Here is a 227,603-nt window from a genome sequence, read left to right as displayed (position 1 = left end):
ACCTCTTCTGGACGGCTATCGCAACTTCATGAACGGGCGTTATGCCGACGCCCGCGACAGGTATCGGCAGCTTGCCGAAAACGGTCAGGACCCCCATACGCTTGTCATTGCCTGTTCGGATTCCCGCGCGGCACCGGAGCTGATCTTCGATGCCGGCCCGGGCGAGCTCTTCGTCATTCGCAACGTCGCCAACATGGTGCCGCCCTACGAGCCGGACGGCCATTTCCACTCGACCTCGGCCGCGCTCGAATTTGCGGTACAGGCGCTGAAGGTCTCGGATATCGTCGTGATGGGCCATGGACGCTGCGGCGGCATCCGCGCAGCGCTCGACCCGAATGCCGAACCGCTGTCGCCTGGCGATTTCATCGGCCGTTGGATGTCGCTGGTCAGACCGGCCGCCGAGCAGATCCAGAGCAACGACGTGATGACGGCGGCCGAGCGGCAGACGGCGCTTGAGCGTGTCTCCATCCGCAATTCGATCAACAATCTCAGAAGCTTCCCCGACATCAAGGCTCTCGAGGAAGCGGGAAGCCTTCATCTCCACGGCGCCTGGTTCGACATTTCGACCGGTGAACTCTGGGTCATGGACGCCGAGACACGCGACTTCATTCGTCCCGAAATCTAGGGACATGCCGGTTTATCAGTTTTTTAAGGATTGTTGCTAAGCTCGCCGTCAATTGGTCGCGCACGACCGACGTTTCGATCAGCGTGGCGATTGTCCGGCGGCGGCTTTGATTCCCGCGTATGAAAAACGCCGCATATCGCAGCGGCGTTTCGAGTATTCTTATCGATGAGAGCCTATCTGCCGTCGATCTGCTGACCGATATAGGCGATCGCCTGCTGGTAGACGCTGGCGGCGTTCCAGCCTTGGATGGCGACGAAATTCGGCTCTCCGGGCTGATAGCCGGCGCCGGCGCGCCAGCCGTGGCCCTTGAGGAAATTCGCGGTCGAGGCCAGGGCATCGGCGCGGGAACCGACCATGTCGACGCGGCCGTCGCCGTCGCCATCGGCGCCGAAGCGCACGACATTGCGCGGCAGAAACTGCGTCTGGCCGATTTCACCATGGGCGGCACCCTTGGCCTGCGGGCTCAGATAGCCCTCGGAGACGAGCTGGAGTGCTGCATAGAGCTGGTCGGTGAAATAGTCCGAACGACGGCAGTCATAGGCAAGGGTCGAAACAGCCGACAGCGTATGCTGGTTGCCCATATAGCTGCCGAAACCGGTCTCCATGCCCCAGATCGCGATCAGCGGGCCGGCCGGAACGCCGAAACGGCGCTCGATCGAGGCAAAAAGTGCCTGGTTGGCGGCCTTCATGCTGCGGCCGCGGGAGATGACGGCGGCCCCGCCGCGCTTCTGCATGAAAGCGTCGAAGGAGAGCTTGAAGCTCTTTTGGCCTCGGTCGGCGGCAATTGTCGGCCTGTTGTAATTGACGTTGGCGAAGGCGCGGTCGAGGACCGAGCGGCTGACGCCGTTTGCCGCTGCTTCCTGCTTGAAGTCGGCGACCCATGCACCGAAACCGCTGCTATTATTGCCGCATTGAGCGCCCTGGGCCGCCGCCGGCAGCGCGTGCAGGACGCCCGCCGCCGTAAACGCCGCCAGAAAGAATGTTGTCATGCGCATGAGAAACCCCGCTTCCGATCTACTGAAGCGCGCCGCGGCCAAACGGGGCCATGCGACGCGCTCAAAGTCTTCGTTCTGTTCATGTCGCTGTCCCGAACCGCTGCACGGTTTTGGACGGCATGCTTTGGCTTGATGCTGGGCAGAATGCCAGCCGAAGGCGATGTTGTCACGACCGCCTTTTTCAGCAAGCGCTTATGGACAGAAGCGTCCACAATTCGGCAAAAAGCCCTGCCTTCATCATCAGCAGGGCTTTAGCATATTATGGTTTACAAATGGTATCAGGCGGCCTGCTTTCGCGGCTTGACGAGTCCACGATTGACGAGCAGCTCGGCGATCTGGATGGCGTTCAACGCAGCACCCTTGCGCAGATTGTCGGAGACCACCCAGATGTTGAGGCCGTTTTCGACCGTTGCGTCCTCGCGGATGCGAGAGATGTAGGTCGCATCCTCGCCGGCGGATTCATATGGCGTGATGTAGCCGCCATCCTCGCGCTTGTCGATGACGAGGCAGCCCGGTGCATCGCGCAGGATGTCGCGGGCCTGATCGGCGGTGATCTCGTTTTCGAATTCGATGTTGACCGATTCCGAATGACCGATGAAAACCGGCACGCGCACCGCCGTGCAGGTCACCTTGATCTTCGGGTCGAGCATCTTCTTCGTCTCGGCCAGCACCTTCCATTCTTCCTTGGTGTAGCCGTCCTCCATGAAGACGTCGATGTGCGGGATGACATTGAAGGCGATACGCTTGGTGAACTTCTTGTTCTCGATCGGATCGGCGACGAAGACGGCGCGCGTCTGATTGAAGAGCTCGTCCATGCCGTCTTTGCCGGCGCCGGAGACCGACTGGTAGGTCGAGATGACGACGCGCTTGATCTTGGCGAAGTCATGCAGCGGCTTCAGCGCCACCACCAGCTGGGCGGTCGAGCAGTTCGGATTGGCGATGATGTTGCGCTTGGTGAACTGGCTGATGGCATCCGGGTTCACTTCCGGCACGATCAGCGGCACGTCGGCGTCGTAGCGCCAAGCCGAGGAATTGTCGATGACAATGCAGCCCTGCTGGCCAATCTTCGGGGAGAACTTCTTGGAAATCTCGCCGCCGGCCGACATCAGGCAGATGTCGGTATCGGAGAAATCGTAATTCTCCAGATTGGAGACCTTCAGCGTCCGGTCACCGAAGGAAACCTCGGTGCCCTGCGAACGCGAGGAGGCGAGTGCCACGACCTCATCGGCGGGGAAGCCACGCTCCGAGAGGATGTTGAGCATCTCCCGGCCAACATTTCCGGTCGCTCCCGCAACTGCTACTTTGAAACCCATTTCTCAAGCTCTCTTTCTCTTCTCTCCTCTTGTCCGGTGAGGGGAAAGGCGCGATCAATCGCGTCTTCCTGTCCCCAGCCGAGCCGGGGAGAGAGCGGCAGGCCAGAGACGTCAGACGGTTTTCGTCGTCGTTTTGGCCTTGATTTTGGCAGAAACCGGAACGGCAATATCCACCCCGGCAACCCGTGCCCGGTCATTGCATTCGGCAATGGCGTGTTCGTCGCGAACCATGGAGATTCCTTTTCCGCTGTTGCTCTTAGAAGGTTTTCCACAGGAGTCAAGGTTTTTGCGCTCAGAGCCTGCAGGTGAAAGCGGCGGCCGCAATCCTGCGACATTTTGTCATGCCGGTGTCATCCTCGGGAGGTATCCCGGCCGGGTTGTTAATGTCTGCAACGAAAACGGGGGTTTTCCATGCGTACGCTTCTCGCCGCCTTTGCGGCCACCACCATCCTTGCGGGCGCCGCTCAGGCGACGACGGTCTATCCGCTTGATCGCGCGACGATCCTTGCCGGTTCGCCGTTCGATTTCAAGGTCGAGCTCAACAAGCAGGTTAAGGCCGAAGATGTGAAGATTACGGTCAATGGCCAGGACTACAAGGCCGTGCTCGAGGGCGAGGCGCAGTTCGTCGAACTGGAAAAAGGCAAGGACGACAAGGCTCTCGGTTCCGCTATCCTGCTGCGCGGCCTGAAGATTTCCGCGCCGGGCGACTACAAGATCGAAGTCGCGGCCGGAGACGAAACGAAGTCCGTCACCTGGAACGTTTACGAAACGGCAGCCCAGCCGAAGGCCAAGAACATCATCTTCCTGCTCGGCGACGGGCTTTCCGTTGCACATCGCACCGCTGCCCGCATCATGTCCAAGGGCATGACCGAAGGTAAGGCGAATGGCCGCCTGAATATGGACGATCTCGATCGCATGGCTTTCATCGGCACGTCGGCGACGAATGCCGTTGCCACGGACTCGGCCAACACCATGTCCGCCTACATGACGGGCCACAAGACAGCCGTCAACGCGATCGGCGTTTATGCGGACCGTACGCCGGCCTCTCTCGATGACCCGCGCGTTGAAACCTTCGCAGAAGCCGTTCGCCGCCTGACCAAGAAGGCGATCGGCATCGTTGCAACGGCGGAGGTCGAAGACGCCACGCCGGCTGCGGTCGTATCCCACACCCGCAACCGCGGCGACAAGGCCGACATCGTCGGCATGCTGCTCGACGTCAAGCCGGAAGTCCTGCTCGGCGGCGGCTCGGCCTATTTCCTCGGCAAAGAAGTTCCCGGTTCCAAGCGCAAGGACAATCAAGATTACATCAAGCTTTTCCAGGATGCCGGCTACAAGCTAGCGACCGACAAGAACGAGCTCGCAGCCAATGCATCGGCTGAAGGCAATCTCCTTGGCCTGTTCCACACCGGCAATATGGACGTCACGCTTGATCGCGAGTTCCTGAAGAAGGGCACCGTCGACAAGTTCCCGAACCAGCCGGGTCTCGTCGCCATGACCAAGGTTGCGCTCGACCGCCTCTCCAAGAATCCTGATGGTTTCTTCCTGATGGTCGAAGGTTCGTCGATCGACAAAATGTCCCATCCGCTCGATTGGGATCGCGCCGTCATCGAAACCATCGAATTCGACCAGGCGATCGGCGTTGCCCGCGAATTCCAGAAGGCCCATCCGGACACGCTGATCGTCGTCACCGGCGACCACACGCATGGCGTATCCATCATCGGTACCGTCGATGATGAAAAGCCCGGCACGGAAATGCGCGAAAAGGTCGGGACCTATGCCGAAGCCGGCTTCCCGAACTACAAGGACGAAAACGGCGACGGCTATCCCGATAAGATCGACGTCAGCCGCCGACTGTTTCTCAGCGCCAACAACGGCCCTGACCACTATGAGACCTTCGGTCCGAAGCTCGATGGTCCCTTCGTTCCGGCCGTCCAGAACGAAAAGAAGGAATACGTCGCCAACGAACAGTACAAGGATGTTCCAGGCGCAGTCTTCGTTCAGGGCAATCTTCCCAAAAGCAGCGAGAGCGGCGTCCACGCGGTCGACGACGTCGTTCTGCAGTCGGCTGGTCCGGGCGCTGAAGGCTTCCACGGTTACCTGGAACAGAGCGACGTCTATCGCGTGCTCGCCGACGTCTTCGCTCTCGGCGCCAAGCAGACGAACTGATCTGGCAAGGCCGCTTGCCGGCCTTGCCTCTTTCATCGATCATGGTCCCGGCCGTTCAGCGGCCGGGATTTGCTTCTTGGAGGTCGCCATGGAAACAGTTTCTTCGTTGCATCTCAGCCGCCGCCGGCTGATCGGCGCCGCCATTATGCTTCCCCTGACCGCTTCCCTCGTTCGCGCTGCCGATTCTTCGCTCGCGTTCGGTGAGCTCTACGGCAAGTTCGGCGTGCTCGGCCTTGAATTCTCAGACAAGGTGAAGCGCCTTGCCGGTCAGGACATCAGTATGAAGGGCTTCATGGCGCCGCCATTGAAGGCCGAGGCCCAGTTCTTCGTGCTGACCGAAGTGCCGATGTCGCTCTGCCCCTTTTGTTCCTCGGATGCGGACTGGCCTGATAATATCGTGGTCGTCTATCTCTTGGAGAAACAGACCTTCGTGCAGTCGCGCCAGACGATCGAAGTGCGCGGCACGCTGGAATATGGTTCGTGGACGGATCCGGACACCGGCTTTGTCAGCCTGCTGCGAATCCGCCAGGCCGAATATTTCGCCGTCTGAACCGATATGCTCGCTCTCGATATCGAAAACCTGACCGTCACCTTCCCGGGCCTGTCCTCGCCGGCACTGGCGATCGGCCGCCTGTCGATCGATGCAGGCAGCAGGGTCGCCATTACAGGCGCGTCAGGCTCCGGCAAGAGCACCTTCGTCAATATCGTTGCCGGGCTGGAGCGGACACGGCAAGGCCGCATCCGCTGGAACGCCGAGGATATCGCGAGTTTTTCAGAAAGCCGGCGCGACCGGTTCCGTGCCGCCAATATCGGCCTGGTCATGCAGGAGTTCCATCTCTTTCCCGGCCTGTCGGCGGTGGAAAACGTGCTGCTGCCGGCGCGGCTCGCCGGCGCTGCGACAGTTGATGTCATCGAGCGGGCGCATGCACTTTTGAGGACGGTCGGTCTTTCCCGCCCCGGCCAGAAAATCGAAACCATGTCACGCGGCGAGATGCAGCGTGTGGCGATCGGCCGAGCGCTGCTGCGCAAGCCCGGCGTGATCATCGCCGACGAGCCGACCGCAAGCCTCGATGCCGAAAGCGGCGAGGCGGTCGGCGATCTCATCCTCGATCTGGCCATTGCCGAAGGCAGCACGCTGATCGTCGTTTCACACGACCATCGCTTGGCCAGCCGCCTCGACCGGCGCATCACCTTCGGTTCCGGCCGGATCAGCGAAGATTCCGCGACGACGGCGGGAGAGGCTGCATGATCCGCTTCATCCTTTCCGATCTTCGTCGCCTCTGGGCGGGGTCGCTGGTGGTCGTGCTGCTGGTGGCGCTTGCGACTGCGCTTGGCGTTTCCGTCGTCCTGCAGGAGCGGGCGCTTCGTCTCGGCAGCGCACGCGCTGCCGACAAGTTCGATCTTGTGATCGGCGCCGGCGGCAGCGAGACGCAGCTCGTACTGTCCTCCGTCTTCCTGCAGCCCTCGCCGCTGCCGCTGATGCCGGGCGAGGTCCTGGGCAAGCTTGCCGCGGATCCACGGGTCGATTGGGCAGCCCCGATCGGCTTTGGCGATTCCTTCTCCGGCTATCCGATCGTCGGCACAACGACCATGCTGGCGGAGAACCTGTCCGGCGGTTTAGCAGAAGGCAAGATTTTTGCGCGCGAGGGCGAGGCAGTGATCGGCTCGGCCGTCAAGCTGCCGCTCGGCGGCGAGATCAAGCCGATGCACGGATCGCTGGAAGAGGGCGGCGAGACCCATACCGAGCTCGTCTATCATATCGCCGGCCGTTTGCGGCCGACCGGCACCACCTGGGACCGAGCGATTCTTGTTCCGATCCAGGCCGTCTGGCACATCCATGGCATGGAGGCGGAGGAGCATGCGGAGAATGGCGCCGAGGCTCTACATGATGATGAGCATGAGGAAGCCAGCGCCGATCATGGGCATGGGCATCACGGGAAAGCCGATCCCGATGCCGCGCTTGATGAGAGCTGGACTGCGGAAGCTCCCGGCCTTCCCGCCATTCTCGTCAAGCCGAAGACGATCGCCGATGCCTACAAGCTGCGGCAGGACTATCGCAGCGGCAATACCGTCGCCGTCTTTCCCGGCGAGGTGCTGACCAATCTCTATGCCACGCTCGGCGACGCCAAACAGATCCTCGTCGCGGTCGCCTCCGGCGCGCAAGCTCTCGTCGCAGCCTCGCTGGTGCTGGTCACGGTCATCCATATCGGCCAGCGCCGCCGTCAGATTGGCGCGCTGAGGGCCTTCGGCGCCCCGCGCGGCGCGATTTTCGGCATCGTCTGGCTCGAATTCTTCTTCCTGGTGGCAATTGGCATCGCACTCGGATTCGCGCTCGGTTATGCCGCGGCCCTCATCTTGTCCGGCATGCTCTCACAAACGAGTGGGGTCGCCATGCCGGTCGGCTTCGCGCGGGAAGACGCCTGGCTTGCGGCCGTGCTGCTTGCCTTTGCCACAATTCTTGCCGCGCTGCCGGCAGTGCTCGCCTACCGGCAATCGCCGGCGCAGGCGTTGAGAGCGTAACGGTCCACATCACAATCCGCGGCGAAGCCTTCTTCCAAACCTCCGGCAGCTCCATCGTCACGGCGGTGGCGAGCTTGATGCGCATGACAAAGCGTGGCGCCATTAGACTAAAGTCATAATCCCAAAGCATCTCTCTTTTTGATCTGTCGTTTCTGGCACACTCTCGTCAGGCGTGTCGTGGCCAGGGGTATGCTTTGAGGAAAGTAGGCCGCGCGCGTGCTCATCACTCTGTGGAGGACAGACAATGGCAAATGTCGCAAGCGTCGACGGCGCGAAGGCCGGTCCGATGACCGGCGAGGAGAAGAAGGTCATCTTCGCATCTTCGCTCGGCACCGTTTTCGAATGGTACGATTTCTATCTCTATGGTTCGCTCGCCACCTATATCGGCGCGACCTATTTCACCCAATATCCTGAGGCAACGCGCAACATCTTCACGCTGCTTGCCTTTGCCGCCGGCTTCCTGGTACGCCCCTTCGGCGCGCTGGTGTTTGGCCGTCTCGGCGATCTCGTCGGGCGCAAATACACCTTCCTGGTGACGATCATGATCATGGGTCTGTCGACCTTCCTCGTCGGCGTCCTGCCGGGCGCCGCCACGATCGGCATCGCCGCCCCGATCATCCTGATTGGGCTGCGCCTGCTCCAGGGTCTGGCGCTGGGTGGTGAATATGGCGGTGCGGCGACCTATGTCGCCGAACATGCGCCGAACGGGCGCCGCGGCTACTTCACCTCGTGGATCCAGACAACGGCGACGCTTGGCCTGTTCCTGTCGCTGATCGTCATCGTCTTTGTGCAATATCTGATGGGTGCGGCTCAGTTTGCCGCCTGGGGTTGGCGCATTCCGTTCCTGGTCTCGGTCGTCTTGCTCGGCGTTTCCGTCTGGATCCGCTTGAAGATGAACGAATCGCCGGCGTTCCAGCGGATGAAGGCGGAAGGCAAAGGCTCCAAGGCGCCGCTGACCGAGGCCTTCGGGACGTGGAAAAATGCCAAGATCGCGATCATCGCGCTGCTCGGCGCCACCATGGGCCAGGCGGTCGTCTGGTACGGCGGCCAGTTCTATGCGTTGTTCTTCCTGCAGAACGTGCTGAAGGTGGATCTGTTCTCGGCCAATGTCATGGTCGCCATCGCACTCCTCCTCGGCACGCCGTTCTTCGTCATCTTCGGCGGTCTCTCCGACAAAATCGGCCGCAAACCGATCATCATGGCAGGTCTTCTCATCGCGGCGGTGACCTATAATCCGCTGTTTAAGGCGATGACCTGGACGGCGAACCCGGCGCTTGCCGAAGCGCAGGCTTCGATTCGGGCAACGGTGACTGCTGATCCGGCGGATTGCCGGTTCCAGTTCAACCCGACCGGTACGGCCAAGTTCACCAGCTCCTGCGACGTGGCAACGGCGTTCCTGACGAAAAACTCGGTGCCTTACGATGTCGTGCCCGGTACCGCCGGGCAGCCGGCAACGGTGAAGGTCGGCAACGCGACGATCCCAAGCTTCGACGTCGTCGCTGCCGGCAACAAGGCCAAGAGCATGACCGCCGCCTTCGAAAAGGGTGTCAACATCGCGCTCCACGATGCCGGCTACCCGCTGAACCGCGGCGCCGTCAAAGTGCCGGATGCCAAGCTCGATGCCTTTATCGCAGCCAATCCGGAACTGTCGCTCAACGCCGATGCCGTGCGCGCCGGCGAGAAGGAAACCGTGCCGGCGGCCAAGCTGGTCGAGACCAAGCTGCTGACTGCGGATGAGGCCAATGGCGTCACCGACATGGCGGTCTATAACATCGCCAATGGCGGTAGCTTCGCCATGGTCGCCGATCCCAACCGCGTCAACTGGATCGGCACGATCGCCGTGCTGTTCGTCCTCGTCCTCTATGTGACGATGGTCTACGGCCCGATCGCCGCTCTGCTGGTCGAGCTCTTCCCGACCCGCATCCGCTATACCGGCATGTCGCTGCCCTATCACATCGGCAATGGCTGGTTTGGCGGCCTGCTGCCGGCGACGGCCTTCGCGATGAGCGCTGCCGCAGGCGATATCTACTACGGTCTCTGGTACCCGATTGTCTTTGCGACGATCACGCTGGTGATCGGCCTGATCTTCCTGCCGGAAACGAAGAACAGGGATATCCACGCAATGGATTGAGAGGCGCGTCAGCGCTCAAGAAAAGAAGCCCGGCGCTCACAAGGCGCCGGGTTTTTTCGCGTCGGGGAACAAGCGCTTGGCGAGCGGCCAGCCATCCGGCGCCAGCTTGAAGAGCAGGCCACAGCGCGCAAAGACGATCGCCGTCAGCAGCGAGAACCAGGCGCCGAAGGCAAGGCCGGCGATGACGTCGCTCGGATAGTGGGCGCCGACCATGACACGTGTCATGCCGAGCCAGATCGCGCAGACGATGAAGGCAACGCGATAGCGCGGAAACAGCAGTGCGAAGGCGGCGAAGAAGGCGCCGACCGTGGTGGAATGGCCGGACGGGAAACTTTCGAAAGCGGCATGGCCTGAGAAGGGCGTGAAGGAAAAGATGCCGTAGTCGTGGAAATGATCGGGACGCGCCCTGCCGATCGCCCGCTTCAGCAGATTGGCGAGCAGGCCTGAGAAGACGACCGTGGTGAAGAGATAGGCGCCGATCCAGCTGATATAGAGCGCCTGCGCCTTGGAGCGCGCCGTCTTGACAAGCTTGTAGCCTGCCCGTCCCTGAAAGAACAGCAGGATGCTGATGTAGATCAGCCAGGCGGAATCACCGAAGCCGGTCAGCATCTCGCCGAGGTGCTTCACCGGTGCAGGAGCCTCGCTGGCGCCGATCGGCGCGTCGAAGAGCAGCATGGAAAGGATCACGGCATTGAGTGTGACGAAGAGGCAGGCCTGCCAGCGCAAAGGCGGCATGCCAGCGCCATTCCGGCGCCAGCGCCTGTTCAGGGAAGCCCAAAATGCCCGCATTCCGTCGTCCGTTCAAATTTGCCCTAAAGTGCCACGACGCGCTAAGGACGCTCTATTATTTTGAGTTGGCGCATAATCCATTGGAAGATCGCTTCCAATGGATTATGCGCCCGTTAAAATCCGGCGCAAAAATACACGAGATTGTGGCCGAGGATAGTCGGTTTGGGATAATTCGACCAAGCCGATGCGGTTCGCGGCCTTGAGAAAAAAGCCCTCCGCAAGAATGCTGCGAAGGGCCGGAACTGTTTCACGTGAAATATCAGGCAGAAAGCGTCTTGAATTCGGCGAGGATCGTATCGCCCATCTCGACGGTGCCGACCTGTCTTGCGCCGTCGGCCATGATGTCGCCAGTGCGGATGCCCTTGTCGAGCACGTTGGCGATCGCCTTTTCCAGATCGTCGGCTTCCTTCACCAGATTGAAGGAGTAACGCAGGCACATGGCGAATGAGGCGATCATGGCGATCGGATTGGCGATGCCCTTGCCGGCAATGTCGGGGGCCGAGCCATGCACCGGCTCGTAGAGCGCCTTGCGCTTGCCGGTCTTGCCGTCAGGCGCGCCGAGCGAGGCCGACGGCAGCATGCCGAGCGAGCCGGTCAGCATGGCGGCGACGTCTGAGAGCATGTCACCGAAGAGGTTGTCGGTGACGATCACGTCGAACTGCTTGGGCTGGCGCACCAGCTGCATGCCGCCGGCATCGGCCAGCATGTGTTCGAGCTGGACGTCAGAATATTTTGCCTTATGCGTCTCAGTCACCACCTGGTTCCAGAGCACGCCCGACTTCATGACGTTGCGCTTTTCCATGGAGCAGACGCGATTCTGCCGCGTGCGGGCCATTTCGAAGGCGACGCCGGCGATGCGCTCGATCTCGTAGGTATCGTAAACCTGCGTGTCGATGCCGCGCTTCTGGCCGTTGCCGAGGTCGATGATCTCCTTCGGCTCGCCGAAATAGACGCCGCCGGTCAGCTCGCGGATGATCAGGATATCCAAGCCTTCGACCAGTTCCGGCTTCAGCGACGAGGCCGCAGCAAGGGCCGGATAGCAGATGGCGGGGCGCAGGTTCGCGAAGAGTTGCAGATCCTTGCGCAGGCGCAGCAGGCCAGCTTCCGGGCGCACTTCGTAAGGCACGCTATCCCATTTCGGGCCGCCGACGGCGCCGAAGAGAACGGCATCGGAGGCAAGCGCCTTCCGCATGTCGGCTTCCGAGATCGCCGCACCATGCGCATCATAGGCGCAGCCGCCGACAAGGCCTTCGTCGGTGACGAAACCGGCATTCATCGCCTCGTTCATATAGGCGATGATCTTGCGAACCTCGCCCATGGCCTCGGGACCGATGCCGTCACCCGGCAGCAGGAAAAGATTGCGCGCTGTCATGAAACCCTCCTGGGAAAAACAAGTTGCGGTTTCTTAGACCCCGGAAATGGGCATTTCAAGCGACAGAAGCGGTGAATCGGTACGCATCGCTCTGAGCAGCGATGATTGCTCCTGCGCCCGCAAACGGATTAGAAAGGTAGCTCCTAGCTTTATTTCCCTGGATGGTTCCCCATGCCTTTCGTACCTCTCCATCTCGACACGCCCTTGGTTCAGACAGCACCTGGCCATAGCGCCAGCGGCAAACCGCTCTGGCTGAAGCTTGATGCGCTGCAGCCTTCCGGCAGCTTCAAGCTGCGCGGCGTCGGCCGACTTTGCCAGTACGAGGTGGAAAATGGCGCGCGCGAGATCTTCTGTGCTTCTGGCGGTAATGCCGGCATTGCGGCGGCTTATGCCGGCCGGGCGCTCGGTGTGCCGGTCACGATCGTCGTGCCGGAGACGACGGCGGCCGATGTCCGCCAGACGATTGCCGCAACGGGCGCCAATGTCCTCGTTCATGGTTCGGTTTTCGACGAGGCCAATGCCCATGCAGTCGAACTCGCCCGAAGCCGCAAGGCAACCTATGTGCACCCCTTCGACCATCCGCTTCTGTGGGATGGCCATGCCACGCTGATCGACGAGGTGGTGGCGAAGGGGGCAAAATTCGATTGCGTCGTCACCAGCGTCGGCGGTGGCGGGCTGCTTGCCGGCATTGTCGAGGGCTTGAAGCGAAACGGGCTTTTCGATGTGCCTGTTATCGCCGTCGAAACGGAAGGGGCGGCTTCGCTGAACGCCAGTCTCAGGGCGAATGAGCGCATCACCCTTTCCGCCATTACTTCGATTGCCAATTCGCTCGGCGCGCGGCAAGTGGCGCAGCATGTCTTCGACCTGCCGAAGCAGCATCCGATTGAAAGTGTTGTCGTCAGCGACGCCGATGCCGTTGCCGCCTGCCTGAAATTTGCCGATGCGCAGCGCATTCTGGTCGAGCCGGCTTGCGGCGCGGCCCTTGCCGTTGCCGATGTGCATGCCGGACTGCTTCAGCGCTTCGACCATCCGCTTATCGAAGTCTGCGGCGGCATCGGTGTGTCGCTCGAAAAACTCAGGGGCTGGAAAGAAAAATTTCTTTGACCCACACCAAAGAAAAAGCCGGGCAAATGCCCGGCTTGATCGGTAATCGATTGGATTGGGCTCAGGCTGCCCAGGGGTGCGAAGCGGCATTCTTCTTTTCGAAGTTGTCGATCGCCTTGCCTTTTTCCAGCGTCAGGCCGATATCGTCGAGACCGTTCAGCAGGCAGTGGCGCTTGAATTCGTCGAGATCGAACTTGATCAAGCCACCATCGGGACCGGTGATCTCGAGGTTTTCGAGGTCGACGGTGAGGATGGCGTTGGAGCCGCGCGAGGCGTCGTCCATCAGCTTGTCGAGATCTTCCTGGCTGACCTTGATCGGCAGAATGCCGTTCTTGAAACAGTTGTTGTAGAAGATGTCGGCGAAGCTGGTCGAGATCACGCAGCGGATGCCGAAATCGAGAAGCGCCCAGGGGGCGTGCTCGCGCGAGGAGCCGCAGCCGAAATTATCGCCGGCAACGAGGATCTTGGCATCGCGATAGGCCGGCTTGTTCAGCACGAAATCCGGGTTTTCTGAGCCGTCCTCGTTGTAGCGGGCTTCCGCGAAGAGGCCGGTGCCGAGGCCGGTGCGCTTGATCGTCTTCAGATAATCCTTCGGAATGATCATGTCGGTGTCGACGTTGACGACCGGCAGCGGCGCTGCAACGCCCGTGAGCTTCACGAATTTATCCATGATCCATGCTCCATTTCAGCAAATCTACTTTCTGAATTTGCATCTAGTCCAGTTTTTCGCCGAAATGAAGGAGAATCTTTTCACAGACGGCGGCCACGCGACGTTTCGCGCGGTCCGCCGATTGAGGCTGTCCCTTATTTGGACGGCGCGTTCAGGCCCCAGAGGACGCCGAACGGATCACGAAGCTGGCCGTAGCGGTCGCCCCAGAACATCAGTTCGACCGGCATGACGATTTCGGCGCCGGCAGCCACGGCACGGTTCCACCAGAAATCGATATCGTCGACCACCAGCTGAATGGCGAAGCCTTCATGGCCTTTGAAGGGATGACCGTATTCGGGATAGGCATCCGACAGCATGAGGGAGCTGCCGTTGATGTAAAGATGCACATGCATCGTTCGGCCGCTCTCGTCGACCGGCACGAGATAGGCCTCTTCGGCGCCGAAGGCCTTCTTGTAGAATTCCGCAGCTTTCACTGCGCCGTCGATCGTCAGATAGGGCAGCAGGCCATTCTTGACCGGTGGCATCTTGGTCGGGTTGCTCTCTGTCGTCGTATCCATGCTTGTCCTCCATTCGTTCTGAAGCGCCGGCTGAATGCCCGGCTGCTTCAAAGACGTAACATGGACGCGCGATGCGACAGTGTCGGCCAAATTTTCAGCGAAAAGATGATCAGAGATCGATGATCGTGCCGCGGCCGTCGTTCCACACCCGCATTTCGCGATGGCCGTTATTTGCCTTGGCGCGAACCGGAGCGGGCTTCATCTTCATCGAAAGCGCACGTCCGACCATGAGCACGGTCAGGATGCCGCCGACGGCGAGCGTCACCGAAAAGGTGAGAAGCAGCATAGCCACGAAAACGGTGGCGCCGGCAAGCATGAGGAAGATGGAGCGAATGTTCTGCATGGTTAGAGACCTTTCTTCGGAAAGGAATGTGGTCCTTCTCTTTCCTCTCTGCAAGGCAAGCATGGCTTTTTGTTGTTCTGCTCGATGTTCTGGGGTGGGCTGCTTGCTTCGGCTTTCAAAGCTTGGCACTAATTCGCCATGAGCCGAAATCCCACGACCCGCTCCGCCCGCCTGCGCCGTTCGGTGTTGAGTGCGCCTGCCATCAATCCCCGCGCCCTCGAAAAGACCCATGCGGTCGATTGCGATGCCGTGATCTTCGATCTCGAGGATTCCGTGGCGCCGGAAAGAAAGGCGGAAGCGCGGGAAAATCTGAGGAATTTCTTTTCGGCTCGGCCGCTCGAAGGCAAGGAGCGGATCATCCGCATCAATGACCTGTCGACCAATTTCGGTCTGGCGGACATGGAACTGGTAATCGCGCTCAATCCCGACGCCGTGCTGCTGCCGAAGGTCGACGAACCGCAGGATGTCATGGCGCTCAGTGACCTTCTCTCCGAGGCCGAAGCACCGGAAGATCTGCGCATCTGGGCGATGATCGAGACACCGCGTGGCATCCTGAATGCGGCTGTTATCGCCGAAGCCGGACGCACCCCGGGCTCGCGGCTCGATTGTCTCGTCGTCGGGCTCAACGACCTACGCAAGGAAACCGGTGTGCTTCCACAACCGGGGAGGAGCTATCTCGTGCCGTGGCTGATGCAGGTCGTCCTTGCGGTCAGCGCCTACGGGCTCGATGCGATCGACAGCGTCTTCAACGATTTCAGGGATGAACAGGGTTTCGATGCCGAATGCCTGCAGAGCCGGGCCATGGGTTTTGCCGGCAAGATGCTGATCCATCCGGCGCAGATCGAGCCCGCCAACCGCCATTTCGGCCCCGATCCGGCGGCGATTGCAGAAGCGGAGGCGATCATATCAGCCTTTGCCGACCCCGCTTCCGATGGGCTGAACGTCATCAATGCAGGCGGGCGGATGATCGAGCGGCTGCATCTTGCCCAAGCGGAAAGTCTGGTCCATAAAGCCCGCCTGATCGCAGCCCGCCAGATTGCAGCACGAAAGATGATGTAATGAAACTTTACCGCTTCCTGACCGGTCCCGACGATGCTTCCTTTTGCCACAAGGTCACCGCCGTCCTCAACAAGGGCTGGTCGCTGGAGGGCTCGCCGACCTATGCTTTCAATGCCGCGACCGGCGCGATGCAATGCGGCCAGGCCGTCGTCAAGCATGTCGAAGGCAAGGATTACGATCCTGAGATGAAGCTCTCAGAGCAGTGAGGTTTTAGCGCATAACCCCGAAATTGTAATCGATTTTCGGAAAGGATTATGCGTGATTGAAAGTGATAGAGCGTCCTTAGCGCGTCCTTGGACGCGCGGCGCTCTATCGTTCGGCGGCTTCCTCGGCGCTTGCCTCGATCCGCTCCATGTCATCGTCGCTTAGGCCGAAATGGTGACCGATCTCGTGGATCAGGACGTGGGTGATGATATCGCCGAGCGTCTCGTCGTTCTCAGCCCAGTAGTCGAGGATGGGGCGGCGGTACAGGCGGATGCGGTTCGGCATCTCGCCGGTTTCCAGCGTGAAACGTTCGGAAATGCCCCTGCCCTCGAAAAGGCCGAGCAGATCGAAAGGGGTTTCCAGCGCCATGTCCTCGAAAACGTCGTCATCGGGGAAATCTTCAATCTCGATCGTGAGGTTGGTCGTCAACTGGCGAAATTCATCCGGCAAATGGCTATAGGCCTCCATCGCCAGCGACTCGAAGGTGCTGATCGTCGGCGCATGGCGGTCCCGCCAATCATCGCTCTGGTCTATGCGGGCCATGAATATTCCTTCCTTTGCGGGCCCATATAGAACCTTTATCGCCGATTTTCGAGTGCGGAATCAAAGGCAGGAATAAATTCATAGAAAATGGCCGTTGACTCTTCATTAGCTCTCTGGAATCTATAAGAACATAACAGGAACAAGACGAATTGGAGAACGCCATGGCGCAGCACGCCCTGGCGCGCGAGCGGCTTTTTGCGCTCCGCGAAACCATCGCCAGACTGGAGGGAAGGCTCGCGCCGGCGCTTGCCGCGGCGGAGCAGGAAGCCTTGGCGGCAGGAGGTCAGACACCCAGGAGACGCATTCTGCCGCCCTTGGCGTTTGGGGTTGAATTTCTCGACAGCGCGCTGGAAGGCGGGTTGCCGCTCGATGCGATCACCGAATTCCGCTCGGCTCTGTCTCGCGATGCCGGTGCGGCAAGCGGGCTGGCGATGGCTGTTGCCGCGCGGCTGCAGAAACAGGAAGCGGATGCCGGCAGGCTTATGCCGTTGCTCTGGATCGGCGATGCCGTCGGCACGCTGGAGGCCGGTCGTCCCTATGCACCAGGGCTTCGGGATTTCGGATTGAGCCCGGAGCGGTTTCTCCATGCCGCGCCGCGCAAGCTGGATGAGGCGCTCTGGCTGGCGGAGGTGGCGGTGGAAAGCGCTGCCTTCTCGGCCGTCATCTTCGAAGTGCGAGGCAATCCCGCCCATTTTGGCCTGACCGAAAGCCGCAGGCTCAGTCTCAGGGCGCATGCTGCCCGCCGTCCGCTATTCCTTGTCCGCCAGGCCGGAGCAGAGGAGGCAAGCAGTGCGGCCTTCCGTCTGCATGTTGAGCCGGCCCCGTCCGGTCTGCGGCCGTTGCCGGATGGATCGAAACTTTCCGGCAGCATCGGCAATCCGATTTTCCGTCTCACGCTGGAGAAGAGCCGCAATCCGGCCCCGCTCTCCTTTCTTCTGGAGTGGAATCCCCATGACCGCCAATTTCTCCCTGTCGCCGAACCAAACCTCGTTCGTCCTCCAGGCGAACAGTCAGCGCATTCTGGCGCTCAGCTTCCCGCATCTGCCAACGGACCGGATCGCCCGCAAGCGATGGGGGCTCTCCTGGCGTTCGAAAGGGCGTCCTGAAACGCCGCCTATCGTCTGTTCCGGCAAGCTCAACAATGCCATGCGGCTGACGGCACTGGACGAGTTGGCCGAAAGGTTGGGGCTGAGGAAGGAGCTGGGCGTTGCCGAAGCGCGCGCCATGTACCCCATGCTCGAGGTGGCGGAAGAGGATCTGGCGGCCGACCGCCGGTTGCTGGAGGCCATTGCCGACTGGTGCGACCGCTATACGCCGCTGGTGGCGTTCGACGGCAAGGACGGTCTGTTTCTCGACATTAGCGGCTGCGCCCATCTCTTCGGCGGTGAAAAGGCGCTTCTCAAGGATGTGCTGTCGCGGCTTTTCCATATGGGATTCGATGCCCGCGGCGCGGTCTCATCGGCATCAGGCCTTTCCTGGGCCGCGTCCCGCTTCGGGCAAGGCGGCGTGATCGGGGACGAGGAGGCGGAACATGTGCTGATGTCCTTGCCGGTCGCAGCCTTGCGGCTGGAAGGACAAACCGTCGCTGCCCTGAACAAGCTCGGTCTGAAATATATCGGCGACATCATCGATGCACCGCGCGCGCCGCTGACCCGCCGGTTCGGCCCGGAGCTGCTTCTGCGTCTCGACCAGGCGCTGGGACGTGAAGAGGAGCCGGTCTCGCCCCGGCGTCCTGTTGCCAGCCTCTCGGCCGAAAGCCGCCTGATCGAGCCCATCGGGACGGAAGAGCAGATCCTTGCCGTCACCAGGCAGGTCGCCCTATTGCTGCAGCCGTCGCTGGAGGCGCGGGGGGCTGGCGGGCGGGTGTTCGAACTGGTCCTGTTCCGCGTCGACGGCAGGGTCTTTCGTATCTCCGTCGGCGCTTCGCAGCCGCTTCGCGAACCAAAGTTCATCGCCGGGCTTTTTTCCGAGCGATTGCAGGCGGTCTATGATGATCTCGATGCCGGCTATGGCTTCGAGATCCTGCGGTTGAATGTGTTGCGGCATGATCCCTTCAACGAGGCGCAGGGTGATTTCGAAGGCGACCGGCAGGGAGAGATCTCGCTTTCGGCCATCGTCGACCGGGTCTCGGCCCGGCTGGGTGCGGATTGCCTGCAAAGCTTCCAGCTTCGCGAGAGCCATGTTCCGGAACGCGCCGTCATCACGGTTCCTGTGATGGAGAGCCTTCCCAGGCGGGAGGCGGAGCAGGACATCCAGCTTCCTTTCCGCGAAGAGCGCCCGCTGCGGCTGTTTGCAACGCCGGAGCCCGTCGAGACCATACTTGCCGAAGTCCCCGACGGTCCGCCGCAGATCTTTCGCTGGCGGCGTATGCAGCATCAGGTGGCAAGAAGCGAAGGGCCGGAACGGATTGCCATGGAATGGTGGATCGATGGAAATGACGCCGAGGCGCGTGACTATTTCCGCATCGAGGATGAGACCGGACATCGCTTCTGGATCTATCGGCGGGGCTTCTATGGTCAGGAGCTTGATCCTCGCTGGTTCATGCATGGTGTGTTCGCATGACAACCACGCGCGCATTCTTTGAGATCGGCACAAGGACAAATTTCTCGTTTCTTGAAGGCGCCTCCAGCCCGGAAGAGATGGTCGTGCAGGCCGCTTACCTGAAACTCGGCGGCCTCGGGATTGCGGACCGGAATTCGGTTGCAGGCGTCGTGCGGGCGCATGCCCAGGCGGAGCAGCTTGAGGAGAGATACAAGAACAGGGATGAGATTCTGGCCCAGGCTGAGAAGGAAGGAAAAATGGAGGTCATCCTCGATCCTATCCGGGTTCAACCGGGCGCCCGTCTCGTCTTTTCCGACGGAACGCCTGATATCCTCGCCTATCCCCGCAGCCGGCGAGGCTGGGCGAACCTTTGCCGCCTTCTCAGCGCCGGCAATCTGAAGGAGGAAGCGATCAAGGGAAGCTGCATTCTGACGGAAGCGGAGCTCATGGAATGGGGGGACGAGATGATGCTTGCCCTCGTTCCCGATCGCACCCTTGTCGGTCATCAGGCGGGTCAGTCGACGCTGGAAGATTATCTGGAACGGTTTCGCAGACGCTTCCGCAAGGCTTTTTTTATGGCGCTGGCGCCAGCGTATGACGGTCGCGACAGGCAGGTCTTTGCGGTGATTGCCATGCTTGCTGCCGGAAATCGCGTGCCGCTGATTGCGACCAACCAACCACTTTACCACCATCCCGAACGCCGGCCGCTTTCGGATGTCGTGATCGCGATCCGGGAGCATGTGCAGATAGCGCAAGCCGGATTCCTGCTGGCGCCGAATGCCGAACGCTACCTCAAGGATTCACGTGAAATGGCCCGGATCTTCCGGGACTATCCCGATGCGATCGAAAATGCGCAGGTATTTTTCGACAGGCTGACCTTTTCGCTGAAGGAACTGGAGCACAATTATCCGCCTGAAAACGATCCCGGCGAAACACCGCAGGAAACTCTCGAAAGGCTGACGAGAGCAGGAGCGACAAAACGTTATCCTGATGGCATTCCTGAGAAAGTTGCAAAGCAGATCGATTACGAACTGAAGCTTATCAGTGATAAGAATTACGCCTCTTATTTCCTGACGGTGCACAGGATCATCCAGCACGCCCGCTATGAACTCAAGGTCTTGTGCCAAGGGCGCGGATCGGCGGCAAATTCGGTCATCTGCTATTGTCTTGAGATAACGGAGGTCGATCCCGAAAAGAGCACGCTGCTGTTCGATCGCTTCATTTCGATGGATCGCGACGAACCGCCGGATATCGATGTCGATTTCGAGCATGACCGACGCGAAGAGGTCATTCAGTTCATCTACAAAAAATACAAAAGAGAACATGCCGGACTGACGGCGGGGGTGACCACCTACCGCACCCGTTCGGCCGGCCGCGAGGTCGCCAAGGCCTTCGGGCTGTCGGAGGATGTCCAGTCGGCGATCAGCAGCCTCGTCTGGGGGTGGTCGGAGGACAATCTCTCTGAACGCGACGCCAAGGCGGCGGGTCTCGACGTCAAGGATCCGGTGACCCAGAACGTGCTGAAATATGCCTCCGAGCTTCTCGGCTTCCCGCGCCACCTCACCCAGCATGTCGGCGGCTTCGTCATCACGCGGGACCGGCTCGACGAGGTGGTGCCGATCATGAAGACGGCGATGCCGGATCGCTACATGATCGAATGGGACAAGGACGACCTCGACAACGTCAAGATCCTCAAGGTAGATGTGCTGGCGCTCGGCATGTTGACCTGCCTGCGGAAGGCCTTTTCGCTGCTGGAGCTGCATTACGATGTGAAGAAGACGCTCGCAGACCTTGGCCACAAGGAGCACGGGGACGAAGGTGAGCCGGTCTACGAGATGATGGGCCGGGCCGACACGCTCGGCGTCTTCCAGATCGAAAGCCGGGCGCAGATGAGCATGCTGCCGCGTCTTAAGCCGAAGGTGTTCTACGATCTCGTCATCGAGGTGGCGATCGTTCGGCCAGGTCCGATCCAGGGCGACATGGTGCATCCCTATCTGAAACGCCGGGAGCAGCGGGCCAAGAACATTCCGATCAAATATCCGAGCAAGGAGCTGGAAACGGTTCTGGAAAGAACCCTCGGCGTGCCCTTGTTCCAGGAACAGGCCATGCAGATCGCCATTACCGCCGCAGGCTTCAAACCTGCGGAAGCCGACAAGCTTCGCAGAGCGATGGCGACATTCAAAAGAACGGGTACGATCGGTAACTTCGAAAAGCGGTTCATCGAGGGAATGGTCGCAAAGGACTATGATCCGGAGTTCGCGCAACAGTGTTTCAACCAGATCAAAGGCTTCGGTGAATACGGTTTTCCGGAAAGCCATGCCGCCTCCTTTGCGCTGCTCGTCTATGCCTCTTCATGGCTCAAGGCCTATTATCCCGACGTCTTCTGCGCGGCGATGCTGAATTCCCAACCGATGGGCTTTTATGCGCCGGCGCAGCTGGTGCGGGATGCACGCGAGCACGGGGTAAAGATCCTGCCGGTCGACATCAATGCATCGAACTGGGAGTGCGGTCTGGAAGAGGCTGCCTTCGATCGGAATGCCATCGATTTCCGGCATGACAAGATGCGCGAGATCATCAAGACCCGGCATGCGGTGCGGCTGGGCTTCCGGCAGATCAAGGGTCTCTCGACAGACGATATGGAACAGCTCGTCGACAATCGAGGCAAAGGCTACAGTTCGGTGCGCGATCTCTGGCTGCGGTCCGGCCTGCAAAAATCCGTCATCGAGCGACTGGCGGATGCCGATGCGTTCCAGTCCCTCAAACTGTCACGACGCGACGCGCTCTGGGCGGTGCGGGCGCTGGATGTGAAAAGCGCGACCGAGGAGCTGCCGCTTTTCGAGCAGGTCCGTCATGTCGACCTCCAGGCCGAGCCTGCGACGAAGCTGCCAGACATGCTGCCGGGCGAACAGGTGATCGAGGATTACCGTTATCTCTCCCTGTCGCTCAAGGCGCATCCGGTTTCCTTCCTGCGGGAGGAACTTCAGAAAATGGGCATCACGCGCAATGTCGATCTTCTGACAGTACCGAACGGAAAGAGGGTGACAGTTGCTGGATTGGTGCTGGTGCGGCAGCGTCCAGGTTCGGCCAAAGGGGTGATCTTCATGACGCTGGAGGACGAAACCGGGGTCGCCAATGCCATCGTCTGGAGCAAAGTATTCGATAAATACCGGGCGATCGTCATGGGTGCCCGGCTGGTGAAAATCCGCGGCAGGCTGCAAAGCCAGAGCGGGGTGATCCATACCGTCGTCGAGCATATCGAGGACATGACGCCGGCGCTCGGTATCCTGCAACGCGAGGCCCGGCGTTTCGGCGTCTGCGAGCGATCGGACGAGGTACTGAAGCCGGGTATCGATCAGCGGCAGAGAAAGCTCGCGCAGGTACGAGATAGGGCGGAGCTGGAAAAGCGGATGGCTGCCGCAAGCGGTCATGCGGTTGTGGCGGAAACAGCCCAAGTCATGCCGCGGGGACGGAATTTCCATTAAAGAGTGATGCTAAAAAACGCCACGCGCTTTCGGACGACGTTGTGCTGTATGCCTTTGATCTAGATAGAAATTCGGATTTCAGGCCAATTCTTCAAAAGCTGTCCGCCTCCGGAGTGCCCTTCGGCCGCCCGACTGAATGACCCGCGACTCAAATTTTTTCTTGACAGTCACCATCTTCTTTAGCAGAAAACACGATAGTCAGTGTCATGTTTGGAATGAAGACGTGCTTGTCTGCAGCTGCAATTATATAACCGATAAGGAAATCCGGGAGGTTATCACCAACCTTCTCGATGAAGATTGTTGGCAGCTTATTGTGCCTGCGAAGGTCTACCACGCCATGGAAAAACGCGGCCGCTGCTGCGGCTGTTTTCCCAACGTCGTCGACATCATTATCCAGACGACCGAGGAATATCACGCCCGTCGTCACTCGACGGAGACCGAAATATTTGATTTCATGTCCCGCTTGAAACAATTCCATGAGGAAAACAGGAGAGCGGACATTGAAAGGCGACAAAAAGGTCATCGAGCGGCTTAACGAGGCGTTGTTCCTCGAGCTCGGGGCAGTCAACCAATATTGGGTTCACTATCGTCTTCTTGAGGACTGGGGTTACACCAAGCTCGCCAAGAAGGAGCGCGCCGAATCCATCGAAGAGATGCATCACGCCGATAGGCTTGTCGCCCGCATCATCTTCCTTGAAGGCCATCCCAATCTGCAGACCCTTGCACCTCTACGCATCGGCCAGAACGTCAAGGAAGTTCTGGAAGCCGATCTTGCCGGCGAGTACGACGCCCGCACAGCCTACAAGAAGTCGCGCGATATCTGTCATGACGCCGGCGACTACGTTTCCATGAAACTTTTCGAGGAGTTGCTGGCCGACGAGGAAGGTCATATCGATTTCCTCGAAACACAGATCGACCTGCTCGAGAAAATCGGCGAGAGCAAATACGGCCAGCTCAACGCCGATTCCGCCAATGAAGCCGAATAAGGTTCGAACGGGATGCCGGCCGCTCATGGCGGCCGGAGATCCTATTCCCGCCGCCGAACGCATACGGCGGCAGTCATCCCGCCGTGATCAGTCTTCCGATTGAAGTGTTTCCAAATGCTGGAACTCGGCCACCACTTGGTCGTAGACGGCGCGCTTGAAGGGCACGATCAGCCTTGGCAGTTGCTGCATCGGCTTCCATTCCCAAGCATCGAATTCCGGTTCATGGCCGCCAGGCGGCGGGTTGATGGCGATCTCGCTGTCGTCGCCGTCGAAGCGGAAGGCGAACCAGCGCTGCGTCTGGCCGCGGAATTTCCCCCTGAGCCCGATGCCGATCAGTGCCGGCGGCAGATCATAATTGATCCAGTCTCTCGCTTCGGCAAGCAGGGTCACCGTCCTCATGCCGGTCTCTTCGTAAAGCTCGCGGTAGGCAGCGTCCAATGGATCCTCGCCCCTGTCGATGCCCCCCTGCGGCATCTGCCAGAGCTGCGGCGAGCCGTCATATTCGGAATTGCCATCGGGGATGCGCCGCCCGGCCCAGACGAGGCCATCGCGGTTCAGGATCATCACCCCGACGCAGGGGCGGTAGGGCAGATCCTCGGCTTTCACGCTCGCCTGGTTCATCTTCTTCTCCGAATTGGGATTCTTCTCAGGGATGCTCTCAAGGATTCCGGGGGTCGTTGGAAAGGGCGGCAACGCCGACGATCTCGACGCCGCGCATCGCCGCCTCCTCGCTCCATTTGGCGATGGCGTCAACGCTCTCATCGAAAGCCGAGGCGATGCCGATCGCCTGGCCATTCTTGCGAGCGATGCGCTCGAGCTCGTCGAGCTTCTTCAGGACGGCGTTGATATCAAGCTGGCCGTCGAGCTGCAGGTCGGCGAAGGCATAGGGCAGTTCGGTTCCCTTGGCGATCGCCGCCGTCTTCGACTGCGCCGAGGTGCCGTCGTCGAGAAACAGCAACCCGCGCTTGCCGATGTCTCGCATGACAGGTTCCATGGCGGCGGGATCAGACAGGAAACGGCCGCCGAGATAATTCATGACGCCGGTATAGTTGGTGATCTCACCCATCGCCTTGTGCAGGTTTTCGATGTTGCGGGCGGCCGATTTTGTGGTCAACAGCGTTTCGGGGCCTGGATCGTTTGCCGGATAATCAAAGGGTTCGAGCGGCACCTGGAGAAGGATCTCGTGACCGCCGCGGCGGGCTTCCTGCATCCAGCGCTGCAGGCTGTTGCCGCTTGCGGCGAAAGCGAAGGTGATTTCCTCCGGCAGTTGCGCGATGGCGCGCTGCGTTCCGGTCTGGCTGAGCCCGAGGCCACTGACGACGATGGCGATGCGGACGCCGCGCGCCCCGGACGAGGGACGCGCATATTGATCCATCGGCCGCCGGCCGTCGGGGCCGACGGTCGGCAGCCTGCCAAAAGGCGTCTCTTCGAGCAGCGCTTCATTGGGCTGGGCCGCCATGCGCGGATCCTGGCCGATCTGCATGGCGTCGACCAGCACCGGTCCGCCGCCGTCGCGCGGGCGGGGGCTGTATTTGGTGACGACCGAGCCGTCCCCCGTGACCATCTGCTCGACATTGGCGCCCGAGCGCGGGTCGGCGCGGGGCATACCGTCGCCCCCTTTGTCCGCGGTGGCCGTCGGCGGCTGAGGGCTATTGGCAGGGGGCGTTGCGGCTTGTTCGGCCGCCGGCCGCTTGGCGCGTTCGAGCTCATCGCCGCGAAACGCCGTATAGAGGGAAAAGCCGCCTATGGCGAAAAGGCAAAGACTGGCGGCGATGCGGCCGAGGCGCAGAACACCCGGACGCTTGCGGCCGGTTTTGCGGTTGCGGCCCAGAGGCGTATGCAGGTCCGTTCCCAATTTTTCGCCCGCTCCAAAACCGGGAAACAGCAGAAAGGCTCAAGGCCGGGCGAGGTGCCCGGCCTTGAGGTGATCAATTATTTGGCGACGACGGCCTTATCTGGGTTCGGCGGGAAGGCCGGATCGGTCTTCTTGCCGCGCAGAAGGTCGAGCGCGTAGTTCAGCTGAACGTCGTCCTTGGGGTCCGGCGGGACGTAGGCAACGGAACCCGAACCTTCATCGGTTTCGCTCTGGCCCTTGATGTGGCCGCGCAGGCTGGATTCGCCTTCGGTCACCATCTTGCCCTGCAGTTCCTGCGGCAGCGGCTCCTCGACCTTGATGTCGGGAGTGATGCCGGTACCCTGGATCGAGCGGCCCGACGGCGTGTAATAGAGCGCCGTGGTCAGGCGCAGCGCGCCGTTTTCGCCGAGCGGGATGATCGTCTGGACGGAACCCTTGCCGAAGGAGCGAGTGCCGAGAACGGTGGCACGGCGCAGATCCTGAAGAGCGCCGGCGACGATTTCCGATGCGGAAGCCGAACCGCCGTTGATCAGCACGATCACCGGCTTGCCATCCGTCAGGTCGCCCGGGCCGGCATTGAAGCGGCGTGTTTCATCCGGGTTGCGGCCACGGGTCGAAACAACTTCGCCGCGCTGCAGCAGGGCATCGGAGACGTTGATCGCCTGGTCGAGCAAACCGCCCGGATTGAGGCGCAGGTCGAGAACATAACCCTTCAGCTTGTCGGCCGGAACGGTTTCCTTGATCTTCTTGATCGCCTTTTCCATGTCAGGATAGGTCTTCTCGGTGAAGGAGATGATGCGGAGATAACCGACATCGTCCTCGACACGCGACTTGACTGCCTGGACGGCCACGACGTCACGGACGATCGTCAGCTCGATCGGCTTGTCGGCACCCTTGCGGATCAGCGTCAGCTTGATCGGCGTGTTGACGGCGCCACGCATCTTCTCGACGGCGTCTTCCAGCTTCAGCCCGCGCACGGACTGGCCGTCGATTTCGGAGATATAGTCGCCGGCGAGAACGCCGGCCTTGGCGGCGGGCGTGTCGTCGATCGGGGTGATGACCTTGACGAGTTCGTCTTCCATCGTGACTTCGATGCCGAGGCCGCCGAACTCACCCTTGGTCTGGGTGCGCATGTCCTCGGCGTCCTTCGAATTCATGTAGCTCGAATGCGGGTCGAGCGAGGAGAGCATGCCGTTGATGGCGTTCTCGATCAGCTTGTCTTCCGCAGGCGGCGTCACATATTGCGCACGCACACGTTCGAAGACATCTCCGAAAACCGAAAGTTCCTTGTAAGTCGAGGATCCGGCCGCTTCTGCCGGCACACCCGCCGAGTAAATGACGCTCATTGCGGTCGCACCCATCAATGCGCCGACCAGAACAAGAGAAGCCCTACGAATCATTGCGTGCCTTTCCAGTGTCTTTGGCGGTCCACCACGGCCGGGAATCGACCGGTTTACCGTCCTTTCGAAATTCAATGTAAAGCGTTGGCCGGTTCGTTTCCAGCGCCAATGCAGTCGCGCTTGCCACTCTTTTCGCGCCCATCACGGCAAGTGGCTCACCGGAGAAAACGAATTTTCCCTGACGGGTATTGATCGTATCCATTCCCGAGAGAACCAGGTGGTATCCATCGCCCGCGTCGAGGATGATCATCTGGCCGTAACTGCGGAACGCGCCGGCGAAAACCACCAGACCATCCGCAGGCGCCGTCACCACCGTTTCTGGATTGGTGGCCACCGTCATTCCCATGGCTTCGTGCCCGGTGCCGTCGGCATCGCCGAACTGGCGCAGGATATCGCCCGTAACGGGCACCTCCAATTTCGCCTTCAATTCTCCGAAGGGATATGCGGGCGCAATGCGGTTTTTATCGGGCACGCCGCTGTCGGCGAGTGCCTTGGCCTGGGCGCGCTGCTCGTCCGTCAGCAGCTTGCGGTTCTCTTCCGCCTGGCGGGCGGCAGCGGCGGCATCCCGCACCGAAGCGATCTCGGATTCCATCGAGGCGACGAGGCCTTCGAGGCTGGTCGCCTTGCCTGCCAATTCCTCCGAGCGTTTCCGTTCGGCCTCGAGTTCGGCGGCGTTGCTGCGGCTGAGCTTGTCGTTTTCGGCAAGCAGCAGATCCATGCGCCGCTCTTCCTCGATGCCGTTGGTCATCGTCGCCGTCAGCGAGGTCTTCTCGGCAGCGCTTGCGGTCTGCAATGCGGCGAGGCTTGCGAGGTCTGCAGCAAGCTTGTCGGTCTCCTTGCGAATGCCGGGCACGACGGCGCCGAGCAGAATGGCGCTGCGCACGGAGGCAAGCGCATCGTCGGGGGTGACAAGCAAAGCGGGCGGTGGGTTGCGGCCCATGCGCTGGAGCGCTGCCAGCACCTCGGCCAGCAGACCGCGGCGCTCGTGCAGGGAATGGCGGATGCCATCCTCCTTGACGCCGAGATCGGCAAGCTTGTTCTCGCTTTCGAGGAGCTGCTTTTCGAGCGCCTTGCGGCGGGCGGCGGAATCGATCAGTGCTTGGCGGATGCTATCCGTGCTCTTTTCGAGATCGGCGATGCTCTGCTGAAGCGCGCTCACCTTGTCGGTGGAGAGGCTGATCGTCTTCGACAGGGTTTCGAGTTCGGCACGAGTCTGATCACGTTTGGCGGCAAGTTCGGCGGCTGGATCGGGTGGCGCCAGCCCGGCTGCCGGCTGCGGTGCAGATTGTGTCGCCTCGGGCGCGGCATCTTGCGCCCGGACGATGAACGGATCTGCCGACATGACGATCACCGCCACAGCGGCGCCGGCCGCGATAGCCGGTAGGATCATGCGGTGTCGCCTGATGGATGCTCTCGTCATGCGTGTTGGGGCACTTTCTCAAATCGCGCGGAGACTAAGCTGATTTGGTGCACTTTGCCAGAAAGTTCGAAGGAGAACGGGTGGCCAGGCAAACACGGCTGCGTGACATTGCGACGCATTGCCGGGGTATCGGGCCGACGCATCAGGCCGACACGGCATCAGACGCGGTGATAGGGGTGGCCGGACAGGATGGTAACGGCGCGATAGAGCTGTTCGGCGATCAGCGTGCGCACGAGTTGGTGAGGCCAGGTCATCTTGCCAAGGCACAGCGTGGCGTCGGCACGATCGTACAGGGAGGGATCGAGTCCGTCGGCGCCGCCGATCGCGATGGTCAGTTCGCGTTTGCCCTGGTCGCGATAGGCGCCGAGCAGGTTTGCGAAGGCTTCGCTGTCGAGCGCCTTGCCGCGTTCATCGAGAAGAATGAGGATACTGCCATCGGCAAGCGATTTCAGAAGCATCGCCGCCTCTTCGCGCTTGCGGGTCTCCGCATTGGAGGCACGGCTTTCGGCGACTTCGGCAACACGGGTCAGTTCGAGGCCGACGGCAGGGCCGGCCTTGGCGAAACGATCGAAATAACGGGCGGCAAGATCCTTTTCCGGGCCGGACTTCAGCCGTCCCACCGCAAAAAGACCTATTCGCATTCATCGGCTCCCGCTCATGCGACACTTCGGGCGCACACTGCACCAGCGGCCGGCTTGTGATGTTTGCCGGCCAGCCAATGCCACGTCTCAGGCGCCGGACAGAATGCCGGCTCGCCTTTCAGTGCCGTGTTTCTTCATCCATATCCGGAGCCGCCCACATCTTTTCGATGTTGTAGAACTCGCGGATTTCGGGACGGAACACATGCACGATAATGTCACCGGTGTCGATCAGGACCCAATCGCCGCCTTCCTGACCTTCGACGCGGGCCGTACCGAAGCCGTCGTCCTTAAGGTCGGTGAGCAGGTGATCCGAGATCGCCATGACATGCCTGTTCGAGCGGCCGGAGACGACGATCATGTAGTCTCCCAGGGCCGATTTTCCGGCAATGTCGATGGTAACGATATCTTCAGCTTTGGAGTCCTCGAGGCTGGCGAGGACGGTTTCTAGGGCGCGGGCGGCGGCATCGGCGCCACGTTCCGCACTCTTCGGGATAACGGCAAACGTTTTTCCCTTGGCGTGTACTGTTGTCAGTGCTTTCCCTTTCCTGGAATGACAAACCATGCACAACACAGATCCGATCGCGACCGGATATGGTTAAGATAGGCATCAAACCATTAATGTTTCAAGACATGCTAAGGTACGGAACGGCCGAAAACCCGATCTGCCGTTCGAATTGAAGCATTTGGCTGCTCGGGGCGGCCTCGTGCGGGCGGTGTACAGTTTCCATGCCGCAGCGTAAAGTGCGGCAAATTCCACGATCTCCCGATTCAATGACCGACTCAGCCGCAAAAACACTCGTGCCCGTCCTGCGAATCAGCTTCCCGGATGAGGATCGTCTCGGCCATGGCAAGATGGAACTGCTGGAACATATCCGCCAGACCGGATCGATCTCGGCGGCCGGGCGGGCGATGGACATGTCCTATCGGCGGGCATGGCTGCTGGTCAGCGAGATGAACCGGATGTTTAACGAACAGGTGGTGGAATCGCAGCGCGGCGGGCAGAAGGGCGGCGGCGCGGCGCTGACGCCGTTCGGCGAGGAATTGCTCGAGCGTTTCCGCCGGATGGAAAGGACGATGCGCACCAGCCTCGCCGACGATCTCGCCTGGCTTGAGGGCAAGCGCAACCTGCAGCAAGGCGAACGCGGCTGATCAGGCCTCCAGGGCAACTGTCTTGATGACGGCGAAGACCGCCCTTCCCGGTCGAAGATCCAGACGCTCGCAGGACAATGTCGTGATCCGGGAAAGAATGATATCGCCGCCGCAATCGAGCCGGATTTCCACGGTTCCGTCCTCGGTCGACGACATCCCGTCTATCCTTGCTTCCAGGATATTCAGCGCGCTGAGCCCCTCTGGCCTTGCGGTCGCCAGCATGACATCGCGGGAGGGGATGCGGATGCGAACCGATTTGCCGGGCGCAAGGGCGGCTCCCGGAATATGGAGTTGACAGGATTTCAGCGCGACCGTCGATAGACGGTGCCGCGCATCGAAGCTTTCGACCGTGCCTTCCAGCAGTGCGCCCGCTTCCCGCCGGTCGGAGGCGGTGGAGGGGCGGCTCAATATGTCGATGGCAGGGCCTGTCGCTTCCACGTTGCCGTCACGCATGACGATGACCTGGTTTGCCAGCCGCGCCACCTCAGCGATCGAATGGCTGACATAGACGATCGGTATGTCGGTCTCGTCGCGCAATCGTTCCAGATAAGGCAGAATCTCGGCCTTGCGCGCATCATCGAGGGCGGCGAGCGGCTCGTCCATCAACAGCAGGCGGGGCGAGGAGAGAAGTGCGCGGCCGATGGCAACGCGCTGCTTCTCGCCGCCGGAAAGTTTTGATGGGCTGCGCTCCAGCAGCGTCTCGATGCCGAGCAGGTCGACGATGTGATCGAAGCTCTCGCCGTGTGCCGGTCTCGGCGCGAACCAGCGGCCATAGGTGAGATTGGCGCGAATGCTGAGATGCGGGAAAAGTCGGGCCTCCTGGAAGACATAACCGAAGCGGCGACGATGTCTCGGCACGAAGATGCCGGTTGCGGTTTCAGTCAAGACTTCGCCGTCGAGGATGACGCGGCCTTCGTCCGGGCGGGCGAGACCGGCGATGATGCGGATCATCGAGGTCTTGCCGGAGCCGGAGCGGCCGAACAGCGCGGTGACGCCACGCTCGGAGGTGAAGGCGGCATTGAGCGAAAAGGCGCCGAGCCTCTGTTTTGCCTCGACGATCAGCGTCATTCCGGGTCGATCCTCCGGCCGGCGAGACGAGCGAGGAATTCGGAGGCGAGCAGGGCGGCCATGGAAATGACGACGGCGACGAGCGTCAGGCGGAGCGCGCCGGCATCGCCGCCCGGCACCTGGGTGAAGGTGTAGATCGCCGACGACAGCGTCTGGGTTTCGCCGGGAATGTTGGAAACGAAGGTGATCGTCGCGCCGAATTCGCCCATCGCCTTGGCAAAAGAGAGGATCATGCCGACGATGATGCCGGGCAGGGTCAGCGGCAGGGTGATCGTCAGGAAGATCCAGACGGGGCCGGCGCCGAGCGTTCCGGCCGCCTCTTCCAGCTTGCGGTCGACCGCCTCGATCGACAGGCGGATGCTGCGCACCATCAGCGGAAAGGCCATGACGGCGCAGGCCAGCGCAGCACCCGTCCAGCGGAAAGACAAGACGATGCCGAAATACTGGTCGAGCAGGCTGCCGATCGGACCGCGGCGGCCGAACAGGATGAGGAGAAGAAAACCGGTGACGACCGGAGGCAGGATCAGCGGCAGATGAACGACACCGTTCAGTATCGACTTACCCCAGAAGCGGCCACGGGCAAGCAACAAGGCGACGAGGATGCCGAAGGGCAGGCTCGCCAGCATGGCGACGATCGAGACGCGCAGGCTGAGCAGGATCGCCGTCCATTCCTCATTGCTCAAGCCGAAGATGTCCAAATGCAGTTGTCTCCCTGGAAATTCGGTGTCACCCAGTGCCTGCCCCTCATTCGCCTGCCGGCACCAACCGGGGTCGAGCCACGGGTCTCGACCCGTCCTTCGGACCCCCGCTTGCGGGGCGAAGGGGAATAGCCGCGCCCGCTCGGTTCCCCTCAAACCTTTCGCAGGGTACGTCCCCTCGCCCCGTTTACGGGGAGAGGGTTAGGGTGAGGGGCAGCTTCACGCTAGGCCGTCACTGTTGATTCCGCAATCATTTCGCCCCCTCAATCACTTGAGAACGGTAAAACCCTGCGCCGCGAAGAAGGCGGCGGCCTTGTCGGATTTCAGGAAGTCGAGATAGGCTGATGCATCCGGGTTCTTGCTCTCGGCGAGGATTGCGATCGGATAGATGATCGGCGGATGGGAATCGGGGGGGAAAGTGCCGACGATGGCGACACCCTTATCGGCTGCGGCATCCGTCTGGTAGACGATGCCAAAGGGCGCTTCGCCGCGCGAGACGAGGGCAAGGGCGGCGCGCACGCTTTCGGCGCCGGCGACCTTGGTTTCGACCGATTTCCAGACGCCGAGCTTTTCGAGCGCGGCAATGCCGTATTTGCCGGCCGGAACCGATTTCGGCTCACCCATGGCAAGCTTGCCGTCGCCCAAAAGCCCTGCGAGATCGAAGCCTTGCTTGATCTCAACCGGTTTTGCCTTGTCCTTTTCCGCAACGAGCACGATCTTGTTGCCGAGCAGGTTGGAGCGGGTGTCGGCCTTGATCAGGTTCTTCTTGGCGACATAATCCATCCAGTCGAGATCGGCCGAGATGAAGACATCGGCAGGGGCCGCGTTTTCGATCTGCTTGGCCAGCGCCCCGCTCGCCGCATAGGAGGCGACGGCTTCCTTGCCGCTTTCCTTCGTCCAGGCGGCATTGGCGGCGTCGAGCGCATCCTTGAGGCTCGCCGCAGCAAAGACGGTGAGCTTTTCGGCCGCGGCAGCAGGCGCTGAAAGCGCTGTCGCGCCAAGCCAGAGGGCTGTGATCGCGGCGATTGCCAGTTTCATCCATCGGCGGCGGTTCTGCATAATTCGTTCCCAGGAGTTCGAAATATTGCGACGAATATAACGGTCGAGGCGTCTTGGCTAGGGATATATCCAGGAAAATATATCCGTATCGACGCTCGCGTTTGCAGCGGCGCAATGTTCACGCATTCGTGAGGTGCATGGCTTCCGCCGAAAGTGAGATCAGCAGCGCGAAAATACCCGGGAGTCAGGTTTACAAACCGCAAGGACTCCCGGCGACCGGGGCTGGTTCGTTATTGTTTGCTAATAAAAACAGCAATGGGGAAGCAAAATTCACCTCGAGATTTGCATCCGTTGCATTGCTGCAATGCACCAATCGGTATTCACCTTTTTGTCGAATATGATAAAACATACTCATCGACACGGCTTCTCCTCCTCCCATAGCCGTTCGATAGGGTCGACAACACTCCTCCTCCCAGTTGTCGATCGAGTTCATAAGCCCGACGGATCTCCTCCCCCGTCGGGCTTTCTCGTTTTCTGGATCTTCTGTAATCAGGCTGGCGCATGCGTCTTGCTGGGCGCGCGGCGCTTTATTCGGCGTCGCCGTGCGACGAGCCGTTGCGGATTGCCGTCGAGCTCAGGCCGGAGCGCGGCCCGTGGATAAAGGTCCAAGCCGGGGCACGCTTCTTCCAGAGAATACGGGCATCATCCTCATCGACACGGGCGAAATCGAAGGTCCTGGCCATTTTCGAGGAGAGGAAGGAAAGCGTCGCACCCGGCCGATCGATCACCGCGATCGGGAAGGTGCGGGCAATCTCCTGCCACTTCTGCCATTTGTGAAAGGTCTGCAGGCTGTCTGCGCCCATGATCCAGATGAAATGAACATGCGGATTGCGCGCCTTGACGCGGGCAAGCGTGTTGGCGGTGTAGCTGGTGCCGAGCGTCTGTTCGAAGGCGGTGACCTTGATGCGTGGATCGGGTGCAACACGCTCGCTTTCGGCAATGCGCTCGGCGAGTGGTGCGAGCTGGTTGCGGCTTTTCAGCGGATTGCCGGGTGTGACCATCCACCAGAGCTGGTCGAGGCCGAGCCGCTTGAGGGCGATCTCGGCGACGAGCGCGTGGCCCTGATGCGGTGGATTGAACGAACCGCCGAACAGACCGACGACCATGCCGCGCTCGCTGTGCGGCATGCGGAGATAGTGCCGGTCCACATTGTCGATCGTCACGTCAGGGCCGCGTTTGTCCGGCGCCGTGCACCCGATATTTGAAAGAAGTGAGCTGTTCGACGCCGACGGGGCCACGGGCGTGCATCTTGCCGGTGGCGATGCCGATTTCCGCACCCATGCCGAACTCGCCGCCATCGGCAAACTGCGTCGAGGCATTGTGCAGCAGGATCGCCGAATCGACCTCGGTGAAGAAACGCGCGACGACGTCAGGATCCTCGGCGATAACAGCCTCGGTGTGGTTCGAGGAATAGGTCTGGATATGGGCGATGGCGCCCGAAATGCCGTCGACGACGGCAACCGAAATGATCGCGTCGAGATATTCGGTCGACCAGTCCTCTTCGGTCGCGGGCTTCATGCCGGGGGCGACCTTCAGCACTGTTGGCGAAGCGCGGATCTCGCAGCCGGCCTCCGCGAGAGCATCGAGCAGCGGTGTCAGATGCGTGCCGATCGCGGCGCCGTCGACGAGCAGGGTTTCGGCTGCGCCGCAGATACCGGTGCGGCGCATCTTGGCGTTGACGATGATCCTCTTGGCCATCTCGATATCGGCCGAGGCATCGACATAGATGTGGCAAAGGCCTTCGAGATGGGCAAAGACCGGCACACGCGCCTCGCTCTGCACGCGGGCGACCAGGCTCTTGCCGCCGCGCGGCACGATGACGTCGATCGCCCCGTCGAGGCCGCGCAGCATGGCGCCGACGGCGGCGCGGTCGGTGACCGGAACGAGCTGGATAGCATGCTCTGGAAGCCCTGCCGCCTTCAGGCCCTCGACCAGGCAGGCATGGATAGCCTGCGATGAACGGCGCGAATCCGAGCCGCAACGCAGGATGACGGCATTGCCCGCCTTGACGCAGAGGGCGCCGGCATCCGCCGTGACGTTCGGCCGGCTTTCGAAGATCACGCCGATGACGCCGAGCGGCGTGCGGACGCGCTCGATCTTCAGGCCGTTCGGCCGGTCCCAGGCAGCGATGACTTCACCGACCGGATCGGCAAGGGCGGCGATGGCGCGGATTCCCTCGGCCATTTCGGCGATGCGCTTGTCGTTCAGCGTCAGCCGGTCGACGAAGGAAGCGAGCATCTCGGTGCCTTCGATGTCCTTCAGGTCCTTGGCATTCTCGGCAAGAATATGCGCCTTGTTCGCCAGGATCGCATCGGCCATGGCGTTCAGCGCGCTGTTCTTGGCCTCGGTGGACGCAAAGCCCAGCGGTCGTGCAGCAGCCTTTGCCTTGCGGCCGATGTCTTTCATTAGCACGTCGATGTCAGGGCCCGGCGCAACGGTATCAAGCATAGCTCGCGTCCTTCTTCTGCCTTTCCGATTTCGAACCGATCTGCGCGGTCATCACCATGTCATCGCGATGGACCATGGCGGCGCGCCCGGCATAACCGAGGATGGCCTCGATCTCCGCCGACTTGCGACCGGCAATCCGGCGGGCGTCGTCGGCATCGTAGCTTACAAGGCCGCGGGCGATCTCGCGGCCGGCCGGGCCGATGATCGCCACCGTGTCGCCGCGGCTGAAGAGGCCGGAAACGCTGCGAACACCAGCGGGAAGCAGGCTCTTGCCGGCGCCGAGCGCTGCGACGGCGCCGTCATCGACATGCAGTTCGCCGGCCGGCTGCAGCTGCCCGGCAATCCAGGTCTTGCGGGCGGTAACAGGTGTGCCCGATGGCGCAAACCACGAGGAACGCGCGCCGTTTTCGATCGCCGACAAAGGATTGTCGGTCTTGCCGGAGGCGATGATCATCGCGCAGCCCGATGCCGTTGCAATCTTGCCGGCATCGATCTTGGTGCGCATGCCGCCGCGCGAAAGCTCGGAGGCAGCACCCCCGGCCATTGCCTCGATCTCGGGGGTGATTTCGGCAATCGTCTCGAGGAACGTTGCGTTCGCATCGAGATGCGGCGGCGCGGTGTAGAGGCCGTCGATATCGGAGAGAAGAATGAGCAGATCGGCGCCGGTCATCGTCGCGACGCGGGCGGCCAGGCGGTCGTTGTCGCCATAGCGGATCTCGCTGGTCGCAACCGTATCGTTCTCATTGATGATCGGCACAGCGCCGATCTTCAGGAGTTGATTGATGGTGGCGCGCGCATTGAGATAGCGGCGGCGCTCCTCGGTATCGCCAAGCGTCAGCAGGATCTGGCCGGCGACGATCTCGTCGCGCGACAGGCTTTCCGACCAGGCGCGCGCCAGCGCGATCTGGCCGACGGCGGCCGCCGCCTGGCTTTCCTCCAGTTTCAGCGCGCCTGACGGCAGGTCGAGCACCGAGCGGCCGAGCGCGATTGCGCCCGAGGAGACGACGAGCACATCGATGCCCTTGGCCTTCAGGCCTGAGATATCGGCACACATGGCGTCGAGCCAGGATTTCTTCAGCCCGGCCTTGCGGTCGACCAGAAGCGCGGATCCGATCTTGATGACGATGCGGCGGTAGCGGCCAAGCGGCTTACGGCTGGTCATCGTCCTCGCCCTTGTCCTCGCCCTCATCGCTGACGACCATGTCGCGATGGCGCAGCTTCGGCACCTTGGCCGGCCTCTCCTCGGTATTGGCTTCGACGATGATGTCGCGCAGCGCACGCAGCACCTCGGTCATGCCTTTGCCGGTGACGGCCGAAATCTGGAACGGCGTCTTGCCGCAGGCCTTGGCCAGTTCCTTGGTCTTCTTCTTCAACTCGGCATCGTCGAGCACGTCGATCTGCGACAGCGCCACGATCTCGGCCTTGTCGGTCAGCTCGTTTCCATAGGCTTCGAGTTCGTGTTTGACCGTCTTATAGGCCTTGCCGACCTTTTCTTCCTGGGCGGAGATGAGGTGGAGCAGCACGCGGGTGCGCTCGACATGGCCGAGGAAACGGTCGCCGATGCCGACACCTTCATGGGCGCCTTCGATCAGGCCCGGAATGTCGGCCAGGATGAATTCGCGCTCATCGATGGTGGCGACGCCGAGGTTGGGATGCAGCGTGGTGAAGGGATAGTTGGCGATTTTCGGCCGGGCACGGGTGACGGCAGCCAGGAAGGTCGATTTGCCGGCATTGGGCAGGCCGACGAGGCCGGCATCGGCAATCAGCTTCAGGTGCAGCCAGATAGTCTTTTCCTCGCCGGGCAGACCGGGATTGGCCCAATCCGGCGCCTGATTGGTCGAGGTTTTGAAATGGGCGTTGCCGAAGCCGCCATTGCCGCCATGAGCGAGACAGTAACGCTGGCCTTCGACAGTCAGGTCGCAGATCAGCGTTTCCTGATCTTCCTCGAAGATCTGGGTGCCCACGGGAACCTTGAGCGTCACGTCGCTGCCATTGGCGCCGGTGCGGTTCCTGCCCATGCCATGGGTGCCGATCGTCGCCTTGAAATGCTGCTGATAGCGGAAATCGATCAGCGTGTTCAGGCCGTTGACGGCCTCGACCCAGACGTCGCCGCCGCGTCCGCCATCACCGCCATCCGGGCCGCCGAACTCGATGAATTTCTCGCGCCGGAAGGAAACGCTGCCGCCGCCGCCGTCCCCGGACTTGATATAGACCTTTGCTTCGTCGAGAAATTTCATTTTACTTCCAATACTCAGTGGCAGTTGGACGGCCCGTCTTGGCCCATTCGATATAGGCGGTTCCGACGGAGGTCAAAGATTATCGTGAATTTTGCGAGCTATAACATACAGTACGGCTTCGGTCTCGACGGCAGGTACGATCTGGCGCGGATTGCCCGGAGCCTCGAGGGAGCCGACGTCATCGCGCTGCAGGAGGTGACCCGCGGCTTCTCCCGCAACGGTTTTGCCGAGATGGTGGCCGATGTTGCGGCCTTCTTTCCCGACTATTTCTGGGTGTATGGGCCAGCCTGCGACATGCATGTCGAAGCTGGTGAAGACGGGCTGCAGCCGGTGCGCGGCACGCGTTTTCAGTTCGGCAACATGGTGCTGTCGCGCTGGCCGATCGTCTCGACCCGAACGCTGCTTCTGCCGCGCAGCCGGACGATCGGCAAGATCAACCCGCAGCGCGGCGCAACCGAGGCGGTAATCGACGCACCTGGCGGTGCGATCCGCGTCTACTGCGTGCATCTCGACCATGTATCCGCCGACGAGCGCATCCGCCAATTGGAATTCTTGAACACGCATATCAATGCTTTCGTCCAGGAGGGTGGGTCGCTGACCGGGGCTGGCGAATTCGATCTGCCGGAGCCGCCGCTGCCGGAGGATTACCTGATCATGGGCGATTTCAATATGGAGCCGGAATCGCCGGAATATTGCGCGCTCGCCGGTGCTGGCGGCGGATATTATGGCCGTGTGGCGAGGATCGGCACGCCGGTCGACGCCTTTGCGGCGCTGAAGGCTTACTCTCCGGGGAGCTACAGCTGGATGGATCCCGAAGATCACGGCAAACGCATGCATCTCGATTACTGCTTCGTCAGTTGCGGCCTGCAGAGCCGATTGAAATCCGCCCGGATCGATACGCAATCCGTCGGTTCCGATCATTTCCCCGTATGGGTCGAGATCGGCGATTGATGGAATTGATGGAGACGCCGCCGGTGCGGCGACGTCTCGGGTTTAATCACGCCATCTTTCGCGGCGGCTGCAGCATACCCGGCTGCAGCACGGTTTCGATGTGCGACACCATGGTGTTGCGGGCGAAACAATAGATTTCGCCGCAACCCGTCATGCGGAAACCGAGCTTCTCCTGCAGTCGCAGCGAAGCCGGGTTGTCGGCGAAAACGCCGGAATGAACCGGCGTCTCCGGCATGCGGCGCGAGAAGCGCTCGATGATGGCCGCCACCGCCTCGCTCATATAGCCGCGCCGCCAGTAGTAGCGGTTCAGCCAGTAGCCGAGGTGCCACCGACCGTGGCGCAGCTCGATCGAGACGTTGCCGATATGGACATCGTCCTTATCGGTGATCGCCAACGGCCAGTCGGGCAGGGTGCCCGAGGTGACCGGGATCAGCCAGTCCAGCGCATCCTGCCGGTCGAACGGCGCGGGTACGCGGGACAGCATGCGCGTGACCGCGAAATCGGAGAGCGATTCCGCGATCGCAGGCGCATCGCTCAGCCTGTGGGGGCGAAGCGTCAGCCGGGCGGTCGAGATGACAGGCGCGGAGCCGGGCATCATCGGCTTGACCTCCGGCCTTTGCAGCGCAGTCGTGCTCATGCGATGTTCCCCCAGCTTCGGAGGGACATCCAGGTCTTGCGGTCGAGCCTGTACCATTCGACCGGCACGTTGCTGCCGAGCGCCAGCGAGGCTGCGAGCCCCGAACCCTGGAACTGGAAGCCGCACTTCTGGATGACGCGGCGCGAGGCGACGTTCATGACCCGGCAACGGGCGTCGATCTGATCGACGTCCTGACGGGTCCTGAACACCATATCGACCAGGGCATGGCATGCCTCGGTGGTATAACCCTTGTTCCAATAGGGCTCGCCCAGCCAATAGCCGATCTCGACGGTTCTGCCGTCCGCATGCGGCTCGACGCCGCAGCAGCCGATAAAGGCGCCGTTTTCGGCCTTGGTGATCGCATAGACGCACTTGCCAATATCGCCATTTTTCGTGCGACGCACGAAGTCGGCAGCATCATCGGCGGTATAAGGGTGCGGCATACGCGATACCATGGTGGCGACTTTGGCGTTGTTGGCGAGATGGGCAAGGGCGTCGATGTCTTCTTCGTGGGGCGCGCGCATGACGAGCCTTTCCGATAACAAGACAGGGCAATCGGTCCTTAACCGTTCCGGCCTCAGCCGTTCTTCGGAAGACCGCTGGTCTTCCCGGGGAGACCGTGATTGGTCTGCCCTTAACAATTCGCCTTGCATGGTTCAGTCCTCCTTGAGGGGTAAAGAAAAAGGGGAGATGGCGCCCCATCTCCCCTGTTTTCTAGACTGAACCTGATACGGCCAGCCGGGTCGATGAGACGCCGGCTGTTTTTGAGCGCTACCGGCTTATTCCGCTGCTTCCGCTTTCGGCATGACAGACACGTAGACGCGACCGTTGGCCTTGGTTCGGTAGTTCACATTGCCGGCGGTAAGCGCAAAAATCGTGTGATCCTTGCCGAGGCCGACGTTGGAACCCGGATGCCATTCAGTACCGCGCTGACGCACGATGATGTTGCCTGCGATGACGGCTTCGCCGCCGAACTTCTTCACGCCAAGGCGCTTGGACTGAGAATCGCGACCGTTGCGCGATGAACCGCCAGCTTTTTTGTGTGCCATTGGAGTTCTCCTTTAAACCTTGTCCCGTTGATCTTACTTGGCAGCCACGATGTCCGTGATACGGACGACCGTGTGATGCTGACGATGGCCGCGCGAACGCTTCGAATTCTGACGACGGCGCTTCTTGAAGGCGATGACCTTCTTGCCGCGGTTCTGTTCGACGACTTCTGCCTTGACAGAGGCGCCGGTTACGAAGGGCGCACCGATCGCAGCGTCGGCGCCTTCGCCGATCACGAGCACTTCGGTGAATTCAATGGAATCGCCAGCGGTGGCTTCCAGCTTTTCGATGGTCAGCACGTCGTTGGCTGCCACACGGTACTGCTTACCGCCGGTCTTGATGACTGCGAACATTTTTTGTCCTTTCATGTTCGTTCCAGCGCTCCCCGCTCATCCAGCAGGTGGCTGTCTTTTTATCAGTCGAAGTTAAGCAGGGATTTCAGAGGTCTAATCCTCGAACTCTTCCTGCCGGTGAAGCCCCGCGCAAGCGCGGGACAAGCTAGGCGCGGATTTCTCCAAACCTATTGCGCAGCCGAGATAGCCGAGGGACAAAAAGCTGTCAAGGCAAAAGGATGGAATGGTTCGACTTTTCGGCTTGCCAGCCCGTCATTTGCCCGTTATGAGAACGCCCGCGCCGAACAAGCGCCGACCAGACCGCGGAGAGGTGGCAGAGTGGTCGAATGCACCGCACTCGAAATGCGGCATACCTGCAAGGGTATCGTGGGTTCAAATCCCACCCTCTCCGCCATCAAACATAATTGTCATACGATGGAGCACGTGCGGTTTTAAGTGCGTCACATCTGATTGCACGACCACATCTGCGGCGCGGCTGAAGCAACCTGTCCCCTTGAGGTCGACGCAGGTGGTTACGGTCCGTTGACGATCCGATACACAGAAGCATTGCCCTCAACTCCGTGGAGCGAGGAGCCAAACTCCACAACATGGTGGTCGGCCAGGAGATGAATGACACCTGGCGCCGTATAGAGCGCTTCCGAGATACAAATCTCGCCCGCATCCGCCAGAGATTGCACGCGTGCGGCAACATTTACGGTCTGACCAAAATAGTCGAGATTATCGTTTAGTGTGACAGCAATCGATGGGCCGCAGTGTGCTCCGATTTTGAGGATGATGCCCGGCTCACCATGTTCGAGATTGAAGCGCTCGATTTCCTTCAAGATCTGCAATGCCGCCGAAACCGCGTCGGTTGGACGAGAGAAGACGGCCATTACCGCGTCGCCGATCGTCTTGACGATGGCGCCGGAATGTTGCTGTGCCGTCAATTCGAGAAGAGCAAAATGCTCCCTCACCAAGGCGTAGGCGTTCAGGTCGCCCAGGCGCTCATACAGAGCCGTCGAACCTTTTAGGTCTGTGAAGAGGAAAGTCACCTGGCGAATGCCGAGCCCTTCCCGCTCGTCGACGCGCTCGGATCGGAACAGGCGCCTGAAGGTCTGCCTTGCCAGCAACATCCCGCCGGAGATATACGGCTCGAATTCGAGCTGCGGCTTGATTGTCAGGGCTGCCACCTCGGGCGGCCAGTTTATCAAAAGCAGCGAGCCGCGAACGGGTCCGGTATTTTCCACCTCGATAATACAAGGACCCGGCGGTAAAACGGGGAGGGCCGGGGAAAAGCGTTGCCCATCATACCTGACCCGCAGCAGCGTCGGCGCCGTGGCCGGTTCGCCTGATATCGGCGTCATGAAGGCGGCTTGCGTTTGGACATTCACGCCGGAGAGAACTCCAGGACCCAACTCCGCCCGGAGTGTGACGCTCGAGCTCGGCGGCAGATAGGTGAGGCCGCGGACCAGTCCGCGTAGGTAGTCGAGAAACCGAGCTTGCTGGCCGGGCAGCCTCCCGTCATTGGCGAAGCGAAGCTTCCAGTGGAAGTCTTCGACCGAGAGCGAGTCGGGATCGTGAAACGGCAGCCGCCGAAGCTGCGGTGATACGGAGAACGTAACTTCGATGAAGTCATCAAGGTCGGTCTCGCCCGATACGTCGCACAAGCCACAGACATAATGGGTCTTGAGCGTGCGCAAGGCGCCAAAGCTGTCGAGCACCATTCCAGATTGGGGACAAAGCACATCCCACGTCATCTCGAACAAGCCGCATCGGGCGGCATGGAGGAACAGGTCAATGGATTCCGTGTCAGTTATCGCGCGGTCACGTGCAAACGCCAGCGGATTGACACGATAAAGGGAGAGGTCGTTGCCGTCCCTGATCAGCGCTTCGAACTTAGAGATCACCCGTGGGCTCCAGGATCGAGCCTGCTCGATCTGGATCATCTTGCTTTCGAGAAGCCGATCGTCGACGCCAGTCATGGTCAACTTGTCCGCAGGCGTTACGAGCGTAATTTCGGTGCGCCACCGGGACCGAGTTCCCAATGAGCTATACGCTCGAACCTTCACCCGCCGCCGTAGATTACCGGCCTCGATCCTACCGAATGAACCCTGCTGACACAAGGTTGTGAGCGGAGCGAGCTTTTGCGAATACGCTAACTCGTTGCACGGTCCAGCGTCAGCTCCCCAGCGCCTTCTTCACCCAGACGCCAACCTCGTCGCCGCTACTCATGTCGGCTTGCACCAGCCCGTTGATCATGAAGGTCGGCGAGACGTGGATGCCGTTCTGCCGGGCATATTTGCAGTGCCATTTGATCTCCCGGTCGAGATCCGGGATGGCGAAGGCCTCTTTCAGCTTGACGCCGCTGTAGCCTTCCAGGCGCTCGATGATCTGGTTCGGCGTCGCATCCATGTTCGGGCCGCCGGCATGACGCTCGAATTCGAATTCCTCGCGATGGGCGGCGATGGCAGCCATCACCTTCTTTGAAGTTTCCTTGCCACCTTCCAGCGTCGAGGCTGCGATGATGCAGCGGACGAGGACGCCCGAATACATATGCCAAGGCTGCGACTGCAGGCGGATCTTCACGGTGATCTTGTCTTCGCCGGCCTGGCCGAGCAGTTCGTCGAGCTTGTTGAACGCTCTGACCGAATAGGGGCAAGTCGGTTCCAGAAAGGCTTCGAAGATGCGGGGTCCGTTGCCCCAAGTGAGCGGATCTGCATGCCAGGAAGTGGTCGTCATGGAATTCCTTTCTGAGGGTAAAGCATCCGCAGCGACTTAGGTCACCTGGCTCCAGAAGCCATGCCTCTTGCCGTGCCGACGTTTGAGTTCTGCGACATAGACGTCATGGGATCTTGTATTGCCGAAGTCATCGATATGAAGCGCAAGCGATGCGCAGTCCGCAAGATGCCTCGCCGCGTACTTATAGCGGCTGGACCGGCCGCTATCGAGCGTGAAATCGATCATGGAGCGCAAGACGATGGTTGCCGCGAGCGGATGTTTCTCCGCCAGAACTTCGGCCGCCGGCGCCATCAGCTCATAGCGATCGCCGTCCAGTTCCGCCTTCCGCCTCAGCACGAGTTTTGCTGTCTCTGCCGGTGCCGGCCAATTCAGAAAAAATGCAAGCGCCTGGTGGACGTCCGGGAAAGCCTGGGCATGGGCGAATGCTTTCTCCTCCGCCTCCAGATCGTCGAAATCCGGCAGTCGCTTGAGGAAGGCGCGGAGATGCTGGTCATGCAGCGACTGCTCGAAGCATGTCCATCGATAGGTCTGCGCCTCCTCGCGCCGCCCCAGGACTTCGAGCGTCTCGACGCGTGCGAGCTGCCATTCGAATGGCATGCCGGCCTGGCCTGTCGCATCGACCTTATTCAACGCCGCAAGCGCTTCTTTCGCCCGGCCCGCCGAGACCAGACGATTGGCGATGCCGGCCGCAGTCATCGGCATCTTGCGCATTTTCTCAGGGTGCTGGGCGATGTAGGCATCGACATCGCCCTCAGCGTCGGCAATTTCCTGCAAGGCTATGCGCACCATCAGATCCCGCTGAGTGCCGTAGATTTCATCTTCGTAAAGCGGGCCTCCGCTGCTCCAGCCGATGATCTCGCGCTTATCCCTGGCCGGCTTGTCCTTCGGCTCCTTGGACCATTGGACGAAGAGGGTTTTCAAGCGATCGAGACCATCCTTGCCGAGAGCTGGCGCCATCGCCGCAATCAGCTTGTCGTATTGGCCGTAGCCATCGTCTTGCACGGCTTTGAACACCTTGTCAGCCAGGACATTGGAGGCGATCTTGGCGGACGCGGCGATTGCGGCAGCATCCTCGCAAGCCTGATGAAAACTTTCGATGAGAGAACTGCTGCTGTCGCTGGATCTTTCAAAGATCGGATTCGCCAGTGCGAGGAATTGCCACATCAGTTCGAAAGCCTCCTGGGGATCATCGGCGGCAACGGTCTCTGCAATGGTCTTGCGCTGGGTTTCCAGATCGCTCTTCAGCGCCTTCACTTTGTGCCAGTTGATGACAGTGCGGGCGCGGGCAATGCTGGAAAGCCGCTTTCGCACTTCACGCGCCACCTCGGCGCTGCCGTGATTGCCGGCAAGTTCCATTCGAAGCCGTCGCTTGTGGGCAGCACTGCCCGTGCTGATCTCGATCAGCAGCTCGGCAAGGCGCTGGGCACCAAGGGATTCGAGATTCTTCGCATTGAGTGTGGTCTTGGCTGCCATCGGTCATCGCTGTCGTTTCTGTGGATGACCCTATCCTGGAGATGGTACGAGGCCAAGGTCCGGGAATGTGTGCCCTGAATAATCCTTCGGCACCTCGGATTAGCTAAAAACTAACGCTGCCTCGTAACGACTCCTAAAGCCGGTTTTGGCACCTTGTTGCCTGTCGAATATTGCTTCCAAATTTTCCGCTGGGGTTGGTCATGAGTCATAATAGAGACGCCTGGGTCAGCCAGCGCGCTTATTCACTATGGGAATTGGAAGGCAGGCCGGATGGGCGCGGGGAAAGCCATTGGGCACAGGCGCTGAGGGAGTTCGAACAGCTGGAGCTGACGAGGGCTTCGCCTGATGGAAACGATCTCATCGAGAAACTGAAGGCAGCCGGGCGGCTGATGCGGATCTATGACAGGGCCGCCCCCGGCGTCGAGAACGACCGGCAGATCAAAGCGGCTCGGTAGACCGTATTGCCAATTCCTGAGCTGCCGACATATTCAAGCGCATTCCAGGCGGACCACCGGCCTTGCGGGCAGGCGTCTTGCCACTTCAACGAAACCGGCATCCAGAAACATCGAGAGCGTTCCCGGATAAAGCTCGGCTCCGTTCGAAGCACGGGCAGCCTGGTCGACGGGGTAGGCTTCAAGACATTCGGCGCCGTTTGCCCGCGCAAATTCGACCGCATGTTTCAGCAATAATCGCGATAATCCCTGCCGCCGGAACGGCTTGCGGACGATGAAGCAATTGATCGACCAGACCTGCCTGTCATCGACCGGCGCAAAGGGTTTTGAGCGGCGCAGCCGATCGAACACGACGCGCGGCGCGACGCCGCACCATCCGGCCGGCTCATTGTCGTGATAACCGAGAATGCCGGGCGGGCGCGGCTCGGCGACCATGCTTCGGAACCAGTTGCGATTTCCTTGGCCCCATCCTGCCTTGTAGTCGGCATTCGGACGATACCAGTAGGCGCAGCGACAATTCCGGCCGTCGGCGCAATCGTCGAAGACCGCTTCTATATCGGCCAGGCGGTCGGCGGTGGCGGGGAAGAAAGACAAGCGATCCTGCATCCGGGCAAATTATGGCGCGGGCGGACGATCGGCAAGCGGTCGACCGCGCCGGCCGATCACGCGCGGCTGCCCTCCATCTTGAATTTAGCCGCCGCCGTCGCCTGACTGTCGCCGCCGGTCGGCATTCGCCGACGTGCGGCTCGTCCCGACGCTATTGGCGTGCGGCCCAACTCAGGCCCCGCCGCAGGATGAGGGGCATGTAGGGATGGTCGAATTCGGCTGCGACATGGCCGAGGGCGGAATAGAAGATGCGGCCGGCGCCGAAATGGCGCTTGAAGACGACGGGCATCACCACATTGCGGGCTGCCGGATCGTAGGCGCCGGTGAAGGTGGTGGTCGCAAGGATTTCGACTGTGGGATCATAGTGGAGGTAATATTGCTCCGAACGATAGTCGAAGTCCGGAATGCCCTCCATGACGGGGTCGTCCTGGCGGGTGACGGCGACGCGGAAGTCGATGATGTTGCCGGGATGGGCGACCCAGGTGACGCCGGAGACATAGCGGAAAGGCGCGCTTTCCTTGAAGGACGTGGCGAGCGCGCCGTGATGGCCGGCAAGCCCGAGCCCGCCGCGCACGGCTTCGACGAGGCCAGCGGCATGCTCCTTCTCAAGCTTTTCGCCGGTGATGATCGGCACCAGCAGATCGGCTTTCGCCAGCGTCGGCGATCCGAACAGGCCGAGATCGCCGGTCACCTCGACGGTAAAATCGTCCTCGCGCAGCAGATCGGCGACGATATGAGCGCATTGCTCCGGCTCATGGCCTTGCCAGCCGCCCCAAACGATCAATGCCTTCCTCATTCGCGCTCTCCCTGCCTGATGGCTGCAGACCGTTGATCATCACATGGTGGTGGGAAGCCCATTAGATCGGGCGACCGTGCAAATCACGCGAATAATTCAAGACTATTTGCTGATCCGGCACAAACCGCACGAATGGGGCGACTTCGGCATTTGACGTATTGTCCATTGACGCCGATTGCAGTTCTTTCTTTTTATTGACGTGTATCTCGTCTAGGTTTCTTCCATCTCTCACTGAATAATAAGGGTGGTGCATGGCAGGTGAAACGGTTCTTGTCGTCGGCGGTGCCGGCTATATCGGCTCGCATACGTGCCTCGACCTGGCGAACAAGGGCTATAAGCCTGTCGTCTTTGATAATTTTTCGAACGGCCATCGCGAGTTCGTCAGATGGGGGCCGGCCGAAGAGGGCGATATTCGCGATCGCGCCCGCCTGGACGAGGTGCTGGCCAAACACAAGCCGGCGGCGATCCTGCATTTCGCGGCGCTGATCGAGGTCGGCGAATCGGTCAAGGATCCGGTTTCCTTCTACGAGAACAATGTGATCGGCACTTTGACGCTGCTTTCGGCGGCACAGGCGGCCGGCATCAACGCCTTCGTCTTCTCCTCTACCTGCGCGACCTACGGCCTGCCGCAGAGCGTGCCGCTCGACGAGACGCATCGGCAGGTGCCAATCAATCCCTACGGGCGGACGAAATATATCGTCGAACAGGCGCTCGCCGACTACGATCAGTACAGAAGCCTGCGCTCGGTGGTGCTGCGCTATTTCAATGCGGCCGGCGCCGATTTCGAGGGCCGTATCGGCGAATGGCACCAGCCGGAAACGCATGCGATACCCCTGGCGATCGACGCGGCGCTCGGCCGCCGCCAGGGTTTCAAGGTGTTCGGCAGCGATTACGAGACCCGCGACGGCACCTGCGTGCGCGACTATATCCATGTGCTCGATCTCGCCGATGCGCATGTGCGCGCCGTCGAATATCTGCTGAAGGGTGGCGATTCCGTCGCGCTCAACCTCGGCACCGGCACCGGCACGACAGTCAAGGAATTGCTCGGCGCCATCGAGGACGTGTCGAACCGGCCTTTCCCGGTCGAATATATCGGCCGGCGTGAAGGCGATTCGCATACGCTCGTCGCCAATAACGACAAGGCGCGTGATGTGCTCGGCTGGGTGCCGCAGTATGATCTGTCTGAGATCATCCGCTCCGCCTGGGACTGGCATGCAAAATCCAACCAGCATTGAGCCAACCGGCATTAAGAAAGCGCGCCGGCCGAACATCCTGCTGATCACGGCGGACCAGTGGCGCGGCGATTGCCTTTCGGCTGTCGGTCATGCCTGCGTAAGGACGCCTGGTGTCGATGCGCTGGCGCGCGAAGGCACGCTCTTCCGGCGGCACTATGCGGGGGCAGCACCCTGCTCACCGGCGCGGGCCACGCTCTATACCGGTCTCTATCAGATGAACCACCGCGTCTGCCGCAACGGTTCGCCGCTCGATGCCCGCTTCGACAATCTGGCGCTGGCGGCCCGGCGGGCGGGATACGACCCGACGCTGTTCGGCTACACGGATACGGCGCCCGATCCGCGCGCGATGGATACCGCCGATCCGCATCTGACGAGTTATGAAGGCGTTCTGCCGGGCTTTACCGCCCGCCAGCTTCTGCCCGAGCATGAAAGACAATGGCTCTCCTGGCTCAGGTCTCGCGGCCACGCGGATGCCGTGAGCCGCGATATCCACATTCCGGTCGGTGCTGGAGCCGGAGACATTTCCGATGCGTCACCGGCCTATTCGCGCGATGAGACCCAGACGGCTTTTCTGGCCGGCGAGTTCATCCGCTGGATGGGCGAACAGGACAGGCCGTGGTTTGCGCATGTCTCTTTCTTACGTCCGCATCCGCCATTCTCCGTGCCGGAGCCGTTCAACCGAATGTTCATGCCGGGCGAGGGACCGGCTTTTGCGCGCGCGGCAAACCGCGAAGCGGAACAGAACAGTCATCCCTATCTCGCCTATGCCATGCCACGCTCCGACAAGGGCAACTTCATTCACGGTGCAACGGGGCCGCTCAGCGGCTGGAACGCCGAGGATTTTGCCGCGATCCGGGCGATCTATTACGGCATGATATCGGAGGTCGATGCACAGCTCGGCCGCATCTGGCAGGCCCTCAAGGATGCGGGCGCCTGGGACGATACGCTTGTTGTCTTCACCTCCGATCACGCCGAGATGGCGGGCGATCACTGGATGCTCGGCAAGGGCGGCTTCTTCGACGGCAGCTACCATATTCCGCTTGTCATTCGCGATCCCGCAAGCAGTGCTGCGGGCGGGGTCATCGAGAAATTCACCAGCGCTGCGGATATCTTTCCGACCCTTTGCCAAAGGCTCGGCATCGACGCGAAGAACGGGCTCGATGGCCGATCGCTCATGCCGTTTGTCAGGGGTGGGAGCGGAGACGGCTGGCGGGATGCGGCATTTTGGGAATTCGATTTCCGCGACATTGCGCATGGCGAGGCCGAGCAGCATTTTCGGCTGCGGTCCAACGAATGCAATCTCGCGGTGATTCGCGACGCGCGGTTCAAATATGTGCATTTTACCGCATTGCCGCCGCTGCTCTTCAATCTTGCCGACGATCCGATGGAACTCAACAATGTCGCGGCGGATCCGGCTTATGCGGCGATACGGCTCGATTATGCCGAGAAGCTGCTGTCGCTCCGAGCACGCCATCTCGATCAGACGCTCGCCTATACCGAGCTGACGGAAAGAGGGCCGGTGACGCACCGGCCCTGATATCACTTAGCCGAGATAATCGCGCTTGCCGATCGGCGCACCCTGGTTGCGCAGGATGGCGTGGGCCGTCGCGACGTGGAAATAGGTGTTCGGCAGGGCGAAGGTGGCGATGTATTCGTCACCCGGCAGCACAATCCCACTCTTTCCCGGCAGGGTAATCTGGCGGGTTTCTGTGCCTTCCAATGCTTCCACCGAGAAACCGGCGAGATAGGCGTCGGTCTTTGCCAGACGCTCACGCAGGTCGTCGAATGTCGTTTCGTTGTCCTCGAACTTCGGGGCATCGGTCGCCGTCAGGCGGGCGAGCGCAAATTTGGCGGTGTCGCTGGCGCGCTGATACTGGCCGGAGAGCGGCAGCATGTCGGGCGCGAGGCGAGCGGCGATCAATATAGCCGGATCGATATTCTTTTCCTTCGCATAGGCTTCGGCCTTGTCGAGGTAGGTTTTCAGGCTGGCGAGGCCGCGCTGGAACATCGGAACGGTAAGGCGATACATCGAAATGGACATTTGTCCTGTCTCCAAAATCTTAAAATGATCAGGCCGCGGTGAGCGGTCGAAGCGCTTGCGGCCGTGAGCCTGTCTTCGACCCATCCCATAGATGGATGCTCGCCTGGTCTTTGACAACACAGGAATGCGGTGTCAGTCGTGAAGCCCGCATGGCATTGCGCCTCTGTCCGTATCTCGTCGCCGTTAAAGATACTTGACGCCGTTCTCAGAAAATGGAATGAATATTCCGCAGAACGGATTTGACGGTTTGTTTGTTCCGTTTTGCGGAGCGCCGCGGGAGAGGTGGCGCAGGGGAATTGCGGCTTCAGAGCAAATGCCTGGAGCTCCGGCGTGAGGAGGGTGCAGCCGGGCACCGCTTTGTGGAGGAAGTGAAAATGAAAAAGTTTATCCTGGGCACTGCGATGGCGCTCGTCATGTCGACGGCCGCTCACGCAGAAACGGTCGGCGTCTCGATGGCAAAATTCGACGACAATTTCCTGACCGTGCTGCGCAATGGCATGACCGATTATGCAAAGACACTGAGCGGCGTGACGCTGCAGGTCGAAGACGCACAGAACGACGTTTCCAAGCAGCAGAGCCAGATCCAGAATTTCATCGCCTCCAAGGTCGATGCAATCATCGTCAACCCTGTCGATACCGATGCGACCACGGCAATGTCGAAGCTCGCGGCCGATGCCGGCATTCCGCTGGTTTACGTCAACCGCCAGCCGGTCAACGTCGACACGCTGCCGGAGAAGCAGGCTTTCGTTGCATCCAACGAGCAGGAATCCGGCACGCTGGAAACCAAGGAAATCTGCCGCATTCTCGGCGGCAAGGGCAAGGCCGTCGTCATCATGGGCGAGCTTTCCAACCAGGCTGCACGCATGCGGACCCAGGACGTTCACGACGTCATCAAGTCGGATGAATGCAAGGGCCTGGAGATCGTCGAGGAGCAGACGGCCAACTGGGACCGCACCCAGGGCGCCGACCTGATGACCAACTGGCTCTCCAGCGGTATCGAATTCGACGCCGTGATCTCCAACAACGACGAAATGGCCATCGGCGCCCTCCAGGCGCTGAAGGCAGCCGGCAAGGATATGAGCAAGGTTGTCGTCGGCGGTGTCGACGCCACGCAGGACGCGCTTGCCGCCATGCAGGCCGGTGATCTCGACGTCACGGTGTTCCAGGATGCCGCCGGCCAAGGCAAGGGCTCTCTCGATGCAGCGCTCAAGCTCGCCAAGGGCGAAAAGATCGACAAGAAGGTCTACATTCCCTTCCAGCTCGTCACACCTGCCAACGTCAAGGACTTCGTCACCAAGAACTGAGACGAATGCCAAGCAGGATGCGGGCTTTGCCCGCATCCTTTTCGCCTACCCGTATCTGGAGGAGATGATATGGCCGTCAGCCCGACAACCATGGCCGCCGTTCGTGCAAGCGGCGCCGTCCCGAATGCGGAATATCTCTTGAGCGCCGAGGGTGTCCGCAAGGAATTTCCTGGCGTCGTCGCACTTGACGACGTGCAGTTCCGGCTGAAGCGCGCCTCCGTGCATGCGTTGATGGGCGAAAACGGCGCCGGCAAATCGACGTTGATGAAGATCCTCGCCGGCATCTATACGCCCGACAAGGGCGATATTCGGCTGAAAGGGATCGAGATCCAGCTGAAATCTCCGCTCGACGCACTGGAAAACGGGATTGCCATGATCCATCAGGAACTCAACCTGATGCCGTTCATGACGGTCGCCGAAAATATCTGGATTCGGCGCGAACCGAAGAACCGCTTCGGCTTCATCGATCACGGCGTGATGCACCGCATGACCGAGGAATTGTTTACTCGGCTCAATATATCAATCGATCCCGATATCGAGGTCCGGTTCCTGTCGGTCGCCAACCGGCAGATGGTCGAGATCGCCAAAGCGGTTTCCTACAATTCCGACGTGCTGATCATGGACGAGCCGACTTCGGCGCTGACGGAGCGCGAGGTCGAGCATCTTTTCCGTATTATCCGCGATCTCAGGGCCCAGGGCATCGGCATCGTCTACATCACCCACAAGATGAACGAGCTTTTCGAGATCGCCGACGAGTTCTCCGTCTTCCGCGACGGCCGATATATCGGCACGCATGCCTCGACCGACGTCACCCGCGACGACATCATCCGGATGATGGTCGGGCGCGAGATCACCCAGATGTTTCCCAAGGAAGAGGTGCCGATCGGCGAGGTCGTGCTCTCCGTCAAGGATCTTTGTCTCAAGGGCGTCTTCACCAACGTCTCCTTCGACGTGAGAGCCGGCGAAATCCTCGGCGTCGCCGGCCTCGTCGGCTCCGGCCGGTCGAATGTCGCCGAAACGCTGTTCGGGGTGACGCCGGCAAGCTCCGGCTCGATCGAGCTCTACGGCAAGCCGACGGCCATTTCTTCGCCGACCGAGGCCATCCGCAATCGGATGGCATTTCTGACCGAGGACCGGAAAGATACCGGCTGCCTGCTGATCCTCGATATTCTCGAGAACATGCAGATCGCCGTTCTGCAGGACAAATACGTCAAGGGCGGCTTCGTGCAGCAGGGCGCAGTCGAGGCAACCTGCGAAGACATGGCAAAAAAGCTGCGCGTGAAAACGCCCAATCTTTACGAGCGGGTAGAAAATCTTTCGGGCGGCAATCAGCAGAAGGTGCTGATCGGGCGCTGGCTGCTCACCGATCCGCGCATCCTCATTCTCGACGAGCCGACGCGCGGCATCGATGTCGGCGCCAAGGCGGAAATCCACCGGCTGGTCACGGAGATGGCGCGAAATGGCGTGGCGGTGGTGATGATCTCGTCCGAGATGCCCGAAGTTCTCGGGATGAGCGACCGCATCATGGTCATGCACGAGGGACGCGTGACCGGTTTCCTCAATCGCGACGAAGCAACGCAGATCAAGGTGATGGAACTGGCTGCGCAGTGATGCGCTGCCGGCGATTGCCCCAAAGGGAGGTTTGACATGACTACCAAGGCAGCAGAGGGCGCGGCTCCGCTCGCAACCCGGCAAAGGCGGCGGCGCATACCGACGGAGCTCAGCATTTTCCTCGTGCTCGTCGGCATCGCACTCATCTACGAAGTGCTCGGCTGGATGTTCATCGGCCAAAGCTTCCTGATGAATTCGCAGCGTCTGACGATCATGATCCTGCAGGTCTCCGTCATCGGCATCATCGCCGTCGGCGTCACGCAGGTCATCATCACCGGCGGCATCGATCTTTCGTCGGGTTCGGTCGTCGGCATGACGGCGATGATCGCAACAAGCTTTGCTCAGTCCTCGACCTGGGGACGAGCCGTCTTTCCGTCGCTGACCGACCTGCCGGCCTTCGTGCCGATCATCGTCGGTCTGCTGATCGGGGCGGCCGCCGGCCTCGCGAACGGCGCACTCATCGCCTACACGAAGATCCCGCCGTTCATTGCCACGCTTGGCATGTTCGTGTCGGCCAGAGGCGTGGCGAAGTGGTATACCAAAGGACAGCCCGTTTCCGGGATCACCGAACAGTTTCATTTCATCGGAACGAAAGCCTGGCCGGTTGTCGTCTTCCTGGTCGTCGCGCTGATCTTTCATATTGCGCTGCGCTATACGCGTTATGGAAAATTCACCTATGCCATCGGCGCGAACCCGCAGGCTGCGCGTGTTTCCGGCATCAACATCGAGGCGCATCTCGTCAAGGTCTATGTCATTGCCGGATTGCTTGCCGGCCTTGCCGGTATCGTCACGGCGGCGCGTGCGGAAACCGCACAGGCCAGCATGGGTGTCGGATATGAACTCGATGCGATCGCCGCGACAGTCATCGGCGGCACCTCGCTCACCGGCGGCGTCGGGCGCATCACCGGCACCGTCATCGGCACCATCATTCTCGGCGTCATGACCTCCGGCTTCACGTTCCTCAGGATCGACGCCTATTACCAGGAGATCGTCAAGGGTCTCATTATCATCGCGGCTGTTGTCATCGACGTCTACAGACAGAAGAAACGCCGCAAGCACTGATCTCTGGCATGCGATGGTTTTCTTGCGGGGGCTTCGGCCCCCGTTTCGTTTCCAGTGTTGACGAATTTCTAAAAAAGAAGTGGCGAATTCCGTCAGCTTTTCTATTCTGCCGCTTCATTCGCCCTCCAATCGATTCCGATTTAAGGAATTAGGCAGTGGGGCAGCGCAGGAAGACAGATGCAATTCGTATTTGACGGTCACAACGACGTTCTCCTTCGACTCTGGACACATTCAAAAGACGGCAGTGACCCGATCGCGGAATTCGCAGACGGCACGACGGTCGGCCATATCGATGCGCGTCGTGCCAGAGAGGGCGGTCTTTCGGGCGGTCTTTGCGCCATCTACATTCCCTCAGGCGATCTCGTCTTCGCCGATCCGGATGCCAGCGGTCGCTATATCACGCCGATGGCGGCCCCTCTTGATCCGCTGCCTTCCCTTGCCATCGCCAATGAAATGGCGGCGATCGCGCTGCGGCTCGACCGCGCTGGCGCCTGGCGGCTTTGCCGGACGGTGAATGATATCCGCGGCGCCATGGCGGATAACATTTTCGCCGCCGTCATGCATATGGAAGGCTGCGAGGCGATCGGCGCCGATCTTTCGGCGCTCGAGGTGTTCTATGCGGCAGGGCTGCGGTCGCTCGGGCCGGTCTGGAGCCGGCACAATGTCTTCGGTCACGGCGTGCCCTTCGCCTTCCCGATGTCACCGGATACGGCGCCCGGCCTCACCGATGCCGGCTTCGCGCTGGTCAGGGAATGCAATCGTCTCGGCGTTCTGATCGACCTCGCCCATATCACCGAGAAGGGTTTCTGGGACGTGGCGAAGACGACGGACCAGCCGCTGGTCGCCAGCCATTCCAATGCCCACGCGCTGACGCCGGTCGCGCGCAACCTGACAGACAGGCAGCTTGATGCGATCCGCGAAAGCCGCGGGCTCGTCGGCATCAATTATGCCACCGCCATGCTGCGTGCCGACGGCCGCTCGGATAGCGACACGCCGCTTGCCGACATGATCCGCCACATCGACTATCTCGTGAACCGCATCGGCATCGACTGCGTGGCGCTCGGATCGGACTTTGACGGGGCCACCATTCCTGAGGAAATCGGTGATGCCGCCGGCAATCAGAAGCTGATTGCCGCTCTCAGGGAGGTTGGTTATGCTGACGCCGACCTGGCAAAACTTGCCCGTGACAACTGGCTTCGCATTCTGGCCCAGGCGTGGCGGGAGGACGGCGCCTAAGCCTATAAAACGCTTTGTAATCAAACAATACAGGGGAACAGACCATGATGATCACCAAGCTCAGCCGCAATGTCCGCATGCTCTCGGCAGGAGCCGCTCTTTCGCTCCTGATGGCGACCGCACCCTCGGCCTTTGCCGAGACGCCCAAGGATACGCTGGTCGAGGGCCTTGCCATCGACGACATCATCACGATGGATCCGGGCGAGGCTTTCGAACTTTCCACGGCGGAGATCACCAGCAACAGCTATAGCCTTCTCGTTCGCCTCGACCTCAACGACACATCCAAGGTTAAGGGTGATCTGGCGGAGAGCTGGAACGTCTCAGATGACGGCCTCACCTATACTTTCAAGCTGAAACCAGGCCTCAAATTCGCCTCGGGTAATCCAATCACCGCCGAAGACGTCGCCTGGTCCTTTGAGCGCGCCGTCAAGCTCGACAAGAGCCCGGCCTTTATCCTTACCCAGTTTGGCCTGACCGGCGACAATATTGCCGAAAAGGCGAAAGCGGCTGACGCCAATACATTCGTCTTCACGGTCGACAAGGCCTATGCGCCGAGCTTCGTGCTGAACTGCCTGACAGCAACGGTCGCTTCCGTCGTCGACAAGAAGCTGGTGCTGGATCATGTGAAGGCGGTGACGACGGATGCGGACCACAAATACGATAATGATTTCGGTAACGAATGGCTGAAGACCGGCTATGCCGGCTCCGGCGCGTTCAAACTGCGCGAATGGCGGGCAAACGAAGTCGTCGTGCTGGAGCGCAACGACAATTATTACGGTGACAAGCCGAAGCTCAATCGCGTCATCTATCGCTACATGAAGGAGAGCTCAGCTCAGCGGCTGGCGCTCGAAGCCGGGGACATTGACATCGCCCGCAATCTCGAGCCGGGTGACATCGACGCCGCTTCCAAGAACGCGGATCTGACGACCACAAGCGCGCCGAAGGGCACGATTTACTACGTCAGTCTGAACAATAAGAACGAGAACCTGAAGAAGCCGGAAGTCCAGGAGGCTTTCAAATATCTAGTCGACTATGATGCGATCGGTGAGACCCTGATCAAAGGCATCGGCGAGATCCACCAGACCTTCTTGCCCACGGGCCAACTCGGCGCGCTTGATGAAAACCCCTACAAACTCGATGTCGCCAAGGCCAAGGAGCTACTGGCCAAGGCCGGGGTCCCGGACGGCTTCTCGGTGACGATGGACGTGCGCAACACGCAGCCGGTGACCGGTATCGCCGAATCCATGCAGCAGACGCTGGCGCAGGCCGGTATCAAGCTGGAGATTATCCCTGGAGATGGCAAACAGACGCTGACCAAATATCGTGCCCGTACTCACGATATCTATATCGGCAATTGGGGCTCGGACTATTTCGACCCGAATTCGAATGCCGATACCTTTACAAGCAATCCTGACAATTCGGATGCCGGCACAGTGAAGACGCTGGCATGGCGCAATACCTGGGAAGCACCTGAGCTCGACAAACAAACCAAAGCTGCGCTGCTTGAACGCGACGCTGCGAAGCGCGCTGCCATGTACGAGGACATCCAGAAGAAGTTTCTCGCCAACAGCCCCTTCGTCATCATCTTTCAGCAGACGGAAGTGGCCGGATATCGCAAGAATCTGAAGGACTTCAAGCTGGGTCCGAGCTTTGACACCAATTTCGTCGGTCCGATCGCCAAGGAATGATCCGGCAGGGCTAGTCGCTTGAGCATCATCGAAGCAACCCAGGCGGCGCGACCCCGAAAGGGCCGTGCCAGCGCCTTCGCCAAGGCGGCCGGGCGGTTCCTCTTCGCCGCCGCCACCACCTATCTCGGCCTGCTGGCCGTCACCTTCTTCATCGGCCGCGTCGTGCCGATCGATCCCGTGCTCGCCATCCTCGGCGACCGCGCGCCCACCCATGTTGTCGAACGCGTGCGACAGGAAATGGGCTTCAATCTACCGCTCTATCAGCAGTTCTTCATCTATATCAAAGGCGTTCTTTCAGGCGAATTCGGTAATTCGGTCCTAACCACCAATCCCGTCATGGTCGATATCCGCCGTGTCCTGCCGGCGACAATCGAACTCGCGACGCTCGGAACGCTCATCGGCGCTTTCGTCGGCGTGCCGCTCGGGGTTCTCGCGGCCGTGCGTCGCGGCAGCATCGCCGACCAGGTCGTGCGCGTCGTCGGCCTCATCGGCTATTCGGTGCCGATCTTCTGGCTGGCGCTGATTTCGCTCGTCATCTTTTATGCGCAACTGCGCTGGGTGGCCTTTCCCGGCCGCATAGACATCGTCTTCGAATATACGTTCACGCCGATCACCGGCCTCTACCTGCTAGACAGCGCCTGGCAGGGGCAATGGGATGTCTTTTACGATGTCTTCCGTCACATCATCCTGCCCGCCTCCCTGCTCGGCTACTTCTCGCTTGCCTATATCAGCCGGATGACGCGCAGCTTCATGCTGAACGAGCTTTCCCAGGAATATATCGTCGCCGTGCGCGCCAAGGGGCTTTCGGAAACACGGGTGATCTGGGGCCATGCGCTGCGCAATGCCGCCGTGCCGCTCGTTACCGTAATTGCGCTTTCCTATGCCGGCCTGCTCGAAGGATCGGTGCTGACGGAGACCGTCTTTTCCTGGCCGGGCATCGGGCTCTACATCACCAATTCGCTGCAGAACGCCGACATGAACGCCGTTCTTGGCGGCACGATCGTCATCGGTACGATCTTCATCGGTATCAACCTTCTGTCCGATCTTCTCTACCGGACGCTCGACCCGAGGACGCGAAACCGATGACGGCCAATGCCAGCCCATCTCCTGCGATGAGCCGCCGCGAATGGCTGCTTTCCGACCGGCCGCAATCGCGCCTGCAGGCCCGCCTCGGCCGTGCCTATGTCACATGGCGGCAGTTCACGGCCAATAGGCTCGCCGTTGTCGGCCTGCTGATCATCGTGGCCCTGCTTTTCATCGCCGCCTTTGCCGATGCGCTCGCCACGCATAATCCGGTGGTCGGCGATCTGCGCAATGCCCGCCTGCTGCCGCCCGGCACCGGGGAATTCTGGCTCGGTTCGGATGACCAGGGCCGCGATATCTATTCGCGGCTGATCTACGGATCGCGATTGACGCTGCTCGTCGTCGCGCTCGTCGCCGTTATCTCGGCGCCGATCGGGCTGATCGTCGGCACCGTCTCCGGTTATGCCGGAGGCTGGGTGGATGCGACGCTGATGCGGATTACCGATATCTTCCTCGCCTTTCCGAAGCTGGTGCTGGCGCTCGCCTTCGTCGCGGCGCTCGGGCCCGGCATCCAGAATGCGATCATCGCGATTGCGATCACCTCCTGGCCGCCCTATGCCCGTATCGCGCGCGCCGAGACGCTGACGGTCCGGCGTTCCGACTATATTTCGGCGGTGAAGCTGATGGGAGCCTCGCCGCTTCGCATTGTCGTGCGCCATGTGATGCCGCTCTGTATTTCCTCGCTGATCGTGCGTGTGACGCTCGACATGGCGGGCATCATCCTGACGGCGGCCGGTCTCGGTTTCCTCGGTCTGGGGGCGCAGCCGCCGCTGCCGGAATGGGGTGCGATGATTGCCTCGGGACGGCGTTTCATCCTCGATCAATGGTGGGTCGCGGCGATGCCCGGCATCGCCATCCTCATCGTCAGCCTCGGCTTCAATCTCCTCGGCGACGGCCTGCGCGACGCGCTCGATCCCAAGGAGAGCGGCCAATGACAACACTTCTGACGGTGGACAAGCTCAAGGTCAGCTACCCCACGCGCACCGGCGTGATCGAGGCCGTGCGCGGCGTCTCCTTCACACTCGGCAAGGAACGACTCGGCATCGTCGGTGAATCCGGTTCCGGCAAGTCGCAGACCGGCCGGGCAATCATGGGCCTGACGCCGAAACACGGCATCGTCACGGCCGACAGGCTTGATTTCAACGGCATCGATCTGATCAATGCGTCTGCCGGCGAAAGGCGCAGGCTGCGCGGCAAGCGCATCGCCATGATCCTGCAGGATCCGAAATATTCGCTCGATCCCGTCATGTCGATCGGACGGCAGATCTGCGAAACGCTGCGCACGCATGAGAAGGTCGGCAAGGCGGAAGCGCGCGAGCGCGCGCTCGCCATGCTGGAAGCGGTGCAGATCCGTGACCCGAAACGTGTCTTCGACCTGCATCCGCACGAGGTTTCGGGCGGCATGGGGCAGCGTGCGATGATCGCCATGATGCTGATTGCCGGGCCTGAGCTGCTGATTGCCGACGAGCCGACCTCGGCGCTCGACGTGACGGTGCAGCTCGACGTGCTGAGGATCATGGACAAGCTGGTGTCCGAGCGCGGCATGGGGCTGATCTTCGTCTCCCACGATCTGAGGCTGGTTTCCTCCTTCTGCGACCGTGTCATCGTCATGTATGCCGGCAAGATCGTCGAGGAGCTGGCGGCCGCCGATCTCAAACATGCGCGGCATCCCTATACGCAGGGGCTGCTGAACTGCATGCCCGAGATCGGCGCGAACCGCCACCCGCTGCCGGTGCTCGACCGCAAGCCGGAGTGGGCGGCATGAGCGCAGCTCTCGAGATCGACGATCTGAGCGTCGTTTACGACCATTTTCATGCATTGAAGGATGTCAGCATCGCCGTCGAACGCGGCGAATCCTTTGGTCTTGTCGGCGAATCCGGCTCGGGAAAATCGACCTTGTTGCGGGCCGTTGCCGGACTTGCGCCGGTGAGCAGCGGCGCGATCAACATCGATGGCGAGCCGCTGAAAGGTTCGAAACGCAGCAAAGTCTTCTACCGGCGCGTACAAATGGTCTTCCAGGATCCTTATGGTTCGCTGCATCCGCGCCAGACGATCGACCGGCTTCTGCTCGAACCGCTTGCCATCCACGGCATCGCCGACGGCGAGAAGCGCATTGCCCGAGCGCTTGACGAGGTCGGCCTCGGCAATGGTTTCCGCTTCCGCTACCCGCACCAGCTCTCCGGCGGCCAGCGCCAGCGCGTGGCGATCGCCCGGGCGCTGATCGTCGAACCGTCGATCCTGCTGCTCGACGAGCCGACATCGGCGCTCGACGCCTCGGTGCAGGCCGAGGTGCTGAACCTGCTGGAAGAGATCCGACGCGACCGCAAGCTCACCTTCGTGATGGTGAGCCATGATCTCGGTGTCGTCACCCATATGTGCGAACGGCTCGCGGTAATGCGCAACGGCGCCGTCGTCGAGCGGCTGAGCTCGCAGGAACTGGCGCAAGGCGCGGTTCACGAGGACTATACGAGAAATTTGATGATCGCGAGCAAGGGTTTCGTCAAAGCCTGAAAGTCAATCTTTTGAAGCCGTTGAAAAGAAAAGACCGGCGGCGGTGTTAAGGATAATGCTTCCCTAAAAGACGACCATTCAGCTAGACTATTGACAGCTGCCTTGCTTCTGTCATGATCCCGTTAACGTTTGTTAGCTTTCGTGATCGATGGAGGTTGAGGCATGTTCTTTCTCGGTGGGATGACCATGGGTTACCTCGATCCTCCTGTGAGAGCCGATCGCCAGGAACAGATTTCGGCATCCATTCCCTCGGAAAAGGACCGTCGGCTGATCGACAGTTCCTCCAACCCGTCGCAGAACGAGAACGCCGTCGAGCGCTCGTTGATCTGGGCATGGCGCACGCTCTGCTAAAAGGGCTGGTTGAATTTTCTCTTCCGCTCGCTCTGGACGGAAATTTATCTCTACCTACTTGATAGAGAAAATACGAATATAAACGCGAGCCGCACAACCGGCCGCACGAGAACAACGGAGGCGACATATGGCAGATCTGGGTATTTCGCATGCTCACGTGAACCAGTATGGTTCCGTACCGACCAAGAAGCCGCTCACCAAGCGCCACAGGCTTCAGACGGTGCTCCATGGCGCGATCTTCACCGCGGCGTTCCTGTTCGTGGTCGCTATGGTTTGCGGCGTCGTCGGGTAATCCGGCGGATGAAGCGTCGGCAGATGCCGGCGCTGCGGAGGTTTCCGCCTCTATTGAATTCCGGACCATTCAATTTGTCTCGGCATTCTCCTGGCACTCAAATGTCAAAAGGAGAGTGGTCACCAGAGGCATTTTGTTATGGTTGATCGGCATTCCGATCCCCCCATCATCGTTCTTCTCTATTTTTTACGCCATCTGAAGCGTCCCACGAAGGCCTTGATCTCGAGCGCAAACGGCGTGGGCCGGCCGCCCAGACTGCCGCCAGCATGGTGAGGCAATCCATGCGTCTTTCGTTTTTCTGGAATCGAACAGCTCTTGCATTGCCGGAACCAGGTGCCGGCACCCAGACAAGCTCGCTGGGCGGCGGGGAATGCCTCCCGACTTGAATTTTCCCAAGGATGTCCAAATTTTCGACATGGCTTTCGCGGAGAGGTTATCGATGGTCTCGATCACCCGTCGGGCCGTGTCCTGACCAGGGCTTAACCCGTTTGCATCGCTTGCCAAGTGTCGTTCACCCCGGCTTCATCGATCTTTGAAGAATAGGGCTCCGTTCATGTAACAGTCATGATAAGCAGTGCAAAAGGCCGAGCAAAACAGCCATAACTTCGTTTGGATCCAGAACCGAACCCATGTCTATTTCAAATCTTTCTCCGAGCCTTTCGCGCGAACCCGAGACGAAGCAGATCGATCATAACGATTCGATCCGCTCGACCTATCTTTCCATCGAGGACATCAAGGCGATGGGCGATGCGGTCGCCCGCAACGGCGTCGACAAGCTGCCGGCTTTCGCCCCCTTCGATTTCTTTGCGCGTCATAAGGAAAACCAGAAGGAAATCCTGCGCGTCTACAGGACCACGGCGACCGATGTCGAGGCCGGCGATACCATCACGCCGGCGGCAGAATGGCTGCTGGATAATCACTATATCGTCGAAGAGGCGATCCAGGAGGTGCGGCGCGACTTCCCCCGCCGCTTCTATCGCGAATTGCCGACCATGGTCGTCGGCGGCGTCGAAGTACCGCGCACCCTTGTGCTTGCCTGGCTCTACGTCGCCCATACCCACAGCACGATCTCGCAAGAAAGTCTGACGGCACTGGTCGACGGCTTCCAGGCCAGCGAGACGCTCAGGATCGGTGAACTCTGGGCGTTGCCCTCCCTCGTGCGCTACGTGCTCGTGGAAAACCTTCGCCGTATTTCGAGCCGCGTCGAAGCCAGCCGCCGCCTGCGCCGCCGCGCCAACGAGGCGGCCGACGAATTGGTGCGCCTGACCGACCCAGCCGCGGCGGCCGCCTATCTGAAGACGCTGGAACCGCTTGCCGAGGACAATACCTTCTCGACGCAGTTCCTCTATCGCTTGCGCGACGGTTCGCAGACATCGAGCCTGGCGATCACCTGGCTCGACGAGCGGCTGGAAGAGCTCGGCCGCAACACCGAAGAGGCGACGACGGCCGAACACAGCCGACTCTCTTCCGGCAACGTGACGATGGGCAACATCATCCGCAGCCTTCGCGAGATCGATGATGCCGAGTGGTCGGTCTGGGTCGAGCAGGTCAGCCATGTCGACAAGCTCCTCTGGGAGCATTCGGATTACGGCATCCTCGATTCCGGCTCGCGCAACAAATACCGCAAACAGATCGAGAAGCTGGCCAAGCGCTCGCCGCTGTCGGAAATGGAAATCGCCCAGCTGGCGCTCGACATGACCGATGCCGCCAAGGCCTCCGGCGAGCCGCAGCCGCATGAACCGAATGTCGGTGGCTTCCTGTCGGGCGCGCAGCGGCCGAAACTCGAGGCGCGGGCGAACTATCGCCCGACGGCCATCCAATATTTCGTGCGTGCGGTGCGCCGGTTCAACTGGCTGGCGATTGCCGTGCCCGTCATGCTGCTGACGGTCATCGCCATGGCGATTGTCGGCAAATTCATGGCGAATGCCGGCATGGGTGCTTTCGAAATCGCCCTGCTGCTGATCATGTTCTCAGTGCCGGCATCGGAGGGGGCGACAGGTCTCTTCAACACCGTGCTGTCCTTCTTCGTGACGCCGGCGCGCCTCGTCGGCTACGAGTTCAAGGAAGGCATTCCGGAGGATGCGCGCACGCTGCTCGTCGTGCCCTGCCTGATTTCGAACCGCGACAGCGTCGACGACCACGTGCGTAATCTCGAGGTTCATTATCTCGCCAATCCGCGTGGCGAGATCTATTTCGCAATGCTCAGCGATTGGCCGGATAGTGAGGCCGAGGAAACGCCCGCCGATCTCGAGGTTCTCGATTATGCCAGGCGCGAGATCGCCAATCTCTCCGCCCGCTATGCCTATGATGGCAAGACGCGTTTCTATCTGTTGCATCGCCGTCGCCTCTATAATCCCTCGGAAGGCGTCTGGATGGGTTGGGAGCGCAAGCGCGGCAAGCTGCACGAGCTGAACATGCTTCTGCGCGGCGACCGCGACACGACCTATCTGCCGGGCGCCAATACCGTGCCGGCCAAGGTGCAATATGTCATGACGCTCGATGCCGATACGCGCCTGATGCGCGATGCCGTCACCAAGCTCGTCGGCAAGCTCTATCATCCGATCAACCGCCCGGTCATCAACCCGAAAACCGGCCGCGTCGAAAGCGGCTATGGCGTACTGCAGCCGCGGGTCACGCCGTCGCTGACGACGGGCAAGGACGCGTCGGTCTTCCAGCGCGTCTTTTCGATCAACCGCGGCCTCGATCCTTATGTCTTCACCGTTTCCGACGTCTATCAGGATCTCGCCGGCGAAGGCACATTCACCGGCAAGGGCCTTTATCATGTCGATGCCTTCGAAGCGTCGCTGAAGGGACGGATCGACGAGAACTCCGTGCTCAGCCACGATCTTCTCGAAGGCTCAATGGCGCGTTGCGCGCTCGTCACCGATCTCGAACTGGTCGAGGATTTCCCGATCCGCTACGAGGTAGAAACCTCGCGCCAGCATCGCTGGGCGCGCGGCGACTGGCAGCTTCTCCCCTACATGTTCAATCCGAAATACGGCGTCACGGCACTCGGCCGCTGGAAGATGTTCGACAATCTGCGCCGTTCGCTGACGCCGATCGCCTGGTTCTTCGCCTCCGTGCTCGGCTGGTATTTCATGGGTCCGCTCGGCGCGCTCATCTGGCAGATTCTGCTGATCTTCTGCCTCTTCGTTGCGCCGACGCTGTCGCTCATCAACGGCATCATCCCGCGCACCAGCGATATCATCGCCCGCGCCCATCTCTATACGGTCTGGTCCGATATCACGGCCGCCAATGCGCAGGTTGCGTTGCGTATCGTCTTCATCGCCGATTCGGCTTGCATGATGGCGGATGCAATCGGCCGTTCACTCTATCGCCTCTTCGTCAGCCGCAAGCTGATGCTGCAGTGGCGGACCGCCGCCAGCGTTCAGGCCGGCGGCCAGGGCACGTTGATTTCCTACTACAAGGCGATGTGGCATGCGCCGGCGTTGGCGCTGCTGGCGCTCGGTTTTGCAGCCCTTCCCGGCAACAGCGCCTTCCTCGTCGGCATTCCCTTCGCGCTGCTGTGGATGTTTTCGCCGGTGGTGGCCTGGTATGTCAGCCAGTCGGCAGAGACCGAGGATCGGCTCGAAGTTGCCGATTCGGTGTCGAGCGAACTGCGCAAGATCGCCCGGCGCACCTGGCGCTATTTCGAAACCTTCACGACGGCCGAGCAGAATTATCTGCCGCCGGACAATATCCAGGAAACGCCGCATGTGATCGTTGCGGCGCGCACCTCGCCGACCAATATCGGCGTCTATCTGCTTTCCGTCGTTTCCGGCCGGCATTTCGGCTGGTTCTCCTTCGAGGAGACGCTCGAGCGGCTGGAGCAGACGATCGCGACGATCGACAAAATGGAGAAATTCCGCGGCCATTTGTTCAATTGGTACCACACCGATACGCTGCAGACGCTTGGGCCCCGTTATGTCTCGGCCGTCGACAGCGGCAATCTCGCCGGTCATCTGATCGCGATTTCGTCGGCCTGTCGCAACTGGGCGGAGGCGCCGTCCGCCCATATGCAGGGCAATCTCGACGGCGTCGGCGACACGGCCGGCATTCTCGGCGAAGTGCTGGCGGACCTGCCCGATGACCGCAAGACCGTGCGCCCGCTGCGCCGGCGCCTGGAGGAGCGCATCGTCGGCTTCCAGAACGCGCTTGCCGCCGTCAAGCGCGAGCACGAATTCGCCTCGATCCGCATCATCAACCTCGCCGTTCTCGCGCGCGACATCGAGAAACTCGCCGCCAATCTCGACCATGAGGTCAAGTCGAAGCAGAGCGAAGAGGTCACCCTGTGGGCGGCATCGCTGGTGAAGGTCTGCGAGGCGCATATTTCCGACAGCACCTTCGATCTTTCCAAAGTCGATGCGCTGAGGCCGCGCCTGGTGGCGCTGCGCGACAAGGCCCGCGATCTTGCCTTCTCGATGGATTTCGGCTTCCTGTTCCGGCCGGAGCGGCGCCTGCTGTCGATCGGCTACCGCGTCGAAAGCGGCGAACTCGACCAGGCCTGCTACGACCTTCTCGCCTCGGAATGCCGCCTGACCAGCCTCTTCGGCATCGCCAAGGGTGATCTGCCGACGGAACACTGGTATCGCCTCGGCCGCCAGGTCGTACCTGTGGGGTCGCGCGGTGCGCTGGTCTCCTGGTCCGGCTCGATGTTCGAATATCTGATGCCGCCGCTCGTCATGCAGGAGCGCGGCGGGGGTATTCTCAACCAGACCAACAATCTGGTCGTCGTCGAACAGATGAACTACGCCCGCAAGCTCGGCATTCCCTGGGGCATTTCGGAGGCAGCCTTCAATGCCCGCGACCACAACCTCAATTATCAGTACACGAATTTCGGCGTGCCGACGCTCGGCCTGAAGCGCGGCCTCGGCCACAATGCCGTCATCGCGCCTTATGCATCGTTGCTTGCCAGCCAGTACGACCCGCCGGCCGCGCTCGAAAACCTGCAGAGGCTGCGCAAGGTCGGGGCGCTCGGCAAGTTCGGTTTCCACGACGCCGTCGACTTCACGCCGACGCGCGTGCCGGAAGGCAAGAAATGCGCGGTGGTCTACAATTATTATGCCCACCATCACGGCATGTCGATCGCGGCGGTGGCCAACGTCGCCTTCAACGGTCATCTGCGCGAGCTCTTCCACTCCGATCCCGTCATCGAGGCAGCGGAGCTGCTGCTGCAGGAAAAGGCGCCGCGCGACATTCCCGTCATGAGCGGCAAGCATGAATCCGACACGCCGGCCAGCATCCAGGACGATCTCCTGCGGCCGGAGCTCAGGAAAATCAGCGATCCGGCATCGCGCGACCGCGAGCTCGTGTTCCTGTCGAACGGTCATTATTCGCTGATGCTGACGGCGACCGGTGCCGGTTATTCCCGCTGGAACGGCCTTTCCGTTTCCCGCTGGAAAGCCGATCCGACCGAAGACCGCTGGGGCAGCTTCATCTTCCTGCGCGATACCGCCACCAACGAATGGTGGTCGACGACATCTGAGCCGAAGGGTGTCGAAGGCGAAAAAATCAAGGTCGAATTTGCCGACGAGAAGGCGCAGTTCACCAAGACGGTCGGTGACCTCACAAGCGAGGTGGAATGCATCATCGCGACCGAGCATGATGCCGAGGCCCGACGCGTCACCCTGCTGAACATGGGCACGGAGGACCGGTTCATCGAGGTCACCTCCTATCTCGAACCGGTGATCACTTCCGACGACACCGACAATGCGCATCCGGCGTTCGCCCGCATGTTCGTCAAGACCGAGATCGGCAAGCGCGGCGACGTCATCCGCGCCGAACGCAACAAGCGCGACCCGAACGAGCCGAACATCAGCATCGCACATCTGATCGTCGACAATGCCGGCGACACCCGCCATACCGAATTCGAGACTGACCGGCGTAAGTTCATCGGCCGTGGCCGCAGCCTTGCCGATGCGGCCGCCTTCGATCCGGGTGCCACGCTTTCCGGCAGCGATGGTTTCGTGCTCGATCCGGTGATGTCGCTGCGTCGCACCGTCCGCGTGCCGGCCGGCAAGAAAGTCAGCGTGATCTTTTGGACGATTGCGGCGCCGAGCCGCGACGAAGTCGACAAGGCGGTCAATCGCTACCGTCATCCCGACGCCTTCACCCACGAGCTCGTTCAGGCCTGGACACGCACGCAGGTGCAGATGCGCCATGTCGGCGTCACCTCGCAGCAGGCGGCGGCCTTCCAGCATCTCGGACGCTATCTCGTCTATCCCGATATGCAACTGCGCAAGGACGAGGCGACCGTCGAGGCCGGCTTGCAGTCGCAATCGGCGCTGTGGCCGCTGGCAATCTCCGGCGACTTCCCGATCTTCACGCTGCGCATCAACGACGACATGGATCTCGAGATCGCCCGCGAGGCGCTGCTGGCGCAGGAATATCTGCGCTCGCGCGGCGTCACCGCCGATCTCGTCATCATGAACGAACGCGCCTCCTCCTATGCGCAGGACATGCAGCATGCACTCGACGCCATGTGCGAGAACGTCCGTCGCATCGGCCAGGCCGACGGATTGCGCCAGCATATCTTTGCGGTTCGCAAGGACCTGATGGAGGAGAGCACCTATCACGCGCTGATCGCGGCTTCGCGTGTCACGCTGCATACCAAGAACGGCAAGGTGGTCGACCAGATCAACCGCGCCGTGGCGCTGTTTGCACCCTCCAAGGAGGAACTGCAGGAGATCGAACGGGCCGAGCGCAACAAGCCCCCCGTCAAGCGTGTTGCCCCTGTGCCAGCGCCTGTCGTGCCCGCCGTCGTCATCGAGGAGGAAGGCGATCTCGACTTCTGGAACGGCATCGGCGGCTTTGCCCGAGATGGGCGTGAGTATGTCGTTCGCCTGCCCGGAGGTCATGCGACGCCGCAGCCCTGGATCAATGTCATTTCCAACGACAGCTTCGGCTTCCACGTGTCGGCCGAGGGCGCCGGATTCACCTGGAGCGTCAATTCGCGCGACTATCAACTGACCTCCTGGTCGAACGATGCCGTGGTCAACCGTTCGGGCGAGGCGTTCTATCTCACCGATCTCGACAGCGGTGCCGTCATGACGCCGTTCGCAGCGCTTTCCCGCCGGCCGGACATCCGTTTCGAAGCCCGCCACGGGCTCGGCTATTCCGTCTTATCCAGCGTTCAGCACGAGATCGCACTCGAGTTGACGCAGACGGTCGATCGCGAAAAGCCGGTGAAACTGCAACGCCTGCGCCTGCGTAATACCGGTTCGGCCACCCGTAAGCTGCGTCTCTACGGTTATGTCGAATGGGTCCTCGGCAGCAATCCTGCACGCACGGTGCCTTTCATCCTGTCGCAGCATGACGAGGAGACGGGGGCGCTGTTTGCCACCAATCCCTACAGCATCGATTTTTCCAACCGCACCGCCTTCTTCGCGGCGAGCGAGACGCTTTCGAGCTTCTCGGCAAGCCGGCGCGAATTCATCGGCAAGGCGGGAACGATCCAGGCGCCGCAGTCCGTCATCTCCGCCGCCGCTCTTTCCGGCGCGACCGAACTCGATGGTGATCCGGCCGCGGCGCTTGCGATCGACATCGAACTTGGCGCCGGCGAGGAGCGCGACTTCACCTTCTTCCTCGGCGATACGCCGACGGAAGAAGAAGCGCGCACTGTCATCGCCGATATCCGCAAGGCTTCGTTCGACGAGACGGTCGAGGCGAACCGCGCCTTCTGGCGGGACTTCACCGGCAGGCTGCAGATATCGACGCCAGATCGCGGGATGAACAATCTCGTCAATACCTGGCTGCCTTATCAGAGTCTCGGCTGCCGCATCATGGCCCGCACCGCCTTCTACCAGGCAAGCGGCGCCTTCGGCTTCCGCGATCAGCTGCAGGACACGCTGGCCTTCGTGCTGCACGAACCCTCGCTTGCCCGCCGGCAGATCCTGAATGCCGCTTCGCGCCAGTTCCGCGAAGGCGACGTGCAACATTGGTGGCTGCCGGGAACGGGTGCGGGCGTGCGCACGCTGATTTCGGACGACGTCGTCTGGCTCGCTTACGCGATCCATCACTATTGCAACGTCACCGGCGACAAAAACGTCCTCGACGAGGAGATCGCCTTCCTGGAAGGGCCGGCACTGCTCGAAGGCCAGCACGACTCGTTCTACAAGCCGGAGATTTCCGAGGACAAGGCAAGCGTCTACGAACACGCGGCGTTGGCGCTCGATCTCGCCATCGCTCGCAAGGGGGCTAACGGCCTGCCGCTATTTCTTGGCGGCGACTGGAACGATGGCATGAACCGCGTCGGCATCGGCGGCCGCGGCACCAGCGTTTGGCTCGGCTGGTTCCTGGCGGGGGCATTGCGCTCCTTCGTTCCCTATGCCGAGCAGCGCGGCGACACGGCCCGTGCAGAGCGCTGGTCGGCGCATCTCACCGAACTGAAGAAGGCGCTGGAAACTGCGGCCTGGGATGGCGGCTACTATCGCCGCGGCACGTTCGACGACGGTGCGCTGCTCGGCTCCAGGGAAAGCCCCGAATGCCGGATCGATTCGATCGCGCAGTCCTGGAGCGTGCTGTCCGGCGAGGGCGATCCGGCCCGCGCCGTCACGGCGATGGATGCGGTGCTCGATCAGCTGGTCGACGAGGATGCCCGCATCATCCGGCTGTTCACGCCGCCTTTCGTCAATTCCGCCAGGGATCCCGGCTATATCAAGGCCTATCCGCCGGGTGTGCGCGAAAACGGCGGGCAATATACCCATGCAGCGACCTGGGTCGTGATGGCGCTGGCGGAGCTGAAGCGGGGCGACGATGCCTTCCGCTGCTTCCAGATCCTCAACCCGATCACCCACGCGCTCGACAAGGCTTCAGCGGAGCAATACCGCGTCGAACCCTATGTCGTGGCGGCCGACGTCTACGGAAACGAGCCTTATAAGTCGCGCGGCGGCTGGACCTGGTATACCGGGTCAGCCGGCTGGCTCTACCGCGCCGCCGTCGAGGGCATCCTCGGTATTCGGCTGAAAGACGGCCGACTCTACGTGCGCCCGTCGCTCCCTTCGGAATGGGACGGTTTTGCGGCAGAGGTGGAGCAAGGCGGCGGCAAATACCGCATTTCGGTCTCAAAAGCGTCCAATGACAGCGGCTACACTCTGTCGATAAACGGCTGCGAAGTCACCGATCCCGAAGAGGGATATCCGCTCGGATAACAGCGTTCTCCACGCTGAAAAACACGGCGATTCGCGACGGCCAAAAGGGAACCCTTTTGGCCGTCGTCGCGTTTGCAAACCGGATAATAAGGAGAGACCCATGGCAAGCACGCCGACCGAAGCCATCGCCACGGGGCGCAGTTCCCTATCCGCAGTTGCGCCAGTACGTGATACGAGGCTCGACGTCTTGCGCGGCGTGGCCCTGATCATGATCTTCATCAATCATGTTCCCGGACAGATCTTCGAATATGTGACGACGAAGAATTTCGGCTTCTCCGATGCCGCCGAAGCCTTCGTGCTGATTTCGGGCATTGCCGTCGGCCTTGCCTATGGGGGCCGCTTCCAGCCGGGCAACCGGCTCACGGTGGCGATCAAGGCGGCAAAGCGCGCCTTCACGCTCTATCTCGCCCACATGATCACCACCTTCATGACGCTGGCGCTCTTCATCTGCGGTGCCTGGCTGTTCCATCGGCCGGGGTTGCTGGTCGAAATCAATATTCTGGCGGTTCTGATGAACCTGAAGGAAGGCATTCCGGCGCTGCTCCTGCTCGGCCACCAGATCGGCTACAACAATATCCTGCCGATGTACGGGGCGCTGATGCTGATGGTGCCGATCATCCTGCTCTTGAATGCGCGCAGCCCATGGCTGGCGCTCGGCGTCTCGGGCACGGTCTGGCTGCTTGCGGGCATCTACGAGGTGGCGCCGTACAACATGCTGATCGAGGGCTACTGGTTCCTCAATCCGCTCTCCTGGCAGTTCTTGTTTTCGATCGGCATCGTCTCGATGCTGCATATCAAGCGCGGCGGCTCGATCCCGCAGCATCCGTTGCTGCTGGCGACCGCTGCCGGTTACGTCATCTCGTCCTTCATCTGGGTGACCGGCCATCTCTGGATTTTCGGCAACTCGCTGGCAGCCCTTGGCCTGCCGCCCGTCATCACCGGTTTCGACAAGACCTTCCTGTCGCTGCCGCGGCTGCTACATGTGCTGGCGCTGACTTATCTCGTTATCAGCATCCCGGCACTCTCGCGTATCCTGCGCCGTCCTGCGGACCATCCGCTGACGATCCTCGGCCGCCACTCGCTGAACATTTTCGTTGCCGGCACGATCCTCGCCATGATCGGCCAGGTGGTGCTCTACATCACCAACAAGGACCAACTGGTCGGTCCGCTCTTCGTGATCGCTGGAGTCGCGACACAATTCGCCTATGCCTATTATCTCGAGCGCAAGCGCCAGCAGGGCAAGGTCAAGGGGAAACTTGTCGCCGATACCATCCCCGTTCCCGTCCGCATCGGCGGGGCGGCAAATGCCTATCGCCGGAACGATCGGAAATAGGGCCCGGATTTGCCCGACATGGAGGAGCCGGCGGCCGATGGCCGCCGGCTCAATTATGAATGAGGATGTTCACGAGCTTGCCGAAGGGATCGCGGACATAAAAGCGCCTGACGCCCCAAGGCTCGTCGGCCGGGCCGTACTCGATCGGAAAACCGGCAGCCGACATCGCTTCGAAAGCCGTATCGAGATCATCAACCTCGATCGAAAGATCAGGAACCGGCGTCCCGGAGCCGCCTTCGCTGGCGATGCTCAGCTGGACGTTCATCGGCCTTGCGGCACCGAAGGTCGCGATCCAGCCGTGATTCATGATGACGTCAAGAGCGAGGATATCCTGATAGAAGCGCCGGGCCGGCGTGATATCCGGTGCCTGGATATTGGCGACGATGCGCAGGACCTTCATGGGCTTCCTCCCGATGCGTGGTGACAAGGCGGAAGGTAGGAACATGGGCACGGTGGTCAATTGGGGTTTGGCTTGAAATGGCGACGTGACGGCGTGTGGCACCCCCCTCTGCCCTGCCGGGCATCTCCCCCACAAGTGGGGAGATTGGCCAGTGGTTAGGCCCTCAATCTCTCTCTACTACGGTGCGGAACATCAGTTGGTCAGTGGTTGGGGAAACCATCGCGCCCAGCCGATCTCCCTCCTTGTGGGGGAGATGCCCGGCAGGGCAGAGGGGGTGGCCACACGGCACACTGCAATGCATATCGTCCACAGCGATATTGGGAGAAAGCAAAGTCTTAAGGCGTGGCATCTTGAATGCAGTTCGATGCAGCCGCCTAACCCAGGCAAACAAAAAAGGCCGGAAGGAGCTACCTTCCGGCCTTTATCTTGAAACCCGAACGATCAGGCAGCTTCGGTGGTGTGGGCCTTGCGGACCTCTTCATCCGTCAGGATGCCGCTGGCGCGCAGCAGGGCGGCGAAGCGGCCGTTGCTGTGGCTGAGCTCGTCGAAGCTGCCCTGTTCGACGACACGGCCGTCATCCAGGAAGAGCACCATATCGGCTTCGCGGACCGTCGACAGGCGGTGGGCGATGATGAAGGTAGTGCGATTCTCACGCAGATTGTCGATCGCGGCCTTGACGCGGGCCTCGGTCTCGACGTCGAGCGCCGAGGTCGCCTCGTCGAGCACCAGGATCGGTGCGTCCTTGAGGATGGCGCGGGCAATCGCGATGCGCTGGCGCTCGCCGCCGGAGAGCTTGTTGCCTCGTTCACCGACATGCGTATCGTAGCGATCCTCGCGGGTTTCGATGAAGTCGGCAGCGGCGGCGGCTTCGGCTGCACGGCGCATTTCCTCTTCACTGGCGCCTTCGCGGCCAAGGCGGATATTGTCGCTGATCGAACGGTTCAACAGGCCCGCATCCTGGAAGACGGTAGCGATGTGGCGACGCAGCGACTTGCGGGTCACCTTGGTGATATCGGTGCCGTCGACGAGGATCTTGCCGCCCTGGGCATCGTAGACACGCTGCAGCAGGTTAACGAGCGTCGTCTTGCCGGCGCCGGTCGGGCCGACGATCGCGACCGTCTGGCCTGCCTTCACCGAGAAAGAAACATTGTGCAGGCCCTGTGAGCTGTTGCCGAAGCCGAAGGAGACGTCGCGGAATTCGATCGCGCCCTTGACGTCCTTGATCTCGCCGTTGCCGGCTGGCTCTTCACGTTCACGCACCGAGTCTTCAAGCGTATAGAAGTCCTCGAGCTTGGAGCGGGCCTCGAAAATCTGCGTCGCGAACTGGCGCATCAAGTCGAGACGGCCGATCAACAGGTTGGCAAAGCCGATGAAGGCGATGACGTCGCCAACACGCAGCTGGCCGGCCTGGACGAGCATGGTGCCGATGATCAGGACCACCATCATCGCGATGGTCGACGCCATGCGGTTCAGTGCGCTGGCGATCGCCCACCAGTCGAGCACCGGATACTGAGCTTCGAGCAGACGGTCGGCGAAGGATTTCAGCGCTCGGGTTTCGGCTTCGATGCGGTTGTAGCTGTGCAGGACCGAAACGTTGCTGATCGAGTCGCTGACATGCGAGAAGACGGTGTGATAATGGTTCTCGACCGAAGCCTGGCCGTCCTTGGTGCGGCTCATGACGACGCGGCCGATCAGCCAGTAGGCAATGGCGAGCACCATAAGCACGGCGGAAAGGCGCAGGTCCATCGACATCGCTGTCGGCACCAGAAGGGCAAGCGCGATGACCGTCGACAGGTGGTTGCGCATGAATTCCAGCCAGAGGCCGAACAGCGTTTCGCAGGCGCGCAGCAATGTATGCAGCGCGTTGGAGGTACCGCGCTGATGGTGCCAGCCAAGCGGCATGGAAATGATGCGGCCGAAGGCTTCCGTCAACAGCGTCGCCCGCCGGCCATGGGCCAGCCGGTCGGCCTCGCGGGCCACCAGGACGAAGGCAATGGTGTTGAAGACGGCGAAAGTCGCCCACATGAAGAGGATGGGCTTGACCTCGCCCTTGCCCGAAATCGCATCGATAATGCGACCGAACAGGATCGGCTCCGCGATGGTAATCGTCGCAAGAACAATGTTTGCGACAACGACCAGGGATACGCGCAGCTTGTAGACGCCAAGATAGCGCAGAGCCCTTGCATAGACCTTAAATAGCGTCACGTCGAACCTCTTGTGCATCTGCGAAAACGGGATGATGCGATGCTACAAAAGGCTACCTGAACGGGCGATTAACGGAGTATTCGGGGTTCAGTCGATGTGATGACTGACACGATGGTACTGTCGCAGGACGCGACGGGATGGCCGTGGCGTCGAAATTGCCGTCCGGCTATATCTCGCAGCAATTTGCACTTGCATTTTATTCAATATTTAGCACAGCATTAAATTACAGACTGCATTTATTGAAGACCGTTTCGCGACCAGTTTGACCAGCCGCCGACGGCCTCAGGCGGGCATCAGGTCCGGGCAAGGGGCATTTTTGTGAATATTAATTTGTTAATTCAATTGCTTGTAATTCTGGAAGAATGCTCAAATCCTGAAGCTGTCGTCACCGAACTGGAGCAGATCCTCCACGGTTGCGGCTTCGAATATTACGGTCTGCTGCGCCATGCGCCGCGGAACCCGGTGCAGCAGAACCCAGAGCCCTGGGCTGCGGCGCTTGCCGGCCGCTGGCCGGAACAATGGCCGCAAATATACACTGCGAAAAAATATGCTCTGATTGATCCGATGGTGCGCTATCTCGCTCATGCGCAGCGGCCTTACCGCTGGCGGGAGGCAATGGCGGCCTTCCACAAGGATGCGCATCAGCGCCGCATGGAGCAGATGATGGTCGATGCCTTCGGGCATGGAATGGAGGATGGCTACATCTTTCCGATCCACGGACGTAACGGCATTCTCGCCAGCCTCAGTCTCGCCGGCAAGCCGATCGAGTTGTCGCCGGTGGAGATCGCACTGTTGGAGGCGGTGGCGCGCAAAGCCTTCTGGCGGCTGCTCGATCTGAAAGGCGAGGCGCCGGCGCTGGAAACCGTGTTGCCGGCCGATACGCCGCTGACGCGGCGCGAGATGGAAATCCTGCATTATCTCGCCGAAGGCATGACGTCGATGGAGATCAGCAAGGTGCTGAAGATCTCAAACCACACGGTCGACTGGTATATGAACGGCCTGCAGAACAAGCTGAAGGCGAAAAACAGGCAGCAGGCGGTGGCGATTGCCTTCCGTCATGGACTGATAAGTTAGAGCAATTCCGCCTCTCATCGAAGCGGAATTGCTCTGGTTTTTATTTTGATGCAACTCCGGACGGAAAACCGCTTCGCACTTTTTCTGGAGTTGCTCCAGAATGTCGAAAAATTGCATTTCGCAGTCGCAAGATAAATTGAACTTTCTGTGACAAGAAGTTAAGAATTTCCTTCGCGGGTGCAGCATGCCCGCGTCTGAACGTCCGAGGAGACCGTTTTGCCCATTTCCAAGATTCTCGTTGCCAATCGCTCTGAAATTGCCATTCGCGTGTTCCGTGCGGCCAACGAACTTGGAATAAAAACGGTGGCAATCTGGGCGGAAGAGGACAAGCTGGCGCTGCACCGCTTCAAGGCGGACGAGAGCTACCAGGTCGGCCGCGGCCCGCATCTTTCCAAGGACATGGGTCCGATCGAGAGCTATCTGTCGATCGAGGAGGTGATCCGCGTTGCGAAACTCTCCGGCGCCGATGCCATTCATCCCGGCTATGGCCTGCTGTCGGAAAGCCCCGAATTCGTCGATGCCTGCAACAAGGCCGGTATCATCTTCATCGGCCCAAGGGCTGATACGATGCGCCAGCTCGGCAACAAGGTCGCAGCGCGCAACCTGGCAATCTCGGTCGGCGTTCCTGTGGTGCCGGCCACCGGGCCTCTGCCGGAGGACATGGCGGAAGTGGCGAAGATGGCGGAAGGGATCGGTTATCCCGTCATGCTGAAGGCTTCCTGGGGCGGCGGCGGGCGCGGCATGCGCGCGATCCGCGATCCGAAGGATCTCGCCCGCGAGGTGACGGAGGCCAAACGCGAGGCGATGGCCGCCTTCGGCAAGGATGAGGTCTATCTGGAAAAGCTCGTCGAGCGTGCCCGCCATGTCGAAAGCCAGGTTCTCGGCGATACGCATGGCAATGTCGTGCATCTCTTCGAGCGTGACTGCTCGATCCAGCGCCGCAACCAGAAGGTTGTCGAGCGCGCCCCGGCGCCCTACCTCTCGGAAGCGCAGCGCCAGGAACTCGCCGCCTATTCGCTGAAGATCGCGGCCGCGACCAATTATATCGGCGCCGGTACCGTCGAATATCTGATGGATGCCGATACCGGAAAATTCTACTTCATCGAGGTCAATCCGCGCATCCAGGTCGAGCATACAGTGACCGAAGTCGTCACCGGCATCGACATCGTCAAGGCGCAGATCCACATCCTCGACGGCTTTGCGATCGGCACGCCGGAATCGGGCGTGCCGCGCCAGGAAGATATCCGCCTCAACGGCCATGCGCTACAATGCCGCATCACCACGGAAGATCCGGAGCATAACTTCATTCCGGATTACGGCCGTATCACTGCCTATCGGTCAGCGTCTGGTTTCGGCATCCGCCTCGATGGCGGCACTTCCTATTCGGGCGCCATCATCACCCGCTTTTACGATCCGCTTCTCGTCAAGGTCACGGCATGGGCGCCCAATCCTTCCGAAGCAATCGCCCGCATGGACCGGGCGCTGCGCGAATTCCGTATTCGCGGCGTGGCAACCAACCTGACCTTCCTCGAAGCGATCATCGGCCATCCAAAGTTCAGGGACAACAGCTACACGACACGCTTCATCGACACGACGCCGGAACTCTTCCAGCAGGTGAAGCGCCAGGACCGCGCCACGAAGCTCCTGACCTATCTCGCAGACGTCACCGTCAATGGTCACCCCGAAGCCAAGGACAGGCCGAGGCCGCTGGAAAATGCGGCCGAGCCGGTGGTCCCCTACGCCAACGGCAATACGGTCAAGGACGGCACGAAGCAGCTCCTCGACACGCTCGGCCCGAAGAAATTCGGCGAATGGATGCGCAACGAGAAGCGTGTGCTTTTGACCGACACGACGATGCGCGATGGCCACCAGTCGCTGCTCGCCACCCGCATGCGCACCTATGACATCGCCCGCATTGCCGGAACCTATGCGCACGCGCTGCCGAACCTGCTGTCGCTTGAATGCTGGGGCGGCGCGACCTTCGACGTCTCCATGCGTTTTCTGACCGAGGACCCGTGGGAGCGCCTGGCGCTGATCCGCGAGGGCGCGCCGAACCTCCTGCTGCAGATGCTGCTGCGCGGCGCCAACGGCGTCGGCTACACCAATTATCCCGACAATGTCGTCAAGTATTTCGTCCGCCAGGCGGCCAGGGGCGGCATCGATCTCTTCCGGGTGTTCGATTGCCTGAACTGGGTCGAGAACATGCGCGTCTCGATGGATGCCATTGCCGAGGAGAACAAGCTCTGCGAGGCGGCGATCTGCTATACCGGCGATATCCTGAACTCGGCCCGTCCGAAATACGATCTGAAATACTATACCAACCTTGCGGTCGAGCTCGAGAAGGCCGGCGCGCATATCATCGCACTCAAGGATATGGCAGGCCTCCTCAAGCCTGCGGCTGCGAAGGTCCTGTTCAAGGCGCTGCGCGAGGCGACCAGCCTGCCGATCCATTTCCACACGCATGATACGTCAGGTATTGCGGCCGCGACCGTTCTTGCCGCCGTCGATGCCGGCGTCGATGCCGTCGACGCCGCGATGGATGCGCTTTCCGGCAATACCTCGCAGCCCTGTCTCGGCTCGATCGTCGAGGCGTTGCGCGGTACGGAGCGCGATCCGGGTCTCGATCCGCAATGGATCCGCCGCGTTTCCTTCTATTGGGAAGCGGCGCGTAATCAGTATGCTGCCTTCGAAAGCGATCTGAAGGGTCCGGCATCCGAGGTCTATCTGCATGAAATGCCAGGCGGCCAGTTCACCAACCTCAAGGAACAGGCCCGTTCGCTCGGCCTCGAGACCCGCTGGCATCAGGTGGCGCAGGCCTATGCCGACGCCAACCAGATGTTCGGCGATATCGTCAAGGTGACGCCGTCTTCCAAGGTCGTCGGCGATATGGCGCTGATGATGGTGTCCCAGGACTTGACGGTTGCCGATGTCGTCAGCCCCGACAAGGAAGTCTCCTTGCCGGAATCGGTAGTCTCGATGCTGAAGGGCGATCTCGGCCAGCCGCCGTCAGGATGGCCCGAAGCGCTGCAGAAGAAGGCGCTGAAGGGCGACAAGCCCTATACCGTGCGTCCCGGCTCGCTGCTCAAGGAGGCCGATCTCGATGCGGAGCGTAAAATCATCGAGACGAAGCTCGAGCGCGAGATCAGCGACTTCGAATTCGCGTCCTACCTGATGTATCCGAAGGTCTTCACCGACTTCGCGCTCGCCTCCGATACCTACGGCCCGGTCTCGGTGCTGCCGACACCCGCCTATTTCTACGGTCTCAAGGACGGCGAGGAACTGTTTGCCGACATCGAGCGCGGCAAGACGCTCGTGATCGTCAACCAGGCGATGAGCGCGACCGACAGCCAGGGCATGGTGACCATCTTCTTCGAGCTCAACGGCCAGCCGCGCCGCATCAAGGTGCCGGACCGGGCCCATGGGGCGACAGGGGCCGCCGTCCGCCGCAAGGCCGAACTGGGCAATGCCGTTCACGTCGGTGCGCCGATGCCGGGTGTCATCAGCCGCGTCTTCGTCTCGCCCGGCCAGGCCGTCAATGCCGGCGACGTGCTCGTCTCGATCGAGGCGATGAAGATGGAAACGGCGCTGCATGCGGAAAAGGATGGCACGATTTCCGAAGTGCTGGTGCGGGCCGGCGATCAGATCGATGCCAAGGACCTGCTCGTCGTCTACGCAGGTTGAAGGGTTGCCATCCTCCGCAAAGGCGGGCATCAGCCGACTTCGCGAGCGGGCTGCATTCACTCGATTGTGTACGATCGGCCTGTCAAAAAGCTGATCTTTCGAAGGCTTCGCGCCTTGCCCGGCGCGGAGGCTTTCTCATAAACTTGCGCTCCCACTATCAGCCCCAAGACCCATCAGGAAAAGATATCCATGAGCAAGTTGAAGATTGCCGTCATCGTCGGCAGCACGCGTATTGGCCGTTTTGCCGAGCATCCGGCCAAGTGGATTGCCGCTATCGCCGCCGAGCGGCAGGATATCGAGGCCGAGGTTCTCGACCTGCTCGACTACCCCATGCATTTTTTCGGTGAGCAGCGTGCCACGACCGCTGAAAGCGAAACGGCAGAGCGCTGGAAAAAGAAGCTGCGTGAATTCGACGGCTTCATCTTCACCGCTGCCGAGTACAATCACGCTCCGACGGCCGTTCTGAAGAACGCTATCGATCTCGGCGAATTTATCCAGAAGCCGGTCGGCTTCGTCGGCTACGGTGGCGTCGGCGGCGCACGCGCGGTCGAGCACCTTCGTCTGATCTTCGTGGAAATGGGTGCGACGTCGGTGAAAACCGGCGTGCATATCGCGCTTGGTGAATATCTCGGCGTCCTCAAGGAAGGCAAGAACCTCAGCGATTACGCGCATCTCAACGAAGCGGCGAAGAACCAGCTCGACCAGCTCACCTGGTGGGGTAATGCGCTGAAGGCGGCGCGGGCCGTCGTCACCGCTTCCTGATTGGAATTCCAGCAATGCCGGGATGTTCGCATCCCGGCACTAGATCCGGATGATTTTGGGCCAGGTCGGCCTAAATTCTTCCGGACTAAATCAAAGAAATAGAGCATGATGTCGTCCGAAAACCGCTCACACTTTTCGGCATCATGCTCTAGCTAGCTCAGATATCGTAGGTATGGGCGGCGTTGATCGTCGAGATGAAGCGTTTGGTGCGCTCGCGCTCCGGCGCACTGAAGATCGCCCTGGCGCTGCCCGTTTCCACCACGCTGCCGGCTTCCAGGAAAACCACGTCATTGGCGATCTTGGAAGCGAGCCGGAGATCGTGGGTCGCCATCACCATCGTCGTGCCCTCGCTGGCAAGTTGCCCCAGCACGTCGACCACTTCGGCCGAAAGCTCGGGATCGAGGGCGGATGTCGGCTCGTCACAGAGAAGCACGCGCGGCGACGGCGCCAGTGCGCGGGCGATCGCGACGCGCTGCTGCTGGCCGCCCGACAGCGTCGAAGGCCAGGCATCGGCCTTGTGCGTCATGCCAACCTTGGTCAGCAATTCCATCGCACGCTCGCGGGCCTTTTCCCTCGGCCATCTCAACACCGTCACCAGGCCTTCCATGACATTCTCGATCGCCGTCTGATGCGGGAATAGCTGGAAGTTCTGGAAGACCATGCCGGTCTGGCGGCGGATCTTCTGGATCGCCGGCCAGCTCGTTCGTTTACCGGCCGCAAAGGCCAGCTTCTCCTCTCCGAGGCGGATCGAGCCGGCGGTCGGAATTTCGAGCAGGTTGATGCAGCGCAGCAGCGTGCTCTTGCCGCCGCCGGAAGGCCCGACCAGCGCGGTGACACTGCCTTCGGGGATGCGGATGCTGATATCCCTCAGAATGACCGCGTCGCCGAAGCGCTTTTCGATGTTGGAAAGCTCGATCATGCATTTGCCTCCAGCATGCCGCCATAACGCGCGAAGCGGCGTTCCAGCCGCACCTGCAGCTGCGAGAGGACGGAGCTTAGGACGAGATAGATCAGCGCCGCCTCAATATAGAGGATCAGTGGCTCGTAGGTGGTGGCGACGATGCGCTGCGCCGCCTGGAAAAGCTCGGGCACGGTGATGGCCGCGGCAAGCGAGGTATCTTTGACCAGGGAGATGAAGGTGTTCGACAAAGGCGGCACGGCGACGCGAGCGGCCTGCGGCAGGATGGTGCGGCTCATCGCCTGGCGCCAGCTCATGCCGATCGAATAGGCGGCCTCCCATTGGCCCTTCGGCACCGAGGAAATGACAGCACGGATGATCTCGGAGCTGTAGGCGCCGATATTCAGCGTGAAGCCGATGAGGGCGGCCGGGAAGGCATCGAGCAGGATGCCGAGGCTCGGCAGGCCGTAGAAGATGACGAAGAGCTGGACGAGCAGCGGCGTGCCGCGGATGGCCCAGACATAGAAGCGCGCGATGGCGGAGAGCGGCATCGGCCCGAAGAGCCGGGCGATTGCGGTGGCGAGCCCGAGGGCCAGGCCGAAGACGAAGGATAGCAGGGTCAGCGGAATGGTGAAGATTAGCCCCGCCCACAGGAGCGAGGGCAGCGATTCCGCCATCAGTTGGAGCCAGTGCGCCAAGGGGGTTCTCTCTCGTCGGTTGGGTTCGTGATACTCGAAATACCCCTCCCCACAAGGGGGAGGGACTTATCTAGTCCCGCCTCGCAAGAAATAGCGACCGAGCGGCAGGCCGAAACGATTATTTGGAGATGAGGCGGGCCGCCGGCTAAGCCCCTCCCTCTTGTGGGGAGGGGTTGGGGAGGGGACTTTTCTTCAGTTGAACTTACTTGGAAACGTCCTGGCCGAAATACTTGTCGGCGATCTTCTTATAGGTGCCGTCGGCCTTGATCTCGGCAAGCGCCTTGTTGATTTCGGCGAGAAGCTCGGGCTCGCTCTTGCGGATGATGACGCCGGAGTAGTCGGCGTTTTCCTGCTCGGCGACGATCTTCACCGGCGCATCCGGCTTGTGCTTCTTGAAATCGAGGAAGGAGAGGCTGTCGTTGATCGTGGCGTCGGCGCGTTTGGTCAGCACGAGCTGGATCGATTGATCAAAACCGTCGGTGCCGACGAGCTCGGCACCGGCTTCGGTTGCGAGCTTGCCGAAGTTGCTGGTCAGCGACTGGGCGGCCTTCTTGCCCTTCAGGTCGGCGAAGGACTTGATGCTGTCGTCGCCGTCGCGGGCGATCAGGACGGCCTTGGAGGCGATATAGGGCTCGGAGAAATCATATTTCTGCTTGCGGGTTTCGGCGATGCCGACCTGATTGATGACAGTGTCGTAGCGCTTGGCGTCGAGACCGGCGATCAGGCCATCCCACTTGCCTTCGACGAATTCGGCCTTGACGCCGAGCTTGGCGGCGATCGCTTCGGCGATCTCGACATCGAAGCCGACGAGCTTGCCGCTTTCGTCATGATAGGTGAAGGGCGCATAGGTGCCTTCGGTGCCGATCTTGAAGACGCCGGCCGATTTGATGGCGGCGAGGTTTTCACCGGCATGGGCAGGCATGAGGGCCGCAGCCTGAATGAGGGCGGCGGCGGCGACGGTTTTCAACCAGTTCATTGTTTCATCCATTCTTGGGAGGTGCTTCGGATGAGGATAGTTGGCAGAAAATTATGGCACCGGAAGCGTAGAAAACTGCGAATAAAAGCAGCAACTGCAAATATTTTTCTCAAACGGCCGCTCGAACCATGAATCCGGCAGAAACAGGCATCAGGCGGCGATGCGGCGGCGCAGCTTTTCGCTGACGATGATGATTAATCCGGCACCGACGACCACATTCTGTGTCGGGATGCCGGCCCAGATCAGGTAACCCAGGAGGAAGGCCCAGACGAGAGAGCTATATTCGAATGGTGCGGGCACGGAGACGGGCGCCCGACGTATGCCTTCGAAAAATCGGAATGACCAATCGGTTTTCCCGACTCTCCGACCGGTCAATAGGGCATATTCGCTCTGGTAGTACAGCTTTGTTTCCGAACGTCAGAAAACGTGTGACCGTGCATATTGCCTGCATGATCATAAACGTTTATGCACGCTTTCGATTTATAAGATCTAGATCCGGTAGGAACATGCAGGATTTTCTGTTGCGAGAACGCCAAGGCGTGATTTCCGAGAGGCTGCGACTGAACGGCCGCGTGCTCGCGACGGAGCTTGCGCTCGAATTCGGTGTCTCCGAGGACACTGTACGGCGGGACCTGCGCGAGATGGCGGCAGCAGGCCTCTGCGAGCGGGTCTATGGCGGCGCATTGCCGGTCTCACCGGCGCATGGAAGCCTGTCGCAGCGCATCGGCTTTGCGGCTGACCGGAAACAGGCGCTGGGGCGCGCTGCGGCAAAGCAGATTGCCGTCGGCTCGACAGTGTTCTTCGACGCGGGCAGCACCAATCTGGCGATTGCCAATGCGTTGGCGGCCGACCTAGCACTGACGGCTGCAACGAACGCGCCGGCGATTGCCGCGGCGCTGATCGACAAGCCGGCTGTCAACGTCATCGTAATCGGCGGAATGGTGGACCGGCAGACGGGCGGTTCGCTCGGCGCCAAGGCCTTGCGGGATATGGAGCAGATCTCGCCCGACCTCTGCATTCTCGGCGCCTGCGGCGTCGATCTCGAGGCCGGCATCACGGTGTTCGGCTTCGAGGATGCGGAGTTCAAGCGGTTTGCGACATCCAGGAGCAAAAGGGTGCTGGTGGCCGCAACCTCGGAGAAATTCGGCACTGCTGCCCCCCATAGCATCCTGCCGGTTGCGCATTGCGAATGCCTGGTCGTCGAGCACGATGCCGATCCGGCCGTTCTCGCCGGTTACCGCGAGCGCGGATGCAGGACTGTTCTCGCCGAGAAAGCGAACTGAGGCGCCATCACAGAGTTTTGGGAAACCGGGCCAAGCAAGCCCGGCAATGAGGAAAGACCGGAAATGGATAGTCACGTGAGTATGCCGGGAGCCCGGAGCGGCTTCATCACCAGAAGCAGGGCGGCGGTTTCCCTGCTCTTTCTCATGAACGGTTTTGTCGTCGGCTGCTGGGCGCCGAAGATCCCGGATTTTGCCGAGCGTCTGGCGCTGACCAAGTTCGAGCTTGGGTTGATGATCCTCGTTTTCGGCGTCGGCTCGCTGGTCATGATGCCGATCGCCGGTGCACAGATCGCCAAACACGGCTCGCGTATCGTCGTTCAGGTGCTGGCTGTCTGCATGCTGCCGTTGCTGCTGGCATTGACGCTCGCGCCAAATGTGCTGACCGGGGCGATTTCGCTCTTCCTGTTCGGCGGCCTTATCGGCGCAATGGATGTGGCGATGAATGCCAATGCGGTCTCGGTCGAGAAGTCCATGCGCCGCGCCATCATGTCGTCCTGCCACGCTTTCTGGAGCCTTGGTGGACTGATCGGCTCAGGTCTCGGCGGCATCGTGATCTCCAAGCTCGGCATTCTCGGCCATGCGCAACTGGCGACGGTGCTGGCGGCAATCTTCCTTGCCGTCGCCTGGCCGATGATCCTTGCGGATCCGCCGCATCCCGACACCAAGAAGGAAAAGACGAAGCTGCCGATGGTGCCGCTGCCGTGGCTGCTTGGATTGATGGCGCTGTTCTCGATGGTGCCGGAAGGCGCGGTTCTCGACTGGGGCGCGCTCTATCTCCGGCAGGAAATGGATGCATCCGTGGCACTATCCGGTCTTGGCTTCGCAGCCTTTTCGGCGACCATGGCAATCATGCGCTTTGGCGGCGACCTGGTGCGCGACCGTCTCGGCGGCGTCAAGACGTTGCGCATCTGTACGCTGTTTGCCATTGTCGGCATGCTGCTTGCAGGCTTGGCGCCCAATGCCGAGCTTGCCATCCTGGGCTTTGCCTGTTGCGGTATCGGCATTTCCAACATGGTGCCGATCGCCTTCTCGGCGGCGGGCAATATACCCGGTCTCAAGCCCGGCATCGGTATCTCGGTGGTCACGACCATAGGCTATTCCGGCATGCTGGTTGCACCATCGTTGATCGGCTTCGTCGCCGAGCATATCGGCTTTGCCGTCATTTTCATGGCGCTGCCGGTGCTGCTGCTCGTCGTTCTGCTGCTGTCTAACCTAGCCCATTATGCCGATGAGACCTCCGGGGGCGGTCACTGAGCCGCCTCCCAACAAAAGTGATATCAGGGGCGGTTGACAAGCAGCCGGCCTTGATCCACCTGAAAAGCACTGTTTTTAGGGGTGCAAGAACTCTCCATGTCTTCAGCCGCCGATTTTGATCCGAAACCGCGCCGCGCTTCCATCGCCGTCGATGTCGGCGGCGTCATCGTCGGCGGCGGGGCGCCGGTCGTCGTTCAATCCATGACGAATACCGATACGGCCGATATCGATTCGACCGTCGCGCAGGTCGCCGCTCTCCACCGGGCGGGTTCGGAGCTGGTGCGCATTACCGTCGACCGCGACGAGAGTGCGGCCGCCGTGCCGAAGATCCGCGAGCGGCTCCTGCGCCTCGGCCTGGATGTGCCCTTGATCGGCGACTTCCACTATATCGGCCACAAACTGCTCGCCGATCATCCTGATTGTGCCGCGGCGCTGGCGAAATACCGCATCAATCCCGGCAATGTCGGCTTCAAGGACAAGAAGGACAAGCAGTTCGCCGAGATCATCGAGATGGCGATCCGCTATGACAAGCCGGTGCGCATCGGCGTCAACTGGGGTTCGCTCGATCAAGATCTGCTGACGGCGCTGATGGACCGGAATGCCGAAGCCGGATCGCCGCTTTCCGCCCGGCAGGTGACGCGCGAGGCGATCGTGCAGTCGGCGCTGCTTTCGGCAGCCCTTGCCGAAGAGATCGGCCTGCCGCGCAACCGCATCATCCTGTCGGCCAAGGTCAGCCAGGTGCAGGACCTGATCGCCGTCAATTCCATGCTTGCCGAACGCTCCAATCATGCGCTGCATCTCGGCCTGACGGAGGCCGGCATGGGCACTAAGGGCATCGTCGCCTCGTCGGCCGCGATGGGCTTCGTATTGCAGCACGGCATCGGCGATACGATCCGTGTGTCGCTGACGCCGGAGCCGAACGGCGACCGCACGCGCGAAGTCCAGGTGGCGCAGGAAATCCTGCAGGTCATGGGCTTCCGCCAGTTCATACCCGTCGTTGCGGCCTGTCCGGGCTGCGGACGTACGACGTCAACGGTGTTCCAGGAGCTCGCCCAGAATATCCAGAACGATATCCGCAAGAACATGCCGGTCTGGCGCGAGAAATATCCCGGCGTCGAGGCACTGAACGTCGCCGTCATGGGCTGCATCGTCAATGGGCCGGGCGAAAGCAAACATGCCGATATCGGCATTTCGCTTCCGGGTACCGGCGAGACGCCGGCGGCCCCCGTCTTCATCGACGGCCGGAAGGCGTTGACGCTGCGCGGTCCCAATATCGCCGCCGACTTCGAAGCGCTTGTCGTCGACTATATCGAGAAGCGTTTCGGCCAGCGGACGGCGGCGGAATGAGCGCCCGCAGGTTCGCATGAGCCGGTACTGGTCTGATATCGTCAGCAAGCTTCGGCCCTATGTCGCGGGCGAGCAGCCCCGTATCGCGAACATGGTCAAGCTCAATACCAACGAGAGCCCCTAAGGGCCGTCTCAGAAGGCGCTCGAGGCGATCAGGGAAGCGGCGGACGATCGTCTGCGTCTCTATCCCGACCCCACTGCTACCGAATTGCGCGAGACGATCGCGGCCCGTTTCGGCCTGACGGCGGAAGAAGTATTCGTCGGCAACGGCTCCGACGAGGTTCTCGCGCATGCGTACCAGGCGCTGCTGAAACATGAGCGCCCGCTTCTCTATCCCGATGTGACCTATGCCTTCTATTCGACCTATAGCCTGCTATACGGCGTCGAAGCGATCGAGATACCTGTTGATGATGGGTTCCGGCTCCGGCTGGAAGATTACGACAGACCATGCGGCGCGATCATCATCCCCAATCCGAATGCACCGACCGGTATCGGCCTGCCGCTTGCCGGTATCCAAGCACTTCTTGCCGCCCATCCGGATGCAGTCGTCGTCATAGACGAGGCTTATGTCGATTTCGGCGGTGAAAGCGCTATCCCGCTGATAGCCAGGCATCCCAACCTGCTGGTAATCCAGACCCTGTCGAAATCCCGTTCGCTTGCCGGTCTGCGCATCGGCTTCGCGCTGGGACAGCGGCCGCTGATCGAGGCGCTGGAGCGGGTCAAGGACAGTTTCAATTCCTATCCGCTCGATCGTCTGGCGCAGCTTGCTGCGACGGCGGCGATCAAGGACGAGGCATGGTTCGAGACATGCCGGGGGGAAATCATCGCCACACGGAAAAGCCTGGTCGCGGAACTTGAAGCGCTGGATTTCGAGGTTCTGCCGTCGCAGGCGAATTTCGTCTTTGCGAGGCACGAAAGCCGTTCGGGGGCAGCGCTTCAAGCCGCCCTGCGGGAGCGCGGCATTCTCGTCCGGCATTTCGCCAAGCCGCGTATTTCGGATTTCCCACGGATCAGCATCGGCACGGACGAGGAGTGTGCTCGCCTGGTTTCGGCTCTCAAGGAGATACTGGCAGCCTGACCTGCGGTTCAGTTCTTCCGGTCGGCGATGAAATGCGCTGCAGCGATGAGGGTCGAGGCGCGGGCACCGTAGGGGGCAAGCAGCGCCTCGGCATCGCGGACATGCTCACGGAGCTGGGCCTCGGCCCATTCCATACCACGCAAGGCGACGAGCGTTCCCTTGCCGCGGGCTGCATCCTTGCCGGTCGCCTTGCCCATGGTCGCCGCATCCGAAGTCAGATCGAGAATGTCGTCGGCAAGCTGGAAGGCAAGGCCGATCTTTTCGCCGAAGGCGCGCAGGCGACGGCGATCGTCCGGCGGGCTTGCGGAGATGACGGCGCCGGCTTCACAGGCGAAGCGGATCAGCGCGCCGGTTTTCATCGCCTGCAGGCGGTTGATGCTGGCCTCGTCGGGGGCCTGCTTTTCCGCCGCGAGATCGAGCGCCTGGCCGCCGGCCATGCCGCCGAGACCGGCTGCACGGGCAAGGGCCAGCACCAGCGATGCCTTGCTCGTATCGGCAAGGGTCGTTTCCGGCGCGGCAATGATATCGAAGGCATAGGTCAGCAGGCTGTCGCCCGCGAGGATTGCCGTCGCTTCGTCGAACTTTATGTGCACCGTCGGTTTACCGCGGCGCAGGTCGTCATCGTCCATGGCCGGCAGGTCGTCATGCACGAGGGAATAGCAGTGGACGCATTCGAGTGCTGCGCCGACGCGAAGTGCCGCCTCGGCGTCGCCGCCGAGAAGAGCGGCACTTTCGACGACGAGAAACGGGCGCAGCCGCTTGCCGCCGTTCAGCACTGCATAATGCATGGCGTCGCGCAGCGTCTCGGGCCTGGCGATTTCATCGGAAAGGGCGCTCGGTGAAAGCAATGCGTCGAGCAGCGCCTCGATATCGCGGGCGTTGTTCTTCAGCCTCGTCTCGAAAGTGTCCCGGTTTGCGTCCATGGGCGCTGTTTGGCATGAGCGCCCCCGGGCTTGCAACGGAATTGTCGATGGCGGCAGCAAGATTTGCCACGCACTCTGGCATAAGCTCTGCACAGGCGTTATGAGAACGATAGGAGCGAAATCGGACTGGGGACATTGGATATAGCGCCGGAGAGAGAGGACAGCGTCGACATGCCGGCTCGTCGGCGATGGTTCGAAGACCGGCGTGTGTTGAAACGCATTGTTCTTACCCTGCTGATCGTGCTGATCCTTCCCTATGCGCTGATCTTTTTCTATCTGCTGCCCTTCATTCATCCCGTCTCGACACTGATGCTGCGCGATCTCGTGCTGCTGCGTGGTTACGACAGGCAATGGGTGTCGCTTGATAACATCGCCCCGGTTGTGGTTCAGTCGGTGATGATGTCGGAGGACGGGCAGTATTGCTTTCACGGCGGCGTCGACTGGGCGGAAATGCGCATGCTGGTCGAGGATACGCTGAAAGGTCAGGCGACGCGCGGCGGCAGTACGATCCCGATGCAGACGGCGAAGAACCTCTTCCTCTGGAACGGCCGCTCCTTCGTGCGCAAGGGGCTGGAACTTCCGCTCGCGGTGACCACGGATTTCGTCTTGTCGAAACGACGGCTGATGGAAATTTATCTCAACATTGCCGAATGGGGTCCCGGCATCTACGGCATCGAAGCGGCGGCCCAGCATCATTTCAAGGTGCCCGCCTCGAAGCTGACGCGGCGCCAGGCATCGCTGCTTGCCGTCTCGCTGCCAAACCCAATCGACCGCAATGCCGGCAAGCCCGGACGAGGCCTTCGCCGGCTCGCGGGCGTCATCGAGAGACGCGGGCAAGGTTCGGGCGATTACATCAGGTGCATCTATGATTGACATCAGAACTTGTCGTTGAAACCGGCAAGCGTCATCTGACAGTCTTGGTTCTGCCATATGGGCGAATGCAGTACAACCAGAGCCCCGATTCGCCCATGGCCATCACGACATTTTCGCCGGAGCTTCTCTTTTATTCGAAGGCGCATAATCCGACCCCGCCCACCCATCTCGGCAGCCGCTATGCCAAGGTCGGCGGCTTTCTGCCGGAAGCCGGCAACACCATCGTCTGTCATATCGAGAAGGGCTCGCAGACGCAGACGGCGCTGATCGAAGCGCGTGAAAAATATCTGGCGATGACCGAGGCCCCGCAGTTCCTCTTCACGCCGATATCAAGCATTCATATGACGCTTTTCGAAGGTGTCATCGAGACCAGGCGCCGGCAGGATTGCTGGCCAAGCGATCTCCCTCTCGATACGCCGATCGACGACATGACCGCGCTGATGGCGGCAAGGCTGGAAGGTTTCTCGATGTTCGATCCCTTCAAGGTCGCCATCGTCGAAGCGCGTCCGTCGGGCCTACTCGTCGACGGGGCGACGGCGAACGACCGCAAGATCATGCGCGCCTGGCGCAGCGCACTGGCCGATCTTCTCGGCTATCGCCAACCGAACCATGAGGACTATAAGTTCCATATAACCTTCGCCTATGCGATCGAACGGCTGGAGGATGAAGCGTTGCCGCGCTGGCAGGCGATGCTCGATGATATGGCCGACGATATCCGCCGCAAGGCCGCTGTTTTCGAGCTGACACCGCCGGCATTCTGCGCGTTCGAGGATATGAACCATTTCCACGAATTGCTGATCTTCGATTTCGAAGCCTGAACGGGAGAGGCCCATGGACAAACCGACGCTTTACATCGCCAACAAGAACTATTCCTCCTGGTCGTTCCGGCCGTGGATGGCGCTGACGGTTGCCGGAATCGATTTCGAGGAAGTCCTGATCCCCTTCGACGATGCGGGTGGCAATCCCAATATCAAGGCGGTTTCGCCGACCGGGCGGGTGCCGCTTCTCAAGCACGGCGCATTGAAGATCTGGGAATCACTGGCGATCATCGAATATGTCGCCGAACTTTATCCGGACGCCGGCCTTCTGCCGAGGGATCGGGCCGAGCGGGCGCTCGCCCGTTCGGTTTCGATGGAAATGCTCTCGAGCTTCCGGGCGCTGCGCAGCGCCTGCCCGATGAATATCCGCCGGCCAAAGGGCAAGATCGCGTTGCCGGATGGTGTCGACGCCGACATCAGCCGCATCGAGACGATCTGGCGCGACCTCCTGCAGCAATCCGGCGGACCGTTTCTGTTTGGCGCGTTCAGCGGGGCGGATGCGATGTTTGCACCTGTCGTCAACCGGTTCGACATCTATGATCTCGTCGGTCGAAACGACATCCTGGCCTATATGGGGACCATGAAGGCGCATCCGGCCTGGCGAAAATGGGAAGAGGCGGCGCGCGCCGAGCCGTGGATCGTACCGGAGGACGAAGTCTGAGCCCGGAATCATCGGCTTCGCAAAAAATACGCATGGGGACTGGTCAACGCCACCCCTTGCATGTATAAGCGCGCCAAATTCCGAAATCGCGACATGTCCGTTTCGGCCGCCAGTCTGGCCGTGGGAATGTTTTGCCCGCAAGTGGAGTAAGAGAAATGGCTGTACCGAAGAGAAAAACAAGCCCGTCCAAGCGCGGTATGCGCCGTTCGGCAGACGCCCTGAAGGCTCCGACCTACGTCGAAGACAAGAACTCCGGCGAACTGCGTCGCCCGCATCATATCGACCTGAAGACCGGTATGTATCGCGGCCGCCAGGTTCTGACGCCGAAGGAAAGCGCATAATTTCCCGATCCGGCTTGTCCGATCGAAATTTTAAGGCCGGCGTCACGCCGGCCTTTTGCAATTCGACGATATAATATTTGCAATGACTTGCAGTCAGGCAACGGTTTGCGGCAGTATTCTTCCATGATGCGCTGGGAGATTGCAGATGATAGCCGCCATGCCCCTAATGATTATCCCGTTTATTCTTTACAATCTTGCGATGCTGGGCCTGATGGGCGATGGCGGCATTCCGGCACTGCAACATGATATCATCGTGCTGTCGATGATCTCGGGCGCCATCTGGAGCATGGCGCTCGGCGATCTTTTCATCGTCATCGCACTTGTCGTGCTGTTCTTCGAAATCCTCAAAGCGACCAGAACCGGTCCCGGCAATCTCGTCAACCACATGCTGTCGATGCTGGTGTTCATCGCCTTCCTGGTTGAGTTTTTGCTCGTCCGGGATGCTGCGACGCAGGTGTTCTTCATTTTGATGACAATCGCTCTGATCGATGTCATCGGCGGTTTTGCCGTGTCGATCCGGAGCGCCGGGCGGGATGTGTCGATCGGATTATAGGTTGTCGAGCTTGTTCTGAAGAGCACGGAGCTGTTCCTTCAGCTCGTCGATATCCTTGGCCTCGGCCTTGCGGCTTTCCTTGGCGGGCGGCGTCATGAAGGGCGAGAACATCTGCATCGCCTGCTGAAACAGCTCGGTGTTGCGGCGAACATGGTCCTCGACCATCTGCATCGGTAGTTGCAGGTTCTTGCCGAGCGGTGTTTCGCCGAAAGCGCGGGTCACCTGCTCGCGCATCTGGGCCTGCTGTTCGGTGAAGGAGCGCATCGAATGTTCGAGAAAGCTCGGTACGACCATCTGCATCTGGTCGCCGTAATAGGTGATGAGCTGGCGCAGGAAGGAGATCGGGAGCAACGTGTTGCCGGTCTTCGATTCCTGTTCGAAGATGATCTGGGTCAGCACCGAATGGGTGATGTCATCTCCGCTTTTTGCATCTTGTACGGTAAATTCTTCGCCCTTCTTCACCATCTCCGCCAGGTCTTCCAGCGTCACGTAGGTGCTGGTGCCCGTGTTGTATAGGCGGCGATTGGCGTATTTCTTGATAACGATCTGACCCTCATGCTTCGCCATATCAGTCTCCTGAACCCCCGTCTGATTTATGGATAGTCCTCCATTTGAGACTGTAAACGCAAAAGAAGCCCGGTGACAATCTCTTTGTGCGATGCGGCAAACCTTTCACAGAGCAGATAAATCGGGCTTTCGCGGGCTGCTGCCGAAAAATGACGGCGGCCGGTCTTCGCGTTTGACTTGTGCTCCAAGCTTTGCCAGTTTCCACTTATGTAAGTGAGACGAAAACGAGGAGCGTCCCCATGAGCAATCCATCCATCGTCATCGCCAGTGCAGGGCGAACAGCAGTCGGCGCCTTCAACGGTGCTTTCGCGACGGTCCTCGCGCATGAGCTCGGGGCGGCCGTCGTCAAGGGCGCGCTCGAGCGCGCCGGCGTCGATCCCGGCGAGGTGGACGAGGTGATCCTCGGCCAGGTGCTCTCTGCCGGCGAGGGCCAGAACCCGGCCCGCCAGGCGGCGATGAAGGCCGGCATTCCGAAGGAAGCGACGGCCTGGGGCGTCAATCAGCTCTGCGGCTCGGGCCTGCGCGCGGTGGCGCTCGGCATGCAGCAGATCGCCACCGGCGACGCCAAGATCATCGTTGCCGGCGGCCAGGAATCCATGTCGATGGCGCCGCATGCCGCGCACTTACGCGGCGGAGTCAAGATGGGCGACATGAAGATGATCGACACGATGATCAAGGATGGCTTGACCGACGCTTTCCACGGCTACCACATGGGCATCACCGCCGAGAATGTTGCGCGCCAGTGGCAGCTTTCGCGCGACGACCAGGATCAGTTCGCCGTCAGTTCGCAGAACAAGGCGGAGGCGGCGCAGAAGGCCGGTCGCTTCGTCGACGAGATCATCCCCTACGTCATCAAGACACGTAAGGGCGACGTTACGGTCGATGCCGACGAATATATCCGTCACGGCGCGACGATAGAGGCGATGGGGAAATTGCGCCCGGCCTTCGACAAGGACGGCACGGTCACGGCCGCGAACGCGTCCGGCCTCAACGATGGTGCCGCTGCGGCGGTGCTGATGAGCGAAGCGGAGGCGGTCCGGCGCGGTATCCAGCCGCTCGCCCGCATCGTTTCCTGGGCAACGGCGGGTGTCGATCCGCAGATCATGGGCACCGGACCAATCCCGGCCTCACGCAAGGCGCTCGAGAAGGCCGGCTGGTCGGTGAACGATCTCGATCTCGTCGAAGCCAACGAGGCCTTCGCGGCGCAAGCCTGCGCCGTCACCAAAGATCTGGGGTGGGATCCGTCGATCGTCAACGTCAATGGCGGGGCGATTGCGATCGGCCATCCGATCGGCGCCTCCGGCGCGCGCATTCTCAACACGCTGCTGTTCGAAATGAAGCGCCGCGGCGCGAAGAAAGGTCTCGCCACGCTTTGCATCGGCGGTGGCATGGGTGTGGCCATGTGCTTTGAAGCGCTTTAAATAGCATACGATCCATGTTTGATTGAAGATCCCGCCAAGCGGCGGGGCGAAAAACAATAGGGGAGCGGAACATGAGCAGAGTGGCTTTGGTCACCGGGGGCACACGCGGCATCGGCGCGGCAATATCCATGGCGCTGAAAAATGCCGGATACAGGGTCGCTGCCATCTATGCCGGCAACGACGAGAAGGCCAAAGCCTTCCATGACGTTACCGGCGTTCCGGTGTTCAAATGGGATGTTTCGGATTACCTCGCCTGCGGCGAGGGAATTGCCAGGGTCGAAAGCGAGATCGGCCCAGTCGAAATCCTCGTCAACAATGCCGGCATCACCCGCGACGCGATGTTCCACAAGATGACGCAGCAGCAGTGGCACGAGGTGATCAATACCAACCTCACCGGCCTGTTCAACATGACGCATCAGGTCTGGACCGGCATGCGTGACCGCAGCTTCGGCCGTATCGTCAATATCTCGTCGATCAACGGGCAGAAGGGCCAGATGGGCCAGGTGAACTATTCGGCGGCCAAGGCGGGCGATCTCGGCTTCACCAAGGCGCTGGCCCAGGAAGGGGCGAACAAGAACATCACCGTCAACGCCATTTGCCCCGGTTACATCGGAACGGAAATGGTGCTTGCCGTGCCGGAGAAGGTGCTGAACGAACGCATCATTCCGCAGATCCCCGTCGGCCGTCTCGGCGAACCGGAAGAGATCGCGCGCTGCGTCACCTTCCTCGTCTCCGACGATGCCGGTTTCATCACCGGTTCGACGCTGACGGCCAATGGCGGACAGTTCTTCGCCTAGACATTGCTTCTTCGAGTGAACAGTATGGATTAGATTCAAAGCAATGGCGCGTCCGGCAGGACGCGCCATTGTTGTTTATCGACGTCTCTCGGTGATGCCGGCGGCGATCTTGTGGCCGGAGTGGCGGTGCGTTTTCGGGAAGATCAAGGGCGGCGGTCGGTGTTCGGATGTCGCTGTGTCCGAACTCTGGCCGGCACTTTGCGCACCGAACGGTCTTCGCTGCTGAGGGCCGATATCGCGGTCGTCAGGAAAACCGACGCGATGAGAACGGCGACGAGAGGATTCAAGAAAATCTGGGTCATTGGAGGCGTTCCTTTCAGCTGCGCTCGGCGGCTCTGCCTGCCCCTGCGCTCTGAAGGAAATATGTGCCTGCCCATTGGGCGGCGGTAGATTTGACTTTCGCAACCGATTGTCAACGTCTCGTTGACGGATGCGACCGGCAAAGAAAACGGGCGCCGAAGCGCCCGTTGGGAGTCCGATATGCATTTGCCAATCAGCAACGGGCCTCGTAGCGGCGGCCATAGCGGTCGCGGTAGACGCAGTAGCCGCGGCGTTCTACAGAGTGGCCGATGAGTGCACCGGTCAGACCGCCGGCAACGGCGCCGACAGCAGCGCCGCCCCAGCTGTTGGTGACGACACCGCCGATAACAGCGCCCGTGCCGGCGCCGATCGCCGTGCCTTGCTCGGTCGCCGTGCAGGATGCCAAGGCGCCGACGAGGGCACCAATAAGAACAATCTTCTTCATCATGTCGTAACTCCCCAGGTTAGTTGGGCTTTAGATGCGGCCCATTAGTACAAGGATAATGATAATCACGAGAACTAGCCCCAAACCGCCGGAAGGTCCATAGCCCCAACCACGGCTATAACCCCAATTCGGCAAGGCTCCGATCAAGAGCAGAATGAGGATAATAAGAAGTATCGTGCCAAGCATGGTGTGTTTCCTTCATTTCATCCGCAATTTGGATGGACGAGAAACACACATTGGCGATTTTTGTTCCCGGTTAAGCTCCGGAAATGTGACGGCGCCTGATTCACGGTTTAAGTTCCGTTATTTCCGGAAATTACCACTATGGTTAAAAAGTCATGTAAATACAATATGTTGCGGTGAACAAATCGGGAAAATTGCGATGTCGCCGATTCGTCAGCGATTCGTTCCGTGTTTGATCGGAATGCGATATTGGACGCCTTGACTTAACGCCGTCTGAATTTAGCTCCTGAAAGATTAATGCCGATACGACGAGGCGGCGCGAAAGGATCTGCCGCCGATCCGCATCTAGCACCCGGACCTGAAGCCGCTACCAGATATTGTCGTGAACGAAAGGCGAAAACGGCGGAGTCAGCGATTCGTCTCCGATTCGTTCCGGCTTTGGTCGAGAGGTTAATTTCGGGCGGATTTTCGCCCATTCAACATGGGGGCGGGAATCGTCACCCGCGACCTCGAAAATGCAAACGGGAGAGAGTCTCATGATTCAGCATCTAGTGGGGAAAAGCGATTCAAAATCAATACTTAGCCGTGAACAAAAGCTGAATCAGCGGGAGTCAGCGATTCGTCGCTGATTCGTTCTCACGCTGTTCCGAATCGGACATTCGGGCATTCCGCACGACTCGCAAAGGTCGTAATCCCCGAGGCATTTTGAAATCTGCCCTTGCGTTTGCGGCGGCAGCTGTCCATGTGTTCTCTGCTTCCACCGAGGAGCCGAGATTTTCCTGGGGCCACCCGCCTCATTTGCATGGACTCATGACTCTGACTTCGCAGCCGATGATTCTGAGTGGGCGCGGTGTGACCGCGGTGCTCGGGCCGACCAATACCGGCAAGACCCATTATGCCATCGAGCGCATGGTCGCGCACGGGACGGGCGTGATCGGCCTGCCGCTCCGGCTGCTGGCGCGCGAGGTCTATACGCGGGTGGTGGAGAAGGTCGGCGTACAGAATGTGGCGCTGGTCACCGGCGAGGAAAAGATTTCGCCGCCCAATGCGCGTTTTTCCGTCTGCACCGTCGAGGCGATGCCGCGAGAGACCAGAGCCGCCTTCGTTGCGATCGACGAGGTGCAACTCGCCGGCGATCTCGAGCGCGGCCATATCTTCACGGACCGCATACTGCATCTTCGCGGCCGCGAAGAAACGCTGTTGCTCGGCGCGGCGACAATGCGGCCGATCCTGCAGCAGCTCCTACCCGGCATCACTATCGTCGAGCGGCCGCGGCTTTCGCATCTTTTCTATGCCGGGCAGAAGAAGATCACCCGACTGCCGCAGCGCTCGGCTATCGTCGCCTTCTCCGCCGACGAGGTCTATGCCATCGCCGAGCTCATTCGCCGGCAGCGCGGCGGCGCGGCCGTTGTGCTCGGTGCGCTCAGCCCGCGCACTCGCAATGCCCAGGTGGCGCTCTATCAGGCGGGCGACGTCGAATATCTGGTGGCGACCGATGCGATCGGCATGGGCCTCAACCTCGATGTCGATCACGTCGCTTTTGCCCAGGACCGGAAATTCGACGGTTACCAGTTCCGCAATCTCAATCCGGGCGAACTCGGCCAGGTCGCCGGGCGTGCCGGGCGGCACGTGCGAGACGGGACCTTCGGCGTCACCGGACAGGTCTCGCCTTTTGACGACGAGCTGGTGCAGCGCATCGAAGGACACGAGTTCGACAACGTCAAGGTTTTGCAGTGGCGGACGACGGAGATGGACTTCTCCTCAATCGCGTCGCTGCGCGCCGGCCTTGAGGTGGGTCCGCGCGTGCCGGGGCTGACGCGGGCGCTGCCTGCGGTCGACCAGCAGGCGCTGGAGCAGCTTTCGCGTTATCCCGAGGTCATCGATCTCGCCGACAGGCCGGCGCGCGTCGAAAAACTCTGGGAGGCTTGCGCGCTTCCCGACTATCGGCGTATCACCCCAGCACAACATGCCGATCTTATCTCGACCCTCTTTTCCGATCTCGTTCGCTATGGCACGGTGAATGAGCAGTTTCTTGCGGAGCAGGTTCATCGCTCCGATCGAACAGATGGCGAAATTGACACGCTTTCGGCGCGAATCGCGCAGATAAGGACCTGGACCTACGTTTCGAATCGGCCCGGTTGGCTTGCCGATCCGACACACTGGCAGGAAAAGACGCGGGAAATCGAAGATCGATTGTCCGACGCGTTACATGAAAGGTTGACGAAACGCTTTGTTGATCGCAGGACATCTGTGCTCATGAAGCGCCTGAGAGAGAATGCGATGCTGGAAGCTGAAATCAGTGTGAATGGCGATGTCTTCGTTGAAGGACATCATGTAGGGCAGTTGAGCGGATTCCGTTTCACGCCGGTGGCGGGAACGGACGGACCGGATGCCAAGGCGGTTCAGGCTGCGTCGCAGAAGGCGCTCGGGCTCGAGTTCGAAGCCCGCGCGGCCCGGATGCATGCCGCCGGCAACAGCGATCTGGTGATCGGTTCGGATGGGTTGATCCGTTGGCTGGGCGACCCGGTGGCGCGGCTTTCGGGTAGCGATCACATCATGCGTCCGCGCGTGATCCTGCTGGCCGACGAGCAACTGACGGGCAATGCGCGCGATCACGTTGCCGCGCGCATCGAGCGCTTCGTCAATCATCATATCAGCACGGTGCTGAAGCCGCTCGATGATCTGTCGCGCGCCGAGGACCTGCAGGGTCTTGCCAAGGGGCTTGCCTTCCAGCTCGTCGAGAATCTGGGGGTGCTCTTCCGCCGCGACGTGACCGAGGAGGTGAAGTCGCTGGACCAGGAGGCCCGTGCTTCCATGCGCCGCTACGGCGTGCGTTTCGGCGCCTATCATATCTTCGTTCCGGCACTTCTGAAGCCGGCGCCGGCCGAGCTCATCACGCTGCTCTGGGCGCTGAAGAACGACGGTTTGGACAAGCCGGGCTACGGCGATCTCATTCCGGTGCTTGCTGCCGGCCGCACCTCCGTCGTCACCGACCCGAGCTTCGAGCGGATGTTCTACAAGCTCGCCGGCTTCCGTTTCCTCGGCAAGCGTGCCGTGCGTATCGACATCCTGGAACGGCTTGCCGATATCATCCGTCCGCTGCTGCAATGGAAGCCCGGTCAGAACAACCGTCCGGAGGGCGCCTATGACGGCCGTCGCTTCACGACGACGACGGCGATGCTGTCGATCCTCGGTGCGACACTCGAGGACATGGAAGAAATCCTCAAGGGTCTTGGCTATCGCGCCGATGCCGTGAAGGCGGAAGAAGCGTCGGCACACCTTGCGACGCAGGATGCAGCCTCAGCGCCCGCCGCGAACGCGCAAGCGCCCGCGGAAGAAACAGCCGAAAAGGCCGACCACGACGATGCCGACGGCGCGGCAGAAGAGACTGCTGCCGAGCCCGTCGCAGCCCAGGCAGCTTCGGCAGTCGCCGACGCGCCCGTGGCGGAAGGGGTCGAAATCGCCGCTCCGGCCGAACCGATCGAGACATCCGCTCCTGCGGAAGCCTCAGCTGCCGGGGAAACCTCCGCTCCTGCGGAAACGGTATTCGCTTCCGATGAAGCAGTACCTGCTTCTGGGGAAGCCGGCGAGCCGGCGGAACCGAAGCCGGTTCTTCTGTGGCGTCTTGGCGGTCGCAACGACAATCAGCGCCAGGCGCGCGGCGGGCATGGCGAACGCCGTGGCGGCCAGGGCGAGCAGCGCGGCCAAAACCAGGAGCGCGGCGACCGCAATCGCCGGCCGGGCGGCGGTGAAGGCGGCGAGGGCAATCGCAACGGCGATGGCCGCGACAACAATCGCCAAAACCGTGGCAAGGACGGCGCCGGTCGCGATGGCGGCCGACCGCAGCAGGCAAGAGGCGACCGCAACAACCAACCAAGGGGCGACCAGCCGCGCGGCGACCGGCAGGACCGTGGCGATCGCAAGGATCGCGGCGAGCGTAACGATCGTAACGACCGCAACAACAATCGTAGCGGCTCGCAGCCGCTGCGCTTCGAGGCCAAGCCACCGCGCAAGGAGAAGCCGATCGATCCGGATTCGCCTTTCGCCAAGCTTGCAGCTCTCAAGGAGCAGATGAAGAAGTAATCATGAGCGGGGAGACACAGCCGACAAGCGGTTCGCGCCAGCGCATCGACAAGTGGCTGTTCTTCGCGCGCATGGTGAAGTCGCGCTCGCTGGCGCAGAGCCATATCCAATCGGGCCATGTGCGCATCAACGGCGAGCGCTGCAGCCATCCGAGCCAGATGGTCAAGCCGGGCGACCGTATCGAGCTGACGCTGGAGCGGCGCGATATCGTTCTCGTCATGCGCCTTGCCGGCGAGCGGCGCGGCCCTTACGAGGAGGCGCGCCTGCTCTACGACGACCAATCCCCGCCGCCGGATGAGGCAAAACGTCTCACTCCCTACGAGCAGGCGATCCGGGCGACCGGCGCCGGCCGTCCGACCAAAAAGGAAAGACGTGCAATCGACAGGCTGATGTCGGACGAGGATTAGAAAACTCTGTCTGCGGCGGCGGCTTTTGCAGATCGTTTATCCTTGAAATCCGGCGTCAAAGCCGATAGGTCACTGACAACCTGCCGGAAGCGTGCGTGCTCTCCCAAGCCTGCTCACGCTTTTCCTCCGGCACGGGGATAGGCGCGACGTTCCAGGTTGCCCGGCCCCATCCGCATGGAAATCCTGGAGTTCTTCATGACCTATGTCGTGACCGACAATTGCATCAAGTGCAAATACACCGACTGCGTGGAAGTCTGCCCTGTCGACTGCTTCTACGAGGGCGAGAATTTCCTCGTCATCCATCCCGACGAATGCATCGATTGCGGCGTCTGCGAACCGGAATGTCCCGCCGAGGCGATCAAGCCCGATACTGAGCCGGGCCTCGACAAATGGCTGAAGATCAATACCGAATATGCCACGATCTGGCCGAATATCACGGTCAAGAAGGACCCATTGCCCGAGGCCAAGGAAATGGATGGCGAGACCGGAAAATTCGAGAAGTATTTTTCGGAGAAGCCCGGTTCCGGCGATTGAGGCAGCGCCCACATTCGGCCCTCCGGATTCGGGCGACCGCAGGGCAAAACGTTTTAAAAGCTGCGTGAGGCATATGGGTGACATGTGTTGCCCGCATGACTCAAGCGAAGCAAATTATTGATTTCCTCATATTTTTATGATAGGTTTCGGCTACTGTTCCATTTGTGGCATGACGCATGCCCAAAACCATCACGAAAGCAAAACAAATCCGTACACGGTTTCCGTGAGATATCAACGCTTTGAGCGCCGGGTCCCAAGATCGCGCGCAAGAAGTCTTTGCTTTTGCCCGATGGGACCAGAGTGAAGTCACCCGACGGATACTACCGTCTCACCCGGGCCTGACTGACCCGGCTCCGGCCGCCGCCGGAAGCGTAACAGGGAGTTTTTGAATAGAATGACGACTCAGCAGAAAAAGCCTTCTACAGCACGTCACGGCTTCAAGACCGGTGAATCGATCGTCTACCCCGCTCACGGCGTCGGTACCATCACCGCTATCGAAGAGCAAGAAGTTGCCGGCATGAAGCTCGAACTTTTCGTTATCGATTTCGAGAAGGACAAGATGCGTCTCAAGGTTCCGGTCGCCAAGGCCATGAGCATTGGGATGCGCAAACTTTCGGAAACGGATTTCGTCGAGCGTGCTTTGAAGGTTGTGCAGGGCAAGGCACGCGTCAAGCGCACCATGTGGTCCCGCCGCGCCCAGGAATATGATGCCAAGATCAATTCCGGCGACCTGATTTCCATCGCTGAAGTCGTGCGCGATCTCTATCGTGCCGAGAACCAGCCCGAGCAGTCCTATTCCGAGCGCCAGCTTTATGAGGCTGCCCTCGATCGCATGGCGCGCGAAATCGCCGCCGTCAACAAGATGTCGGAAACAGAAGCCGTCCGCCTCGTCGAGACCAATCTCAACAAGGGTCCGAAGCGCGGCAAGGCGATCGAAGAAGACGATTCACAGGACGAAGCCGCATAAAAGCGACCCTGTTTTTCTATCAAAAAACCCGGCCTTCTCGCCGGGTTTTTTTATTGGAACTTTTTTCCGACTGCCGCGTTTAACACGCGTAATTGCGGACTGCTCGTCAGGCAATGCCTCAGCGAGCGACCTGCTATTCCGTCAATGTTCAATGAGGAGCGGATCATGCCTTTTCTATATTGCCTATCCGGCAAGGTGAAGAAACAGGTCCAGCCCAGCCGTCTTACCGGCACATGATGAGAAATAGGGCCTCCCCCTGAAAAGTCCAGGGGCGAGGCTTTTATGCATTCAGAACAGCATTCATTCCGGACAGCGACGTTCCGGAAGATGAGTTTTATTGTTCATTTCAGGGCGAGAGGCCTGTTTCGGGAGATCGAAATGAAGAACATGTCTGCAGATCGGCGCATGATCAAAATCGCGATGGCCGCCCCTTATCTCGCCCGTCAGGAAGAGCACGATCTCGCCACCCGTTGGAAGGATCACGACGACCGCGGCGCGCGCAACCAGATCGCCATGGCCCACATGCGCCTCGTCATATCCATGGCCGGCAAATTCCGCAATTTCGGCCTGCCGATGAGCGATCTGGTGCAGGAGGGCTATGTTGGCCTGCTGGAAGCCGCCGCACGCTTCGAGCCGGAGCGCGACGTGCGCTTTTCGACTTATGCAAGCTGGTGGATCAGAGCTTCGATCCAGGACTATATTCTGCGCAACTGGTCGATCGTGCGCGGCGGCACGAGTTCGGCGCAGAAGGCGCTGTTCTTCAATCTGCGCCGTCTTCGCGCCAAGCTCGCCAAGGGTGACACGCAGCTGACGCTGCAATCCATTCACCAGGAAATCGCCGCGGCCCTCGGCGTCAGCCTCTCCGATGTGCAAACGATGGATGCCAGGCTTTCCGGCAACGACGCTTCGCTGCAGGCGCCTTCGGTCTCCGGCGATGCCGAGAGCGCGGAGAAGATGGACTTCCTCGTCAGCGACGATCCCCTGCCGGACGAGCAGGTGTCCAACATGATCGACGGCGAGCGCCGCCGCGTGTGGCTCGCCTCGGCGCTGAAACATCTCAACGAACGCGAGATGAAGATCATCAGCGCCCGGCGCCTGGCGGAGGACGGTGCCACGCTTGAAGAACTTGGCGCCGATCTCGGTATTTCCAAGGAACGTGTGCGTCAGATCGAAAGCCGGGCGATGGAGAAGCTTCGCAGCGCGCTCGTCAGCGCCGATCCGCATATGGCGGCCTACGCCTGAAGCTAGAGCGCGTCGTTATCGCAAAATCACTGCACTGTTTTGCGCGACATATCCCGTCCAGCAGCACAGACTGGCCCGGCGCAAGCCGGGCCTTTTTTATTCGGCGATGATCTTGACGCGATCGCCTGTAGAAACGGCTGCACCCGTGGGCAGGGCGTTGATGAGCTTGAAGAGATCGAGCTTGCGGTCCGTGCCCATCATGCGGGCGGCGAGCGTCGAGATGTTCTCACCCGGCCGAACGGTGACAACGCGGATGCGCAGCGGCTTCAGCGATGCTGCCTCTGCCGGCGTCATGCGGCGGAAACTCGCGCGCAAGACATTGGCCGTTGGCTCAAGGGCGTCGCTGCCTTTCGGCACGGCGGTCAGGAACCGGAAGATCTGCGAATTGTTGCGGATCACGGTGACATCGAAATCCCAGCGGTCGGCGCTGGCGCGCGCGGTGGCTGCTTCCATGCCGTTGATCGTGATCGGCTGGATGGTCGACGGGTCGAGGCCGGTCACCCAGCCGCTGGAGATATAGTTGGTGAGGCTCTGGTTCTGATTGTCGGCGACGCCGTCGAAGCGGACGGCGATGTCGTTCGGGCCGGTGGCCATCACGGCCTCGACCTTGTTGTCGATATGGAAGTCCGGCGGCACGTCGAAACGGATGCCGAGGCCGCCATGCAGGAAGGTCTGGCCGCGCACATAACCTTCTTCGGGGCTGTCGCCGTAGAGCAGTCCATCTATGCCGTCGAGATAATAATTACGGCCCTTGTCGCCGACCGCTCCTTCCTGGCCGAAGGCGCGGGCGTGGGTGCGGGCAAGCTCTATGCGTTGCGCCGAATTCGGATGGCTCGACAGGAAGTCGAGGCTCTGGTCGGCTTCGGGATCAACCGACATGAAGCGACTGTAAGCGGCCATCGAATCGAGGAAACGGGCAGCGGCATAGGGGTCGTAGCCGGCTTCGCCGAGCATGCGCACACCAATGACATCGGCCTGCAGCTCCTGCTGGCGGGAGAAGGCGGCGAGCCGCAGCTTGCCGCGGGCAAGCGCCTGCTTGCCGGCGATGTCGCTGGAAAGGACTTCGGCGACGACGCGGCTGGCGATGACCTCAGCTTCTTCGCGCTTCTGCCGCTCGATGCCGTGGTTTGCGGTCACGTGGCCCATTTCGTGCGACAGCACGGCGGCGACTTCCGAGGCGTCGTTGGCAAGGGCGAGCAGGCCGCGGGTGACGTAGAGATAACCGCCCGGCAGCGCAAAGGCGTTGATCGCCGGCGAATTCAGGATGGTGATGCGGTAGGACTGGCTCGGATTTTCCGACACCGCCGTCAGCGCGCCGGCGATGCGGGCGACGAGACGCTCGGTCCTGGCGTCCTTGTATTCGCCGCCGTAGCTTGCCACGATGCGCGGATGCTCACGAGCGCCCATCGCCGCGCGCGGATCGTTCTTCTGCACCTCGTCGACGATCTGCGGATTGGAAGAAGGCGAAACACTCGGCTGATAGGATTGATCGATCAGCGTTTGGCAGCCGTTCAGCGCTATCGCGATGGCCGAAAGCAGCATCAGGCGACGGGCGAAACGCTGCGGCGCGGAGATGCCATCACTGGAAAGCGCGGGCGATTTCCACGTCGTCAAGCTGTCCAGTCTGTTTCTCCGCATCATGTCGCTGTTTTGCCGGTTTGCCGCAGATTCGGACCGACCATGGCAAAGGGAATTCAACAGGTGCGCACCCCTGATCTCGCACTGCACAATCGGCCGATACAAGTCCTTGCTGTAGCTGATTTACGCATCGGTTGCATAGCGAGACTCTGTTTAAATGTGGCGCCGTTGCATTTTGGCAAGCCTCAGCATCAGGGCCTCCCTTCGCTCGGATGAAATTATGGCGAAAGTTCCGTCACGAAGCGGAGATTCGTCGACGGCGCGGAAAAAGAACGGCCCGATTGAAGCAACCGGCCCGATAGCGACGGTCCTGCGAGAAAATTGCAACCTGTGATACTCTCATCAAGAAGGAACGCCTCCCGATGAGGCATTCTCTCGCCGTCGTGATTCGACTATTCCGCAGCTTCCGCCGCCGTCGGTTGCGGCTTCGTCGTCTCACCGGCGCGGGGCAGTTGCACAGGCTTCAGCAGGATGGCGGCGGCAAGGCCGATCAAAGCAATGGCGCAGGAGGCCATGAAGAGCGGCGAGAAAGCGGCGGCATAGGTCTCGGCGACGGCCTGGCGGCTCGCCTCGGGAAGGGCGGCCATCATTTTCGGCGTCAGCTGCTTGATATCGGCGACCCCGGGAATGGAGACGCCGACTTTGCCGAGCTCAGAGGCGATGATGGCGCCGTAGATGGAAATGGCGATCGAGGCGCCGCCCATGCGCGACAGCGTCACCGAGCCGGTGGCGGCGCCGACGTCGCGGGCCGGTGCTGCATTCTGTACGCCGATGACGGGAACCTGCTGGGCAAGGCCGATGCCGATGCCATGCAGCATCATGATCGCGCCGATGAAGGCGATCGGCGTTCCGGCGTGGATCTGCGACATCAGCGCAAAGGCGGTGGCGCTGCAGGTGAGGCTTGCGATGGCGAAGGGTTTGTAGCGCCCCGTTTTCGAGATGATACGGCCGGCGGAAAGCGACCCGCAGACGAGGCCGCCAGTCAGAAGGATGAAGAGCAGACCGGCGGCCGACGGCGAAAGGCCGGTCGTGGTCTGCAGGAAGAGAGCGAGATAATTGACCATGCCGATGGCGATGGCGCCGCCCATGATCGAGATCACCAGGAGCAGGCTGAAGGTGGAATTGCGAAACAGCTGCAGGGGAACGATCGGTTCCGGCGCGCGGCGCTCGACGAACACCCAGGTGACGGCGCAGACGATGCCAAAGGCGACGATGCCGATGCTCTCAGGCGAGATCAATGCGCCGAACAGTTCGCTGCTGTCGGTGGCAAGCACGATGCTTGTCGTCGTCATGGCAAGCAGGAGCGCACCGGCATAGTCGATCTTGGGGCGGCGATGCGGTTTGCGGTACGGCAGCATGAAGGCAAGGCCGGTGAGCACGACGAAGCCGATCGGCACGTTGACGAGGAAGATCGAGCGCCAGCCGAAGAGATCGCTCATCGTGCCGCCGAGCAGGGGGCCGATCGCGCCCGATGCCATCAGCACGAGGCTGGAATAGCTTTGGTAGCGAGCCCGCTCGCGCGGCTCGAACAGGTCGGCGTTGACGGCGAAGATCGACACCATGATGCCGCCGCCGCCAAGGCCCTGCAGCACGCGGGCGGCGATCAGCGTGTCCATCGAGACCGCCAGGCCGCAGACCGTCGATCCGACGGTGAAGATCATGATCGCCGTCATCATCACATATTTGCGGCCGAACAAATCGCCGAGCTTGCCGTAGACCGGCATGACGGCGCTCAGCGACAGGAGATAGGCCGAGCCGATCCAGCCGAAGCGCTCGAGATGGCCGAATTCGCCGACGATCGTCGGCAGAGCCGTGGAGACGATCTGATTATCGAGCGTCGCCATGAACATGGCCGTCATCAGGAAGAAGAAGAGAATAAGCCGGCGACGAGGATCCGTCACGAGCGGCGCAGGCGCGAGTTGCATGTCCATGGGAGGCATCGTTCCCGGTTGATGCGCTTTTATGTGCTAACAGCATATAGTTGTCAATGGCACATTAATGACATCGGCATATTCAATTTTTGAATCGGCTCTGTTATGATCCTGTGATGAGCGAAATCCTGACCAAGACCCTTGCTGCGGAGCCGGCCGAGCCGGATCGTGAAAATGTGCCGCGTATCGGCCGGAGCATGGCGCGCATGCGGCTGATGACCGGGCGGCGGCTGATCGGCCGGCTGGCGATCCAGAGTGCCGCACCGGGCCTTGAGCTTTCGCATCTCGACGTGCTCGATGCCGTGCGCAGGGCGCAGCCTGCCGGCGAGGTCACCGTCGGCATGATCGCGGAGATGCTGCGCATCGATCCGTCACGGGCAAGCCGGGTTGTGGCCGACATGGTTGGGCGCAACGTGCTGCGCCGCGAGGCCTCGCAGGCCGATGCGCGGCGGATCGTCGTCGTCATGACCGAGGTCGGCCAGGACCTGCTTGCAGAAATCGTCGCGCAGAAGCTTGCGATCATTTCCGAAATCGTTTCCGACTGGCCGCAGGAAGATGTCGAGCGCTTCGCAGCGCTTTTCGAGCGCTTCATCGGCGGCTACGAGGCGGTTTTCCTGTCGCGCGACAGGGACACACCAGGCTGAGGCAGACGCCGTCGTTCGCCGGCCCTTCCCCTCGACCCCCCGTTTGCGCTAAGGGCAATGCCCATGAGCCAATCCACCTTCACCATCCTCCTTGGCGGCGAACTCAGCCTGACGGAGCGCCTGCGCGATGCCATCGCCGATAGCCGCTTCATTGCGGCCGATGGCGGCATGCGGCATGCGTCCGCACTCGACATTACGCCGGAGCTCTGGGTCGGTGATTTCGATTCGACGCCGGCCGATCTCGCCGATGCATTTCCTAATGTACCGAAACAGCCTTATCCGGCAGCGAAGGCGGCGACGGACGGCGAAATCGCAGTGGCGGAAGCAATCGCGCGGGGCGCTCGGCGGCTCATCCTCGCCGGCGCGCTCGGCGGTGAACGTTCCGACCACGCGCTTCAGCATCTGCTGTCGGCCGTCAGCCTGGCGGAAGAGGGTTTCGACCTGCTGCTGACCTCGGGCAAGGAAGACGCAGTGCCGCTGGTTGCCGGTACGGTCGAACTCGACCTTCCCAAAGGCAGCCTGTTTTCCGTGCCCGGATTCAGTGAGCTGATAGGGCTTTCCATCGAGAATGCGCGTTATCCGCTGGTGGATTTCCATCTGCCTTTCGGCTCGTCGCGCACCATTTCCAATGTTGCGGAAGGCACCGTTCGCTTTTCGCTCCGCAGCGGCCGGGCAATCGTGCTCGCCCGGCCCTATGATCTTTCCGGAGTCTGATTTTTGGCCCCTCCCATTCTGAAACTCGACGATATCTTCCTGAGCTTCGGCGGTGCACCGCTTCTGGCGGGTGCTGGCCTGCAGATCGAGCCCGGTGACAAGATCTGTCTCGTCGGCCGTAACGGCTCGGGAAAATCGACGCTGCTGAAGATTGCCGCCGGCCTGGTCGAGGCGCAGTCCGGCGAGGTCTTCCGCCATCCGTCCTCGACGGTGCGTTATCTCGAACAAGCGCCGGATTTTGCCGGCTTCAATACGGTGCAGGCCTATGCCGAGGCCGGCCTCGGCCCGGGCGATGACCCCTATCGTGTCACCTATCTGCTGTCGCATCTCGGGCTGAGCGGCGACGAAGACCCCAGAATGCTGTCCGGTGGCGAATCGCGGCGCGCAGCCCTTGCCCGGGTTATGGCACCGGAGCCGGACATTCTCCTGCTCGACGAGCCGACCAACCATCTCGACCTGCCGACCATCGAATGGCTGGAAGGCGAGCTGCAAAAGACCCGCAGCGCCTTGGTGCTGATCTCGCACGACCGGCGTTTCCTCGAAAAGGTCTCAACGGCAACCGTCTGGCTCGACCGCGGCACCTCGCGCCGGCTCGACCGCGGCTTTGCACATTTCGAAGCATGGCGCGACCAGGTGCTGGAGGCCGAGGAGCTGGAGCAGCACAAGCTCGGCAAGTCGATCGAGCGCGAGGAGCACTGGCTGCGCTATGGCGTCACGGCGCGGCGCAAGCGCAACATGCGCCGTCTCGGCGAGCTGCAGACGATGCGCTCGAACTATCGCGGCCACAAGGGGCCGCAGGGCACGGTGCAGGCGACGGTTTCGGACGCGCAGGAATCCGGCAAGCTGGTGATCGAAGCCGACAAGATCACCAAGAGCTTCGGCGAGCGGGCAATCGTCACGTCGTTTTCGATCCGCGTGCATCGCGGCGACTGCATTGGTCTCGTCGGGCCGAACGGCGCCGGCAAGACGACGCTGCTGAAGATGCTGACCGGGCAGCTTTCGCCGGATAGCGGCATCGTCAAGCTCGGCACCAATCTGGAGATCGCGACGCTCGACCAGAAACGCGAGGATCTCGACCCCGAGGATACGCTTGCCAACTATCTGACGGATGGGCGCGGCGAAAACCTGCTCGTCAACGGCGAGCAGCGCCATGTCACCGGCTACATGAAGGAATTTTTGTTCCAGCCGGAACAGGCGCGTACGCCGATCAGAAACCTCTCCGGCGGCGAACGCGCCCGGCTGATGCTGGCGCGCATCCTTTCGCGCCCGACAAACCTTTTGATCCTCGACGAACCGACCAACGATCTCGATATCGAAACGCTCGATCTCCTGCAGGAGATTGTCGCCGGCTTTCCCGGCACTGTCATTCTCGTCAGCCACGACCGCGATTTCCTCGACCGCACCGTGACCTCGACGATTGCACCCGCCGTGCCGGATGCGCCGGATGGTCGCTGGATCGAATATGCCGGCGGCTATTCGGATATGCTTTTACAGCGCAAGGGCGCGCTCGATGAGCGTAAGAGAGCCGAGAAGGCGGCGGAGAAGCCGAAGACGCAGGAGGCAGCGCCTTCCGCCGGGAGCTCGAAGGCCAAGCTGTCCTTCAAGCAGAAATTCGCGTTGGAAAACCTGCCGAAGGAGATGGCGAAGGCCGAAGCCGAAATCGCCAAGCGCGAACAGGTGATGGCAGATCCTAATCTTTTCACGCGCGATCCCGCAGCCTTCAATCGCCTTGCCCGCGAGATGGAAAAACTGCGCGCCAGCCTGACAAAGATGGAAGAGGAGTGGCTGGAGCTCGAAATGCTGCGGGAAGAATTGGAAGGCTGAACCTGCTCTCGCGGCTCACTTTTCCTTGATTCGTCGGTGTGTCGTCCTGCGGCATAAGGTGCCGTCCGGCAGCCGGGGATATTGCCGATCGTAATGGCGACAAGGAAAAGTCATATGTCTCGCAAGCCCCATTCCCGTTTTCTCACAGCACTTGCGGCCGGCGGCCTCGTCGCGCTTGCCCTGTCGCAAGCCGCACAGGGGCAAGACGCCCAGCGCATTCGCGTTCGCGGCGCAATCGAAAGCCTCGGCGGCGATACGCTCGTCGTCAAGACGCGCGAGGGCAGCGATGCGACGGTCGCGCTGAAAGCCGGCTGGAAGGTCGGCGGCATCAGACAAGCTTCGGTCGAGGATATCAAGCCCGGCGATTTCGTCGGTGTCGCCTCGCTTCCGAAGGGCCCTGGCCCTGATGGAGCAATCGAGGTGCTGATCTTTCCGGCGTCGATGAAGGGAACGGGCGAGGGCAACCGTCCCTGGGATGCGCAGCCGAACAGCCAGATGACCAACGCGACTGTCAGCCATGCCGTGAAATCTGTCGACGGTCACATAATCACGCTGACCTATCAGGGTAGGGAAAAGACTATCTCGATTGCCGATGGGACACCGATCGTGACGTTGGCGCCTGCGTCCAAGGATGATCTGAAGCCTGGCGCCGGCGTTGTCGTCACTGGCGAGAAGGCGGCGGACGGCAGCATCTCCGCCAGCCGGATCGCCGTCGGCCTCAACGGCGTCATGCCGCCGATGTGACGGATGCGCAGCGCATCTTTGTTTTACGCATCGCCGTTAGACCGAATCGCTAGATTCCCTGGTGCCGCACGTCTTTTCAGACGGGCAAAGGGCGCTGCAGCGCCGGTAGCAGCGGCGTTTTACAGCGCCGGCGCGGGGACGGCGGCTGTGCCGGCACTGGCGCTGGCGCCGGCTTGAACGACAGGCGGCGATTCCTCGGATTTTGACGGCAGCGCCTGCAGATGCAGCACGCGCGGCTTCAGTGCCTCGAGATAAGCCTCGGAGCGGCCGATATAGATCATGCTGCTTTCAGGCATGGAGGTGAGCAGTTTGGCCATTGTTTCCTGCCATTCCGGCTCCATGCCTTCCAGGACTTCCTCGAAGATGATCCAGCGGGGGCGCACGAGCAGCAGGCGCGCAAAGCCAATCGCCTTCTGTTCGTCGCTGTCGAGCAGCTTGTCCCAGCGGGCACGGGTATCGAGCCTTGCGACCAGCGAATGCAGGCCGGCCTTTTCGAGGGCCGCCTCGATGGCCGCGTTCTCGTATTTCTCCGGGCTTTCGGGAAAGGCCAACGCCTCGCGCAGCGAACCGCCGGGAACGTAGGCAACCTGCGGAACGAACACCATATCGTCGATCGGCGGCAGGCCCATCGTGCCGCTGCCGCACGGCCAGAGGCCGGCCATGGCCTGGAACAGCAGCTTGCGGTTGACGCTGTGATCGCCGTTGATCATGATCTTGTCGCCGGCCTTGATCACGACATCGGTTTCAAGCAGGCGGAAACCGCCGCATTCATCGATGTCTTCGCCGATCTTAGCGACGATCACCACATCCTTCAGCGTCAGCGTGCCGGGCGCGGCATTTTCATAGGCAATGCTGTTCTTCAGGTTGAAGTCCTCTTCCATCTCGACCAGCGCCTGGCGGAAATCGGTGACGCGCATCAGCGTGGCACGCCATTCGGCGATCGGGCCGAAATTGGCAACGTACCAGCGCAGCGCCGTGTTGACCTGATTGAAGGCGCCGACGGACATCATCAGCTGGCCGAGGGTGAGGCCGCCGGAGAAATAGGCGGGGGCGGCAACGATGATCGGGATGACGATCACCAGCCAGCCGTAGCCGGCCGAAACCCAGGTAAGATTGGTATTGGCCATGGCGAGCCGCTTGACGACCCTCAGCACCGAGCTGATATCGGTGTTGATGCGCCGGCGCTCGTTTTCCTCGCCGCGGGCAACGGTGATTGCCGGCATGTTTTCGTTGGCGTGCATCAGCGTGAAGCGAAGCTCGGCCTCTTTCGAAAAACGATCGGCATTGAGCTTCACCAGCTTGCGGCCGACGACCTGGCTGAGCACCGAGGCGGAAGCGGCATAGAAAATCGCCGCCCAGACCATGTAGCCCGGAATGGAGAAGCTGTGGCCGCTGATGCGGAAGATGAAGCCGCTCGAAAGCTCCCAGAGCACGCCGATGAAGCTCACCAGGAGAATGGTCGACTGCAGCAGGCCGAGAACCAGCCCTGTCGTGCTTTCGGCGAGGTTGCGGGAATCCTCATGCAGACGCTGGTCCGGATTGACGCCGATCAGGCCGCTGGAAGCGAGCCGCAGCGCCCGCTTGCGCTTCAGCCACTGGTCGACGAGATCGCGCGACAAGCCTTCGCGCATATAGAGCGCCGTCATCTGGTTCAGCCAGGCCTGCAGCACGTTGAGCAGCAGCAGTGTGCCGGCGATCATCGCGAAGATTTCGAGCTGGTGGAAGAATTCGCCGAGGTCGCGGCGCTCCAGCGAATCATAGAAGGGAGCATTCCACTCGTTCAAAATCACCTGGCCATAGGATGTCGCCAGGATGACGAGGATCAGCACCGTCGCCAGAAACAGCACCTTGCCACGCACTTCCGAATTCCAGAATGCTGAGAACATGACGCCGAGGCGATATGTCAGGCTGAGATCATACCCTACCCTATCCTGCCTTCGGATGCCCGGCCCCCTCTCGATTTTATCTGCCATTACGCTTTTCCACACCGCCCATGCTCCCATTAATAACATGGTGGCGTTACCGGTCTATCAACAGATTCTATCAGTCATTAAAGTGTGATGATGCTTGCATGAGTCTCTCCTGCATGCATTCGCCAGTTGATTCGCAATTCGACTGGGTCTAATTAAGGCCTCCGTGGTGATTTGGCCGGCCGGCTTGCAGCCACGTTAAAAAAGTCGCTAAAGGGCCGCGTGCGGACCGGTAGCGATTTTTGTCGCCGCCGGTTTTTGTTTTTGATCGAGTGACCGCAATGCCCATCAAGATCCCCGATACGCTGCCCGCCTTCGAAACCCTGGTTCAGGAGGGCGTGCGGGTGATGACCGAGACGTTGGCGATCCGTCAGGATATTCGGCCGTTGCAGATCGGGCTGCTCAACCTCATGCCGAACAAGATCAAGACCGAGCTGCAGATGGCCCGCCTGGTCGGCGCCTCGCCGCTGCAGGTGGAGCTGTCGCTCATCCGCATCGGCGGCCACAAGGCGAAGAATACGTCCGAGGACCATCTGCTTGCCTTCTACCAGACCTGGGAGGAGGTAAAGCACCGCAAGTTCGACGGCTTCATCATCACCGGGGCGCCGATCGAGCTTTTGCCGTATGAGGACGTCACCTATTGGGCGGAGATGCAGGAGATTCTCGACTGGACGGAAACGAATGTCCATTCGACGATGAACGTCTGCTGGGGCGCGATGGCGGCGATCTATCATTTTCACGGCGTTCCGAAATACGAGCTGAAAGAGAAGGCCTTCGGCGTCTACCGCCATCGGAACCTGAAACCTTCCTCGATCTATCTCAACGGCTTTTCCGACAATTTCGAAGTGCCGGTGTCGCGCTGGACCGAAGTGCGCCGCGCCGATATCGAAAAATCCGAAAGTCTGGAGATCCTGATGGAATCAGCCGAGATGGGCGTGTGCCTCGTGCACGAGAAGCGGGGCCGGCGGCTCTACATGTTCAACCATGTCGAATATGATTCCACCTCGCTTTCCGACGAATATTTCCGCGACGTCAACGCCGGCGTGCCGATCAAGATGCCACACAATTACTTCCCCCATAACGATCCGGCGCTTGCGCCGCAGAACCGCTGGCGCAGCCATGCGCATCTCCTGTTCGGCAACTGGATCAACGAAATCTATCAGACGACGCCCTTTGATGTGGAAGAGATCGGCACGGATCTCTGACCGTTGCCGATCGCGCCGCGAGCCGATGCCACTGCCTAGATGCTGCGGCTTTTCTTTCCGATCCATCGGTTGCGGATCGAAGCAAATGCGGGCAGGTTCCTGTCCTGAAGCCTACAGAACCGCGCGTCTTCGTTGGACGTGCAATGCACATGTTGAATCGCTGCAAATTCCTCAAATCGGTTCCGAATTGAGGAATTTGCAGCAGAGATAGAATGGACGGTCGATCATGTCGGATAAGTTGGAGCGGGACGTTTTTGGGCGAACGAAGGCGGGCGAGACCGTCTATCGGGTCGAGATCAAAGGCGGCGGGCTGACGGCCAAGATTATCAGCTGGGGTGCGGTCATCCAGGATCTGCGCCTCGAGGGACATGACGCGCCGCTGCAGCTCGGCTTCGACGATTTCGACAGCTACCCGCTCTATTCGTCCTACTTCGGCGCAACGCCAGGCCGCTGCGCCAACCGCGTCGGCGGCGGCAGGTTCACGCTTGACGGCAAGGACTATCACCTCGAGCCGAATGAAAACGGCGTCACGCATCTGCATGGCGGCAGCGACAATATCGCCAAACGCAACTGGACGATCGTCGAGCATGACGTCGACCGCGTGGTGCTGAAGATCGTCGATCCGGATGGCCGCGCCGGCTATCCCGGCAATTGCACCATCCAGGCGACTTTCTGGGTGCATGGCAACGGTGAACTGTCGATCATCTACGAATCGACCAGCGACCAGCCGACGCTCGCCAATGTCTGCCAGCACGCCTATTTCAACCTCGACGGCCGCGAAGATGCGCTTGGCCATGACATCATGATAGCCGCCGATCATTATCTGCCGACCGATGAAAAGCAGGTGCCGACCGGTGAGATCCGTCCCGTCGAGGGCACGGAATTCGATTTCCGCGAGATGGCGCCGATGAAGCGTTTCGTCGGCAGTGAACAAGCGTTTTACGACCATAATTTCTGCCTGTCGGGCGAGCGTACCGCCAAGCGGAGCGTCGCGCTTGCCCGCAGCCTTTATTCCGGTGTGTCGCTGGAAGTGCGCAGCACGGAGCCAGGCGTGCAGTTCTATGCCGGCTTCAAGCTCGATGTCGCGGCTCCCGGCATCGGCGGGCGCAAATACGGCCCGTTCGCCGGCTTCTGCCTGGAGACGCAGGTCTGGCCGGATGCCATCAATCACCAAGGTTTTCCGAATGCAGTGCTGCGCCCCGGCGAAGTGCTGCGCCAGGAGACGGATTATATCTTCACCAAGAACTGAGCATCCTCCAGCGCCGCGCGTTTCTAAACGCGCGGCGCTGCGGACGCACGACTGTCAAATTCGAGCGCTATGAAGCCCTTGCTGGTCCGCCGGCGAGGGGTTTTTCGTTGCATGTTCGATTCTACCTTGCCGATTGGTTCTATATAGGTTCTATTGTGTGCCCATGGATAGAACCAGTCTGATAGCGGAACTGAACAGCCGCGGCCTGCGTGACGAGGCGCTGACCGGGCCGCTCTACAAGCGGCTGTCGCAGACACTGACCGGCCTCATTCAGGAAGGGCTGCTGAAGCCCGGCACCGCACTCCCGGGCGAGCGCGACCTTGCCGAGGCTCTGAAGCTCGGCCGTGTCACCGTGCGCACCGCCTATCGCGACCTAATGGCATCCGGCGCACTGGAATCGCGCCACGGAAGCGGTACTTTCGTGTCGAGCAGGGTGGAGCGCATGGAACAGTCGCTGTGGCGGCTTTCCTCCTTTTCCGCCGACATGCGCTCGCGCGGGCGTCTGCCGGCCGCGCGGATACTGTCGCGGGCGGTCAATACGCCGTCGCCGGAGGAATCCTTCCTGCTCGGCCTCGGCGGCGATGAGCCGGTGCTGAGGCTCGACCGCTTGCGCCTTGCCGACGGACTGCCGCTGGCGATCGAACGCGCCGTGGTGCCGATCAAGTTCCTGGGGCACGATGCCGGCGGCGAGGGATCGCTCTACGATGCGCTGACGGCCAGCGGCCACAGGCCCGTGCGCGCGCTGCAGCGGCTGACCGCGGTCACGCTCGACCCGTCCTCCGCCGCGATCCTGAACGTCAAATCAGGCGCGCCGGCGCTTCTGATCGAACGTGTCTCGCGCCTGGAAGACCAGCGCGTCGTCGAATACACCCGCTCGCATTATCGCGGCGATGCCTATGATTTCGTTGCCGAATTGAGAATCGGAGATGACCTATGAATGACAACCAGTCACTGATGCTGCAGGAAGCCGGTCAATCGCCGGAGGTGGTGGCCACGCTGCTCGAAAAGGAAAAACCGGTCTTTGCCGAGATCGCCCGGCTGTTTTCGTCCGCCCGCCCGAGCGTGGTGACGACGGCGGCGCGCGGTTCCTCGGACCATGCCGCCACCTTCTTCAAATACCTCTTCGAGATCACCTGCGGCGTTCCGGTCGCCTCGGTCGGTCCGTCGATTGCTTCCGTTTATGGTGCGGCGCTGCATCTGAAGGGCGGCGTGCATTTCACCGTGTCACAGTCGGGTGCGAGCCCCGACATCGTAGCGCTGCAGGATGCGGCGAAGAAGGGTGGAGCGACGACGATCGCCGTCGTCAACGTCACCGACAGCCCGCTTGCGAAGCAGGCCGATATCGTTCTCGGCCTCAATGCCGGCGCGGAAAAGAGTGTCGCGGCGACAAAATCCTTCATCGCCTCGGTCGCCGCCCTTTCCGGGGTGACGGCTGCGATCGGCGGTGCGTCCGATCTGCAGGCCGCGCTCGGCAAGCTGCCGGAGGCACTGTCGGCGACCGCGGGGATCGACACGGCGGCAGCCGAAGAGGTGCTCTTTAACGCGACCTCGCTTTATACGGCCGGCCGCGGCCCGGCTTTCGCGATCGCGCTCGAAGCGGCGCTGAAGGCCAAGGAAACCTCCGGCCTGCATGCCGAAGCCTTTTCGCTGGCGGAACTGATGCATGGCCCGATGCGCCTGGTGCAGCCGGGCTTCCCGATCGTCGCCTTTGCGCCCGACGATGCGGCCTTCGCCAACAATGTGCAGGCGCTGGAACGCCTGCAGAAACTCGGCGCGACCACCGTCGGCTTCTCGACGCAGCCGCTTTCCGGCGTCCATCTGCGCGTACCGACGACGGGCAACGGCCTCGTCGATCCGCTGGTGTCGCTGCTCGTCTATTACCGGCTGATCGAGTCGGTGACGCGCCGCAAAGGCTTCGATCCCGACAAGCCGGCAAACCTGCTCAAGGTGACGGAGACGGTCTGATGGTCCGCAAGATCTTCCTCGGTGCCCGCATCTTCGACGGCGAGCGCTTCCATGACGACAAAGCCCTCATCGTTGCCGGCGGCCGCGTCGAAGCGATCGTTGCAAGAAATGATCTGCCGGACGGCGAGGTGGTGGCGCTTGCCGGCGGTGTTCTGTCGGCCGGCTTCATCGATGCGCAGGTCAATGGCGGCGCCGGGCGGATGCTGAACGACGAGCCTTCCGTTGCCTCGATGGACATTATCGCCGGCGGGCACCGGCCCTATGGCACGACGTCGCTGCTGCCGACGCTGATCACCGATACATCAGAGGCCTCCATTGCCGCCATCGAGGCGGCCAAAGAGGCAGTGAAAATGAACCGCGGCGTCGCCGGCCTGCATCTGGAAGGCCCGCATCTGGCGCCCGCAAGGAAGGGCGCGCATCTGGCGGAACTGATGCGGCCGGTGGAGGACCGCGATGTCAAGGCCTTCATCCGGGCGCGCGAGGCGATCGGCACGCTGCTCGTCACCATGGCCGCCGAGCAGGTGACGGTTGCCCAGGTGCGTGAGCTTGCGGAGGCCGGCGTCACCGTCAGCATCGGCCATTCCGATTGTTCGAGCGAGGCGGCGGAGGAACGTTTCGATGCCGGCGCACGGGGCGTCACGCATCTCTTCAACGCCATGAGCCAATTGGGACACCGTGCGCCTGGCCTCGTCGGCGCGGCGATCGATCATCCCTCGATCTGGTGCGGCATCATCGCCGACGGCCATCATGTCGATCCGAAGGCCCTGCGCACGGCGCTTCGCGCCAAACGCGGCGAAGGCAAGCTGTTTTTCGTCACCGACGCGATGTCGCTCGTCGGATCGGAGAAGGATTCGTTCACGCTGAACGGACGCACCGTCCGGCGCGAAAGGGGCGGTTTCTGCTCGAAGCTAGTGCTTTCCGACGGCACGTTGGCCGGTTCCGACGTCGACATGATCTCGACGATCCGTTACGGCGTCACCTATCTGGACCTGACGCTCGCCGAGGCCTTGCGTATGGCGACCCTTTATCCCGCGCGGTTCCTCAGGCTTGCCGATCGCGGCCATCTCTCGCCGGGCGCGCGTGCCGATCTCGTGCATCTCACCGATGCGCTTGCCGTCACCGCCACCTGGCTCAGCGGCGAAGCGGCCTGAACGCTAAAGGCGCGTCGCGATCTGTCAGATTTGCTGTTCGCGCTTTAGATCTTTGTTTTACGCATGTCGTTATCGCAAAACCGCGGCACACTTTTGCGCGACATGCTCTAGGAGAAGTGGGATGACCGACATTACCGATGCCTATTTCTCCAATCTGATCGGCCGGCTGGAGGAACTGAAGCAGACGCTCGCCGAGCCGATGGCGCAGGCAGCAGCCGTCATCCTCGATGCTGCCCGCGGCGACAAGCGTGTCTATGTCTTCGGCACCGGCCATTCGCATATGCTGGCGGAAGAGGTGCACTATCGTGCCGGCGGGCTCGCCTTCACCGTGCCGGTACTCGTCGGCTCGGCCATGTTGCATGAGGGTGCAGTCATCAGTTCGGTCTATGAGCGCACGCAGGGCCTAGTGCGGCCGATGCTGGAGCGTTACGGCATGCAGCCGGGCGATGTCATCATCATCGCCTCCAATTCGGGCGTGAACGCCGCACCGATCGAGGCCGCCGACTATGCGCGCGAAATCGGCGCAAAGGTGATTGCCATCACTTCGATCGCCTATTCCTCAGCGATTGCCAATGGCCGCCGGCGGCTCGCCGACGTGGCCGATGTGGTGCTCGACAACGGGCTGCCACCGGGTGACGCCGTTGTCGATCTCGAAGGCACGGGGCTTCGGGTCGGGCCAGTCTCGACGGCGGTCGGGGTGACGGTCATCAATGCGATCTTCGCAGAGGTCGCTTCGGAGCTTTCGAAATCCGGCGATGCGCCGATTTATCTCAGCGCCAACATGCCGGGTGCCGCCGAGATCAACCAGAAGCTCGTCAAGAAATACCGGCCGCGCAACCCGCATCTCTAGGGCAATTCCAGCAAAAGTGCGTAGCGGCGTCCGGAATTGCGTGAAAACAAAGAGATAGAGCATGATGCCGAAAAGTGTGTGCGGTTTTCGCGCGACATCATGCCCCGATTATTTAATTGAGACGGCGGAAAAAAAAGGCCGGCGCGAGCCGGCCTCTCCGAGAGGCTGAAACCAGGATCAGTCCTTGGCGCGTTCGACGTAGGAATTGTCTTCCGTGGCAATGACGACGCGGGTGCCGGCATTGATGTGCGGCGGAACCATGGCGCGCACGCCGTTCGACAAAATCGCCGGCTTATAGGAGGATGATGCCGTCTGGCCCTTGACGACCGGTTCCGTCTCCATGATTTCGAGCGTGACGTGGCGCGGCAGTTGGAGCGCCAGCGCAATGCCTTCATGCATCGAGAGGATGCAGGACATGCCTTCTTGCAGATAGGCCTTGTCGTCACCCATCGTGTCGACATCGACGACCACCTGATCGTAGGTCGCCGGGTTCATGAAGTGGAAGCCTTCGCCGTCTTCATAGAGAAACTGGAAGGAGACGTCTTCGACGAAGGCGCGCTCGACCTGTTCGGTGGTGCGCCAACGCTCGGAAACCTTAACGCCGTCGACGATGCGGCGCATATCGACCTGGGTGACCGGCGTGCCCTTGCCCGGATGAAAGTTCTGGGCGGTGAGAACGACGTAGAGCTTGCCGTCGACATCGAGAACGTTGCCCTTGCGGACCGAAGAGGCGATGACCTTGACCATAAGACTTCCTTGTAACTCGGCTTTCGGCGTCGTAGATGACTGGCGAGACGCCCCGAAGACGCAAATGTTTTTCTTTGGGGCGCAACTAACCTAAAATCCGGGAAATAGCCACCCCCAATACCGGCTTCTCCGGCGAAGAAAGCTTGGAATGAACTCTTCGGCGAAAGCGTCCCCTTGGTGGACCCCGTCCGTGCATGCCGACCGCCGTCCGTTCCTGGTCGGGCGCAACGCAATCCAGGCGGCGTTGCGCGGGTTTTTTGTGCGCGAGGATTTCATCGAGGTGGATACGGCGGTGCTGCAGGTTTCCCCCGGCAACGAGGCGCACTTGCATGCCTTCGCCACGGAAGCGCTGACGACGGATGGGCAAAGGGCGCTGTTCTATCTGCATACCTCGCCGGAATTTGCCTGCAAGAAGCTGCTTGCGGCGGGCGAGGAACGCATCTCGTGTTTTGCCCATGTCTATCGCAACCGCGAGCGCGGGCCGCTGCATCATCCTGAGTTCACTATGCTCGAATGGTATCGGGCCGGCGAAAGCTACGAAAGCCTGATGATGGATTGCGTGCGGATCCTGGCGCTGGCGACTGAGACGGTAAAGACCGGGAAGCTTGCCTATCGCGGCGCCGAGAGCGATCCCTTTGCCGGGCCGGAGCGGATCAGCGTTGCCGAAGCGTTCGAGCGTCATGCCGGCATCGATCTTCTCGCCTCGGTCGCCGCCGACGGTTCGACCGACCGCGACCATCTGGCCGCCGAGACGAAGCGCGTCGGCATGCGTGTTGCCGATGACGACGGCTGGGCCGATCTCTTCAGCCGGGTGCTTGTGGAAAGGATCGAGCCGCATCTTGGTTTCGGCCGCATCACCATCCTCGACGAGTATCCGATCTCAGAGGCGGCACTTGCGCGTCCCTCGGCAGACGACCCGAGGGTCGCCGAACGTTTTGAGCTCTATGCCTGCGGCGTCGAGCTTGCGAACGGTTTCGGCGAGCTCACCAACGCTGCCGAACAGCGGCGACGGTTCGAGATCGAGATGGCCGAGAAGGCGCGGGTCTACGGCGAGACCTATCCAATCGACGAGGATTTTCTCGCTGCGCTGCCGCTGATGCCTGAGGCAAGCGGTATCGCGCTCGGCTTCGACCGGCTGGTGATGCTGGCGACGGGAGCATCACGCATCGACCAGGTGCTCTGGGCGCCGGTGGCGGAGGTCGGAAGATGAATGCCGTCAAACCGATCAAGAGCGTCGACGATCTTGTGAAGGCGGGACTGGTCGCGTCTGCCGATCGCGCAGCGCTCGAGGAGGTTGCGGCGCGTTATGCGATTGCGCTGACGCCTGCAATCAGCAAGCTCATCGGCCGCACCGATCCCGATGATCCGATCGCCCGGCAATTCGTGCCTGATACAGCCGAACTCATGGTCGCCCGCGAAGAGCGCGCCGATCCGATCGGCGATCATGCCCACAGCCCGGTCGAGGGCATCGTTCACCGCTATCCCGACCGCGTGCTGCTCAAGGCCGTGCATGTCTGCCCGGTCTATTGCCGCTTCTGCTTCCGGCGTGAAATGGTGGGGCCGCAGGGTCTCGGCACGCTCGATGCGGCGGCGATGCAGGCCGCTTTCGATTATATAAGCAGTCATGAGGATATCTGGGAGGTCATCCTCACCGGCGGCGATCCGCTGGTGCTTTCCTCGCGCCGGCTCCACGAGATCATGGAGGCGCTTGCCGGCATCGAGCATGTGAAGATCATCAGGTTCCATACGCGTGTCCCGGTCGTCGACCCCGAGAAGATCGATGCGACGATGATCGCCGCGTTGAAGGCGAGCGGCAAGACGGTCTATATCGCGCTGCACGCCAACCATGTGAGAGAGCTGACGACGGAAGCGCGGGCCGCCTGCGGCCGCCTCGTCGATGCCGGCATTGCCATGGTCAGCCAGTCGGTGCTGCTCAAGGGCGTCAACGACGATCCCGCCGTGCTGGCGGAGTTGATGAAGGCCTTCGTCGAAATCCGTGTCAAACCCTATTACCTGCATCATCCGGATCTGGCGCCCGGCACCAGCCACTTCAGAGTGACAATCGAGGAGGGACAGAAGATCGTCGCGGCGCTGCGCGGGCGGATTTCCGGGCTCTGCCAGCCGGCCTACATCCTCGACATCCCAGGCGGTCACGGCAAGGCCGTCGTCACTGGGAGCGCGATCCGGGCGACAGGTGACGGATGTTATTCCGTCACCGATTATCGTGGTGGCGAGCATTCCTATCCGCCGGCCGATTGAGACAAAAGCGGCGCTTTTCGTATCATTTCTGTACTCGCCACGCCGGAAACCAGACTGTGTCGCAGTATCGAAATTACATTAAGTCATTGATATAAGGTCGTTGTTTACGACGGCTCGGGAAGGATCGCTAAAATCCTAACTATGAGCCTTAGTCATATTTAACTCAATAAATTAGCGGAATGTTCTGTTTTCCGCACTAAAAGAACGCTCATGACAAGGCGATGAACGCCGGATCGGGATCATGAGAATCTTGGAGTGATGGGATGAATAAGGCAATCCGCGACCTCGTAGCTAAATTCGGCAAGATTCCCGGGTCGATCGACCAGGTTGCCGACGATGCCGATCTTTATGCGGCAGGTTTGACGTCCTTTGCTTCTGTGCAGTTGATGCTTGGCCTCGAAGAGGCCTTCGACATCGAATTTCCCGACAATCTCCTGAACCGCAAATCCTTCGCGAGCATCTCGGCCATTGCCAGGACCGTCGATCTCATCCGGGACGGCCGGAAGGTCGCGTGATGAATTTCCCCGTCAAGATCATGCAGGACGGTCTTGTCGCAAGGGTGGCCCGCGTCGCCGAAATCGCGGCGAAACACGCGGATACCGTCGATGCCGAAGCCCGTTTCCCCCAGGAAGCCGTCGATGCGATGAAGGCCGAAAGGCTGCTCGGCATCCAGGTGCCGCGCCATTTCGGCGGCGAATCCGCCTCGATCACCGAGATCGCCGAATTGTGCTCGATGCTCGGCCAGGCCTGTGCCGCAAGCGCCATGGTTTTCGCCATGCACCACATCAAGCTGTCGAGCCTCGTTGAACACGGCGCCGACAGCGAATGGCATCGCGGTTTCATGCGCCGCGTCGCCGCCGAGCAGCTGCTGATCGCATCCGCCACCACCGAAGGCGGCATCGGCGGAAACCTGCGCAACAGCATCTGTGCGGTCGAAGTCGATGGCGACACGTGCCGCCTCGAAAAGGATGCGACCGTGATTTCCTACGGCTCGCATGCCGACGCCATTCTCATCACCTCGCGTGCCCACGCGCAGGCGGCTTCCTCCGATCAGGTGCTGACAGCCTTCCTCAAGGACCAGTACACGCTCGAGAAAACGCATGTCTGGAATACGCTCGGCATGCGCGGCACCTGCTCCGACGGCTTCCTGTTCAAGGGCGAAGCGGCGGCTTGCCAGATCCTGCCGAAGCCTTTCGCGGAGATCGCGGCGCAGTCTATGCTTGCCTCCTCGCACCTCTTGTGGAGCGGCGTCTGGTACGGCATTGCCGTCGACGCCGTTGTGCGCGCCCAGGCTTTCGTGCGTGCCGCAGCCCGCAGGGCGCCGGATGCCCAGCCGCCGGGCGCGCTGCGCCTCGCCGAGGTTTCGAACCTGTTGCAGATGGTGAAATCCAACGTCGTTGCCGGCCTCAAGGCCTATGAGGATGCCAAGGCCGATGCCGATAGGCTGTCTTCGATGGGATTTGCGGTGGCGATGAACAACGTCAAGATCGCCTCGTCCGAGACCATCCTGGAGATCGTCAACCATGCGATGCTGATCTGCGGCATCATGGGCTACAAGAACGGTACGCCCTTCAGCCTCGGACGCCATCTGCGCGACGCGCATTCCGCACAGCTCATGATTTCGAATGACCGCATCCTCGGCAACACGTCGAGCATGCTTCTTGTCCATAAACAGGACACTAGCCTACTGGGGTGACAGTCATGGATATGCAGACCTCGTTTCTGGACCGGCTTTTCGAATCCGGTCTGCTGATCGATACCGGCATCGACGGGCTCTACGGCCGCAGCGGCCAGTTCGAAGACGTGATCGCTGCCTTCGAGCGCCTGATCGACACGTTCGGCGGCGCCGATGGTGCCGAAGCCATGCGCTTTCCGCCCGGCATGAACCGCGCCTTCTTCGAAAAGAGCGGCTACATGAAGAGCTTTCCGCAGCTCGCCGGCACGGTGCACAGCTTCTGCGGCAGCGAACTCGATCATGTCAGCCTGCTGCAATGCATGGAAGTCGGCGAAGACTGGACCAAGGGGCAGGAGGCGACCGACATCGTGCTGACGCCGGCTGCCTGCTATCCGCTCTATCCGACGATCGCCAAGCGCGGCAACCTGCCGAAGACGGGCGGCCTCTTCGACCTGCAATCCTATTGCTTCCGCCATGAGCCGTCGAAAGACCCTGCCCGCCAGCAGCTGTTCCGCATGCGTGAATATGTCTGCATGGGCACCGAGCTGCACGTCACCGATTTTCGCCAGCGCTGGATGGATCGCGGCCTCGAGATGATGAAGGCCGTCGGCCTCGATGTGACGATCGACGTCGCCAATGATCCGTTCTTCGGCCGCGCCGGCAAGATGCTCGCCAATAATCAGCGCGACCAGAACCTGAAGTTCGAGCTGCTGATCCCGATCACCTCGGCTGCCAATCCGACCGCCTGCATGAGCTTCAACTACCATCAGGATGCCTTCGGCACGAAGTGGGGTCTCAAGCTCGAAGACGGCAATGTCGCGCACACCGCCTGCGTCGGCTTCGGGCTGGAGCGCATCGCCCTTGCCCTCTTTCATCATCACGGGCTCGATGTGAAGCAATGGCCGGCCAGCGTACGGAAAGCGCTGTGGGGCTGAGCAAATCGATGACATCGGTCTTTTCGGGAATCGACCCGGAAACCTACCGGGCGCATGCGCTGCATTCCGGCGAGCGCGCCTGGCCGGAAACCAATTGCTATGTCGATCTCTGGATCGAGGTTCTGGCGACATCAGGCGTTGCGCCAGAGGCGATGCTGGGTTTTACCCTGACGCAGGATTTCGAGGGCGACCAGTTCACCTTCTTCAAGGTGCCGCTCGAGGATCTCGAAGCGCTCTACGGCATTCGTGCGACCGAGCTTGCCATCTACGACCGTGTCGAACGCCATGTCGAGGTTCAGATCGCGCGTGCCCGTCTCTGCCTGATCGAAATGGATTCTTTCTACATGCCGGATACGCGCGGCACCGCCTACCGGCAGGAGCACGGCAAAACGACGGTTGCCATCAACCGACTGGATATTGCGGCCAAACGCGTCGATTATTTCCACAATGGCGGCTATTTTCGTCTCGAAGGCGAGGATTTCGACGGGCTGTTCCAGCTGCATCGGGAAAACGACCCGCCGTTCCTTCCCTATGCGGAATTTGCTCGGTTCCCGGAAAAGCCCGCGGATGAAGCGCATCTGCGCGCGACCGCGCGGCGGCTTGCCGGCTTTCACTTTGCCCGGCGTCCCCGCGAAAACCCGATCCGCGCCTTTGCAGGCGTCTTTCCGCAACAGGTCGAAGCGGTGGCGGAACGGCCGTTCGGCTTCTTCCACAAATACGCCTTCAACACGCTTCGCCAGGTAGGCGCCAATTTCGAACTGGCGGCCGATTACCTCACCTGGCTCTCCCCTGATGAATTCACGGCTGCCGAGCATGCCAGGCGCATTTCCGAGGTGGCGAAATCGGTGCAGTTCCAGCTTGCCCGCGCCGTCACCCGCAAGAAGTTCGAGCCGTTGCAGGCAGCACTTGATCCGGCCGCCGATGCATGGGATTCCATGATGGCGTCGCTTGCGGGGCGAATCTGAGGCCGGAGATCTGACCATGCGGGGGCGTTTGGCAAGCATCGGTGCCGAGGAAAGTCTACTTTCCGAAGGCTGGAACCTGATCCTGACGGAGCCGGGTGCCTGTGCCCTGCCGCACGACATCCCACTTTCCGCACAGTCCATTCCGGCTCCCGTTCCCGGGACCGTCGCCGCAGCACTCGAAAAAGCCGGTCTCTTCGATCGGGAAAATCCCGAGCCGCTGAACACGCGGGACGCCTGGTATCTCTGCCGGCTTTTCGACGCCGAGGCCGGCGACGCGATCCTGCGTTTCGCAGGGCTGGCGACGCTTTGCCATGTCTTCCTGAACGGCCAGGAAATCCTGTTTTCCGAGAGCATGTTCACGGCGCATGAGATTCCGGTGACGCTTTCAGGCGGCGACGAGCTGGCCCTGTGCTTCCGGGCACTCGGCCCTCGCCTGTCGGAGCCGGGCCCGCGCGCGCGCTGGCGGCCGCAGATGATCACGCCGGCGGGCTTGAAGAATTTCCGCACGACGTTGCTCGGCCATATGCCGGGCTGGTGCCCCGATATCCATGCCGTCGGGCCATGGCGGCCGATTTCGATGGTGCGGCGCAATCCCGTCTCGATCGACAATGTTTCCATCCGCGCCGTATTGGAGGAGAGTGGCGTCGGCCGTCTCAGCGTTTCCCTGCACAGCAATGCCGAGGATCCGGCAATGCTGCTGCACTGCGGCGGGATGGAGCAACCCTTTGAAAAGGTCGGCGACAATCATTACTCGGCTATCCTCAAGCTTTCCGACATCGAGGCCTGGTGGCCGCACACGCATGGCGCTCCGCGTCTCTACGAACTGACGCTGGTTTCCGACGCGGTGGAATATCCGCTCGGCAGGACCGGCTTCCGGCGCATCGACATCGACCGCGGTGCCGATGGCGATGACTTCGCGCTCCTCGTCAACGGCGAACGCATCTTCTGCCGTGGTGCGGTGTGGACGACGGCCGATATCGCGCGATTGCCGGGCGGGCGGGCGGATTACGAGCCGTTCCTGCGGCTTGCCGCTGCAGCCGGCATGAACATGATCCGTATCGGCGGCACCATGGCCTACGAAACGCCTGATTTCTTCGCGCTCTGCGACGAGCTCGGCCTGCTGGTCTGGCAGGATTTCATGTTCGCCAATTTCGATTATCCGCGCAACGACAAGGCTTTTCTTGGCCACGTGCATGCGGAGGTCGAGGAGTTCCTGCACGGCGTGCAGGCGTCGCCTTCGCTGGCCGTGCTCTGCGGCGGCAGCGAAATCCACCAGCAGGCGGCAATGCTCGGTCTGCCGGCGGAATTCTGGAGCGGGCCGGTCACAGATGAAATCATTCCGGCGGTCGTCGCGCGCATGCGCCCCGACGTGCCTTACGTGCCGAACTCACCCTATGGCGGGGCGATGCCCTTTTCGCCGAATGCCGGTATCGCCCATTATTACGGCGTCGGCGCCTATATGCGGCCGATTGCGGATGCGCGCCGCGCCGAAGTGCGGTTTGCCTCCGAAAGCCTCGCCTTCGCGCATGTGCCGCAGCAAAGGACGCTGAAGCATCATCTCGATGTGCCCGCCGTCCACAGCCCGCTATGGAAAGCCCGCGTGCCTCGTGATCGCAGCGCATCGTGGGATTTCGAGGATGTTCGCGACTTTTACCTGCAGCTTCTCTACCGTTTCGATCCCGCTCAGCTGCGCCGCGAAGATCCGGAACGCTATCTCGATCTCTCCCGCGCCGTCACCGGCGAGGTGATCGAGGAGACTTTTGCCGAATGGCGGCGCAAGGGTTCCGCCTGCAATGGCGGGCTCGTCTGGACGCTGCAGGACCTGCTGCCCGGCCCTGGCTGGGGGGTGATCGATTCCACCGGAGAGCCGAAGCCCGTCTGGTATGCGATGCGCCGTGCATTCCGGCCGGTGCAAGTGGTGTTCACCGACGAGGGAACGAACGGTCTCAACGTGCATGTCGTCAACGAGACGGATGCAGCACTCGACGTCGAGCTCGAGGTTGTCTGCCTGCGCGGCGGAAAACAGCAAGTCGTCAGCGGCAGCAGGGCCTTCAAGCTAGCGGCAAGAGACACTGAGCGCCTTGCCTGCACGGCGCTGTTCGGCGCCTTTTTCGATACGGCCTATGCCTTCCGATTCGGGCCGCCGGCGCACGATGCAAGTGTGGCGCGCCTGCGCTCGCTGGCGGATGGCGCCCTTCTCGCCGAGAGCTTCCACTTCCCGTGCGGACGAGGGAAGGCGCTGCATGATGCCAGTATCGAAGCATCATTCGGCAGAGACGGCGACGGCTGGTTCGTCGATGTCAGGACCGACCGGCTGGCGCAATCGGTGCATATCGACGTCGAAGGCTATCGAGCCGACGACGACTGGTTCCACCTTGCCCCCGGCGCGATGCGGCGGGTGACGCTCCACGCGCTGTCCGGCGTGGAAAGCGACATTCCGCCTGCAGGCGAGATCAGAAGTCTAGGCAGTTCGCATCGCGTCGCAATCGAGGGCTGACGCCGCTGCGAAGGATGATGCCGATCCATTGGGAAAGACCGTGATTTGAGAACGATATACCGCTTTCTGCGCGCCCATCTCCTGCAGCGGCTGATCCCGCGGTCGCGTCTTGCTTTCAACCCGCGCAGGCCGGTGGAAGTCGTCGGTTATCTCTCGATGGCGGTCGGCGTCGGCGAATCGGCAAGGCTCTGCGCCGACGCGTTGTCGAAGGCGGGGCAGGCGATTTCGCTCTCCGATGTCAGCACGCATCCTGACGAAAATTCCTTCGCCGGATGGATGCCGTCGCATCTCACCGCCGAACCCGCGGGAAGCCGGATCTGGCATCTCAATCCGCCGATGCTGCCGCGCGCCATCCTGAAGAAGGGCGTTGCCAATTTCACCCGCGCCTTCAACATCGGCTATTTCGCCTGGGAGCTCGAAATCGTCCCGGCGGAGTGGCGCAATGCGATGCATTACATGAATGCCGTCTTCGTGCCGTCGGAATTCACCAGGCGGGCGATTGCACCGCTCACTGCGGCACCGGTCATCGTCGTTCCGCATCCCGTCACCGAGAAGTCGGCGACGGGAGGCATGCGCCAGAAATTCGGCGTCGAGGAAGACGCCTTTCTGGTCAGCTTCATCTTCAGCGCTGGCTCCTCGATCAACCGGAAGAATCCGCAGGCCGTCATCGAGGCCTTCCGGATATTCGCTGCCGAATGCCCCAGCGCCTTCCTGTTGATGAAGGCCAGCGGCGATATCAACAAGGATGAAAGCCTGCGCGAACTGGTCGCCTCGGTCGCAGGCAACACTCGGATCAGGATCGTCACCGACAGGATGTCGGATTCCGATATCAACGGCCTTATCCGCTGTTCCGACGCCTATCTTTCGCTGCATCGTTCCGAGGGTTTCGGGCTGACGGTGGCCGAGGCGATCATGCAGCGTACGCCCGTCATTTCCACGGCCTGGTCGGGAACGGCGGATTTCTGCGATCCTGACAATAGCTGGCTGGTTGCCTCTCCCCTGGTTCCGGTGGTCGATACCCATCCCGAATTTGCCGGGCTCAAGGGTGCGGTCTGGGCCGATCCTTCTCCCGAAGTGGCGGCTACGCACTTGCGGGACATCTTCCGCGCGCCTGAGCGAGCGCGCGCGAAGGCCGAGAAGGCGCGAGCGTTCCTGCTGCGCTACCTCGCCGAGAACAGCTATGACAAGGCGCTCCAGGCGCTGGAGGCGATGCAGGCCGCCTAAGGTGACGTCGTTTATTTTAACATTTTCGCATTAGAGATGGCAGGTATGCGGCGGTAGGCCGATCCTGACGGATGGACAGATGTCGAAGGGTATTATCGCAAACTCGGTGATGAACGCGGCCGCAGGTATGCTGCTGCTTCTGACGGGCTTTGTGTCATCGATCATAACCGCGCGGCTGCTCGGGCCGGAAGCCAACGGCATCGTCGCCTTTTCGCTCTGGCTGGTGGTGACCGGCGCCTCTATCGCCGAGCTCGGCTCCAGCATCACGCTGCTGAAGACCTTGCCGCAACTTTCGGCGGAAGGCTTCGACGCGCGCCGCCGCCGGGGTTTTGCCGCCATCCTCGTCAGCTTCATGATGTTCTCGACCGTCGTGCTGCTGGCGCTCTACGCGCTGTTCTTCCTGACCTCAGAAAAGATGCACTGGGCCGACACGGCGCCATCCGTCGCTCTGGTCACGGGCGTGCTGTTTTTCATCCAGGCGATCGGATCCTTCGTCAAATTCTACCTGATCGGCGAAAAGAAGCTGGGCGCCTTCTTCAAGCTGACGGTCGCCGTCTCGATCGTGCAGCTCGCCGGCGTTGCCGTCGGCGCTGTTTTCTATGGCGTCGAAGGCGTTCTCGTCGGCTATGCGCTCGGCCAGCTAGTGCTGTTTTTCGCCACGCTGCCGATCCTTCTTGCGCGGCGCGACTGGTGCGGGGTCTCGCTGAAATATCTCGCCTCCTCCTCCGTCATCCTGTCGATCCAGTTCATCATCGATTCCATCTTCCTCAACCGGCTCGAGCTGCTCTTTCTGCAGCAGTTCTGGTCGGTGGAGATGGTCGGCTATTATGCCGTCGGCCTGTCGATCGCGAATATCGCGCTGCAACTGCCGATCCAGATGACCGGCAGCCTGCTGCCCTATTATTCCGAGCGGCGCCACGGCAGCGACGATTCGACATTGCCGGTCGAGGTCTTCGCCGCCGTCACCCGCAGCATGGCCTATATCGTGCTGCCGATGAGCCTCGGGCTTGCCGCGATCTCCAGCGAACTGGTGCTCGTGGTGTTCGGCGAAGCGTTCCGCCGTAGCGGGACGGTGGTGGCGCTGCTTGCGCTCGTCGCTCCCGCCTATACCTTCATGCAGATCCTCAGTCTCTACCTGCTGTCGATGGACAGGGCCCGCTCCCGCCTGAACATCAGTGTGATAGGTGGCCTACTGATGGTAGCGGGTTGTTTACTGATCGTACCTAGGCTTGCAGCCGAGGGTGCTGCAATCGTGCGCATCCTCGTATTCGTTGCGATGTCGATGATGATGATCAGGCAGACAGGATTCGGATCCCAGCTTTCGGGCCTCTACGCAAGCTTGACGAAGGTGACGCTCGCCTCCGTCCTCTGTGCTTGCGGAGCGATTTCCGTGCTGGAATTCGTCCAGGGTCCGGCCGGGCTGGTCGGCGCGATCATCGCCGGCGCATTCGCTTATTTCGCAGCACTCCGGGTGCTGCGCGCCGTGCCGGGCGAGGATATCGAAGTCATGCGCTCCATTCTCGACAAGATGCCGTCCCTGCTGCGGCGACCTGTGGGACATGCGATCAATTTCATCGCGCCGCGGCTTCCCGGCGATCCCGATCGCGCCAAGGTCGCGCCCGGTGAATTCTCGCTGGAACCGGCCGAGGGGGCGGGGCGCAGTGCTGCCCTGCCTGTCGTCTTCGATGGCACGGTCGGGCTGTTCATGCCTGAGAATCCTCTCGCCAGGAAACGTTCGGCCGCCGTGCTCTTCGTCAGCCCCTGGGGTTTCGAGGAGATGTGCAGCCGTAAATTCTTCCGCGTCGCGGCCGAGCATTTCTCGGATATCGGCGTGCCGAGCCTGCGCTTCGATTATCGCGGCACCGGCGACGCGCTCGATTTCGGGGCGCTGCCGGCAAGGCTGGAAACCTGGGAAAATTCGATCCGTGCGGCCGCCGACAAGCTGAAGTCGCTGAGCGGCTGCGACCGTATCGTCCTCATCGCACAGGGCCTCGGCGCGACGCTTGCCCACCGCGTCGGTTCCTCCATCGAAGGCGTCGACAGCCTCGTCATGCTGGCGCCGGTGCTGAGCGGCAGGGCCTATCTGCGCGAACTCAACATGTGGTCCAAGATCATCGATGCCGATCTCGGCCTTGGCAAGGAGCATGTCCAGAGCGCGAAGGTGCAGATCGCCGGGCTCGTCATGCCCGAAGAGATTGCTGCCGAGCTCGGCAAGCTCAACATTGCCTCGCCGCAGGGGCTCGCAGCTTCCCGCTATCTGATCCTCGAACGTCCTGCCAAGGCCGAGGATACCGGCTTTGCCGATGCGCTGAAGGCGCTTGGCGCCGATGTCGAGCAGACGGCCTTCGAAGGCTATGACGAGCTCGCCACCAATCCGCTGTTTGCCAAGACGCCGATGGCTGTCGTCGCGCTGCTGACGACGTGGCTGGAGGCAGCGACGACAGAGACATCCGCCGCCCATTCATCGGCGGCGATCGACAACTCGTTGCTTGCCGGCGACGGTTTTGCTGAAACGCCGGTCCGATTCGGAAGCCATAATCATCTGGTCGGCGTCGTCAGCCGGCCGCTCGGCGAGATCAAGGGCAATGCCGTGCTCTTCCTGTCGACGGCCTATGACCGGCATGCCGGCTGGGGACGGACGACGGTCGATATGGCACGCGAGCTCGCCCGCCAAGGCGTCGTTTCGCTGCGCTTCGATTCCGCTAATGTCGGCGACAGCCCACCGCGGCCGGACGCGCCGGAACAGGTGCTTTATTCGGACACGCAGACCGCGGATGCGGTCGCCGCGCTCGACCTGCTCGAAAGCGTCGTCGCCGGCCCCGTCATGGTCGCCGGCCGATGCAGCGGCGGCTATGTCGCCTTCCGCGCCGGCGTCGCCGACGAGCGCTTGAAGGCTGTCGTGTCGATCAATCCCTTCGTCTATTACTGGGATCCCGACATGCCGGTGCGCAGGGAGCATGTCGTCTCCGTTCCCCGCAGCCTCGATGATTACAGCCAGCGCCTGGCGCGGCTCGACACGCTGAAGCGGCTGCTGCGCGGCCAGGTGGATGTCGTCTCGGCGTTGCAGAACATCGTCATCGCCGCCGGTCGCCGGCTGTCGCCGTGGATTGCGCCGCTGCTCGAGCTGCTTCCCGACCGGCGCCATGTCGCCCGCGAGGTTCGGCACTCCTTCGCGCTGTTCGGTAAACGCAAGGTGCCGCTGACGCTGATCTACAGCGAGGGCGATGTCGGGCTCGACCACGTCTATTTCCACTTCGGGCCGCGCGGCGCCAGGCTTTCCCGCTATCCGAACGTGCGGCTGCTGATGCTGCCGGATGCCGACCACAATCTGACGCCGCCGCAATCGCGCAAATTCGTGCTCGACGAGATCATCCGTCTGGCGAGAGCGTAACCGGGGACTTTACAGTGCCGCGCGTCTTTTCACACACGCGCAACGCTGTAGCTTATGCGGCAGGAAGACAGGATCAGATGCTTTTCGCGGCGACGACATCAAGCGATCTGTAGAGATCGATGTAACGTCCGGCGACGATATCCCAGGAATAGCCGCGGGCGGCGTCGAGAAGCTCAGCTCGAACGGTGTCCGGTTGGCGCGAAAGAGTTTCATGCGCTGTTTCGATCGCCGTGGCGGCGGTCTCAGGATTCATGAAATCGGCAAGCTTGAGAACGGGATGCCGGGCAGCAAGCGTTGCAAAGGCATCGTTGGCGTTCAGCACCGGCAAAAGCCCGGCGCTCATCGCTTCCAGCGCCACCAGGCCGAAACCCTCATATTCCGAGGCGGAGGCGAAAATCGAGGCTTCTGCGATGACGCGTCGGATGATGTCGTTCTCGGGCGACACATGCAGGGTGACGCGGCCGGAAAGATGACGGCTTTCGATTGCCCCTTCGACATCCGCCCGGTTCAGGTCGGATTCGGCGCCGACAATGTCGAGATGCCACTCCGGGTCACGGGTCTTCAGCATGGCCATCGCATCGAGCAGGTGGTCCAGCCGCTTGTTCACCGAGAACCGGCCGATCGTGACGATGCGGCGCTTTGCCCGGCGCGAAGCGGTGTCGGCGAACTTGCCGATATCGGCGCCGTTTTCGATCAGGAGGCTGTCTGGCACGATCTCGGAAAACTGCCTGAGGTCGGAGGCGCTGCAGCAGACGACGCGGCGGTAGGCCATCGCCGAAGCCCGGGTCAGCGTCTGGAACCAGATCTTCTTGATCGTCGCGTATTTCCGCGTGTGGAAGAAGCCGCCATGGGTGGTGACGATCATCGGCTTGCCGTGCAGCAGCCGGCCCCAGGCGAGCGCATCGAAGAAGAAGTCGATGGCATGGACATGCACCAGATCGGCATCGGCGAGATGGCGGAAGACCTGTGGCGCCAGCGGATAGCGGCTGGTGCCGGACCAGGGAATGCGCACCACCTCGATGCCGTCGATATCTTCGCGAGGCGGCAGCTTGTCCTCTGGCGCGGTGAAGAGAGAATCCAGCGTGACGACGCGCACGCGATAACCGCGGCGTACCGTCTGGCGGGCGAGATTGGCGACCACGTCTTCGAGGCCGCCGCGGTTGGGCAGGAACTGGCGCACGACATGGACGATCACCGGGGCTGTTTCCAACTGCGGCTTCGCGCGCGCCCAATCTGCCTCGACGATTGACATTTTCCACCTATCGCTGCACGTGCCGGCCTGCGCTGACGCGGGCCCGTGATAGCAACGACCAGACATGCCCGGCGTTAAGGCGCGGTTTAGGCGAGGTTCTGCCAGGGCGATTTCTTCGCGAAAAAGGTTAACCGTGTCTGACGGGGATTCAGAAGGCCTTGAAGGTCAGCGTCGTCAGCGAGCGGACGATGCCGGGAATATTGGCGATGTTGTCATTGATGAATTTGCCGATATCCTGGCCTTCCTCGATGTAGACCTTCAGCAGCAGATCGTAGTCGCCGCTTGTGGAATAGAGCTCCGAGACCAGTTCGGTCTGGTAGATGGCGTCGGCGACCTCATAGGTCTTGCCGGGTGCGCATTGGAGCTGGACGAAGATCGGCTTCATGGAGATTTCCTGCAAAGTTGTTTGGCTGATATAATGGTCGAAAGCGCCATGCCGATGCAAGCCGTTCGTCACGCAGCCGGATTGGCGGCCGCTTCCGCGACGATCCAGTCGCGAAAGGCGGCAAGTGGCGCATAGTCGGCGCGCTCGGGTGGAAAGGCGAGATAATAGCGCTCGCGACTTTCCATCTCACGATCGACAGCGGCGACGAGATCGCCGCGCCTGATCTCCTCCTGCATCAGGAATGTCGGCAACAGGGCGACGCCGAGGCCGGCGATTGCCGCCTGCGCGGCGGTGGCGAACTGGTCGAAGAGCATGCCGTGCACGTTTTCGAAGGAAACGCCATTGCCGGCGAACCATTGCTCCCAGGCGTCAGGGCGCGTCGTCAGATGCAGAAGCGGAACGGCAAGCAAATCCTCCGGCGTGGCGATTGCATATTGCTTCAGAAAATCCGGACTGCAGGCCGGCACCGTGCGCTCCGACATCAGAAGCGCGAGTTCGGCACCCGGCCAGTGCGGGTGGCCGAAATGGATGGCGGCGTCGATCGAATCGAGGCGGAAATCGAAGGGCGAAAGCCGGGTCACCAGATTGATGGTCACGCCTGGATTGGCGGCGAGGAAGCGCCCCAGGCGCGGCGCCAGCCAGCGCGTGCCGAAGGTCGGCAGGATGGCGAGGTTAAGCGTGCCGCCATGGGGATTGGCGCGCAGGTTGAGCGAAGCGCTCGATATGCGCCGCAGTGCCTCGCGAATCTCGCGGGCATATCCGTCGCCGGCAAGCGTCAGCCGCATGGTCTGGCGTTCGCGCAGGAAGAGCTCGACGCCGAGCTGCTCCTCCAGCGCGCTTACCTGGCGGCTGACGGCGCTCTGCGTCAGATCGAGTTCGCGCGCCGCTGCCGTCACGCTGCCGGTACGGGCAACCGCCTCGAAGGCGGCGAGATGCGAAATCGATGGCAGAAAACGTCTAGACGTCAGCATGGTCATTCCGTTTCAGAATGGGCTATTTCCAAAATAGCGATATTTGCGCCTTTGTCGCGCGTGTAAAGAGGTTCATCCTGCAAAAACGGAATGATCCGGAGTTTCCCAATGCCGCAAAGCTTCGTTTCCCCAGACCGCATCCGATCGCTTTTCACCGAGGCGATGTCGCAGATGTACCGGGCGGAGGTGCCGCAATACGGCACGCTGATCGAACTGGTGGCGGATGTGAATGCCAGCTGCCTCGAAAGGGATCCCGACCTGCGCGCGCGCCTGGCCCGCGCCGGCGAGCTGGAGCGTATCGAGGTCGAGCGTCACGGCGCTATCCGGCTCGGTACGGCAGATGAGCTCTTCACCATTCGCCGGCTGTTTGCGGTCATGGGCATGCAGCCGGTCGGCTATTACGATCTTTCGGTCGCCGGCGTGCCGGTTCATTCCACCAGCTTCCGGCCGATCGACGAGGCCGCGCTCAACGTCAATCCATTCCGCGTCTTCACCTCGCTGCTGCGATTGGAGCTGATCGAGGACGAAGGGCTGCGCGGCGAGGCCGAAGCCATTCTGGCGAAACGGCGGATCTACACGCCGCGTGCGGTCGCGCTGATCGAGCGCCACGAACAAAACGGCGGCCTCACCGAGGCGGAGGCGACGGAATTCGTCGCCGAGGCGCTGGAAACCTTCCGCTGGCATGGCGAAGCGACAGTCAGCGCCGAAACCTACAAGCGGCTGCACGATGCGCATCGGCTGATCGCCGATGTCGTCAGCTTCAAGGGGCCGCACATCAACCATCTGACGCCGCGCACGCTCGATATCGATGCGGTCCAGGCCCGCATGCCGGAACGCGGCATCACGCCGAAGGCGGTCATCGAAGGACCGCCGCGCCGCCATTGCGATATCCTGCTGCGACAGACGAGTTTCAAGGCGCTGGAGGAAACGATCGCCTTTTCCGGTGATGACGGCGCGATACAAGGGACGCATACCGCCCGCTTCGGCGAGATCGAACAGCGCGGCGTGGCGCTGACGGCGAAGGGCCGGATGCTCTACGACCAGCTGCTCGCCTCGGTTCGCGGCGAGGTGCAGGTCGGCGCCGGCGGCGCCAAGGCCGGCGCCTATGACGACGAACTCGCCGCGCGTTTCAAGGCGCTGCCGGACAGCTGGGACGAGCTGCGCAGGGCGGATCTGGCCTTCTTCCGCTATTCCGCGACACCTGCGGGCATTGCGGCTGCGGTCGGCAGCATGCTGCCCAGCGATCCGGAGGCGCTGATCGCCAAGGGTTACCTCGCCTTCACCCCGATCGTCTACGAAGACTTCCTGCCCGTCAGCGCGGCCGGCATCTTCCAGTCGAACCTCGGTACCGACCAGCAGCAGAACTATGCGACCCGCTCGAACCGTGACGCCTTCGAGGCTGCACTCGGCGCCACCGTCCAGGACGAACTGGCGCTCTACGCCGAACGCCAGGCGGCATCGCTGGATTGGGCGCTGGAGGCGCTCGGCCTTGCGGGCTTGCCGTTGAAGACCGTTGCGTGAAATGGCAGGTTCAACACCTTCTTTTATGCATTAGAGTATCCGCGATTTCGCTCTGATCGGACTGAGCCATGCTGAATGATCCGCGCTCCCACGGCCTCTGGGAAAAGACAGCGCCCGAACCGCCGACGACCTCGCCTCTCGACGGCGCGATGTCGGCCGATGTCGTCATCGTCGGCGGCGGTTACACCGGCCTCTCTTCTGCCCTGCATCTCGCCGAAGCCGGGTCGAAGGTGGTGTTGCTGGAAGCCAAAGAGATCGGCTTCGGTGGTGCCGGGCGCAATGTCGGGCTGATCAATGCCGGCATGTGGGTGATGCCGAACGATCTGCCCGGCGTGCTCGGCCCGGTGCATGGCGAACGTCTGCTCGATCTGCTCGGCAATGCGCCGAAGCTCGTCATGGAACTGATCGACAAGCATCAGATTGCCTGCGAACTCGAACGGAACGGCACGCTGCATTGCGCGGTCGGCGCGGACGGGCTGAAGGAAATCGAGGATCGGGCGGCGCAATGGTCCGCCCGCGGCGCAGCCGTGACGCTGCTCGATGCAGCGGAAACGGCCAAACGCATCGGCAGCGATGCCTATACCGGCTCGCTGCTCGACAAACGCGCGGGCACGCTGCAACCGCTTGCCTATGCGCGCGGTCTTGCCCATGCCGCCGTCAAGGCCGGCGTCACCATTCACACATCCAGCCCGGTCATCGGGACGGAGCGCAATGGCGGCCGCTGGACCGTGAAGACGGCGAGCGGCGAGGTCAGCGCGGAGTGGATCATCGTCGCGACGGATGCCTACAGCACCGGCCCGTGGGAGCAGGTGCGCAGCGAGCAGGTGCATCTGCCCTATTTCAATTTCGCCACTGTGCCGCTCGGCCACAATCTGCGCCAGTCGATCCTGCCGGGGCGGGAAGGTGTGTGGGATACCAAGGAAATCCTCTCCTCCTTCCGCATGGATCAGGCCGGCCGCCTCGTTTTCGGCAGTGTCGGGGCGTTGCGCAATACCGGACTGGCCGTACACAGGGGCTGGGCCAAACGCGCATTGAAGCGGCTCTTCCCAGATATCGGCGACGTCGAATTCGAATGTGAATGGTATGGCCAGATCGGCATGACCGACAATGCGCTGCCGCGCTTCCACAAATTCGCACCTGGTGTGGTCGGCTTTTCTGGCTACAATGGCCGCGGCATTGCCCCTGGTACGGTCTTCGGCCGTACGCTGGCGGAGCATATCCTCGGCCGGCTTCCGGAAGCCGATCTGCCGTTGCCGCTGACTTCGCCCACCGAGCCAAGCTTCCGTGCACTCAAGGAAATATGGTACGAAGCCGGCGCTCAGGTCGCCCATTTCGCCGATGCCCGCTTCTAAGCACAATAAGATTGGAAACACGACAATGACCATCGCCGTCCTCGATCTCGCCACCGAAACCGCCAAGCTGCTTGCCCAACTCGGCGTCGATGCCAGCCGCTATCACGGCGGCACGCTTTCCGTCACCTCGCCGGTCACCGGCAAGGAAATCGGCAAACTCAGGGAACATTCCGTTTCCGAGACGAAGGCGGCGATCGAAGCGGCGCATCGGGCCTTCCTCGAATGGCGTGCCGTGCCGGCGCCGAAGCGCGGCGAACTGGTCCGCCTGCTGGGCGAAGAACTGCGCGCCTCCAAGGCGGCGCTCGGCCGTCTCGTTTCGATCGAGGTCGGCAAGATCACCTCCGAAGGCCTCGGCGAAGTGCAGGAGATGATCGACATCTGCGATTTCGCGGTCGGCCTTTCCCGTCAGCTTTACGGCCTGACGATCGCCACCGAACGCTCCGAACACCGGATGATGGAAAGCTGGCATCCGCTCGGCGTGATCGGCATCATCTCCGCCTTCAATTTCCCGGTTGCCGTCTGGTCGTGGAATGCCGCACTTGCGATGGTCTGCGGCAATTCTACCGTCTGGAAGCCCTCGGAAAAGACGCCGTTGACGGCGCTTGCCGTGCAGGCGCTGTTCGAAAAGGCGCTGAAGCGTTTCGTTGCCGAGGGCGGTACCGCACCGGCCAATCTGTCGACGCTGATCATCGGCGGCCGCGAGGTCGGCGAGGTGCTGGTCGATCATCCGAAGATCCCTCTGGTTTCCGCCACCGGCTCGACGGCCATGGGCCGCGCCGTCGGTCCGCGCCTGTCGCAGCGTTTTGCCCGCGCCATTCTCGAACTCGGCGGCAACAATGCGGCGATCGTCTGCCCGTCGGCCGATCTCGACCTGACGCTGCGCGGCGTTGCCTTCTCCGCCATGGGCACGGCCGGCCAGCGCTGCACGACGCTGCGCCGTCTCTTCGTGCATGAGAGCGTCTACGACCAGCTGGTGCCGCGCCTGCAGAAGGCCTATGGCTCCGTCACTATCGGCAACCCGCTCGAGACCGGCACGCTTGTAGGGCCGTTGATCGACGGTCAGGCTTTTAAGAACATGCAGGCAGCGCTCGGCGAGGCGAAATCGGCCGGCGGCACGGTGACCGGCGGCGACCGCGTCGAAACCGGTTCGACCGAGGCCTTCTACGTTCGCCCGGCGCTTGTCGAAATGCCCGATCAGACCGGCCCGGTCGAGCACGAGACCTTCGCGCCGATCCTCTATGTGATGAAGTATAGCGATTTTGACGAGGTGCTGGCACTGCACAATGCCGTGCCGCAGGGGCTGTCGTCGTCGATCTTCACCAACGACATGCGCGAGGCCGAAACCTTCGTCTCCGCTCGCGGTTCGGATTGCGGCATCGCCAACGTCAATCTCGGGCCGTCGGGCGCCGAGATCGGTGGCGCCTTCGGCGGCGAGAAGGAGACCGGCGGCGGCCGCGAATCCGGCTCGGATGCATGGAAGGCCTATATGCGCCGCTCCACCAACACGATCAATTACGGCAGGACGCTGCCGCTGGCGCAGGGCGTCAAGTTCGACGTCGAATAAGCCGGCTGCAAAGGCTGCAAAAGAGAGGCGGCGCTCGGGAAGCGTCGCCTTTTTTGCTCAATCGAGATTTATTCCCCTGTAATATGAATTATTTAGTCAAGATATTGTGATGGCTTTTCCGGCCAAGACAAACTTGAAATCGGCAGTCAGGAAAAATATACGCCTCTCATCGCCCTTGGAGAGCTCGGGTGACATCGCCACGGAGGCCATCATGAACATTGCTCTTAACCGTTTTTCCCTCGCGCTTGCCGCTTCGCTTCTCTCCGCCACCGCGCTCGCAGGCAGCGCCCATGCGCAGGACGAAGGTCTCGTTGTTTACAATGCCCAACACGAAAGTCTGGGCCGCGAATGGATCGCTGCTTTCACCAAGGAGACCGGCATCAAGGTCACCATGCGCCAGGGCAGCGACATGCAATTCGCCAACCAGATCATCCAGGAAGGCGACGCCTCTCCCGCGGATGTCTTCCTGACCGAGAATTCGCCGGCAATGACACTGGTCGATGGCGCGGGCCTCTTCGCCCCCATGGAAAAGGAAACGCTGGACCAGGTTCCGGATCAGTATCGCCCGGCTGACGGCATGTGGACCGGCATTGCCGCCCGCACTACCGTTTTCGTCTATGACAAGACCAAACTTACCGAAGACAAGCTGCCGAAGTCGATGCTCGACCTCGCAGATCCCGCCTGGAAGGGCCGCTGGGGTGCAGCACCTGCCGGTGCCGACTTCCAGGCCATTGTCGCCGCTCTGCTGCAGCTCAAGGGCGAACAGTCGACGGCCGACTGGCTGAAGGCTCTCAAGGAAAACGCCACGCCCTACAAGGGCAACAGCGTCGCCATGAAGGCAGTCAATTCAGGTGAAGTCGAAGGCGCGATCATCTATCACTATTATTGGTTCGGCGATCAGGCCAAGACCGGCGAGAACAGCAAGAATGTCGGCCTGCACTACTTCAAGAACCAGGATCCGGGCGCTTTCGTCAGCGTTTCGGGCGGCGGCGTCCTGAAGTCCACGCAGCACATGAAGGAAGCCCAGGCTTTCCTGAAGTTCCTCACCAGCAAGGCTGGCCAGGCAGTCCTCAAGGACGGCGATTCCTATGAATATGCCATCGGCAAGGATGCGCCCTCCAACGACAAGCTCACTCCGCTTGCCGATCTCAACGCGCCGAAGGTCGAAGCTTCGACCCTCGACAGCAAGAAGGTCGTCGAGCTGATGACGGCCGCCGGCCTGATCTAACGTTTCTGCCGCAGGCTTCCGCCGGCCAAAACTATTGCATTTGGCTCAAGAAAACCTTAGGGCATGACGATATCCGGCAACCGTCTTTCAAAGGCGGTTGCCTTCCTTTTTCAGCGTGTAAAGGCATCGGCCTTGCTGCAGGACAACAGATTGCTCGCATCCGGCAACCAGGCGCCGGTCGCGCCGAGGACCGCGCGCATGGTTTTGCCGCGCGGACGCATGCCGCACGCTTCCGTGATCCTGCTTGCAACCGTCGTCGCGATCTTCAGTCTCGTGCCGCTCGGCTTCATCGGCTGGGTCACCTACGATGTCGGCTGGGAAACGGTGAAGACCCTGGTCTTCCGGCCGCGTGTCGGCGAACTTCTCGTCAATACGATTCTCCTGGAATCGATCACCATTCCGCTGTCGATCGCGCTTGCCGTGACGCTTGCCTGGCTGACGGAGCGTACGGACATTCCTTTCGCGCGGCTCTGGGCCTGGCTGGCGATCGCCCCGCTCGCCGTGCCTGCCTTCGTGCACAGCTATGCCTGGGTTAGCCTTATTCCCGGCATGCGCGGCCTGCAGAGCGGCGTCTTCGTCTCGGTCATCGCCTATTATCCGTTCCTCTACCTGCCGGTCGTCGCAGCGCTGCGCCGTCTCGATCCGGCCATCGAGGATGCTGCGGCCTCGCTTGGTCTTAATCCCTGGCGGGTCTTCTTTCGCGCCGTGCTGCCGCAGTTGAGGCTTGCCATCTGCGGCGGCTCCCTGCTGATCGCGCTGCATCTGCTTTCGGAATACGGCCTGTTCGTCATGATCCGGTTCGACACGTTCGCGACGGCGATCGTCGATCAGTTCCAGTCCTCCTACAACAGCCCTGCCTCCAACATGCTCGGCGGCGTGCTCGTCGCCTGCTGTCTTTTTCTGCTTGGCTTCGAGCTGCTGGTGCGCGGCAACGAACGTTATGCCCGCGTCGGCTCCGGCTCGCCACGTCCGGCGGACCGCCGCCGGCTGGGCTGGTTCACGGTGCCGGCCGTGTTGCTGCCCGTCATCCTGGCGGCGCTGACGCTCGGTGTGCCGCTGGTGACGCTTGGCCGCTGGCTCTATCTCGGCGGCACCGATATCTGGCGCATCGAAGTCGGCAGCGCCTTCCTGCAGACGATCGTGCTTGCCGTTGTCGGCGGCGTGCTGGCGACGATTGCCGCAGCACCGATGGCCTGGCTTTCCGTACGGGCGCCCGGCCGCCTCCAGCGCGTGCTCGAAGCCTGCCATTATTATGTCGGCTCGCTGCCGGGTGTCGTCGTGGCGCTGGCACTGGTAACGATCACCGTGCGTCTCGTGCTGCCGCTCTATCAGACCTTCGCAACGCTGCTCGTCGCTTATGTGATGCTTTTCCTGCCGCGCGCCATGGTCGGGCTGCGTGCCAGCATCGCCCAGGCGCCGGTGGAGCTGGAGCGCGCCGCGATGGGCCTCGGCCGCACGCCCGGCCAGGCGGTGCGGCAGATCACCATGCGGCTTGCAGCACCGGGAGCCGCCGCCAGCGTCGCGCTGGCCGCACTCGGCATCACCAATGAACTCACGGCGACACTGATGCTGTCGCCCAACGGCGTCGATACGCTGGCGACGAAATTCTGGTCGCTGACCAGCGAGATCGATTATGTTTCGGCCGCACCTTACGCCTTCATGATGGTCGTGCTGTCGCTGCCGCTCACCCTGATGCTCTATACCCAATCGAAACGGACCGCCGGCCAATGACGCTGCTCACGATCGAGAACATCAGCAAGCGCTATGGCCCTGTCCAGGCGTTGAAAGATATTTCGCTCGAGGTCTCGGCGGGCAGCCGCACGGCGGTCGTCGGCCCGTCCGGTTCGGGCAAGACGACGTTGCTGCGCATCATTGCCGGCTTCGAGCAACCGGATGTCGGCAGGGTGACGCTGGATGGCGACTTGCTCGCGGACGGCCCCGCGACAGTACCGGCGCATAAACGCGGCATCGGCATCGTCTCGCAGGACGGCGCGCTGTTTCCGCACTTAAGCGTTGCCGAAAATATCGGCTTCGGCTTCGAACGAAGGGCAGCGGATCGCGAGAAGCGCGTGTTCGAGCTGCTCGATATGGTCGAGCTCGACCGCGGTATGCTGACGCGGCGCCCGCATCAGCTTTCCGGCGGCCAGCAGCAGCGTGTGGCGCTCGCCCGCGCGCTCGGCCGCAAGCCGCGGCTGATGCTGCTCGACGAACCTTTCTCGGCACTCGATACCGGCCTGCGCGAGAATATGCGCAAGGCGGTTGCCCGCGTGCTGCAGGCGGCCGGCATCACCACCATCCTCGTCACCCATGACCAGGAAGAGGCGCTGACCTTTGCCGATCAGGTCGCGGTCCTGAGAGAAGGACGACTGATCCAGGCTGGATCGCCGCAATCACTATATCTGCATCCGCGCGACCGCGAGACGGCACTGTTTCTCGGCGATGCCGTGCTGCTTCCCGCCATCATCCGCAACGGCTTGGCAGACTGCGCCCTCGGCCATGTCGCCGTCGAAGGCAGTCGTCAGGGCAAGGCGGAGATCATGCTGCGGCCCGAGCAGATCCGCGTCGTTGCCGATGAAAGCGATCACAGCTATGGCGGGCGTGTCGTCGAGGTGGAATTCGGCGGCGCGGTCTGCACGGTTGCCGTCTCGCTCGACGGCGTTGCACTGCCGCCGATCCTGATCAAGACCTCGAGCGTCGCCCTTCCGGCGCGAGGCGATCTCGTTCGCCTCGATATCGCCGGCAAGGCGCATGTCTTCGAGAGCTAAACGAAGGGGTTATTCGCTAGCCGAACTTGCGCACCACTTCTTCCGGTTCGATGCCTTCCAGCCAGCCGCCGGTAAAGCCGGCGCGTTCGAGGCCGAGGCGGATGACCGGCGATTGCCGCATCAGTTTCCAGATGAAATCCGAACGGTCGTTCTCGATGGTCATGACGACAAGGCCCTGATCGATGCCGACGGTGCGGTCGTCGACCCAGCCTTCCGGGCGCTTGGTCTTGACCGTCGGGTTGAAGCCGCCAGGAAAGCCGCCTTCCAACAGCAGGTTCGGATAGGTGGTCAGAAGCGCTTTGGTGCCGTCGAGAGCCGCCTGCTTGTCGTAGGGCAGGCAGGCAAGGGCTGCCCAGGGTGCGATCGTGCCGTCATCGGGGCCGAGCGGTGCGCCGCGGGCGGCGTAACCCAGAACCTTCGGCTGGCGGCCGCCGCGCATGCGCCGTGTCGGCGGCGGACCATCACAGGCGGTGAATCCCCAGATATTCCTGTTATAGCCGACGAACTGGCCGGGATTGCGCTCGGCATAGTCACGCTGGACGTTGATCATCACCTGCGTGTTGCGGAAATAGTCCCAGTTCCGCTCCGCCATCGGCTTGTCCTGAATGGCGCGGAAATCGATCCAGGCATGCGAGAAGAGATGGATGAACAGCGGCCCGGCATAGAGATAGGACTGCTCGCCGTGCAGCATCCAGGAATAGCTTGACGTAAAGGCGTCGTAGCACGACTGCGGAATGGGATGTGTCGGTGAGGCGAGCGCCAGCGTATAGAGGATGATCGCCTCGTCGAAGCCATGGTAGCGCCAGCGCAAGAAGCCGGAAGAGGGCTTCCAACCCATGGCAATAGTGTCGCCCTTGTTCAGCGCCCAGCGCCAGTCGACGCGCTCGTAGATGAAGGTCGCGAGTTCCCGGATTTCGGTTTCCGTCTCGTCGTCCTCGCGATTGAAATATTGCGCAGCCGTCAGGATGCCGGCGACGAGCAGCGCCGTGTCGATGGTCGAAAGCTCGCTGTTCCAGGCGCGATGGCCGGTATCCATGTGCAGGAAGTGGTAGAAGAAGCCGCGGTGGCCGGTCGCGTGGCGTTCCTCGCCCTGGCGCGCCTCGGCGAAGAACCGCAGCGTATTGACCGTACGCTCGGCTGCCTCCTCGCGGCTGATCCATAAACGCTCGACACCAACAGGATAGGAGGAAAGCGCGAAGCCGACGGCTGCGATGCTACACGGAACCCCGCCGATCGATGTGTCCGCCACAAGGCCGTTTTCGGGATTGGAATATTTCAGGAAGTACTTGAACGCCGAATGCTGCAGCCTGTCGACGAGCGCTGCATCAATGTCTTCAATCCGTTGCAGCATAGGCTCCTACCCAACTGTTGCATCGCCCCACGCTTCAACATGGGGGCCGTTCCCGGGCAAATCAAACCTTTTTGATTCGCAAGGATAAGAGAACACAAAAGGGTGGAATCGGTCGTTAATAATTATCGGTAAAATAATATCTAGCAGAAGTCATATAAGCGGTGCAGCAAAAAAGGCGACGTGTACCTCTCCGGCACAGCTCATTTCCTGAAATACTTGCTTCATCGGATGCTCTATAAGAGCGGCCGACAAAGCCCTCGGGCGCTATCGTCCGATCGCATAGGCCTGCATCAGGCGGGGCTGCGGCGCGCATCAGCCCGTCAGCATCTCGCCGGGCGGCAGTGAGTCGGCCGCGTCGGCTTGTGGCGCGCCGACCGGTCGAACTCAGGCCGGCGTCGAGCGTGCGGAAAGAAAGACCTGCGGCTCGAAGACAAAATCCTTGTCGAAGGGGTAGGTCGGATGCAGCTTGCGCAGCCGCGGCAGGCGTTCGACGAACTGGTCGACGACACCTGTTGATAGCGCCATCAGGTTCGGATTGGCAATCGGCGCCAGTTCCGGCGAGAGATAGCCCGATTTGACGACGATGATCTTCGCTTGGTGCGGGTGGAGGCCAAGCCGGGTGAAATCGGCGATATTGTGATAGGGCCGGCGCCTGGCGGAAAGCACCAGATCGATGCCGCCGGTCGAAACCACCGCCTGGCGGTCGGCGGGATCTGATGTCTCATGCAGGAATTTGACCGTGAAGCGGGCGACAACCGGCTTGCTGCCTTTCGCATCGAGCGAGGCGCCGACGCTGAGCTCCAGCTCGGCGCCGATGCCTGCGGCATAACAGGCCTCGGTCGCCGCCTTGTCGGCAATGCCGGCGAAGACGACGCCGGTGGCACCCCTGGCGATCAACTCGGCCAGTACATCTGCCCGGTCCCCGACGCCGCCGCCTGTGGGGTTGTCGCCGGATTCGGCAAGCACCACAGGGGCAGTGGGGCTTGCGATCGCCCTTTCGACGCATTCCTCGAGCGAGCCGGTTTCGCAGCCGAAGACGAAGTCTTCGCGCGCATCCCAATAAGCCAGCGCGAGGCGTTTGGCCTCGCGTTCCAGCACGGCGCGGTCGGTGCCGGTCATGATCGCGGCGGCCGTGGCGCGCGGTTCGTCGGCCCAGACGTAGCCCACCATCAGCGATGCATCCCAAACGCCATCAAGCGCATCGATCCCGGGCAGCATGTCATAGAGGCTCTTTGCCGGCTCATCGACGGTGCTGGTGCGCTCGCCGGGCAGCACGACCGGGATCGGCGCCCAGAGGAGGCTCGGTCGCTCACCGGTTTTCAGGCTGTTTACCAGCATCGAGACGGAGCGGCGCATCGTCTCCTCGACATCGATATGCGGCGCGGTGCGATAGGTGGAATAGATGTCGAGCGCATCGATGATGCGCTGGGTGACGTTGCCGTGCAGGTCGTAGCTGGCCGAAACCGTGCAATCCTCGCCGACCAGCGCACGGGCCGCGCTGATCCAGTCGCCCTCGGCATCCTCCATGCCCTCGACATACACTGCGCCGTGCATGGCGAGGTAGAGACCGTCGAGCGGCAGCATCGGCTTCAGCCGCTCGAGGAATTCACCCTTGAAGGCCTCGTAGGTGGCGCGTGAAACCGGGCCGCCGGCAATGGCGCGCGCATGGATCGTCGGCAGGAACTCGGCATCGTAATCCCTGAGGAAGGCGAAATAGGGCGCTGCCAGCAGCGCCTCCCCGCGCACCACGCGAAAATCCTTCTCCTCGTTCAGGACGGGATTGTATGTACTGCACTCGGTATGAATGCCACCGACGGCGATGCGCATGGGAACCTCAGTTGATGTTGGGAGCAATCAGGACGTTATGGGCGGCGATGCTGGCACTCCGGCCCGAGCGCCGGCATCGACACGCTGCGTGCAGATCGGTGTCGCTCGACGGAGTTTGTGCTGCGATAATCTGAACATGCGGGATCCGATCCGAAGACGCGTCCTTTTGCCTCGACAATAAGTTTACAAACGAACCAATCAACCAAAATAAATTACAATCTTGATCTTCTAAGCCGGCGTCGAGGTGGAAGGTGGCTTAATCGGTGAGCCTCCGACCGACTCGGTTTTTTCCGTCGGATGATGCGGGCCGATTGCTGCCGACAGCACTGGCCGCGTCGCCATAGAGAAAAAATCCCACTTCGGGATCCCGAAATTCCCCCACTTCGGGATTCCGAAATTCGTCGCGTTTTGGGCGGTGCCGCCGCGGGGAAACATCCAATGATTTCAATACCGCCACCAATTTCGGGATTCCGAAGTGCTATATAGATTATGGTGGGGCGTGGCTTGCCGATGAAGTCAGCGAAGCGCTCGACAATTCGCCGAACAGAAAGTCGATGCGGCTATGCGCTTTAGAGGCTACCCGTCGAGAATGGATATCAATCTACGGATACCTGCCAAAATGACCTCTGACACGTAGCACAAGGCGTCAAATCAGCTGTTCCGCGCAAGCTCTTTAGCGGCTTCATTGTGTAGATGGTTGAGAATGTCATATATGTGCGCTACCGGGCACCCGAATATCTTGCGCTCCGATTTCTTCCATGACGATTGAATTTGTTAGGGCGCTCGGTGTTGAAACCAAAAATCGGCCCACCACTCATGCCCTCTAGGCTCTGTAGATGGGTCCGGCTATCGATTGTGGCGATAAACCTCGGAAAGAGCGTGGTCTGCTCTTCCGGTTCGGCTTTCTTAAGCCTGAGCATCGTCATTCCGACAGTGGCGTTTCCCGAAGGCGATACCCTTTCGGATGTTAGCTCAACAGGAAGACCGAGCAGAAAAAAGACCTCAAGGTCGGCAGGTTCGTTCTGCGAAGCCTCGTATGTGAGCGGGACAATATTGTGTTTCGCGATTAATCGGATTTGGTGCTCCTCGAGAAACAATCGAGCCCAAGTTTGTCGTCGTGAAAATGGAGGCGAGGCGAGCTCTTAAGATCATAAGGAACCCCGTGGTCGCTTAGCTTCGTTTCGCCGAAGGTGTCTAGCAACTGGCACCCAAGGCTGATGATGTCTGGGTGATTCACGGCCTCATCGAGGTATTCGACCACATGACCCGCTGTCAGAATGCCAAATATGTCCCCGATGCGTATCAGCAACCCGGAAGCCGCGAAGAAACGGTCGGGGCCTTGATCATCCTTCATGCGAGAGTTGACGCTTATCGCCACAAAGTGACGAGCGATGAATGTTTGAGCATCAGTCATTCGCGGCGACACCATAATTTGAAGATGTAATTCGAGATTCGAAATAAAAGTAATAATTGTGATTAAGCTCTCCGTCTAATTGTTCCGACTCAGAGAATTTGACCTTGTCCTTGCAACCGAGGAGGTGTGGCGATGACTGGTTTCTACGCGGGCTACTTCGCAGGCGGTGCGGGTAACGGCTTGGCAATGTTTGTAATAGCCGACGGTATCGGGCGCGGGCATGGCGGGTGCCAGTTTCGATGGCGCTTTTGGCGAGGACGAAGAAGGCAAGCTTACAGGTACGGTTTCGGTTCAAGTGCCACCTGGTGTAACCGTGGTGCAAGGCGTCACAGCACCCGCGCAAGGGCTAACCTATGAAGTGCCTTTCGTCTTTCCAATGAAATTTGACAAAGAGCCCTTTCTAGAGCTTCGGACGCCGCTGGGGAACGTTAACGTTCGGCTCCAAAAAGTTCGGGAACTGCCGTGATGGACTCAAACTTTTGGGCATTTCAGGCGAAGGATTGGATCAATATTCTGATCTTAGGCGTCACCGCTTTCGCCGTCTACATTGGTCCGATCCGTGCGGTGAAGATCACGAGACGAGAGGAGGTCGAGGCACTCAAATTGCGGCAGAAAGCAGAAATTTTCGCATCACTCATGAAAACACGGCGATTTCAGCTTGATCCCGAACACGTCTCGTCGTTGGATCTCATCCAAGTGTACTTTAGTGAAGAAGAGACCGTGCTGGCGGCCTACAAAGCTTATATCCGTCTTCTGTCAAGAAAACTGATTCCGGGCGTGGCCGACGAATCGTTCTGGAAAGAACGACGATGCTTTCATTGATTTGGTCTACGCTATCGCGCGGGCTACCGGCTTTTCACAAGACAAAAAAGAAATCGAAGAATTGGCCTACTCTCCAAGCGGGTGGGCAAGCGATCAAGAAACAATAAGACGGTTGCATGGCCTATTGATCGAAATCTTCGAAAACAAGCGGCCGATACCGGTCACAAATTTCATCAATCCGACGGTTTTCAATCCATTTCCACCGGCGCCCGCGATCGATCCGAACTGGCTGTGGAAAGGCTGACGATGGTAGAGGTGTGGGCCTGGTTCTGGCTGATGGAGCGCCATCAGCCTTGAAAGGCTCCCGGTACCTCTTTGGTTCCATGAAAAAACTAGACCCACAGAGGCCCGCCGGGCGTTTCTATCCTTGCTGGAAATTTGAAAAACTGGAGCGGGCGAAGGGATTCGAACCCTCGACCCCAACCTTGGCAAGGTTGTGCTCTACCCCTGAGCTACACCCGCTCAATCCGCATCGGTCCGGGGTAGGTTGTTGGACCGTGGGCGCCGCCTCGCGGCGACCGGCGCTATATGGCCTAACGGGTTTTCAAATGCAACAGGGAAATGACGGAGAGGCGAAGAAAAATTCCGGTGTTCGCAGACGCCCGGTGGAAAGGCCGCAAATGCGGGGCAAAGCGTCGGTCGCAAAGATTGCCAAACGATGTGGACACACTTAATCAGGACGCCTCGCTTTTTTCCCTTCCTGTCCAATGGATTGCCCCATGTCCGAAAATGCCCCGAAGACAAGAGAAGAATTGTTTGCCTTTCTCGATGGGCTCGGCATTGCCCATAAGACGGTCGACCATGCGCCGGTCTTCACTGTCGCCGAATCGGTGGCGCTTCGCGATGAAATCCCCGGCGGTCACACCAAAAACCTGTTCGTCAAAGACAAGAAGGACAGGTATTTTTTGCTGACGGTGGAGGAAAATGCCGAGGTGGACCTCAAACAGGTGCACAATTTGATCGGCGGGTCCGGCCGGGTTTCCTTCGGCAGGGCGGAAAAGCTGATGGAATATCTCGGCGTCATCCCCGGGGCCGTCACGGCGTTCGGCGCGATCAACGATACCGCGGAGAATGTTACCTTCGTGTTCGATGCCGATCTGATGCGCGAAGAGATCGTCAACTGCCATCCGCTGTCCAACGATGCGACGACCTCGATTGCGAGCAGCGATCTCATCCGTTTCATGGAAGCGACGGGACATAAGCCGCTTGTCTTGAAAGTGACGTCCTGACATACGATTTTAGCGCTAAGGCGCGTCGCGATCTTTCAGATTCGCTTGCCGCGCTTTAGTCTCTGGTTTTGCGCATGCCTTTATCGCAAAACCGCACCACAGTTTTGCGCGACATGCTTTAGCAAAGACGCCGGCAGGATCGGCGCGGCGGGAGATACCTATGAGCGGCAGCGACAACCCCTATAGCGGTTCCTTCGGAAATCAGATGACGGCGAGCACAAGCTTCGGTGCTGCGCCGGAACCCACGGCTGCGGCCGGCAGCTACATCACGGAGACGACGACCGCGAATTTTTCCAAGGACGTCATCGAGGCATCGCGCAGCCAGCCGGTGCTGGTCGATTTCTGGGCGCCCTGGTGCGGTCCGTGCAAGCAACTGACGCCGGCCTTGGAAAAGGTGGTCAACGAAGCCAAGGGCCGTGTCCGGCTGGTCAAGATGAACATCGACGACCATCCGTCGATCGCCGGTCAGCTCGGCATCCAGTCGATTCCCGCCGTCATCGCCTTCGTCAACGGCCGTCCTGCCGACGGTTTCATGGGCGCGGTGCCGGAAAGCCAGATCCAGCAGTTCATCGACCGGATCGCCGGTCCGGCCGGCGCCGACCAGGCGGCCGAAATCGAAGCGGTGCTTGCGGAAGCGGCGGAACTGCTTGCCGCCGGCAATATCGACGAGGCCGCTCAGCTCTATGGCGCCGTCATGCAGGCCGATCCCGAGAATGCCAAGGCGCTTGCCGGGATGGCCGAATGCATGATCGCCGACAACCAGCATCAGCGGGCTCGCGACATACTGACGGAATTGCCGGAAGAGCTGTCAAAAGACACCGGCATTCAGGCCGTGCTGAAGAAACTTGAGCAGATCGAGGAGGCCCGCAAGCTCGGCGACCCCATTGCGCTCGAGCGTGAACTGGCCGCCAATCCCGATGATCACGAGGCGCGGCTGAAGCTCGCCAAGATTCTCAACGTCGAAGGGCGGCGCGACGAAGCGGCCGACCATCTGCTTCAGATTATGCGCAAGGATCGTGCCTTCGACGATGATGGCGCCCGCCGCCAGTTGCTGCAGTTCTTCGAGGTCTGGGGCTTTAAGGATCCAGCGACGGTTGCAGCGCGCCGCAAGCTTTCGGCGATGCTGTTCTCCTAGATCAGGACGATTTTAGGCCTGATCGGCCTAAAATCTGAATCCTGCTAAGTTTCGAACATCTGCCCTTGCGTTTTCGGGCGAGGGCACCACATTCTCGTCAAGACGGGCATGCCCGTTACAAGAATGCGGGACGGTTTCATGCAAGTCGGGAATGCCAGATACCTGAAGCCGGGCGATCTGCCTGATGCGATCGCTGTCTTCCCCCTGACCGGCGCCCTCCTCCTGCCGGCCGGGCAGCTACCCCTCAACATTTTCGAGCCGCGCTATCTGGCGATGCTGGATGCAGCATTGAGCGGAAACCGGCTGATCGGCATGGTGCAGCCGGCGCTTGGCGAACATGAGGACAAGGGCGGCGAGCCCAACCTTGCCGCTGTCGGCTGCCTCGGCCGCATCACCTCCTTCGCGGAGACTGGCGACGGGCGCTGTATCGTATCGCTGACCGGCGTCTGCCGCTTCCGGCTGCTGGAAGAGAAATCGACCAACGATCCCTTCCGTATCTTCCGTATCGCCCCATTCATCGCCGACCTCTCGGCCGAAAACGAGGAGGAGGCGGTTGATCGCGCTGCGCTTCTCACCGCCTTCAGGGACTATCTCGATGCCAACAAGCTGGAGGCGGACTGGGAGAGCGTCGAGCGGGCGAGCAATCTGACGCTCGTCAATTCGCTGGCGATGATGTCGCCCTTCGGGCCGGCGGAAAAACAGGCGCTGCTGGAGGCGCCGGATCTGAAGACGCGGGCCGAGACGCTGATCGCCATTACCGAAATCGTGCTGGCGCGCGTCTTCGGTGACTCCGACACGGTTCTGCAGTAGACTTCAGCCATGGATGAAAAACTCAGCCGCGTCGATCCCAAGCTGCTCGATCTCCTGGTCTGCCCGCTCTCCAAGGGCCGGCTTTCCTATGATCGCGAGCAGAATGAGCTCGTCTCGGAAAAGGCACGGCTTGCCTATCCAATCCGAGACGGCATTCCGATCATGCTGGTATCCGAGGCCCGCCGCCTCGACGACTAAAGCAATTCTCGGAAGCGGTTTTCCCAGGCAAGGCGCGAGGCGCTTTTGCCGGGTATTGCGTAAAAACAAAGGTTAAATTGTCTCTCCGGCAAGCAGGCGCGGATTGTGCTTCGCCGTCGTTCCGGCCGCCTGGCCGATGAAGAAGGTTTTGAGGCGCGGCAGCCGGTCGACGATGCCGAGGCCGACGTCGCGGGCGATGCGGATCGGCGTTGCGTCGTTGGAGAAGAGCCGGTTCAAGACGTCGGTCGTCACTCCCATGCGGAACGTGTCGAAGCGCCGCCAGGTCTGGTAGCGCTCGAGAATGTTAATCGAGCCGATATCGAGGCCGAGGCGATCGGCGTCCACGATGGTTTCGGCCAGTGCCGCCACATCCTTGAAGCCGAGATTGAGGCCCTGACCGGAAATCGGGTGGATGCCATGGGCAGCGTCGCCGGCCAGCGCGAAACGCGGCGCGACGAAGGAGCGGGCGAGCGTCAGGCCGAGCGGGAAGGCGCGCTTGTCGCCGATCACTTTCAGGCTCCCAAGCTTGTGGCCGAAGCGGCGTTCGAGCTCTTCCTCGAAGATCAGGTCGTCGGCAGCGACCAGCCGGTTGGCATCCGGCGTGCGCTCCGTCCAGACGAGCGAGGAGCGGTTGTTCTTCAGCGGCAGGATGGCGAAGGGGCCGGCCGGCAGGAAATGTTCCTCGGCGCAGCCGTCATGCGACCGCTCGTGTTCGACGGTTGCAACGATGCCGGACTGGCCGTAATCCCAGGTAACGGTCCTGATGCCGGCGAGATCGCGCAGCGTCGAGCGCACGCCGTCGCAGGCAACCAATAGCTTGGTTTCCAGCGCGCTGCCGTCCGAAAGCGTGACGGTGACATGGGTGTCATGGGTCTTCAGCTCCGTGGCGCCGAGCCCGTGGCGGATGTCGATGCCGAGCCGGTCGCAGGCACCGCGCAGGGCTGCTACCATCACGACATTCGGGATCATGTGGGCGAAGGGCCGGCCTTCGGCGACTTCGCCGTCGAAGGTCAGAAAAACCGGACGCACCGGATCGGAGGTCTTGGAGTCGGTGACGATCATTTTGGTGATCGGCTGAGCTTCCGGTTCAATCTCGTTCCAGATGCCGAAGACCTCGAGCATCTTTGCCGCCGCCGCGATGACGGCGGAAGCGCGCGTATCGTTTTTCCAGACGTGTTCGGGAGCCGCCTCGACGACGGCGACATTCAGATGCGGCGCGGCCTGTTTGACCGCGACAGCGGCGGAAAGGCCGACATAACCCCCACCCACAACCAGCATGTCCAGCATCGCGCCGCTCCCGTACCTTATGCCTCAGATGTGCTTTATATAGATCATCGCAACTTCACTTCCTACCGCTGGGAGACATAGAAATGACGGGCGAGACATCAGGGCCTTCGGCGATGGAGACGCTGCTTTCGACGCTCGACCTCGAGCCGATCGAGGTCGATATTTTCCGCGGCCGCAGCCCCAAGGTCGGCTGGCAGCGGGTCTTCGGCGGCCAGGTGATCGGCCAGGCGCTGATGGCGGCGCAACGCACCATCGAGGGCGAGCGTTTCGTCCATTCGCTGCATGCCTATTTCATGCGGCCCGGCGATCCCTTGGTGCCGATCATCTATCAGGCGGAGCGCATCCGCGACGGATCGAGCTTCAATACGAGGCGTGTCGTCGCCATCCAGCACGGCAAGGCGATCTTCGCGCTGTCGGCCTCCTTCCAGGTGGAGGAGCCGGGCTTCGAGCACCAGATCGGGATGCCCGAAGTCGAGATGCCGGAGGCGCTGCTCGGCGAGCAGCAGATCAAAGAACAGTATCTCGCCCATGCGCCGGAGGCGATCCGAAAATACTGGCAGCGTGAGCGGCCGATCGAGATTCGTCCCGTCTCGCTGACGCATTATTTTTCCGACAGGAAGCTCGATCCCAAACAGGACGTCTGGGTGCGCGCCACCGGCCCGGTTCCCGACGACCGGCTCTATCAAGCGGCGGTGCTTGCCTATCTTTCGGACATGACGCTGCTCGATACGTCGCTCTATGCGCACGGAACGTCCATCTTCGACCAGAGCCTGCAGGTGGCGAGCCTCGATCACTCGATGTGGTTCCACAGACCCTGCAAACTCGATGACTGGCTGCTTTATACTCAGGATAGTCCCTCGGCTTCAGGTGCCAGAGGATTAACCCGGGGTAGCCTATTTACACGTTCGGGTAGCCTGATCGCATCGGTCACGCAGGAAGGTCTGATTCGGAAAAAGGCAAATGAATAAATAATGTGCAACTTTTTTAATTTGCGCGTTATTTGTGCGCTTATCGGCCGATCATTTGCCTGTTTATTGGCGCTTTTTATTATAACCTTTACTTTTCAACAACTTACATCTTGCCTCGAATCTGGCACGTCCCTTGAATGTGTATTCGCCGGTCGCTGTTCGGGAACGTCAGCGGCAAGGAGAGTCGGCTCCGCGCCGAGGATAACGAAGGATGGGAAACCAGATGAAAATTGTGATGGCCATTATCAAGCCGTTCAAGCTCGATGAGGTCCGCGAAGCCCTTACGGCGATCGGCATTCAGGGGCTGACTGTAACCGAAGTGAAGGGCTACGGGCGCCAGAAGGGGCACACCGAAATCTATCGCGGCACCGAATATGCAGTCAGCTTCCTGCCGAAGCTCAAGATCGAAATCGCGGTTGCATCGGAACTCGTCGACAGGGCGGTCGAGGCCATCGCGGCATCGGCCAAGACCGGTCAGATCGGTGACGGCAAGATCTTCGTCTATTCGATCGACCATGCCGTGCGCATCCGTACGGGCGAAACCGATTCAGAAGCGCTGTAAGAACGGCAGATCAAGGAGCTTTTTCCAATGTCAATTTCGAAGTTTTCTTCCACCTCTGCGCGTCTTTGCGCAGCAACGGCTGCCCTTCTGGCGCCGGCCGTTGCTTTCGCGCAGGAGGCTGCACCAGCTGCCACCGCCGCTGCTGCTCCTGCTTTCACCATGGACAAGGGTGACAATACCTGGATGCTCGTCTCCTCGGCGCTCGTCCTTCTGATGACCATCCCCGGCCTTGCGCTTTTCTACGGCGGTCTCGTCCGCGCCAAGAACATGCTCTCGGTGCTGATGCAGGTCTTCATGATCACGGCCGTCGTGGCGCTGATCTGGGTGACCTACGGCTATTCGCTCGCCTTCACCGACGGCGGCTCGCTGAACAGCTTCGTCGGCGGCTTCTCCAAGGCGTTCCTCGCCGGCGTCAACACGTCGTCGCTCGCTGAAACCTTCTCGAAGGGCGTCGCCATTCCGGAATACACCTTCATCGTGTTCCAGATGACCTTCGCCTGCATCACGCCCGGCCTGATCGTCGGCGCGTTCGCCGAGCGCATCAAGTTCTCGGCCGTCATGCTCTTCGTCGTCCTCTGGGTCACCTTCATCTACTTCCCGATGGCCCACATGGTCTGGTTCTGGGGCGGTCCGAGCTCCTACACCTCGCCGGCCGGCCTGATCTTCTCCTACGGCGCAATCGACTTTGCCGGTGGCACGGTCGTTCACATCAATGCCGGTATTGCGGGCCTCGTCGGCGCCATCATGCTCGGCAAGCGCACGGGCTATAAGAAGGAAATCATGGCTCCGCATTCGATGACGCTGACCATGGTCGGCGCCTCGCTGCTCTGGGTCGGCTGGTTCGGCTTCAATGCCGGCTCCAACCTCGAAGCCAATGCCTACGCCTCGCTTGCCTTTATCAACACCTTCGTCGCAACGGCTGCCGCCGCTGTGTCCTGGTGCATCGTTGAAACCCTCACCCGCGGCAAGGCTTCGATGCTGGGTGGCGCTTCCGGCGCGGTTGCCGGTCTCGTCGCCATTACCCCGGCGGCAGGCTTTGCCGGCCCGATGGGCGCAATCGTTCTCGGCCTCATCGTCTCGCCGGTGTGCTACTTCTTCGTCGACGTCGTGAAGAACAAGTTCAACTACGACGACAGCCTTGATGTCTTCGGCGTCCATTGCGTCGGCGGCATCATCGGCGCTCTTGGCACCGGTATCCTCGTCAACCCGGCGCTCGGCGGTGCAGGCATCGTCGACTATTCGACTGCCGACTTCGCAGCCTCCTATGCCGGCACGGCAACCCAGGTCTGGGCTCAGGCCAAGGGCGTGCTGACGACGCTGCTGTGGTCGGGTATCGGCTCGGCGATCCTCTACAAGATCGTCGACGTTGTCATCGGCCTGCGTGTCACCGTCGAAGCCGAGCGCGAAGGTCTCGACCTTTCGACCCACGGCGAAGCCGCCTACCACTCTTCCTGATCACAGGGTTTGCGGCGCCCGGCAAAAGGGCGCCGCTTCACGGCCCGTCGCGGCCTATCTCGAGCCATAGACCGCATTTCGCCCGGACCTTTCAAGGTTCGGGCCTTTTTCATTTCCCTGTCCGGAATTGTCGTCCGGCTATGCATGGTTAACATCGCTTTAACCCGGCTCTGATTAGGTAGAGCGGACGCATTTTGGCACGGCGAAGCTTCAGCGATTCGCGTGTCCTCAGGCATTGGACGGGTTAGACACATGGCAAGAAGCACGTCGCCGGCAATGGATGGCCGTCCGGATCGGTTCTCCTTCTCGGCATTCATGCTGCGGCAGATCCAGGCGCTCATCGGCTTTGCGATCTTTCTGCTGCTGGCGTTCTGCGTCGCGGCGCTGGCGACTTGGAATGTTGCGGATCCGAGCTATTCCTATGCCACTGCCAACCTGCCGACGAATATTCTCGGTTACAGCGGTGCCGCCTTTGCCGATATCGTCATGCAATTCCTCGGCCTTGCCAGCGTCGTTTCAATGCTGCCGATCGTCGCCTGGGCGCTGACGCTGATTTCTGGCCGCCGCTTCAGCCGCATTCCGGCCCGCGCCGGCGCCTGGTTGGCCGGTTCAGTGCTCTCTTCCGCCGTCATCGGCTGTTTTCCGCCGCCGCTCACCTGGCCGATTCCGAACGGCATCGGCGGCGTCGTCGGCGACATGATCCTGCGTTTTCCCGCACTCTTCGTCGGCGCCTATCCCACCGGCACCTTCGCCATGGTGGTCGGCTGCATCTTTGCCGCGCCGACCGCCTGGATGATGCTCTTTGCATCGGGCCTCGTCGGCCGCAGCGACGCCGACGAGGAGGTCGAGGAAGATTACGTCGATACGAGAAGCAAGGCCCGCGTCGTCGGAGACGAGGACGAGGAGGAGGACGAGTCGCGCTGGGTCGCTTTCAGCGGCGCCGTGACGCATGCCTGGTACATGAGCCAGGGCCGGCTGCGCCGGCTCTTCGGCATGGGTCCGCGCAAGCGGCGCCAGGGCGATTACGAATCACCGTATGATTTCAACGATGACGAGTTCGGCACGCTGAACGAACCCGTTCGCGCCAAGGCGCCGACCGTCCGCGGCGAGCGCATGGAGCCGTCGATGGAACCATCAATGGGGCCAAGGACGGCTTCGCCGCGGCGCATCGTCTCCGCGCCGTCGCTGTCCATCGATGACGACGACAATGACGACGACCTGCCCTTCGATAACGACATGCCGCCGCGCCCGGCCGATATCCTGCCCGACGACGATGACGACGACTGGATGATCCGCGCGCCGGCAAAGGCGGCCGGCAAGCCGGAACCGCGCGTCGTCCCGGTGGTCGCACGCCCGAAGCCCAGCGCCCGCATCGAGCGGGAGGCGCAGGGCTCGTTCATCCGCCCCGAGGGTTTCCAGCTTCCGTCGATGCATCTGCTCGCAGAACCGAAGAACGTCGTGCGCGACTCCACGCTGTCGGCCGATGCGCTGGAACAGAACGCCCGCATGCTCGAAGGCGTGCTCGAAGATTTCGGCGTCAAGGGCGAGATCATCCATGTCCGTCCCGGTCCCGTCGTCACGCTCTACGAACTGGAGCCGGCGCCCGGCATCAAGTCGTCGCGCGTCATCGGCCTTGCCGACGATATCGCCCGCTCGATGAGCGCGATTGCCGCCCGCGTCGCCGTCGTGCCCGGCCGCAACGCGATCGGCATCGAATTGCCGAACCAGACGCGCGAGACCGTCTATCTGCGCGAACTTATCGCCTCCCGGGATTTCGAGGGCAGCAAGGCGAAGCTCGCCATGGCGCTCGGCAAGACGATCGGCGGCGAAGCCGTGATCGCCGATCTTGCCAAGATGCCGCATCTGCTCGTCGCCGGCACCACCGGTTCCGGCAAGTCGGTCGCCATCAACACGATGATCCTGTCACTGCTCTATCGCATGACGCCGGAACAGTGCCGGCTGATCATGATCGACCCGAAGATGCTCGAACTCTCCGTCTATGACGGCATCCCGCACCTGCTTTCGCCTGTCGTCACCGATCCGAAAAAGGCCGTCGTCGCGCTCAAATGGACGGTGCGCGAGATGGAAGAGCGCTACAAGAAAATGTCGAAGATCGGCGTGCGCAATATCGACGGCTTCAACACCCGCGTCGAGCAGGCGCTGTCGAAGGGCGAGGCGATCTCGCGCACGGTGCAGACCGGCTTCGATCGCCACACCGGCGAGGCGATGTACGAGACCGAGGAATTCGATCTGCGGCCGATGCCATATATCGTCGTGATCATCGACGAGATGGCCGACCTGATGATGGTCGCCGGCAAGGACATCGAAGGCGCCGTCCAGCGTCTGGCGCAGATGGCGCGTGCGGCCGGCATCCACGTGATCATGGCGACACAGCGTCCGTCAGTCGACGTCATCACCGGCACGATCAAGGCGAACTTCCCGACCCGCATCTCCTTCCAGGTGACCTCGAAGATCGACAGCCGCACCATTCTCGGCGAGCAGGGCGCCGAGCAGCTGCTCGGCATGGGCGACATGCTCTACATGGCGGGCGGCGGGCGTATCCAGCGCGTGCACGGCCCGTTCGTCTCTGACGTCGAGGTGGAAGAGATCGTCTCCTACCTGAAGACCCAGGGCTCGCCGCAATATCTCGATGCGATCACCGCCGATGACGACGAAGACGGCGATTACGGCGGCGGTGGCGGCGGTCCGGCCGGCACGTCCAATCTTTCCGAATCGGAGGATCCCTACGACCAGGCGGTCGCCATCGTGCTGCGCGACGGCAAGGCGTCGACCTCCTACGTCCAGCGCCGGCTCGGCATCGGCTACAACCGCGCCGCCTCGCTCGTCGAGCGCATGGAGAAGGAGGGCATCATCGGACCGGCCAACCATGCCGGCAAACGCGAGATCCTCGTTCCCACCGAAGGCGACATCCTCGACCGCTGACAGAACAGGCATATATTTCCAATACGGCCGCTTTTGCGGAAACCTGATAGCATCGAAGCCGTTACCTCTCGCAGGCCGATCGCAACGCCTTGAAGACGCCGCCTTTCGGCAGCATGCAGATCGCATAAAGGAGATTTAGATGAGTCACTCCGATACCTTCCTCTCCGGCCTGACGGTAACGCGCCGCGACCTTCTCGGCGCCTTTGCCGTTGCTGCGATGGGGAGCGCCATTCCCTTCGGTGCTCATGCGCAGGCGGCAGCTCCCGCCTCCGGCACGGCGCAGGCGATCGCCGATCATTTCTCCGGCGTCACGACGATGCAGGGTGAATTCGTGCAGTTCGGACCGCGCGGCGAGCAGACAGGCGGCAAGTTCTATATCCAGCGTCCCGGCAAGCTGCGTTTCAACTATGACGAGCCGTCGCCGATGCGGGTGATCGCCGACGGCAAGAACGTCGCCATCGGCAATACGAAGCTCAAGACCTGGGATCTCTATCCGCTCTCCAAGACCCCGCTCAGCCTGCTCCTGGCGCAGCATATCGACCTTTCGGCCGGTATGGTGAAGGGCGTGAAGGAAGAGTCCGACCTGACGACGATCGCGCTCGGCAACAATACGGTGTTCGGAAACTCGACCATCACCATGATGTTCGACCCGAAGACCTACGACCTGCGTCAGTGGACGATCACCGACAATCAGGGCAAGGACACTTCGGTGATGATCTTCAACGTCAAAACCGGTATGCAGTTCGACGATCGCGTCTTCCGCGTGCCCTATGAGGCCATTCCCGGCACGCCGCAGTCGCGCGACTGAGAGCTTTTCGGTTGATCGCCGGCCGCTTTGACATGCGGCCGGTTCCCTCGCGTCCGCCTTTGTTCTAAAGCCCTTTCATGAAAGCGCATCGCGTGAAAACGTTGCACGGTTTGCGCGATACGCGTTAGGCGTGAAAGGGCATTGGCATGGGCTTTTCGATCACCACCTGGAACATCAACTCGGTGCGGCTGCGCATGCCGATCGTCGAGCAGCTCGTTCTCAAGCACAGGCCCGATATCCTCTGCCTGCAGGAAACCAAGGTGACGAACGATCTGTTTCCGGCGGCACCGCTCAGGGCCATGGGCTACAATCACATCATCATCCATGGCCAGAAAGGCTATCACGGCGTGGCGATCGCCTCGCGCATTCCGTTGACCGAGGATCACCGGCAGGATTATTGCGGCGTCGGCGACGCCCGCCACATCTCGGCGATCTTCGAATACGGCAATCGTCGCGTCCGGCTGCATAATTTCTATGTCCCGGCCGGCGGCGACGAGCCGGATCGCACGATCAATCCGAAATTCGGCCACAAGCTCGATTTCATCGAGGAGATGAAGCTGCTGAAAGCCAATGGCGAGGCCAATACGTCGTCAATTCTCGTCGGCGACCTCAACATCGCGCCGCTGGAGCACGATGTCTGGTCGCACAAGCAGCTTCTGAAGATCGTCAGTCATACGCCCGTCGAAACCGAAGGGCTGCTCGAGGTGATGAAGCGTGGCGCCTGGCTCGATCTCATGCGCCAGCATGTGCCTGAAAACGAGAAACTCTACACTTGGTGGAGCTATCGCGCCAAGGACTGGGAGGCCGCCGATCGCGGCCGCCGTCTCGACCATATCTGGTCGTCGTCGGATCTCGGGCCGCATCTGAAGCGGATCGAGATCCTGAAGGAGGCGCGCGGCTGGGATCGTCCCTCCGACCACGTGCCGGTGACGGCGCATTTCGATTTCTAGAACGATGCGGTTCAGCTGCTCTAACCGGGATCAGCTGAAGCGGTAGAACTGGCTTGCGGCCTTTGCCGCAAGCTCGGCAAGATTATCGCGGATCCGGTTCTCGATCAGCCGGGCTGCGTCCGGATATTCTTCGATCAGCCGGTGGAAGAGGGCGCGGGTAATGCGGATGATGCTGGTGTCCTCGCGCGCTACCGCGGTGAACTTGCGCTCCACCAGCGTCACCAGCGCCAGCTCGGAAACCAAAGTTCCGGGACCGGCGATCCCCTCTGTTCTCTGCATGCCGTCGCTGCTCGTCGCGCGCAGCTCCAGGCTGCCGGTGAGGATGACATAGGCGCTCTCGGCCGGTGAGCCCTGGCGAAACAGCATCTGGCCGGCAGCGATCATGCGCCGGTCGGCGCCGAAGGCGATCAACCGCAGCTGATCCTCGTTCATGTCCTTGAACAGAGGAAGCTGCGCGAGCATGTGGATGTCGTCGGTCAGCGCCATGCGGGCTTTTCGCCTTAGAGCAATTCCAGCAGAGGTGTCTAGCGGTTTTGCCAGGCAAAGCGTGAAAGGCTTTTGCCGGGAATTGCGTGAAAACAAAGAGATAGAGCATTTCCGTGATTCGGAGAAAAGGAAATGCTCTAGGGTATGATTTTATAGCCTCCGTTTTCCGTGACGAGGATTTCGGCATTGGAGGGATCGCGCTCGATCTTCTGGCGCAGGCGGTAGACGTGGGTTTCCAGCGTATGCGTCGTCACGCCGGAATTATAGCCCCAGACTTCTTCGAGCAGCACGTCGCGGGTGACGACTTTCTGTTCGGCGCGGTAGAGATAGCGGATGATCGCCGCTTCCTTTTCCGTCAGCCGGATCTTCTGACCGTTATCGGTGGTCAGCAGCTTCTGGCTCGGCTTGAAGAGGTAGGGGCCGACGGTGAAGGTCGCATCCTCGCTCTGCTCATGCTGGCGCAACTGCACGCGGATGCGGGCGAGCAGCACGGCGAAGCGGAAGGGCTTGGTGACATAGTCGTTGGCGCCGGCTTCGAGGCCGAGGATCGTGTCTGAATCGGTATCATGGCCGGTCAGCATGATGATCGGCGCCTTGAAACCGCCCTTGCGAAGCAGCTTCACCGCCTCGCGGCCGTCCATATCGGGCAGGCCGACATCCATGATCAGCAGGTCGATCGGCGTCGAACGGGCGGTCGCGACACCTTTACCGGCGTTGGATTCCTGCAGAACCGTGAATTCCTCATACAGCGACAATTGCTCCGTCAGCGTCTGCCGAAGGTCATCGTCGTCATCCACCAGAAGAATGGTGCGTGCGGTCATGCCGTTTGCGTCCTCATGTTAAGTTCCCTAGTCCTACGCCAAATTGCTGGTTTGGCAAGGATCGGGCAGCGGGCTGTTGCCGGGTCGGTTTTGATATGATTTCAATCGGAGCCCCAGACAAGGCACGACATGCGAGAAAAATGGAAAAAGCAAGGCAGAGGCGGGGCATGACGCCGACGGTGGTGGTGCGTCCTGCGCCGGGGCATAAGAGCCGGGCAATCGTCCGGCTCGGCGCCATCACCATACCTGCTGCGATCGGCCGTTCCGGCCGCACCGTGATGAAACGCGAGGGCGACGGCGCCACGCCGATCGCCTCGATGAGGTTGATATCCGGCTTCCGGCGCGGCGAGCGGAACGGCCGGCTCGTCACTCCGCTTGCCATCCGCCGCATCCGCTCCGACATGCTCTGGTGCGATCAGTCCGACAGTGCCAGCTACAACCGCCTTGTCAGGGCGCCCTTCGGCGCAAGCCACGAGGAGATGCGGCGCAGCGACGGGCTCTACGATATCTGCCTGGTGATGGACTGGAACATCTCCTCGCGTGCACGCAATTGCGGTTCGGCGATCTTCTTCCATCTCATCAGGCCGGGTTACGAGCCGACGGCGGGCTGCGTGGCCATAAGCCTGCGCGACATGTGCCGCCTGCTGCCTCACCTTCGAAAGGGAACGATTGTCCGCGTCGTCTGATTGTCTTCCGGATGGGGCTGCCTATATGTTTTCGGTGACCGAACGCTCCGGCTGAGATGCGTTCAGGGACGCCCCGAAGGTGCGGGCGCAATTCATGCCTCGTCCAATTCGTCAAACTCCCGGAGATATATTGTGACCGCTCAACCCATCATCACTTTCCATGACGGACATTCCATGCCGCAGGTCGGCCTCGGCGTCTGGCAGACGCCGCAGGAGATCGCTGCTCCCACCGTGCGCACGGCGATCACCGCCGGCTATCGTCATATCGATACCGCTTCCGGTTACGACAACGAAGAGGGCGTCGGCGAAGGCATCCGCTCTTCCGGCCTCGACCGCAGGGATATCTTCGTCACCACCAAGCTCAGGAACGACGACCAGGGCTACGACAATGCGCTGCGGGCCTTCGACGGCAGCCTGAAGAAACTCGGCTCCGAATATGTCGACCTCTATCTCATTCATTGGCCGTCGCCGCATCGCGGCCTTTATACGGAGACCTGGAAGGCTTTCGTCCGCATCCGGGAAGAGGGCCGCGCCCGCTCGATCGGCGTGTCGAATTTCTATCCTGAACATCTCGAGCGCATCATCGGCGAGACCGGCGTCGTTCCCGTCATCAACCAGATCGAACTGCATCCCGATTTCCAGCAGAAGGCGGCGCACGAGGTTCACAAGAAGCTTGGTATCGCCACCGAATCCTGGAGCCCGCTCGGCCAGGGCAAGTTCATCTCGAACACTGTTATTGGTGAGATTGCCAAAAAGCATCAGAAGACCCCGGCTCAGGTCATCATTCGCTGGCACATCGACACCGGCCTCGTCGTCATCCCGAAATCGGTGACGCCGTCGCGTATCGAGGAGAATTTCCAGGTGTTCGACTTCAAACTCGATGCCGATGATATGGCTGCGATCGCCAAACTCGACAGCGCCAGCGCCCGCATGGGACCGGATCCGATGACGGCAGCCTTCTGATTAAGCAAGCCAATGAGCGGCCGCGCAGGTGAGATCGCCCGTAGCGGCCGTTGCATCAAGGAGGCATGCAGCCTTCAGTCAATAATTGCAATTGGACGATCCGTTGGTCGGTGCGAAGCCGTAACTGCAGCTATTGCCTAGGTTCCGCGGTCTTCCAATTGAGCCGGTATAGTCGTCGAAGGCGCGTGAGGGATACCAATAGCCGTTTGCGCTTTTGATATAGCCGGGCCGACCGCTGCTGTAGCCGCGGTATCCGTTGAGCGGTGGTACCTTCTTCTGCGCGACCTGTTGCAGTTGGCCAGAGGCGACTGTGACTGGCGGTATGGTTGGATGCATCGGCGCGGCGCCAACGGCGTCGATCGATGCCAGCGGTGCGAATATGATCAGGCCGGCTCGCAGTAAACTCGCTACTAATTTCTGCCTCATGGCGCTTCCCCGATGGCGCGGTGTTCGCCGAAGCCTGAAAGCTATCTGTCGCGTGTCGCGCCTGATCATCGATGAGGCCATAGGACTTTGTCGATGTCGATTGCCCGAAAGGATGAAATTGGGAAGGCCGGCGATGCACAAACGGGCTCGCCTGCCACGAGTGAGTTAAATCGGAAGCAATTTACGGAATTAGAGCATGTCGCGCAAAACTGTGCTGCGGTTTTGCGACAACAACATGCGTAAAAACAAAGACCTAAAGCGCGAGGAGCGAATCTGAGAGATCGCGACGCGCGCTTTGGTGCAGCAATTCAGGGGGCTGCAGAGCTCTTTGCGCGCCGGCGAAGGCGCGGGGCTGTGCAGGTCGCAATCTGGGCGCCGAAGCGACAGACGCCATAAATGCAAAGCCGCCCGATGCGCATCGGGCGGCTTTCAATCCTATCCGTTACCGGATCAGATCAGTTCCACTCGCGGATATCGACGAAGTGCCCGGCGATCGCGGCTGCGGCGGCCATTGCCGGCGAGACGAGGTGCGTGCGGCCCTTGAAGCCCTGGCGGCCTTCGAAGTTGCGGTTCGAGGTCGAAGCGCAGCGTTCGCCCGGCTTCAGGCGGTCGTCGTTCATCGCAAGGCACATGGAGCAACCCGGCTCGCGCCAGTCGAAACCGGCGGCCTTGAAGATCTTGTCGAGGCCTTCGGCTTCCGCCTGTTTCTTGACGAGGCCGGAACCCGGCACAATCATCGCGTCGACGGTTGAGGCAACCGTCTTGCCTTCGACGACCTTGGCGACTTCGCGCAGATCCTCGATGCGGCCGTTGGTGCAGGAGCCGATGAAGACGCGGTCAAGGGTGATGTCGGTCATCTTCGTGCCCGGCTTCAGGCCCATATAGTCGAGCGCGCGCCACTTGGAGGTGCGTTTGGTTTCGTCCGGAATGTCGTCGGGGTTCGGAACGATGCCCTGGACAGAGATGACATCCTCGGGCGAGGAGCCCCAGGAAACGATCGGCGGCAGGCTGGCGGCATCGAGCACGACGACGCGGTCGTAATGAGCGCCCTCGTCGGTCTGCAGCGTCTTCCAATAGGCGATTGCCTGCTCCAGCGCCTCGCCCTTCGGCGCGCGCGGTTTGCCCTTGATATATTCGAAGGTCTTTTCGTCAGGGGCGATCAGGCCGGCGCGGGCGCCGCCTTCGATGGTCATGTTGCAGACGGTCATGCGGCCTTCCATCGACAGCGCGCGGATCGCTTCGCCGGCAAATTCGATGACGTGGCCGGTGCCGCCGGCGGTGCCGATTTCGCCGATGATGGCAAGGATGATGTCCTTGGCGGTGACGTGCGGCGGAAGCAGGCCGTCGACCCGCACCAGCATGTTCTTCGCCTTCTTCTGGATCAGCGTCTGGGTCGCCAGAACATGCTCGACCTCGGAGGTGCCGATGCCGTGTGCCAGCGCGCCGAAGGCGCCGTGCGTCGACGTGTGGCTGTCGCCGCAGACGATGGTCATGCCGGGCAGGGTGAAGCCCTGTTCCGGGCCGACGATGTGGACGATGCCCTGGCGCTTGTCGCTTGCCGAATAATATTCGACGCCGAATTCGGCGGCATTGGTGGCCAGCGCTTCCACCTGAATGCGGCTTTCCTCGTTCTTGATGCCGAGATGGCGATCGGGCGAGGTCGGAACGTTATGGTCGACGACGGCGAGCGTCTTTTCCGGCGCGCGAACCTTGCGACCGGTCATGCGCAGGCCTTCGAAAGCCTGCGGCGAGGTGACTTCGTGGACCAGGTGGCGGTCGATGTAGAGAAGACAGGTGCCGTCCGGCTGTTCGTCGACCAGATGATCGTCCCAGATCTTGTCGTAGAGGGTACGCGGTGCGCTCATGGCGTTAAGTCCGTTTTTTGGAAGCTTTTGAAAATCGAGAAATGGCGGATCAGGCTCCGCTGGCCGTCATTCGATCAACGAAGTCGGCTGTTGAGCGCGCCGGATACACACGCAAAGAACCGTGCCGGCAGGCGATAATGATCCTGCAGCACGAAAATATGCGCACCAATGCATCTGAACTTGGATTCCATGGCCTGCATATAGCGATTTTTCGCGGCGGCTTCAATTTGAATCATCAGCAGATGCTCTGCGGCCTGTCGGCAGCGCGGCGGGTATTGATCGCTTACCGCGACTTCATCCATTTCTCCGTCCGCCGCAGCGCCAGCGACAGGCCGATCGTCAGGATCAGATAGATATAGGTGACGATCGAATAGGTTTCGAAGAAGCGGAAGGAGCCGGCGGCATAGACCTTGCCCATCTGGGTGATGTCGGCGACGCCGAGCACGGAGACGAGCGAGCTATCCTTCACCATCGAGACGAAATCGTTGGAGAGCGGCGGGAAGATTACCCGGATCGCCTGCGGGAAGACGACGGAGCGGAAGCGCCGGTAGCGCGAGAGACCGAGGGCCTTGGCCGCCTCGATCTGGCCGAGATCGACCGACTGGAAACCGGCCCGGAAGATTTCGGCGATGAAGGAGGAATAACCGACCGTCAGGGCGATGATCGCTCGCCACATCAGCGACAGGTCGCGCACCAGGATGGGCTCGGCCATACCTGATGTCACCAGCGGCGAAATCAGGAAATTATAGGCTGCGACCAGAGCCGGCGCGCCGACGAAGGCGACGTAGAACAGCAGCACGAGAATCGGTATGCCGCGGATGATCTCGATGTAGAATCGCGCGATCTGACGCAACACCTGGCTGTCGGCCATGCCGAGCAGGCAGATGCCGAGGCCGAGCACGGTGGCGAGCACGAAGGCGACCAGCGTGACGAAGACGGTGACGCCGACACCGTTGACGACGGTGCGGAAGACCTGGGCGTATATATCGTTGGCGACGATGACGGCGGCAAGGACGATGCCGATCGTGACGAGGGCGACCAGCCACCAGGGATAGTCGTCCTTGACGTGTCTGTCGGGCGATGGTCGCAGGGCCATCAGCAGTTGCTCGGCGTCATTCGCCCATCTTGTAGTCGAGGAACCACTTCTTGTTCAGCGCATCGAGCGTGCCGTCGGCCTTGAGCGCGGCGATGGCGGCATTGACCGGGGCGACAAGGTCGGACCCTTTCGGGAAGATGAAGCCGAAATCTTCGGTGCCGAGCGGTTCGCCGATCAGCTTGAGGGCGCCGTTCGAGGCATCGACATAACCCTTTCCGGCGGTGCCGTCGGTCAGCACGACGTCGACATCGCCAGCCTTCAGGGCCTGGACGGTGGCGCCGAAGGTTTCGAAGAGCTTGATGCGCGGGTTCTGCTCGTTGCCATCCAGCACTTCGTAGACGGCGGTGTAGAAGGGCGTGGTGCCGGGCTGCGCGCCGACCAGGCCATCCTTGAATTCGCCGAAGGACTTGGCGTCGGTGAAGCGTTTCTCGTCGCCGCGCACCAGCATGAACTGTTGCGAGCGCATATAGGGATCGGAGAAATCCACCTTCTGCTTGCGGTCTTCCTTGATAGTGATGCCGGTCATGCCGATGTTGTACTGGCCGTCGGAAACCGCCTGGATCATCGCGTCCCAGCTGGTGTTCTGGTATTCCACCTTGAAATTCAGCCGCTTCGCGATCTCGTTCATCGCATCATATTCCCAGCCGATCGCCTTGCCGGATTTCGGATCGACGAATTGCAGCGGCGGATAGGCATTCTCGGTGACGACGACGACGCTCTTGCCGCCGAGATCAGGCAGCTCGGTGGCCGATGCGGCCAGGGGCAGAAGAGCAAGCGCGGCGAAGCTCGCAAGAACGGTACGACGAAACAACATTGAACGGTTCCCCAAAATTGAACGGCAAAAACTGTCACGGAAGATAGGCCTGAGGCAAGGCCGCCCACGGCGTGCCCCAGCAAAAAATAGAAAAGGCGACCCGAAGGCCGCCTTTCCAAGCAAAGAATTTTGCCTAGCGCAGATCTTATTCTGCTGCCGGTTCCGCTGCAGCGGCGGCCGCTTCAGCAGCGGCCTTGGCTTCTGCTGCTTCTGCTGCTGCCTTCTCGGCGGCGAGCGCCTGGGCGGCTGCAACCTTTTCAGCTTCGATACGTGCCTTTTCCTCGGCAATGGCGGCGCGCTCGGCATCGTTGAGCTTGCGGGCGCGGACGCCGGTGTCTTCAACAATACGGGCAGACTTGCCGCGACGGTCGCGCAGGTAATAAAGCTTGGCGCGACGGACCTTACCGCGACGAACGACGTCGACGCTTTCGATCATCGGCGAGTAGACCGGGAATACGCGCTCGACACCTTCGCCGTAGGAGATCTTGCGGACCGTGAAGTTTTCCTGCAGGCCGCCGCCGGAGCGGGCGATGCAGACGCCTTCATAGGCCTGAACGCGGGTACGGGTGCCTTCCGTGACCTTCACGTTGACGCGGACGGTGTCGCCCGGGGAAAATTCGGGAAGCGTGCGCTTGGCTTCGATCTTGGCGGCCTGTTCGGCCTCAAGCTGCTGAATGATGTTCATCGTCTTAACCCTTGGTTCTTCTGAAACAGCCAGAGCGCTCGACACTGATCCTTCGGAACTGGCCTCAGGACTTTGCCCATCAAGGGCGGGAGCGGATTCGCCATTCTTTGTTTGCTGGCAGACGGGGATAAACCCCATTTCCGCGTGCGCCAATACACCAAAGGCCAGGGCTTGTCATCCCTTGGGCGGCATTTTTGTGAAAAGGGCTGCGAAATCAGTCGTTTTTCTCGGTTTTGGCCCTTTCGAGAAGATCCGGGCGCCGTTCCCGGGTCAGGCGCACCGCTTCTTCATGCCGCCATTTCTCGATGGCGCCGTGATTGCCCGAGGTGAGGATCGGCGGAATTTCATGGCCCTCCCACTCCTGCGGCCGGGTATAGTGCGCATGTTCCAGCAGTCCGCCTTCGAAGCTTTCGTGCAGGCCGGAAAGATCGTTGCCCATGACGCCGGGCAGGATGCGGATGATGGCATCGAGCACGATCAGCGCCGCCGGCTCGCCGCCGGATAGGACGTAGTCGCCGATGGAAACCTCTTCCAGTCCGCGCGCCTCTATCACCCGCTGGTCGACGCCCTCGAAGCGGCCGCAGACGATGATGACGCCATCACCGGCGGCGAGCTCGCGCACACGCTCCTGCGTCAGCGGCCGGCCGCGCGGGCTCATCAGCAGCCGCGGGCGGGTATCGTTTTCCGAGGCACTGTCGATGGCGCGGGCGAGAACGTCTGGTTTCAGCACCATGCCGGCGCCGCCGCCGGCCGGGGTGTCGTCGACGGTGCGGTGTCTGTCGGTGGCAAAATCGCGGATCTGCACCGTGTCCAGCGACCACTGCCCCCGCTCCATCGCCTTGCCGGCGAGCGAGAAGCCCAGATGCCCCGGAAACATTTCCGGATAAAGTGTCAGCACGCTCGCCCGGAAAGCCATCACTTCTTCTTTTTCGGCTTGTCGGGAGTGAATTTCGAAAGCTCTTCGGAATCGTCGACCAGCCCCGCCGCCAGCGGATCGATCAGCAGCGTGCCGGCCTCGAGGTCGATCTCCAGCACCGAGGTTTCGGAGAAGGGGATCAGCACCGGGCGCTTGCCCGGACCTTTGAGTTCCAAGAGGTCGCCGGCGCCGAAATCGAAGACCCCGGTAACCGTGCCATAGCTGACACCCTTGTCGTCGCGTGCTTCGAGCCCCTCGAGATCGGCATAGTAGAACTCGTCGTCCTCCAGCTCCTCGTCCGGCAGGTTGTCCCGCTCGATATAAAGTTCTAGCCCGTTCAGAGCCTCGGCGGCATTGCGGTCGTTGACGCCGCGGAAACGGACGACGACGACATTCTTCATCTCGCGGATTTCGAGGACTTCGAAGCTGCGGCCGTCCATGCTGTGCAGATGGCCGTAATCGCCAAGCGCGCCGGGATCGGCCGTATAGGCCTTGGCGCGCACCTCGCCCCGGAGGCCTTGCGCGCCACCGATCGTCGCCATCAGAACGGGGTTTTCAAGCTTGGTCATGGGTTCCTTCATGTGAAGCCGAAAGACAGGTTTCTCATAAACGAAGTGCGTGCGATTGGAAACGAAAACGGGTGGCATGTCGCCATGCCGCCCGCTCGAAGGGAATGTCGCGATTATTCCGCGGCGTCTGCTGCAGCAGCGGCGGCGTCGGCGACCTTCTGAGCCTTTTCGGCGGCGCGTTCCTGGGCGCGCTTGCCGGGCTTTGCCTTAACCGGGTTGTTCTTGACTTCGCGCTTGGCAACGCCGGCCTCATCGAGAAAGCGCAGAACGCGGTCGGTCGGTTGAGCGCCGTGTTCGATCCAGTGCTTGATGCGCTCGGCGTTCAGCTGAACGCGCTTCTCATCGTCCTTGGCAAGCATCGGGTTCCAGGAACCGAGGTTTTCGAGGAAGCGGCCGTCACGCGGGCTGCGCGCATCGGCGAGAACGACGTGGTAATACGGGCGCTTCTTGGAACCACCGCGGGCGAGACGAATTTTCAGTGCCATGTTCTTTACTCCTTGGGCTTTTCTTGACCGCTTTCTCGAGCGGTACGGTTATCGGGCTGCAGCGCTCTGTTCAGCGTGATCCGCAGCGATCTGCTCATGATGCCGGATGACTTCCTTGATGACGAAGTTCAGGAACTTCTCAGCGAAATCCGGGTCCAGATTGGCGGCATTCGCCAGCTGGCGAAGGCGTTCGATCTGGTATTCCTCGCGCGCCGGGTCGGCCGGCGGCAAATTGTATTTGGCCTTCAGCACGCCGACCTCTTTGGTGCAGCGGAAGCGTTCGGCCAGCATGTGCACGAGAGCGGCATCGATATTGTCGATCGACTGCCGATAGCTCGCGAGCTGGGCTTTGACGTCTGGATCAATCATGGGGCAAGCGATCCTTTCACTTCTTCTTCGGCAATCCGGGCAATCCCGGGAAACCACCGCCAAGGCCCGGCAGCTTGGCGCCGCCGAGGCCCGGCAAACCACCCGGCAGACCGCCGAGACCGGGCATACCCCCACCCGGCTTTCCAAGCCCCGCCGCTTCCGCCTGCTTCTGCAAGGCCTCGAGCTGCCGGGGATCAATGTTCGAGAGATCGGGCATGCCGCCACCCATGCCACCGCCGAGCCCCATCTTGCCGGCAAGGCCACCCATCATCTGCTTCATCATGCCGCCTTTGCCCTTGCCGCCCATCATCTTCATCATATCCGCCATCTGGCGGTGCATCTTCAGAAGCTTGTTGATGGCGGCGGCATCGGTGCCGGAGCCGGCGGCGATGCGCTTCTTGCGCGAATGCTTGAGCAAGTCGGGATTGGTGCGCTCGGCCTTGGTCATCGACTGGATGATGGCGATCTGGCGACCGAAGAGCTTGTCGTCGAGGCCGGCTGCGGCCATCTTGTCCTTCATGCCGGCCATGCCGGGCATCATGCCCATGATGCCACCCATGCCGCCCATCTTCTGCATCTGGCGCAACTGGTCGGCAAGGTCGTCGAGATCGAACTTGCCCTTGGCCATCTTGGCGGCCATGGCGGCCGCCTTCTCGGCGTCGATGTTTTCGGCCGCGCGCTCGACGAGCGAGACGATGTCGCCCATGCCGAGGATACGGTCGGCGATGCGGCGGGGATGGAATTCCTCCAGCTCGCTCATCTTCTCGCCGACGCCGATCAGCTTGATCGGCTTGCCGGTGACGGCGCGCATCGAAAGGGCGGCACCGCCGCGGCCATCGCCGTCCATGCGGGTCAGCACCAGACCGGTGATGCCGACGCGTTCGTCGAAACTGCGGGCGAGGTTGACGGCGTCCTGGCCGGTGAGGCTGTCGGCGACCAGCAGGATTTCATGCGGGTTCGACCGCTTCTTGATGTCCGCCATCTCGACCATCAAGGGCTCGTCGATATGCGTGCGGCCGGCGGTATCGAGGATGACGACATCATGGCCGCCGAGCTTGGCCGCCTGCACGGCGCGGGCGGCGATATCCGTCGGCGACTGGCCCGATATAACAGGCAATGTGTCGATATTGGCCTGCGCGCCGAGTTGGCGAAGCTGCTCCTGGGCTGCCGGACGACGCGTGTCGAGCGATGCCATCAGCACCCTCTTCTTCTCGCGCGTCGACAGGCGATGAGCGATCTTCGCCGAGGTCGTCGTCTTGCCGGAGCCCTGCAGGCCGACCATCATGACGACGACGGGGGCTGCCGCATGCAGGTCGATACCGACGCCTTCGCCGCCCAGCATCTCGATCAGTTCGTCATGCACGATCTTGACGACCATCTGGCCGGGCTTGATCGACTTCAGGATCTCAGCGCCGACGGCCTTTTCACGCACGCGGTCGGTGAAGGAACGCACGACGTCGAGCGCGACGTCGGCCTCCAGCAACGCACGGCGAACCTCGCGCAGCGCTGCGGAAACATCGGCTTCCGAAAGCGCGCCACGGCCTGTCAGTCCATTCAGAATGGATCCAAGACGGTCCTGGAGGTTTTCAAACATCGGCTCTTCCTTGATACGTTTCGGGCGGGTTTGGATATGCCCGGAAACGTCGTGCTTTTCCTTGACGAAAACAAGACGCAAAGCCAAAAAGCACCCGAGGGCGCGTCGCGCTGTCGGGTGTTGACCTCCGGGATCTCTAAGTCCCGGTCGGCGGCTCGGAGTCGTGTGGCTCGTCGCGGATTGGGCGCGATAAACAGGAAAGTCGGGCGAAAGTCAAGGCAATGCGGACAAATGACCGCATGACCGACTTCTTAGAAGCCGTGTGACGAGAGGCCGATGGCGCCTCATCCAACGGTTGCAGCAAAAGTACATACTCAAACAAAGTGATGTATTGGCTCGGGCAATCTGCCAGCGTTTCATGTTTTGCCGATAAATACTGCCCCTCCGGCGGCCGAATTCGCTGTCAACGCCAGTTGCAAATTATTCGGCTTATGATTCTACTTTATACATAAGTGCGTCCTGTAAAATGATTCGTGAATATCCTTGATGCCGAATGAATCGGCGGAGATATCGAATGCTAAATGCTGATATTGAGAGCTGGGCGCTGGCGCGGGCCCATCATATTGTTCTGAACGAGGGCCTGAATCTGGCGAAGGCGGCACAGGATCTGGACCGCAAGCGGTCCCGCTCGCTGGTCTACGAGCTGAGAAAGGTCATCACCGCAGCTATTGTCGAAGCCCATGCTGCGTCTTTCGATCCTGAGGGTGCGCAGCGGTAAAAGCCAAACTGCCTCGAAAGGGTCGGCAGCCCGCCACGCCTGCCCGGCACTCACCACTGGTAATTCCTTCGCATTTCCGCCATATAGACCGGAAAGACAGACGGAATGATACCCATGAGCGCAACGGTCGAATTCGCGAGGATGAACGGGCTTGGCAACAAGATCCTGGTCGTCGACATGCGCGGCCGGCCGGACAAAGTGACGGCGGCGGCGGCGGTCGCGCTCAATGCCGATCCGCAGACAGAGTTCGATCAGATCATGGCGATCCATGATCCGAAGGCCGACGGCACCGATGCCTTCATCGATATCCTGAATTCCGACGGGTCCAAGGCGCAGGCCTGCGGCAACGGCACGCGCTGCGTCGTGCAGGCGCTTGCCGCAGAGACCGGCAGCAAGGTCTTTACCTTCCAGACGGTCGCCGGCATCCTCAACGCCGTCGAGCACGAGGACGGAACGATCTCGGTCGATATGGGCCGGCCGGTGTTCGCTTGGGACAGGATCCCGCTGGCGGAAGAATTCCACGACACCAGCCGCATCGAGCTGCAGATCGGCCCAATCGACAAGCCGGTGCTGCATTCGCCGTCGGCAATGTCGATGGGCAATCCGCATGCGATCTTCTGGGTGGACAGGGACGTGATGTCCTATGATCTCGCCCGCTTCGGGCCGTTGCTCGAAAACCATCCGATGTTTCCCGAGCGCGCCAATATCACGCTGGCGCAGGTGACGTCGCCGACATCGGTGACGACGCGCACCTGGGAGCGCGGCGCGGGACTGACGCTTGCCTGCGGTTCGGCTGCCTGTTCTGCTGCCGTCAGTGCTGCGCGCACCGGCCGCACCGGCCGCAAGGTGACGATCAATGTGGCAAGCGCCAAGCCGCCGGCCACGCTTTCGATCGAATGGCGCGAGCGCGACGATCACGTCATCATGACCGGCCCGGCCGAATGGGAATGGTCCGGCAGGGTCGATCCGTCGACCGGTCTCTGGTCGCGCGATGATACCCGAGAGGCCGAGGCGCAGTGAGCGGCATCGAGGTCATTACCTTCGGCTGCCGCCTCAACACATATGAATCCGAAGTGATGAAGGCGCAGGCTGAGAAGGCCGGGCTCAACAACGCTATCCTTGTCAACACCTGTGCCGTGACCGGCGAGGCCGTGCGCCAGGCCCGCCAGGCGATCCGCCGGGCACGGCGCGACAATCCGCATGCCCGCATCATCGTCACCGGCTGCGCCGCGCAGACGGAAAAGCAGACCTTCGCCGCGATGGCGGAGGTCGATGCCGTGCTCGGCAACGAGGAGAAGCTGGCGAGCGCCTCCTATCGCAGCCTGCCGGATTTCGGCGTTTCGGCCGAAGAGAAGCTTCGGGTCAACGACATCATGAGCGTCAAGGCGACGGCGCCGCAGATGGTGAGGCACATCGACGGCCATGTGCGTGCCTTCATCCAGGTGCAGAATGGCTGCGACCATCGCTGCACTTTCTGCATCATTCCCTATGGCCGCGGCAATTCCCGCTCCGTGCCGATGGGAGCCGTCGTCGATCAGGCCCGCAAGCTCGTCGACTGCGGTTACCGCGAAATCGTGCTGACCGGCGTCGATGCCACCAGCTATGGCGGCGATCTGCCTGGCGTGCCGACGCTCGGGCTTTTGGCGAAGACGCTGCTGAAGCAGATCCCCGATATTCGCCGGCTCAGGCTTTCCTCGATCGACAGCATCGAGGCCGATGCCCACCTGATGGATCTCATCGCCGACGAGCCACGTTTCATGCCGCATCTGCATCTTTCGCTGCAGCATGGCGACGACATGATCCTGAAGCGCATGAAGCGCCGGCATTTGCGCGCTGATGCGCTGCGTTTCATCCAGGATGCGCGCCGCCTCCGCCCCGAGATGAGCTTCGGCGCCGATATGATTGCCGGCTTTCCCACAGAAACCGAAGAGATGTTCGACAATGCCGTGCGGCTGGCCGAAGAGGCTGGCATCGCCCATCTGCATGTCTTCCCCTACAGTCCGCGTCCCGGCACGCCGGCCGCCCGCATGCCGCAGCTCGACCGGTTGCTGGTCAAGGATCGCGCCGCAAGGCTGCGCGCCACTGGACATAGGCTGCATCAATCCCATCTCGATGGGATGATTGAAACCCGGCAATGGCTGCTTGTTGAAAACAACGGCCTGGCGCATACGGAGAATTTCACGCTGGTCGCAGCCCCCGGCCTTCGTCCCGGCGAACTTGTGCCGGTCACGATCACCGGCCACAATGGCAAGCATCTCGACATGCAATTGACGGCCGCAGCAGCGGCCTGACTTTCACGGAATCCCCATGGCGCTCAGTTTCATCAAAAAGGTCTTCACCTTCGGCAAGCCGGCTGAAGAACCTGTGCCCGCGACCGTGGAAAGGGAGCTGAAGCCGCGTTCGCGCGACGAAGATCTGCCGGTTGCCGACGATCCGGTGCTGGCCGAGGAAATGGATACGGCCGGCAGGCCGGCTGCCGATATTGACGAGGGCGGAGTCGAGGCAGCGGTTGCTGAAGATGATGTCGAAGCCGCAATCCTGCCAGCTGCGGACCAGCTGAGCGATGTGGGTGTCGTGCCGTTATCGCTGCTGGAAGCTGAGGCGGCAGCGGAGGCCGCGCAAGATACCCCCCCTACCCTGCCGGGCGTCCCCCCCACAGGTGGGGGGATTAAGCAGCTGGATGCCGATCGCCAGACAATAGATGCGGAGAGTGAGTCTGCTGCTTTGGATGATTCAGTCGATGCGGCGGAAAACATTGCCACGAGTTTCCCCCCACCTGTGGGGGGGATGCCCGGCAGGGTAGGGGGGGAAGCCGCAGATCGCGAGTTTTCGGCCGAAACGCCGCTGCCGCCATCCGAGCCGATAGAATCGCCGCCGACCGTTGAGCCTATCCTCCCCAAAGGCTTCGCCACCGGCCCGAAGGTCGTCGAACCGGAACCGATTGTCCCGCAACCGAAACTCAGCTGGTTCCAGCGCCTGCGCAACGGTCTTGCACGCACCTCTTCGCAGCTGACCGGCCAGATCACCGCGCTCTTCACCAAGCGCAAGCTCGATGACGAGACGCTGCAGGATCTCGAGGACCTGCTGATCCAGGCCGATCTCGGTGTCGAGACCGCCATGCGCGTCACCGACACGCTTGCCTCCGAACGTTATGGCAAGGATGTCACCGGCGAGGATGTCAGCCGGATCATGGCGTCCGAAATCGCCAAGGTCCTGAAGCCGGTCGCCAAGCCGCTGCAGCTCGACCTCTCGCACAAGCCGCATGTCATCCTCGTCGTTGGCGTCAACGGCACTGGCAAGACGACGACGATCGGCAAGCTTGCGGCCAAACTTTCCGGCGCCGGGCTGAAGGTGATGCTGGCCGCCGGCGATACGTTCCGGGCGGCGGCGATCGAGCAACTGAAGATCTGGGCCGACCGGACGAAATCCGAATTCATCGGCACCAAGCTCGGCGCCGATGCCGCCGGCCTTGCCTATGATGCTTTCGAACAGGCAAAGGCGAAAAAATGCGACGTGCTGATCGTCGATACCGCCGGCCGCCTGCAGAACAAGGCAGAGCTGATGGCCGAGCTTGAGAAGATCGTGCGCGTGCTCGGCAAGCTCGATCCCGATGCGCCACACACAGTGCTGCAGACCCTCGATGCCACGACCGGGCAGAATGCGCTGAGCCAGGTCGAGATCTTCCGCAACGTCGCCGGCGTCAACGGGCTGATCATGACCAAGCTCGACGGCACGGCGCGCGGCGGCATCCTCGTCGCCATCTCCGCCAAGCACAAGCTGCCGGTCTATTTCATCGGCGTCGGCGAGGGCGTCGAGGATCTGGAGCCGTTCGAGGCCGAGGATTTTGCCCATGCCATTGCCGGACTTCCCCAATGATGCCACAGATATGCCGCCGAAAGCCTGCAGGGCAGGGCCGGAAACAGTTTCCAGGAAAACAGGTTTGAAGAACGCATGAGCACCGAAAGCGATATCACCCCGTCTGCTGCCGACCGGCATCACCCGCTGCTGAAACTGGCGCTGGAACTCGGGCCGCTGCTGATCTTCTTCTTCGCCAATCTGCGCGGCCAGTGGCTGGTGGAGACGTTTCCTGCTCTTTCCGAATTGGGCGGACCGCTGTTCGTCGCGACCGGGCTCTTCATGGCGGCGACGATCATCTCGCTGATCGTTTCGAAGATTGTGCTCGGCCATCTGCCGATCATGCCTTTCGTATCCGGGATCGTCGTCGTCATCTTCGGCTCGCTGTCGATCTGGCTGCAGAACGAAACCTTCATCAAGATGAAGCCGACCATCGTCAACGCGCTCTTCGGGGTGGCGCTGCTCGGCGGGCTGGCCTTCGGCAAGTCGCTGCTCGGCTATGTCTTCAATGCCGCGTTCCAGCTCGATGCCGAGGGCTGGCGCAAGCTCACCATCCGCTGGGGCATCTTCTTTCTCTTCCTTGCCGTGCTGAACGAAGTCGTCTGGCGTAATTTTTCCGACGGTACCTGGGTCGCCTTCAAGGTCTGGGGCACGATGCCGATCACCATCATCTTCACGCTGGCGCAGATGCCGTTGGTGCTGAAGCATAGCGTCAACCTGGAAACGGACGGCGAGAAGTGAGCGCTGTCGATGCAGAGTCTCGCGTAAGACACCAGAGCTTCTGGTTTGTCGCCTGCCTTGCGGTCCTGATCATCCAGATCGGCGCCGAATATATGATGGGCCGCGTGCCGATCTGCGCCTGCGGCACTGTCAAGCTGTGGGAGGGCGGGGTCAATACCAGCGGCAATTCGCAGCATCTATCGGATTGGTACACGCCGTCGCACATCATCCACGGCTTCCTGTTCTACGGGCTCGCGCATCTCATCCTGCGCGGCAAGCCGTTGGCGGCAAGGCTGCTGCTGGCGCTCGTCATCGAATCCGGCTGGGAGCTGCTCGAGAATTCACCTCTCATCATCGACCGCTACCGCACGGCGACGATCGCGCTCGATTATTACGGCGACAGCATTCTCAATTCGGCGATGGACACCGTCTTCATGTGCGTCGGCTTCTTCTTTGCGCGTCGTGCGCCGGTGGTGCTGACGGTGGCGATCGCCATCTTCTTCGAGATTTTCACCGGCTATATCATCCGCGACAACCTGACGCTGAATGTGGTGATGCTGATCTGGCCTGTGGAGGCCATCAAGGTCTGGCAGGGCGGGCTCTAGGGCCTCTTTTGTGGATCACTCACTCAGGGCCGGCTTCCCCAGCGCCTTTTCCATTGCCGGAAACAGGCCCTCCTTCAGGCTGATATCGTCGAACGGTCCGACGCGCTTATAGAGGATCGTGCCGTCAGGCCCGACCAGATAGCTTTCCGGAATGCCGTAGACACCCCAGTCGATCGCTGCCTTGCCGTTCGGATCGACGCCGATCGCCCGATAGGGGTTGCCGAGCTCGCCGAGGAAACGCAGGGCGTTGTCGCTCTGGTCCTTGTAATTGATGGCGACGATGTTCAGCCGTCCGTCTTTTGCCAGTTCTTTCAATATTGGATGTTCGTCCCGGCAAGGGAGGCACCATGAGGCGAAGACGTTGACGAGGGTCAGCTTGCCCTTGATTGCCGTATCGGTCAGCGCCGGCAGGTTGGCGCCGTCGAGCGGCGGCAGGTTCAGCGCCGGCGCCCTGGTGCCGATCAGGGCGGAGGGAATTTCGGCGATGTTCTTGCCATGGAAATCCTGGTCGTAAAGCATCTTTGCGGCCGTGGCAGCGATGCCGCCGAAGACGACGAGCGGCAGCAGCGCCAATGCGTAACGGCTCAGCCCGCGCGGCTTGGCGACGGTGTTTTCCGGCGTGTCGTTCATTCGCCATCCCCCATACTGTCCTTGGGGCGCGCCGAACGACGGCGGATGCCGGCAGCCTCAAGGGCTGCAAGTTCCCTGCGGCGGGCGCGGCCGTCGGCCCAGGTCCAGACCGTGGTGGCGATCGTCACCAGGGCCGCAAAGCCATAGGAAGCGTAGACGTAGAAGGCATGCGTCACGGCTATTCCTCCCGGCTCGCCATGCGGGCGGCAAGACGGCGCTGGGCGGCAATGCGGCGGCGCCAGATCTCGTTCCTCATCGCCATGATGTGCAGCGTGAAGAAGAGCAGGGTGAAGGCGATCGCCATGACGAAAAGCGGCCGCAGGAATTCCGGATCGATCGCCGGGCCGTCGAGGCGCAGCACGCTTGCCGATTGGTGCAGCGTGTTCCACCACTCGACCGAGAATTTGATGATCGGGATGTTGACGAAGCCGACGAGGATGAGCACGGCGCTGACGCGCGCGGCCTTCGACGGATCGTCGATGGCACGGCCGAGCGCAATCAGCCCGAGATACATCAGGAAGAGAACGAAGACAGAGGTCAGCCGCGCATCCCAGACCCACCATGTGCCCCACATCGGCTTGCCCCAGAGCGAGCCGGTGACGAGTGCGAGCAGGGTGAAGGCGGCGCCGAGCGGGGCCGCGGCCTTGGCGGAGACATCGGCCAGCGGATGGCGCCAGACCAACGTGCCGATCGCCGAGACGCTCATGATCGTATAGCACATCATCGAAAGCCAGGCCGAGGGCACATGCACATACATGATGCGCACGGTCTCGCCCTGCTGGTAATCGCCTTCGGTGGCGAAGCTTAGATAGAGGCCGACCGCGAAACAGAGGGCGGTGATGCCGGCCAGCCACGGAATGGCGCGTGCCGCCAGCGCCAGAAACCGCGTCGGGTTGGCGAGATCACTGAATTTGCTGATGGCAAGGCTCGTTTCGCTCATGTCCGCTTCCTTACCTTGATCCGGCTTTTCCCGCAATCGAACGCCCCATCAATCCGCTGTGTTTCGCAGCGCCAGGGCGGCGGCTGCCGGGCCGATGACCGCGAAGAAGAGTGTCAGCGCAATGAGGATCAGGAAGGGTGGCAGGAACGGGGCGGGATCCTCGACTGCGGCATAGGTGGCGCTGACGCCGAAGATCAGCACCGGAATGGTCAGCGGCAGCACCAGGATCGAGACCAGCAGGCCGCCGCGGGGCAGCGCCACGGCAACGGCAGCACCGACGGCGCCGATGAAGGTGATGGCGGGCGAGCCGACCAGCAGCGTCAGCATGGTCGCACCGATCGCCGTTTCGTCCATGTTCATGAAGAGGCCGAGCAGCGGCGAGGCGATGACCAGCGGCAGGCTGGTGGCCGTCCAATGGGCGAAGCATTTGACCAGCACGGTGAGGACGAGCGGCGTTTCCTGCATCAGCATCAAGTCGAGCGATCCGTCATCGCGCTCGGCCTGGAACAGGCGGTCGAGGCCAAGAAGGGCGGCAAGCAGCGCGCCGATCCAGACGATGGCGGGGCCAATGCGCGATAGCAGCTTGAGATCGGGACCGACGCCGAAGGGAATGACGGCGACGATGGTCAGGAAGAACAGCACGCCAATCAGTGCACCGCCGCCGGCGCGGATGGAAAGTTTCAGGTCGCGGAGGAAGAGGGCGGTCATGCGGGGCGGCTCTCTGCATGTGCGGTTGACGGGGTAGCTACGTCGAGGAGCATCACCCCCAAACCCCCGCATCGACCCCGGCAAAGCCGGTCATCTTCAATTCCTGCGCATTCCTCAACCCCAGCGGCTGATGTGTTGCCGCCAGCACGATGCCGCCCTTTGTCTGATGCGCTCCAATCAAATCGGCAAGCAGCCGGTCGGCGCTGGCATCGAGTGCGGCGGTCGGCTCGTCGAGGATCCAGACAGGGAGATGGCTGACCAGCAACTTTGCGAAGGCTATCCGGCGCTGCTGGCCGGCGGAGAGATAACCGAAGGGAAGGTGGGTGATGCCGGAAAGACCGACGGCGTCGGTGGCGTCCTCGATGGAAAGGGCGGCGGCGGAGCCTGAACTGCCGAGAAAGGCGCGCCAGAAACCGAGGTTTTCCGCAACCGTAAGTTCATCCTTCATCGCATTTCGGTGACCTAGGTAGTGGCTTACTTCGCCCGGATGCCTACCTCCCGGGCTCCCTTCGTCATGAAATATGACAGTGCCTTTTTCCGGCCTCAGCAGGCCGGCGACGACACGCAGCAAAGTGGACTTTCCCGATCCATTTTTGCCCGTCAGCACAAGCGCCTCGCCGGCCGCCAAGTGAAAGGAAATGTTAACGAAAATGAGATCCTCACCGCGCCTTGCAGCCAGATTGTCGGCGGTGAGATGCATGCGTCGGCTCTTTCCTGGTTTCGGCTTGCGGCGGTCAAAAAATGTCCGATTTTGACTGTGCTCGGGTATGGCAAGTTTTTAGGAAATTATCTATAAGACCTGCAACCACGCCAGCGGTCGGCGTGAATTTCATCCTTGCGCCGAACTTGGAGCGTCTGTTCCACGTGCGGACAGCGGAAATGGCCGTACCCGCATCCTGATGTGCATCAAGTGCATAGGCGTTCGCACGACTGTGTTGGCTATCAGAAACGGGGTATCTCGTGTCTAAATCTCTTGACAGTTTCAATTGTCGTTCCACGCTTTCCATCAACGGGAAGGAGTATGTCTATTACAGCCTGCCCAAGGCTGAGGCAAACGGTCTGGCCGGCGTGTCGAAGCTTCCCTATTCGATGAAGGTGCTGCTTGAAAACCTGCTGCGCTTCGAAGACGGCCAGTCGGTCACCAAGGAACACATCCTGGCTGTCGCCGAATGGCTGAACAACAAGGGTGCGGTCGAAAACGAAATCGCCTATCGCCCGGCGCGCGTGCTGATGCAGGACTTCACCGGCGTTCCCGCCGTCGTCGATCTTGCCGCGATGCGCGACGCGATGGTGTCGCTCGGCGGCGATCCGGAGAAGATCAACCCGCTCGTTCCCGTCGATCTCGTCATCGACCACTCCGTCATCGTCGACGAATTCGGCACGCCGCAGGCTTTCGCCAAGAATGTGGAGTTGGAATACCAGCGCAACGGCGAGCGCTACCGCTTCCTGAAGTGGGGCCAGCAGGCCTTCAAGAATTTCCGCGTCGTGCCTCCCGGCACCGGCATCTGTCATCAGGTCAATCTCGAATATCTCGGCCAGACCGTCTGGACCAAGGAAGAGGACGGCGAGACGATCGCCTATCCCGATACATGCGTCGGCACAGACAGCCACACGACGATGATCAACGGTCTCGGCGTTCTCGGCTGGGGTGTGGGCGGTATCGAAGCGGAAGCCGCGATGCTCGGCCAGCCGGTCTCGATGCTGCTGCCCGAAGTCATCGGCTTCAAGCTGACCGGCAAGCTCAAGGAAGGCGTCACGGCGACCGACCTCGTTCTCACCGTCGTGCAGATGCTGCGCAAGAAGGGCGTCGTTTCGAAGTTCGTCGAATTCTTCGGCCCCGGCATGGATAACATGCCGCTCGCCGACCGCGCGACGATCGGCAACATGGGCCCGGAATACGGCGCGACCTGCGGCTTCTTCCCGGTCGACGGCGAAACCATCAACTACCTTACCATGTCCGGCCGCACGCATGACCGGATTGCGCTCGTCGAAGCCTATTCGAAGGCCCAGGGCATGTGGCGCGAAGGCGACGGTTCCGATCTAGTCTTCACCGATACGCTGGAACTCGATCTAAGTGACGTCGTGCCGTCGATGGCCGGCCCGAAGCGTCCGGAAGGCCGCATTTCGCTCGAGAACATCGCGATCGGCTTCGCCGGCTCGATGGATGCCGACTACAAGAAGCCGGGCCAGTTGAACAACCGCTATGCCGTCGAAGGCACGGATTTCGATCTCGGCCATGGCGACGTGGCGATCGCCGCCATCACATCGTGCACCAACACCTCCAACCCGTCAGTGCTGATCGCCGCCGGCCTTCTTGCCCGCAACGCCGTTGCCAAGGGACTGAAGACGAAGCCGTGGGTGAAGACCTCGCTGGCACCGGGATCGCAGGTCGTCGGCGAGTATCTCGCCAAGTCGGGCCTGCAGGCCGATCTCGACAAGCTTGGCTTCAACCTCGTCGGCTTCGGCTGCACCACCTGCATCGGCAATTCCGGTCCGCTGCCGGCGCCGATCTCGAAGACGATCAACGACAAGGGCCTTATCGTTTCCGGCGTTCTCTCCGGCAACCGTAACTTCGAAGGCCGTATCTCGCCCGACGTGCAGGCGAACTACCTCGCATCCCCGCCGCTCGTCGTCGCTTATGCGCTTGCCGGCACGGTGCAGAAGGATCTGACCCAGGAGCCGATCGGCGAGGATGAGAGCGGCAAGCCGGTCTATCTCAAGGACATCTGGCCGACCGCGAAGGAAGTCCAGGAATTCATCCTGAAATACGTGACCCGCGAGCTCTACGAAAGCAAGTACGCCGATGTCTTCAAGGGCGACGTCAACTGGCAGGCCGTTCAGATCCCGCCGGGCCAGACCTATGCCTGGGACGACGATTCAACCTATGTGCAGAACCCGCCCTACTTCGTCGGCATGGGCAAAAAGGGCACCGGCGTCTCCGACATCAAGGGCGCCCGCGTTCTCGGCCTGTTCGGCGACAAGATCACCACCGACCACATCTCGCCGGCCGGTTCGATCAAGGCGGCATCGCCAGCCGGTGCCTACCTCATCGACCACGACGTCGCCGTTGCCGACTTCAACCAGTACGGCACACGCCGCGGCAACCATGAAGTGATGATGCGCGGCACCTTCGCCAATATCCGCATCCGCAACCACATGCTTGGCCCGAACGGCAAGGAAGGCGGGTACACCATCCATTACCCGTCGAAGGAAGAGACCTCGATCTACGACGCCGCAATGCAGTACAAGCAAGAAGGCGTGCCGCTCGTCATCTTCGCCGGTGTCGAATATGGCAACGGCTCCTCGCGCGACTGGGCCGCCAAGGGCACCAGCCTGCTCGGCGTCAAGGCGGTGATCGCCCAGTCCTTCGAGCGCATCCATCGCTCGAACCTGGTCGGCATGGGTATCATTCCCTTCGTCTTCGAAGAGGGCACGACCTGGCAGAGCCTCGGCCTCAAGGGCGATGAACTCGTCACCATCGAAGGTCTGGAAAAGATCAAACCGCGCGAGAAGAAGATCGCCAGGATCACCTATAGCGACGGCACTGTGAAGGAGGTTCCACTGCTGTCGCGCGTCGACACGCTCGACGAGGTGATCTACCTCAACAATGGCGGCATCCTGCAGACGGTTCTGCGCGATCTAGCTGCCTGATTTTTTAAGAGATGCGCGTGATAATAGCCGCCGGAGAGCAATCTCCGGCGGCTTTTCTTTGATGCGGACAGTATTTGGACGGGCTCACGATGATTTGTTTTACGCAGGTTCCGGTCGGGCTAGGTCTCACCCGTTCGTGACTTTCCGTTTGGACCCTGAGGGATTATTCGTACGTTCATATCAGCGCCCCGGTTCAAACACGCCGCCGGCGCTGAAAAAGAGGTGCAGGTGAATGTCCCCCCGTTTTTTGATTCCGCTGATTGCCGGCGTTGTTCTCTCAGGCCCGCTGCAGGCCGAAGACGGTACGCCGAAAGGTGTCGTCGAACTCTTCACGTCTCAGGGCTGCTCCTCCTGTCCTCCCGCTGATGCCGCTTTCCGCAAGCTGGTAAACCAGGGCGATGTTATCGCGCTCGCCTACCATGTCGATTATTGGAACTATCTCGGCTGGGCCGATACGCTGAGCTCCAAGGAAAATACCGAGCGGCAGTATGGCTATGCCAGGACGATGGGCCGCAGCAACGTCTACACGCCGCAGGCCATCGTCAACGGACGCGGCCATCTGGCCGGCGCCGATCTCAGCGGTATCAACAGCAAGATCGACACCTTTAGCAGCGAAGGCAACGGGCTGACCGTTCCGATCAGTGCCGCGATGCGCGGCGACGAGTTGGAGATCAAAATCGGCGCCGGACAGGGCAAAGCCAATGTCGTGATGGTCTATTTCGATAAGGAAAAGACAATCGACGTCGAAAAGGGCGAGAACAGCGGCAAGAAGATCTCCTATCTGCACAGCGTCACCAATGTCGAAACCGTCGGCATGTGGGACGGCAAGGCAACGAGTCTGACGTTGCCGGCAAGCGTCCTGCAGCGGCCGCAGCTCGAGGGCTGCGCCATTCTGCTGCAATCGGCGACCGCAGATGGCGACCCGGCTGCGATCCTTGGCGCGACCGTGGTGATGGCTGGCAAAAATATCTGAGATTCCATCCGCTTTCGGATGAAGTTCTGGGCGGCCCGGCCGAACGTATTCGGGGCTGGGGTTAAGGTCGATACGCTCCGCCGGGCCCTTTGGCGCGCTGGCGCCAAACTGGAATGCATAAATCTCCTGCAAATGAGGCGCTGTTTTGACTGAAATGCGGCGCTGCGGAGAAAGCGTCGGCCTGCCCGGCGTCCTTGCGCGAGAGACGCGCGGCGCTGCAGTGCGGCTGAATGTGACGGCCGGCGCTCTTGCAATTTGCGGCAGCTCGGGCAAACTGTCACCCTCCTGTCACAAGCGGAGGCCTCGGGAGACTGATGACAGATCAGCCGGATTTGCGACACGGCGAGAGCCGCTCCGTCGACAATAGTTCCTCAGTCGTCGTCGATCTCAGGGAATACAGACAAAGCAAGGATCCGCTTCCGGTGACCTTCCACCGGCGCGAGCTGGACGCGATCCTCTGGATCTACGGCCGGATGGTCGGTGATGGTGACTGGCGCGACTACGCCATCGATCATCTGAAGGACAGGGCGGTTTTTTCCGTTTTCAAACGTTCCGGCGAAATGCCGCTCTTCCGCATCGAGAAAAACCCGAAGCTCGCCGCCAAGCAGGGCGCCTATTCCGTGATCAACGCTAACGGCACCATCCTGAAGCGCGGTCACGAGTTGAACCAAGTGCTGAAGGTGTTCGACAAGGCCCTGAAGCTGGTCGACAAATAGAGCGCGTCGCGCTTTAAATCTTTGTTTATGCATGTCGTGATCCCAAAACCGTTGCACACTTTTGGGCGACATGCATTAAGCCGCATCAGCCGGCAAACAGTGTGCCGGGATAGACGGACGGATCCGGATCGCTTGTCATGGCTTCGCCGAGCGCGCGCTGCATGAACATCGTGTCCAGCCAGCGACCATGCTTATAGCCGGTGCCCTTCATCAGGCCGACCTCCTCGAAGCCGGCTGCGCGGTGCAGCGCGATCGAGGCCGGGCTGGCGCCGCCGATGACGGCTGTCATCTGACGAAAGCCGAGGGTGGTGCAGCGGTCGATCAGTTCGGCAAGCAACGCCTTGCCGATGCCGCGGCCGCGGGCCTCAGGCGCCAGATAGATCGAATCCTCGACCAGCCAGCGATAGGCAGGACGCGTGCGAAACGCCGAGGCATAGGCGTAGCCGAGCAGGACACCGCCCGCATCGACGGCGGCGATATAGGGATATTGCTGGCTGACGATGGCCGCAAAACGTTGCGCCAGCTCGGCCTCGGACGGCGGCACGATCTCATAGCTTGCGACGCCGTTCAGGACCGATTCGCGATAGATATCGGCAATGGCGGGAATATCGGCTTGCGTGGCATCGCGCAGGAGGAAGGACATTTTGGCGGCAGATCCATTGGGGAGGATATCTCTTCCTAAAACCATCCCGCGAAAGCCTGCGCAACAAAAAAGGCGGCCGAAGCCGCCTTTTCGATCTCAGTCTGCCCTGCTTATTTACGGTTGCCCATGAACTGCAGCAGGAACATGAAGAGGTTGATGAAGTCGAGATAGAGCGTCAGCGCGCCCATGATCGCCTTGCGGCCGGCGACGGCGACGTCATCGGCTTCCAGGTACAATTCCTTGATCCGTTGCGTATCATAGGCGGTGAGGCCTGCGAAGATCAGCACGCCGAGTACCGAGATCGCGAACTGCACGGCGGATGACGCCAGGAAGATGTTGACCAGCGAAGCGATGATCAGGCCGAACAGACCCATGATCAGGAACGAGCCCATCGCCGACAGGTTACGCTTCGTCGTGTAGCCGTAAAGCGACAGCGCGCCGAAAGAGGCGGCGGTGACGAAGAAGGTCTGCACGACGCTCTGGCCCGTATAGATCAGGAAGATCGACGAGAGCGACAGGCCGACGAGCGCGGCATAGACCGCAAAGGTCGTCTGCGCGGCAGCCACCGTCATCGTATTGATCCGGAAGCTCAGGAAGAACACCAGAGCCAGCGGCGCCAGAATGACCACCCACTTCAGCGGGCTCACATAGATCGCCTGACCGAATGCGGTCAGTTCGCCATTGGCGAAGGCGAGTTGGAACGACAGATATGCGGCCACACCGGTGATCGCCAGGCCCAGCGCCATCAGGTTGTAGACCTTGAGCATATAAGCGCGCAGGCCTTGATCAATCATCTCGCCGGTCTGAACGCGGCTTTGATAGTTACGAAGATCAGCCATAGTTTCCTCTTACAAGCTCCGATGGAAATACGGTGTCGGGGTTTTCGACCCGGGCGCCGCTGCGGAGCTCCAGCATGCCTGCGAACAATATGAGGCTTTCGCCCATTGCAAACAAGAGGCTTGCAAAGCCTCAGCCGGTTAAATCGCCGTAAGGTGAAGGGTTTGAGTGCCGCTGCCTGGTCAAAGCTCGCGCAAAACGGGGGCCGCCTTCTGCCCAAGGATGCGCCAGGTACCGATCAGGCCGATGCCGACGGTGAGGATGAGCGCGGTCACAAGCGTCAGTCCGGCCACGTCGGGCAGAAAGGTCGAGGGCAGCCGCATGATGCGGGCGACGATGAACCAGGCGGCAACCCCACCGGCGATCAGCGCGAAGATCGCAGTCGCGAGGCCGAGGATCAGATATTCGTAGCTAAAGGCGCGGATCAGCATGACGCGCGTGGCGCCGAGCGTCTTCAGCACCACCGCGTCGTGGGTGCGCGCCCGGTTTCCGGCGGCAAGCGCGCCGGCAAGGACGAGAATCGAGGCGATGAGGGCGACGGAGGCTGCGGCGCGGATCGCGGTCGCCAGCTGTGCGACCAGCTGGTTGACGATATCGATCGCGTCCTTGACGCGCACGCTGGTGATCGTCGGATAGGTGTTGGTGACGGATTTCAGGATCGCGGCATCTTCGGCCGGTGTCGAAGAGGGATCGGTCAGGGTCGCCAGCCACGCATGCGGGGCGCCGCGGAAGGTATTCGGCGAGAAGACCATGACGAAATTGATCGACAGCGATTCCCACTCGACGCGGCGCAGACTGGCGATCTTCGCGGTGATGTTGCGGCCGAGCACATTGACGGTGACCGTATCGCCGATCTTGAGGCCGAGCTCATGCGCCTCTTCCGAGGAGAAGGAGACGAGCGGCTCGCCGCTGTAATCCTTGTCCCACCATTTGCCTTCGGTGAGGGCGGCGTTCTCCGGCAGGGTTTCGGCATAGGTGATGCCGCGGTCGCCGTTCAGCACCCAGCGGCCGGCTGCCGGCACGTTCATCTTGGTGACGTCCTCGCCGTTGAAGGCGATGATCCGGCCGCGCAGCATCGGCACCTCGACGAGCTTGCCCTGCGGCGCCTGCGCCTGGACGAGATCGCGGAAGGCATCGACCTCGGCGCTCTGGATATCGACGAAGAAGAAGTTCGGCGCACCCTCGTTCATCCGGCCGGTCAGCTGCCGGCGCAGGTTCCCGTCGATCAGCGTCAGGGTTACCAGCAATGCCAGGCCAAGGCCGAGCGAGAGGACGACCGAGGGCGTCAGTGCGCCGGGGCGGTGGATGTTGCCGATCGCCAGCCGCAGCGCCGGCGAATTGACGCGCGGGCTGCGGCGCGCGAGCCAGGCGATCAGCGCCGCGACGAGGCGCAGGACGACGAAGGCGAAGACGATCGCGCCGACGAAGACGACGGCGATGAAGCGGTCATAGGCGGTAAGGATGGCAAGGCCGGCAAGGCCGGCCATGAACAGGGCGGCAAGCAGAATATAGGGCCAGGAAGGCAGGCGACGGGCCTCGAAACCTTGCTCGCGGAAGAGGGCCGTCGCCGGCACTTCGCGGGCGTGGCCGAGCGGCAGGATGGCGAAGGCGAGCGTCGTCAGCATGCCGAAGAGCGTGGCGAGCAGCAGGGCGCCGGGATAAAGGGTCGGCGCAGTCGAGACCGGCAGAAATTGCGCCAGAAACTGGGCGGCGAAGATCGGCGACAGGGCGCCGATGACGAGGCCGATCAGGATGCCGCCGAGAGCGATGATGGCAATCTGGAAGAGATAGATCAGAACGACGACCTGCGCCGGCGCACCGAGACATTTGAACGTGGCGATGGTGGTGCGCTTGGAATCGAGGAAGGCGCGCACCGCATTGGCGACACCGACGCCGCCGACGATCAATGCGGTGAGGCCGACCAGGGTCAGGAACTGCGAGAAGCGAGTGATATTTTCGGTCAGAGAGGGCGCGGCACGGTCGCTGGTGCGGATCGCCCAGCCGGCGGCGGGGAATTCCTCGGAGGCGCGCGCCTGGATGCCCGACATCGCGCCCTTGTCGTTCAGCCTGATCTTGTAGGCATGTTCGACCAGGCTTCCGGTCTGGATCAGTCCGGAGGCTTGGAGCGCCTGGCGGCTGACGAGCAGACGCGGCGCAAAGCCAAAACCTTCCGACAGCGCATCCGGCTCGGTCTTCACCGTACCGGTGATGCTGAGCTTGACGTTGCCGAGCAGCAACTCGTCGCCGACGGCAAGCCCTAGCCGATCGAGAAGGAGGGGCGCTGCGACCGCGCCATAAGTGCCGCTTTGGCTGGAAAGCAGCGCTGCAAGCGGATAGTCCGGCTCGGCCACGAACTTACCGTAGAGCGGGTAGGCTTCATCGACGGCCTTGACCTCGACCAGCGCCTGATCGGAACCGTCGGGCTTGCGGGCCATCGAGCGCAGCCCTGTCGACACTGAAAGGGTGCCGAGGCCTTCGAGGAAACCGATTTCCTGAGGCGTGGCTTCGCGGTTGTTGAGTTCGAAGCGGACGTCACCGGCCAGCAGCTCCTGCCCCTGCGAGGCGATCGTGTCGGTGATCGACTGCGAAACGGAATTGACGGCGGCAATGGCGCCGGTGCCGAGTGCGATGCAGGCAAGGAAGATGTAGAAGCCGCGGATGCCGCCGCGCAGCTCGCGCAGTGCCAGGCGAAAAGCGAGCGAGACACGCGGCGTGACGATCCTCATGCGATCGCCGCTTCGCTGCGGCGGGCGGCGCTGTCGCCCTCGATCCTGCCGGAGCGGACGCGGATCTGGCGCGAGCATCGGTTTGCAAGCGAGACGTCATGGGTGACGAGAAGCAGGGTCATGCCGCGTTCGGCCTGCTTGGAGAACAGAAGGTCGGCGATCTGGCGGCCGGTCTCGGTGTCGAGATTGCCGGTCGGCTCGTCGGCGATCAGCAGGGCGGGCGACGGGGCGAGCGCCCTGGCAATCGCCACGCGCTGCTGTTCGCCGCCGGAAAGCTGGCCGGGATAGTGGTTCAGCCGCTCGCCGAGGCCGACCGATTTCAGCTCGCGATGAGCGATCTCGAAGGCGTTGCCGACATTGGCGAGTTCGAGCGGCACGGCGACGTTTTCCAGCGCCGTCATATTGGCAATCAGGTGAAAGGACTGAAAGACGATGCCGATGTTGCGGCCGCGGAAATCGGCGACCTGGTCTTCGCTGAGGCTATGGAGCGGCGTATCGTTGATGTTGATCTCACCGCTGTCGAGCTTCTCCAGCCCGGCAAGAACCATCAGAAGGGTGGATTTGCCGGAACCGGAAGGGCCGACGATGCCGACGGATTCGCCGGCCGCGATATCGAGATCGATGCCCTTCAGCACATGGACGGAGGCGGCTGCGCTGCCAAGGGTCAGATCGGCGCCCTTCAACTCGATAATGGTTTTTGCCAACAGAAATCGCCCTATATAAGTCCGTAATGGAAAGGCCGCATAACGGCACCTCGCCAATCTAGGGAAACCAGGATGAGATTTAAAGTTGCCGCCCTTCAATTCACCGTCATCGCCGTCTCGCTGATCCTTGCCACTGCCGCCGATGCCCGGACGATCAATCTCGTCGGTTTTGGGGATAGTTTGATGGCGGGCTATCAGCTGCCGCCCGGCGACGGCTTTCCGGAAAAGCTGCAGGCGGCCCTGAAGGCGAAGGGGCTCGACGTCACCATTGCCAATGCCGGGGTCTCCGGCGACACGACGACAGGCGGGCTTGCGCGTATCGACTGGTCGGTCCCCGACGGCACCGATGGCGTCATTCTCGAGCTTGGCGCCAACGATGCGCTGCGCGGCATTCCGCCGGAGGAGAGCGAGCGGAATCTCGATCAGATGATTGGCCGGCTACAGGATCGCGGGATTGCCGTGCTGCTCGCCGGTATCATAGCGCCGCCGAACATGGGAGCGGATTATGCGGCGCGCTTCAATCCTATTTATCGGAAACTTTCCGACAAATACGGAGTTCGACTTTATGCCTTCTTCCTCGACGGGGTTGCGCTCGATGCGGGGCTGAAGCTCGATGACGGCATGCATCCGAACGCGAGAGGTGTCGACGTTATGGTCGAGAAGATGGTGCCTGCTGTCACAAATTTCGTCGAAGCGATTTCATCTGTGAAGAATTAGGGGCTTGCGCGGTTGTTGATTGCATGATTCCGTGTGAGCACCTGCAAAAGATTCGGGGAGTGCTCGTGATGCCGAGACTGTTTACCGCCCTCGAAATTCCGCGCAATGCGGCGATGAGTCTTTCATTGCTGCGCGGTGGCCTCCCCGGAGCACGATGGATCGATGTGGAGAATTACCACATCACTCTGCGCTTCATCGGTGATGTCGACGGCCGCACGGCTGATGAAATCGTTGAACGCCTCGACCGGATCGACCGGCCGGAATTCCAGTTCCGGCTCGAAGGCATCGGTTCGTTCGGCTCGAAGAAACCGCATTCGGTCTGGGCCGGCGTCTCGCCATCGCCTGAAATGCATGCGCTGCAGGGCGAGATCGAGCGCATCTGCCAGCGCATCGGTCTGCCGCCCGATCCCCGCAAATTCATGCCGCATGTGACGCTGGCGCGGCTCAAATCCTCGCGGCTCGACGATGTCGTGCAATATCTGGCGGGACGCGGCAACTTCCACACCGCAACCTTCACTGCACCGCGCTTCGTGCTGCTTTCGTCGCGCGAATCGGTCGGTGGAGGGCCTTACCTCACCGAGGAAGTTTTCCCGCTGCACGAGGCACGCTCGACGCCCAGCGTTTCGAGCAGCCTGCAGCAGCCGGTCAAGAGCCTGGTGTAGACCAGCTCGAAACCTTCAGGGCCGCCATAATAGGGATCGGGGATATCCTCTCCCGTTCCCAGCGCGGCATCACCGAAAAGGTGGATATTCGCCCCAGGCGGTGTGCTCTTGCCGAGCGCCGCCAGGTTGTCTCGGTCCATGGCGAGGATCAGATCGAAATCCCTGAGATCCCTCGCCCTGATGCAGCGAGCGCGCTGCCCCGATATGTCGATGCCGTGACTTTTCGCGGTGGCGATCGAACGCCGATCGGGCGGCTCGCCTTCATGCCAGCCGCCAGTGCCGGCGGAATCGATCGTAAAATCGCCGGTCAACCCCGCCTCGGCGACAAGATGGCCAAAAATTCCCTCCGCGAGCGGAGAACGGCATATATTGCCCATGCAAACGAAGAGGATGCTGATGCGTTTCATCGGTAACCTGTCGGCAGAGAGAGGATCATGGCATGAAAATGGAAAGACTGGAACGGGCGGCGGCCGAGGCTGAACTGACCGAGCTTGCGGGCTGGGCGCTCAATGATGCGGGTTCTTCGATATCGAAGACGTTCAAGTTCGCAAATTTCGTCGAGGCTTTCGGCTTCATGACGCAGGCAGCACTCGCGGCCGAGAAGCTCAACCACCATCCCGAATGGTTCAACGTCTATTCCAGGGTGGATGTGACGCTGAACACGCATGATGCCGGCGGACTGACGGAACTGGATTTCAAGCTCGCCAAAGCCATGGAGAAGGCTGCGGCGCGCCGTGTCGTTTGAAAGGGGGGCCGATTGAAAGGGGGCGATTGAAAGGGGTCGATTGAAAGGGGTCGATTGAAAGACTGGGCGCCGTCACCATATGTTCGCATGGACAAAAGGGATGCAGGGATGGACGAGGTCAAATTCGGGGAAATCCTCTTGCCGGGCGACGAGGACACCCAGAGCCGGCGCGAGAAAACCGTCAGGCAGAAATTTTGGCCGACGTTTCGGCGGGCGGTGCGGCAGATCCCCTTCTCGCGCGATGTCGTCGCCGGTTTCTATTGCGCGCTCGATCCGCAGACGCCGACCAAGGTGCGCGGCGTGCTGCTTGCAGCACTCGCCTATTTCGTCATGCCGATCGACATGATCCCGGATGTTTTCGCCGTCATCGGCTTTTCCGACGACATCGCCGTGCTCTCGGCCGCCTTCGCCATGGTGCGCGGCCACATCCGCCCGGGCCACTACGAAGCGGCCGACCGCGTTCTCGCCGATCGACCCGAAGAAGCAATGAAGACGATCTAAAGCGCGTCCGCTGCACACTTTTGGGCGACATGCATCAGGCGATTTCGCGTTCCAGCACCTTGCGGAGCTTGCCGAAGGCAAGCCGGATACGTGACTTCACCGTGCCGAGCGGCAGCCCGGTCGCTTCGGCGATCTCCGAATGCGATTGACCGAGGAAGAAGGCAGCGCGCAGCATGTCGCGCTGTTCCTCCGGCAATTGACCGACGGCCGCGCGTATCTTAGCGTCGCGATCGTCATTAGCGATGATCTCTTCCGCACCGATATCACCCGGCGGCTGCAGGGCCGGATCGGTCTCGTCGAAGATACGGGTATTGGCGCGGCGCCGCATGTCGATGCGGCGATTGCGGGCAATGCGGAAAAGCCAGGTCGAGAGGGACGATCGCGTGGCATCGTAAAGTCCTGCCTTGTGCCAGAGCACGATCATGATCTCCTGGACCAGTTCCTCGGCCTCGCCTGATGTCATCTTCTGGCGCATCAGCCAGGCCTTCAGGCGAGGGGCGAAATAGTCGAACAGGATGGAAAAGGCCTGCTGGTCGCGATCGTCCGCGACGGCCTTGGCGAGGGCAGCGAAACGCTGTCTTTCCTCGGCATCCATATCCCCTCACCAGCCCCCTGCGGCAATAATTTCGTCCCGGATTTCCAAGTCTTAATGAGGTACAACGGATTTGCGAAACGTCAAACTCTTGCCTGAATCTTTGTGTCTTAAATTCAGCCGAACGGACCGCCAGTGCCATCGGGGCACGATGTCGCGGCCGATACCGTCAAAGGTGCGAAAATTGACACTCGAGCTGAAATGACACAGGCAGATACAAATCGCAGCTATTGTTGACCATTTGGTAACCTGAATTAAGTCAAAATAAAGCAGATCGTGATTATGCGGCGCCCGCTATGATCGCTTCGGGCCTTGAATCGCAAGAACCGGCAGGAATCCATGTTTGTAAAAAGTATCGTATCCGCTCTCGCACTCACCCTTGTTATGGCCGGAGTTGCGGAAGCGCAGCAGGCCGCGCCGAACCGCATCCAGCAGTTCCAGGCATGGGGCGCCTACTCCTACAAGTCGGGCAACAGCACCGTCTGCTACGTGCTGTCCGTTCCGACGGCAAAGCAGCCGGCAAGCGTCGACCACGGCGACAATTTCTTCATCGTCTCTCAGCGCCCGGGCCAGAACATCTCTTACGAGCCGCAGGCGATGATGGGCTACACGGTCAAGGAAAATTCGAAGATCAACGTCGTCATCGACAACAAGACCTTCGTGATGTTCACCAAGGACAAGGCCGGCTGGGTCGAGAATGCGGCCCAGGAGCCAGCCCTCGTCGCCGCGATGAAGACCGGTCACTCGATGACGGTCAATGCCGTTTCGCGCAAGGGCACCGGCACCTCCTACAGCTATTCGCTCTCGGGTATTTCGGCTGCGCTGAAGCAGATCGAAACCTGCAAGTAAGCGGTCCTCTAGGCCGAAGAGTTTCATGGGCCGGCCTTGCGCCGGCCCATGCCATTTCCATCTATGGTGACGCGCGGGCAAAATGATGCTAAAGCCGGCGCCAACAGCGGACAGATCGCGATTTCAGTCGCCGTTCCGCCATTCAACTTCTGCCGATGTGCTGTCATGCGCCCGCAGGTCTTCCGGCTTATCGCTGAAGTCCGCGGGGTTGCGAGGAGCAGCCACATGTTTGAATTCGGGATGAATGCCTATGTCCGTCATGGATGCGATCGTTGTCACCAAGCCGCAGGCGCGCACGTCCGCCAGCCTCGAGAAGCCGTCGTTGATCGGCATGTCGCGCGAGGAGATGGCGGCGGCACTCCGGGAAAAGGGTGTGGCCGAGAAGCAGATCAAGATGCGCGTCTCGCAGCTCTGGAACTGGATCTATGTGCGCGGGGTTTCCGATTTCGACCATATGACGAATGTCGCCAAGGACATGCGGGAGATGCTGAAGCAGCATTTCACCATCGAACGTCCCGAGATCGTCGAGGAGCAGGTTTCCAACGACGGCACGCGCAAATGGCTGCTGCGCTTTCCCGCCCGCGGCGCCGGGCGTCCCGTCGAGATCGAGGCCGTCTACATTCCGGAAGAGGGCCGCGGCACGCTCTGTCTTTCCAGCCAGGTCGGCTGCACGCTCACCTGTTCCTTCTGTCATACCGGGACGCAGCGTCTGGTGCGCAACCTGACGGCGGAAGAAATTCTTTCGCAGCTGCTGCTTGCCCGCGACCGGCTTGGGGATTTCCCGGACCGTGAAGCGCCGCAGGGTACGATCATGCCTGCCGAGGGCCGTAAAGTCAGCAACATCGTCATGATGGGCATGGGCGAACCGCTTTATAACTTCGATGCCGTCAAGCAGGCATTGCTGATCGCCACGGATGGTGACGGCCTGTCGCTGTCCAGGCGCCGCGTGACGCTGTCCACCTCCGGCGTCGTGCCGGAGATCTTCCGCACCGGCGAGGAAATCGGCGTCATGCTGGCGATTTCGCTGCATGCGGTGCGCGACGATCTGCGCGACATTCTGGTGCCGATCAACAAGAAGTACCCGCTGAAAGAGCTGATCGAAGCCTGCCGGACCTATCCTGGCCTTTCGAACGCGCGGCGTATCACCTTCGAATATGTGATGCTGAAGGATGTCAACGACAGCCTGGAAGACGCCAAAGGGTTGATCAAGCTGTTGAAAGGCGTGCCGGCGAAGATCAACCTCATTCCGTTCAATCCCTGGCCCGGCACCAATTATCAGTGTTCCGACTGGGAGCAGATCGAGAAGTTCGCCGACTTCATCAATTCGGCAGGCTATGCTTCGCCGATCCGCACGCCGCGCGGCCGCGACATTCTTGCAGCCTGCGGCCAGCTGAAATCGGAATCCGAACGCATGCGCAAGACCGAACGTCTGGCCTTCGAGGCGATGATGATCGCCAATCACGGCGCCGACGACTGATCAGCAAGTTTGATCCTCGCTACAATTCTCCGCGATTGATTTCAGGGGGCGCTTTTCCTAAAAGTGCCCCCAAAATCATTCAGGAGGATCCCCATGCGCCCGATTTTGCTCGCTCTTGCCGCCAGTTTGGCCCTTTCCCTGCCCGCAAAGGCCGATGACGTCACCGTCGCCGTGACGGCGATCGTCGAACATCCGGCGCTCGATGCGGCGCGCAAGGGCGTTCTCGATGCGCTGACGGCCGCCGGCTACAAGGAAGGCGAGAACCTGAAATTCGTGTTCGAGTCGGCGCAGGGCAACCCGGCGACGGCAGCCCAGATCGCCCGCCAGTTCGCCGGCGACGAGCCCAATGTCATCGTGCCGATTTCAACGCCCTCGGCCCAGGCCGTCGTTTCCTCGACACGTGACATTCCTGTCGTCTTCACGGCCGTGTCCGATCCGCTCGGCGCCCAGCTCGTCAAGAACATGGACAAGCCCGGCAGCAATGTCACCGGCCTCTCCGACATGTCGCCGGTCGCCGAGCACATAGCGCTGATCAAGGAAATCCTGCCTGATGTGAAAACCATCGGCTATCTCTACAATTCCGGCGAGGCGAATTCCGTTTCGCTGCTCGCCGTGCTGAAGGCTGAAGCCGAAAAGGCTGGCCTCAAGGTGGTCGAATCGGCCGCCACCAAATCGGCCGAGGTCCAGGGTGCGGCGCGTGCGCTCGTCGGCCGCGCCGATGTGATCTACATTCCGACCGACAACACGATCATCTCCGCGCTTGAAGGTGCTGTCGCCGTTGCCGAGGAGAGCAAGCTGCCGCTCTTTACCGCCGATACGGATTCGGTTTCGCGCGGCTCGATCGCCGCTCTCGGCTTCAACTATTATGATGTCGGCAAGCAGACCGGCGAGATCGTCGTGCGCGTGCTGAAGGGCGAGAACCCGGGCGACATCGCGGTCAAGACCGCCGCCGGCAGCGACCTCGTCGTCAACAAGGCGGCGGCCGCGAAGATGGGCGTCACGCTGCCGCAAAGCGTGCTTTCCCGCGCCAATAAGGTCATTGAATAATCGGCCGTTACTTCGACGTTTAGTTGGATACAGCCGCTCCCGTTTGCACGGGGGCGGCTCTTCGTATTAAAACGCTGCGGTTTCGCGACGGGCGGAACGGACATAAAAAGGGGCTGAAAGCCTTGAGCCAAATCGCATTCTGGGGGGCCGTCGAGCTCGGCCTGGTTTATTCTTTCGTCGCTCTCGGGGTCTATCTCGCCTTTCGAGTTCTGGATTTTCCCGACCTGACGGTCGATGGCTCCTTTCCGCTTGGCGCGGCGGTGACGGCCGTACTGATCATTGCCGGCGTCAATGCCTGGCTTGCGGCTCTGATCGCCATGGCGGCCGGTGCCGCTGCGGGCATGGTGACGGCGCTGCTCAACGTGCGCTTCAAGATCCTCAACCTGCTCGCCTCGATCCTGACGATGATCGCGCTGTTTTCCGTCAATCTGCGCGTGATGGGCAAACCCAATGTCGCCCTCATCAATGCCGACACGATGATCAGCCCGTTCTTCGGCCACGGCCTTCGCGATTTCTACGTGCGGCCGCTCTTCGTCGGTGTTCTGGTGGTCATCGCGCTCATCCTGGTCTGGCGTTTCCTGGAAAGCGATGCGGGGCTGGCAATGCGGGCGACCGGCGCCAATGCAAGGATGGCGCGGGCCCAGGGCGTCGATACCAGCCGGCAGATCTATCTCGGCATGGCGATCTCGAATGCGCTGGTGGCGCTCGGCGGCGCGCTGTTTGCCCAGACCAACGGCTTTGCCGACGTCACCTCGGGCGTCGGCACGATCGTCGTCGGTCTGGCTGCCGTCATCATCGGCGAGACGCTGCTTGGGCGCCGCGGTCTGCTGATCGCGTTGATCGGCTGCGTGCTCGGCTCGATCCTCTATCGCATCGCGATCCAGCTGGCGCTTTCGAGCGACGTCATCGGCCTTCAGGCGTCCGACCTGAATTTCGTCACGGCGATGCTGGTGACCTTTGCGCTCATTCTTCCCCGACTTCGTCGAGGTGCCGCATCGTGATCAGTGTCAAGGACATCAAGGTCGTTTTTGGACGCGGCACGCCGCTGCAGAAGCAGGCGCTGAACGGCGTCAGCCTGACCATAGAGCAAGGCTCTTTCGTCACCGTCATCGGCTCCAACGGCGCCGGCAAATCGACGCTGCTCGGCGTGCTCGCCGGTGACGTGCTGCCGAGCGAAGGGCAGGTGCTGATCGGCAAGAACGAGGTGACGCGCAGGTCGACGGCGGCCCGCGCCGGTCTGGTCGCGCGCGTATTCCAGGATCCATTGACGGGAAGCTGCGGCGCATTGTCGATCGAGGAAAATCTCGCGTTGGCTGCCCGTCGCGGCGAGAAGCGCGGGCTTGCGCCGGCGCTCGGTGGTATCAGGCGCGACTATTTCCGCGAGCGGATTGCCGAACTCAATCTCGGCCTGGAAAACCGGCTGAAGGACCGCATGGACTTGTTGTCCGGTGGGCAGCGGCAAGCTGTTTCGCTCGTCATGGCGACGCTGGCGGGCTCGGAAGTGCTGCTGCTCGACGAACATACGGCGGCACTCGACCCGGGCATGGCGGAGTTCGTGATGAACCTCACGCAGAAGATCGTTACCGAGCGCAAGCTGACGACGATGATGGTGACACATTCCATGCGCCAGGCGCTGGATTACGGCCATCGCACGATCATGCTGCACGGCGGCGAAATCGTTCTCGACGTGGCAGGAGACAACAGAAAGAACCTGCAGGTTGAAGATCTGATCGCCATGTTCCGCAAGATGCGCGGCCAGACGCTGGATGACGACGCCCTGCTGATCGGCTAACGCCGACAGCGCGCTGATCGGCTGATGCCGACAGCGTGCTGATCGGTTAGACCGGCCGCGTGCTGATCGGCCGATCAACGTGCCTGGGTGAGCAGGATCTTCGCGGCGAAGACCGAGAAGACGCCGGCGAAGGTGTAGTCCATGCCGCGCAGCACCTTCTTGTTGTTCTGCAGCCAGGAGGCCAGCCAGTCGGCGGCAAAGACGATGCCGGCGTTGATCGGCATGCCGATCAGGATGAAGCAAAAGCCGAGAAAGAGCAGCTTTTGGGTGACGGCTGGATCGCCGGCGCTGACGAATTGCGGCAGGAAGGTCATGAAGAAGATGATGACCTTGGGGTTCAGAAGATTGACCCAGAAGCCTGACGAAATGTTCGAAAGTGGCGTGCCCTTCTGCTCCTCGACCTTGGCGACGATGAGCTTCGAGCCGAAGCGGACCGCCTGCACCGCCAGCCAGAGCAGATAGGCGGCACCGCCGGTCTTCAGGATCAGGAAGGCGGTCGGCGATGCGGTGATCAGCGCCGAAATTCCGAAAGCGACCAGCATGGTATGGACGACGATGCCGAGGCTGGTGCCGACGACAACGAAGAGAGCCGCCTTCTTGCCCTGGGCGAGCGCGCGGCTGATCGACAGCGTCATATCGGGGCCTGGGGTCGCCGCGAGCAGCAGCGTCGCGGCGGCAAAGGCCAGAAGGGTCGGCAGGCTGGGCAGAAAATCCATGACACACTCTGAAAGCCGGAAAGGATCTAAAGCATGTTGCGCAAAAGTGTGTAGCGGTTTTGCGACAACGACATGCGTAAAAACAAAGACCTAAAGCGCGAGGAGCGATTCCGAAAGACCGCGACGCGCTTTAGGGACCTCTTAACCAGCTTTCAGAAAATTACCAATCAAACCTTGTGATGGGGCCTATTACTTCTGTTCGAGGAAGGCCTTGAACTTGTCGGCGTAGTCCTTGTGCCAGCGTGACAGCGGCGGACGGTTCTCAATGATGTCGCCGGCCGCCCAGGCCATCCGGCGTTCGTCGACCGGACGCGCCACATCATTGTCGGGGCAGAGAATATAGAAATCGCCGCGTTCGAGGCTTTCGACCATGAAATCGATGGTTTGTTCCGGCGTCCAGGCAGCGGCCGGTTTTTCCGCGCGGTCGCCCTTGGTGAGGCCGGTGAAGACGAAGCCCGGGATCAGAAGATGGGCGGAGATCTTTCCGCCTTCGGTGTTGCGAAGCTCATGCTGCAGCGCTTCGGTGAAGACTTTCACACCAGCCTTGGAGATGTTGTAGGCGGGGTTGCCGGGTGGCGTGGTGATGCCCTGCTTGGAGCCGGTGTTGATGATCAGGCCCGGCTCGCCGTGCGACAGCATCTTCGGGCCGAAGGTGCGCGTGCCGTTGATCACGCCCATCAGGTTCACGGCGAAGATATTGTCCCAGTTCGCCTGTGGGCTGAAGATCGAGGTTTCCGGGCCGATGCCGGCATTGTTCATCAACACGTGCACACGGCCGAAGCGCTGGAGCACGGCGCGCTCGAGAGCTTCCAGCGAATCTCTGCTGGCGACGTCGGTTTCGACCGCCATCACATTTTCCTCGCCGGCAATGGCCTTGAGTTCATTTGCGGCGTCGGCCAGCCGATCGCCGCCAAGATCGGCGATGGCGACGCTCATGCCACGTCCGGCGAAATATTTCGCCGCGGCAAGACCGATGCCGGAGGCGCCGCCGGTGATGACGGCAACATTGGATTTTCTGAAAATGTCTTGAATATTCGTCACGGGGCAACCTCTCCTCGAGCATTTGCGGACGCTGGCGAATATGGGCTCCGCTTTCGCCCTGTCAAACGCTATCGGCACCATCAGCGTCGCAGTTGCCCTTGCGTCACGCGCCAATCTCGCTAAAAGTGCCGCGACACCGGGTTTTGCCGGGCCTTTTATGCAACGGACCTCATCATCATGGCATCGTACAAAGACGTGAAGAAAGTCGTTCTCGCCTATTCCGGCGGCCTCGACACCTCGATCATCCTGAAGTGGCTGCAGACGGAGCTCGGCGCCGAAGTCGTCACCTTCACCGCCGATCTCGGCCAGGGCGAAGAGCTGGAGCCGGCGCGCAAGAAGGCCGAGATGCTCGGCATCAAGGAGATCTACATCGAGGATGTGCGCGAGGAATTCGTGCGCGATTTCGTCTTCCCGATGTTCCGCGCCAATGCGGTCTATGAGGGCGTCTACCTGCTTGGCACCTCGATCGCCCGTCCGTTGATTTCCAAGCATCTGATCGATATCGCCAAGAAGACCGGCGCCGATGCGATCGCCCACGGCGCGACCGGCAAGGGCAACGACCAGGTCCGTTTCGAACTCTCCGCCTATGCCCTGAACCCCGATATCAAGATCATCGCGCCGTGGCGCGACTGGTCGTTCAAGAGCCGCACCGATCTGCTGGCCTTTGCCGAGCAGCATCAGATCCCGGTTGCCAAGGACAAGATGGGCGAGGCGCCGTTCTCCGTCGACGCCAACCTTCTGCATTCCTCTTCCGAGGGCAAGGTTCTCGAGGACCCCTCCAAGGAGGCGCCTGAATATGTGCATATGCGCACCATTTCGCCGGAGGCGGCACCCGACAAGGCGACGACCATCAAGGTCGGCTTCGAGAGGGGGGACGCGGTTTCGATCAATGGCGTGCGCATGAGCCCGGCGACGCTGCTGGCTGCGCTCAACAATTACGGCCGTGACAACGGCATCGGCCGTCTCGACCTCGTCGAGAACCGCTTTGTCGGCATGAAGTCGCGCGGCGTCTATGAGACACCAGGCGGCACCATCTTGCTTACGGCGCACCGCGCCATCGAATCGATCACGCTCGACCGGGGTGCTGCCCATCTCAAGGACGACATCATGCCGCGTTATGCCGAGCTGATCTATTACGGCTTCTGGTTCTCGCCGGAGCGCGAGATGCTGCAGGCGCTGATCGACAAGAGCCAGGAGCATGTCGAAGGCGAAGTGACGCTGAAGCTCTACAAGGGCAATGTCATGGTCATCGGCCGCGAAAGCGATAAGTCGCTCTATTCCGACAAGCTCGTCACTTTCGAGGACGATCAGGGCGCCTACGACCAGAAGGATGCGGCCGGCTTCATCAAGCTCAATGCGCTCCGCCTGCGCACGCTCGCCAAGCGCAACCTCGCGAAATAATCACGGTTCGCCTTCGAACCGGATATCAGCCCGCCGGCAATTTTGCTGTGCGGGCTTTTTCACGGAACACGGCAGCAAATGCCACCAACCTCTCAGAGCATTCTAGATGACCGGACTGCACCAACAGCGGATATCGTGGCTGCCCACTGTTGGGCGATGGGGTGAGTTCTTCAAAGCTTCGCCGACCGCAATCCTACATTTTTGAGTAGGAAGCTTGGCCCTCTCAAATGGAGCGCTGGAAGTTTCGCATCTCCGCAAACACGGGAAAAAATCGTTCCTTTATAATATCGAGGCCATGTGGAACAACATCACCGATCCTTGCCTCGAAATCATAGTCATCGAATGTGTCCCTGCCGTGTCTCCGTATCGAGCCCGAAATCTCCTTTCCACCCCGATCAACATTGTAACGAGTTGATTGATGAGCATCGGGCTCATTGAACCGGCGTTTGATGAACTCGCATTGAAGCCCGATCAAAGCTGCCGACTGGTATCGGCTCTCTAGAAAAATGGCCACAGATGCTGCTCCGTAAACTTCACGCTCGCCGCCCGCGATCTGGATAAGCGCACCACTCGCATTCGGGTGTGTGTATACCTTTGAGATAAGATGTAGGTTCTGAACGCTTGGACGATCGGCCCATGGTCCATAAGTCGACCTGATGTGCCGAAAACGTCTCAATCGGGTTTCGGGATCATGACCAGGAATATCACGTTCATAGAAACCCAAATTGAAGCGATGGACCGCTCTGGTAATCTCTATCCTGTCAAAGAGACCTAAGTCGTTAGCCTCCCGCCAACCGTCAAACCTCAGATGATCGAAGGTTGTCCCGAGATAATTTTGGCCCGCAGACAACATGATTTCTACGGCGCTCTCGAAAGCTGTTATCTCTGTATTTGAGAGGTCCTTATAATTCGGCTGTTCGCTATCCGTGGGCCGATATCGCAGCACAGGCTCATAAGGTTTTTGATGTTTCTTCAACTCGGCCAACCGCCTCAAAGTCCTTTCGGCCTCTGCTCTGTCCATCACGTTTTCCTCTAATGGGGGTTCCAGACGCAAGACCGTGGGGACGGCCAGAAGTCTTGTCGTCTGGTGCTTACCAAAAGTACAAGTATTGACTCAGGGAACCGCATGGGTCGATTTTCAAAGCCGATAGTCAGTTCAATCTACCAATGCTGAATATTATTTTCGCTAAAGATGCACCTTAAAATTGTCAGCCTTCGCGAGAGGTTTGCGCTCGACTTGGCATACATATGAAGTTGTTGCTTAAGCCAGTCCATTGAGGCGGTGGACGGAAGCTGCCGACCCGCGATCATCATGGTAATGTGCCCAATGTTCACTTGGGGCCGAAAGCTGCCGCCGGTAGCATTTGTCACCTAATCCCGCTTTTGGGGACCGGTAACCATACTTGACGAACGCCCGTGATCGCTTAGTCTGCCGTCATCATCCTCCGGAGCATTTCCATGACGCAGTCTTTGCTCTTCGGCGCCTTTCTGGCGGCGCTCTTCTACGTGCTCATTCCGGGACCCGCCTTCCTGCAGCTGCTCGGCATCGGCGCCGGGCAGGGGCGCAAGGCCGGCGCCTTCTTCATGATGGGGCATCTGGTTGGGGATCTCATCTGGTCATCGTTGGCGCTGATCGCGATCGTCGGCGCAAAGACGATCGGAACCTTCGTCTTCGACCTGCTCGGCCTTGCCTGCGGCTTCTACCTCGCCTGGATCGGCTGGAGCGCCGTCAATGCCAAGCCGAAAACGGAGGGGCAGGCGCTTGTTGTGGTCGAGCGGCCGTTTCGCCGCGGTCTGATCTTCGGCGTCACCAATCCGAAGGGTTATCCGGTGGCGCTCGCCACGTTCACCGCACTCGTAGCAGGCTCGGCCGGAGCGATCGATTTCGAGGCGTTGCCGGTGCTTCTCGGCGTGTCGTTCGTCGGTTTCGTGACGGCCGACATCATCCTGATCGGCATCATCGGCGCCGGTACGGTGCGGCGCTTCTATCGCGCCCATGAGCGGCTGATCGTGCGCTGCTCCGGCGTGCTCTTCATGGGATTTGCCGCCCAGGCGCTCTGGCACGCAACGCCCGGCCTGCTCGGCTGGCGCAAAGCCTGACCTAGAGCGCGTCGCGATCTTTCAGCTTCGCTCCTCACATCATACTTTTCGGCGTCACGCCGATCAGCCGTCCAGGAAGCTGACGATCGAGTTCAGCGTCTGGACCTCGTCAGAATCGCCGATCGACATGGCGACCTGCAGCTGGTTCTTGTAATAATCGAGGAAATTGAAGCTGGTGCCGTCGGTGACGCTGGAGAGATCGACGATGTTGCCGAGCGGATCGATCGCATGCATTGGCAGCGGTTCGGAGATCGCGGCGTAGGTGTTCTGATCGATCAGGCCGCTGTCGAAACTCTGGCGTGCATAATTGCGCAGTTCTCCCGCGCTGACCGCGGTGAAATCCGGGCCTTCGCCAACATCGTCTTCGATCTGGAACGAGGCCGGGGCGGGAGCTCTGGTCTCGATTTCAATATCAGAGGTCTTCGAACTTTTTGCGTTATTGGGATTGTTTTTAAAAAGCAAACTCTGAGAAGACCGCACAGAAAAAATTTCCATGACGCATGTCCCCTTACAAGAAGAACATCAGGAAACTAGCGCCTGCGCCTGATTCGCGTCAATCGTTAACGATTGGTTAATTTTCACGTATCAATTGTTGTCCATCAGATTTGACAGGCGTCCGCAAGATTGGCAGGCGAGGCAAAAGGCCATCCCGGCAACATACCAATTCTGTGACGGCTCTCCTATATTGACGATCCATCTGCATGCCAAAAGGAATTCTCCGATGTCTTCTCCACATGATTTCAATCCGGCGCTGGTGACCTGGGACGGTCTTCACGGTCTGCCGCGTTTCGATGCCTTAGATGACGGCGATTTCGCCGCCGCCTTCGAAGCCGCGCTTGCCGCGCATGAAAGGGAGATCGACGAGATTGCCGGAAACGGCGATGCGCCGACATTCGACAATACGGTCGTGGCGCTGGAGATTGCCGGCGACGCACTGTCGCGCGTTTCGGCGCTGTTCTGGAACAAGGCAGGCGCGCATACCAATGATGTGATCCAGGCGCTGGAGCGGGAGATCTCGCCGAAGATGTCGCGCCACTATTCGAAGATCGGGATGAATGCAGCGCTTTTCGCCCGCATCGACACGCTCTGGGAGAGCCGCGAGAGCCTTGGCCTGACGCTCGAACAGACACGCGTGCTGGAACGCCACTGGAAAGGTTTCGTCAAATCGGGCGCCAAGCTTGACAAGGCCGAGCAGGAAAAACTCGCCGCGATCAATGAAAAGCTTGCCGGCCTCGGGACGCAATTCGGCCAGAACGTGCTGGCCGACGAGAAAGCCTGGGCGCTGGTGCTTTCTGATGGAGCCGAGCTCGACGGGCTGCCGGAATTCCTGCGCGATGCAATGGCTGCGGCGGCGCGCGAACGCGGCGAGGAGGGCAAATATGCAGTGACGCTGTCACGCTCGATCATCGAGCCGTTCCTCACCTTTTCGGAGCGTCGCGATCTGCGCGAGCAGGCTTTCAAGGCGTGGGTGGCGCGCGGCGAAAATGCCGGGGAGACGGATAACCGCGCCGTCATCAAGGAAACGCTGGCGCTGCGCCATCAGGTGGCGACGCTGCTTGGCTACGGCAACTTTGCCGAGCTGAAGCTCGACAATACGATGGCGAAGACGGCGGAGGCCGTGAACGGCCTGCTCAAGTCCGTCTGGGCGCGGGCGGTGAAACGCGCCGGCGAGGAGGAGATCGATATCGCGGCACTGATCGCCGAAGAGGGCCGGAACCACGAGGTGATGCCCTGGGATTGGCGCCACTATGCCGAAAAGATCCGCGCACGGAAATTCGATTTCTCCGAGGCCGAGCTCAAACCTTATCTGCAGCTCGAGAAGATCATCGAAGCCTGCTTCGACGTGGCCGGCCGGCTGTTCGGCATCCGGGTCGTGGAGAAGAAGGGCGTGGCCGCCTATCACCCGGATGTCAGAGTGTTCGAAATCAGGGACCGCGAGGACAAGCTCGTCGCCCTGTTCCTCGGCGATTATTTCGCCCGCAGTTCGAAACGATCAGGCGCCTGGATGAGTTCGCTGCAATCGCAGCACAAGCTGGAGCTGAAGAACGGCCGCCACGGCGAATTGCCGATCATCTACAATGTCTGCAACTTCGCCAAGCCGGCGGAAGGCAAGCCGGCGCTGCTGTCGCTCGACGATGCGCGCACGCTGTTCCACGAATTCGGCCATGCGCTGCACGGCATGCTTTCTAATGTCACCTATCCCTCGGTTGCGGGCACCGGCGTTTCGCGCGATTTCGTCGAGCTGCCGTCGCAGCTTTATGAGCACTGGCTGACGGTGCCCGATATTCTGAAGCGCTATGCCGTGCATGTCGAAACCGGTGAACCGATGCCGCAGGCCCTGCTCGACAAGGTGCTTGCCGCCCGCACCTTCAATGCCGGCTTCAATACCGTCGAGTTCACCTCGTCGGCGCTTGTTGATATGGCGTTTCACACGAGAACGGCCGTCGAGGATCCGATGGCGGTGCAGGCCGAGGTGCTGGACGAGATCGGCATGCCGAAGTCGATCGTCATGCGCCATGCGACGCCGCACTTTCAGCACATCTTCTCCGGCGGCTATTCGGCCGGCTATTACTCCTACATGTGGTCGGAGGTGCTCGACGCCGACGCCTTTGCCGCCTTCGAGGAGACGGGAGACGCCTTCAACGGCGAGATGGCGCGCAAGCTCAAGGACAATATCTATTCCGTCGGCGGTTCGGTCGACCCGGAAGACGCCTACAAGGCCTTCCGCGGCAAGCTGCCGAGCCCGGATGCGATGCTTGTCAAAAAAGGACTTTCGACCTTCGAGGAATTGACAGGCAGCGACGCCTAAGACAATTTGATGACATGCCATGATGCGGCGGGGCGACAGCCTTGCCGCAGCTTTTGCGCGTTCCCCCCTTTCGCAAACGCAAAAAAAACTGTATGGACGCCCCAAACTAATAGGCGCGTCCTCCAGAGCGTGCGCCCCAGCATCAGAGATTTCACATATGTCACTTCGCAATATCGCGATCATCGCGCACGTTGACCATGGCAAAACGACCCTGGTGGATGAGCTTCTCAAGCAGTCCGGCTCGTTCCGCGAAAATCAGCGTGTCGCTGAACGCGTGATGGACTCGAACGATCTCGAAAAAGAACGCGGCATCACCATTCTCGCCAAGGCGACCTCGGTGGAATGGAAGGGTGTCCGCATCAACATCGTCGACACTCCCGGCCACGCCGACTTCGGCGGTGAGGTCGAGCGCATTCTCTCGATGGTGGATGGCGCGATCGTTCTCGTCGACTCCTCTGAAGGCCCGATGCCGCAGACGAAGTTCGTTGTCTCGAAGGCGTTGAAGGTCGGTCTTCGTCCGATCGTCGCGATCAACAAGATCGACCGTCCGGATGGCCGCCACGAAGAAGTCATCAACGAAGTTTTCGATCTTTTCGCCAATCTCGACGCCACCGACGAGCAGCTCGACTTCCCGATCCTCTACGGTTCCGGCCGCGACGGCTGGATGAACGTCAATCCGGAAGGCCCGAAGGATCAGGGTCTTGCGCCGCTTCTCGACCTGGTGCTCAAGCACGTTCCGGAGCCGACCGTCCACGAAGGTCCGTTCACGATGATCGGTACCATCCTCGAAGCCAACCCCTTCCTCGGCCGCATCATCACCGGTCGCATCAATTCCGGTTCCATCAAGCCGAACCAGGCCGTAAAGGTTCTCCACGCCGACGGCAAGACGATCGAAACCGGCCGTATTTCCAAGATCCTCGCCTTCCGCGGCATCGAGCGCACGGCGATCGACGAAGCGCATCAGGGCGATATTGTTGCGATCGCCGGCCTTTCCAAGGGTACGGTCGCCGACACTTTCTGCGATCCCTCGGTCACCGAGCCGCTGCAGGCGCAGCCGATCGATCCGCCGACCGTCACCATGTCCTTCATCGTCAACGATAGCCCGCTGGCGGGCACCGAAGGCGACAAGGTGACCTCACGCGTCATCCGCGACCGTCTCTTCAAGGAAGCGGAAGGCAACGTCGCCCTGAAGATCGAAGAAGCCGAAGGCAAGGATTCGTTCTACGTGTCCGGCCGCGGCGAACTTCAGCTCGCCGTTCTCATCGAGACCATGCGTCGCGAAGGCTTCGAACTTGCCGTGTCGCGTCCGCGCGTCGTGATGCACAAGGATGAAAACGGCCAGCTTCTGGAGCCGATCGAGGAGGTCGTCGTCGACGTCGACGAAGAACATTCCGGTGTCGTCGTGCAGAAGATGTCCGAACGCAAGGCCGAAATGGTCGAGCTGCGTCCGTCGGGCGGTAACCGTCTTCGCCTGCGTTTCTACGCACCGACCCGCGGCCTGATCGGCTACCAGTCGGAGCTGCTGACGGATACGCGCGGCACGGCGATCATGAACCGCCTGTTCCACGACTACCAGCCCTACAAGGGTGTGATCGGTGGCCGCGTCAACGGCGTGCTGCTCGCCAATGCTCCCGGCGAAGCCGTCGCCTATGCGATGTTCAACCTGGAAGATCGCGGCCCGATGATCATCGAGCCGGGCGAAAAGGTCTATGCAGGCATGATCATCGGCATCCATTCGCGCGACAACGACCTTGAAGTGAACGTGCTGAAGGGCAAGCAGCTCACCAACATCCGCGCCGCCGGCAAGGACGAAGCGGTGAAGCTGACGCCGCCGATCAGGATGACGCTTGATCGCGCGCTCTCCTGGATTCAGGATGACGAGCTGATGGAAGTGACACCGAAGAATATTCGTCTGCGCAAGATGTATCTCGACGCAAACGATCGCAAGCGTTTCGAAAAAACGAAGGCGGCGCTCTAACAGCCATTCAAACTGCGACAGCATCTTGCGGCTCTCGAAAAGAGGCGCGACGCTGGAGAGAAATCCTTCAAAACCCCGGCCTTCGCGCCGGGGTTTTTTATTGTGCGCCGCGTCGATTCCGTCTTGTGACAATCGTTAAAAAAGCGTTAACTTTTGATCGTCGTCCACATATCAAGTCTGTGGGCAATCAACCGGGATGCGACATCGCATATGGTTAATTGCCTCTAGCGGGACCAGAGTAAACGTTATGAAGACGTTGTCGATCGATGTCCGGCGGGCCGAGCCGCAAGACGCCCGAGCCATATCGGAAACACACAGGCTTGCCTGGCAACACACCTATGCCGGCATCATTCCACACCGCGCACTGACGCAGATGATCGAGCGCCGCGGCGAAAGCTGGTGGCGCAAGGCAACGCGCGGACCGGCGACGCTGCTGGTTCTCGATGTTGCCGGGACAGTCGCCGGCTACGCGACGCTCGGCCTCAACCGTGCCCGCGCTCTGCCGCAAGAAGGCGAAATTTACGAGCTTTATCTGCGGCCCGAGTATCAGGGCATCGGCCTTGGCAGGATGCTGTTCGGCGAGGCGCGCCGGCTCTTGAAGTCGCTCGGCTGCAACGGGCTGGTCGTCTGGTGCCTTGAGGAAAACGAGACCGCCAGCCACTTCTATCGCCACCATGGCGGCGTCGATTTCTGCGAAGGCATGGAAAGTTTCGACCACAGGCAATTGAAGAAGATCGGCTTCATCTGGAGCTGAACGGCCTCGTCGACGTTCGCCTACTCTTATGAGAAACTTCTGATGCGGGTGCGCCGCTGCGGTGGGCATTGCCGACGAGTCATGTTGCGTTGCCGCATAAAACCGATTATCTGGCTGCCAGCACAGTCAACCTCGCGGGAGTTTTTTATGCGCATCGACGCCATTGCAATCGGTCATAATCCACCTGAGGACGTCAACGTTATCGTCGAGGTTCCGGTCGGCGGTCATCCCATCAAGTATGAGATGGACAAGGAAGCCGGCACGCTGGTGGTCGATCGTTTCCTCTACACGCCGATGACCTATCCCGGCAATTATGGTTTCGTGCCGCACACGCTGTCGGAAGACGGCGACCCGATCGACGTGCTGATCGCCAGCACTCGCCCGCTGGTTCCCGGCTGCGTCATCAATGTGCGCCCGATCGGCGTCCTGAAAATGGAAGACAATTCCGGCAAGGACGAGAAGATCATTGCCGTGCCGTCGCCGAAGCTGACGCTGCGCTATGAGAAGGTGAAGGACTTCACCGATCTTCCGGAGATCACGCTGAAGCAGATCGAACACTTCTTCCAGCACTACAAGGATCTGGAGCCCGGCAAGTGGGTGAAGATCTTCGGCTGGGGCGACTCTAGGGAAGCAGGCGAACTCATCCTCGAAGCCGTCGAGCGCGCCAAGAAGACGAAAGGCTGATCGCTCAGCCTAAAAACATCTCGAGCTTTTTTAGCAAATCCTCCGGATCGCCGTCGATCCGGAGGATTTTTTTGCGCGCGGTCTCACCCGAGACGAGGCCGATGCTGGATTTGGGAATGCGCAGGGATTTTGCGATCAACAGGATGAGGGCCTTGTTGGCCTTGCCTTTCTCGGGCATGGCGGTGACGCGCACCTTTAGATGGGTCTCGCCCTCGCCATCCGCTTCGATGCCGTCGATCGCGTCCCGCCCGCCATTCGGCGTAAGCCGAACGGCGAGGCGCAGATGATCGCCGAAGAGCCTCCAGGGAGGGCTCAAACGACCAGCGAGTAGATGAAGGGCTCGATCGGATTGTTGAGGATCAGCTGTATGAAGGCGATGATCAGCAGTAGGATGATCGGCGAGATGTCGATACCGCCCAGATTGGGCAGAAAGCGGCGTATCGGCCGGAGCGCAGGCTCGGTCGCGTTGTAGAAGAACATCCCCAGTTGGTTCACAAACTGGTTGTTCGAATTGATGACGTTGAATGCGTACAGCCACGAGAAAATGGCGCTGGCAATGATCACGTACCAATAAATGTTCAAAGCCATATGGATGATTATAAATATGGCTTGAAAAATTCCTGCCATTACCGTCTCCAGTTCGTTGTTGACAGATATGTAGACATTGGCGATTAAACGGGCAAGGGCCGTGTGGAGACGCACGGCGAATCATGTTTAACGGGCGCCGTCGCAGCCATTCCGGCACCTGCTTCCTCGGACAACGTCCATGTCGTTTTCGCCTACCGGAGATCGTTTTGCCGCGTTCCGGCATTCGTCCTACACGCGGTTCTTCTTCGCGCGCTTCCTGCTTTCCTTCTCGCAGCAGATCGTCAGCGTCGCGGTCGGCTGGCAGATGTACGACCAGACGGGCAGCGCGATCTATCTCGGTTTGATCGGTCTCGTGCAGTTCCTGCCGTCGCTGCTGCTCATCCTCGTCACCGGTTCGGTGGCCGACCGGTACAATCGCCGGGCGATCGCGGCTCTCTGCTCGCTGGTAAGCGCGCTCTGCACGCTGGCGCTGCTGGTTATGACTGTCATGGGGACCTTCACGCCCTTGCCTGTTTTCGCGGTGCTTTTGATCTTCGGTGTTGAACGCGCCTTCATGTCGCCGGCAGTGCAGTCGCTGGCGCCCAATCTCGTGCCGGAGCAGGCACTCTCCAATGCGATCGCCTGGAATTCGTCGTCCTGGCAGCTCGCGGCGATCACCGGGCCGGTGCTCGGCGGTCTGCTCTATGGCGTCAGTGCGTCAACCGCCTATACGGTGGCGGTGATCTTTTCCGTGCTCGGTGCCGCCCTTCTCTACATGATCCCGAAACCGGAGCAGAAGACAACGGGCGAGACCAAGAGCTGGGCGATGATCCTCGGCGGCTTCAGTTTCATCCGCGCCGAAAAGGTAGTGCTCGGGGCGATCTCACTCGATCTCTTCGCCGTGCTGCTCGGCGGGGCCACGGCGCTGATGCCGATCTTTGCGCGCGATATCCTCACCCTCGGGCCCTGGGGGCTCGGGCTGCTGCGCGCCGCACCGGGACTTGGCGCCATTGTCATGGCAGTCTTCCTTGCCGCCTATCCGCTCAAACATCGCGCCGGCATCTACATGTTCATCGGTGTCGCCCTGTTCGGCGTCGGAACGATCATCTTCGGCGTCTCGACCAATACCGAGGTCTCGATCGCGGCGTTGGCGCTGATGGGGGCGGCTGACATGGTGTCGGTCTATGTGCGCGAGAGCCTGATTGCGCTCTGGACGCCGGACCAGCTGCGCGGCCGTGTCAATGCGGTCAACATGGTCTTCGTCGGCGCTTCGAACGAGCTCGGTGAATTCCGGGCCGGCACGATGGCGGCGATCTTCGGCGCGGTGCCGGCGGTCGTCATCGGCGGGATCGGAACGCTTGTCGTGGCGGCGATCTGGGCATCGAGTTTCCCCAAACTGCGTGGGATCGATACGCTGGACGCGCCCACTGTATCGTCGGAATCGATTTAGAAACCGATTAGGCGCGGAGAGCGATGGAGGACGCCGCCTTCGCCGTTTTTCCCTCGAAGACGATGTCGAGGAATTCGGTGAGCCAGGCTCTCAGCGGCGCATCGAACAGCATGCGGCCTTCGAGATGTTCGCGGCCCTGCTGGGCGTTCGGCAGGATGAAGCGATGGGCGCCATGCACGACCCAGCGATGCATCATCACCCGGGTCAGTTCGGCATGGAACTGCAGGCCCCAGGCGTTGCCGTCGTAGCGGAAGGCCTGGTTCGGATAGGCATCGCCTTCGGCGAGCAGATCGGCGCCGCGCGGCAGCTCGAAGCCCTCGCGATGGAAATGATAGACCATCTTCGGCCAGTGCATCAGCAGCCGGCCCCTCTCGGTCGGGTGCAGCGGATACCAGCCGATCTCGGTCGAGCCATCGGCATTCGACTGTACCTTGCCGCCGAGATGATGCACCAACATCTGCGCGCCGAGGCAGATGCCGAGGTAGGGGCGTTTTTCCCGGAGCGGAATGTCGATCCAGTCGATCTCCTTCTTGACGAAGTCATCGGGATCGTTGGCGCTCATCGGCCCGCCGAAGACGACGGCGCCGGCATGGTCTTCAAGTGTTGTCGGAAGCGGCTCGCCGAGAACCGGACGACGGATATCGAGGCGGTAGCCCCTTTCGACGAGCAATTGGCCGACACGGCCGGGGCTCGACCGTTCCTGATGCAGGACGATGAGGATTGGGCGCCCGTCGCGGTTCGGGTTTTGCTCAGTCGGCATCATCTTGCGCAACCTGGACATCCGTCACCCTGGCGGCGGCCTCCTGCCGCTTCTGGATGCGCTCGCGCGAGGAGACGCCGAGCAGATCGGCGATACGCCAGATCACATGGTCTTCCATCTCGCTGCGTTCGCCATCGGCATAGACGATGTCCCAGAGGACGCCGATCAGCTCGAGGCGTTGCTCGGTATTGAGATGGCGTTTCAGGTCGGCGGTGAAGCGATAATAGTCGACGGCGGAGCTTTCGGCCTCGATGCCGGCGGCTATCAGAGCATCGAGCTGCTTGCCGTCGAGCGCATACTGCTCCTTCAGGAGCTTGCGCAGCCGCTTCTTCTCGCTGGTTTTGATCTGACCGTCGGCCTCCATGACCTGCATGCAGAGCGCTGCCACTGCGATGCGCGGATCATCGGGGGCAAAACCTTTCTTCGGGTGGTCGGCGGTGAGATTCTGGAAGAATGCCTGAAAGCGTTCGAACATGCGGTTTTCGTTCCATTTCAGAAAAGGCGGAGCCGTGTCTTGGGTTCCGGTTCCACCCTGGGATCGCGAACGCCGGGATCATCCGGCAATCCGCCAAAGAAAGGTTTTGTCTCGCTCGGCGCGGGCGGTTTATCGCCCGCGGTCGGTTCGGCTGGTTTCGGTTTGGCCGCCGTCGGTGCCGGCGTGGGGCGCACAGCCTCGGCAATCGTCGCGGCGCGTTCCAGCTCGATGATGCGATGGTCGTTGACGGGACTTTCCGGCCTGACGTCACGCAGCGGCGGCAATGTCTTCAAAGCCGTTTCGATCGAGGCCGGCGCCGAACCGTCTTCGAGCGGACCCTCGATCTGGCCGAAGGGCGCCTTCCATTCGAAGGCGTCGAGGCGGCCGGTCACGGGCGATACCGGCAGCCACTTGTCGGAGACGAAGCCGTCTGCCACCCAAGCCGGATCGCGCGGCGCCTTGAGCGCCTGGGCCAGCCAGTGGCGCACGCGGCCCTGGTCGCCGGTCTCGGCTTCTTCGATGTCGGCCAAAAGCAGGTAGGCGGCTTCACGCGGCTGCATGCGGGCCGCTGCCTCCGCCTTGGCGCGGGCCTTGGCGAATTCCTGCGCGTCGAGGGCTGCCTGGGCGACGACGAGAAGGGATTCGACATTGTTGGGGCGCTGCCCTTCCAGCCGCTCGGCACGCTTCAGCCGGTCGAGCGTGGAATCGCCGCTGCGGGCCCTGACATAGGCTTGGCCGATCTCGGGATGAGGTGCCGATTTCCATGCCTGTTCGAGGATCGAGGCGGCCTTGCGCACGCCGCCTTCGCGAAACAGCGCCTTTGCGGCAATGAGGGCTGCCGGAATGAAATCGGCGGCAAGCTTCAGCGCCTGCAGGGCGTCGTCGCGGGCACCGGTCGGGTTGCTTTCCAGCTTCTCGCCGGCGCGTGCCGTCAGGAGGACGGCGTGCAGACGGTTGGCTTCGGCCTTTTCGACGACGCGGGCGGCCTTCTGCTGTTCGAGCAGGCGGATCGCATCGTCCCAACGGCCGGCCTGGCTGCGATATTCGAGCGTCGCCTGTGCGGCCCAGGGAAGATAGGGCGCGTTGTCGGCAGCCTTTTCGGCATATTGGCGGGCGGCCTCGTTGGCGCCGAGACGGCGGGCTTCCAGATAGAGGCCGCGCAGACCGAGCTCGCGCGTCTCGGGATCGTTGGCCATGGCCTCGAACTTGGCGCGCGCTTCGTCATGTCGGCCTTCGATCAGGGCGGCCTGAGCCTCGAGCAGGTTGATCAACGGCTCCTGATCGGCGCGGATGAGGCCGCGCGAGCGGGCCGCCATCTTGCGGGCAAGCAGGGCATTGCCGGCGCCGGCGGCGATCAGGCCGGTCGACAGCGCCTGATAACCGCGGTCCCGCTTGCGGGCGCGGAAATAACGCGTCACCGAGTGCGGCGAGGTCCAGACGAGACGGACGAACCACCAGGCGATCATCACGGCGGCAATGAGAGCGATGATCGCGCTGGCGGCGACGATCAGCTTCGTCTGGTAGATCTGGCCCTCCCAGATCAGCGAGAGGTCGCCGGGACGATCGGCGAGCCAGGCGAAGCCAAGGGCGAGAAGCATTACGAAGATGGCGAAGACGACAAGGCGGATCAGCATGGTCTTATCCTTCCTTGCCGGTGCCGGAAACCGCTTTCGACAGCGCCCCGCCAACCAGTTCCTCGACGCGGATGCGCGCTTCGAGCGATTGCTTGAAGGCGGCGGACGCCTGCTTGCCGGAAGCGGGCAGGCTGTTCCATTCGGCGGAGGCGCCTGGCAGGTCGCCGCTCTTCACCTTCTCCTCCATGCGGGCGGCAATGGCTTCGACGCTTTCGCCCTCGATGTTGCCGACGGGGCGGACGCTCACCAGCGACTTGGCGCTCGACATCAGCCGATCCGACCAGCTCTGGTTCGGGTCCGGCTGGTTGACGGCTTCGACGATCGCGGTGGCGACATCGGGAACCTCGCGCACCAGCTCGGTGCGTGAGGGAATGCCGGTCTCGGCAAAGGTTCTAAGGTCGGCGACGGCTGGATCGTCGGGTGCGACCCCGGCGAAGGTGTCGAGTTCGGCCAGGAAAGGGCCACCGCGATCAATCGCCGCCTTCAGGGCAGCCGCCGCGATCGCCCGGGCAACGGCGACGTCCTCGCGCGGCTCGTTCAGCTTCTTTTCGGCCTCTTCCAGGCGCTTGGCGATGTCGGCGCCGTTCGTCGTCTGCTGCTCGGAAGACTGGGCAAGTGTCGAGCGCAGCTGGTCGACCTGACCGGTCAGTTCCGCAATCTTCCGGTTGAGTGCCTCGACATTGGCAGCATCGGCCGGCGCACCGGCTGCGGGGGCCTTGGCAGTCGCTTCCAGCGCAGCAACGCGCTTCGCAAGCTCGCCGTTATCCGCGCTCGCCGGATTGGCGGCAAGATTGGCGACGGTCTGTTTCAGGCCGTCGATCTGGCCGGCAAGATCGGCCGTCTCCGGCGATGTCGTCTGCGGCGTGGGGGAGCCAGGGAGGTAACCGGCATACTGGATGGCGCCGGCGCCTAGCAGCGCCACGAGGCCGCCGACGATGCCGGCGGCAATGAGACCGGAGGTGCCGGCGCTCTTCGGCGCAGGCTGTTCGGGAGGAGGGGTGAAGGAAGGTTCTGGAGCTGCCGGTTCCTCCTCCGGCGCATCCGTCACAGGCTTCTCTTCATCTTCGGCATGCGGCGCAATCTCAGTTTCGGGCGGCAGGCCCTCATCCGCGGCGGCGATGCCGTCGGCCTCGCCAGTTTCATTGTCTACCGGTTTTTCGGTATCGGCTGCAGAGGCGAATTCCTGTGCATCGAGGTCGATCGTGACCGGCTCGTCGGCGCTCTTTGAATGGCGTGGCGGGTTTCCCGATACCATGAGGTCCTCTTTATCTCTGCATTGCAACGAAACTAGACAGTGATGCCAGTTAAGGGAAGAGGTTAGATCAAATTTGGGTGGTTAGAGCCTTTCCTGGTCAGAATGCTTCAAGCTGACCAGGAAAGGCTCTAAAGCCTCAAAGCAGCGACAAAAGGCTTTTCTCTTCCGGCATCGGCGAAATCTCGACGCTTTCTTTCAGAGCCGCCGGTATGGCTTGCGCCACCGCTTCGCTGAGACAGAGAAGGCGGATTCCACTGTGTTTCGGCACGGCTGATCGCAGTTCCGGCACGCGAAAGAAATCCTCTGCCGTCTGGCAGGAATAGAAGAGGATGGCGTCCGGGTAACCGCTAGCGAAGATAGCGCCGATCTCGGTGGGATCGGGGACGGCCGGTTGCATACGGTAGCATTCAGTGACGGAAAAATGGATGCCGAGTTCGCGCAATCTTCCTTCAAAAGTCTCGGCGCGCGGGGTGCCAGCGAGGTAGAGCAGCGTGCCCGAATTCTCCGCCACGACGAGATCGGCGAGATCGCGGCCGTTGCCCTGGGATGAAGCGACGGATCGGAAGCCGAGGCTGCGTGCCTCTTCCGCCGTCGTTTTGCCGACCGCAAAAAGCGGGCGGGCGAGATGCGGACGAAGTTTTTCGCCGAGTGCGGAGAGGACCCTGATGGCTTCGGCGCTCGTCACCGCGATTGCGCCCCTGGTGGCTGCAAGCGCGCCTGCGGCAGCAGCGCTGTCGTGCAGCGGCTGACGCAGCGGCAGCAGCAAGGGCTCGTGGCCCAAATCGCGTAATCGTTGTGCGGTTCTAGTCGCCGAGTGCGCGGGGCGGGTGACGAGCACACGCATCGCCGCTTCAGTGCCAGTCGTCGAAAAAGGCGCTGCCGGCCCTTGCGCGCACGTCCTGGCCGGCGCGGGTGCCGAGCGCTGCCGCATCGCGGCGGTGGCCGTCGGTCGTCACCGCATGCTGGCTGCGGCCGTCGGGAGTGATGATGAGGCCGGAGAACCGGATCAGGTCGCCTTCGCAGACGGCATAACCGCCGATCGGCGTGCGGCAGGAGCCGTCGAGTGCGGCGAGGAAGGCGCGTTCGCAGGAGACGGTGTCGAAGGTCGCGATATCGTTGACCGGCGCCAGCAGATCGTCAATCCCCGTATCGCCGATGCGGCTTTCGATGCAGATCGCTCCCTGCGCCGGCGCTGGCGGGAAGGTGTCGGGATCAAGGATATCGGTCAGCACATCGACCTTGCCGAGGCGTTTCAGGCCGGCAAGCGCCAGCAGGGTCGCATCCACCTCGCCCTCCTCGAGCTTGCGCAGGCGCGTTTCGACCAGGCCGCGGAAGGTGACGACGTTGATATCCGGCCGCATGCGACGGATCAGCGCCTGCCGGCGGAGCGAGGAAGAGCCGACGGTTGCGCCATGCGGCAGGTCGATCAGTTTGCGCGCGGTGCGGCCGATGACGGCGTCGCGGATATCTTCACGCGGCAGGTAGGCGGAGAGATAAAGCCCTTCGGGCAGCTTCGTCGCCATGTCCTTGGTGGAATGCACGGCGAAATCGAGCTCGCCGGCGGTAAGCTTCTGTTCAAGCTCTTCGGTGAACAGGCCCTTGCCGCCGATCTCGGCCAGCGACCGGTCGGTGATGCGGTCGCCCTTGGTCGAGAGAACGACGATCTCGAACATGTCCTCGGGCAGATGATGCGCCGCCATCAGCCTGTCGCGGGCCTCATGCGCCTGGGCAAGCGCCAGCGGGCTGCCGCGCGTGCCGATCCGGAAAGGTTTTGTTTGCATCGGCTCTATTCCGTTGTTACCGGAGTTCTCGTAAACGGGTTTCCATCCCATCGCAATCAACGAACAGGCCTTATGGTTCCCTTTCTGCGCATCCTTGGCATCGAAACGAGCTGCGACGAGACCGCCGCGGCGGTCGTCGAGCGCGATGCGGAGGGGCATTCCAACGTGCTGTCGGATGTCGTGCTTTCCCAACTCGACGAGCATAGCGCCTATGGCGGCGTGGTGCCTGAGATCGCCGCCCGCGCCCATGTCGAAGCGCTGGACGAGCTGATCGAGGAGGCGCTGAAGCGCGCCAATGTGTCGCTCAACGATGTCGACGCCATCGCCGCCACGTCGGGGCCGGGGCTGATCGGCGGGTTGCTGGTGGGGCTGATGACCGGCAAGGCGATCGCCAGAGCCGCCGGCAAGCCGCTCTATGCGATCAACCATCTCGAAGGCCATGCACTGACGGCGCGGCTGACGGACGGGCTCTCCTTTCCCTATCTGATGCTGCTCGTCTCCGGCGGGCATACCCAGCTCATCCTGGTGCGGGGCGTCGGGCAGTATGAGCGCTGGGGCACGACGATCGACGATGCACTTGGCGAAGCCTTCGACAAGACGGCAAAGCTGCTCGGCCTGCCCTATCCCGGCGGCCCGGCGGTGGAGCGGATGGCGCGGGACGGCAATCCCGGTCGCTTCGACTTTCCGCGGCCGCTGGTCGGCGAGGCACGGCTCGATTTCTCCTTCTCCGGCCTGAAGACGGCGGTGCGGCAGGCGGCGCAGGATATCGCGCCGCTCAGCGATCAGGATGTGGCTGACATTTGCGCCTCGTTCCAGAAGGCGGTTTCGCGGACGCTGAAAGACCGCATCGGCCGTGGCCTGCAGCGGTTCAAGACCGAATTTCCTGCGACATTCCCAGCGCCTGGCCCAGCGACTGGCGAAAAGCCGGCGCTGGTCGTTGCCGGCGGTGTCGCCGCCAATCTCGAACTGCGCGGCACGCTGCAGGCGCTGTGCGACAAGAACGGTTTCCGCTTCATTGCGCCGCCGCTGCACCTCTGCACCGACAATGCCGTGATGATCGCCTGGGCGGGACTGGAGCGGATGGCGACCGGTGCCGCACCGGATACGCTCGACGTCCAGCCGCGCTCGCGCTGGCCGCTCGATTTCAATGCGGAAACGCTGATCGGTTTCGGAAAACGAGGGGCCAAGGCATGAGCGAAAACATCGCCGTCGTCGGATCGGGGGCTTTCGGCACGGCGCTTGCGGCCGTCATCGCCCTTGCCGGCCGCAGCGCCGTGACACTCGTCGGGCGCGATCCGTCACTGATTGCCGATCTGAAGGCCGAACGGCTGCATGATGCGGCGCTGCCCGGCATTCTCCTGCCCGATACGCTGGAATTTTCCGCCGAGGCGGATGCAATCACTGGTGCCTCCATCGTGCTTTTTGCGATGCCGTCGCAGGCGCAGGCCGATGCGGCACGGCAATACGGACCTTATCTTTCCAAGGACGCCGTGATTGTTACCTGCGCCAAGGGCATCGAGCGGGCGACGGGCAATCTTTTGACCGACATGCTGGAACGGGAACTGCCGGATCATTCCGTCGCGGTGCTCTCCGGTCCCGGTTTTGCCGCCGATATCGCGAAAGGCTTGCCGACGGCGATGGCGATTGCGGCAGCCGACATGGAGACCGCGGAGCGCCTCGCTCAGGCCATATCGGGCAGGACCTTCCGGCTCTACGCTTCCAACGACCGGATCGGCGTGCAGCTTGGCGGCGCGCTGAAGAATGTGCTGGCGATCGCCTGCGGCATTGTCGAAGGCCGCGGCATCGGCGATTCCGCCCGTGCGGCGCTGATTGCGCGCGGGCTTGCGGAAATGTCGCGTTTCGTCGTCGCCAAGGGCGGGCAGGCGGACACTGTGCGCGGGCTTTCCGGCCTCGGCGATCTGGTGCTGACGGCGACGAGCCATCAATCGCGAAACCTGCGCTTCGGCATCGCACTCGGGCGCGGCGAAAAGACCGATCCCCTGCATGGCGCGCTGGTGGAAGGCGCGTTTGCTGCCTCCGTTGCCTCGCGGCTTGCGGCGGAATTGAAGGTCAGCATGCCGATCACCGATGCCGTTTCCGCCATCATCGACGGCAAGCTCGATATATCAGAGGCGATAGAGCAGCTGATGACGCGTCCGATCACCACCGAATAGGAGACAGACATGCTTTTCGCCCTTCTCTGCAAGGACAAACCGGGACACCTGAACGTGCGCATGGATACGCGCCCGACGCATATCGAGCATCTGAACAAGCTGAATGCCGAGGGCACGCTGAAGATCGCCGGCCCGTTTCTCGATGACGACGGCAAACCCTGCGGCAGCCTGATCGTCGTCGAAGCGGAGTCGAAAGAGGCGGCGCTTGCGCTTGCCGATGCCGACCCTTACGCCAAAGCCGGACTATTCGAAAGCGTCGACGTCAAGGCCTACAACTGGGTGTTCAACAAACCGGAGGCGTGACATGGCGCACTGGCTCTATAAATCCGAACCCGCCTCCTGGTCCTGGGAGCAGCAGAAGGCTGCCGGCGAAAAGGGCACGGAATGGACCGGCGTCCGCAACTATCTGGCGCGCAACAATATGCGGGCGATGCAGATCGGCGACAAAGGCTTCTTCTATCATTCCAATGACGGGCTGGAGATCGTCGGCATCGTCGAAGTCTGCGCCCTGTCGCATCCCGATTCTTCCGCCAAGGGCGATCCGAAGTGGGATTGCGTCGATATCCGCGCCGTCATGGACGTGCCGAAGCCAGTGACGTTGAAGGACGTCAAGGCGAGCGAGAAGCTCGCCAAGATGGCGCTCGTCACCTCGATGCGGCTTTCGGTGCAGCCGGTCACCGAGGAAGAATATCTCGAAGTCTGCCGGATGGGCGGGCTGGACAATCCGCCGCGTTGAAGACCGATCCCGAAGCTTTCATCCGCGCCAATACCAGCCTGATGCCGCCGCCGCATGTGCCGGAGATTTCGCTCTATCTGGCGAGCGAGGCGCATGAGCTCTGGCTGAAGACGGAGGGGGAACTGGAGGCGATCGGCCTGCCGCCGCCCTTCTGGGCTTTTGCCTGGGCGGGCGGCCAGGGACTGGCGCGCTACATCCTCGATCATCCCGAGACCGTGCGCGGCAAGCGCGTGCTCGATTTCGCCAGCGGTTCCGGCCTTGTCGGCATCGCGGCTGTGATGGCCGGTGCCCGGGAGGTCATGGCTGGCGATATCGATCCCTGGGCGGAGGCGGCAGTCCGGTTGAATGCCGAGGCGAATCGCGTCTCGCTCGGATTTATCGGCGCCGATCTGATCGGGAAGGCGGTCGATGCGGATATCGTACTTGCCGGCGACGTCTTCTACGATCGCGCTTTCGCCGATGCGCTCGTTCCCTGGTTCGCCAAGCTGGCAGCCGACGGCAATCGGGTGCTGATCGGAGACCCCGGACGCAGTTACCTGCCGCGGGATCGGTTGCAATTCTGCGCGGTTTATGAGGTGCCGGTAACGCGGGCGCTGGAGGACAGCGAAATCAAGAAGACGACAGTGTGGCGGTTCGCTTCCTAAGTTCGATCGACATTCAGGATTCGATCATTCGCAATCGCCCGGACCAAAAGACGTCAGCCGGCGATCAAGGCGGCCTCATACACCATCGTTGCGGCGGCAAGATCAGCCAATGCCGTTCCGACGGCCTTGTAGAGCGTGATCTCATCGTTTGACGTCCGCGCTGGAACATTCCGGCGGCACAGTTCGTCAAGTGTCGCACGCACCGCATCTGCAGCAATGACGCCGGCCCTGATCGGCTGGACCAGATCGCCCGCTTCGTGAAGGGCTTCGTGCGTGTCGCTATAGACCGAGGAACGCCGAAGCGCCTCGTCATCGGCCTCGCGCATTGCCGGGGTGAAGCCGCCGATCAGGTCGACATGGGTGCCCGGCCGCAGCCATTCGCCGCGGATAAGCGGTGCTGTCGCCAGCGTCGCCGCGCTGACGATATCGGCTTGCCGCACTGCTGCTTCCAGATCCGTGACGGCAGCGGCCTGAAGCCCCTGTTGCCGGAGGTTCTGCGCCAGCCGTTCGGCGCTGGCGGGATCGATATCCCAGATATCGACATGCGCGATCGGCCGGACAGTGCGATAGGCATCAGGTATGAGGCTCGCGACGCGGCCTGCGCCGATTACCAGCAGACGGCTTGCGTCCTTTCGGGCAAGATAATCCGCGGCAAGGGCCGATGCCGCTACCGTGCGGCGCGTGGTGATGGTGTTTCCGTCAAGGAGCGCAAGCTGCATCCCGGTCCGGCCATCGTAGAGCATGTAAGTCGAGGTCAAACCGGGAATGCCGAGCAGCGTGTTGCCGGGAAAGACGGTGACGATCTTGATGCCAAGGTAGCGCTCTGACCGGTGCGTTTCATGCCAGGCCGGCATCAGAAGCAGCGTCGCATCCGGCTCACCGCTGTTCGCTATCGTGTGGTGATGCCGTACCGGCACGACACAGCCTTCGGCAAATGCTTGCCGCAAGGTCGCGACCAGCGCGCCGAAAGGCAGAAGCTCGCCCGTTGTGCGGGCATCGAGAATACGGATTTGTGTGTCGGTCATTGAAGCGATCTCTCAGGAAGTTCTAACGGCGGGATAAGGCGAGTTCTGTGTGATTGGACGAGAGCCGCGTCGCCGCTGCGCGGCGCACCGGCTTTTCAACCGGCATCGGCCTTTTGGGGAATGCAAAGCACTGAACACCACTCAGCCAAACGCCGCTTTCTTCTCCAGAATTCTGGCGTATTGCGTCAGCGGATAGCACAGGGCGAAGAAGATCACCGCGACGAGACCGTAGACCTTGAAAGGTTCGAAGGTCGCGTTGTTGATGGCGTTTGCGGTTTTCAGCAGCTCGTCGAAGCCGAGGATCGAGGCCAGTGCGGTGCTCTTGATCAACTGGACCAAGAACCCGACGGTCGGCGCGCGGGTGATGCGGAAAGCCTGTGGCAGGATGACGAGGCGAAGTTCGAGGAGACGATGCAAGCCCAGGCTGGCTGCGGCGTCCCATTGCCCGCGCGGCACCGCCTCGACGCCGCTCCGCCAGATTTCCGCAAGATAAGCGCTGGCATAGAACGTCAGGCCGCAGACGGCGGCGGTCCATGACTCGATCCGGAAACCGAGCATCGGCAGGCCGAAGAACATCAGAAAGAGCTGCATGAGGAGCGGCGTTCCCTGAAACAGGGCAATGTAGCCGGACGCGAAGCTGCGCGGCCAGCGTGTTTTCGATATCCGTGCAGACAGGATCGCCAGGCCAAAGATGGCGCCGCCGGCAAAGGCTGCGAGCGAAAGCATAAGGGTCCAGCGTGTCGCGAAGACAAGATTGCGCAGAATGTCCCAGAAGGTGAACTCAATCATGCCAGACCGGCTCCCAGAAAACGGCGTTTCCCTGCGACGAGGAGCCGGCGAAGTGCGGCGGACATCGAAAGGTAGATCAGCGTCTCCACCAGATAGGTCTCAAAGGAGCGGAAGGTGCGCGACTGAAGCAGATCGGCCTCCTGCGCCAGTTCGCGGACGGATATTTGCGAAACCACCGCCGATTCCAGCATCATGATGATGATCTGGCTCGTCAGCGCCGGAAAAATGATGGCGACCGCTTGCGGCAGGATGATCTTGAAAAACACCAGCCGGGGCCTTAGGCCGAGTGCCTGCGCCGCCTCCTTCTGGCCTCTCGGTATGGCATCGAGCCCGGCCCCGACCACCTCGATCGTGTAGGCCGCCATGTTGAGGGTCATGGCAAGGACTGCGGCGGTGATCGGATCGAGGCGAATGCCGAGGCTGGGCAAGCCAAAGAAGATGAAGAACAACTGCACCAGGAATGGCGTATTGCGCATGATTTCCACATAGAGGCCGACGACCTTGCGCAACCACGGATAAGGTCCCCGGCGCGCGGCCGCGCCGAGAATGCTGAGGACGATACCAAGGACCGATGTGGAGGCCGTCAGGGCAAGCGTCGTGCCTGCGCCATAAGCCAGAGCTGCCATCCCGTCCCAAAGCCAATTGAAATCGAGGCTGTATCTCATCGCATGTCCTTTGGAGCCGGATGATCTAGGCCGGGCCGCCCCGGAAATCTGGGTCCGCCTCTCAAGCAAAGAATTGGAGCATGATGCCACCGCAATCGCTTGCGGTTTTCGGCATCATGCTCTGGTGAGTGGGAGGCCGTGCCCGTCAGTCCTTCAGGTTCTCAGGGTTGAGCGGCGCTTTCAGCCAGCTCTTCGAGCCTGCGTCGAGCGAACCGTCGGCGATCATTGCGGCGACGCTGTCATTGACAGCCTTCTTCAGGCCTTCCTCGCCCTTGCGGAGCGCGATGTGCGAGGGGGAACTGAGGAGCTGGAACTTCTGCTCCGGCTTCAGGGCTTCCTGTCGTGCCAGAACCTGCGCGCCGACATCGTTGCCAACGACCATCAACTGGGTCTGGCCGGATATGAAGGCCTGGATGACCGAATTGTAGTTCTCGAAACGCTGGATCGCAGCCGAGCCGGGGGCGACAGCCGTCAGCGACGTGTCTTCGAGCGTCCCACGATTGACGGCAATTGACTTGTCGGCGAGGTCTTCCTTGCCGCTCACCTTCAGCGCAGCCGGACCGATGACGGCAATATAGTAAGGGGCGTACGGGGCGGCATAATCGATAACCTCGGCGCGCTCCTTCGAATAGCCGACGCTCATCAGCAGGTCGACGCGGTCGTCGTTCAGGTAGGCGATCCTGTTCTGGCCAGTAACGCTGACGAGATTGAGTTTCACGCCGAGCCCGTCGGCGATCTTCTGGGCGACCTCGACGTCATAGCCCTTGATGCTCATATCGGCGCTTGCCGAAGAGAAGGGCGGGAAATCGGAGAAGATGCCGATGTTGATCTCGCCTGCGGCTTTGATATCGGCAAGTTCGTCGGCCTGAGCGGCCCCCGCCAGGATGCCGAACACGGCAATTGCCGCAGTGGCGGTGTAGCGCAATTTCATAAGAGCAGTCATGTCGTTCCCCTTTTTGAGACGTGTTGTGCGACAGGTGATGGATGGCAGCGGGCATGAGGCGCGCTGCCGGTTGGAGCTGGTTCTCAGGTCACCTTGGTCCTGACCGCGGGACTGAACATCGCGAGGCACAGGAGTTCGAACAGGACCTGCGCGGCGATCTGCGCGGTATTGGTGGTGTTGTCGTATTGCGGTGCGATTTCGACGACGTCGCCGCCGACGAGGTTGATGCCCTTGATGCCGCGCAGCAGGGTCAGAGCCTCCCTCGGCTGAAGCCCGCCGACTTCTGGCGTGCCGGTTCCCGGAGCGAAGGCCGGATCGAGGCTGTCCACGTCGAAACTGAGATAGGTCGGACCGGCGCCGACAACCTCCAGAGCCTTTGCGATCACCCCCTTGAGGCCCATCTCCGCTACCTCTTCGGCGTGGATGACGGTCATGCCGGAGGCAAAGGAGAACTCCCAGAGATATTCGCCGCCGCCGCGGATGCCGATCTGGATCGTACGCTTCGGATCGAGAACGCCGGCCAAAACCGCCTCGCGGAAGGGCGCGCCGTGATGGAACTTGGAGCCCTCATAGGGACCGGCGGTGTCGCAATGAGCGTCGATGTGGATCATGCCGACCGGCTGGCTGGCCGCCAGGCCCTTGAGGATGGCACCGGAGATCGAATGGTCGCCGCCGACCGACAGCGGGATGACCCCGGTTGCCGCGATCATCCGGTAGCAGGCCTCGATGTCGGCATGGCATTCGGCCAGACCGAACCGGCTGCGCATCGGCACGTCGCCGACATCGGCGACCTTTAGCCCTCCCATCGGCGCGACACGCAGAACATGTTCGTAGGGACCGATACGCTCGATCGCCCGGACGGCCCGCGGCCCCAGCCGTGCGCCGGCGCGATTGGTGACGCCGAGGTCCATCGGCACTCCGATCAAAGCCACGTCAAGCGCCTCAAGCACCTCGGGCCGCAAGCCGTTCTCGATGAAACGGGCATCCAGAAAGGTGGCAGGATCGGCGAAGGGCCATTTGCGGCTGTCGCCGTCCTTGAATACGCTCGCCGCCACCGCGCGGAAGTGCGGATCTTCCATCTCTCCGCCTGCAGCGCTGCCGAAGCGCTTTCTCAAGTCTTCCAGAAAATCCCGGTCAATGGTCAAGGCAGGCTCCCACGGTATTGATGCTGCCGTCATCATCGGCGCCGCCCACTTCTCTTGGAACCGCGAAAATTCGAGAGGAGATATAACGATTCTTGATAGCTTGGATCCGCCGAGGCTCCGCGATGCGGGTAGCGCGACCATCGGTGCGTTCAGAAAACTTTATAACCCGGCGAGAATTTTCCCACTACCGCGGCTGGCAACCTCCAAGCAGTCTCCGATGCGAACGGTCCGGCAGAGGGCCGACAACAAAGGGAACCTACGATGTTGCACGATATGACACGCCGCCGCTTCCTCGGATCCGCCGCAGCCGCGGGGATTGCCGGCACGATGACCGGGTTTGCGAGATCCGCCGCAGCCGGCAACGGCAATCTCACTGCCGTCGAATGGGGCGGCGATGTCGTCGAAGCAATGAAGCAGATTGCCGCCGACCAGAATGCCGCGACATTCAACTGGGTTCTTCATCAGGGTGGCGCGGGCGCGATCCTGCCAAAGATCAAGGCCGTCTGGCCGAATGTCGACTACGACTACGTCGCCGGCTGGGAAGGCTCATTCAACAGCATGGTGAAGGAGGATTGGCTCGAGACCATCAATCCTGCCGATGTTCCCAACCTCGCGAATATTCCCGAGAAAATCATCATTCGTGACGCCAAGGACAATATCAAAGCGGTCCCGCGCGCAGTTGGCGGCATGTATTTCGGCGCCCGAACCGATACGGCTCCGATCGCCGTGAAGACCATCGATGATCTGCTGAGCCCCGATCTCAAGGGCGCGATCTGCTGGCCGGGCCCGACACAGAGCATGATGCTCCAGATTGTTGCGCTCGCCCTTCACGCCGGCGGCAGTGAAACGAATATGGAACCCGGGTGGAAGCTCATGAAGGAATTGGCGAAATCCGGCAATATCGGCCGCGTCGCCGTCACCGATATCGATTTCACCAATTCGCTGACGTCTGGCGAGACCTCCGTCGGCTTCTTCGCCGAGCCCGGCTGGGCGGCGGTGGCGAAAAACTTCCCGGTTACGCGTTTCACCAAGGACAGCAACTTC

215 protein-coding genes, 2 tRNA genes, 2 pseudogenes and 1 riboswitch (2 of these 220 running past the window's edge) are annotated in these 227,603 nt (G+C 61.3%); of the genes and pseudogenes, 123 read left to right on the top strand and 96 right to left on the bottom strand.

Annotation, left to right across the window (positions count from 1 at the left end; translation table 11 throughout):
• On the top strand, positions 1-625 hold the 3' portion of the coding sequence (locus tag N2600_RS22200) for a carbonic anhydrase (RefSeq protein WP_020486152.1). Its footprint begins 17 nt before the window's first position; the window shows 625 of its 642 coding nt (coding positions 18-642); its start codon lies beyond the left edge, outside the window; it ends in the stop codon at positions 623-625.
• A 173-nt stretch (positions 626-798) separates the two neighbouring features.
• Here the strand turns inward: N2600_RS22200 and N2600_RS22195 are convergent, their stop codons facing one another.
• The 3 genes from N2600_RS22195 to N2600_RS34490 form a co-directional block, all read right to left on the bottom strand.
• Positions 799-1,620 (bottom strand): lytic murein transglycosylase, encoded by an 822-nt coding sequence (locus N2600_RS22195; protein ID WP_162114974.1) that lies wholly within the window; start codon positions 1,618-1,620, stop codon positions 799-801.
• A 278-nt stretch (positions 1,621-1,898) separates the two neighbouring features.
• Positions 1,899-2,933 carry an aspartate-semialdehyde dehydrogenase gene (locus N2600_RS22190; protein WP_017966032.1) on the bottom strand — a complete coding sequence of 345 codons (1,035 nt, stop codon included), beginning with the start codon at positions 2,931-2,933 and terminating at the stop codon, positions 1,899-1,901.
• A gap of 111 nt (positions 2,934-3,044) precedes the next feature.
• Positions 3,045-3,257, bottom strand: a complete 213-nt coding sequence (locus N2600_RS34490; RefSeq protein WP_170260831.1) for a hypothetical protein — start codon at positions 3,255-3,257, stop codon at positions 3,045-3,047.
• Positions 3,258-3,344: 87 nt separating this feature from the next.
• Here N2600_RS34490 and N2600_RS22185 point away from each other — a divergent pair, with 87 nt between their 5' ends.
• The 5 genes from N2600_RS22185 to N2600_RS22165 all read left to right on the top strand — a co-directional run bounded on the left by N2600_RS22185 (position 3,345) and on the right by N2600_RS22165 (position 9,750).
• The gene (locus tag N2600_RS22185) at positions 3,345-5,099 is read left to right on the top strand and encodes an alkaline phosphatase (protein WP_260297410.1); all 1,755 of its coding nucleotides are present in this window, start codon (positions 3,345-3,347) and stop codon (positions 5,097-5,099) included.
• An 88-nt stretch (positions 5,100-5,187) separates the two neighbouring features.
• Positions 5,188-5,649, top strand: a complete 462-nt coding sequence (locus tag N2600_RS22180; RefSeq protein ID WP_017966035.1) for a hypothetical protein — start codon at positions 5,188-5,190, stop codon at positions 5,647-5,649.
• Between the two features lie 6 nt (positions 5,650-5,655).
• Positions 5,656-6,348 carry an ABC transporter ATP-binding protein gene (locus tag N2600_RS22175; RefSeq protein ID WP_260297409.1) on the top strand — a complete coding sequence of 231 codons (693 nt, stop codon included), beginning with the start codon at positions 5,656-5,658 and terminating at the stop codon, positions 6,346-6,348.
• The gene (locus tag N2600_RS22170) at positions 6,345-7,619 is read left to right on the top strand and encodes an ABC transporter permease (protein ID WP_260297407.1); all 1,275 of its coding nucleotides are present in this window, start codon (positions 6,345-6,347) and stop codon (positions 7,617-7,619) included. The genes N2600_RS22175 and N2600_RS22170 overlap by 4 nt, the downstream gene beginning before the upstream one ends.
• Positions 7,620-7,863: 244 nt before the next feature.
• A complete protein-coding gene (locus tag N2600_RS22165; RefSeq protein WP_260297405.1) occupies positions 7,864-9,750 on the top strand; it encodes an MFS transporter in 1,887 nt (628 codons plus the stop codon).
• A 36-nt stretch (positions 9,751-9,786) separates the two neighbouring features.
• Here the strand turns inward: N2600_RS22165 and lpxE are convergent, their stop codons facing one another.
• Both lpxE and leuB read right to left on the bottom strand, forming a co-directional pair.
• Complete coding sequence (gene lpxE, locus N2600_RS22160; RefSeq protein ID WP_222384345.1) at positions 9,787-10,539, bottom strand: lipid A 1-phosphatase LpxE; 753 nt, start codon at positions 10,537-10,539, stop codon at positions 9,787-9,789.
• Between the two features lie 259 nt (positions 10,540-10,798).
• A complete protein-coding gene (gene leuB / locus N2600_RS22155; RefSeq protein WP_260109717.1) occupies positions 10,799-11,911 on the bottom strand; it encodes a 3-isopropylmalate dehydrogenase in 1,113 nt (370 codons plus the stop codon).
• A 171-nt stretch (positions 11,912-12,082) separates the two neighbouring features.
• On the opposite strand from leuB, the gene N2600_RS22150 reads away from it, so the two are divergent.
• Positions 12,083-13,015, top strand: coding sequence for a pyridoxal-phosphate dependent enzyme (locus N2600_RS22150; protein WP_222384347.1), 933 nt, complete (start codon positions 12,083-12,085; stop codon positions 13,013-13,015).
• Positions 13,016-13,076: 61 nt separating this feature from the next.
• On the opposite strand, the gene leuD is transcribed toward N2600_RS22150, so the two are convergent.
• The 3 genes from leuD to N2600_RS22135 form a co-directional block, all read right to left on the bottom strand.
• Complete coding sequence (gene leuD, locus N2600_RS22145; RefSeq protein WP_130675953.1) at positions 13,077-13,685, bottom strand: 3-isopropylmalate dehydratase small subunit; 609 nt, start codon at positions 13,683-13,685, stop codon at positions 13,077-13,079.
• 134 nt (positions 13,686-13,819) lie between these two features.
• Positions 13,820-14,242, bottom strand: a complete 423-nt coding sequence (locus N2600_RS22140; RefSeq protein WP_017966042.1) for a VOC family protein — start codon at positions 14,240-14,242, stop codon at positions 13,820-13,822.
• Between the two features lie 109 nt (positions 14,243-14,351).
• On the bottom strand, positions 14,352-14,585 hold the full coding sequence (locus N2600_RS22135; RefSeq protein ID WP_162114985.1) for a hypothetical protein: 234 nt from the start codon (positions 14,583-14,585) through the stop codon (positions 14,352-14,354).
• A 138-nt stretch (positions 14,586-14,723) separates the two neighbouring features.
• On the opposite strand from N2600_RS22135, the gene N2600_RS22130 reads away from it, so the two are divergent.
• The gene (locus N2600_RS22130; RefSeq protein WP_162114986.1) at positions 14,724-15,644 is read left to right on the top strand and encodes an HpcH/HpaI aldolase/citrate lyase family protein; all 921 of its coding nucleotides are present in this window, start codon (positions 14,724-14,726) and stop codon (positions 15,642-15,644) included.
• On the top strand, positions 15,644-15,850 hold the full coding sequence (locus N2600_RS22125; RefSeq protein ID WP_017966045.1) for a DUF1737 domain-containing protein: 207 nt from the start codon (positions 15,644-15,646) through the stop codon (positions 15,848-15,850). Before N2600_RS22130 ends, N2600_RS22125 begins: the two co-directional genes overlap by 1 nt.
• A 103-nt stretch (positions 15,851-15,953) precedes the next feature.
• Here the strand turns inward: N2600_RS22125 and N2600_RS22120 are convergent, their stop codons facing one another.
• Complete coding sequence (locus N2600_RS22120) at positions 15,954-16,391, bottom strand: metallopeptidase family protein (protein ID WP_003589582.1); 438 nt, start codon at positions 16,389-16,391, stop codon at positions 15,954-15,956.
• A gap of 161 nt (positions 16,392-16,552) precedes the next feature.
• On the opposite strand from N2600_RS22120, the gene N2600_RS22115 reads away from it, so the two are divergent.
• The 5 genes from N2600_RS22115 to bfr all read left to right on the top strand — a co-directional run bounded on the left by N2600_RS22115 (position 16,553) and on the right by bfr (position 23,400).
• The gene (locus tag N2600_RS22115) at positions 16,553-17,497 is read left to right on the top strand and encodes an ImuA family protein (RefSeq protein ID WP_246726508.1); all 945 of its coding nucleotides are present in this window, start codon (positions 16,553-16,555) and stop codon (positions 17,495-17,497) included.
• A 40-nt stretch (positions 17,498-17,537) separates the two neighbouring features.
• The gene (locus tag N2600_RS22110) at positions 17,538-18,953 is read left to right on the top strand and encodes a Y-family DNA polymerase (protein ID WP_260298857.1); all 1,416 of its coding nucleotides are present in this window, start codon (positions 17,538-17,540) and stop codon (positions 18,951-18,953) included.
• Positions 18,950-22,414 carry an error-prone DNA polymerase gene (locus N2600_RS22105; protein WP_260297403.1) on the top strand — a complete coding sequence of 1,155 codons (3,465 nt, stop codon included), beginning with the start codon at positions 18,950-18,952 and terminating at the stop codon, positions 22,412-22,414. The genes N2600_RS22110 and N2600_RS22105 overlap by 4 nt, the downstream gene beginning before the upstream one ends.
• 136 nt (positions 22,415-22,550) lie before the next feature.
• Positions 22,551-22,949, top strand: coding sequence for a (2Fe-2S)-binding protein (locus N2600_RS22100; RefSeq protein ID WP_017966049.1), 399 nt, complete (start codon positions 22,551-22,553; stop codon positions 22,947-22,949).
• Complete coding sequence (gene bfr, locus N2600_RS22095) at positions 22,915-23,400, top strand: bacterioferritin (protein WP_017966050.1); 486 nt, start codon at positions 22,915-22,917, stop codon at positions 23,398-23,400. The genes N2600_RS22100 and bfr overlap by 35 nt, the downstream gene beginning before the upstream one ends.
• Positions 23,401-23,487: 87 nt before the next feature.
• On the opposite strand, the gene N2600_RS22090 is transcribed toward bfr, so the two are convergent.
• The 6 genes from N2600_RS22090 to rsfS all read right to left on the bottom strand — a co-directional run bounded on the left by N2600_RS22090 (position 23,488) and on the right by rsfS (position 29,278).
• A complete protein-coding gene (locus N2600_RS22090; RefSeq protein WP_260297400.1) occupies positions 23,488-24,021 on the bottom strand; it encodes an RNA pyrophosphohydrolase in 534 nt (177 codons plus the stop codon).
• 37 nt (positions 24,022-24,058) lie between these two features.
• Complete coding sequence (locus tag N2600_RS22085; RefSeq protein ID WP_260297399.1) at positions 24,059-25,255, bottom strand: divergent polysaccharide deacetylase family protein; 1,197 nt, start codon at positions 25,253-25,255, stop codon at positions 24,059-24,061.
• A 77-nt stretch (positions 25,256-25,332) separates the two neighbouring features.
• Positions 25,333-26,655, bottom strand: coding sequence for a S41 family peptidase (locus N2600_RS22080; RefSeq protein WP_170279948.1), 1,323 nt, complete (start codon positions 26,653-26,655; stop codon positions 25,333-25,335).
• Positions 26,645-28,045: a murein hydrolase activator EnvC family protein gene (locus tag N2600_RS22075; RefSeq protein ID WP_260297398.1), complete on the bottom strand. Its 1,401-nt coding sequence runs from the start codon at positions 28,043-28,045 to the stop codon at positions 26,645-26,647. Before N2600_RS22075 ends, N2600_RS22080 begins: the two co-directional genes overlap by 11 nt.
• Before the next feature lie 188 nt (positions 28,046-28,233).
• On the bottom strand, positions 28,234-28,716 hold the full coding sequence (gene rlmH / locus N2600_RS22070) for a 23S rRNA (pseudouridine(1915)-N(3))-methyltransferase RlmH (RefSeq protein ID WP_170257988.1): 483 nt from the start codon (positions 28,714-28,716) through the stop codon (positions 28,234-28,236).
• 118 nt (positions 28,717-28,834) lie between these two features.
• On the bottom strand, positions 28,835-29,278 hold the full coding sequence (gene rsfS / locus N2600_RS22065; protein WP_032985179.1) for a ribosome silencing factor: 444 nt from the start codon (positions 29,276-29,278) through the stop codon (positions 28,835-28,837).
• 209 nt (positions 29,279-29,487) lie between these two features.
• Between rsfS and N2600_RS22060 the strand changes: the two genes are divergently transcribed.
• Positions 29,488-29,865 (top strand): winged helix-turn-helix domain-containing protein, encoded by a 378-nt coding sequence (locus N2600_RS22060; protein WP_162114994.1) that lies wholly within the window; start codon positions 29,488-29,490, stop codon positions 29,863-29,865.
• Here the strand turns inward: N2600_RS22060 and modC are convergent, their stop codons facing one another.
• The 8 genes from modC to obgE form a co-directional block, all read right to left on the bottom strand.
• A complete protein-coding gene (modC, locus tag N2600_RS22055; protein WP_260297395.1) occupies positions 29,866-30,933 on the bottom strand; it encodes a molybdenum ABC transporter ATP-binding protein in 1,068 nt (355 codons plus the stop codon).
• Complete coding sequence (modB, locus tag N2600_RS22050) at positions 30,930-31,631, bottom strand: molybdate ABC transporter permease subunit (protein ID WP_170257984.1); 702 nt, start codon at positions 31,629-31,631, stop codon at positions 30,930-30,932. Before modB ends, modC begins: the two co-directional genes overlap by 4 nt.
• Positions 31,632-31,898: 267 nt before the next feature.
• Positions 31,899-32,690, bottom strand: coding sequence for a molybdate ABC transporter substrate-binding protein (gene modA / locus N2600_RS22045; RefSeq protein ID WP_260297394.1), 792 nt, complete (start codon positions 32,688-32,690; stop codon positions 31,899-31,901).
• A gap of 190 nt (positions 32,691-32,880) precedes the next feature.
• Positions 32,881-33,123, bottom strand: a complete 243-nt coding sequence (locus N2600_RS22040; RefSeq protein ID WP_260297393.1) for a hypothetical protein — start codon at positions 33,121-33,123, stop codon at positions 32,881-32,883.
• Between the two features lie 94 nt (positions 33,124-33,217).
• A complete protein-coding gene (locus tag N2600_RS22035; RefSeq protein WP_260059004.1) occupies positions 33,218-33,817 on the bottom strand; it encodes a nicotinate-nucleotide adenylyltransferase in 600 nt (199 codons plus the stop codon).
• A gap of 37 nt (positions 33,818-33,854) precedes the next feature.
• On the bottom strand, positions 33,855-35,138 hold the full coding sequence (locus N2600_RS22030) for a glutamate-5-semialdehyde dehydrogenase (protein ID WP_260297392.1): 1,284 nt from the start codon (positions 35,136-35,138) through the stop codon (positions 33,855-33,857).
• The gene (gene proB / locus N2600_RS22025; RefSeq protein ID WP_260297391.1) at positions 35,131-36,300 is read right to left on the bottom strand and encodes a glutamate 5-kinase; all 1,170 of its coding nucleotides are present in this window, start codon (positions 36,298-36,300) and stop codon (positions 35,131-35,133) included. The genes N2600_RS22030 and proB overlap by 8 nt, the downstream gene beginning before the upstream one ends.
• Positions 36,287-37,375, bottom strand: a complete 1,089-nt coding sequence (gene obgE / locus N2600_RS22020; RefSeq protein WP_260297390.1) for a GTPase ObgE — start codon at positions 37,373-37,375, stop codon at positions 36,287-36,289. Before obgE ends, proB begins: the two co-directional genes overlap by 14 nt.
• An 84-nt stretch (positions 37,376-37,459) precedes the next feature.
• On the opposite strand from obgE, the gene N2600_RS22015 reads away from it, so the two are divergent.
• Complete coding sequence (locus N2600_RS22015) at positions 37,460-38,326, top strand: endonuclease/exonuclease/phosphatase family protein (RefSeq protein WP_260297388.1); 867 nt, start codon at positions 37,460-37,462, stop codon at positions 38,324-38,326.
• Between the two features lie 46 nt (positions 38,327-38,372).
• Here N2600_RS22015 and N2600_RS22010 read toward each other — a convergent pair whose 3' ends face one another.
• The 4 genes from N2600_RS22010 to rplU all read right to left on the bottom strand — a co-directional run bounded on the left by N2600_RS22010 (position 38,373) and on the right by rplU (position 40,363).
• Positions 38,373-38,963: a GNAT family N-acetyltransferase gene (locus N2600_RS22010; RefSeq protein WP_260297386.1), complete on the bottom strand. Its 591-nt coding sequence runs from the start codon at positions 38,961-38,963 to the stop codon at positions 38,373-38,375.
• Positions 38,960-39,616 (bottom strand): GNAT family N-acetyltransferase, encoded by a 657-nt coding sequence (locus N2600_RS22005; protein ID WP_017966066.1) that lies wholly within the window; start codon positions 39,614-39,616, stop codon positions 38,960-38,962. The genes N2600_RS22010 and N2600_RS22005 overlap by 4 nt, the downstream gene beginning before the upstream one ends.
• A 126-nt stretch (positions 39,617-39,742) precedes the next feature.
• Positions 39,743-40,012, bottom strand: coding sequence for a 50S ribosomal protein L27 (rpmA, locus tag N2600_RS22000; protein ID WP_003543909.1), 270 nt, complete (start codon positions 40,010-40,012; stop codon positions 39,743-39,745).
• 33 nt (positions 40,013-40,045) lie between these two features.
• Positions 40,046-40,363, bottom strand: a complete 318-nt coding sequence (rplU, locus tag N2600_RS21995) for a 50S ribosomal protein L21 (protein WP_003543907.1) — start codon at positions 40,361-40,363, stop codon at positions 40,046-40,048.
• A gap of 304 nt (positions 40,364-40,667) precedes the next feature.
• Between rplU and N2600_RS21990 the strand changes: the two genes are divergently transcribed.
• A tRNA-Ser gene (locus N2600_RS21990) sits at positions 40,668-40,757 on the top strand.
• Positions 40,758-40,875: 118 nt separating this feature from the next.
• Here the strand turns inward: N2600_RS21990 and N2600_RS21985 are convergent.
• From N2600_RS21985 to N2600_RS21975, 3 genes are all read right to left on the bottom strand, one after another.
• Positions 40,876-42,324 (bottom strand): adenylate/guanylate cyclase domain-containing protein, encoded by a 1,449-nt coding sequence (locus N2600_RS21985; RefSeq protein ID WP_260297385.1) that lies wholly within the window; start codon positions 42,322-42,324, stop codon positions 40,876-40,878.
• 196 nt (positions 42,325-42,520) lie between these two features.
• Positions 42,521-43,081: a DsbA family protein gene (locus N2600_RS21980; protein ID WP_260297384.1), complete on the bottom strand. Its 561-nt coding sequence runs from the start codon at positions 43,079-43,081 to the stop codon at positions 42,521-42,523.
• 36 nt (positions 43,082-43,117) lie between these two features.
• Positions 43,118-44,554 carry a DUF6880 family protein gene (locus N2600_RS21975; RefSeq protein WP_260297383.1) on the bottom strand — a complete coding sequence of 479 codons (1,437 nt, stop codon included), beginning with the start codon at positions 44,552-44,554 and terminating at the stop codon, positions 43,118-43,120.
• Positions 44,555-44,754: 200 nt separating this feature from the next.
• On the opposite strand from N2600_RS21975, the gene N2600_RS21970 reads away from it, so the two are divergent.
• The gene (locus N2600_RS21970; protein ID WP_260297382.1) at positions 44,755-45,009 is read left to right on the top strand and encodes a DUF2934 domain-containing protein; all 255 of its coding nucleotides are present in this window, start codon (positions 44,755-44,757) and stop codon (positions 45,007-45,009) included.
• 33 nt (positions 45,010-45,042) lie between these two features.
• Here the strand turns inward: N2600_RS21970 and N2600_RS21965 are convergent, their stop codons facing one another.
• Positions 45,043-45,612: a GNAT family N-acetyltransferase gene (locus tag N2600_RS21965; RefSeq protein ID WP_260297381.1), complete on the bottom strand. Its 570-nt coding sequence runs from the start codon at positions 45,610-45,612 to the stop codon at positions 45,043-45,045.
• Between the two features lie 151 nt (positions 45,613-45,763).
• The gene (locus N2600_RS21960; RefSeq protein ID WP_260297380.1) at positions 45,764-46,408 is read right to left on the bottom strand and encodes a ThuA domain-containing protein; all 645 of its coding nucleotides are present in this window, start codon (positions 46,406-46,408) and stop codon (positions 45,764-45,766) included.
• Positions 46,409-46,659: 251 nt separating this feature from the next.
• Between N2600_RS21960 and galE the strand changes: the two genes are divergently transcribed.
• Both galE and N2600_RS21950 read left to right on the top strand, forming a co-directional pair.
• Positions 46,660-47,643: a UDP-glucose 4-epimerase GalE gene (gene galE, locus N2600_RS21955; RefSeq protein ID WP_162115011.1), complete on the top strand. Its 984-nt coding sequence runs from the start codon at positions 46,660-46,662 to the stop codon at positions 47,641-47,643.
• The gene (locus tag N2600_RS21950) at positions 47,621-49,180 is read left to right on the top strand and encodes an alkaline phosphatase family protein (RefSeq protein WP_260297379.1); all 1,560 of its coding nucleotides are present in this window, start codon (positions 47,621-47,623) and stop codon (positions 49,178-49,180) included. Before galE ends, N2600_RS21950 begins: the two co-directional genes overlap by 23 nt.
• Positions 49,181-49,186: 6 nt before the next feature.
• Here the strand turns inward: N2600_RS21950 and N2600_RS21945 are convergent, their stop codons facing one another.
• Positions 49,187-49,684 carry a DUF1993 domain-containing protein gene (locus N2600_RS21945; RefSeq protein WP_260297378.1) on the bottom strand — a complete coding sequence of 166 codons (498 nt, stop codon included), beginning with the start codon at positions 49,682-49,684 and terminating at the stop codon, positions 49,187-49,189.
• 374 nt (positions 49,685-50,058) lie between these two features.
• Here N2600_RS21945 and N2600_RS21940 point away from each other — a divergent pair, with 374 nt between their 5' ends.
• The 13 genes from N2600_RS21940 to N2600_RS21880 all read left to right on the top strand — a co-directional run bounded on the left by N2600_RS21940 (position 50,059) and on the right by N2600_RS21880 (position 71,304).
• Entirely contained in the window at positions 50,059-50,988 is a 930-nt protein-coding gene (locus N2600_RS21940; RefSeq protein WP_017966078.1) for a sugar ABC transporter substrate-binding protein, read from the top strand.
• A 69-nt stretch (positions 50,989-51,057) separates the two neighbouring features.
• Positions 51,058-52,599 carry a sugar ABC transporter ATP-binding protein gene (locus tag N2600_RS21935; RefSeq protein ID WP_017966079.1) on the top strand — a complete coding sequence of 514 codons (1,542 nt, stop codon included), beginning with the start codon at positions 51,058-51,060 and terminating at the stop codon, positions 52,597-52,599.
• A 36-nt stretch (positions 52,600-52,635) separates the two neighbouring features.
• Positions 52,636-53,661, top strand: coding sequence for an ABC transporter permease (locus N2600_RS21930; protein ID WP_222384368.1), 1,026 nt, complete (start codon positions 52,636-52,638; stop codon positions 53,659-53,661).
• 177 nt (positions 53,662-53,838) lie between these two features.
• The gene (locus tag N2600_RS21925) at positions 53,839-54,897 is read left to right on the top strand and encodes a dipeptidase (protein ID WP_260297377.1); all 1,059 of its coding nucleotides are present in this window, start codon (positions 53,839-53,841) and stop codon (positions 54,895-54,897) included.
• 44 nt (positions 54,898-54,941) lie between these two features.
• Positions 54,942-56,585 (top strand): ABC transporter substrate-binding protein, encoded by a 1,644-nt coding sequence (locus N2600_RS21920; protein WP_260109699.1) that lies wholly within the window; start codon positions 54,942-54,944, stop codon positions 56,583-56,585.
• A gap of 18 nt (positions 56,586-56,603) precedes the next feature.
• A complete protein-coding gene (locus N2600_RS21915; protein WP_260297376.1) occupies positions 56,604-57,671 on the top strand; it encodes an ABC transporter permease in 1,068 nt (355 codons plus the stop codon).
• Positions 57,668-58,603, top strand: a complete 936-nt coding sequence (locus tag N2600_RS21910) for an ABC transporter permease (RefSeq protein ID WP_260297375.1) — start codon at positions 57,668-57,670, stop codon at positions 58,601-58,603. The genes N2600_RS21915 and N2600_RS21910 overlap by 4 nt, the downstream gene beginning before the upstream one ends.
• On the top strand, positions 58,600-59,433 hold the full coding sequence (locus N2600_RS21905) for an ABC transporter ATP-binding protein (protein ID WP_170260798.1): 834 nt from the start codon (positions 58,600-58,602) through the stop codon (positions 59,431-59,433). The genes N2600_RS21910 and N2600_RS21905 overlap by 4 nt, the downstream gene beginning before the upstream one ends.
• A complete protein-coding gene (locus N2600_RS21900) occupies positions 59,430-60,179 on the top strand; it encodes an ABC transporter ATP-binding protein (RefSeq protein ID WP_170277792.1) in 750 nt (249 codons plus the stop codon). The genes N2600_RS21905 and N2600_RS21900 overlap by 4 nt, the downstream gene beginning before the upstream one ends.
• A gap of 162 nt (positions 60,180-60,341) precedes the next feature.
• The gene (locus N2600_RS21895) at positions 60,342-60,530 is read left to right on the top strand and encodes a hypothetical protein (RefSeq protein WP_222384373.1); all 189 of its coding nucleotides are present in this window, start codon (positions 60,342-60,344) and stop codon (positions 60,528-60,530) included.
• A 127-nt stretch (positions 60,531-60,657) separates the two neighbouring features.
• Positions 60,658-60,822 carry a hypothetical protein gene (locus N2600_RS21890; RefSeq protein ID WP_017966088.1) on the top strand — a complete coding sequence of 55 codons (165 nt, stop codon included), beginning with the start codon at positions 60,658-60,660 and terminating at the stop codon, positions 60,820-60,822.
• A gap of 629 nt (positions 60,823-61,451) precedes the next feature.
• A complete protein-coding gene (locus tag N2600_RS21885) occupies positions 61,452-69,971 on the top strand; it encodes a GH36-type glycosyl hydrolase domain-containing protein (RefSeq protein WP_260109696.1) in 8,520 nt (2,839 codons plus the stop codon).
• 100 nt (positions 69,972-70,071) lie between these two features.
• Positions 70,072-71,304, top strand: a complete 1,233-nt coding sequence (locus N2600_RS21880; protein WP_170260796.1) for an OpgC family protein — start codon at positions 70,072-70,074, stop codon at positions 71,302-71,304.
• A 49-nt stretch (positions 71,305-71,353) separates the two neighbouring features.
• Here N2600_RS21880 and N2600_RS21875 read toward each other — a convergent pair whose 3' ends face one another.
• On the bottom strand, positions 71,354-71,704 hold the full coding sequence (locus tag N2600_RS21875) for a VOC family protein (protein WP_170260795.1): 351 nt from the start codon (positions 71,702-71,704) through the stop codon (positions 71,354-71,356).
• 441 nt (positions 71,705-72,145) lie between these two features.
• The gene (locus tag N2600_RS21870) at positions 72,146-73,909 is read right to left on the bottom strand and encodes a glucan ABC transporter ATP-binding protein/ permease (RefSeq protein ID WP_026154346.1); all 1,764 of its coding nucleotides are present in this window, start codon (positions 73,907-73,909) and stop codon (positions 72,146-72,148) included.
• A 318-nt stretch (positions 73,910-74,227) separates the two neighbouring features.
• Here N2600_RS21870 and N2600_RS21865 point away from each other — a divergent pair, with 318 nt between their 5' ends.
• The 3 genes from N2600_RS21865 (at position 74,228) to N2600_RS21855 (ending at position 79,426) form a co-directional block, all read left to right on the top strand.
• On the top strand, positions 74,228-74,983 hold the full coding sequence (locus N2600_RS21865) for a LuxR family transcriptional regulator (RefSeq protein WP_170258200.1): 756 nt from the start codon (positions 74,228-74,230) through the stop codon (positions 74,981-74,983).
• A gap of 216 nt (positions 74,984-75,199) precedes the next feature.
• Positions 75,200-78,664: a pyruvate carboxylase gene (gene pyc / locus N2600_RS21860; RefSeq protein ID WP_260297374.1), complete on the top strand. Its 3,465-nt coding sequence runs from the start codon at positions 75,200-75,202 to the stop codon at positions 78,662-78,664.
• 189 nt (positions 78,665-78,853) lie between these two features.
• Entirely contained in the window at positions 78,854-79,426 is a 573-nt protein-coding gene (locus N2600_RS21855; protein WP_260297373.1) for an NADPH-dependent FMN reductase, read from the top strand.
• Between the two features lie 157 nt (positions 79,427-79,583).
• Here the strand turns inward: N2600_RS21855 and N2600_RS21850 are convergent, their stop codons facing one another.
• The 4 genes and pseudogenes from N2600_RS21850 to N2600_RS21835 form a co-directional block, all read right to left on the bottom strand.
• Positions 79,584-80,345, bottom strand: a complete 762-nt coding sequence (locus N2600_RS21850; protein WP_260297372.1) for an amino acid ABC transporter ATP-binding protein — start codon at positions 80,343-80,345, stop codon at positions 79,584-79,586.
• Positions 80,342-81,022: an amino acid ABC transporter permease gene (locus tag N2600_RS21845; protein WP_017966098.1), complete on the bottom strand. Its 681-nt coding sequence runs from the start codon at positions 81,020-81,022 to the stop codon at positions 80,342-80,344. Before N2600_RS21845 ends, N2600_RS21850 begins: the two co-directional genes overlap by 4 nt.
• A 202-nt stretch (positions 81,023-81,224) precedes the next feature.
• Positions 81,225-81,998: an amino acid ABC transporter substrate-binding protein gene (locus N2600_RS21840; RefSeq protein WP_260297371.1), complete on the bottom strand. Its 774-nt coding sequence runs from the start codon at positions 81,996-81,998 to the stop codon at positions 81,225-81,227.
• Between the two features lie 150 nt (positions 81,999-82,148).
• Positions 82,149-82,388, bottom strand: a pseudogene (locus N2600_RS21835) (DMT family transporter); the annotation flags it as partial.
• A 116-nt stretch (positions 82,389-82,504) separates the two neighbouring features.
• On the opposite strand from N2600_RS21835, the gene N2600_RS21830 reads away from it, so the two are divergent.
• The 4 genes and pseudogenes from N2600_RS21830 (at position 82,505) to hisC (ending at position 86,960) form a co-directional block, all read left to right on the top strand.
• Positions 82,505-83,281 (top strand): DeoR/GlpR family DNA-binding transcription regulator, encoded by a 777-nt coding sequence (locus N2600_RS21830; RefSeq protein WP_260297370.1) that lies wholly within the window; start codon positions 82,505-82,507, stop codon positions 83,279-83,281.
• A gap of 63 nt (positions 83,282-83,344) precedes the next feature.
• Complete coding sequence (locus N2600_RS21825) at positions 83,345-84,535, top strand: MFS transporter (protein ID WP_260297369.1); 1,191 nt, start codon at positions 83,345-83,347, stop codon at positions 84,533-84,535.
• A gap of 96 nt (positions 84,536-84,631) precedes the next feature.
• Positions 84,632-85,882 carry a flavodoxin-dependent (E)-4-hydroxy-3-methylbut-2-enyl-diphosphate synthase gene (gene ispG / locus N2600_RS21820; protein WP_260297367.1) on the top strand — a complete coding sequence of 417 codons (1,251 nt, stop codon included), beginning with the start codon at positions 84,632-84,634 and terminating at the stop codon, positions 85,880-85,882.
• A 16-nt stretch (positions 85,883-85,898) separates the two neighbouring features.
• Positions 85,899-86,960 (top strand): annotated as a pseudogene (gene hisC, locus N2600_RS21815) (histidinol-phosphate transaminase).
• An 8-nt stretch (positions 86,961-86,968) separates the two neighbouring features.
• Here hisC and N2600_RS21810 read toward each other — a convergent pair.
• A complete protein-coding gene (locus N2600_RS21810; protein ID WP_260297365.1) occupies positions 86,969-87,883 on the bottom strand; it encodes a polyprenyl synthetase family protein in 915 nt (304 codons plus the stop codon).
• Positions 87,884-88,018: 135 nt separating this feature from the next.
• On the opposite strand from N2600_RS21810, the gene mtgA reads away from it, so the two are divergent.
• The 5 genes from mtgA (at position 88,019) to N2600_RS21785 (ending at position 91,129) form a co-directional block, all read left to right on the top strand.
• Positions 88,019-88,756, top strand: coding sequence for a monofunctional biosynthetic peptidoglycan transglycosylase (gene mtgA / locus N2600_RS21805; protein ID WP_260297364.1), 738 nt, complete (start codon positions 88,019-88,021; stop codon positions 88,754-88,756).
• A gap of 95 nt (positions 88,757-88,851) precedes the next feature.
• Entirely contained in the window at positions 88,852-89,574 is a 723-nt protein-coding gene (locus tag N2600_RS21800) for a DUF1868 domain-containing protein (RefSeq protein WP_260297362.1), read from the top strand.
• Between the two features lie 13 nt (positions 89,575-89,587).
• On the top strand, positions 89,588-90,235 hold the full coding sequence (locus N2600_RS21795) for a glutathione S-transferase family protein (protein ID WP_260297360.1): 648 nt from the start codon (positions 89,588-89,590) through the stop codon (positions 90,233-90,235).
• Positions 90,236-90,390: 155 nt separating this feature from the next.
• Positions 90,391-90,576 carry a 50S ribosomal protein L32 gene (gene rpmF / locus N2600_RS21790; protein ID WP_003543812.1) on the top strand — a complete coding sequence of 62 codons (186 nt, stop codon included), beginning with the start codon at positions 90,391-90,393 and terminating at the stop codon, positions 90,574-90,576.
• Between the two features lie 145 nt (positions 90,577-90,721).
• Positions 90,722-91,129, top strand: coding sequence for a hypothetical protein (locus tag N2600_RS21785; RefSeq protein ID WP_003543801.1), 408 nt, complete (start codon positions 90,722-90,724; stop codon positions 91,127-91,129).
• On the opposite strand, the gene phaR is transcribed toward N2600_RS21785, so the two are convergent.
• Positions 91,124-91,696, bottom strand: a complete 573-nt coding sequence (phaR, locus tag N2600_RS21780; protein WP_003543798.1) for a polyhydroxyalkanoate synthesis repressor PhaR — start codon at positions 91,694-91,696, stop codon at positions 91,124-91,126. The genes N2600_RS21785 and phaR overlap by 6 nt on opposite strands.
• 239 nt (positions 91,697-91,935) lie before the next feature.
• Here phaR and N2600_RS21775 point away from each other — a divergent pair, with 239 nt between their 5' ends.
• Positions 91,936-93,117 carry an acetyl-CoA C-acetyltransferase gene (locus tag N2600_RS21775; RefSeq protein WP_260297359.1) on the top strand — a complete coding sequence of 394 codons (1,182 nt, stop codon included), beginning with the start codon at positions 91,936-91,938 and terminating at the stop codon, positions 93,115-93,117.
• A 71-nt stretch (positions 93,118-93,188) separates the two neighbouring features.
• Positions 93,189-93,914 (top strand): beta-ketoacyl-ACP reductase, encoded by a 726-nt coding sequence (locus tag N2600_RS21770; protein ID WP_260297358.1) that lies wholly within the window; start codon positions 93,189-93,191, stop codon positions 93,912-93,914.
• Positions 93,915-94,407: 493 nt separating this feature from the next.
• Here N2600_RS21770 and N2600_RS21765 read toward each other — a convergent pair whose 3' ends face one another.
• Positions 94,408-94,662, bottom strand: coding sequence for a YMGG-like glycine zipper-containing protein (locus tag N2600_RS21765; RefSeq protein WP_018071981.1), 255 nt, complete (start codon positions 94,660-94,662; stop codon positions 94,408-94,410).
• Positions 94,663-94,689: 27 nt separating this feature from the next.
• Positions 94,690-94,845, bottom strand: coding sequence for a DUF3309 family protein (locus N2600_RS21760; RefSeq protein ID WP_017962528.1), 156 nt, complete (start codon positions 94,843-94,845; stop codon positions 94,690-94,692).
• 807 nt (positions 94,846-95,652) lie between these two features.
• Between N2600_RS21760 and N2600_RS21755 the strand changes: the two genes are divergently transcribed.
• From N2600_RS21755 to N2600_RS21735, 5 genes are all read left to right on the top strand, one after another.
• A complete protein-coding gene (locus tag N2600_RS21755) occupies positions 95,653-98,925 on the top strand; it encodes a helicase-related protein (RefSeq protein ID WP_260297357.1) in 3,273 nt (1,090 codons plus the stop codon).
• Between the two features lie 2 nt (positions 98,926-98,927).
• Positions 98,928-99,332 (top strand): RNA-binding S4 domain-containing protein, encoded by a 405-nt coding sequence (locus N2600_RS21750; RefSeq protein ID WP_260297356.1) that lies wholly within the window; start codon positions 98,928-98,930, stop codon positions 99,330-99,332.
• Between the two features lie 195 nt (positions 99,333-99,527).
• On the top strand, positions 99,528-99,866 hold the full coding sequence (gene fdxA, locus N2600_RS21745) for a ferredoxin FdxA (protein WP_003567552.1): 339 nt from the start codon (positions 99,528-99,530) through the stop codon (positions 99,864-99,866).
• A gap of 394 nt (positions 99,867-100,260) precedes the next feature.
• Entirely contained in the window at positions 100,261-100,833 is a 573-nt protein-coding gene (locus N2600_RS21740) for a CarD family transcriptional regulator (RefSeq protein WP_003543775.1), read from the top strand.
• A 378-nt stretch (positions 100,834-101,211) separates the two neighbouring features.
• The gene (locus N2600_RS21735) at positions 101,212-102,075 is read left to right on the top strand and encodes an RNA polymerase factor sigma-32 (RefSeq protein WP_012759432.1); all 864 of its coding nucleotides are present in this window, start codon (positions 101,212-101,214) and stop codon (positions 102,073-102,075) included.
• Between the two features lie 96 nt (positions 102,076-102,171).
• Here the strand turns inward: N2600_RS21735 and N2600_RS21730 are convergent, their stop codons facing one another.
• Positions 102,172-103,716, bottom strand: coding sequence for a M48 family metalloprotease (locus tag N2600_RS21730; protein ID WP_260297354.1), 1,545 nt, complete (start codon positions 103,714-103,716; stop codon positions 102,172-102,174).
• A gap of 389 nt (positions 103,717-104,105) precedes the next feature.
• Positions 104,106-105,644, bottom strand: a complete 1,539-nt coding sequence (locus N2600_RS21725; RefSeq protein ID WP_260297353.1) for an MDR family MFS transporter — start codon at positions 105,642-105,644, stop codon at positions 104,106-104,108.
• A 116-nt stretch (positions 105,645-105,760) separates the two neighbouring features.
• Between N2600_RS21725 and N2600_RS21720 the strand changes: the two genes are divergently transcribed.
• From N2600_RS21720 to N2600_RS21705, 4 genes are all read left to right on the top strand, one after another.
• On the top strand, positions 105,761-106,288 hold the full coding sequence (locus N2600_RS21720; RefSeq protein WP_260297352.1) for a MarR family winged helix-turn-helix transcriptional regulator: 528 nt from the start codon (positions 105,761-105,763) through the stop codon (positions 106,286-106,288).
• Positions 106,289-106,345: 57 nt separating this feature from the next.
• Complete coding sequence (locus N2600_RS21715) at positions 106,346-107,002, top strand: thiamine diphosphokinase (RefSeq protein ID WP_260297351.1); 657 nt, start codon at positions 106,346-106,348, stop codon at positions 107,000-107,002.
• A 3-nt stretch (positions 107,003-107,005) separates the two neighbouring features.
• The gene (locus N2600_RS21710) at positions 107,006-108,826 is read left to right on the top strand and encodes an ABC-F family ATP-binding cassette domain-containing protein (RefSeq protein WP_260109682.1); all 1,821 of its coding nucleotides are present in this window, start codon (positions 107,006-107,008) and stop codon (positions 108,824-108,826) included.
• A 114-nt stretch (positions 108,827-108,940) separates the two neighbouring features.
• Positions 108,941-109,570 carry a hypothetical protein gene (locus N2600_RS21705; protein WP_260109681.1) on the top strand — a complete coding sequence of 210 codons (630 nt, stop codon included), beginning with the start codon at positions 108,941-108,943 and terminating at the stop codon, positions 109,568-109,570.
• A 119-nt stretch (positions 109,571-109,689) separates the two neighbouring features.
• On the opposite strand, the gene N2600_RS21700 is transcribed toward N2600_RS21705, so the two are convergent.
• On the bottom strand, positions 109,690-111,582 hold the full coding sequence (locus N2600_RS21700; RefSeq protein ID WP_260109680.1) for an ABC transporter ATP-binding protein/permease: 1,893 nt from the start codon (positions 111,580-111,582) through the stop codon (positions 109,690-109,692).
• A 114-nt stretch (positions 111,583-111,696) separates the two neighbouring features.
• Positions 111,697-111,774: riboswitch (SAM riboswitch) on the top strand.
• A gap of 47 nt (positions 111,775-111,821) precedes the next feature.
• Here N2600_RS21700 and metA point away from each other — a divergent pair.
• The 6 genes from metA to N2600_RS21670 all read left to right on the top strand — a co-directional run bounded on the left by metA (position 111,822) and on the right by N2600_RS21670 (position 117,960).
• A complete protein-coding gene (gene metA / locus N2600_RS21695; protein WP_162115046.1) occupies positions 111,822-112,745 on the top strand; it encodes a homoserine O-acetyltransferase MetA in 924 nt (307 codons plus the stop codon).
• A 226-nt stretch (positions 112,746-112,971) separates the two neighbouring features.
• Complete coding sequence (locus N2600_RS21690) at positions 112,972-113,994, top strand: aldose epimerase family protein (protein ID WP_170262919.1); 1,023 nt, start codon at positions 112,972-112,974, stop codon at positions 113,992-113,994.
• Positions 113,995-114,157: 163 nt separating this feature from the next.
• Positions 114,158-114,931: a GntR family transcriptional regulator gene (locus N2600_RS21685; RefSeq protein WP_170262918.1), complete on the top strand. Its 774-nt coding sequence runs from the start codon at positions 114,158-114,160 to the stop codon at positions 114,929-114,931.
• The gene (locus N2600_RS21680; RefSeq protein WP_017989786.1) at positions 114,928-115,959 is read left to right on the top strand and encodes an SIS domain-containing protein; all 1,032 of its coding nucleotides are present in this window, start codon (positions 114,928-114,930) and stop codon (positions 115,957-115,959) included. The genes N2600_RS21685 and N2600_RS21680 overlap by 4 nt, the downstream gene beginning before the upstream one ends.
• Complete coding sequence (gene nagA, locus N2600_RS21675) at positions 115,959-117,110, top strand: N-acetylglucosamine-6-phosphate deacetylase (protein ID WP_170262917.1); 1,152 nt, start codon at positions 115,959-115,961, stop codon at positions 117,108-117,110. Before N2600_RS21680 ends, nagA begins: the two co-directional genes overlap by 1 nt.
• A gap of 121 nt (positions 117,111-117,231) precedes the next feature.
• A complete protein-coding gene (locus N2600_RS21670; protein WP_003543744.1) occupies positions 117,232-117,960 on the top strand; it encodes an SIS domain-containing protein in 729 nt (242 codons plus the stop codon).
• 177 nt (positions 117,961-118,137) lie between these two features.
• Here N2600_RS21670 and efp read toward each other — a convergent pair whose 3' ends face one another.
• Positions 118,138-118,707 (bottom strand): elongation factor P, encoded by a 570-nt coding sequence (efp, locus tag N2600_RS21665; protein WP_017966128.1) that lies wholly within the window; start codon positions 118,705-118,707, stop codon positions 118,138-118,140.
• Positions 118,708-118,855: 148 nt separating this feature from the next.
• Between efp and epmA the strand changes: the two genes are divergently transcribed.
• From epmA to N2600_RS21620, 9 genes are all read left to right on the top strand, one after another.
• A complete protein-coding gene (gene epmA / locus N2600_RS21660; protein WP_170262916.1) occupies positions 118,856-119,917 on the top strand; it encodes an EF-P lysine aminoacylase EpmA in 1,062 nt (353 codons plus the stop codon).
• Positions 119,914-120,966: a lysine-2,3-aminomutase-like protein gene (locus N2600_RS21655; RefSeq protein ID WP_170262915.1), complete on the top strand. Its 1,053-nt coding sequence runs from the start codon at positions 119,914-119,916 to the stop codon at positions 120,964-120,966. The genes epmA and N2600_RS21655 overlap by 4 nt, the downstream gene beginning before the upstream one ends.
• A gap of 263 nt (positions 120,967-121,229) precedes the next feature.
• Positions 121,230-121,481 (top strand): acyl carrier protein, encoded by a 252-nt coding sequence (locus tag N2600_RS21650; RefSeq protein ID WP_170262914.1) that lies wholly within the window; start codon positions 121,230-121,232, stop codon positions 121,479-121,481.
• Entirely contained in the window at positions 121,481-122,662 is a 1,182-nt protein-coding gene (locus tag N2600_RS21645; protein ID WP_170262913.1) for an acyl-CoA dehydrogenase family protein, read from the top strand. The genes N2600_RS21650 and N2600_RS21645 overlap by 1 nt, the downstream gene beginning before the upstream one ends.
• Before the next feature lie 5 nt (positions 122,663-122,667).
• Entirely contained in the window at positions 122,668-123,576 is a 909-nt protein-coding gene (locus N2600_RS21640) for an amino acid--[acyl-carrier-protein] ligase (RefSeq protein ID WP_170262912.1), read from the top strand.
• Complete coding sequence (locus N2600_RS21635) at positions 123,567-124,541, top strand: DUF1839 family protein (protein ID WP_260298856.1); 975 nt, start codon at positions 123,567-123,569, stop codon at positions 124,539-124,541. Before N2600_RS21640 ends, N2600_RS21635 begins: the two co-directional genes overlap by 10 nt.
• 16 nt (positions 124,542-124,557) lie before the next feature.
• Positions 124,558-127,038, top strand: coding sequence for a glycoside hydrolase family 2 protein (locus N2600_RS21630; protein WP_260297350.1), 2,481 nt, complete (start codon positions 124,558-124,560; stop codon positions 127,036-127,038).
• A gap of 45 nt (positions 127,039-127,083) precedes the next feature.
• The gene (locus N2600_RS21625; RefSeq protein ID WP_260297349.1) at positions 127,084-128,262 is read left to right on the top strand and encodes a glycosyltransferase family 4 protein; all 1,179 of its coding nucleotides are present in this window, start codon (positions 127,084-127,086) and stop codon (positions 128,260-128,262) included.
• A 79-nt stretch (positions 128,263-128,341) separates the two neighbouring features.
• A complete protein-coding gene (locus N2600_RS21620; RefSeq protein WP_260297348.1) occupies positions 128,342-131,653 on the top strand; it encodes an oligosaccharide flippase family protein in 3,312 nt (1,103 codons plus the stop codon).
• 73 nt (positions 131,654-131,726) lie between these two features.
• Here the strand turns inward: N2600_RS21620 and N2600_RS21615 are convergent, their stop codons facing one another.
• From N2600_RS21615 to N2600_RS21605, 3 genes are all read right to left on the bottom strand, one after another.
• On the bottom strand, positions 131,727-132,905 hold the full coding sequence (locus tag N2600_RS21615; protein WP_222384398.1) for a glycosyltransferase family 4 protein: 1,179 nt from the start codon (positions 132,903-132,905) through the stop codon (positions 131,727-131,729).
• 148 nt (positions 132,906-133,053) lie between these two features.
• Positions 133,054-133,290: an Lrp/AsnC ligand binding domain-containing protein gene (locus tag N2600_RS21610; RefSeq protein WP_003567502.1), complete on the bottom strand. Its 237-nt coding sequence runs from the start codon at positions 133,288-133,290 to the stop codon at positions 133,054-133,056.
• Positions 133,291-133,358: 68 nt separating this feature from the next.
• The gene (locus tag N2600_RS21605; RefSeq protein ID WP_260297347.1) at positions 133,359-134,267 is read right to left on the bottom strand and encodes a LysR family transcriptional regulator; all 909 of its coding nucleotides are present in this window, start codon (positions 134,265-134,267) and stop codon (positions 133,359-133,361) included.
• A gap of 84 nt (positions 134,268-134,351) precedes the next feature.
• Here N2600_RS21605 and hglS point away from each other — a divergent pair, with 84 nt between their 5' ends.
• From hglS to N2600_RS21575, 6 genes are all read left to right on the top strand, one after another.
• Positions 134,352-135,782 (top strand): 2-oxoadipate dioxygenase/decarboxylase HglS, encoded by a 1,431-nt coding sequence (gene hglS / locus N2600_RS21600; RefSeq protein ID WP_260297346.1) that lies wholly within the window; start codon positions 134,352-134,354, stop codon positions 135,780-135,782.
• Between the two features lie 68 nt (positions 135,783-135,850).
• Positions 135,851-137,134 carry an NAD(P)/FAD-dependent oxidoreductase gene (locus N2600_RS21595; RefSeq protein WP_011653939.1) on the top strand — a complete coding sequence of 428 codons (1,284 nt, stop codon included), beginning with the start codon at positions 135,851-135,853 and terminating at the stop codon, positions 137,132-137,134.
• A gap of 25 nt (positions 137,135-137,159) precedes the next feature.
• A complete protein-coding gene (gene amaB, locus N2600_RS21590; protein WP_260297344.1) occupies positions 137,160-138,698 on the top strand; it encodes an L-piperidine-6-carboxylate dehydrogenase in 1,539 nt (512 codons plus the stop codon).
• Positions 138,699-138,909: 211 nt separating this feature from the next.
• On the top strand, positions 138,910-139,926 hold the full coding sequence (locus N2600_RS21585; RefSeq protein ID WP_260297343.1) for an iron ABC transporter substrate-binding protein: 1,017 nt from the start codon (positions 138,910-138,912) through the stop codon (positions 139,924-139,926).
• Positions 139,927-139,989: 63 nt separating this feature from the next.
• Complete coding sequence (locus N2600_RS21580) at positions 139,990-141,657, top strand: ABC transporter permease (RefSeq protein ID WP_260297342.1); 1,668 nt, start codon at positions 139,990-139,992, stop codon at positions 141,655-141,657.
• The gene (locus tag N2600_RS21575; protein WP_260297341.1) at positions 141,654-142,691 is read left to right on the top strand and encodes an ABC transporter ATP-binding protein; all 1,038 of its coding nucleotides are present in this window, start codon (positions 141,654-141,656) and stop codon (positions 142,689-142,691) included. The genes N2600_RS21580 and N2600_RS21575 overlap by 4 nt, the downstream gene beginning before the upstream one ends.
• A 16-nt stretch (positions 142,692-142,707) precedes the next feature.
• On the opposite strand, the gene N2600_RS21570 is transcribed toward N2600_RS21575, so the two are convergent.
• From N2600_RS21570 to N2600_RS21560, 3 genes are all read right to left on the bottom strand, one after another.
• On the bottom strand, positions 142,708-144,042 hold the full coding sequence (locus N2600_RS21570; RefSeq protein WP_028742629.1) for a glucoamylase family protein: 1,335 nt from the start codon (positions 144,040-144,042) through the stop codon (positions 142,708-142,710).
• A 384-nt stretch (positions 144,043-144,426) separates the two neighbouring features.
• Entirely contained in the window at positions 144,427-145,869 is a 1,443-nt protein-coding gene (locus tag N2600_RS21565) for a M81 family metallopeptidase (RefSeq protein ID WP_260297340.1), read from the bottom strand.
• 1,066 nt (positions 145,870-146,935) lie between these two features.
• Complete coding sequence (locus N2600_RS21560; RefSeq protein WP_162115068.1) at positions 146,936-147,283, bottom strand: hypothetical protein; 348 nt, start codon at positions 147,281-147,283, stop codon at positions 146,936-146,938.
• Between the two features lie 220 nt (positions 147,284-147,503).
• On the opposite strand from N2600_RS21560, the gene N2600_RS21555 reads away from it, so the two are divergent.
• Genes N2600_RS21555 through N2600_RS21545 form a run of 3 tightly spaced genes read left to right on the top strand, consistent with a single transcriptional unit; the run spans position 147,504 to position 148,349 of the window.
• Positions 147,504-147,749, top strand: a complete 246-nt coding sequence (locus N2600_RS21555) for a hypothetical protein (RefSeq protein WP_260297339.1) — start codon at positions 147,504-147,506, stop codon at positions 147,747-147,749.
• A complete protein-coding gene (locus N2600_RS21550) occupies positions 147,749-148,105 on the top strand; it encodes a DUF6680 family protein (protein WP_222292763.1) in 357 nt (118 codons plus the stop codon). The genes N2600_RS21555 and N2600_RS21550 overlap by 1 nt, the downstream gene beginning before the upstream one ends.
• 1 nt (position 148,106) lies before the next feature.
• Positions 148,107-148,349 (top strand): DUF6680 family protein, encoded by a 243-nt coding sequence (locus N2600_RS21545; protein WP_162115071.1) that lies wholly within the window; start codon positions 148,107-148,109, stop codon positions 148,347-148,349.
• A gap of 143 nt (positions 148,350-148,492) precedes the next feature.
• Here N2600_RS21545 and N2600_RS21540 read toward each other — a convergent pair.
• Positions 148,493-148,567, bottom strand: a tRNA-Gly gene (locus N2600_RS21540).
• 257 nt (positions 148,568-148,824) lie between these two features.
• On the opposite strand from N2600_RS21540, the gene N2600_RS21535 reads away from it, so the two are divergent.
• From N2600_RS21535 to N2600_RS21520, 4 genes are all read left to right on the top strand, one after another.
• The gene (locus tag N2600_RS21535) at positions 148,825-149,334 is read left to right on the top strand and encodes a prolyl-tRNA synthetase associated domain-containing protein (protein ID WP_260109663.1); all 510 of its coding nucleotides are present in this window, start codon (positions 148,825-148,827) and stop codon (positions 149,332-149,334) included.
• 160 nt (positions 149,335-149,494) lie between these two features.
• A complete protein-coding gene (trxA, locus tag N2600_RS21530; RefSeq protein ID WP_260109662.1) occupies positions 149,495-150,469 on the top strand; it encodes a thioredoxin in 975 nt (324 codons plus the stop codon).
• A gap of 123 nt (positions 150,470-150,592) precedes the next feature.
• Positions 150,593-151,279 carry an LON peptidase substrate-binding domain-containing protein gene (locus N2600_RS21525; RefSeq protein ID WP_017966161.1) on the top strand — a complete coding sequence of 229 codons (687 nt, stop codon included), beginning with the start codon at positions 150,593-150,595 and terminating at the stop codon, positions 151,277-151,279.
• Between the two features lie 9 nt (positions 151,280-151,288).
• A complete protein-coding gene (locus tag N2600_RS21520; protein ID WP_017966162.1) occupies positions 151,289-151,477 on the top strand; it encodes a Trm112 family protein in 189 nt (62 codons plus the stop codon).
• Positions 151,478-151,549: 72 nt separating this feature from the next.
• Here the strand turns inward: N2600_RS21520 and N2600_RS21515 are convergent, their stop codons facing one another.
• Positions 151,550-152,764 carry a ubiquinone biosynthesis hydroxylase gene (locus N2600_RS21515; RefSeq protein ID WP_170263012.1) on the bottom strand — a complete coding sequence of 405 codons (1,215 nt, stop codon included), beginning with the start codon at positions 152,762-152,764 and terminating at the stop codon, positions 151,550-151,552.
• Between the two features lie 83 nt (positions 152,765-152,847).
• Between N2600_RS21515 and tesB the strand changes: the two genes are divergently transcribed.
• The 6 genes from tesB to N2600_RS21485 all read left to right on the top strand — a co-directional run bounded on the left by tesB (position 152,848) and on the right by N2600_RS21485 (position 160,450).
• A complete protein-coding gene (gene tesB / locus N2600_RS21510; RefSeq protein WP_260297338.1) occupies positions 152,848-153,732 on the top strand; it encodes an acyl-CoA thioesterase II in 885 nt (294 codons plus the stop codon).
• Between the two features lie 211 nt (positions 153,733-153,943).
• Complete coding sequence (locus N2600_RS21505) at positions 153,944-154,294, top strand: P-II family nitrogen regulator (protein WP_003543684.1); 351 nt, start codon at positions 153,944-153,946, stop codon at positions 154,292-154,294.
• A gap of 27 nt (positions 154,295-154,321) precedes the next feature.
• A complete protein-coding gene (locus N2600_RS21500) occupies positions 154,322-155,749 on the top strand; it encodes an ammonium transporter (RefSeq protein WP_017966165.1) in 1,428 nt (475 codons plus the stop codon).
• Between the two features lie 252 nt (positions 155,750-156,001).
• Positions 156,002-158,692: an FtsK/SpoIIIE family DNA translocase gene (locus N2600_RS21495; RefSeq protein ID WP_170263014.1), complete on the top strand. Its 2,691-nt coding sequence runs from the start codon at positions 156,002-156,004 to the stop codon at positions 158,690-158,692.
• A gap of 139 nt (positions 158,693-158,831) precedes the next feature.
• The gene (locus N2600_RS21490) at positions 158,832-159,500 is read left to right on the top strand and encodes an outer membrane lipoprotein carrier protein LolA (RefSeq protein ID WP_170263015.1); all 669 of its coding nucleotides are present in this window, start codon (positions 158,832-158,834) and stop codon (positions 159,498-159,500) included.
• A gap of 146 nt (positions 159,501-159,646) precedes the next feature.
• Complete coding sequence (locus tag N2600_RS21485; protein ID WP_017966168.1) at positions 159,647-160,450, top strand: exodeoxyribonuclease III; 804 nt, start codon at positions 159,647-159,649, stop codon at positions 160,448-160,450.
• 30 nt (positions 160,451-160,480) lie between these two features.
• Here the strand turns inward: N2600_RS21485 and N2600_RS21480 are convergent, their stop codons facing one another.
• Positions 160,481-160,936, bottom strand: a complete 456-nt coding sequence (locus N2600_RS21480; RefSeq protein ID WP_170263016.1) for a cyclic nucleotide-binding domain-containing protein — start codon at positions 160,934-160,936, stop codon at positions 160,481-160,483.
• 137 nt (positions 160,937-161,073) lie between these two features.
• On the bottom strand, positions 161,074-161,757 hold the full coding sequence (locus N2600_RS21475; protein ID WP_017966170.1) for a response regulator transcription factor: 684 nt from the start codon (positions 161,755-161,757) through the stop codon (positions 161,074-161,076).
• Positions 161,758-161,924: 167 nt separating this feature from the next.
• Between N2600_RS21475 and N2600_RS21470 the strand changes: the two genes are divergently transcribed.
• Positions 161,925-162,443, top strand: coding sequence for a L,D-transpeptidase family protein (locus N2600_RS21470; RefSeq protein ID WP_170263017.1), 519 nt, complete (start codon positions 161,925-161,927; stop codon positions 162,441-162,443).
• A 132-nt stretch (positions 162,444-162,575) separates the two neighbouring features.
• Positions 162,576-163,406, top strand: a complete 831-nt coding sequence (locus N2600_RS21465) for an aldo/keto reductase (protein WP_260297337.1) — start codon at positions 162,576-162,578, stop codon at positions 163,404-163,406.
• A gap of 78 nt (positions 163,407-163,484) precedes the next feature.
• On the opposite strand, the gene N2600_RS21460 is transcribed toward N2600_RS21465, so the two are convergent.
• The 11 genes from N2600_RS21460 to ffh form a co-directional block, all read right to left on the bottom strand.
• The gene (locus N2600_RS21460; protein WP_246726233.1) at positions 163,485-163,832 is read right to left on the bottom strand and encodes a cell surface protein; all 348 of its coding nucleotides are present in this window, start codon (positions 163,830-163,832) and stop codon (positions 163,485-163,487) included.
• Between the two features lie 455 nt (positions 163,833-164,287).
• Positions 164,288-165,697: a 3-isopropylmalate dehydratase large subunit gene (leuC, locus tag N2600_RS21455; protein WP_170263019.1), complete on the bottom strand. Its 1,410-nt coding sequence runs from the start codon at positions 165,695-165,697 to the stop codon at positions 164,288-164,290.
• A gap of 74 nt (positions 165,698-165,771) precedes the next feature.
• A complete protein-coding gene (locus N2600_RS21450; protein WP_170257029.1) occupies positions 165,772-165,999 on the bottom strand; it encodes a hypothetical protein in 228 nt (75 codons plus the stop codon).
• A complete protein-coding gene (locus N2600_RS21445; RefSeq protein ID WP_029870889.1) occupies positions 165,981-166,793 on the bottom strand; it encodes an amino acid ABC transporter permease in 813 nt (270 codons plus the stop codon). Before N2600_RS21445 ends, N2600_RS21450 begins: the two co-directional genes overlap by 19 nt.
• 16 nt (positions 166,794-166,809) lie before the next feature.
• Positions 166,810-167,607 (bottom strand): basic amino acid ABC transporter substrate-binding protein, encoded by a 798-nt coding sequence (locus N2600_RS21440; protein WP_170263020.1) that lies wholly within the window; start codon positions 167,605-167,607, stop codon positions 166,810-166,812.
• A 145-nt stretch (positions 167,608-167,752) separates the two neighbouring features.
• Positions 167,753-168,292 carry a 50S ribosomal protein L19 gene (gene rplS / locus N2600_RS21435; protein ID WP_017989740.1) on the bottom strand — a complete coding sequence of 180 codons (540 nt, stop codon included), beginning with the start codon at positions 168,290-168,292 and terminating at the stop codon, positions 167,753-167,755.
• A gap of 214 nt (positions 168,293-168,506) precedes the next feature.
• Positions 168,507-169,208 carry a tRNA (guanosine(37)-N1)-methyltransferase TrmD gene (trmD, locus tag N2600_RS21430; protein ID WP_170263021.1) on the bottom strand — a complete coding sequence of 234 codons (702 nt, stop codon included), beginning with the start codon at positions 169,206-169,208 and terminating at the stop codon, positions 168,507-168,509.
• Entirely contained in the window at positions 169,208-169,777 is a 570-nt protein-coding gene (gene rimM / locus N2600_RS21425; RefSeq protein WP_170263022.1) for a ribosome maturation factor RimM, read from the bottom strand. The genes trmD and rimM overlap by 1 nt, the downstream gene beginning before the upstream one ends.
• A 113-nt stretch (positions 169,778-169,890) precedes the next feature.
• On the bottom strand, positions 169,891-170,262 hold the full coding sequence (gene rpsP / locus N2600_RS21420; protein WP_003543667.1) for a 30S ribosomal protein S16: 372 nt from the start codon (positions 170,260-170,262) through the stop codon (positions 169,891-169,893).
• A 48-nt stretch (positions 170,263-170,310) separates the two neighbouring features.
• Positions 170,311-170,631: a chorismate mutase gene (locus N2600_RS21415; protein ID WP_162116911.1), complete on the bottom strand. Its 321-nt coding sequence runs from the start codon at positions 170,629-170,631 to the stop codon at positions 170,311-170,313.
• A 16-nt stretch (positions 170,632-170,647) separates the two neighbouring features.
• On the bottom strand, positions 170,648-172,225 hold the full coding sequence (gene ffh / locus N2600_RS21410) for a signal recognition particle protein (RefSeq protein WP_260297334.1): 1,578 nt from the start codon (positions 172,223-172,225) through the stop codon (positions 170,648-170,650).
• Positions 172,226-172,718: 493 nt separating this feature from the next.
• Between ffh and N2600_RS21405 the strand changes: the two genes are divergently transcribed.
• From N2600_RS21405 to N2600_RS21380, 6 genes are all read left to right on the top strand, one after another.
• On the top strand, positions 172,719-172,943 hold the full coding sequence (locus N2600_RS21405; protein ID WP_170257161.1) for a hypothetical protein: 225 nt from the start codon (positions 172,719-172,721) through the stop codon (positions 172,941-172,943).
• A 114-nt stretch (positions 172,944-173,057) separates the two neighbouring features.
• A complete protein-coding gene (gene dapF / locus N2600_RS21400; protein ID WP_260297333.1) occupies positions 173,058-173,963 on the top strand; it encodes a diaminopimelate epimerase in 906 nt (301 codons plus the stop codon).
• On the top strand, positions 173,960-175,234 hold the full coding sequence (mtaB, locus tag N2600_RS21395) for a tRNA (N(6)-L-threonylcarbamoyladenosine(37)-C(2))-methylthiotransferase MtaB (RefSeq protein WP_260297332.1): 1,275 nt from the start codon (positions 173,960-173,962) through the stop codon (positions 175,232-175,234). The genes dapF and mtaB overlap by 4 nt, the downstream gene beginning before the upstream one ends.
• A 16-nt stretch (positions 175,235-175,250) precedes the next feature.
• Positions 175,251-176,819 carry a signal recognition particle-docking protein FtsY gene (gene ftsY, locus N2600_RS21390; protein WP_260297331.1) on the top strand — a complete coding sequence of 523 codons (1,569 nt, stop codon included), beginning with the start codon at positions 175,251-175,253 and terminating at the stop codon, positions 176,817-176,819.
• Positions 176,820-176,894: 75 nt separating this feature from the next.
• Positions 176,895-177,539 carry a septation protein A gene (locus N2600_RS21385; protein ID WP_017966185.1) on the top strand — a complete coding sequence of 215 codons (645 nt, stop codon included), beginning with the start codon at positions 176,895-176,897 and terminating at the stop codon, positions 177,537-177,539.
• Positions 177,536-178,123 carry a DUF2585 domain-containing protein gene (locus N2600_RS21380; RefSeq protein WP_260297330.1) on the top strand — a complete coding sequence of 196 codons (588 nt, stop codon included), beginning with the start codon at positions 177,536-177,538 and terminating at the stop codon, positions 178,121-178,123. The genes N2600_RS21385 and N2600_RS21380 overlap by 4 nt, the downstream gene beginning before the upstream one ends.
• Before the next feature lie 15 nt (positions 178,124-178,138).
• Here N2600_RS21380 and N2600_RS21375 read toward each other — a convergent pair whose 3' ends face one another.
• From N2600_RS21375 to ccmA, 5 genes are read right to left on the bottom strand one after another with little or no spacing between them, the layout of a single operon-like run.
• Entirely contained in the window at positions 178,139-178,753 is a 615-nt protein-coding gene (locus tag N2600_RS21375; RefSeq protein ID WP_222301048.1) for a DsbE family thiol:disulfide interchange protein, read from the bottom strand.
• Positions 178,750-178,929, bottom strand: a complete 180-nt coding sequence (gene ccmD / locus N2600_RS21370) for a heme exporter protein CcmD (protein WP_222384417.1) — start codon at positions 178,927-178,929, stop codon at positions 178,750-178,752. Before ccmD ends, N2600_RS21375 begins: the two co-directional genes overlap by 4 nt.
• A 2-nt stretch (positions 178,930-178,931) precedes the next feature.
• Positions 178,932-179,693, bottom strand: a complete 762-nt coding sequence (locus N2600_RS21365) for a heme ABC transporter permease (RefSeq protein ID WP_012759360.1) — start codon at positions 179,691-179,693, stop codon at positions 178,932-178,934.
• Positions 179,694-179,741: 48 nt separating this feature from the next.
• The gene (gene ccmB / locus N2600_RS21360) at positions 179,742-180,401 is read right to left on the bottom strand and encodes a heme exporter protein CcmB (RefSeq protein WP_024320427.1); all 660 of its coding nucleotides are present in this window, start codon (positions 180,399-180,401) and stop codon (positions 179,742-179,744) included.
• Positions 180,402-180,453: 52 nt separating this feature from the next.
• Entirely contained in the window at positions 180,454-181,101 is a 648-nt protein-coding gene (ccmA, locus tag N2600_RS21355; protein WP_222384418.1) for a heme ABC exporter ATP-binding protein CcmA, read from the bottom strand.
• Between the two features lie 260 nt (positions 181,102-181,361).
• Between ccmA and acnA the strand changes: the two genes are divergently transcribed.
• The 3 genes from acnA to N2600_RS21340 all read left to right on the top strand — a co-directional run bounded on the left by acnA (position 181,362) and on the right by N2600_RS21340 (position 185,741).
• Positions 181,362-184,052 (top strand): aconitate hydratase AcnA, encoded by a 2,691-nt coding sequence (gene acnA, locus N2600_RS21350; RefSeq protein ID WP_260297329.1) that lies wholly within the window; start codon positions 181,362-181,364, stop codon positions 184,050-184,052.
• A 232-nt stretch (positions 184,053-184,284) separates the two neighbouring features.
• Positions 184,285-185,025 carry a DUF1223 domain-containing protein gene (locus N2600_RS21345; protein ID WP_017966193.1) on the top strand — a complete coding sequence of 247 codons (741 nt, stop codon included), beginning with the start codon at positions 184,285-184,287 and terminating at the stop codon, positions 185,023-185,025.
• Between the two features lie 314 nt (positions 185,026-185,339).
• On the top strand, positions 185,340-185,741 hold the full coding sequence (locus tag N2600_RS21340; RefSeq protein ID WP_017966195.1) for a DUF2794 domain-containing protein: 402 nt from the start codon (positions 185,340-185,342) through the stop codon (positions 185,739-185,741).
• Between the two features lie 85 nt (positions 185,742-185,826).
• On the opposite strand, the gene N2600_RS21335 is transcribed toward N2600_RS21340, so the two are convergent.
• The 4 genes from N2600_RS21335 to N2600_RS21320 form a co-directional block, all read right to left on the bottom strand.
• Positions 185,827-186,384 (bottom strand): GNAT family N-acetyltransferase, encoded by a 558-nt coding sequence (locus N2600_RS21335; protein WP_017966196.1) that lies wholly within the window; start codon positions 186,382-186,384, stop codon positions 185,827-185,829.
• A 110-nt stretch (positions 186,385-186,494) separates the two neighbouring features.
• Positions 186,495-187,223, bottom strand: a complete 729-nt coding sequence (locus tag N2600_RS21330; RefSeq protein WP_017966197.1) for a Bax inhibitor-1/YccA family protein — start codon at positions 187,221-187,223, stop codon at positions 186,495-186,497.
• A gap of 180 nt (positions 187,224-187,403) precedes the next feature.
• On the bottom strand, positions 187,404-189,947 hold the full coding sequence (locus tag N2600_RS21325) for an ABC transporter permease (RefSeq protein ID WP_260297328.1): 2,544 nt from the start codon (positions 189,945-189,947) through the stop codon (positions 187,404-187,406).
• Positions 189,944-190,651: an ABC transporter ATP-binding protein gene (locus N2600_RS21320; RefSeq protein ID WP_017966199.1), complete on the bottom strand. Its 708-nt coding sequence runs from the start codon at positions 190,649-190,651 to the stop codon at positions 189,944-189,946. The genes N2600_RS21325 and N2600_RS21320 overlap by 4 nt, the downstream gene beginning before the upstream one ends.
• A 72-nt stretch (positions 190,652-190,723) precedes the next feature.
• Between N2600_RS21320 and N2600_RS21315 the strand changes: the two genes are divergently transcribed.
• Entirely contained in the window at positions 190,724-191,368 is a 645-nt protein-coding gene (locus N2600_RS21315; RefSeq protein WP_017966200.1) for an arylesterase, read from the top strand.
• A gap of 68 nt (positions 191,369-191,436) precedes the next feature.
• A complete protein-coding gene (gene thpR / locus N2600_RS21310) occupies positions 191,437-192,030 on the top strand; it encodes an RNA 2',3'-cyclic phosphodiesterase (RefSeq protein ID WP_026154359.1) in 594 nt (197 codons plus the stop codon).
• On the opposite strand, the gene N2600_RS21305 is transcribed toward thpR, so the two are convergent.
• Positions 191,937-192,437, bottom strand: coding sequence for a low molecular weight protein-tyrosine-phosphatase (locus N2600_RS21305; protein ID WP_080635703.1), 501 nt, complete (start codon positions 192,435-192,437; stop codon positions 191,937-191,939). The genes thpR and N2600_RS21305 overlap by 94 nt on opposite strands.
• Before the next feature lie 32 nt (positions 192,438-192,469).
• Here N2600_RS21305 and N2600_RS21300 point away from each other — a divergent pair, with 32 nt between their 5' ends.
• Complete coding sequence (locus tag N2600_RS21300) at positions 192,470-192,775, top strand: 4a-hydroxytetrahydrobiopterin dehydratase (protein WP_170260901.1); 306 nt, start codon at positions 192,470-192,472, stop codon at positions 192,773-192,775.
• Between the two features lie 108 nt (positions 192,776-192,883).
• On the top strand, positions 192,884-193,276 hold the full coding sequence (locus N2600_RS21295) for a YkvA family protein (protein ID WP_018072065.1): 393 nt from the start codon (positions 192,884-192,886) through the stop codon (positions 193,274-193,276).
• Between the two features lie 34 nt (positions 193,277-193,310).
• Here N2600_RS21295 and N2600_RS21290 read toward each other — a convergent pair whose 3' ends face one another.
• Positions 193,311-193,871, bottom strand: a complete 561-nt coding sequence (locus N2600_RS21290; RefSeq protein ID WP_017966205.1) for a sigma-70 family RNA polymerase sigma factor — start codon at positions 193,869-193,871, stop codon at positions 193,311-193,313.
• Positions 193,872-194,207: 336 nt separating this feature from the next.
• Between N2600_RS21290 and N2600_RS21285 the strand changes: the two genes are divergently transcribed.
• The 5 genes from N2600_RS21285 (at position 194,208) to N2600_RS21265 (ending at position 199,033) form a co-directional block, all read left to right on the top strand.
• Positions 194,208-194,717 carry an invasion associated locus B family protein gene (locus N2600_RS21285; protein ID WP_017966206.1) on the top strand — a complete coding sequence of 170 codons (510 nt, stop codon included), beginning with the start codon at positions 194,208-194,210 and terminating at the stop codon, positions 194,715-194,717.
• Positions 194,718-194,967: 250 nt separating this feature from the next.
• Positions 194,968-196,194, top strand: coding sequence for a 23S rRNA (adenine(2503)-C(2))-methyltransferase RlmN (gene rlmN / locus N2600_RS21280; protein ID WP_017966207.1), 1,227 nt, complete (start codon positions 194,968-194,970; stop codon positions 196,192-196,194).
• A 93-nt stretch (positions 196,195-196,287) separates the two neighbouring features.
• Positions 196,288-197,241, top strand: a complete 954-nt coding sequence (locus tag N2600_RS21275; RefSeq protein WP_222384422.1) for an ABC transporter substrate-binding protein — start codon at positions 196,288-196,290, stop codon at positions 197,239-197,241.
• 122 nt (positions 197,242-197,363) lie between these two features.
• Positions 197,364-198,242 carry an ABC transporter permease gene (locus tag N2600_RS21270; protein ID WP_017966209.1) on the top strand — a complete coding sequence of 293 codons (879 nt, stop codon included), beginning with the start codon at positions 197,364-197,366 and terminating at the stop codon, positions 198,240-198,242.
• Positions 198,239-199,033, top strand: a complete 795-nt coding sequence (locus tag N2600_RS21265; protein ID WP_162116886.1) for an ABC transporter ATP-binding protein — start codon at positions 198,239-198,241, stop codon at positions 199,031-199,033. The genes N2600_RS21270 and N2600_RS21265 overlap by 4 nt, the downstream gene beginning before the upstream one ends.
• 74 nt (positions 199,034-199,107) lie before the next feature.
• Here N2600_RS21265 and N2600_RS21260 read toward each other — a convergent pair whose 3' ends face one another.
• Both N2600_RS21260 and N2600_RS21255 read right to left on the bottom strand, forming a co-directional pair.
• A complete protein-coding gene (locus tag N2600_RS21260) occupies positions 199,108-199,749 on the bottom strand; it encodes a LysE family translocator (RefSeq protein WP_222384423.1) in 642 nt (213 codons plus the stop codon).
• Between the two features lie 189 nt (positions 199,750-199,938).
• Entirely contained in the window at positions 199,939-200,790 is an 852-nt protein-coding gene (locus N2600_RS21255) for an SDR family NAD(P)-dependent oxidoreductase (RefSeq protein WP_222384424.1), read from the bottom strand.
• A gap of 177 nt (positions 200,791-200,967) precedes the next feature.
• Here N2600_RS21255 and N2600_RS21250 point away from each other — a divergent pair, with 177 nt between their 5' ends.
• On the top strand, positions 200,968-202,191 hold the full coding sequence (locus N2600_RS21250; protein WP_222384425.1) for an argininosuccinate synthase: 1,224 nt from the start codon (positions 200,968-200,970) through the stop codon (positions 202,189-202,191).
• A gap of 223 nt (positions 202,192-202,414) precedes the next feature.
• Here N2600_RS21250 and N2600_RS21245 read toward each other — a convergent pair whose 3' ends face one another.
• A complete protein-coding gene (locus tag N2600_RS21245) occupies positions 202,415-203,212 on the bottom strand; it encodes a hypothetical protein (protein ID WP_260297327.1) in 798 nt (265 codons plus the stop codon).
• A gap of 437 nt (positions 203,213-203,649) precedes the next feature.
• On the opposite strand from N2600_RS21245, the gene N2600_RS21240 reads away from it, so the two are divergent.
• On the top strand, positions 203,650-204,291 hold the full coding sequence (locus N2600_RS21240; protein WP_222384427.1) for a LysE family translocator: 642 nt from the start codon (positions 203,650-203,652) through the stop codon (positions 204,289-204,291).
• A gap of 63 nt (positions 204,292-204,354) precedes the next feature.
• On the opposite strand, the gene N2600_RS21235 is transcribed toward N2600_RS21240, so the two are convergent.
• Positions 204,355-204,786, bottom strand: coding sequence for a hypothetical protein (locus N2600_RS21235; protein ID WP_222248967.1), 432 nt, complete (start codon positions 204,784-204,786; stop codon positions 204,355-204,357).
• A gap of 226 nt (positions 204,787-205,012) precedes the next feature.
• Between N2600_RS21235 and N2600_RS21230 the strand changes: the two genes are divergently transcribed.
• The 4 genes from N2600_RS21230 (at position 205,013) to ppa (ending at position 210,516) form a co-directional block, all read left to right on the top strand.
• Positions 205,013-207,100 carry a M3 family metallopeptidase gene (locus tag N2600_RS21230; protein ID WP_260297326.1) on the top strand — a complete coding sequence of 696 codons (2,088 nt, stop codon included), beginning with the start codon at positions 205,013-205,015 and terminating at the stop codon, positions 207,098-207,100.
• 157 nt (positions 207,101-207,257) lie between these two features.
• Positions 207,258-209,078, top strand: a complete 1,821-nt coding sequence (gene typA, locus N2600_RS21225; RefSeq protein WP_017966219.1) for a translational GTPase TypA — start codon at positions 207,258-207,260, stop codon at positions 209,076-209,078.
• A gap of 247 nt (positions 209,079-209,325) precedes the next feature.
• Positions 209,326-209,832 carry a GNAT family N-acetyltransferase gene (locus N2600_RS21220; RefSeq protein ID WP_017966220.1) on the top strand — a complete coding sequence of 169 codons (507 nt, stop codon included), beginning with the start codon at positions 209,326-209,328 and terminating at the stop codon, positions 209,830-209,832.
• A 147-nt stretch (positions 209,833-209,979) separates the two neighbouring features.
• Positions 209,980-210,516 carry an inorganic diphosphatase gene (gene ppa, locus N2600_RS21215; RefSeq protein WP_026154361.1) on the top strand — a complete coding sequence of 179 codons (537 nt, stop codon included), beginning with the start codon at positions 209,980-209,982 and terminating at the stop codon, positions 210,514-210,516.
• A gap of 4 nt (positions 210,517-210,520) precedes the next feature.
• On the opposite strand, the gene N2600_RS21210 is transcribed toward ppa, so the two are convergent.
• Complete coding sequence (locus N2600_RS21210; RefSeq protein ID WP_222279747.1) at positions 210,521-210,832, bottom strand: DUF167 domain-containing protein; 312 nt, start codon at positions 210,830-210,832, stop codon at positions 210,521-210,523.
• On the bottom strand, positions 210,829-211,143 hold the full coding sequence (locus N2600_RS21205; protein ID WP_260297324.1) for a YggT family protein: 315 nt from the start codon (positions 211,141-211,143) through the stop codon (positions 210,829-210,831). Before N2600_RS21205 ends, N2600_RS21210 begins: the two co-directional genes overlap by 4 nt.
• A 139-nt stretch (positions 211,144-211,282) precedes the next feature.
• Between N2600_RS21205 and N2600_RS21200 the strand changes: the two genes are divergently transcribed.
• The gene (locus N2600_RS21200; RefSeq protein WP_222292867.1) at positions 211,283-212,533 is read left to right on the top strand and encodes an MFS transporter; all 1,251 of its coding nucleotides are present in this window, start codon (positions 211,283-211,285) and stop codon (positions 212,531-212,533) included.
• Between the two features lie 7 nt (positions 212,534-212,540).
• Here N2600_RS21200 and N2600_RS21195 read toward each other — a convergent pair whose 3' ends face one another.
• The 6 genes from N2600_RS21195 to hemC form a co-directional block, all read right to left on the bottom strand.
• Positions 212,541-213,314 carry a glutamine amidotransferase gene (locus N2600_RS21195; RefSeq protein WP_260297323.1) on the bottom strand — a complete coding sequence of 258 codons (774 nt, stop codon included), beginning with the start codon at positions 213,312-213,314 and terminating at the stop codon, positions 212,541-212,543.
• Positions 213,283-213,768, bottom strand: a complete 486-nt coding sequence (locus tag N2600_RS21190; RefSeq protein ID WP_260297322.1) for a tellurite resistance TerB family protein — start codon at positions 213,766-213,768, stop codon at positions 213,283-213,285. Before N2600_RS21190 ends, N2600_RS21195 begins: the two co-directional genes overlap by 32 nt.
• A gap of 17 nt (positions 213,769-213,785) precedes the next feature.
• A complete protein-coding gene (locus N2600_RS21185; protein ID WP_260297321.1) occupies positions 213,786-215,402 on the bottom strand; it encodes a heme biosynthesis protein HemY in 1,617 nt (538 codons plus the stop codon).
• A 4-nt stretch (positions 215,403-215,406) separates the two neighbouring features.
• Positions 215,407-216,657 (bottom strand): COG4223 family protein, encoded by a 1,251-nt coding sequence (locus N2600_RS21180; RefSeq protein WP_260297320.1) that lies wholly within the window; start codon positions 216,655-216,657, stop codon positions 215,407-215,409.
• Positions 216,658-216,793: 136 nt separating this feature from the next.
• Positions 216,794-217,501, bottom strand: a complete 708-nt coding sequence (locus tag N2600_RS21175) for a uroporphyrinogen-III synthase (protein WP_260297318.1) — start codon at positions 217,499-217,501, stop codon at positions 216,794-216,796.
• A 7-nt stretch (positions 217,502-217,508) separates the two neighbouring features.
• Positions 217,509-218,438, bottom strand: a complete 930-nt coding sequence (hemC, locus tag N2600_RS21170) for a hydroxymethylbilane synthase (protein ID WP_260297317.1) — start codon at positions 218,436-218,438, stop codon at positions 217,509-217,511.
• A 72-nt stretch (positions 218,439-218,510) separates the two neighbouring features.
• Between hemC and tsaD the strand changes: the two genes are divergently transcribed.
• Genes tsaD through N2600_RS21145 form a run of 5 tightly spaced genes read left to right on the top strand, consistent with a single transcriptional unit; the run spans position 218,511 to position 221,992 of the window.
• Positions 218,511-219,632 carry a tRNA (adenosine(37)-N6)-threonylcarbamoyltransferase complex transferase subunit TsaD gene (tsaD, locus tag N2600_RS21165; protein WP_260297316.1) on the top strand — a complete coding sequence of 374 codons (1,122 nt, stop codon included), beginning with the start codon at positions 218,511-218,513 and terminating at the stop codon, positions 219,630-219,632.
• Positions 219,629-220,612, top strand: coding sequence for an NAD(P)H-dependent glycerol-3-phosphate dehydrogenase (locus tag N2600_RS21160; protein WP_222384435.1), 984 nt, complete (start codon positions 219,629-219,631; stop codon positions 220,610-220,612). Before tsaD ends, N2600_RS21160 begins: the two co-directional genes overlap by 4 nt.
• 9 nt (positions 220,613-220,621) lie before the next feature.
• The gene (locus N2600_RS21155; RefSeq protein WP_017966233.1) at positions 220,622-220,915 is read left to right on the top strand and encodes a YciI-like protein; all 294 of its coding nucleotides are present in this window, start codon (positions 220,622-220,624) and stop codon (positions 220,913-220,915) included.
• A 1-nt stretch (position 220,916) separates the two neighbouring features.
• Positions 220,917-221,348 (top strand): EVE domain-containing protein, encoded by a 432-nt coding sequence (locus N2600_RS21150; RefSeq protein WP_003543603.1) that lies wholly within the window; start codon positions 220,917-220,919, stop codon positions 221,346-221,348.
• Positions 221,345-221,992, top strand: a complete 648-nt coding sequence (locus N2600_RS21145) for a class I SAM-dependent methyltransferase (RefSeq protein WP_017966234.1) — start codon at positions 221,345-221,347, stop codon at positions 221,990-221,992. Before N2600_RS21150 ends, N2600_RS21145 begins: the two co-directional genes overlap by 4 nt.
• A gap of 53 nt (positions 221,993-222,045) precedes the next feature.
• Here N2600_RS21145 and N2600_RS21140 read toward each other — a convergent pair whose 3' ends face one another.
• From N2600_RS21140 to speB, 5 genes are all read right to left on the bottom strand, one after another.
• The gene (locus tag N2600_RS21140; RefSeq protein ID WP_260297315.1) at positions 222,046-223,017 is read right to left on the bottom strand and encodes an ornithine cyclodeaminase family protein; all 972 of its coding nucleotides are present in this window, start codon (positions 223,015-223,017) and stop codon (positions 222,046-222,048) included.
• A 141-nt stretch (positions 223,018-223,158) separates the two neighbouring features.
• Complete coding sequence (locus N2600_RS21135) at positions 223,159-223,806, bottom strand: amino acid ABC transporter permease (protein ID WP_170257126.1); 648 nt, start codon at positions 223,804-223,806, stop codon at positions 223,159-223,161.
• Positions 223,803-224,471, bottom strand: a complete 669-nt coding sequence (locus N2600_RS21130) for an amino acid ABC transporter permease (RefSeq protein WP_260297313.1) — start codon at positions 224,469-224,471, stop codon at positions 223,803-223,805. The genes N2600_RS21135 and N2600_RS21130 overlap by 4 nt, the downstream gene beginning before the upstream one ends.
• A gap of 145 nt (positions 224,472-224,616) precedes the next feature.
• Positions 224,617-225,414 carry a transporter substrate-binding domain-containing protein gene (locus tag N2600_RS21125; RefSeq protein ID WP_260109626.1) on the bottom strand — a complete coding sequence of 266 codons (798 nt, stop codon included), beginning with the start codon at positions 225,412-225,414 and terminating at the stop codon, positions 224,617-224,619.
• Between the two features lie 83 nt (positions 225,415-225,497).
• Positions 225,498-226,559, bottom strand: a complete 1,062-nt coding sequence (gene speB, locus N2600_RS21120; RefSeq protein WP_260297312.1) for an agmatinase — start codon at positions 226,557-226,559, stop codon at positions 225,498-225,500.
• A 261-nt stretch (positions 226,560-226,820) separates the two neighbouring features.
• On the opposite strand from speB, the gene N2600_RS21115 reads away from it, so the two are divergent.
• Positions 226,821-227,603, top strand: partial view of an extracellular solute-binding protein gene (locus N2600_RS21115; protein ID WP_260297311.1) — the 5' portion only. It continues 294 nt past the right edge of the window; the window shows 783 of its 1,077 coding nt (coding positions 1-783); its start codon is at positions 226,821-226,823; the stop codon falls past the right edge of the window.

Source organism: Rhizobium sp. WSM1274 (assembly GCF_025200775.1).
GTDB lineage: Bacteria > Pseudomonadota > Alphaproteobacteria > Rhizobiales > Rhizobiaceae > Rhizobium > Rhizobium leguminosarum_I.
This window is presented reverse-complemented; position numbering and strand designations above follow the sequence as displayed.

Coding starts and splice junctions, on each gene's coding strand:
- N2600_RS21235 (WP_222248967.1), bottom strand. CDS start 204,786: ATGGAAATTTTTTCTGTGCGGTCTTCTCAGAGTTTGCTTTTTAAAAAC.
- N2600_RS21800 (WP_260297362.1), top strand. CDS start 88,852: ATGGCCATCACGACATTTTCGCCGGAGCTTCTCTTTTATTCGAAGGCG.
- modA (WP_260297394.1), bottom strand. CDS start 32,690: ATGCAGAACCGCCGCCGATGGATGAAACTGGCAATCGCCGCGATCACA.
- nagA (WP_170262917.1), top strand. CDS start 115,959: ATGGTCCGCAAGATCTTCCTCGGTGCCCGCATCTTCGACGGCGAGCGC.
- tsaD (WP_260297316.1), top strand. CDS start 218,511: ATGGTTCCCTTTCTGCGCATCCTTGGCATCGAAACGAGCTGCGACGAG.
- rlmH (WP_170257988.1), bottom strand. CDS start 28,716: ATGCGAATAGGTCTTTTTGCGGTGGGACGGCTGAAGTCCGGCCCGGAA.
- N2600_RS21855 (WP_260297373.1), top strand. CDS start 78,854: ATGAGCAAGTTGAAGATTGCCGTCATCGTCGGCAGCACGCGTATTGGC.
- N2600_RS21300 (WP_170260901.1), top strand. CDS start 192,470: ATGAAAATGGAAAGACTGGAACGGGCGGCGGCCGAGGCTGAACTGACC.
- N2600_RS21810 (WP_260297365.1), bottom strand. CDS start 87,883: ATGGACGCAAACCGGGACACTTTCGAGACGAGGCTGAAGAACAACGCC.
- N2600_RS21515 (WP_170263012.1), bottom strand. CDS start 152,764: ATGCTGGACATGCTGGTTGTGGGTGGGGGTTATGTCGGCCTTTCCGCC.
- rplS (WP_017989740.1), bottom strand. CDS start 168,292: ATGAACATCATTCAGCAGCTTGAGGCCGAACAGGCCGCCAAGATCGAA.
- rplU (WP_003543907.1), bottom strand. CDS start 40,363: ATGTTCGCAGTCATCAAGACCGGCGGTAAGCAGTACCGTGTGGCAGCC.
- N2600_RS21930 (WP_222384368.1), top strand. CDS start 52,636: ATGACTACCAAGGCAGCAGAGGGCGCGGCTCCGCTCGCAACCCGGCAA.
- ccmA (WP_222384418.1), bottom strand. CDS start 181,101: ATGCATCTCACCGCCGACAATCTGGCTGCAAGGCGCGGTGAGGATCTC.
- N2600_RS21485 (WP_017966168.1), top strand. CDS start 159,647: ATGGGCTTTTCGATCACCACCTGGAACATCAACTCGGTGCGGCTGCGC.
- N2600_RS21960 (WP_260297380.1), bottom strand. CDS start 46,408: ATGAGGAAGGCATTGATCGTTTGGGGCGGCTGGCAAGGCCATGAGCCG.
- N2600_RS21700 (WP_260109680.1), bottom strand. CDS start 111,582: ATGTTATTAATGGGAGCATGGGCGGTGTGGAAAAGCGTAATGGCAGAT.
- N2600_RS22110 (WP_260298857.1), top strand. CDS start 17,538: ATGCGGCTGACGGCACTGGACGAGTTGGCCGAAAGGTTGGGGCTGAGG.
- N2600_RS21550 (WP_222292763.1), top strand. CDS start 147,749: ATGGACTCAAACTTTTGGGCATTTCAGGCGAAGGATTGGATCAATATT.
- N2600_RS22030 (WP_260297392.1), bottom strand. CDS start 35,138: ATGCTTGATACCGTTGCGCCGGGCCCTGACATCGACGTGCTAATGAAA.
- N2600_RS21520 (WP_017966162.1), top strand. CDS start 151,289: ATGGATGAAAAACTCAGCCGCGTCGATCCCAAGCTGCTCGATCTCCTG.
- N2600_RS22170 (WP_260297407.1), top strand. CDS start 6,345: ATGATCCGCTTCATCCTTTCCGATCTTCGTCGCCTCTGGGCGGGGTCG.
- N2600_RS21325 (WP_260297328.1), bottom strand. CDS start 189,947: ATGAGGATCGTCACGCCGCGTGTCTCGCTCGCTTTTCGCCTGGCACTG.
- N2600_RS21720 (WP_260297352.1), top strand. CDS start 105,761: ATGAGCGAAATCCTGACCAAGACCCTTGCTGCGGAGCCGGCCGAGCCG.
- modC (WP_260297395.1), bottom strand. CDS start 30,933: ATGACGCTGATCGTCGAGGCAAAACAGAGGCTCGGCGCCTTTTCGCTC.
- N2600_RS21680 (WP_017989786.1), top strand. CDS start 114,928: ATGAATGACAACCAGTCACTGATGCTGCAGGAAGCCGGTCAATCGCCG.
- N2600_RS21645 (WP_170262913.1), top strand. CDS start 121,481: ATGAATTTCCCCGTCAAGATCATGCAGGACGGTCTTGTCGCAAGGGTG.
- N2600_RS21970 (WP_260297382.1), top strand. CDS start 44,755: ATGAGTCATAATAGAGACGCCTGGGTCAGCCAGCGCGCTTATTCACTA.
- N2600_RS21585 (WP_260297343.1), top strand. CDS start 138,910: ATGAACATTGCTCTTAACCGTTTTTCCCTCGCGCTTGCCGCTTCGCTT.
- N2600_RS21375 (WP_222301048.1), bottom strand. CDS start 178,753: ATGAACGACACGCCGGAAAACACCGTCGCCAAGCCGCGCGGGCTGAGC.
- epmA (WP_170262916.1), top strand. CDS start 118,856: ATGAACTCTTCGGCGAAAGCGTCCCCTTGGTGGACCCCGTCCGTGCAT.
- N2600_RS21150 (WP_003543603.1), top strand. CDS start 220,917: ATGGCGCACTGGCTCTATAAATCCGAACCCGCCTCCTGGTCCTGGGAG.
- metA (WP_162115046.1), top strand. CDS start 111,822: ATGCCCATCAAGATCCCCGATACGCTGCCCGCCTTCGAAACCCTGGTT.
- N2600_RS21655 (WP_170262915.1), top strand. CDS start 119,914: ATGAATGCCGTCAAACCGATCAAGAGCGTCGACGATCTTGTGAAGGCG.
- N2600_RS21770 (WP_260297358.1), top strand. CDS start 93,189: ATGAGCAGAGTGGCTTTGGTCACCGGGGGCACACGCGGCATCGGCGCG.
- N2600_RS21975 (WP_260297383.1), bottom strand. CDS start 44,554: ATGGCAGCCAAGACCACACTCAATGCGAAGAATCTCGAATCCCTTGGT.
- N2600_RS21250 (WP_222384425.1), top strand. CDS start 200,968: ATGGCATCGTACAAAGACGTGAAGAAAGTCGTTCTCGCCTATTCCGGC.
- N2600_RS21925 (WP_260297377.1), top strand. CDS start 53,839: ATGCAATTCGTATTTGACGGTCACAACGACGTTCTCCTTCGACTCTGG.
- N2600_RS21610 (WP_003567502.1), bottom strand. CDS start 133,290: ATGAAGCCGATCTTCGTCCAGCTCCAATGCGCACCCGGCAAGACCTAT.
- ffh (WP_260297334.1), bottom strand. CDS start 172,225: ATGTTTGAAAACCTCCAGGACCGTCTTGGATCCATTCTGAATGGACTG.
- N2600_RS22035 (WP_260059004.1), bottom strand. CDS start 33,817: ATGCCGCACAGCGAGCGCGGCATGGTCGTCGGTCTGTTCGGCGGTTCG.
- N2600_RS21725 (WP_260297353.1), bottom strand. CDS start 105,644: ATGGACATGCAACTCGCGCCTGCGCCGCTCGTGACGGATCCTCGTCGC.
- N2600_RS21715 (WP_260297351.1), top strand. CDS start 106,346: ATGCCCATGAGCCAATCCACCTTCACCATCCTCCTTGGCGGCGAACTC.
- N2600_RS21260 (WP_222384423.1), bottom strand. CDS start 199,749: ATGGATTTTCTGCCCAGCCTGCCGACCCTTCTGGCCTTTGCCGCCGCG.
- N2600_RS21690 (WP_170262919.1), top strand. CDS start 112,972: ATGTCGGATAAGTTGGAGCGGGACGTTTTTGGGCGAACGAAGGCGGGC.
- N2600_RS22115 (WP_246726508.1), top strand. CDS start 16,553: ATGGCGCAGCACGCCCTGGCGCGCGAGCGGCTTTTTGCGCTCCGCGAA.
- N2600_RS21130 (WP_260297313.1), bottom strand. CDS start 224,471: ATGAGATACAGCCTCGATTTCAATTGGCTTTGGGACGGGATGGCAGCT.
- rlmN (WP_017966207.1), top strand. CDS start 194,968: ATGTCCGTCATGGATGCGATCGTTGTCACCAAGCCGCAGGCGCGCACG.
- phaR (WP_003543798.1), bottom strand. CDS start 91,696: ATGGCGAAGCATGAGGGTCAGATCGTTATCAAGAAATACGCCAATCGC.
- N2600_RS21245 (WP_260297327.1), bottom strand. CDS start 203,212: ATGGACAGAGCAGAGGCCGAAAGGACTTTGAGGCGGTTGGCCGAGTTG.
- N2600_RS21125 (WP_260109626.1), bottom strand. CDS start 225,414: ATGACTGCTCTTATGAAATTGCGCTACACCGCCACTGCGGCAATTGCC.
- N2600_RS21555 (WP_260297339.1), top strand. CDS start 147,504: ATGGCGGGTGCCAGTTTCGATGGCGCTTTTGGCGAGGACGAAGAAGGC.
- N2600_RS21575 (WP_260297341.1), top strand. CDS start 141,654: ATGACGCTGCTCACGATCGAGAACATCAGCAAGCGCTATGGCCCTGTC.
- leuC (WP_170263019.1), bottom strand. CDS start 165,697: ATGAGCGCACCGCGTACCCTCTACGACAAGATCTGGGACGATCATCTG.
- N2600_RS22010 (WP_260297386.1), bottom strand. CDS start 38,963: ATGAGCACGACTGCGCTGCAAAGGCCGGAGGTCAAGCCGATGATGCCC.
- N2600_RS21910 (WP_260297375.1), top strand. CDS start 57,668: ATGACGGCCAATGCCAGCCCATCTCCTGCGATGAGCCGCCGCGAATGG.
- N2600_RS22195 (WP_162114974.1), bottom strand. CDS start 1,620: ATGCGCATGACAACATTCTTTCTGGCGGCGTTTACGGCGGCGGGCGTC.
- dapF (WP_260297333.1), top strand. CDS start 173,058: ATGAGCGCAACGGTCGAATTCGCGAGGATGAACGGGCTTGGCAACAAG.
- trmD (WP_170263021.1), bottom strand. CDS start 169,208: ATGGCTTTCCGGGCGAGCGTGCTGACACTTTATCCGGAAATGTTTCCG.
- N2600_RS21705 (WP_260109681.1), top strand. CDS start 108,941: ATGTCTCGCAAGCCCCATTCCCGTTTTCTCACAGCACTTGCGGCCGGC.
- thpR (WP_026154359.1), top strand. CDS start 191,437: ATGCCGAGACTGTTTACCGCCCTCGAAATTCCGCGCAATGCGGCGATG.
- N2600_RS21825 (WP_260297369.1), top strand. CDS start 83,345: ATGGATAGTCACGTGAGTATGCCGGGAGCCCGGAGCGGCTTCATCACC.
- obgE (WP_260297390.1), bottom strand. CDS start 37,375: ATGAAATTTCTCGACGAAGCAAAGGTCTATATCAAGTCCGGGGACGGC.
- tesB (WP_260297338.1), top strand. CDS start 152,848: ATGACGGGCGAGACATCAGGGCCTTCGGCGATGGAGACGCTGCTTTCG.
- N2600_RS21565 (WP_260297340.1), bottom strand. CDS start 145,869: ATGCGCATCGCCGTCGGTGGCATTCATACCGAGTGCAGTACATACAAT.
- trxA (WP_260109662.1), top strand. CDS start 149,495: ATGAGCGGCAGCGACAACCCCTATAGCGGTTCCTTCGGAAATCAGATG.
- hemC (WP_260297317.1), bottom strand. CDS start 218,438: ATGCAAACAAAACCTTTCCGGATCGGCACGCGCGGCAGCCCGCTGGCG.
- N2600_RS21185 (WP_260297321.1), bottom strand. CDS start 215,402: ATGCTGATCCGCCTTGTCGTCTTCGCCATCTTCGTAATGCTTCTCGCC.
- N2600_RS21440 (WP_170263020.1), bottom strand. CDS start 167,607: ATGTTGTTTCGTCGTACCGTTCTTGCGAGCTTCGCCGCGCTTGCTCTT.
- N2600_RS21730 (WP_260297354.1), bottom strand. CDS start 103,716: ATGATGCGGAGAAACAGACTGGACAGCTTGACGACGTGGAAATCGCCC.
- N2600_RS21480 (WP_170263016.1), bottom strand. CDS start 160,936: ATGGCGCTGACCGACGACATCCACATGCTCGCGCAGCTTCCTCTGTTC.
- N2600_RS21850 (WP_260297372.1), bottom strand. CDS start 80,345: ATGATCGAGCTTTCCAACATCGAAAAGCGCTTCGGCGACGCGGTCATT.
- N2600_RS21605 (WP_260297347.1), bottom strand. CDS start 134,267: ATGACCATGCTGACGTCTAGACGTTTTCTGCCATCGATTTCGCATCTC.
- N2600_RS21795 (WP_260297360.1), top strand. CDS start 89,588: ATGGACAAACCGACGCTTTACATCGCCAACAAGAACTATTCCTCCTGG.
- N2600_RS21345 (WP_017966193.1), top strand. CDS start 184,285: ATGTCCCCCCGTTTTTTGATTCCGCTGATTGCCGGCGTTGTTCTCTCA.
- N2600_RS22185 (WP_260297410.1), top strand. CDS start 3,345: ATGCGTACGCTTCTCGCCGCCTTTGCGGCCACCACCATCCTTGCGGGC.
- rpsP (WP_003543667.1), bottom strand. CDS start 170,262: ATGGCACTGAAAATTCGTCTCGCCCGCGGTGGTTCCAAGAAGCGCCCG.
- N2600_RS21365 (WP_012759360.1), bottom strand. CDS start 179,693: ATGAGCGAAACGAGCCTTGCCATCAGCAAATTCAGTGATCTCGCCAAC.
- hglS (WP_260297346.1), top strand. CDS start 134,352: ATGATCCGGAGTTTCCCAATGCCGCAAAGCTTCGTTTCCCCAGACCGC.
- N2600_RS21890 (WP_017966088.1), top strand. CDS start 60,658: ATGGCAGATCTGGGTATTTCGCATGCTCACGTGAACCAGTATGGTTCC.
- efp (WP_017966128.1), bottom strand. CDS start 118,707: ATGGTCAAGGTCATCGCCTCTTCGGTCCGCAAGGGCAACGTTCTCGAT.
- N2600_RS21335 (WP_017966196.1), bottom strand. CDS start 186,384: ATGTCCTTCCTCCTGCGCGATGCCACGCAAGCCGATATTCCCGCCATT.
- N2600_RS21405 (WP_170257161.1), top strand. CDS start 172,719: ATGAATCGGCGGAGATATCGAATGCTAAATGCTGATATTGAGAGCTGG.
- N2600_RS22060 (WP_162114994.1), top strand. CDS start 29,488: ATGACCGACTCAGCCGCAAAAACACTCGTGCCCGTCCTGCGAATCAGC.
- N2600_RS21450 (WP_170257029.1), bottom strand. CDS start 165,999: ATGGATGAAGTCGCGGTAAGCGATCAATACCCGCCGCGCTGCCGACAG.
- N2600_RS21180 (WP_260297320.1), bottom strand. CDS start 216,657: ATGGTATCGGGAAACCCGCCACGCCATTCAAAGAGCGCCGACGAGCCG.
- N2600_RS21670 (WP_003543744.1), top strand. CDS start 117,232: ATGACCGACATTACCGATGCCTATTTCTCCAATCTGATCGGCCGGCTG.
- leuB (WP_260109717.1), bottom strand. CDS start 11,911: ATGACAGCGCGCAATCTTTTCCTGCTGCCGGGTGACGGCATCGGTCCC.
- N2600_RS21950 (WP_260297379.1), top strand. CDS start 47,621: ATGCAAAATCCAACCAGCATTGAGCCAACCGGCATTAAGAAAGCGCGC.
- N2600_RS22080 (WP_170279948.1), bottom strand. CDS start 26,655: ATGATTCGTAGGGCTTCTCTTGTTCTGGTCGGCGCATTGATGGGTGCG.
- proB (WP_260297391.1), bottom strand. CDS start 36,300: ATGACCAGCCGTAAGCCGCTTGGCCGCTACCGCCGCATCGTCATCAAG.
- N2600_RS21920 (WP_260109699.1), top strand. CDS start 54,942: ATGATGATCACCAAGCTCAGCCGCAATGTCCGCATGCTCTCGGCAGGA.
- N2600_RS21135 (WP_170257126.1), bottom strand. CDS start 223,806: ATGATTGAGTTCACCTTCTGGGACATTCTGCGCAATCTTGTCTTCGCG.
- N2600_RS22100 (WP_017966049.1), top strand. CDS start 22,551: ATGACCCGCGACTCAAATTTTTTCTTGACAGTCACCATCTTCTTTAGC.
- N2600_RS22190 (WP_017966032.1), bottom strand. CDS start 2,933: ATGGGTTTCAAAGTAGCAGTTGCGGGAGCGACCGGAAATGTTGGCCGG.
- N2600_RS21880 (WP_170260796.1), top strand. CDS start 70,072: ATGGCAAGCACGCCGACCGAAGCCATCGCCACGGGGCGCAGTTCCCTA.
- N2600_RS21895 (WP_222384373.1), top strand. CDS start 60,342: ATGTTCTTTCTCGGTGGGATGACCATGGGTTACCTCGATCCTCCTGTG.
- N2600_RS21935 (WP_017966079.1), top strand. CDS start 51,058: ATGGCCGTCAGCCCGACAACCATGGCCGCCGTTCGTGCAAGCGGCGCC.
- N2600_RS22135 (WP_162114985.1), bottom strand. CDS start 14,585: ATGCAGAACATTCGCTCCATCTTCCTCATGCTTGCCGGCGCCACCGTT.
- N2600_RS22040 (WP_260297393.1), bottom strand. CDS start 33,123: ATGAACTCGATCGACAACTGGGAGGAGGAGTGTTGTCGACCCTATCGA.
- rimM (WP_170263022.1), bottom strand. CDS start 169,777: ATGACCAAGCTTGAAAACCCCGTTCTGATGGCGACGATCGGTGGCGCG.
- N2600_RS21840 (WP_260297371.1), bottom strand. CDS start 81,998: ATGAACTGGTTGAAAACCGTCGCCGCCGCCGCCCTCATTCAGGCTGCG.
- N2600_RS21760 (WP_017962528.1), bottom strand. CDS start 94,845: ATGCTTGGCACGATACTTCTTATTATCCTCATTCTGCTCTTGATCGGA.
- N2600_RS21305 (WP_080635703.1), bottom strand. CDS start 192,437: ATGAAACGCATCAGCATCCTCTTCGTTTGCATGGGCAATATATGCCGT.
- N2600_RS21415 (WP_162116911.1), bottom strand. CDS start 170,631: ATGATTGATCCAGACGTCAAAGCCCAGCTCGCGAGCTATCGGCAGTCG.
- N2600_RS21315 (WP_017966200.1), top strand. CDS start 190,724: ATGAGATTTAAAGTTGCCGCCCTTCAATTCACCGTCATCGCCGTCTCG.
- N2600_RS21495 (WP_170263014.1), top strand. CDS start 156,002: ATGGCAAGAAGCACGTCGCCGGCAATGGATGGCCGTCCGGATCGGTTC.
- N2600_RS21190 (WP_260297322.1), bottom strand. CDS start 213,768: ATGTTCGAACGCTTTCAGGCATTCTTCCAGAATCTCACCGCCGACCAC.
- N2600_RS21285 (WP_017966206.1), top strand. CDS start 194,208: ATGTTTGTAAAAAGTATCGTATCCGCTCTCGCACTCACCCTTGTTATG.
- galE (WP_162115011.1), top strand. CDS start 46,660: ATGGCAGGTGAAACGGTTCTTGTCGTCGGCGGTGCCGGCTATATCGGC.
- N2600_RS21685 (WP_170262918.1), top strand. CDS start 114,158: ATGGATAGAACCAGTCTGATAGCGGAACTGAACAGCCGCGGCCTGCGT.
- rsfS (WP_032985179.1), bottom strand. CDS start 29,278: ATGGTTTGTCATTCCAGGAAAGGGAAAGCACTGACAACAGTACACGCC.
- N2600_RS21885 (WP_260109696.1), top strand. CDS start 61,452: ATGTCTATTTCAAATCTTTCTCCGAGCCTTTCGCGCGAACCCGAGACG.
- N2600_RS21615 (WP_222384398.1), bottom strand. CDS start 132,905: ATGTCAATCGTCGAGGCAGATTGGGCGCGCGCGAAGCCGCAGTTGGAA.
- N2600_RS21900 (WP_170277792.1), top strand. CDS start 59,430: ATGAGCGCAGCTCTCGAGATCGACGATCTGAGCGTCGTTTACGACCAT.
- rpmA (WP_003543909.1), bottom strand. CDS start 40,012: ATGGCACACAAAAAAGCTGGCGGTTCATCGCGCAACGGTCGCGATTCT.
- N2600_RS22125 (WP_017966045.1), top strand. CDS start 15,644: ATGAAACTTTACCGCTTCCTGACCGGTCCCGACGATGCTTCCTTTTGC.
- N2600_RS21775 (WP_260297359.1), top strand. CDS start 91,936: ATGAGCAATCCATCCATCGTCATCGCCAGTGCAGGGCGAACAGCAGTC.
- N2600_RS21525 (WP_017966161.1), top strand. CDS start 150,593: ATGCGGGACGGTTTCATGCAAGTCGGGAATGCCAGATACCTGAAGCCG.
- N2600_RS21945 (WP_260297378.1), bottom strand. CDS start 49,684: ATGTCCATTTCGATGTATCGCCTTACCGTTCCGATGTTCCAGCGCGGC.
- typA (WP_017966219.1), top strand. CDS start 207,258: ATGTCACTTCGCAATATCGCGATCATCGCGCACGTTGACCATGGCAAA.
- ftsY (WP_260297331.1), top strand. CDS start 175,251: ATGGCGCTCAGTTTCATCAAAAAGGTCTTCACCTTCGGCAAGCCGGCT.
- N2600_RS22150 (WP_222384347.1), top strand. CDS start 12,083: ATGCCTTTCGTACCTCTCCATCTCGACACGCCCTTGGTTCAGACAGCA.
- N2600_RS21940 (WP_017966078.1), top strand. CDS start 50,059: ATGAAAAAGTTTATCCTGGGCACTGCGATGGCGCTCGTCATGTCGACG.
- N2600_RS21505 (WP_003543684.1), top strand. CDS start 153,944: ATGGGAAACCAGATGAAAATTGTGATGGCCATTATCAAGCCGTTCAAG.
- N2600_RS21200 (WP_222292867.1), top strand. CDS start 211,283: ATGTCGTTTTCGCCTACCGGAGATCGTTTTGCCGCGTTCCGGCATTCG.
- N2600_RS22090 (WP_260297400.1), bottom strand. CDS start 24,021: ATGAACCAGGCGAGCGTGAAAGCCGAGGATCTGCCCTACCGCCCCTGC.
- N2600_RS21570 (WP_028742629.1), bottom strand. CDS start 144,042: ATGCTGCAACGGATTGAAGACATTGATGCAGCGCTCGTCGACAGGCTG.
- N2600_RS22140 (WP_017966042.1), bottom strand. CDS start 14,242: ATGGATACGACGACAGAGAGCAACCCGACCAAGATGCCACCGGTCAAG.
- N2600_RS21475 (WP_017966170.1), bottom strand. CDS start 161,757: ATGACCGCACGCACCATTCTTCTGGTGGATGACGACGATGACCTTCGG.
- N2600_RS21140 (WP_260297315.1), bottom strand. CDS start 223,017: ATGACCGACACACAAATCCGTATTCTCGATGCCCGCACAACGGGCGAG.
- N2600_RS21155 (WP_017966233.1), top strand. CDS start 220,622: ATGCTTTTCGCCCTTCTCTGCAAGGACAAACCGGGACACCTGAACGTG.
- ppa (WP_026154361.1), top strand. CDS start 209,980: ATGCGCATCGACGCCATTGCAATCGGTCATAATCCACCTGAGGACGTC.
- N2600_RS21195 (WP_260297323.1), bottom strand. CDS start 213,314: ATGTCCAGGTTGCGCAAGATGATGCCGACTGAGCAAAACCCGAACCGC.
- N2600_RS21580 (WP_260297342.1), top strand. CDS start 139,990: ATGACGATATCCGGCAACCGTCTTTCAAAGGCGGTTGCCTTCCTTTTT.
- N2600_RS21560 (WP_162115068.1), bottom strand. CDS start 147,283: ATGACTGATGCTCAAACATTCATCGCTCGTCACTTTGTGGCGATAAGC.
- amaB (WP_260297344.1), top strand. CDS start 137,160: ATGACCATCGCCGTCCTCGATCTCGCCACCGAAACCGCCAAGCTGCTT.
- fdxA (WP_003567552.1), top strand. CDS start 99,528: ATGACCTATGTCGTGACCGACAATTGCATCAAGTGCAAATACACCGAC.
- N2600_RS22120 (WP_003589582.1), bottom strand. CDS start 16,391: ATGGCCCGCATAGACCAGAGCGATGATTGGCGGGACCGCCATGCGCCG.
- N2600_RS21470 (WP_170263017.1), top strand. CDS start 161,925: ATGACGCCGACGGTGGTGGTGCGTCCTGCGCCGGGGCATAAGAGCCGG.
- N2600_RS21535 (WP_260109663.1), top strand. CDS start 148,825: ATGTCCGAAAATGCCCCGAAGACAAGAGAAGAATTGTTTGCCTTTCTC.
- N2600_RS21985 (WP_260297385.1), bottom strand. CDS start 42,324: ATGACTGGCGTCGACGATCGGCTTCTCGAAAGCAAGATGATCCAGATC.
- N2600_RS21785 (WP_003543801.1), top strand. CDS start 90,722: ATGATAGCCGCCATGCCCCTAATGATTATCCCGTTTATTCTTTACAAT.
- N2600_RS21205 (WP_260297324.1), bottom strand. CDS start 211,143: ATGGCAGGAATTTTTCAAGCCATATTTATAATCATCCATATGGCTTTG.
- N2600_RS21500 (WP_017966165.1), top strand. CDS start 154,322: ATGTCAATTTCGAAGTTTTCTTCCACCTCTGCGCGTCTTTGCGCAGCA.
- N2600_RS21620 (WP_260297348.1), top strand. CDS start 128,342: ATGTCGAAGGGTATTATCGCAAACTCGGTGATGAACGCGGCCGCAGGT.
- N2600_RS21275 (WP_222384422.1), top strand. CDS start 196,288: ATGCGCCCGATTTTGCTCGCTCTTGCCGCCAGTTTGGCCCTTTCCCTG.
- N2600_RS21220 (WP_017966220.1), top strand. CDS start 209,326: ATGAAGACGTTGTCGATCGATGTCCGGCGGGCCGAGCCGCAAGACGCC.
- N2600_RS22180 (WP_017966035.1), top strand. CDS start 5,188: ATGGAAACAGTTTCTTCGTTGCATCTCAGCCGCCGCCGGCTGATCGGC.
- lpxE (WP_222384345.1), bottom strand. CDS start 10,539: ATGCGGGCATTTTGGGCTTCCCTGAACAGGCGCTGGCGCCGGAATGGC.
- N2600_RS21650 (WP_170262914.1), top strand. CDS start 121,230: ATGAATAAGGCAATCCGCGACCTCGTAGCTAAATTCGGCAAGATTCCC.
- N2600_RS21330 (WP_017966197.1), bottom strand. CDS start 187,223: ATGGCTGATCTTCGTAACTATCAAAGCCGCGTTCAGACCGGCGAGATG.
- N2600_RS21490 (WP_170263015.1), top strand. CDS start 158,832: ATGAGTCACTCCGATACCTTCCTCTCCGGCCTGACGGTAACGCGCCGC.
- N2600_RS21755 (WP_260297357.1), top strand. CDS start 95,653: ATGACTCTGACTTCGCAGCCGATGATTCTGAGTGGGCGCGGTGTGACC.
- N2600_RS22130 (WP_162114986.1), top strand. CDS start 14,724: ATGAGCCGAAATCCCACGACCCGCTCCGCCCGCCTGCGCCGTTCGGTG.
- N2600_RS21830 (WP_260297370.1), top strand. CDS start 82,505: ATGCAGGATTTTCTGTTGCGAGAACGCCAAGGCGTGATTTCCGAGAGG.
- N2600_RS21595 (WP_011653939.1), top strand. CDS start 135,851: ATGCTGAATGATCCGCGCTCCCACGGCCTCTGGGAAAAGACAGCGCCC.
- N2600_RS22175 (WP_260297409.1), top strand. CDS start 5,656: ATGCTCGCTCTCGATATCGAAAACCTGACCGTCACCTTCCCGGGCCTG.
- N2600_RS21340 (WP_017966195.1), top strand. CDS start 185,340: ATGACAGATCAGCCGGATTTGCGACACGGCGAGAGCCGCTCCGTCGAC.
- N2600_RS21385 (WP_017966185.1), top strand. CDS start 176,895: ATGAGCACCGAAAGCGATATCACCCCGTCTGCTGCCGACCGGCATCAC.
- N2600_RS21965 (WP_260297381.1), bottom strand. CDS start 45,612: ATGCAGGATCGCTTGTCTTTCTTCCCCGCCACCGCCGACCGCCTGGCC.
- N2600_RS21905 (WP_170260798.1), top strand. CDS start 58,600: ATGACAACACTTCTGACGGTGGACAAGCTCAAGGTCAGCTACCCCACG.
- N2600_RS21735 (WP_012759432.1), top strand. CDS start 101,212: ATGAAGAACATGTCTGCAGATCGGCGCATGATCAAAATCGCGATGGCC.
- N2600_RS21460 (WP_246726233.1), bottom strand. CDS start 163,832: ATGAGGCAGAAATTAGTAGCGAGTTTACTGCGAGCCGGCCTGATCATA.
- N2600_RS21290 (WP_017966205.1), bottom strand. CDS start 193,871: ATGGATGCCGAGGAAAGACAGCGTTTCGCTGCCCTCGCCAAGGCCGTC.
- N2600_RS21875 (WP_170260795.1), bottom strand. CDS start 71,704: ATGAAGGTCCTGCGCATCGTCGCCAATATCCAGGCACCGGATATCACG.
- N2600_RS21240 (WP_222384427.1), top strand. CDS start 203,650: ATGACGCAGTCTTTGCTCTTCGGCGCCTTTCTGGCGGCGCTCTTCTAC.
- N2600_RS21295 (WP_018072065.1), top strand. CDS start 192,884: ATGGACGAGGTCAAATTCGGGGAAATCCTCTTGCCGGGCGACGAGGAC.
- rpmF (WP_003543812.1), top strand. CDS start 90,391: ATGGCTGTACCGAAGAGAAAAACAAGCCCGTCCAAGCGCGGTATGCGC.
- N2600_RS21230 (WP_260297326.1), top strand. CDS start 205,013: ATGTCTTCTCCACATGATTTCAATCCGGCGCTGGTGACCTGGGACGGT.
- N2600_RS22165 (WP_260297405.1), top strand. CDS start 7,864: ATGGCAAATGTCGCAAGCGTCGACGGCGCGAAGGCCGGTCCGATGACC.
- N2600_RS21765 (WP_018071981.1), bottom strand. CDS start 94,662: ATGATGAAGAAGATTGTTCTTATTGGTGCCCTCGTCGGCGCCTTGGCA.
- N2600_RS21630 (WP_260297350.1), top strand. CDS start 124,558: ATGCGGGGGCGTTTGGCAAGCATCGGTGCCGAGGAAAGTCTACTTTCC.
- leuD (WP_130675953.1), bottom strand. CDS start 13,685: ATGGATAAATTCGTGAAGCTCACGGGCGTTGCAGCGCCGCTGCCGGTC.
- N2600_RS21640 (WP_170262912.1), top strand. CDS start 122,668: ATGGATATGCAGACCTCGTTTCTGGACCGGCTTTTCGAATCCGGTCTG.
- N2600_RS21750 (WP_260297356.1), top strand. CDS start 98,928: ATGAGCGGGGAGACACAGCCGACAAGCGGTTCGCGCCAGCGCATCGAC.
- N2600_RS22005 (WP_017966066.1), bottom strand. CDS start 39,616: ATGCAAGGCGAATTGTTAAGGGCAGACCAATCACGGTCTCCCCGGGAA.
- N2600_RS22105 (WP_260297403.1), top strand. CDS start 18,950: ATGACAACCACGCGCGCATTCTTTGAGATCGGCACAAGGACAAATTTC.
- N2600_RS21160 (WP_222384435.1), top strand. CDS start 219,629: ATGAGCGAAAACATCGCCGTCGTCGGATCGGGGGCTTTCGGCACGGCG.
- ispG (WP_260297367.1), top strand. CDS start 84,632: ATGTCTTCAGCCGCCGATTTTGATCCGAAACCGCGCCGCGCTTCCATC.
- N2600_RS22075 (WP_260297398.1), bottom strand. CDS start 28,045: ATGATCCTACCGGCTATCGCGGCCGGCGCCGCTGTGGCGGTGATCGTC.
- N2600_RS21980 (WP_260297384.1), bottom strand. CDS start 43,081: ATGACGACCACTTCCTGGCATGCAGATCCGCTCACTTGGGGCAACGGA.
- N2600_RS21445 (WP_029870889.1), bottom strand. CDS start 166,793: ATGGCCCTGCGACCATCGCCCGACAGACACGTCAAGGACGACTATCCC.
- ccmB (WP_024320427.1), bottom strand. CDS start 180,401: ATGACCGCCCTCTTCCTCCGCGACCTGAAACTTTCCATCCGCGCCGGC.
- N2600_RS21740 (WP_003543775.1), top strand. CDS start 100,261: ATGACGACTCAGCAGAAAAAGCCTTCTACAGCACGTCACGGCTTCAAG.
- N2600_RS21175 (WP_260297318.1), bottom strand. CDS start 217,501: ATGCGTGTGCTCGTCACCCGCCCCGCGCACTCGGCGACTAGAACCGCA.